Genomic DNA, 228,854 nt, shown 5'->3' on the forward strand with positions numbered 1-228,854 from the left:
TTGAGCGTGCCGTCGTCGTTGAAGAAGGCGTACGCGGCGAACGAGGCGACGATCTCCGGCAGGACCCACGCCGCGACGACGAAGGTGCCGACGATCGAGCGGACGACCTTGTTCGCGGTGCGCATGAGCAGCGCGAGGCCGAGCCCGAGCACGTTCTGCCCCACCACCGCGGAGGCGAGCAGGAACACGATCGTCAGGATGACCGACTTCGGGAAGTCCGGGTCCTGGAAGAGCTCGACGTAGTTCTTCATGCCGACGAACTGCTGGTCCGCAGCGCCGGCGCCGGTCAGGGCGGAGTTGGTGAACGACCCGTAGAACGACGAGATGACGGGGCCGAGCAGGAAGATGACGAGGAGGACGAGGGCGGGGAGGAGCGGGACCGCTCGACCCACGTTCCGCAGCGGCTTCCGCTTGCGCGGAACCGGCGGGTCGGTGCGCTTCGGCGCACCGGGCGCCGACAGCGTCGGCGCGAGGGGAGTGCTGGACAAGGTGGTTGCCTTCCGGGTGCGGAGGGGGTTCCGAAGGTGGGGGGGACCGGACTGGAGGCGCGTGGCGACGCCGCCACGTCCGGTCTCGCAGGCTCGACCGGCGCGGACCGCATACCGCTTCGCGGCATCTCTCAGCGGTCCGCGCCCGTCCGTCACTGGTTCCGTCAGTTCGCGGAGACCGTGTTCTTCTTGCCGACCGTCTGGACGACGGCGGTGTCGTAGGCCGCTGCCGCTTGCTTCGGCGTCTGCTGCCCGGTCATCACCGCCTCCATCGCGACCTGGATGGCGTTCGAGACCTGCGAGTAGTCACTCGTCGCCGGGCGGAAGTTCGTGTGCTCCACGAGCCCGGAGAAGAACTTGAACGTCGGGTTGGCGTCCGTGTAGGCGGGGTCCTCGGCGACGTCCTTCCGGACAGCGATCTGACTGTTCTCGGTGTCGTACTTCAGCGAACCGTCCTTGTCGAGGAAGTTCGTGATGAAGTCGAACGCCGCCTGCGGGTTCTTCGAGTTCTTGCCCACCGCGAGGGTCCAGCCACCGGACATCGAGTTGTAGCCCGGGTCCTGGCCGTTCTGCGTCGGCATCGGTGCCTGACCCATCACGTCGTTCCACTCCGGCCACGGAGCGGTCCCCGACTTCAGCCAGGTGCCGGACTGCCACGAGCCGTCGAGGTCGATCGCGAGCTTGCCCTGGGGCAGCCACGTCTGGGCGATGGTCGTGCCGACGTTCGTGTCGAGCGCCTGCTGCGGTGTCGGGCCGAGGCCGCCCTGGTAGACGTCCTTCACGAACTTGAGCGAGTCCTCGAACTGCTTCGAGCCGGTGACCCACTTCTTGTCCTTGTAGAGCGTGTTGCCGGAGCCGTCCGCGCCGTACAGGAGCATCTCGAAGCCCTGCATGGTCGAGGCTTCACCCTGCGCCTTGCCGGAGTAGATGTTGAACGGGATGACGTCCGGCTGCTTCTCCTTGATGGTCTTCGCCGCCGCGAGCACGTCGTCCCACGTCTTCGGCTGCCACGGGACCGGCAGGCCGGCCTTCTTGAAGATGTCCTTGTTGTACCAGAGGGCACGGGTGTCGGTGCCCATCGGGACGCCGTAGGTCTTGCCGTCGACGCCCTCGCCCGCCTGCTTGGCGTTGTCGTAGAACTGGTCCCAGTCCTTCCACTTCGCCGTGTACTTGTCGAGCGGCAGCAGGTACCCGGCCTGGGCGTCGGCCTTGACGAGGAAGGTGTCCTCGTACATGACGTCCGGCGCGGTGGCGGGCGCCTTGTTCATCAGCGCGAGCTTCGTGTAGTAGTCGTTGCCCTGCGCCTGGATCGGGACGAGCGTGACCTTCTTGCCCGGGTTGTCCTTCTCGTACTCCTTCTTGACGACCTTCATCTGGGCGTCGAGCTGCTGGAAGGCGCCGAACTTCTGGTACGCGATCTTGATGGTGTCACTCGAGGCGGACCCCGAGCTCGAGCAGCCTGCCAGACCGACCGCGGCGACGGCCACGGCTGCGAGTCCGGCGATGATGCGGGTGCGTTTCATCGGTGCTCCTTTGCACGGGTGACGACCGCGGGCTCCGTCGCCCGCGCACGCAGTTAGTCCACCGTATTGACTTAATGGTGTCAAGAGTTTTCCGTGTCGAACCGCGCGGAGGAGGACGAATCGCGCATAGGAGGGCGAATCGCGCATAGGCAGTCAGAACTTTCGACCGTCTACGCGCAGTTCGACCTCCCATCGCAGACGTGATGGGAAGGAACGTCTGTCCGTCAGCGGACCGGGGTCGCACTCCCCGTCACGGTGACGCCTCCCGACGCCGGCACGTCGACGAGCAGGATGCTCGGCCGTCCGACGTGCCGCCCCTGCCGGATCACGACCCGGTCCCCCGGCTCGACGGCCCCGACCTCGCGCAGGTACGCCCCCGTGGACGCCGCAGCCGAGCCGGTCGCCGGGTCCTCCGTGATGCGGCTGACCGGGAACAGGTTGCGCGCCTCGTACTCGAGCGCCGACGTCCGGTGCAGCACGGTGACGGTGCCGAACCAGCCGGCCTCGGCGTTGAGCGCGGCGAGCGGCGCCGGCGCGAACCGGAACTGGTGGAACAGCTCCTCGTCGTCGAGCACGATCACCGGGTGCCAGTTCCCGGCGAAGGACTCGAGGACCGGGAACCCCTCCGCGACGTCGTCGAGGGTGAGCCCGAGCAGCGCGAACAACCGGTCGCGGAGGTCCGGGTCGATCGGCCGCGTCGACGGCTCGACGCTCGTCATCGCGACCTGCACGCCGCCGTCGGGGCCGCTCGTGGCGTCGAGGGCCACGTTGCCCGCAGCGGTCGTGAACACCCGACGCCCGAGGCCCTCCCGCTCCGCCAGCACCACGGCGGTGGCGATCGTGGCGTGGCCGCAGAAGGGGACCTCGGCAGCGGGCGAGAAGTACCGGACGCGCTGGCCCGTGGGCGTCTGCCCGACCACGAACGCGGTCTCGGGGTAGGCCACCCGTCGGGCGATCTCGAGCATCTCGTCGTCGGAGAGCCCCGCGGCGTCGAGCACGATGCCGGCCGGGTTCCCTCCCCCGGGCTCGGAGGCGAACGCGGTGTACCGGAGGATCTCGATGCTCACCCGTCGACGCTACCGCCGCCGGGCGAGCCGCCGCGCGTGCCGATCCCCCGCGCGTGGCCCGCAGGCGCGCCCGGGCGCCGGGGTCGTTCCGCGCGTGGGAGGACGTACCGCGCGTGGGAGGACGTTCCGCGCGTGGGAGGACGGGAGTTCCTGCCTCCCATGCCCGATTCGGCCTTCCATCCCGCGTGCGATGGGCAGGAACGTCACGACGCGACGGGCGACGGCCTGGAGGCGCGGGGCGGGCTGGCACCGCGCCTCCAGGCCGTCAGCCGGTCACCCCCAGGGCGCCGGGCCGACGCGCGCGCACCTGGAACGACAGCGTCGTCGTCGGACGACAGCGACGGAGTCGCTCCTCACGGGGCGCGATGTCCCGCGCGCGCAACGGACGACGTCCCCGTCGTCGTGCGACGACGGGGACGTCGTTCGGAGTCGGCGCTCCGACTACGCCGCGCGCACCGTGCGCCGGCGACGCACCACGAGCACCCCGACACCGGCGGCGAGGAGCAGCAGCGCCGCCGCGATCCCGGCGGACAGGTCGGCGCCCGTGAACGCGAGCTCCCCCGTGACCGGGTCGATCGTGATCGTGGTCCAGCCCAGCACCGAGCCGTCGGCAGCCGTGACCACGATGCGGTGCAGCCCCGCGGGCGCATCCTCGGGGATGGTCACCGAGACCGTGCCGTCGGCGGCGACCGTCACCGTGCCGAGCAGCGTCGGGGTCGAGAACAGCCACACGCTGACCCGGTCACCGGCGTACTGGGTGCCGACGCCGATGGTGATCGTCGCTCCCGGGCGGGCCGAGGTCGGCGCGGAGACCGAGCCGCGGGTGCCGTCGGTGAGCGACGACTCCGAGGGGGCGACCGGCGCGGGCGGGGACGACGGCGAGCCCGACGGCACCGGCGCGGGGGTCGGCACCGGCGTCGGCCCGGGGGTCGGGCCGGTCCCGCCACCACCCGGCGTCGACCCACCGTCGCCCGGCGTCGGGTCCGTGCCCTCGTCCGTGCACGGGTAGGTCCCCGTCCGCAACGAGAAGCCGTCGGTGTCGTTGTCGTCGGCGTAGAAGGTGGCACGGGCCCCCGCGGTGCAGACCCCGGAGATCGCGAAGCCCTCGTTCGCCAGGGTGCGGTCGGCCGCGGACGGTGCCTCGTGGACGGCCGTCGCGGTGAAGGCCCCGTCGCGCACCTCGAACAGCGCCGTGCGACCGGAGCACGCCTCGTCGCAGACCACCCAGAGCGCGTCGAGCGTCGGGTCGAACTGCACGTCGGCGACCAGGGCGAACGGCGTCGCGATGGTGGCCACCCGCTGGGACGAACCGTCGTCCATCAGGGCGTAGGCGTACACGCTCGCGGTCCCCTCGACCCCGACGAAGAACAGCCCGCCACCGTGCCCGGCGTAGGTCGACGGCGTGTACGCAGCGCCGGTGTGCTCGTCCGCGAAGCCGTGCGCGGTGAGCCAGGAGTCCGGGATCCAGGTGACGCCCTCCAGGCCGGAGTTCGCGCCGAGCCCGGGGAAGTCCGCCGCGAGGTTCCACTCGTCGGTGGCGTTCAACGTCTGCTGCGAGCCGTCGGTGGTGGCGAAGCGCAGGACCGCGGGGCGGCTCGTCTTGGAGACGTCGTTGTCGCGCTCGGTGGAGACGTAGACCGCACCAGGGTCGTCGGCCGTGACGGTCACGCCCTCGGCGTCGGGCGTTCCCGATCCGTCGGCGTAGTGGAGCTCCGTGCCGGCGGCGTTCGTCGGACTCCAGCCGCCCTTCCCGTCGGAGACGATGCGGTAGAGCAGCCCGTCGCCGTTCTGCACGGCCCACAGCTGCCCGTCGGCCGAGGTCGGCGACGTCGTCCAGTCGAGGCCGCTCAGGTCGCCCGTGAAGGTGTCCTCGTCGTCGAGCACCGTCTCGTCCGGGCCGCCGGGCCAGGGCTCGGCGGTCACGACGCCGGCGAAGCGGTTCGCCGTGCCCTTGGTGGGCTCCGACGTCTCAGCGAAGGCTCCGGTGCCGTCGGGGTTCCGGCCGTACGTCGTCGCCGCGTGCGCGGTCCACGAGTACGCGTCCACGAGCTGCCCGCGCGGGTCGAACAGTCGCGCCGAGTCCGCCTTGCCGAGGCCGAAGCCGAAGTCCGCCTCGTCGAGCACGGTGAAGCCGCCGGGCGCCACGGTCGTGCCGGCCGGGATCGCGTACGCGTGGTCGGCGGTGTCCTCGCTGTCACGGAGCACGTACCCGGCGAGGGACACCGCGGTCGTGCCGGTGTTCGTCAGCTCGACCCAGTCGCCGGGGGTGCCGTCCTGCGACTCGACCTCGTTGATGCGCACCGGCGAGGAGCAGTCGTTCGCCGCACCCTTGGTGGAGGCGGTGGTGTCGACGAGCACGCCGGAGCCGTCCGGGCAGCTGCCGTACGTCACCGCGGCGTGGGCCGTCCACGAGTACCGCAGGGCCAGGTCGCCCGCACGGTCGTACAGCCGCACGGTGTCCGCGCCGCCGAGCCCGAAGTCGAACCCGGGGGCGGTGGCGGACTCCTGGTCGACGACGAAGTACCCGCCCGCGGCGATCGTCGACCCGGCAGGCAGGACGTACGCGTCGTGCGAGCTGTCGTCGTCGAGGAACGCGTACCCGGACAGGTCGATCGTGGCGGCGCTCGTGTTCCGCAGTTCGACCCAGTCGGTGTCGTCGCCGTTCGACTCGACCTCGTTGACGACGAGGCCGTCCGCGGCGGTCGTGCCGACGCTCGGGTCGTCGTCGCCGACGGCAGCGGTGGCTGGGGAGGCCGTCATGACGCCGGCGGCGACGACGAGGCCGGCCGCGACTGAGGCGACGGAGCGCAGGGCACGGGAACGCATGCAGGGTCCTTCTCGGGCAGATCGGGGGGGGGACCTGCACGACTGTTCAGCATCCGGGCGTCCGGACGGTGGCGTCCAGGTGAACGACAGGTGCTGCCCACGGCTGCCGGGAGGCGCGGCGCAGCCCCGCCCCACGGGTCCGGCCCGACGGTGGTCGGGTCCACCCCGCCGCCGGTCCGGCCCGACGGTGGCCGGGTCCACCCCGCCGCGGGTCCGGCCCGACGGTGGTCGGGTCCGCCCCGCCGCGGGCCCACCGCGGCGGCCCCCGGGATCAGCGCCGGATGAGGAGTGCGCTCGCGCGGGGGGACAGCGCGGCGTCGAGCACGAGGCACGCCGCACCCACCGCGGCGACGTCGGCGCCGCGGTCGCTCTCGTCGACCACCACCGGGTGCTTCGGGACGAGCAGCGGCGAGTCGACGATCGCCGTCCGAGCCGCCGGCAGCGCGACGCTCGACACCCGCGACCAGAACGGACCGCCGAAGACCACGCGGTCCATGTCGAGCAGGTTCACGATGAGGACGACCGCGTTGCCCATGACCACGCCGGCGTCCTGCGCGAGACCGATGGCCGTGGGGTCCCCGGCCTCGATCGCTGCCGACAGCTCGTCCCACGCCCGGTCGACCTCGGCCACCCCGTCACCGGCGGCCTCGCCGGAGAGGGCCAGACCGCGCGAGCGTGCGACCTGCACGAGCCGGTCCGGTGCGACGGCGGCCCCGACCTCGCCCCGGGTCCCGGCGCTGTCCGGGGTGCCGGCGAGGGCGCCCTGGTCGACCATGATGTGGCCGGCGTCGCCCGCGTTCGAGCCGACGCCGCGCACGGGTTCGTGGTCGACGACGAGGCCGACGCCGAACCCGGTGCCGAAGTACACGAAGGCGAAGTTCCGCGCCGAGGACTCCCCCGCCAGGAACATCTCGCCGACGACCGCGGCCGTGACGTCCTTCTCGAGCAGCACCGGGTAGCCGGTGGCCTCGGCGAGCGCGTCGCGCAGCGGGACGTCCCGCCACCGCGGCAGGAACGGCGGGTCGAGCACCACGCCGGCGTCGACGTCGATCGGGCCGGGGCTGGCGATGCCCACGCCGAGCACCGCGTCGACGTCGATCTCCGCGTCGGTGACGAGCCGGTCGACGGCGGTGGCGATGGTCCGGACCACCTCGGACGGGTCGTCCGCGGTCGGCGTGGAGGTCGTCGACGACGCGACGACGGTGCCGGCGAGGTCGAGCAGCACGTAGGTGACGACGGCCGGGTCGACGTGCACCCCGACGGCGTACCGGCTGCCGGCCTCGAGCCGGAGGATGGTGCGGGGCTTGCCGCGCCCGGACACGACCGTGCCGGACTCCGCGATCATCCCCGCCTCGATGAGGAACCGCGTGACGTTCGAGACCGTCTGCGCGCTGAGGCCGGTGCGCGACGCGAGCTCCACACGGCTGAGCCCGTCGGGCGAGCGGCGCACCGCGTCGAGCACGACGGTGCGGTTGAACCCGCCGATCGACGGGAGGTTCGCCCCACGCCGATGTTCTGCCATGCCGCGACCATACCGCGCCGTCGTCGCCGCAACGGTGCGGTATCGGTCTCCCCGTCACGCTGGCCCCCGGACGGGTCGCACCGTTAGCCTGAGCGGCATGACGGACCTCCGCCTCGAAGAACTCTCCGCCTCGACCGCTGCCGCGGCCAACTCCCTCACGCTCAAGCCCGGGCAGGAGCAGTTCGTCCAGCCGACGACCTACGGCGTCGCGGAGTCCGACGTGAAGCCGAGCTCCGCGTGGACCCGTGTTGTGCTCGACGGCGACGAGGTCGTCGGCATGATCATCGGCACCTTCGACCAGGACAACTCCGAAGAAGAGCTGCGCAGCGCCATCTGGCGCGTGAACGTGTCCGCGACGGCGCAGGGTCGTGGCGTCGGGCGCTTCGCCGTGCACGGCCTGGCGGACGAAGCACGAAGCCGTGGGCTCGAGCGCCTGACGGTCGTGTACGAGCCGGGTGGCGACGACAGCCCCGAGGCGTTCTTCCGTGCCGTCGGGTTCGAGGTCGTCCGTGAGACCCAGTACGGCGACCACTTCGCGGTCCTGACGCTCTAGCGGTGCCCGAGGACGACGCGGTCGACCAGGGCGGCGCGGTCGACCAGGGCGGTTCGGTCGACCAGGGCGACGGCGCTCCGGTCGACTTCGGCGCCGCCGTCGCCGAGGTGGTCCGGCTCATCCCGGCCGGACACGTCATGACGTACGGCGACGTCGCGGCGGCGCTCGGCTCCCGCGCCTCCCGTGCCGTCGGCAAGGTGATGGCCCACGAGGGTGCCGACCTGCCGTGGTGGCGCGTGGTCCGGTCCGGCGGCCTGCCACCGGTCCACCACGAGGCCCGGGCGCACGAGCACTACCGCGCCGAGGGCACGCCGCTCGTGCAGGGGACGACCGCCTGGAGGATCGACATGCGTCGTGCGCGCTGGTCGCCCGCCACGGATGCGGACGACCCGTTCTGACCGCTCACCGAACGAGGCGGCCCAGGTCGACGCGGCTCAGATCGACGCGGCTCAGATCGACGCGGCTCAGGCGTCGAACCGGGCGCCCTTCGGGTTCGACGGCAGCAGGAACATGACGAACAGCACGAGCGACCCGATGCCGACCAGGACGTGCAGGAACTGCCAGAAGCCGGACAGGTTCGCGTCGTGCAGGCGTCGGGCGCCGAGGGCGAGCGAGCCGATCAGCGTCGCGAGCACCCACAGCATGAACAGGTAGGACCCGACCGGGTTCTCGAGCACCGGGGTGTTCGGTGTGAACACCTGCGGCACGAGCTGCAGCACGAGCCCGATGGCGAACGACGTGATCCACCACCACCAGAACTCGGAGCGGGACGCCCGTCCGGTGAAGACCGTGTACTTCCGCCAGAACCGTCGGACGGCCTCGGCGAAGGGTGCCCCGTAGAAGGGGTCGCGCAGGGCGACGCCGCCGGGCTGCACGCTGTCGTTGCTCATGGGTCAAGCCAACCACGTGGAACCACGAATCCGACGTGGAACCAGCGCGAGTGCGTGGTTCCACGTCGGATTCGTGGTTCGTCGTCCGGGCCGCTCGACGATGGCCGCTACACGAGCGAGTCGCGCCAGGCCGCGTGCAGCTGGGCGAACCGCCCGGTGCCGGAGATCAGGTCCTCCGGCGTGCCGTCCTCGACGATCTGGCCGTACTCCATCACGAGCACCCGGTGGGCGATCGCGACGGTGGACAGGCGGTGCGCGATGATCACGGCCGTGCGGTCCGCGAGCAGGGTCTCCAGCCCTTCCTGCACGAGCCGCTCGGACGGGATGTCGAGCGACGCCGTCGCCTCGTCGAGGATGAGCACCTTCGGGTCCGCGATGAACGCCCGCGCGAACGAGAGCAGCTGCCGCTGGCCCGCCGAAACGCGCCCGCCGCGCTTGTTCACGTCGGTGTCGTACCCGTCGGGCAGCGCCATGATGAACTCGTGCGCGCCGACCGCCTTCGCCGACGCCTCGATCTCGGCGCGGGAGGCCCCCGGCTTGCCGAGCGCGATGTTGTCCGCGACGGTGCCGGAGAACAGGTACGCCTCTTGCGTGACCATGACGATCGCGCGGCGCATGTCCTTCGGGTCCATGTCGCGCAGGTCCACCCCGTCGAGCCGCACGGAGCCCTGCGAAGGGTCGTAGAAGCGCGCCATGAGCTTCGCGAGCGTCGACTTGCCGGCACCGGTGGACCCGACGAGCGCGATGGTCTGCCCCGCCGGGATGTGCAGGTCGAACTCCGGGAGCACGACCTTGCCCTTGTTGTAGGCGAACACGACGTCGTCGAAGTCCATCTTCCCGGTGGCGTCGGCGAGCTTCACCGGCTTCGCGGGGTCCGGCACGCTCGGCCGTTCCTCGAGCACGCCGGAGATCTTCTCCATCGCCGCCGAGGCGGACTGGTACCCGTTGTAGAACATCGCGAGTTCCTGCGCGGGGTCGAAGAAGCGCTTGGCGTACAGCGCGACCGCGAGCAGCGCACCGACCTCGAGCGTCCCGCCGACGATCCGGAAGCCGCCCACGATGACGACCGCCGCGAGCGTGGCGTTGCCGATGAGGACGAGCACCGGGTCGAACGTCCCGAACAGGTTGAACACCTTGGTGTTCGCGACCCGGTAGTCCTCGACGAAGCCGCCGTACTCGTCGCGGTTGCGGGACTCCTTGCGGAACGCCTGCACCGCCCGGATGCCCGTCATCGTCTCGACGAAGTGCACGATCACGCGCGCCGAGGTGACACGGGTGGCACGGAACAGCGTCTGCGAGTTCTTCTGGAACCAGCGGATCAGGAACCACAGGGGCACGAGCGACACCGCGAGCACGAGCCCGGACGTCGGGTCGAGCAGCACCAGGGCCACGGCGGTGAACACCATGTAGAGCACGCCCTGGATGAGCTGGTTCAGGCCGGAGTCGAGCAGCTCCCGGATGGAGTCGAGGTCACTCGTCTGGCGGGAGATGATCCGACCGGACGTGTAGGTCTCGTGGAACTCGAGCGACAGCCGCTGCGTGTGCAGGAACACCCGCTTGCGCAGGTCGAACAGGATCGCCTGGCTGATCCGCGCCGCGAGCACGGTGTACCAGGCGGTCAGCACCGCACCGAGGACCGCGACGACGATGTACGTGGCGACGACGGCGAACGCCGGCACCCAGTCGTTCCGGTCGAGCACCGCCGGCAGGGCGTTGTCGATGCCCCACGCGATGAGCGCCGGACCCGCGACGGTGCCCGCCGTGGAGACGACCACGACGATGCCGAGCAGCACCAGGCGCATCTTGAGCGGGGCCGCGAGCGACCCGAGCAGGGCGAGGGAGCGACGCCGCAGGCGCTTGCTCTCCGCCTTGGTGAAGTCCTCACGCTCCTCGCCGCGCACGCCCAGGGTGGTGATCGATGCGGTGACGGGCGCGGCAGACTGCGTGTCGGCGATGTCGTCGACGACGGGATCCGCGCCTCCCGGCCCGGCCGACGTGTCGACCGGCAGGTTCTTCTCCTGCTGGCTCATGCCATCGCCTCCTCTCGTGCGGTCACGTCGTCCTCGTCGAGCGACGAGATGACGTAGCGGTAGTGGTCGTTGGTGGCCATCAGCTCCGAGTGGGTGCCGACGGCGGTGACGACGCCGTTCTCCATGAGCGCGACGCGGTCCGCGAGCGTCACCGTCGACGGACGGTGCGCCACGATGAGCGACGTGGTCTCGGCGAGGACGCGGCGGAGGCCCGCCTCGACCCGCGCCTCGGTGTCGACGTCGAGCGCCGACAGCGGGTCGTCGAGGACGAGCACCGACGGCCGGGCCGCGATCGCACGGGCGAGTGCGAGCCGCTGCCGCTGCCCACCGGACAGGGACAGTCCCTCTTCACCGACGCGCGTGTCGACGCCGTCGGGCAGGTCGTCCACGAACGACGCCTGCGCGATGTCGAGCGCCTCGCGCATCAGTGCGTCCGCTTCGGCACCGGTGACGTCCGGACGGCCGAGCAGCACGTTCTCGCGCACCGTCGTCGAGAACAGGGTGGCGTCCTCGAACGCGACGCCGACGTGGCGCCGCAGTTCCTCGCGGGTGAGGTCACGGATGTCGACGCCGTCGATCGTGACCGATCCACCGGTCACGTCGTACAGCCGCGGCACCAGCGACAGCAACGTGGTCTTGCCGCAGCCGGTGAGCCCGACGAGCGCCATGGTCTCACCAGGCTCCAGCCGCAGCTCGACCCCGTTGATGAGGTCCGGGTACTGCGGCGCGGAGTCCTGGTACCGGAAGTGCACCGCGTTGAACGACAGCGCACCGTGCGGCTCGGCGATCGTCTTCGGGTGTTCCGGGTCCGTGATCGTGTTCTCGGAGTCCATGACCTCGAAGAACCGGTCGACCGCCGTACGGGTGTCGAACGTCATCGAGAGCAGGAAGCCGATCGACTCGATCGGGAACCGCAGCACCGTCGCGGTCGCGAAGAACGCGAACAGCTGCCCCACGGAGAGCTGCCCCTGCGACGCCAGGTAGATGCCGGCGAGCAGGCAGAGCGCGAACGCGACGTCCGGCACGAGCAGCAGCCACAGCCAGATGCTCGCGATGGCCTTCGCCTTCTTGATCTCGGTGCCGCGGAGCGCCTCGGCCTGCTCGCTGAACTCCTCGAGCTTGTGGCCGCCGCGACCGAACGCCTTGAGCACGCGGATGCCGTGCACCGACTGCTCGACGCTCGTCGCCAGGTCACCCACCTGGTCCTGGCTGCGGCGCGCGACGACGGAGTACCGGCGTTCGAACAGCAGCCCGTTGATCCAGAGCGGGATCGACGCGATGAGGAAGACCAGGCCGAGCAGCCACCCGAAGGTGAACAGCACGACGAAGCCGACCACGATCGTCACGATGTTGACGACGAGCAGCACGACGCCGAACGCCAGCCAGCGGCGGATGAGCGACAGGTCGGAGACCGACCGGGACAGCAGCTGCCCGGACTCCCAGCGGTCGTGGAACGCGACCGGCAGGTCCTGCAGCTTCGCGTAGAGCGCGTTCCGCATGCTCGTCTCGATGCGGGTCGACGGGCGCATCACCATGCGACGGCGCGAGGCGATGAAGAACGCCTCGAGGATGCCGAGGGCGAGCACGCCGAGGCCGGCCGGCCAGATCTGTGCGGAGTCCTTCGAGGACAGCGGGCCGTCGACGAGCCACTGCAGGACGTAGGGGATCGCGAGCGCGACGAGGGAGGCTCCCATCGCCGCGGCCATGCCGGCGATGAGGCGGCCCCGGTAGGGCTTCACGTAGGGGTAGATCCGCGCGATCGCGCGGAATGTCGATGGGCGGTCGGTGGACGGGCGCGCCTGGTCTGGCGTCTTGGACATGCGGTTGCGTCCTCGTGCGTCGTGCCGGGGCCTCCCGGCCGGGAGCCGCTGTCGCGGCAGGTCCGGTCCGGAGGCTCGGTGTCCGTTGCGTGGTGGTCGTCGGCCGAGCAGGTCGGTCGCGACTCGGGCCGTGCGCACCCTGGTCGGGTGCGCTGCGGTCTCGTCGCGGTCGCCCGCCGCCGCTGGTCGAGCGGCGTCGGTTCGGTCGGAGTGCACCGGGAGACAGTCGTCCCCCGGGTTCAGGCGTGGGCTCGCGCGGGCCCGTGGTCGGTGTCGTCGGCTGAGCCGGCGATCACCGTCCGGTGGCTGTGGGAGACAGCCCTACGCGGACAGCGGTGCCGTGACGGCGGGCGCACCCCGGTACGGGTGCGGCGCGACGGCCGGCTCGGCGGAGCGGTCTCGTGTGACGAGCGCACCCCCGAACGGTCGTGCGTCGGGAGCGGTCCCCACGAGGGACACGACATCCGCACGGGCATCCGTCGCCACGATTCCGGTCGTCGTGTTCATCGTCACTCCAGTCGTCGTCTTCGTCACCGTTGTGTCCGCGGTGCCGCCGACCCGTGGTTGTGCAGTGGTGCGGGGCCGTCGGCGTGCCTGTCGCGGAGCCTTACAGACTATTCTCAGTGACTCTCAGCGCGCAATAGGGTGCCGGACATTCCCACATGCCGGAAGGGAGGTCCGAGCCGGTCGGCCCCGCAGCAGCGTCAGTGGAAGAAGTGCCGCTCGCCCGTGAAGTACATCGTCACGCCCGCTGCGGCCGCCGCGGCGATGACCTCCTCGTCGCGGACGCTGCCGCCCGGCTGCGCCACCGCACGGACCCCGGCGTCGAGGAGCACCTGCAGCCCGTCGGCGAACGGGAAGAAGGCGTCGGACGCTGCGACGCTGCCCGCGGCTCGGTCGCCGGCACGCGTCACCGCGAGGTGGCACGAGTCGACCCGGTTGACCTGGCCCATGCCGACCCCGACGCTGGCGCCCTGGTTCGCGAGCAGGATCGCGTTCGACTTGACCGCGCGGCTCGCCTTCCACGCGAAGGCCAGGTCGGCGAGGGTCTGGTCGTCCGCGGGCTCGCCGGCGACGAGGTTCCACGTCGACTGGTCGAACCCGGTGAAGCGGTCGGCGTCCTGCACGAGGAAGCCGCCGGAGATCTGCTTGACCTCGCGCGGGGCGAGGGCGAAGTCGGCCGGCAGCGTGAGGAGGCGGATGTTCTTCTTGCGGGACAGGATCTCGACGGCCTCGGGGTCGAACGCCGGCGCGACGACGACCTCGGTGAAGATGTCCTTCACGGTCTCCGCCATGCCGACCGTGACGGGGCGGTTCGCCGCGATCACGCCGCCGAACGCGGACAGCGGGTCGCAGGCGTGGGCGGCCGCGTGCGCCGAGGCGATCGGGTCGGCGGCGTCGGCCGACGCGATCGCGATGCCGCACGGGTTGGCGTGCTTGATGATCGCGACGGCAGGCTCGTCGAAGTCGTACGCGGCACGGACGGCGGCGTCGGCGTCGACGTAGTTGTTGTACGACATCTCCTTGCCGTGCAGCTGCGTGGCCTGGGCGATCCCGGTGCCGCCCTCGCTCGTGTACAGCGCCGCGGCCTGGTGGGCGTTCTCGCCGTAGCGGAGCGTGCTGGACAGGTCGGCGGTGACGGCGAGGTGCTCGTCGAAGGACCCGGGCGTCTCGATGTCACGCACCGTCGTCGGCTCGGCGGCGGCGACCACGTCGCTGGCGAAGTACGACGCGACGGCGGTGTCGTACGCGGCGGTGTGGGCGAAGGCCTGCGCGGCGAGGCGCTTCCGGAGCTCGAGCGTGGTCCCGCCGGCACGGACGGCCTCGACGACCTCGGCGTAGGAGGCGGGCGACACGACGATCGCCACGTTGGGGTGGTTCTTCGCTGACGCGCGGACCATCGCGGGGCCGCCGATGTCGACGTTCTCGACCACGGTGGCGGTGTCGGCGCCCGAGGCCACCGTCTCGACGAACGGGTAGAGGTTGACGACCACGAGCTGGAACGGCTCGATGCCGAGCTCGCCGAGCTGCTGCTCGTGCGACTCGAGCCGGAGGTCGGCGAGGAGCCCGGCGTGCACCGACGGGTGCAGGGTCTTCACCCGGCCGTCGAGCGACTCCGGGAACCCCGTCACCGCGGCGACGTCGGTCACCGCGTAGCCGGCGTCGCGGATGGTCTGCGCCGTGGACCCGGTCGACACGATCTCGACACCGGACTCGGCGAGGGCCCCGGCGAGCTCGAGCAGCCCGGACTTGTCGCTCACCGAGATGAGCGCCCGCCGCACAGGGACGACGTCCCGGTCGCGGTACAGGCTGGGGTCGGCTGCGTGCACGCTCATGCGCTCGGGGTGCCCTTCAGGTCGGTGGTGCCGTTGGCGATGTCGAGGATGGTCTGGATGAGCAGGCGTCGCTCGACCGGCTTGATGCGGTCGTGCAGCGTCGACTCGGAGTCGCCCGGCAGCACCGGGACGCGCTCCTGCGCCAGGATCGGACCGCTGTCGACGCCGTCGTCGACCTTGATCACGCTGGCGCCGGTCTCGGTCACCCCGGCCGCGAGGGCGTCCCGCACGCCGTGCGCGCCGGGGAACTCGGGCAGGTAGGCGGGGTGGGTGTTGATGATGCCGGGTGCGAACTCGGACACCACGGTGGGCGGCAGCAGGCGCATCAGGCCGGACAGCACGAGCAGGTCGGGCGTCCACGGGCGGATCTGCGCGGCCAGCTCACGACCCCACTCCTCGCGCGAGTCGAACCGCGAGAACGGCACCGTGAACGTCGGGATCGAGTACTCCTCGCCCAGCTGGAGCCCCTCGGCGTCGCGGTCGGCACCGATGGCGACGACCCGGGCGGGGTACTCCGCGTCGAGGGTCGCCTCGAGCAGGGCCCGGAGGTTCGAGCCGGCACCGGAGATCAGGACGACCAGTTCGAGCACGGGACCAACCCTACCGGCCAGCTCGTCGTGCGACGTCGGTCGACGGGGCCTCGCGACCGGTCGCGGTCACCGGTCGCGCTCACCGGTCGCCGCACCCGGTCGTCGCTACCGATCGTCCTTCGGTCGGCGCCACCACGGGAGTTCGTCCTCGGGGATCTGGTCGGTCGCGTCCCACCTCGGTCCGGACGCAGCGGCCCGGGGGCGCGCATCCGTCTCGGGAGCGTCCTCGTCGACGTCGTCGCGGCCCGCCACGAACTCCTCGGTGCTCCACGGGAACGCGGGCTGCGCCTCGGTGCCGGGCGCGGTCGGCACCGGCTCCGCGTCGGCGGGGCGGTGGTCGTCGCGTTCGGCGTCGGCGCCGGTGACGCGGTCGCGGAGCTCGCCGGCACGCTCGCGCACGCCGTCCGCCGCGCCGCGCAGTCGGTCGCGGATCGCGCCGACCCCTCCGGAACGTGTTGGGCGCGGAGCATCGGCGACGCGGTCCGCCGCCACGACGTCGGTGCGTGCCCAGTCCGGCAGGGCGACGTCGGCATCGGGGTCCACGCCGGCATCGCGGTCCGATCCGGCACGCGCGTCAGGGTCCGTTCCGGCACGCGCATCGGCCGTCGGCCTGGAGGCGCGGCTCGGCACCTCCGGCACCTCCGGCTCCGCCACGGGGCCGGTCCCACGGCGGCCGGGTCCGGTCTCACGGTGGCCGGGTCCCGTCCCACTGCGGTCGGGTGCGGCCGGCCGGTCTCCGCCGCCCGCGAGGTCGGGATCGCCCGCGAGATCGCGATCCCCCGACGGGCCGTGCTCGTCGCCGATCGGTTCGGTCAGCTGGTCGTCGGTCGTCGACGTCGTCCGTCGCGCCGCCGGCTCGGTCGCGCCGTGGGTCTCCTCGACCACGAACCGGTGCGCGTTCGTCGTCCGACCGGCCTCGTCGAGTGCGGCGAGGAGCGACCCCTCGTGCTCGGCCACCCGGTCGACATCGGCCTCGGACCCGGACTCAGCCTCGTGCCAGCGCTCACGACCCCAGCCGCGCTCCGGCATCCGCACCAGGTCGCTCCCGGCCGCGAGCGCCACGACCGCCGGCACCCCGACCTCGAGCGCCGCGAAGGCACCGACCACGAGTGCGTGCGGGCCGACGTCGGCGAGCCGTCCGGGGCCGAACGAGCCGGAGGTCAGCCAGGCGACCAGCCCCGTGAGCACGCCGGCGACCAGGCCGGCGGCGACACCACCGAGCGCCCGGTGGAGTGCCGAGTTCGCCGTGCCGAGGGCCGCCACGAGCCGGGGCCGGAGGAGCCCGCCGGCGGCGAACCCGGCGACGACGGGCACGAGCACCCAGACCAGTCCGAACGTGTGGCCGGACGCCGGCAGCGCGCCGAACACGGGCAGGCCGGGGATCGGTCCGAGTGACGTCGCGATCGGGGACACGCTCGACCCGGTGCCGATCGCGAACCCGGGCCCGATCAACCACGAGGTCGCCCAGCCGACGAAGTCCGGCAGGAACGCGAGCTGTCCGACCGTGAGCGCGATGCCGCCGACGACGCCGGCGTGCGACCGCTCGTACAGCGAGATGACCTCGGCGAACGAGGTGAAGAGCAGGAGCGCGACGACGATCCCGGCCACGGCGACGACCGCCGCGGTGGCCGCGGTCCCCGCGCGGAGCCCGAACGCCGCCACCGCGCGCCACGACGCGGGGATCCGGTCGAGCTGGTCCAGCACCCGCTGCGTCAGGACGTCCGCGGGGAGGCCGCGACGACGACGGCACACCTCGGAGGTCACGAGCGCCGGGATCCCGAACCAGAGCGCCGGCAGGACGATCGCCTGCCAGATCGTCGGGTGCGTGGCAGCGGAGCGGGTCGACAGCGCGACCAGGAGCCCGAGGGCCGCGACGACCGCCGTGCCGACGAGCAGACCCGTCGTCCGGTGCTCGGTCTCGGCGAACCGTCGGCCGGCGCGGGCGGCGAGCCACGCGGTCACGATCGCGAAGCCCAGCGCCGCGAGGGTGACGTGGATCGGGTCGGCGGCGCCGCTCACCCCGGAGGACTTCGCCAGCGCGGCCCCGAGCAGGAACGACACGTCGACGCCGTGCCCGACGAGCCAGACGCTCCCCGTGGCCTTCCAGAAGACGTCCCAGTCGATCTGCAGGCCGTACTCGAAGCCCCAGAGCAGGGTCAGCGGGACGAGGGCGATCCCGAGGCCGACGCCGACCGTCACGACCGCCTCGATCGCGGCGAGCAGTGCGGTTCCCAGGCGGTTCATCGCAGCGAGGATACGGTGCGATCCACCGCGCGCGGCGTTGCCGCGCGGCTCCTGTGGAGAACGCGCGGACGGGCTCCCGTACCGTCCGACCAACCGAAGGCACCGCGCGCCGTGCGTTTCCACGGCGCGGGCGCACTTCGGTTGTGCGCCCCGCCCGCCGCGCCCCGCCGCGCCGCGCGCCGCGCCGCGCCCCGCCGCCGGGACCGCGCCGGGAACGACGGGAGGCACGGTGCCAGCTGGCACCGTGCCTCCAGTCCGTCCCCGGTCGGGACGTGTGCCGTTACTTCGCGGCGACCACCTCGCGCAGCAGCGCGGCCGTCTCGGACGGCGTCTTGCCGACCTTGACGCCAGCCGCCTCGAGCGCCAGCTTCTTGGCCTCGGCCGTGCCCGCAGATCCGGACACGATCGCGCCGGCGTGCCCCATCGTCTTGCCCTCGGGGGCGGTGAAGCCCGCGACGTACCCGACGACCGGCTTCGTGACGTGCGCCTTGATGTAGTCGGCCGCACGCTCCTCCGCGTCGCCACCGATCTCACCGATCATCACGATGGCCTCGGTCTCGGGGTCGGCCTCGAACGCGGCGAGCGCGTCGATGTGCGTCGTCCCGATGACGGGGTCGCCGCCGATGCCGATGGCGGTCGAGAAGCCCAGGTCACGCAGCTCGTACATCATCTGGTAGGTCAGCGTGCCCGACTTCGAGACGAGGCCGATCGGGCCCTTGCCGGTGATCGACGCCGGGGTGATGCCCACGAGGGACTCACCGGGCGTGATGATGCCGGGGCAGTTCGGGCCGATGATGCGGGTCTTGCCGCCGAGCGCCTTCGCGTGCGCCCAGAACACCGCGGCGTCCTGCACCGGGATGCCCTCGGTGATCACGACGACGAGGGGGATCTCGGCGTCGATGGCCTCCATCACGGCGTCCTTCGCGAACGCCGGCGGGACGAAGACGATCGAGACGTCGGCACCGGTGGTGTCGATGGCCTCGCGCACCGAGCCGAAGACCGGCAGGGTGACGTCGTCGTGGGTGACGGTCGTGCCGGCCTTGCGCGCGTTCACGCCGCCGACGACCTGGGTGCCGGCCTTGAGCATCAGTGCGGTGTGCTTGGTGCCCTCGCCGCCGGTGATGCCCTGGACGATGACCTTGGAGTCCTTGTTGAGGAAGATCGACATGTTGCTTCCGCTCCTTACGCCGCTGCGGCGAGCTCGGCGGCCTTCTCGGCCGCATCGTCCATGGTCGCAACGACGGTGACGAGCGGGTGTGCCGCCTCCGCCAGGATCGCGCGACCCTCTTCCACCTTGTTGCCGTCGAGGCGCACGACGAGCGGCTTGGTGGCCGCGTCGCCGAGGATCCCGAGGGCGGCGACGATGCCGTTCGCGACGGCGTCGCAGGCGGTGATGCCGCCGAAGACGTTCACGAAGACGCTCTTCACCTGCGGGTCGCCGAGGATGACGTCGAGGCCGTTGGCCATGACCTCCGCCGACGCGCCGCCGCCGATGTCGAGGAAGTTCGCGGGCTTCACGCCGCCGTGTCGCTCACCGGCGTAGGCGACGACGTCGAGCGTCGACATCACGAGACCGGCACCGTTGCCGATGACCCCGATCTCGCCGTCGAGCTTCACGTAGTTGAGGCCGTGTGCCTTCGCCTTGGCCTCGAGCGGGTCCTCGCTCGCGGTGTCTTCGAGCTGCTTGTGTCCCTCGTGGCGGAAGTCGGCGTTCTCGTCGAGCGAGACCTTGCCGTCGAGCGCGAGGATCCGTCCGTCGCCCGTGCGGACGAGCGGGTTGACCTCGACGAGGGTGGCGTCCTCGCCGGCGTAGACGTCGTAGAGCTTCACGAAGACGTCGGCGACGGCGTCCTGCAGCTCGGACGGGAAGTTCGCCTGGGCCGCGATGTCGAGCGCGGCCTCCTTGTTGATGCCGAGGAGGGGGTTCACCTCGACACGGGCGAGCGCTTCGGGCTTCTCGACCGCGAGCTGCTCGATCTCCATGCCGCCCTCGACGCTGGTGAGCGAGAGGTAGGAGCGGTTCGCCCGGTCGAGCAGCACCGAGAAGTAGAACTCCTCGGCGATGTCGGCGCCCTGGGCGACCATGACGCGCTTGACCGTGTGGCCCTTGATGTCGAGGCCGAGGATCGCCTGCGCGTGCTCGAACGCCTCGTCGGGGGTCTTCGCGACCTTGACGCCGCCGGCCTTGCCGCGACCGCCGACCTTCACCTGCGCCTTGACGACGACGACGCCACCGATCTTCTCGGCGGCGGCCCGTGCTTCTTCCGGGGTGTCGGCGATGATGCCCTGGAGGACGGGGACGCCGTAGGACTCGAAGAGGTCCCTGGCCTGGTACTCGAAAAGATCCACGCTGTTCTTCTTCCCGCACGGTTCGTGCGATCGGCATCGGTTTCCCGGTCGCGCACTCACCATCGAGGGTCGCTCGATGTCGAGACAACGGCCGGACCCGAGCCTAGCGCTGGTCGGTGGACGTCCGGTGCGCGGACGGTCGGGTCCGGTGTCGGACTGGAGGCGCGGGTCGCGTCCGGTGGGCATCAGCCGCCGCGCGCGCCGCCGGGTCCGACCCCCAGCGTCCGTTCGGCAGAGTGGATCGGTGAACGACGCACTCCGCACCCGCACCGCCGACGTGTTCGGCTGGCACCTCCGCGCCGACCAGGAGTCGGTGATCGACGCCGTGCTCGCTGGCCGTGACGCACTCGCCGTGATGCCGACCGGCTCGGGGAAGTCCGCGATCTACCAGGTCGCCGGCCTCGAGCTCGCGGGCGTCGTCGTGGTGGTCTCTCCCCTCGTGGCGCTGCAGGAGGACCAGGTCGTCGGACTCGAGCACCACGTGCACGCTCCCCGCGCCGTCGCGATGAACGCCACGAGGAAGGCGCGGGACGTCGCCGATGCCTGGGACGCGCTCGCGGCGGGCGACGTCGGCTACGTGTTCCTGGCGCCCGAGCAGCTCGTGAAGGACGACGTGCTGGAACGACTCCGCGCCGCCGGGGTCGCGCTGCTCGCCGTCGACGAGGCGCACTGCATCTCGTCGTGGGGGCACGACTTCCGCCCCGACTACCTCGCGCTCGGCGAGGTCGCGGAGCGTCTCGGTCGCCCGCCGGTGCTCGCCCTGACCGCGACGGGCTCCGCCCCGGTGCGCGACGACATCGTCGAACGGCTCGGCATGCGCGACCCGTTCGTGCTCGCCTCGGGCTTCGACCGTCCGGGTATCCGGCTCGAGGTGGTCCGGCACAGCGAGGACACCGAGAAGCGAGCCGCCGTGGTCGACCAGGTCGCCGGGCTCGAGGGGGCCACCGTCGTCTACGTCGCCACCCGCGCCGCGACGACCGAGTACGCCGATGCCCTGGTCGCCCGCGGGAGTCGGGCTCGGCCGTACCACGCCGGCATGCCGGTGGCGGAGCGCGAGCGCGTCCACACCGGCTTCCTCGACGGGGACGTCGACGTGGTGGTCGCCACGAGCGCCTTCGGCATGGGCATCGACAAGCACGACGTCCGGTACGTCGTGCACGCCGACGTCCCGGAGTCGGTCGACGCCTACTACCAGGAGATCGGCCGTGCGGGGCGTGACGCCGAGCCGGCCGGCGCGACCCTGCACTACCGCGCCGAGGACTTCGGGCTGCGCACGTTCTTCGCGTCCGGCGCACCCCGACCCGCATCGGTCCGAGCCGTGTTCGACGCGGTCCCGGCCGCCGGCGCGATCGCCCGGTCCGAGCTCGCCGAGACCTCCGGCCTGTCCGCCCGCACCGCCGGCCGCGCGCTCAACGCCCTGCTCGACGCCGGGGTCCTGCGCGACGACGTCGACGGTGTGTCCCGGGTGCCCGGCGGTCCGGACACCGCGGCGGTCGCGGCCCGTGCCGCGGCGGACCGTGCGGCAGAACGCGAACGGGTCGAGGAGTCGCGGATCGCGATGATGCGGGAGTTCGCCGAGACGACCGGGTGCCGCCGGCAGTTCCTGCTCGGGTACTTCGGGGACGAGTTGCCGGAGCCGTGCGGCAACTGCGACACCTGCTCGTCCGGGACGGCGCTCGACGGCGGCGTCCACGTGGCCGACGGCGCGAACGACGACCTCTGGCCACCGGACGCCCGCGTGGAGCACGCCGAGTGGGGCACCGGTGTGGTGATGAGCACGGAGGAGGACCGCATCACGGTCTTCTTCGAGTCGGCCGGGTACCGCACGCTCGGCCTCGCCGACGTGGTGCAGCGGAAGCTGCTCAAGCGGGTCTGACCCGGCGCGGACAGCGCCGCCGCTCCCGCGGGGGAAGGCGCGGTCGCTCGACCACCCGTCGGCGACCGCGCTCCACTCCCCCGAGCACGGCGAGTGTGCCTCGCCGGTGTGACCCGGAGGTGTCCGCCAGGTGAACGGTGTCCACCGTGCGAACCCGGCACGCACGTGGCCCGCGACCGGTCGCCCCGTGCGCCCCGCTCGCCCGGACGCGTCCGCAGCCCCGCGGGGTAGACAGGACTCCCCGAACCGAGAGGAGCGCGCAGTGAGCGACCCCGGCATCACCCCGAACGACGGAACCGACGAGTTCCGTGACGACGACGTGGACACCGAGCACACCGGCCCGTACGAGGTCGACGACCGCGAGGAGGCCCTCGAGACCGTCACCAACGACGCGGTCGCCGGCGAGACCGTCGAACCGCAGCCCGGCGACGGCACCGACGACGGCCCGACCGGCGGGGCACCCCGTGAGGGCTCCCCCGACACGTACGAGCACGACGATGACGACGACGGTCGCGACCTCGCGACGGAGGACGGCTCGGGCCCCCTCTGACCGGCCCGGGCCCGGCACGGCCTGCGCGGAGCACGGCTCGGTACCATCGGGCCGTGCTCCGCCGTGTCCGTGCCGCCGTCCGCCGCATGCCCGCGGCGGCTCGACTCATCGCGATCGCGGCGCTCCTGCTCGTCGCCGCCGCAGCGAACCTCGCCGCACGGTCCGAACCGGTCGGCCGGTGGCTGCCCCTGCTCGTGGTCGCCGTCGTGGGTGCGGTGGTCGCCGGCGCTCCCACCCGACTGTGGCCGCTCCCGGCGATCTGGCTCGTCGCGACGCTCCTCGTCACGACGACGGGCGTCCCCGTCGACGCCGCGGTCCTCACACCGTCGCTGGTGGCCGGTGGCGTCGCGCTGGTCGCGGCCGTCGCCGCGGACGTCGTCCCGGTCCTGCGGGACCGCCACCGACGGGCGCGGACGTGACCCGTCCACTGCCTGGAGGCGCGGCGCACCACCGGCACCGCGCCTCCAGTCCGGCCCCCGGTCGCGTCGCAGACCGTGACCTGCGTCGGTTCCTCGCCGACAGCACGCCCGTGGCCGCGGGCGGCCTCGCCATCCTGCTGCAGATCGCCGACCCCGTCGTCGCCGCGGGGGTCCGACGGCACTCCGACTTCGCACGGCGGCCGCAGCAGCGGCTCGCCCACACCCTGATGTTCGTCTACGCCGTCGTGGTCGGCACCGACGCGGACGCTGCCGTCGCCGCGTCGTTCGTGGACCGCGCGCACCGACCGGTCACCGGGGCCGACGACGCGGACCGGCAGCTCTGGGTGGCCGCGACCCTGTTCGACTCCGCACGGCGCGCGCACGACCTGTTCGGCGACCCCGTCGCAGCCGACCGTGCCGAAGCGGTCCTCGCCGCCTACGCACCCATCGGCACGGCCCTGCGGGTCCCCGCCGACCGGTGGCCCGCCTCGGTCGCCGCGTTCGACGCGTACTGGGCGACGACGCTCGAGACGCTCGTGGTCACCGACGACGCGCGCGGGGTCGTCCGTGACCTGCTGCACCCGCGGTTCGCGCCGCTGTGGGTGCGCGCGGCGATGCCGCTCGTCCGCATCGTGACCGTCGGCATGCTGCCGGACGCCCTGCGCACGCAGTACCGGTTCCCGTGGGGGCCGCGCGAGCAGCGGCGCTTCCGCCGGGCCGTGCACCTCGTCCGGACCGTCCGCGCCGTCGTGCCGGGCTGGGCACTCCGCCTGCCGGGGCCGCTGCTGCTCCGCGCGATGCGTCGGTACGCGCACCACCGACCCGCATCCTGAGCGTCGCAGCTCGACGCGCGGTTGGCTGGGCGCATGCCCTCCGCCCCGCTGTCCGGTGACACGTCGTTCTCGTTCCCGGAGTTCGCCGACCCGCCCGCGTCCCCGTTCACCGTCGCCCGGACCTGGATCGACGACGCGCAGGACGGCGACGTGGCCGAACCGCTGTCGATGACCCTCGCCACCGCCGGAGCCGACGGCCGGGTGCACGCCCGGACCGTCGACGTGAAGCGGCTCGACGACGCCGGCCTGGTGTTCGGGACCTCGTCGGACAGCCCCACCGGACGCCAGCTCGACGAGAACCCGCACGCGGCGCTCCAGGTCTACTGGCGGGAGACCATGCAGCAGCTCCGCTTCGAAGGCCGCGTGGTGCAGCCCTCCGACGACGAGTCCGACGCGCTGTTCGCCGACCGGTCGCCGAAGTCCCGCGCCGCCACCGCCGTCGCCGCCCAGTCCGCCGTCCTCGAGCCGCGCACCCTGCAGGACCTCATCGACGACGCGAACGCGCTGCTCGACGAGCACGGCGACGACGTCCCGCGGCCCGGCTCGTGGCGCGCGTGGCGACTCGAGCCGGACACCGTCGAGTTCTGGCACGGCAGCCGCGACCGGATGCACCGCCGTCTGCAGTACCGGCTCGGCGGCGACGGGTGGGCCGTGGAGCGCCTGCAGCCGTAGCGCCGCGCGCTCCTAGAGCTTCTCGATCGGGGCGATCTTGATGAGGAGCTTCTTGCGGCCCGCGGAGTCGAACGCGATCTCCGCGATGCGCTTGGCGCCCTGGCCGGTGACCGCCGAGACCGTGCCCTCGCCGAAGTCGACGTGCTTGATGCGGTCGCCCGGCACCAGCTCCATGTCGCCGTTGTCGCGGACCTGCCCGGACACCCGGTTCGCCCACTCGGTCTTCGGACGGGTCTTCGCCGCGGCCGTCGCCCGGTCGTACGAGCCGCCGCCCCAGCCACCACCGCCGCGGTAGCCACCGCCGCCGGAGCCGCCAGCGCCGGAGCCGGGTCCGCCGCCGGGGCCGCCCATGCCACGACGCGCGTTGATGGCCCGCGGTTCGGTCCCGCCACGGCTGTTCGCCATGCCCGGGGACTGCTTCCACTCGATGAGCCCCTCGGGGATCTCCTGCAGGAAGCGCGACGGCATCGCCACGTTGACGTCGCCGAACTGCGCGCGGGTCATCGCCAGCGACAGGAACAGCGACTTCTTGGCGCGGGTGATGCCGACGTAGAACAGCCGGCGTTCCTCGGACGGGCCACCGGGCTCGTTCGCGGACATCCGGTGCGGCAGCAGGTCCTCTTCGACGCCGGTGAGGAACACGGCGTCGTACTCCAGGCCCTTCGCCGTGTGCAGCGTCATGAGCGACACCGTGCCCGACGAGTCGTCGAGCTCGTCCGCCGCGGCGACCAGGGAGACCTCGGTCAGGAAGTCGGACAGCGTGCCCTCGGGGTTGTTCTTCTGGAACTCCCGCGTCACCGCGACGAGCTCGTCGATGTTGTCGGCGCGGGCGGCGTCCTGCGCGTCCGGCGACTTCCGCAGGTTGTCGAGCAGGCCGGAGCCGTCGAGCAGCTGCGTGAGCGTGTCGACCACGGGCTGCGTCGCCGCCTTCTCGGACACGGAGTCGAGCAGCTCGGCGAAGGCGGTGATCGCGTTCCGCACCTTCGGACCGAACCCGAGCTCACCGGCGTGCCGGAGCGCGTCTCGCATGGTCGTCTCGTGTTCGTCCGCGTAGCGCTGCAGCGTCGTCTCGGTGACCGAGCCGATGCCGCGCTTCGGCACGTTGAGGATCCGCCGGAGCGCCATCGGGTCGGCCGGGTTCGCCGCCGTGATGAGGTACGCCATGGCGTCCTTGATCTCGGCGCGCTCGTAGAACTTCGTGCCGCCGAGCACCCGGTACGGGATCGCCGCACGGATGAAGATCTCCTCCAGCGCACGGGTCTGCGAGTTCGTCCGGTAGAACACGGCCATGTCGCGGTAGGACATGCCGTCCTCGTGCAGCCGCTGGATCTCGTCCGCGACGAACTGCGCCTCGTCGTGGCCGGTGTACCCGGTGAAGCCGACGATCTTGTCGCCGGCGCCGACGTCCGTGAAGAGGTTCTTCGCCTGCCGGTCGAAGTTGTTCGCGATGACGGCGTTCGCAGCGTCGAGGATGTTCTGCGTCGACCGGTAGTTCTGCTCGAGCAGGATCACCTTCGAGTTCGGGAAGTCCCGCTCGAACTCGACGATGTTCCGGATGTCCGCACCGCGGAACGCGTAGATCGACTGGTCCGAGTCACCGACGACGGTGAGCGACGCCGGTGCGATCGAGCCGTCGGCCTCGCGCATCCGGGCGACGTGCTGGCCGGAGTCCTCGAGCTTGTCGACCTGCTCGACGGGGACCGGCCGGGTGAGCTCGCGGATGAGGGCGTACTGGGCGTGGTTGGTGTCCTGGTACTCGTCGACCAGGATGAACCGGAAGCGGCGCTGGTAGAGCGCGGCGACGTCCGGAAAGGCACGGAACAGGAAGACCGTCTGCCCGATGAGGTCGTCGAAGTCGAACGCGTTCGCCCGTCGCAGCTCGTTCGTGTACCGGCGGAAGACCTCGGTGAACATGACCTCTTGCGGGTCGTTCACGTTGATGTTGCGCGCGTACGTGTCGATGTCCTGCAGCTCGTTCTTGAGCTTCGAGATCTTCGACGCCGCGGCACCGACGGTCAGCCCGAGCGTGTCCGCCTCGAGCTCCTTGATGATCCGCTTGAGGAGTGCCCGCGAGTCGGCGGAGTCGTAGATCGTGAACGACTGCGGGAACCCGAAGCGCTCGGCCTCGCGCCGGAGGATCCGCACGCACGCCGAGTGGAACGTGGAGATCCACATGCCGTCGGACTCCTGCCCGACGAGCGCCCGGACGCGCTCGCGCATCTCGGCGGCGGCCTTGTTCGTGAACGTGATGGCGAGGATCTGCGACGGCCAGGCTTCACGGTTGGCCAGCAGCAGCGCGATCCGGCGGGTGAGCACGCTCGTCTTGCCGGAACCGGCACCGGCCACGATGAGCAGGGACTCGCCGCGGTACTCGACGGCTTCCTTCTGCTGGGGGTTCAGACCCGCGGTGAAGGGGTCTTCGTAGGCGCGAGAGCCCGCACCCTGGTCGGGCGCGGAATCGAAGGGGTCCAGCACGATCGTCATGTCCGCGACAGTCTAGGCGCGACCCCCCGACAGCCGAACGGGCCAGCACGGCCTAGGCGCGACCCCCGACGGCAGAGCGGGCCAGCACGGCCAGGTCGGTGTGGTCCGCGAACACCCCGTCGACCCCGGTCCGGATCACCGACGTGAACCAGCGCTCCCAGTCACCGAACGCCGCGACCTCGCCACCCCGGCGGAGCGGCCCGGGCAGGAACCGGTTCTCCGGCCGCAGCGTCCACGTGTACACGGCCAGCCCGGACTCGTGCGCCCGGTCGACGATCCCGCTCCGCACCGGTGCCGGGTCCTCGAGCGCGACGCTGTCCACCCCGGCCATCAGCGTCCCGAGGTCCACGCTGATCCCGTGGAACTCCGTGGCGAGGGACGCGAGCGCGTCGTCGGACCGTTCGGCGGCGTACGTGGGAGCCAGCGAGCCGTGGGACGCGACCTCGTCCGCGGCGCTGCCCCGCGCCTCCTGGAGGTACACGAGGCGGCCGCCCACGCGACGCTCGCGCAGATCGCGGAGCACGCCCTTCTCGAAGCACTCGATCGTGAGCCGCTCGTCCCCGCGCCAGCCCGCATCGCCGAGCGCCGCGTCGACGAGCTGGCCCATCGGGAACCCGGCGCGGTCGAAGAAGTCGGCGTGCTTGACCTCGGCCACCAGGCCGACCGGACGCGGTGCGGCGTCGAGGATGTCGAGCAGGTCCTCGAGGCGCAGGATCGGCTCCTCGCCGTCGTGCTCGGCCGACGACGGGCGGAGGGCCGGCAGCCGCTCCCGCGTCCGCAGGGTCTGCAGCTCGGCCCACGTGAAGTCCTCGGTGAACCAGCCCGTCAGCGTCTGCCCGTCGATGGTCTTCGTCGTCCGCAGGTGCCGGAACTCCGGGTGGTCCGCGACGTCGGTCGTGCCGGACACCTCGTTCTCGTGCCGCAGGACGAGCACGCCGTCCTTCGTCGGCACCAGGTCCGGTTCGATGGCGTCGGCACCGAGCTCGACCGCGAGCTCGTACGCGCTCCGGGAGTGCTCGGGGCGGTAGCCGGACGCGCCACGGTGGGCGATCACCAGGGTCATGGGCCGACCCTACTGTCCGCGGATGACGACCCGGAGTGGTGTGTGTCCCGAGTCACATGCGGGTGTTCGCAGGCCCCGGTTCCCAGCTGGCGCGCTGACGATCGCCCCATGACCGCGCGCTCCCGCTCCGTCCGCTCCCTCTCCACCGCCGTCGAGCACCGCATCGACCGGGCCGCGCGACGACTGCTCGACGCCGGGCACCAGCCGCACCGGCCCGTCCGGCTGTCCGTCACGGAGTTCCTGGTGTTCGGCGCGAAGCAGGCGTGGGCGTGCACGTTCGGCGCGCTCCTGCTCGCGACGATGGCGGTCGTGCACCTCACCGTGCCCGTCGCCGCCCGGAACGACGTGCTGACGATCGCGGCCGTGCTGCTGCAGGTCGGCATGCTCGTCTTCGGCCTCGAAACCGTCCGTGAACTGCGGGTCGTCCTGCTCTTCCACGTCGTCGGCACCGTCATGGAGGTCTTCAAGACCCACGTCGGCTCCTGGACCTACGAGCCGTCAGGGGTCCTCGTCGTGCTCGGCGTCCCGCTCTTCTCCGGCTTCATGTACGGCGCTGTCGGGTCGTACCTGGTGCGGGTGTACCGGTTGTTCGACCTGCGGTTCGACCGGTACCCGCGGCAGTGGGTGCTCGCCGTCGTCGCGGGTGCCGTCTACCTCAACTTCTTCGCGCACCACGTCGTGTGGGACGCCCGGTACGTACTGCTCGCCGCGGTGGTGGCGCTCTTCGCGAGGACGACCATGCACGTGCGGATCCACCGCGCGACACTCCGGACGCCCGTGCTCCTCGCGATGGGACTCGTCGCACTGTTCATCTGGTTCGCCGAGAACGTCGCCACCTGGGCGGGGGCGTGGTCCTACCCCGCGCAGGCGGCGGCCTGGCAGCCGGTCGCGCCCACGAAGATCGTGGCCTGGCTGCTGCTCATGGTCATCTCGGTCGCGCTGGTCACGTGGCTGTACCCGCCGGTCGGGCCGATCGGTCGGGCCGGGACGACCGGCCCCGTCGGTCGGGTCGGGACGACCGGGGCCGTCGGTCGGGTCGGGACGACCGGGCCCGTCGGTCGGGTCGGGACGACCGGGGCCGTCGGTCGGGTCGGGACGACCGGGCCCGTCGGTCGGGTCGGGACGACCGGGCCTGGAGGCGCGGATCGCCCCCGTCCCGCGCCTTCCGCCCCGCGGTCGGCTGGTTCTCGTCGACTTCGCGGCGCGCGCGCAGCGGATCCCCATAGGCTCGGCGAGTCGAGGTCCCCCGAGGCCCCTTCCGCTCGCCGCGAATCCTCAGCCTTCCGCGACCGAGCGCCCCTAGGCTGAGAGGACTCGAATCTCCAAGGAAGAGGACACCATGGCCTTCAAGCCCGGTTTCGACCAGTCCCCCGCCTTCAACAACCAGGGGCCCAACACCTGGGGTGGGCGCGGCGCTGGTCAGCAGCAGGCCGGCTGGGGACAGACCCCGCAGCAGGCGCAGGGCGGCATGACCCCCGACCAGCTGCAGCACATGTACGACCGTCCGGCAGCGAGCACGGTCGACACCGACCGCATGTCGTACGAGGACACCATCGTCAAGACGCTGCTCGCGTTCGGCGTGCTCGTCGTCGGTGCGGTGGCCGGCTGGAACCTGCCCCCGATCGTCTGGATCATCGGCGCGGTCGTCGGGTTCGTCCTGGCGCTCGTGAACACCTTCAAGAAGAAGCCGTCGCCGGGTCTGGTCCTGGCGTACTCCTTCGCGCAGGGGCTGTTCGTCGGTGGCATCTCCGGCGTCTACAACTCGATGTGGGGCGGGATCGTCACCCAGGCGGTGTTCGGCACCCTCGCCGTGTTCGCCATCACGCTGGCGCTCTTCAGCTCCGGCAAGGTCCGTGCGACGCCGAAGGCCACCCGGTTCTTCCTCATCGCGATGGTCGGGTACATGGCGTTCTCGCTCGTGAACCTCGTCCTCATGTGGACCGGCGTGACAGACACCGCGTTCGGTGCCCTCGGCATCGAACTCTTCGGCATCCCGCTCGGCGTGCTCATCGGCATCTTCGTCGTGATCATGGCGGCGTACTCGCTGATCCTCGACTTCGACCAGATCCAGACGGGTGTCCGCCGTGGTGCTCCCCGGATCTACGCGTGGACGGCGGCCTTCGGGCTGATCGTCACCCTCGTGTGGCTCTACCTCGAGATCCTGCGCATCCTCGCGATCATCGCGAGCAGCCAGCGCAACTAGCGGCCCAGCGCAACAACGGCTCCGACCCGAAGGGCCCCGGCGAACACGCCGGGGCCCTTCGTCGTCCCCGGCGTGAGCGGGGCGGGCATGGGGCGGGCGTGGCGCCGCGTCGGAGCACGAGTGTCGAGCTCGAGGTCGCACAACACGCCGCGTGCGGGATGCCGAGGTCGCACGAGGTGCCGCCGAACGACGCCGAGAGTGACCGATTGTGCGACCTCGGCAGGACGCCAGGCGCCGACGCGGCGACGCCAGGCGCCGACGGGCGCCGACGGGCGCCGGCGAGCAGGCCGGACGCGAAAGGGCCCGGCACGCGTGACGCGTGCCGGGCCCCTTCAGCGAGGGAGGGTCACTCCCACTCGATCGTCCCCGGCGGCTTCGACGTGACGTCGAGCACGACGCGGTTGACGTCCTTGACCTCGTTCGTGATGCGGTTCGAGATCTTCGCGAGGGTGTCGTACGGCAGACGGGTCCAGTCGGCGGTCATGGCGTCCTCGGACGAGACGGGACGCAGCACGATCGGGTGCCCGTACGTGCGGCCGTCGCCCTGGACGCCCACGGACCGGACATCGGCGAGCAGGACGACCGGGCACTGCCAGATCTCGTCGTCGAGGCCAGCCGCGGTGAGCTCTTCGCGCGCGATCTTGTCGGCCGCGCGGAGCAGCTCGAGCCGGTCCTTCGTGACCTCACCCACGATGCGGATGCCGAGCCCGGGGCCGGGGAACGGCTGGCGTCCGACGATGACCTCGGGCAGCCCGAGCTCGCGACCGACCGCACGGACCTCGTCCTTGAACAGGGTGCGCAGCGGCTCGACGAGCTCGAACGTCATGTCGTCGGGCAGTCCGCCGACGTTGTGGTGCGACTTGATGTTCGCGGTGCCCGAACCACCGCCGGACTCGACGACGTCGGGGTAGAGGGTGCCCTGCACGAGGAACTTGACCTCGCCGGCATCGGACCCCTCGGCCGATTCGGCGCGGGCCTCGAGCACGAGGGCCTCGGCTGCGCCCTCGAACGTGCGGATGAACTCGCGCCCGATGATCTTGCGCTTCTGCTCCGGGTCACTGACGCCGGCGAGGGCGTCGAGGAACTGCTGCTCGGCGTCGATCGTGATGAGCCGCACACCGGTGGAGGCGACGTAGTCCTCTTCCACCTGCTTGCGCTCGTCGGCGCGGAGGAGCCCGTGGTCGACGAAGACGCAGGTGAGCTGGTCACCGACGGCCTTGTGCACCAGGGCTGCGGCGACGGCGGAGTCGACACCACCGGAGAGCCCGGCGATGACCCGCGCGGACCCGACCTGCGAGCGGATGCGCTCGACCTGCTCCTCGATGACGTTCGCGGAGTTCCAGTCACCGGGGAGCCCGGCGGCGCGGTGCAGGAAGTTCTCGAGCACGGCTTGGCCGTACACGGAGTGCTTGACCTCGGGGTGCCACTGCACGCCGTAGAGCTTGCGCTCGTCGGACGCGAACGCGGCGACCGGCGTCGAGGGGCTCGACGCGAGGACCTCGAAGCCCTCCGGCGCTTTCGCCACGGAGTCGCCGTGCGACATCCAGGTCACCTGCGACTCCGGCTGGCCACCGAGCAGGACACTGTCGGTGCCGCTGACGTCGACCGACGTCGCGCCGTACTCGCGCAGACCGGTGTTCGCCACCTCGCCGCCGAGGGCGGTCGCCATGGCCTGGAAGCCGTAGCAGATGCCGAGCACGGGGACACCGAGCTCGAGGATGTCGCCGTCGAGCGCGGGCGCCCCGTCCTCGTACACGGACGACGGGCCACCGGACAGCACGATCGCTGCCGGGTCCTTCGCGCGGATCTCGTCCGCAGTGATCGAGTGCGGGACGATCTCGCTGTAGACGTTCGCTTCGCGGACCCGACGCGCGATGAGCTGCGCGTACTGGGCCCCGAAGTCGACGACCAGGACGGGACGCTGTTCGGTCTCGCTCACCGAGCGGCCTCCTTCTCGCGCTGCTGGGCAGCGGTCAGCTCGTGGTAGGTGTCCATGGCCTTCTGCTGCATGCGGTGCTCCACCACGAAGGACATGAACGGGATGATGCCGCCCAGGGCGATGAGCAGGAAGCGGGACGGCCTCCAGCGCATGATGCTCCAGAGGCGGAAGTCGGTGAAGAGGTACAGGACGTAGAGCCAGCCGTGCGCGATGAGGATCGCGATCGACAGGTTGAACGTGCCCGGGGCTTCACCGGCGGTGCCGTTCGGCACGAAGAACGGACCGTTGCCGAGCTGCATCTCGAGCTGGAGCGGCGTGTACTTGATGATGACCTCGATCACGAGGGCCAGCAGCAGCACACCGGTGATGTACGCGGAGACGCGGTACCACTTCACCGCGCCCGGGATCTTCGGGATGTCGCGGGTTCGGACGGTCAGAGCCATATCGGCCATCCTACCGTCGGAGCGCGGCGGCTTCGGCGGCGAGGGCGGCATCGCGTGCGTCCTCTTGTTCGCGCTCCCAGGCGTCCTTCACGAACCGGTACCAGAGGAAGACGGCGAACCCGGCGAACACGACCCACTCGATCGCGTAGAAGAGGTTGAGCCAGTCGAACTGGACCTCGCGCGTGGGGGCGCGGTCGGCGATGGTGCCGAGGTCGGCGGCCTTCGCGGTGGTGCTGTCGGCGACCACGTACCCGAGGTACATCCGGTCGTCGAAGGACTTCCACGTGTTCACGAACCGCGCCGGTGCGACGGCGGAGTACTCGCCCTTGTCGTAGGTGTCCTGGTCGGGCGACTCGGCCGGGTAGTAGCGCCCCTCGACGGTGACGCGTGCGCCGTCGGCGAGGCGGTCCCCTCCGGCGACGGCGTCGCGCCGCTGGTCGGACCAGCCGATCACGACGGGGACGCTCGCGCCGCTGCCGGCATCGACCAGGTGCCCGACGGTCTGGTAGGTCCCGCCCCCGCTGCGCCCGGTCAGGACGGTGGTGTCACCGGCGACGAAAGTACCGGTGACGGTCACCTTCTGGCCGGCGAGCGTCTCCGTCGTGGGTTGCATCGGCTTCGTCACGGTGTCGAGCGTCTTGCGGGTCTCGGTGGTCGCCGGCAGCGGTCTGCCGTTGGCGATGCTGCGCTCGAGCTGCCACTTGCCCAGCCCCGCGAACACCGCCGCGAGCACGAGCGCCAGCAACAGCAGCGCGATCCACCTCGGTCGTCGGGCTACGGCCCACATTCGTATCAGTACTCCGGATCGCGCTGTCGCACCGGGCGTTCGGGACGCTCGGCGGGGATCTCGACGGACGACGTCACGGGTTCGTCGTCCGGCTCCGGTGACCCATTGTCCCGGTCTTCCCTGCCCGCTGCCTCCACGAGGGCGAACTCCTCGGCGAACTGCCGGTCGCGCTCGGCCCGACGGGCGGCGGCTGCGGCGTCCTGATCGGCCACGCCGGCCTCGGCCGCGGCGTCGACGGCCTCGTCGAGGGACGGTCCGGCCGGCAGTCCCACGCTGGACCGGCCGAGCCGGGCACGCAGGCGCGAGCGCAGCCGCGAGACACGCGCCGGGCGCACCACGAGGCGACCGATGCGGTCCGAGTTGACCGCGAGGAGCGGCCCGAGGATGGCCATCACGAGGACGTAGAGCCCCGCGAAGGCGGTGATCCGTGCCTCGAGCCCGGCGGCGGCCGAGAGTGTCGCGAGGATCAGGGCGAACTCGCCGCGGTTCACCAGGATGACCGCGGTGTTGATGCCTTGCTGCACGTTGAAGCCGTTCATGCGCGCCACGAGCTGTCCGGCGATGGCGTTCAGCGCGACGGTCATGCCGATGGCACCGAGCACGGGCCAGAGCACCTCGCCGAACGTCGACAGGTCGAGCCCGAGGCCGAAGTTCACGAAGAAGAACGCCGCGAACACGTCGCGCATCGGGAGCGCCAGCTGTTCGATGCGGTCGCGGTAGCGCGTGGCACCGCAGAGCAGGCCGATCACGAACGCGCCGATCGCATCGGTGACGCCGAGCAGGTCGCCGATGCCACCGAACATCACCGCGAGGCCGAAGAACAGCACCGTGAAGAGCTCGTCGTCGCGGGTGGCGAAGATCTTCGACACCCACTTGCCGGCGAACCGGGCGAGGGTGAACATCACGATGAGGAACCCGAACGCCAGCCCGAGCTTGCCGACCACCGCCCAGATGTTCGTGTCGCCGGAGAGCACCACGGAGACGATCGCGAGGTAGATCGCGATGAAGACGTCCTCGATGACGGTCACGCCGAGGATCATCGGCGTCTCGTCGTTGGCGAGTCGTCGCAGCTCGATGAGGAGCTTCGTGACGATCGCGCTCGACGAGGTCGCCGTCATGCCCGCGATGATCAGGGCCTCGCGCGTCCCCCACCCGAGCGAGAACCCGAAGGCGAACCCGACGCCCATGTTGATCGCGACGTAGGTGCCGCCGGACACGAGGAGCTTGCCGGCGTTGCCGTAGAACTCCTCTTGGTCGAATTCCAACCCGAGGTTGAAGAGCAGCAGGATGAGCCCGAACGTCGCGATGAGCTCGATCGTGTGCGACTCGACGCTCAGCCCGATCCACGGGGTGTGCGGGCTCGCGATGAGCCCGACGATCATGTAGATCGGGATCGCGGGCAGGCCGATGGTCTTGCCCAGTCGTCCGAGGACGTAGGCGATGAGGAACAGGCCGCCGATGGTCAGCAGCTCACCACCCAGGTGCACCGGGGGTCAGCTCCTGGGCGGCGCCTCGGCGGCCGCGGCCGCGAGCTGTCCGCTGCGGTAGAACGAGAACGCCTTGGCGACCTTCTCCGGGGCGCCGGCGACGACGATCGTGTCACCGGGGAAGACGACGAAGTCCGAGGACGGCGCCGGGTTCGCGCTGTCGCCGCGGACCACCGCGACGACGGTCAGGCCGATGAAGCCCGAGTCGTGCAGGTCGCCGAGGGGCTTGCCCGCGATGGCGTCGTCGTAGTCGACCGAGAACCAGTCGATCGACAGACCCGGGATCTCGTCGAGCTTGTCGAGGCCCTCGGTGATCCGGGTGCCGCCGAGCAGTTCGGCGAGGGTGTGCGCTTCGTCCTCACTGAGGCGGAGCGAGACCTTCTCGGACTTGTCCGCGCCGTCGGAGACGTCGGCGAACGAGATGAGGTCGGAGTGCCCCGACCGGTGCGTGATGACACCACACTTGCCACCGTCGTCGGTGTAGAAGCTGTGCAGCACGCCGACTCCGGGGAGTTTGACGCGATGGACGTCGACCATGATGGCTCCCTTTTCGAGTACCCCGATGATAACCACCAGGACCGCCCGCGCATTCCGCTCACTAGAGTTCTGTGGATGGAGAGAACACGGATCGTCGTGGCCGTCGTCGGGGTGCTGGTCGTGACGCTCTACGCGGCCTTGCTCGCGGTGCAGCAACTCGTGCTGGATCCGCTCGCAGCGGTGCCGGGCACCTCGCTGGGTGCGATCCACGCGCACCTCGACGGGCAGGGGTTCGACGTCCGCGGTGACATCGTCGCCGTCCTCGTGACGGCGGCGATCGGTGTCGCGCTGGCGATCGTGGTCGCCGCGGTGACGCTGTGGCGGCGCGTGGAACCGCACTTCGTCGTCGCGTGGATGCTCGGGATCATCGCGGCGGGTGCGGTCCCGTTCTTCGCCGCCGGCTTCCAGCTCGGCATGGACGTCGCCGACGGCTACGGGGTCAGCGGCGGCGCCCACACCCCCTGGGCCGGTGTGCTGTACGTCACGAGCCTGGTTGCGTTGGTCGCGATCCCGGTGGTGATCGTGTTCGGCGAGCGGCGACGCGCCCTCCGGGCCACGTCGGAGACGCTGGTCGCCTGACGGACGCGGGTCGCGCCTCCAGGCCGTCGACAGCCTGGAGGCGCGACACCCGTCGTCGACGCTGGTCGCGTCCGAGCGGGGCCGGCCCTACTCCGGTTCGGTCGTCTTCTCGCCGACCACCTGGTCGTCGGATGCCTTCGCACCCTCCGCGCCGCTGGACCGTCCGCCTCCGACCACGACGTCGTCCTCGTCGAAGCCGAACGCGATGTCCGGGGCCTCGAGCCGCACCCGGTCGGCGGACTCGTCGTCGGGCTGCAGCTGCGACTCCCGCTCGGCGGCGACCCGCTTGAGGTAGTTCGACACCTCGTTCTCGGTGGTCTCCTGGTCCCAGCCGAGCACGTCGGCCATCAGCCGGGCAGCGACGGGGGCAGCGGACTCGCCGCGGTCCCACGCCTCGATCGAGATGCGGGTGCGGCGGGCGAGGACGTCCTCCAGGTGCAGGGCTCCCTCGTGCGAGGCGGCGTACACGACCTCGGCCCCGATGTAGTCGTCGGCCCCGGGCAGCGGCTCTGCGAGGGAGGGGTCCTGCTGGACGAGCTGCAGGACCTCGGTCGCGAGGGTGCCGTAGCGGTTCAGGAGGTGCTCGATCCGGACCTTGTGCACGCCGAAGCTCCGCGCGGTGCGGCCCCGTCGGTTCCACGCGGCCGGGTAGCCCTCGGCGCCGAGCAGCGGGATGTCCTCCGTGGTCGACGCGGGGATCTTGCCGTCCATCGCCGCGACGGCCTCGTCGATGGCGTCCTTGCCCATCACGCGGTAGGTCGTCCACTTGCCGCCGGCGACCACCACGAGCCCCGGCACGGTGTGCGCGACGACGTGCTCGCGGCTGAGCTTCGAGGTCTGTTCAGACTCCCCCGCCAGCAGCGGTCGGAGTCCCGCGTAGACGCCCTCGACGTCCTCGCGGGAGAGCGGGACCGCGAGCACCTTGTTGACGTGCTCGAGGATGTAGTCGATGTCCGCCGCCGTCGCCGCCGGGTGCGCCTTGTCGAGGTACCAGTCGGTGTCGGTGGTGCCGACGAGCCAGTGCCGACCCCACGGGATCACGAACAGCACGCTCTTCTCGGTGCGGAGGATCATGCCCGTGTTCGACTGGAAGCGGTCACGCGGGATGACCAGGTGCACGCCCTTCGACGACCGCACCTTGAACTGCCCGCGCGTGCCGATCATCGCTTGGGTGTCGTCGGTCCAGACGCCCGTGGCGTTCACGACCTGCTTCGCCCGGATGTCGAATTTCTCTCCGGTCTGGATGTCGTGCGCGTGCGCCCCGACCACCCGCTCGCCGACCCGGATGAAGCCCTCGATCCGGACCCGGGCGGCGGCGTGCGCGCCGTACGACGCCGCGGTGCGGACGAGCGACGCGACGTAGCGGGCGTCGTCCACCTGGGCGTCGTAGTAGGTCATGCCACCCACGAAGGCGTCCTTCTTCAGGCCCGGCATGTTCTTCAGCACCTGCGACCGGCTGAGGTGCCGGTGGTGCGGGACCCCCGGCGGACGTCCACCGCTCCAGCTGAACACGTCGTACATCGCCATGCCGATGCCGATGTAGAACCGCTCCCACACGCGGTGGTTGAGCGGGTAGAGGAACCGCACCGGCTTCACCAGGTGCGGCGCGATCCGCTGCAGGAGCAGGCCGCGTTCGATGAGGGCCTCGCGCACGAGCGCGAAGTTGAGCTGCTCGAGGTAGCGGATGCCGCCGTGCACGAGCTTCGACGACCGGCTGGACGTGCCCGAGCCCCAGTCGCGGGCCTCGACGATGCCGACGTTCAGGCCACGGGTCACGGCGTCGAGCGCACTGCCCGCACCGACGATCCCGCCGCCGATCACCAGGACGTCGAGCTCCTTGGTCTTCAGCGCCTCGATCGCGGCCTCGCGTTCGTCCGGGCCGAGCTTGGCCGACGGGTCGAACCCCACCCCCGGTGCGGCTCGTCCGGGCCGTGCGGGCCTGGTCGCGCTGGACGTACTGGTGCTGCTGGTCGTCGCCATCGTCGCCTCCGTGTCAGCGTCGGCGCCGAGGCGTCACCCGTGACGCTGCACGGGTGCCACCGTCAGTGCTGGTGGTACGGCGCCACGACCACTTCTACTCGCTGGAACTCCTTGACGTCGGAGTATCCGGTCGTCGCCATCGACCGACGCAGTGCCCCGACGATGTTCGCGCGGCCGTCCCACGTCGGGGTCGGGCCGTGCAGGACGTTCTCGAGCGGGGCGATCGTGCCCACCTCGACCCGGCGGCCACGGGGCAGCTCCGGGTGGTGCGCCTCGGCACCCCAGTGGAACCCGCCGCCCGGCGCCTCGGCCGCACGGGCCAGGGCGGTGCCGAGCATGACGGCGTCGGCGCCCATCGCGATGGCCTTCACGACGTCACCCGCGGTGTCGAGCCCGCCGTCGGCGATGACGTGCACGTACCGGCCGCCGGACTCGTCCATGTAGTCGCGGCGAGCGCCGGCGATGTCCGCGACGGCCGTGGCCATCGGGGCGTGGATGCCGAGCGCCGCACGGGTCGTCGAGGCGGCACCGCCGCCGAAGCCGACGAGGACACCGGCCGCACCGGTGCGCATGAGGTGCAGCGCCGCCGTGTAGGTCGAGGCACCGCCGACGATCACCGGGACGTCGAGCTCGTAGATGAACTTCTTGAGGTTGAGGGGCTCGGTGTTCTGCGACACGTGCTCGGCGGACACCGTGGTGCCGCGGATCACGAACAGGTCGACACCGGCGTCGACGACCGTCTGCGAGAACTCCTGCGTGCGCTGCGGGCTGAGCGAGCCGGCGACGGGGACCCCGGCGGCGCGGATCTCGGCCAGGCGCGCGGAGATCAGCTCGGCCTTGACCGGCTCGGAGTAGATCTCCTGCATGCGCTTGGTGACGTTGCCGTCGGTGAGCGCCCTGATCTCGTCGTAGTAGGGCGTTGGGTCCTCGTACCGGGTCCAGAGCCCCTCGAGATCGAGCACGCCCAGCATGCCGAGCTTGCCCATCTGGATGACCGTGGCCGGCGAGGCGACGGAGTCCATCGGGGCGGAGAGGATCGGCGACTCGAACGTGAACGCGTCGATCGACCACTGCACGCTGACGTCGCGCGGGTCACGCGTCCGTCGCGAGGGGACCACCGCGATGTCGTCGAACGCGTACGCCCGACGTCCGCGCTTGCCAGCACCGATCTCGACTTCACTCACCCGGCAAGCCTAGCGGTCGTGTCCCCCGGGTGACACGGGCGGCCGGTACAGCGCACGGGTGCGCCGACGTGCGCGAGCGACGCGCTACCGGCGAGGAGCGCGGGCGCGGCGCTTCCGCAGCGCCCGGAGCACCAGGCCGAGCAGGAGCGCCAGCACCACCAGGACCCCGAGGAGCGCCGCAGCCACCTTCACGAGCAGTGCGGCACCGACGAAGAGCACGGCGAAGACCAGCCAGACGAGGGCGTCCAGCACGAGGGGTCCGGGGGTGCGCACGTCCGGAACGATACCGACCCTGCGGGGACGAGCCGCGCCTCCAGGCCGTCGACGGGGTGGGACGGACGCACGCCGCCCTGTGGGAGGCGGGTCGCTGCGTGAGGAGGAGGGCCGTGCGGCGCTGAGCGTCAATCGCACGACCCTCCTCGGTGCGGATGTCGCCCCCACAGCGGCACCCACGGTCGACCCTGCCCGCTCAGCGGACAGGGTCGACGTCTTCGGGTCGACTCCCGCTCAGCGAGCGGAGTCGACGTCCTTGGCGAGCGTCCCCAGGTACAGCTCGATGACCTTCGGGTCGTCGGCGAGCTCCTTCCCGGTGCCCGAGTACGCGTTCCTCCCCTGGTCGAGCACGTACCCACGATCGCAGATCTGCAGACAGCGTCGCGCGTTCTGCTCCACCATGACGATCGACACACCGGCCTTGTTGATCCGGCGCGTGCGGATGAACGTCTCGTCCTGGCGCACCGGCGACAGCCCCGCGGAGGGCTCGTCGAGCAGCAGCACCTTCGGGTCCATCATCAGCGCGCGTGCCATCGCGACCGACTGCCGCTCCCCGCCGGAGAGCGACCCGGCCCGCTGGCCCTTGCGCTGCCCGAGGACGGGGAACAGGTCGTAGATGACCTCGAGCCGCTCGGCGAACTTCCGGGGCCGCAGGTACAGCCCCATCTGCAGGTTCTCCTCGATGGAGAGCGACGGGAAGACGTTGTTCGTCTGGGGGACGAAGCCGACGCCGGCCTGCACGAGCTTGTTCGCCTTGAGGTTCGTGATGTCCTCGCCCTGCAGGGTCACCGAACCCTCACGGATGGACACCAGGCCGAACAGCGCCTTGAGGAGCGTCGACTTCCCCGCGCCGTTCGGGCCGATGATGCCGATGAGCTCGCCCGGGTAGCAGTCGAGGTCGCAGCCGTTCAGGATGTTCACCCCCGGCAGGTACCCGGCGACGAGGTTCTTGGCGCTGAGCACCGGCTCGCGGTCCAGCGTGGCCGTGCCGGCTTGCGTCACGTCCGGACTGGAGGCACTGCTCGCGTTCGTGGGGTCCGTCGCGTCCGTCATCGGGTCGCCTCCTGCTCGTCTTCTTCGGCTACTTCTTCGGCGAGTTCCTCGTAGGTCTCCTCGTTCAGGAGCGAGTCGTCACCGAGGTCGGTGTCGTGGTGCGCACCGAGGTACGCGTCGATGACCGCACGGTCGTCCATCACCGTGTCGGCGGGGCCCTCGGCCACGACCTTGCCCTCGGCCATCACGACCACCCAGTCCGAGATGTGCCGGACCATGTGCATGTCGTGCTCGACGAACAGCACGGTCATGCCGTCGTCGCGGAGGGACTTGATGTGCCCGAGGAGCGACTGGGTGAGCGCCGGGTTCACGCCCGCCATCGGCTCGTCGAGCATGATCATCGTCGGGTCGGACATGAGCGCGCGGGCCATCTCGAGGAGCTTCCGCTGGCCGCCGGACAGCGAGCCGGCGTAGTCGTCGGCCTTGTCGTCGAGCTTGAAGCGGGCGAGGAGCTCCTCGGCCTTGGCGGTGATCTCCCGCTCGCGCTTCGCCCACACCGGCTTGATCAGCGCGGCGAAGAAGTTCTCCCCCGGCTGGTCGCGGGCACCGAGCAGCATGTTCTGCATCACGGTCAGGCGGCTGAGCGCCTTCGTGAGCTGGAACGTGCGGACCATGCCCTTGTTCGCGATGTGCGTCGCACTCGTCTTCTGCAGCGTCGCACCGTCGAACCGCGTCTTCGCGCCGGGGCTCGGCTTGTCGAACCCGGTCAGCAGATTGAAGAACGTCGTCTTGCCGGCACCGTTCGGGCCGATGAGGGCCGTGATCGAGCCGCGCTGGACCTCGAGGTGGTCGACGTCGACCGCGGTCATGCCGCCGAAGTGGCGGGTGACGTCGTCGACCACCAGGATCGGGTCGGCCTTGGGGTGGCTGTACTCAGACACTGAACGTCAGCTCCTTCTTGTTGCCGAGGAGTCCCTGTGGACGGAACACGATGAGGAGCATGAGCGCGACGCCGACGAGCACGTAGGAGAACTGCTCCGCCTGCTGCGCGTTCATGATCGAGTTCGGGATGAAGTCACCGGCCAGGGTGCGGATGAGGAGCCGGAGCACGAAGAACAGCACCGATCCGAGCACCGGACCGAAGACCGTCGCGGCGCCACCGAGGATGAGCGCCGTCCAGATGAAGAACGTCATCGACCGGCCCATCGCGTCCGGCTGCACCGAACTCGGCAGGACGTAGATGATCCCGGCGATCGCCCCGAGCGCACCACCGAACACGAGCGCCTGCATCTTGTACGAGTAGACGTTCTTGCCGAGGGAGCGCACGGCGTCCTCGTCCTCGCGGATGGCCTTCAGCACACGGCCCCACGGGCTGCGCATGAGCAGGAACAGCACGAGCGTGAACAGGGCGACGAGGCCCCACGCCGCGATGCGGATCCACCAGCCGTTGACCCCGTTGTTCGAGTACGTGAACCACAGGATCGTCGTGGTGCCGTCGGGCAGCGGGCTGAGGGCGTTGAACGGGTCGCGGTAGCTCGACCCGGTGATGCCGTTCGAGCCGCCGGTCGTCGAGGTGAGCAGACTCGAGCGGCCCACCATGCGGATGATCTCGGCGCCTGAGATCGTCACGATCGCCAGGTAGTCCCCGCGGAGCCTCAGGGTCGGGATGCCGAGGATGATCGCGAATACGATGGCCACCAGCAGGGCGACCAGGACCGCCATCACGAACGGCAGCCCGTTGGTGATCGAGATCGCGAAGCCGTAGGCGCCGAGCAGCAGGAACGCCGCCTGGCCCATGTTGATGAGGCCGGTGAGTCCGAAGTGGACGTTCAGGCCGATCGCGGCGAGCGCGAACGCGGCCGTCGTCGGGGCGAGTGCCTCCTGGGTGAGCGAGGACAGCAGGTTGAGGATGTAGTCCATGGCGGCGCTCCTTAGCCGATCCGCTCGGCGCGACCGAAGATGCCCTGCGGCCGGAACAGCAGGATGAGGATGAGGATCACGAGGGCGGTGGCGTACTTGAAGTCACCGGGGAGCACGAGGTTCGTGAGCTCGACGACGATGCCGATGATCATCGAGCCGACGAGCGCGCCGTACGCGGTGCCGAGGCCGCCGAGCGTGACCGAGGCGAACATGAGCAGGAGCAGCTGGAGGCCGGTCTGCCAGTTCACGCCGTTGAGCACGAGGCCGAGCATCACGCCGGAGAGCCCCGCGAGGCCGGCGGCGAGCGTCCACACGAACCGGATCACCCGGTCGACGTCGATGCCGGACGCGCTGGCCAGTGCCGGGTTGTCGGACACCGCCCGGGTCGCCCGGCCGAACCGCGTCTTCGCGAGGAACAACCCGGTGGCGACGAGCACCACGAGCGCGATCGCCATGGCCACGTAGGACTGCACCGTGAGGGTGATGCCGGCGAACGTGACCGTCTCGGGGTTGCCCTGCTGGATGCGGACCGTCGAGGCGCCGAAGAAGTACTGGAACGCGTACTGGGCGGCGATCGAGAGGCCGATCGTCACGATCATGAGCTGCGTCAGGCTGATACGCCTGCGTCGCAACGGCCGCCAGATGCCGGCGTCCTGCAGCCAGCCCGTCGCGGCGCACAGCAGCGTGACGACGATGCCGGTGAGCCAGATGTTCCAGCCGAGCTGGTTCGCGAACAGGTACGCGAGGAGCCCGCCGAGGGTCACCTGCTCACCGTGCGAGAAGCTCGACAGGCCGGTCGTGCCGTAGATGAGCGAGAGTCCCACCGACGCCAGGGCGATGAGGAGCCCGAGCCGGATCCCGGAGACGAACTGCTGCCAGACGCGGGCGGCGCTGACGCTCGAGGTGGCGTCCGACGTCGTCGCTCCCTGCTGGTCGGACAGCTGGAAGATCTGTCCCGAGTTCGCGTTGAGCGACGCGTTCACCGTGCGGTCGGCGTCCTTCGCGTCGGTCAGGTACTGGCCCTTCGGCAGGCTGTCCTGGTCGACGCGCACGGTGTAGCTGCCGGCCTGGTCGACCCGGACCGACCAGCGACCGGTGTCGGTGGTCGTCGCCGTCTGGGCGAAGCCACCGGGGCCCGTGACGTCCACGTCGACGCCCTCGGCCGGCTTCCGCTCCGAGTCGAGGATCGTGCCCTGGATGCACCCGTTGGTCGGGCTCACCGTGCACGGTTGCGACGACGCCGGGGCGCTGCTGCTGCTGGCGGACGGACTGCTCGTCGCCGCGTGCGCCGCGGGCGCCACTGCCCAGTCGATCGCGAAGGTGGCGAGGAAAGCGAGGAAGAGTACTGCGGCGAGGACCAGGCGCTTGCGACCTGGCGCTCCTCGGCGGAACCGGCGCCGCAGCGCTGACCCCGGCGGAGTGATGGAACCCACGGATGAGCCTCTCGTTCGGATAGTCGAGGACCCTATGGATTTTTTGTGTCCCCCGTGTTTCCATCACGTTCCCTGGAGAAATCGTGCCGCAACCGTGATGCTCCACAGGAAGCGCAGGCCCGGATCCCCGGGGATCGGGCCGTCCGGCCGGTACACCGCCGTCATCCGGTGAGCGCGCTCCCCGGGAGGACGGGCGCGCGGCGCAGGAGGGACGTCGCACGCCCCGCGCAGGAATGGCGCGCGACCGGTGCGCGTTAGCATGGTCTATCCGGAACCCGCCGCTGCGTCCCGGTGTTCGCGCAACCACTTCACCTCGCCCACGAAGGGGACCCATGGACCAGCCGGATCCGTTCGGATTCATCGGACTCACGTACGACGACGTCATGCTCCTCCCCGGGCACACCGACGTCATCCCGAGCGAGGCGTCGACGACGTCCCGGCTCACCAAGCGGATCTCGGTCAACGTGCCGCTGCTGTCCGCGGCCATGGACACCGTGACCGAGGCCCGGATGGCGATCGCCATGGCCCGGCAGGGCGGCATCGGCATCCTGCACCGCAACATGTCCATCGACGACCAGGCCGCGTACGTCGACAAGGTGAAGCGCTCCGAGTCGGGGATGATCACGAACCCGGTCACCACCCGTCCCGACGCCACCGTCGCCGAGGTGGACGCCCTCTGCGGTCAGTTCCGCGTCTCCGGCCTGCCGGTGGTCGAGCGCGACGGCACGCTCGTCGGCATCATCACCAACCGTGACATGCGCTTCGTCGCCCCGTTCGAGATGGCGACGACCTTCGTCCGCGACGTCATGACGAAGGCGCCGCTCATCACCGCGATGGAGGGGATCGACCCCGAGGAAGCGGTGGCGATCTTCGCGCAGCACAAGATCGAGAAGCTCCCCCTGGTCGACGCCGACGGCAAGCTCCGCGGCCTCATCACGGTGAAGGACTTCGACAAGAGCGAGAAGTACCCCGACGCCACGAAGGACGACGAGGGCCGCCTGCGCGTCGGTGCCGCCATCGGGTTCTTCGGCGACGCCTGGCAGCGTGCCGAGGCCCTGCTCGACGCCGGCGTGGACGTGCTCGTGGTCGACACGGCGAACGGCGAGAGCGAGGGCGTACTCGACATGGTCCGTCGCCTGAAGGCCGACCCGCGCTTCGACGGCGTGGACGTCATCGGCGGCAACGTCGCGACCCGTCAGGGCGCGCAGGCGCTCATCGACGCCGGCGTGGACGCCGTCAAGGTCGGCGTGGGCCCCGGTTCGATCTGCACCACCCGTGTGGTCGCCGGCGTCGGCGTCCCGCAGGTCACCGCCGTGTACGAGGCATCGCTCGCCGCGCGTGAGGCCGGCGTGCCGGTCATCGCCGACGGCGGCCTGCAGTACTCGGGCGACATCGCCAAGGCCCTGGTGGCCGGTGCCGACACCGTCATGCTCGGCTCGCTCCTCGCGGGCACCGACGAGTCCCCGGGCGACCTGGTGTTCGTCGGCGGCAAGCAGTACAAGGCGTACCGCGGGATGGGCTCCCTCGGCGCACTGCAGACCCGCGGCGAGAAGACCTCGTACTCGAAGGACCGCTACTTCCAGGCCGACGTCCCCTCGGACGAGAAGCTCATCCCCGAGGGCATCGAGGGCCAGGTGCCCTACCGCGGCTCGGTCGCGAACGCCGTGTACCAGCTCGTCGGCGGCCTGCGGCAGTCGATGTTCTACGTCGGTGGCCGCACGGTGCCGGAGCTCAAGGCGCGCGGCAAGTTCGTCCGCATCACGGCGGCCGGGCTCAAGGAGTCGCACCCGCACGACATCAAGATGGTCGTCGAGGCGCCGAACTACCGCGGCTGACCCGCTCGACACGACACGCCCCGCTCCGGACGAACCGGAGCGGGGCGTTTGTGTGTCTGCTCAGATTCATCACGGGTCTGTAACGAAACCCCCAGGGGTGGACGATCGACACACGGGCGAAACACATCCGATCTAGCTTTCTCGACATCCCACGTGGAGGACGCCGCGCTCGACCCGATGCGGCTCGGCCTCCGCGCAGAGAAAGGGCTCCACGGATGATCAGAACCACCCGTGCCACCACGGCACTGGCAGTGGCGGGAGCGGCGGCGCTCCTGCTCGCCGCGTGTTCCACCACAGGTAGTGCTTCACCGTCTTCCTCGGCGTCGAGCGGCGCGAAGAAGGACCCGGCTGCCAGTTGCAAGGCCCCCGACACCCCCGGCACCGAGGCGCTGAAGATCGGCACGATCCTGCCGCTCACCGGTTCGCTCGCGTACCTCAACCCGCCCGCCGAGTCCGGTGTCGGCCTCGCGGTGCAGGACATCAACGCGGCCGGCGGCGTGCTCGACAAGGACGTCACGATCGACCCGGCCACCGACTCGGGCGACAGCAACGACATGACCGTGTCCAGCTCGGCGGCGACGAAGCTCGTCAACGCCAAGGTGCCGGTCGCGATCGGCGCGGAGTCCTCGAGCGTCACGCTCAACGTCATCGACCAGCTGACGAGCAACTGCATCGTGGAGATCTCCCCCGCCAACACGGCGGCCGACCTCTCGGGCTACTCGTCGTACTACTACCGGACCGCTCCGCCGGACTCGGTGCAGGGCTCGGCGCTCGGCCAGCTCGTCACGGGTGACGGCAACGCCAAGGTCGCCTTCCTGGTCTTCAACGACACCTACGGCACGGGCCTCCGCAACACCGTGCAGAAGGCGGTCGAGGACTCCGGCGGCTCGGTCGTCTACGGCGGCAAGGGCAAGGGTCAGGAGTTCCCGCCCGGACAGACCACGTTCTCGTCCGAGGTGACGGCCGCGCTGGCCACGAAGCCCGACGCGATCGTCGTCCTGGCCTTCGACGAGACGAAGTCGATCATCCCCGAGCTCGTCTCGCAGGGGAACAAGGCGAAGATCTACATGTCGGACGGCAACACGGCCGACTACTCGAAGGACTTCGACAAGGGCACGCTGACCGGCGCGCAGGGCACCATCCCCGGTGCCTCGCCGAAGGACGAGTTCAAGCAGCAGCTCGCCGACTTCTACAAGAAGTCGTCCGGCAAGGACCTCGCCGACTACTCGTACGCGGCCGAGTCCTACGACGCCACCGTCCTCGCCGCGCTGGCCGCGGTGAAGGGCAAGGGCACGGACTCGGGCACCATCCAGGCCAACATGGCGAAGGTGTCCGGGGCCGACGGCGGCACCGAGTGCTCGACGTTCAAGGACTGCGTCGCCCTGCTCGACAAGGGTGAGGACATCCACTACACGGGTCCGTCGGGCATCGGTCCGTTCGACGACAACAACGACCCGTCGAGCGCCTACATCGGCATCTACAAGTTCGACGGCGACAACAAGCCCGTCTACCAGAGCGCCATCCAGGGCTCGATCAAGAAGTAGACACCGGGCACCACCTCACGAGAGCGACAGTTCTCCGCGGATCCCCCGTGGAGAACTGTCGCTTTCGCGTTGGTACGGCGCAGGGCTGCGAGGGCGGGCGGGCGCGGGCGGGCGGGCGGGCGCGGGGCGCGCGGGAGGGCGGGAGGGCGGGCGCGGGCGCGGCGGGCGGCCTGGAGGCGCGGGTCGGGCCCGTCAGACCGGCTCGGCCGCCGTGGGTGCGAGCGCCCGGCGCCGGGATGCCCGAGCCGCCGCGAAGGAGTCGACGGTCAGGATGACCAGCGCGAGCCACACGATGCCGAAGCCGAACCACCGTGCTCCCGACATCGGCTCGTGCTGCACGACCACACCGACGAGCAGCTGCATGATCGGCGCGAGGTACTGCGTCAGCCCAAGCGTGGACAGGCTCACCCGCCGCGCCGACGACGCGAACAGCAGCAGCGGCACCGCCGTCGCCGGCCCGGTCAGCAGCGTGACGAGGACGTGCACCCCGCCCTCGCTCGTGAACGTCAGCCCGCCACCGAGGCCGGTCGTGCCGAGCACGACCAGCGCCACGACGGCGATCGGCAGCAGCCACACGGTCTCGATCGTCAGGCCGCTGAGGGCGTCCACGGTGCCGCCGACCCGCTTCTTCACGAGGCCGTACAGACCGAACGAGAACGCCAGCGCGAGGGAGATCCACGGCATCCGGCCGTAGCCGACCGCGATCACGACGACCGCCACGACGCTGATGCCGACCGCCACCCACTGCGCGGGCCGCAGCCGTTCGCGCAGGACCAGCACGCCGAGCGCGATCGTGACGAGCGGGTTGATGAAGTACCCGAGCGCCGCCTCGACCGTGTGACCGGTGGTCGTCGCCGCGACGTACACGGTCCAGTTCACCAGGATGAGCACCGCGGCCAGCCCCATCACGAGCATCACCCGCCGCTGCGCCATGAGGGTGCGGGTCCGGAGCCACGAGCGGGTCACGGCGATGGCGATCGCGCAGAACACCAGCCCGAAGACGATGCGCCACGCGACGATCTCGAACGCGCCGGCGGGGGCCATCGCCGCGAAGAGCAGCGGCATGAGGCCCCAGAGCCCGTACGCGACGATGCCCTGGACGACACCGACGGATGCCTCGCTGCGGGGCGGACGCGTCGGACTCGGTTCACTCACGGAACCATCCTAGGAAGCCGGACCGACGCTGCGGGGGCGCACCGTGCCTCCCGGCCGCCGGAACGCGACCACGAGCCGGACGCGAGAACGCCCCACCGGCCAGAGCCAGCGGGGCGTTCTCGGTGAGTACGGGACTCAGTGCTCGATGACCGCGAGGACGTCGCGGGCCGAGAGGACGAGGAGGTCCTCGCCCGAGTACTTGACCTCGGTGCCGCCGTACTTCGAGTAGATGACCTTGTCACCCACGGCGACGTCCAGCGGGACGCGGTTGCCGTTGTCGTCGATACGACCCGGACCCACTGCGACGACCTCGCCCTCCTGGGGCTTCTCCTTCGCGGTGTCCGGGATGACCAGACCGGAAGCGGTGGTCTGCTCCGCCTCGACCTGGCGGATGACGATGCGATCCTCGAGCGGCTTGATGCTGACGGCCACGGTGACCTCTTCTTTCTCGGTGGAGACTCGGTACTGATGAAAACCGGGTTGGCACTACGCACAGGAGAGTGCCAACGCCAACTCTAGGAGGTCGTTGGCACTCGGTCAATCCGAGTGCCAACCCAGGTCGAGCCTCTCGGCGACCTGGGAGGATCGACGCGTGGAAGCCGCCGACCTCGCCCAGTTGCTCACCCCCGCGGGGATGGCCTTGCTCGACCGTACCCCGGCCGTCTCGGACGGCGGTGAGATCGTGCGGGTCGTCGCTCGGCTGCGGGCCGAGGGGCACGACCCCGGGCTCGTCGCGGCGGTCCTGACGCAGGCGAAGCTGCGGCAGAAGGCGCGGGGGAAGTTCGGCGAGTTCGCGGCCCGCATGCTCTTCACCGAGGCCGGCCTCGAGCAGGCGACCCGGCTGCAGGTCGCCGCGCAGCACGCCGGACGGTTCGCCGCCGCGGGACTGACCCGGGTCGCCGACCTCGGGTGCGGGATCGGCGGGGACGCGCTGGCGATGGCGGCGCTCGACCTCGACGTGACCGCCGTCGACCGCGACGAGGTGACCGCGGCCGTCGCCACGCACAACCTCTCGCCCTGGCCGAACGCCCGGGTCGAACTCGGCGACGCGGCGTCGTTCGACCTGTCCACCGTCGACGGCGTCTGGATGGACCCGGCACGACGGACCTCCGGCCACTCCGACACCCGACGGCTCGCCGACCCGGACGACTGGTCGCCCTCGCTCGACACGGTGTTCGCAGCCGCGACGACGACCCCCACCGGCGTGAAGCTCGGCCCGGGCGTCGACCGCGACCTCATCCCGGACACCGCCGAGGCGCAGTGGACGTCCGTCGACCGCGAGGTCGTCGAGCTCGCCCTCTGGTTCGGCCCCCTCGCCCGACCGGGCGTCCGCCGTGCCGCGACCGTGATCGGGTCGCACGGCATCGCCGAACTCGTCGGGGCCGCCGATGCCGAGGACGTCGAGGTCGGCCCGCTCGGCGCCTACCTCTACGAGCCGGACGGCGCCGTCATCCGGGCGCGGCTCATCGGGGACCTCGCGCGCTCCCTCGACGGCCGCATGCTCTCCGACGGCATCGCGTACGTCAGTTCCGACCGAGCCGTCGTCACCCCGTTCGCGCAGGGGTTCCGGGTGCTCGACACGATGCCGCTCGACGTGAAGAAGCTCGCGGCACGCCTGGCGTCCGACGACATCGGCACGGTGGAGATCAAGAAGCGCGGCGTCGACGTCGACCCGGCGCAGTTCCGCAAGCGGCTGCGGCTCCGCGGCAGCGGTCGCGTCACGCTCGTGCTCACCCGCCTGGAGGGACGGCACACCGCGATCCTGTGCGAGCGGCTCGCCGACGTGGCCGGGTAGGGCGCGGGGCGCCGACGTGGCCGGGTCGGGCGCGGGGCGCCGACGTGGCCGGGTCGGGCGCGGGGCGCGCCGCATCCGCACAACGCAAGTGGCCTCGAACCGCGGGATTCCGCGGTTCGAGGCCACTTCGGTTGTGCGAACGGTCCGGCCGGCCGGCCGGCGGGCCGCGTCAGAGGATGAAGGCGCCGGAGTCGTAGCCGTTGTAGTCGTAGTCCGACGAGTACGACCCGGAGATCGCCCCGAGGACCACGAAGAGCCCGACGATGAGGATGAACAGGCCCGTCAGGACCCATCCGCCGATGACACCGGCGAGCGCGAGTCCGCGGCCGCCCTCACCGGACTGCTTGATCTTGCCGAGGGCGATGTGCCCCATGATCGCGCCGGCGGGGCTCGCCAGGATCACGAGCGGCCAGATGATGATGCCGCCGAACGCGAAGACGATCGAGAGGATCGCGAGCGTGTTCGTCTTCGGGCGCTGGGCGTACGGCTGGTAGCCGGTGGCGGCGTAGGGGTTCTGCGGGCCGGCCGCGTACGGGTTCTGCTGCCCCGACGCCGCGTACGGGTTCTGCGGGGCGCCGTACCCGGGCTGGCCGTACTGGCCGCCCTGCTGCCCGTACTGCTGGCCGGGGGCCGCGTACGGGTTCTGCTGGGCGCCGGAGCCCGGCTGCCCGTTCGGCTGGCCGTACTGCCCGTTCGGCTGGCTGTACTGCCCGTTCGGCTGGCCGTACTGGCTGCCCTGGCCAGGTGCGGCGTACGGGTTCTGCGGCGCCGCGTACCCGCCTGAGACGCCCTGCGCCGCCGATCCCTGACCGGACTGCGCCCACGGGTCGTTCGGCGCCGGGGCGGGTGCGGATGCCGGGGCTTCCGGGGCGGAGGCGCCGTACTGCTGGGGCTGTCCGGACGGCTGCGCGCCCTGCTCCGGCTGGTTCGTCGACGCGCCGCCCTCCGGCGTCGTCTCGCCCGGCTTCGGCCACTGGTTCTGATCGGACACCGTCCACCCCTCTCGGCACCTCGGTCGTCGGTGCCCTGTGAATCCTCCCACAGACGACCCACCGCTGCGCCGGACGTCGGCGCGGACGCCGGGGCCCGGCCGCGGGTCAGACCTGGACGGTCGTCACCGGCAGCGTCGAGTCCGCCGCGATGCCGAGGTCGCTCGGCGCGTGTCCCTCGGCGACGAGTCGGGCGCCGACCGCAGCGATCATCGCGCCGTTGTCGGTGCACAGGTCGAGCGGCGGGATCCGGAGCTCGACCCCGGCCGCCGCACAGCGTTCCTCGGCCACCGTCCGGAGCCGCGCGTTCGCCACGACGCCGCCGCCGAGCAGGAGCCGGTTCACCCCGGTGTCCCGGCAGGCGTTGAGCGCCTTCGTGACGAGCACGTCGACCACGGCCTCGCGGAAGCTCGCGGCGACGTCCGCCACGGGGACCTCGCGCGCCTCGTCGCGGCAGCGTTCCACCCAGCGTGCAACGGAGGTCTTCAGCCCGGAGAACGAGAAGTCGTATCGGTGCGCGGCCATGTCCTTCGGCAGCGTCAGGCCGCGGGGGAACCGGATCGCCGTCGGGTCGCCGTCGGCCGCCGCCCGGTCGATCTGCGGCCCGCCGGGGTACGGCAGACCGAGCAATCGCGCGACCTTGTCGAACGCCTCGCCCGCGGCGTCGTCGATGGTCTCACCGAGGAGTTCGACGTCGCCGACCAGGTCGCGCACCAGCAGCAGCGACGTGTGCCCGCCGGACACCAGCAGCGCCACCGTCGGCAGGTCGATCTCGCTGCCGTCCACCCGCAGGACGTCCGCCCCGACGTGCCCGACGAGGTGGTTCACGCCGTACAGGGGCTTGCCCGTCGCGACGGCGAGCGCCTTCGCGGCACCCACGCCCACCATGAGCGCACCTGCCAGCCCGGGGCCCGCCGTCACCGCGACGGCGTCGAGCTCGTCGAGCGTCACGCCCGCCTGCTCGAGCGCGGCCTCGAGCGTCGGTGTCATCGCTTCGAGGTGGGCGCGCGCGGCGACCTCGGGCACGACGCCGCCGTACCGCGCGTGCTCCTCCATGCTCGACGCGATGACGTTCGCCAGCAGGGTGTTGCCCCGCACGATGCCGATGCCGGTCTCGTCGCAGCTCGTCTCGATGCCGAGCACCAGTGGTTCAGCCACCGAGGGTCTCCTGTCCGATCGGTCCCGGGCCGTCCGTGGCCCGCTGCGGCAGCTCCGCCCGCATCACCCACGCGTCGACGCCGTCCGGCTGGTAGTAGCGGGGGCGGACCGCGATCCGCTCGAAGCCGAACGCGGTGTACATCGCCTGCGCGACGGGGTTGTCGGCGCGGACCTCGAGGAAGACCTCGTGCACGCCACGGCGCCGGGCCTCGTCGAGGAGCTCGGTGAAGAGCACCCGTCCGATGCCCTTCCCGCGCTGGTCGGCCGCGACCGCGATGGTCTGCACGTCCGCCACCGGGTTGCCGGCGAGCGACGAGAGGCCGGCGTACCCGACGATGGACGGAGCCCCACCCTCGGTGGTCTCCACGACGACGTAGTACCCGTGCGGCGAGTACAGCTCGCCGGACATCTGCGACGCCGACCACGCGTCCGTCGGGAACGACGCGTGCTCGAGCCACATGACGTCGTCGAGGTCCTGCGGGTGGGCGCGCCGCAGGCGCAGCCCGTCGGGCAGGGTCACTGCTTGACCCGCTTCGGCGCGCCCGGCACGGTCACGTCGGGGTCGCGCAGGTAGAGCGGGGTGTCGTCGGCGAAGGGCGCGCCGGAGGCGAGCCGGTCCGCGGCGATCGCCCCGAGCCTCCAGGCAGGGATGGACGCGACGGTCACGCGGTCCCAGCCCACCGCTTCGGGCCTGGAGGCGCGGATCGCCTCGTCGAGGTCGGCCGGCTTCGCGAGTCCGGGACCCGCGACCCGCGTGCCGGTCGCGTCGTAGGCGGTCCAGTAGACCTCGCGCCGGCGGGCGTCCGTCAGGACGACGAACGGGCCGGCCAGGCCGGCCGCGCGCTGGTCGGCGGCGACCGCGTCGTGGCTGACGAGGGGCAGGAACGGGACGCCGCGTGCCGCGGCGAAGGTGCGGGCGGCGGCGATGCCGACGCGGAGGCCGGTGAACGGGCCGGGGCCCATGCCGGCCACGACGCCGGTGACCTCGGCGGGGGTGGTGCCGGACTCGGCGAAGACCTCGGCGAGGAACGGGCCGATCACCTCGGCGTGCCGGCGGCTGTCCTCGGTGTCGCGGGTCGCGAGCGCCTGGCCGGTCGTCGGGTCGACGACGGCGACGGAGGTCCCGGCGGAGGTGTCGATCGCGAGCAGCACCCGTCCATCGTAGGCGGCGTTCACCCGTCGGGCGGGCTCGTCACGAGAGGACAACGATCATGTGAAATGTTTTCGTCCGGAGGTGTTGTCATCGCTACGTTTCCCGGAGGTCCACGCGACGAAGGGCAACAACGTGCGGCACGAGCAGTTCACGCAGAGCAGGACGGTTCGACGGTGGGACACCGTGCTGCGAATCGCCATCTGGCCGACATGGGGGGTCGGGTGCGTCGTCGGCGTGATCTGGTGTTGGCTCCTCGCCGCGACCACCGCCATCGGCCCCGTCACGCCAGATGACACCGCGTGTGCCAGGGCTCTCGTCGACACCGCCGCGACGGTCAGTGTCGTCGGAGCCAGCACGGCCATCGCCCTCGCGACCGCGCTCCTCGTCGTCCGCCGCGGAAGACGACCGATCGGGGCCATGCTGGCGATCCTGGTGGCCGTTGCCTCTCCATGGCTTCCCCTCCAGATCGCCCTGAACACGACGATCGCAGGCGAGTAGGCGCCTCGGCGCAGACCTGCCCGCGCGGCGGATCACCGGATCCGAACCGCAGGGTCGGTGATCGTGCCGCTCGCCGGACACGGGACGGGGCCGGGCCGCAGTGCGACCCGGCCCCGTCCGACCTGCTCAGCGCGCGAGGATCGCCGGGCTGGTCCCGCTGGCGAGACCGACGCCGAACGACGTCGCAGCGTTCGTGTTCGTCACGGTCCACAGGTCACTCGAGTTCGTCTGCACCGCGATGACGTAGCCGCTGCCCACCGGCGCGATCGACGGGCTCGTGTCCGAGGCCATCCCGATCGAGAAGTGCGTCGCCGCGTTGCCGTTCGTGACGCTCCACAGGTCGCCGTTGTTCGCCTGGGCCGCGACGACGTACCCGCTCGACGTGGCGAGGATCGCCGGGCTGGTGCCGGCCTGCATCCCGATGTGGAAGGCCGTGGCCGCCTTGGTGTTCGTGATCGTCCACAGCGCGTTGGTGTTCGTCTGCACCGCGACGGTGTAGCCACCCGAGGTCGCCGCGATCGACGGGCTCGTCCCGGCGGCCATCCCCACGTCGAAGGCGGTCGCGGCCTTCGTGTTCGTGATCGTCCACAGCTTGCCGCCGTTGGTCTGGACCGCCACGGTGTAGCCACCCGAGGTCGCCACGATCGACGGGCTCGTCCCGGCGGCCATCCCGACGTCGAACGCCGTTGCGGCCTTCGTGTTCGTGATCGTCCACAGCTTGCCGCCGTTGGTCTGGGCGGCGATCACGTACCCGCCGCCGGAGGTCGGGATGACGGACGGGCTCGTCCCGGCGGCCATGCCGACCGGGAAGTGTGTCGCCGCGCCGTCCGAGGTGATGGACCAGAGGTCACCACCGGTCGCCTGGAACGCGATGACGTACGAGTTGCTCGACAGGCTCGCGATCGCCGGGCTCGTGCCCGCTGCCACACCGACGGGGAACGACGTCGCCGCCTTGCCGGCGGTGATGCTCCACAGCCCCGTCTGCTTCACGTGGGCCGCGGTGACGTACGAACCGGTCGGCGTCGGTGCGTTCGGGATGCCCGGGCCGGACGTCACCCCGGGCTGTGAGGTGTTGTGGGTCCCCGCCGGTGCGGACCCGCGCGGGGTCCACTGGCCGGGGTCGGCGATGAAGGCGGGTGCGACGGACTGCAGTGCGCTCGTGTAGGCACCGTCGTTGTACGTCGTCCACGGGGTGAAGGACTCACCGGCCGCGACGTACTTGGCGAACGCGGCCTCGGCGTTGTTCCACGGGTCCAGCATCTGGAAGTCCTGGCCGTACTGCGGGACGGAGTCGCCGCAGGTGATCTGCCAGAGTCCCCATCCGGCCCGGTCGCTCCCGCTCCCGCAGTACCCGACCCCCTGCTGGATCGCGCCCGGGTTGCCCCCGCTCTCCTCGATGGCGATGGCGGCTGCGATGCGTGCGCTGGCGGCCGTCCCGCCGGCGTCGACCCAGAACCCCTCGATGGCGGCGTACGAGAGTGCCCCGCTGCCGCCCGACGCCGCCGAAGCGGGCGTCGTGGTGGTCAGCGCAGCCCCTGCGATGACCAGTGTCCCCACGGCCAGGCCGCCGAGCAACTTGATGAACGTCGTTCCCCTGCGCCGACGAACCGGCGCTTCCCCTGTCGTCATGCGGCCAGCCTGGTCTCCGGTGGACGCCGCAGACCCGGCACGGGCTGGGAGGTCGACGCCGAAGATGAGAGTCGGGAGAGTTTCACCCCGTCGCCTTCGGCTCGCGTCCACCCGTCGTCCGGCTGCCGTCGAGGGGCTGCCTGATCGACGGCTCGGCGCCGGGCAGTTGTCAGAGGCGCGGGTCCACCGGCTCCGACTCCATCGCCAGCACGCCGAACACCGGCTGGTGCACGCGCCACAGCGGCTCACCGGCCACGAAGCGCTCGAGCGACTCCAGCCCGAGCGCGTACTCGCGCAGCGCCATCGACCGCTTGTGCCCGAGGTCGCGGTCCCGCAGTCGCGCGAGGTTGCCCGGCTCGGTGTACTCCGGCCCGTAGATGATCCGGAGGTACTCGCGCCCGCGCACCTTCACGCCCGGTTGCACGAGCCCCTTCGGCCCGCGCGTCAGGTTCTCCTCGGGCTTCACGACCGCGCCTTCACCGCCGACGCCCGTGATGTCCTGCCACCAGTCGGTCCCCGTCGCCCGGCTCGACTCGTCGTGGACGTCGACGAGCACCGACCGAGTGGCCCGGACGACGTCCGGGGCGGTCGCCGCGAGCCGGTCCGCCACCTCGAGGTGCCACCCGTGCGCCCGATCGGCGAACGTGCGGCCCTCGGCGGCGAGCACCTGGAACGGCGCGAACCGCACGTCGTCGATGCCGGGCGCAGGGGTCGCGTACCGCCGGTAGGAGGTGACGTAGGCCTCCGCATCCGCCGCCCGCTGCCGGGTGCGGTCCAGCAGCGCGGCGACGTCGACCCCGGCGTCGCGTGCCGACTCCAGCGCAGTGAGCGCGCTCGGGAACGCCCCGGCCGCGGCAGCGCCGACCTCGGCGTACCAGTCACGGATCATCCCCTCGGCCTTCACCGCCCACGGGAGCACCTCACCGTCGAGCAGGACCCAGTCGCTCTCGAGCTCGGTCCAGAGCCCGGCCCGTTCGAACGCCGCCGACAGTCGTTCGGTGAACAGGGCGGTGGTGGTCTCGTCGAAGAACGACCGTCCGGTGCGGGTGTACACGACGCCGCGCCAGTCGGCGGGGGCCTCGAAGCGGGCCGGGTCCCTCGCGAGCAGCACCGTTGCCCGGGACCCCATGTGCTTCTCCTCCATCCGGACCTGCGCCACGCCCTGTCCGCGGTAGTACGCGAACGCTTCCTCCGGGTGTTCCAGGTGGTCGGGCAGCGCCGACGTCGCCACCGGGCTCATCGTGGGTGGGAGGTACGGCAGCCAGCGCGGGTCGATGGCGAAGCGGCTCATCACCTCGAGCGCGCCGGCCGCGTTCTCGGCGCGGATCCCGACCCGGCCGTGGTGCCGGGTCTCGATGATCTGCTTGCCGGTCACGTCCTCGATGGGGAGCACCCCGGGGACGCGACGTGGTGACGGACCGGCACCGCGCCTCCCGTCCGCCTGCTGGGTGGGCCTGGAGGCGCGCCCCGCCTCCGACACGTCGCCGTCCGTCGACGGCGTGGCCGGGCCGCGCAGCGGCTCGAGCGGCTTGGCCGGCTCGTAGTGCACGCGCTCGGCGTCCACCTGCACGACCTCGCGCTCCGGGTACCGGAGCGCGGACAGCTTCCCGCCGAAGACGCATCCCGTGTCCAGGCACATCGTGCCGTTGATCCACTCGGCGTCGACGGTCGGCGTGTGCCCGTAGAGGACCGTCGCCGAACCCCGGTAGGAGTCCGCCCACGGCAAGCGGACCGGCAGGCCGTACTCGTCGCTCTCACCGGTCGTGTCGCCGTACAGCGCGAACGACCGCACCCGGCCGGATGCCCGGCCCTGGTACTGCTCCTTCATGCCGGCGTGCGCGACGACGAGGGCACCGCCGTCGAGCACCAGGTGGCCGACGAGCGAGCGGCAGAACTCCCGGACCTCGGTACGGAACTCCTCGGGCTCGGACGCCAGCTGGGCGAGGGTCTCGGCGAGCCCGTGCGAGGTCTGCACCTTCCGACCGTCCAGGGCCCGGACGAGCTTGTCCTCGTGGTTGCCGGGGACGGCGAGCGCGTGCCCGTTCCGCACCATCCCCATCACGAGCCGGAGGACGCCCGGGGTGTCCGGACCGCGGTCGACCAGGTCGCCGAGGAACAGCGCCCGACGACCGTCCGGGTGCACGGCGTCGACCGGGCGGCCGAGCTCGTCGCGGACCAGGGTCCAGCCGAGCCGGCCGAGCAGCGACTCGAGCTCCGATCGGCAGCCGTGCACGTCGCCGACGACGTCGAACGGGCCGTGCTCGTCCTTCCGGTCGTTGAGCAGTGGCTGCCGGACGATCGTCGCGGCGGCGACCTCGTCCTCGCCGTGGAGGACGTGGACGCGACGGAAACCCTCCTTGCCGAGGTGCTTCAGCCCACGCCGGAGCTGGCCCTGCTGACGGCGCACCACTGCCGGCCCGAAGTCACGGCCGGACCGGGTCGCGTTGCGGGCGACGCACACCGACTCCGGGACGTCGAGCACGATCGCGACCGGCAGGACGTCGTGGTCGCGGGCGAGCTTGACGAAGTCGCGACGTGCCTCGGGCTGGACGTTCGTCGCGTCCACCACGGTGAGGAGCCCGGCGCGCAACCGCTGCGCCGCCACGTGCTTCAGCGCGTCGAAGGCCGCCGGGGTCGCCGCCTGGTCGTTCTCGTCGTTCGAGACGAGCCCGCGGAACACGTCGCTCGACAGGGTCTCGTACGGACCGAAGTTCTGCGCGGCGAAGGTCGACTTCCCGGAGCCGCTCGTGCCGACGAGGAGCACGAGGGACATCTCCGGGATCGTCAGGGCGGTGCTGCTGGTGCGGTCGTTCATGCGGCGGCCTCCGAGCCGCGCAGGCGGCGGAACAGTGCGAGCTGGGTGGGCGGACCGACCTCGGGGTCGTCGTCGCCGATCGGACGGAACTCGGTCGTGTAGCCGTGCCGGTCGCCGACCGCGGTGGCCCACGCCCGGAACTCGTCCCGGGTCCACTCGAACCGGTGGTCCGGGTGCCGGAACCGGCCGGCCGCGAGCCGTTCGAAGCGGACGTTGTGCTCTGCGTTCGGCGTGGTCACCACGACGGCTGCGGGGCGTGCGGCGGCGAAGACCGAGGTCTCGAGGGCCGGCAGTCGCTCGGGGTCCACGTGCTCGACGACCTCCATGAGGACGATGGCGTCCAGCCCGGCGATGCGGTCGTCGGAGTACGTCACCGAGGACTGCAGCAGCCGGACCCGTGCCCGCTGGTCGTCGCTGGCCTCGTCGAGGTGCAGGCGGCGTTCGGCGCGCTCCAGCTCGCGCGGAGCGACGTCGGTGCCGATGACCGTCGTGAACGTGCGGTCCGCCATCAGGTGCCGGAGGAGCGCACCTTCGCCGCACCCGACGTCCGCGACGGTGCGGGCGCTGGTGTCCGCGAGCGCGGTGAGGACGGCTTCGGCGCGGCGGCGGTACAGCGGTGTCTCGGCAGGACCGGTCTCCGTGGGGCTCGCGTTCGTGGGGCTCGCGGTCGTGCTGTTCGCGGTCGCGCTGTTCGCGGTCGTGCTGTTCGCGGTCGCGTCGCTCGTCTCGTCGAGCCCGAGCAGACGACTCGTCGCGTCCTCCACAAGGGAGCGCTGGTGCGCCAGCGACCGCGTGGTGATGAGGTCCCGGAGCGGGTGCTCGGCCAACCATCCCTCACCCCGGCGGAGCAACTTGCCGATCTCGTCGTCACCGACCCAGTAGTGCTTCGCGTCGTCGAGCACCGGCAGCAGCACGGTGAGCTGCCGGAGCGCGTCGGACAGCCGGACGCTCCCCCGGAGCCGCAGCCCCACGGTCGTGGCGTCACCCCACTCCGGACGGGTGTCGTCGAGCGGACGCCGAGTCTCCTCGACCGCCCACCCGAGCGGCGCGAACAGCCGGGTGGCCAGACCGACCCCGTGCTCGTCCGGCTCGCTCGGCACGCTCGTCAGTGCGACGTCGAGATCGATCGGCGCCGCGGCTCGCTCCGGCCGGGACTCGCTCTTGCCGGCCATCGCGCTGCGGAACACCTGGCCGATCGCGAGCGCGAGCATCGACGTCGACACGTACGGCCGGTCGTTGACGTACCGGGACAGCGCCTGCGCGTCCGCTCCGTAGCGCTTGCTCCGGGCGAGGGCGACCGCGTCGATCTCCAGCAGGAGTGCAGCGGTGCAGACCTCGTCGGTGTCGGCGGGGTAGAAGACGTGCGCGGTCCCGACGCTGAGGTCGAACGACTGCGCGCGGCCGGGGTGCTTGTGCAGCAGGTGCGAAAGGTCGGGAGCGGCCTCGCCCCGGGTCGAGAGCGTCACGAGCACGTGGGCCTCCGTCGGTCGTCCTCCGGCGCGGTCCACCGGCCGGCGGTCGGCCGGAGGACGATCCTACTGGTCCGGTCGTCAGAGGACGGCGTCGGCCCAGCGGGGACCCGTGCCAGTGACGACCACGCGGCGGGGCTCGTCGGGGACGTCGTCCGGGTCGAGGTCGTCGTCCGAGGTCGCGTCGGCGCCGGTGGCGCGGATGATCTCGACGTCGAGGACGCTGTCGGCGATCCCGTCGACGAAGCCGCGGCCCCACTCCACGACGACGATCGAGGCGTCCCAGTCGAGGTCGAGGTCGTCGAGCTCCACCGGGTCGGACAGGCGGTAGGCGTCGACGTGCACGAGGTCCGGGCCGGCGGTCGTCGGGTGGGTGCGAGCGAGGACGAAGGTCGGGCTCGACACCTGGCCCCGCGCACCGAGCGCCGCGCCGAGCCCGCGGGTCATCGTGGTCTTGCCCGCACCGAGCGGGCCGGTGAGGACGACGAGGTCCCCCGCGCGCAGGACCGCGGCCAGCCGGGCCCCGAGCGCGCCCATCGCGTCGGTCGTCGCCACGGTGGTGTCGAGCAGGACGCGGGACTGCTCGGTCACTGCTCGCCCCGGAGGTACTCGGCGACGTGCCCTTCGACGCGGTGGCCCTCGTACACGCGGGGCACCCGGGCGCCGATCCGGCAGACGATCTCCTCGCCGATGGTGCCGAGCGCCTGCCCCCACTCGAGGACGGTCATCTCGTCGTGCTCCCCGGTGCCGAAGAGCACCACGGTGTCGCCGACCTGCACGTCGTCGTCGCCGACGTCGACCAGGAACTGGTCCATGGCGACGCGACCGGCGATCGGGTAGCGCGTGCCGCCGATGGCGACCTCGATGCGCCCCTGCGCCAGGCGCGGAACGCCGTCCGCGTAGCCGACGGGCACGAGGGCGAGCGTCGTCTCGGCGAGGGTCCGGTACGTGTAGTCGTACGAGACACCGGTGTCGACGGGGACCCGCTTCGTCTTCGCGACCGAGGCCGTCAGCGTCATCACGGGTTCGAGCCCGAGGTCCGACGCCGAGACGCCGTCCGCTCCGGGGATGCCGAACAGGTTCGCCCCCATCCGGACCATGTCCTTGCGGAACTCCTTGCGCTCGAGCCCGGCGAGCGACGCGGCGACGTGCTCCATCGGCACGTCGAGCCCGAGGTCCTCGGCCTGCTCGACCGCGGCGTCGAACAGGGCGACCGCCGAGGCGTCGTCCTCGTCGGAGGACTCGGCGAGGTGCGTGTACGCGGCGACGACCTCGATGCGCCCGGCGCGCTGCGCGTCCACCGCGAGTGAGACGAGCGCCGGCCAGGCCTCGAGCGTCGCACCGTCGCGGTGCAACCCGGAGTCGACGCCGAGGTGCACCCGCGCCGGACGCTGGTCGACGGCGTCGATGACCCGCCGCAGCTCGTCGACGTTCGAGACCCCGAGGTCGACCGCGGAGTCGATCGCGTCGCGGAAGTCGAGCGCCGGGTCGTGCTGCCACGTGAAGAGGTGCACGTCCTCGCCGACGCCGATCGACCGGAGGCGCAGGGCCGCGGGGACCGTCAGGACACCGATCCAGCGGATGCCGGCGTCGACCGCGGCGAGCGCGATCGGTTCGAGGCCGTGCCCGTAGGCGTCGGCCTTCATGATCGCCATCACCTCGACGGGGTCCATCCACTCGCGGACCAGGTCGAGGTTGGCGCGGTAGGCGTCGAGGTCGATCTCGGCCCGGCGCAGCGGCGCGTTCACGTCGTCCTCCGTTCCACGCTGCGGCCGACCCGGGCGACCACCTCGTAGTTGATCGTGCCGACGGCGGCGGCCCAGTCCTCCACCACAGGGTCGCCGTTCGCCGGGTCGCCCCAGAGCACGGCCTCGTCACCGACCTGCACGTCGGCGTCGCCGATGTCGACGTGCATCGCGTTCATCGCCACGCGTCCGACGACCGGGAAGGTGCGGTCCCCGATCCGGACGACCACGCGGTTGCCGAAGTCGCGGTCGAAGCCGTCCGCGTAGCCGAGCCCGATCACCGCGAGCCGGGTGTCCGTCTCGGCGCGCCAGGTGTAGCCGTAGCTGACGCCCTCGCCCGCGCGTACCGGCACGGTCCGGAGCACCGCGGCTGTGACGCGCATCGCGGGACGGAGCCCGAGGTCGGCCGAGGTGCGGTCCGGGAACGGGCTGAGCCCGTACAGCGCGAGCCCGACCCGGGCCAGGTCGTGGCGGGTCTCGGGGACGGCGATGCTCGCGGCGCTGGCGGCGAGGTGCACCACGTCCGGCACGATCCCGTTCGCGGCGAGGCCGTCGAGCGCCCGCTGCAGGGCGGCGTCCTGGTCGAGGTCGTCGGCGCGCGACGCGTTCGACAGGTGCGACATCAGCCCCTCGACGCGGGTGCGGGCGCCGCTCCGGGCGAGACGGCCCGCGGTGGCGAACAGCTCCGCCCACTCGGACTCGACCGCACCGTTGCGGCTGAGCCCCGTGTCGACGCAGATGTGCACGGCGGGGACCTCGGAGTCGGCGGCGGCGGCGAGTTGCGACACGCTTGACACCGCCGGGGTGACGCCGTACCGGGCCGCGCGCCGGAAGTCCTCGTCGGGAGCGTGCAGCCACGCGAGGATGCGGACCCCCTCGTCGATGCCCGCCTGCCGGAGCGCGACCGCCTCGTCGATGTCCGCGACGCCGAGCCACTCGGCGCCGGCGTCCACGAACGCCTGCGCGGCCTCGGCTGCGCCGTGGCCGTACCCGTTGGCCTTGACGACCGCGATGACGCCGGACGGGGCCACCTGTTCGGCGACCCGACCGTAGTTGGCGATCAGGGCCTCCCGGTCGACCGTGATGCCGGTGAACGCACTCATGACGCGACCCCCTCGGCGATCAGCGACAGAACCGTCGTCCGTCGGTCGACCGTGATGCCGGTGAACGCACTCAAACCGTGTCCCCTGTTCCTTCGAGCACCACGAAGGCCGTGGCGATCCCGCCGTCGTGCGAGAGCGACAGGTGCACCGACCCGACGCCCCGCGACTCGGCCACCTGCTGCGCCCCGCGCCGCAGGGTGAGCGACGGGTTCCGCTGGTCGTCGGAGACGACCTCGAGGTCCTGCCAGCTGAGCCCCGCGCTCGACCCGAACGCCTTGATGAGCGCTTCCTTCGCGGCGAACCGCGCCGCGAGCGACGCGATCGGACGGGGTTCCCCGTCGCGCATCAGCTCCGCCGGTGTGAAGAGCCGCGTACGCATCGCCGGCGTGCGGTCGAGCACCAGCTCGAACCGCTCCAGGTCGACGACGTCGACACCGATGCCGATGATCATCGCCGTCTACTCGACGGTGACCGACTTCGCGAGGTTGCGCGGCTGGTCGACGTCGAGGCCCTTGGCCGCGGCGAGCTCCATGCCGAACATGTGCAGCGGCGCCACGGCGAGCAGCGGCTCGAACAGCGGCGTCGCGAGCGGGATGCGCAGGACCTCGTCGGCGAAGGGCAGCACGGCGGCGTCGCCCTCTTCCGCGATGGCGATCACCCGGGCGCCGCGAGCGCGGATCTCCTGGATGTTCGACACCACCTTCGGGTGCAGCGACCGCGGGTCACGCGGCGACGGCACGATCACGAAGACGATCTGCCCGGGCTCGATGAGGGCGATCGGGCCGTGCTTGAGCTCACCGGCGGCGAAGCCCTCGGCGTGGATGTACGCGAGCTCCTTGAGCTTCAGTGCACCCTCGAGCGCGATCGGGTACCCGACGTGCCGACCGAGGAACAGCACGCTGCGGGTGTCCGCCATCCAGCGGGCGAGGTCCTTGATGCCGGACGCGTCGTCGATGGTCTGCTGGAGCTTCGGGGCGAGGCCCTCGAGCTCGGCGACCTGCTCCGCGATCTGCTCGGCGGTGAGCGTGCCGCGCAGGGTGGCGAGGTGGAGCCCGAGCAGGTAGAGCGCGACACCCTGGGCGATGAAGGCCTTCGTCGACGCCACGGCGACCTCGGGGCCGGCGTGCGTGTAGATGACGGCGTCGGACTCGCGCGGGATCGTCGCACCCTGGGTGTTGCAGATCGACAGCACCTGCGCGCCCTGCTCGCGGGCGTACTTGACGGCCATGAGCGTGTCCATGGTCTCGCCGGACTGGCTGATCGAGACGACGAGCGTGCGGTCGTTCAGCACCGGGTCGCGGTAGCGGAACTCGTGCGCGAGCTCGACCTCGACGGGCACGCGGGCCCACTGCTCGATGGCGTACTTGCCGAGGATGCCGGCGTACGCCGCGGTGCCGCAGGCGATGACGATGACGCGGTCGACCGAGGCCAGACGGTCGGCGATCGGGTCGAGGTCGTGCAGGGTGACGGCGCCGTCGTGCACGCGGCCGAGGATCGTCTTCGCGACGGCCTCCGGCTCCTCGCTGATCTCCTTCGCCATGAACGAGGTCCACCCGCCCTTGTCGGCGGCGGAGGCGTCCCAGTTCACCTCGAACTCGCTCGGCGTCGCGGGGGTGCCGTCGAAGTGGATGACGTCGACGCCGTCGGGGCGGATCGTGGCGATCTCGTCCTGCCCGATGGCGAGGGCGCGCTGCGTGTACGCGACGAACGCGGCCACGTCGGAGCCCATGAAGTTCTCGCCGTCGCCGAGTCCCACCACGAGCGGGGAGTTGCGACGGGCGCCGACGACGACGCCGGGCTGGTCGGCGTGCACGACGAGGAGCGTGAAGGCGCCCTCGAGCCACTGCACCGCCTGCTGCATCGCGGACGTCAGGTCACCGGTGTCGCGGAACGCGCGGGCGACGAGGTGCGCTGCGACCTCGGAGTCGGTCTCGCTGAGGAACTCGACCCCGTCCGCCTGCAGCTCGGCGCGGAGCTCGGAGAAGTTCTCGATGATGCCGTTGTGGATGAGGGCGAGCTTGCCGCCGTCGGCCAGGTGCGGGTGCGCGTTGCCGTCGGTCGGGCCGCCGTGGGTCGCCCAGCGGGTGTGGCCGATGCCGGTGCCGCCGTCGGCGATCGGGTGCGACTCGAGCTCGTCGACCAGGGCCTGCAGCTTGCCGGCCTTCTTCGCGGTGGCGAGCACCTGCGAGCCGTCGACCACGGCGATGCCCGCCGAGTCGTAGCCGCGGTACTCGAGACGACGGAGACCACCGAGGAGGACGTCCTGGCTGCTGTTGCTGCCGACGTAGCCGACGATTCCACACATGGGGACGATCCTACGGTCTGCCTGGGCACCGACCCTGCGAGGTGTCCGGATCGATACACAGCGCTCGGTCTCACCGAATCTCCCGCAGTCTGTCCTCGATCACAGACAGGGCTAGAATTCATGAGATGCACGCCGAGTTGAACCCCTACGCGCCCGGCGCAGGCCTGCGCCCGCCAGCCCTCGTCGGCCGCGGCGCGGAGGTCGACGCGTTCGATCTCCTCGTCGCGCGGTCTCGGCGCGGGATGGTCTCGCGCAGCATGGTCCTCCACGGCCTGCGCGGCGTCGGGAAGACCGTGCTCCTCAACCAGTTCCGCGCCCAGGCCGACAGCGCCGGCTGGCTCGTCGTCGACGTCGAGGGCCAGTCGTCGGACTCCGGTCAGGAGATCACTCGCAGGCGACTGTCCCGCGAACTGGCACTCGCCTCCCGCCGCCTGCAGCGTGGCGCGGCGCTGAGCAGTGCCGTCCGCGGCGCGCTCGGCACCGTGAAGTCGTTCGGCGCCCAGTTCGGCGGACTCGGGCTGAGCGTGGAGATCGAACCGTCCACCGGTCGGGCGGACTCAGGAGTCGTCGAGATCGACCTCGAAGAGCTCGTCGAAGACCTCGCGCCCGCCCTCACGGAGCAGCAGCGCACCCTCGCGCTGTTCGTCGACGAACTGCAGGACCTCGGACCGGAGATGCTCGGTGCACTGCTCTCGGTCCAGCACCGCGCGGGACAGCGCAGCTGGCCGTTCGTCATCGTCGGCGCGGGGCTGCCCAGTGTTCCCGCGACGCTGACGGCCGCGAAGTCGTACGCAGAGCGACTGTTCGAGTACCGGGAGATCGGTTCCCTCCCCTCCGGCGCCGCCGCGGAGGCACTGGTCGTGCCCGCAGAACGGGCAGGCGTGACGTTCGACCGGCCCGCCCTCGAGCTCCTCATCGACACCTCGGGTGGGTACCCGTACTTCCTGCAGACCTACGGCTCGGCCGCCTGGGACCTCGCGGAGGACCGACGGATCACCGAAGCGGACGCGATCGCCGCGATCGACCGCGGGAACGCCGAACTCGACAGCGGGTTCTTCCCCGGTCGCTGGGCGGCAGCCACGCCGACCGAGCGTCAGTACCTCGTGGCGATGGCGGAGGACCTCGACGAGGAGTCGTCGACCGGAGTGGTCGCAGGCCGACTCGGAGTCCCGGCGAAGGCGACGAGCCAGGCCCGGCACAACCTGATCAGGAAGGGGATCGTCTACGCACCACAGCGCGGTCGGATCGCCTTCACGGTCCCGCACATGCGTGAGTTCGTGCGACGTCAGGCAGATCTCGATCTCCTGGACTAACGTCCCGCCCATGGGACGGTTCGATGACATCGCGATCACGACACTGCACGGCGAGGACACCACGTTCGGCGCCTACGCGGACAAGGCGGTGCTGGTCGTGAACGTCGCGTCGCGGTGCGGCCTGGCCCCGCAGTACGAGCAGCTCGAGGCGCTGCAGAAGGAGTACGGCCCCCGCGGCTTCACGGTGCTCGGCTTCCCGAGCAACCAGTTCCTGCAGGAGCTCGGTTCGTCCGAGGCGATCGACGAGTACTGCTCCACGACGTGGGGCGTCACCTTCCCGATGTCCGAGAAGGTGAAGGTCAACGGCAAGGGCGCTCACCCGCTCTACCAGGCCCTCAAGGAGACCCCGGACGCCGACGGCAAGGCCGGTCGCGTCTCGTGGAACTTCGAGAAGTTCCTCGTCGCACCGGACGGCACCGTCACGCGCTTCCGTCCGACCACGAAGCCGGACGCCCCGCAGGTCATCGCCGCCATCGAGGCGGCCCTCCCCGCCTGACCGGCGCGCGTCGCGCGGGAGCGCGGAGCGCTGGTGCGGGCCTGGAGGCGCGACTCGCGTCGGCCGGTCTGCTCACGTGATCCGCGCCTCCAGTCCGGAGCCCGTCCGCCTCTGTACGCTCGATCCCATGCCGATCCCGGACACCGCCGTCGCGCACCCGACCCCCTTCGTGGAGATCCCGCGCGGCGAGTGGTCGCAGCTCGCACCCAAGGAGCACCTCTCCCTGACCGAGACGGAGATCGTGCAGCTGCGCGGTCTCGGTGACCGGCTGGACATGCAGGAGGTGCAGGAGGTCTACCTGCCGCTCTCCCGCCTGCTGACGCTGTACGCGGCGGGTGCGCGGAACCTGCACGCCGAGACGAGCCGGTTCCTCGGCGAACGCGCCGGACGGACGCCGTTCGTGATCGGTGTCGCCGGTTCGGTCGCGGTCGGGAAGTCGACCGTCGCCCGCCTGCTGCGTGAGCTCACGAAGCGCTGGCCGGACACCCCGCGGGTGGAACTCGTCACCACCGACGGCTTCCTGTACCCGAACGCCGAGCTCGAGCGCCGCGGGATCATGGACCGCAAGGGCTTCCCGGAGTCGTACGACCGTCGCTCCCTGCTGCGGTTCGTCAGCCAGGTGAAGAGCGGCGCGACCGAGGTGCGGGCGCCGTACTACTCGCACCTGGTCTACGACATCGTGCCCGACGCCGAGATCGTCGTGCGGCAGCCGGACGTCCTCATCGTCGAGGGGCTCAACGTCCTCGCGCCACCGGTGCACGGACGGCTGGCGCTGTCGGACCTGTTCGACTTCACGATCTACGTCGACGCGAAGACGAAGGACATCGAGGCCTGGTACGTCGACCGCTTCCTCGCACTGCAGGAAGAGGCGTTCGCGAGCCCGGACTCGTTCTTCCACCGGTTCGCCTCGCTCTCGCGTTCGGACGCGGTCGAGACGGCGACCCAGGTGTGGCGGGCGATCAACGAGCCGAACCTGCTCGAGAACGTGCTGCCGACGCGCTCCCGGGCGACCCTCGTGCTGAAGAAGGCGGCGGACCACAAGGTGTCGTCGGTGTTGCTCCGCAAGATCTAGCGCGGCGCCGCGCGCCGCGCCGCGCCGGGCGCCGCGCGCCGCGCGCCGTTCCCGGCGTCGAACCACGAAACGGACGTCGAACCGAGGTCAGGGCCTGGTTCGACGTCGGTTTCGTGGTTCGAAAGGAAGCCGCGGCGCGGGCGCGGGCCGCCGGCCGCCGGCCGCACGACGCGAGCCGGGTCGGATCGCCGCTGGCGCCGCACAACCAAAACCCGCCCGAACCACGCAATTGCACGGCTCGAGCGGGTTTTGGTTGTGCGAAGCGCAACGCGCAGCGCAGCGCGCGCCGGCGCCGCTACGCTGCGTCGAGCGCCAAGCGCTCCTGCACCACGGCGGAGAGCTCCTCGGCGATGCGCTGGGCGTCCTCCTGTGAAGCGGCCTCGACCATCACGCGGACGACGGGCTCGGTGCCCGACGGACGCAGCAGCACGCGGCCGGTGTCCCCGAGCGCGTCGGTCGCAGCGGCGATGGCGTCCTGCACACCCTGGTCGGCGAGACCGTGCCGGTCGACACCGCGCACGTTCACGAGGACCTGCGGGAACACCGTCATGCACGCGGCGAGCTCCTGCAGGGACTTGCCCGTGCGCGCCATCTCGGCGACGAGGTGCAGGCCCGTGAGGATGCCGTCACCCGTGGTCGCGAACTCGTTGAAGATGATGTGACCGGACTGCTCGCCACCGAGCGAGTAGTCACCCTCGGTCATCTTCTCGAGCACGTAGCGGTCACCGACGCCGGCCTCGAGCACCGTGATGCCCGCGTCCGTCATGGCGCGCTTCAGCCCGAGGTTCGACATCACCGTCGCGACGAGGGTGTCGTCCTTCAGCCGCCCGCGCTCCTGCAGCGACAGCGCGAGGATCGCCATGATCTGGTCGCCGTCGATCGCGTTGCCGGCGGCGTCCACCGCGAGGCAGCGGTCCGCGTCGCCGTCGTGGGCGATGCCGACGTCCGCACCGTGTTCGAGCACCGCGCGGGCGAGGTTGTCGATGTGGGTGGACCCGACGCCGTCGTTGATGTTCCAGCCGTCGGGGTCGGCGCCGATGAGCGTCACGCGAGCACCGGCGTTGACGAAGACCTCGGGCGAGACGCCGGCGGCGGCGCCGTTGGCGCAGTCGAGCACGACGTGGATGCCGTCGAGCCGGTGCGGCAGCGTGCCGAGCAGGTGCACCACGTAGCGGTCCTCGGCGTCCGCGAACCGCGAGATGCGTCCGACGTCGATGCCGGTGGGGGTGGGTGCGGAGTGGTCGTGCATGGCCGCTTCGATGCGGTCCTCGACCTCGTCCGGCAGCTTGCGGCCACCCGTGGCGAAGAACTTGATCCCGTTGTCGGGAGCGGGGTTGTGCGAGGCGGAGATCATCACGCCGAAGTCGGCGTCGATGTCGGCGACGAGGAACGCCGCTGCGGGGGTCGGGATGACCCCGGCGTCGAGGACGTCGACGCCTGCGGAGGCGAGCCCGGCCGCGACCGCGGCACCCAGGAACTCGCCGGAGACGCGCGGGTCGCGCGCGAGGACCGCGCGGGGGCGCGGCCGGCCGGACGCCCGGCGGGCGTCGGCGTGGTGTCCGTGTGTGAGGACGGCCGCGCTCGCCTGGGCAAGACCCAGTGCGAGCGCGGCCGTCAGCTCGCCGTTGGCGAGACCACGAACCCCGTCGGTACCGAACAGACGCGGCATTGCGATCTTCAGCCGGTGGCGACTAGCGCTTCGAGAACTGCGACGCCTTGCGGGCCTTCTTGAGACCGGCCTTCTTGCGCTCGATGACGCGGGCGTCACGGGTGAGGAAGCCGGCCTTCTTGAGGGTCGCGCGGTTGTTCTCGCGGTCGATCTCGTTCAGGGTGCGGGCGATGGCGAGGCGGAGCGCGCCGGCCTGACCCGAGGGGCCGCCACCGGTGATGCGGGCGACGACGTCGTACGAGCCGAGGAGCTCGAGCACCTTGAACGGGTCGTTGATGAGCTGCTGGTGCAGCTTGTTCGGGAAGTAGTCCTCGAGCGTGCGGCCGTTGACCACGAACGAGCCGGAGCCCGGGACGAGGCGGACACGCGCGATGGCCTCCTTGCGGCGCCCGACGGCACCGCCGGAGACGTTGAGGATCTGACGGGGAGCGGCCTCGGCAGCGGCGGGTGCGCTCTCCGTGGTGAAGCTCTCCGGGGTCTGGTCGAGGGAGTCAGCGATCTGAGCCATGAGTTTTCTCTAGTCCTTGGAAGTCGTCGTGGCCGCTGTTACTGCGAGACCTGGTCGAAGGTGTACGTCGTGGGCTGCTGCGCGGAGTGGGGGTGCTCGGCACCCGCGTACACCTTGAGCTTCTTGAGCTGCTCGCGGCCCAGCGTGTTCTTCGGGAGCATGCCGCGGATCGCCTTCTCGACGGCGCGGGTGGGGTGCTTCTCGAGCATCTCCGGGTAGGAGGTCGCCGTGAGGCCGCCCGGGTAGCCCGAGTGGCGGTAGTAGACCTTCTTCGCGAGCTTGGAACCGGTCAGGGCGACCTTGTCCGCGTTCACGATGATGACGTAGTCACCCATGTCCATGTGCTGGGCGAAGGTGGCCTTGTGCTTGCCGCGGAGGAGCGCCGCGGCGTGGGAGGCGAGGCGGCCGAGGACGACGTCGGTGGCGTCGATGACGATCCAGTCGTGCTGGACGTCAGCCGGCTTCGGTGAGAACGTGCGAGTCACAGGAGTGCTGCTTTCGTGTCGAGGTGAGGAGTCCGTGAATCCCGCTCCGGTCGGGGTTCCGTGCGGCAGAAGCCGGTGGAACACCCAGGTGGAGGGCTCATCTGACTGTCTTGCGCGCGGGGCACGCAGACCAAGGTGAGAGCCTACCCGACGCGCGTCACGTCGGTCAAACGCGAGCGGACGGCGGACGGGAGGCGCGGTGCCGGCTGGCACCGCGCCTCCCGTCAGTGGAGTGGTCCGGTCCGTCAGCCGAACAGGCTGCGCAACCAGGCGAGGAGCGCCGCGAGTGCGGCGAGCGCGTCGGCGAGCGAGCCGCCGCCGTGCCCCGGCTCGCCTCCGTGACCGGGCCCGCCACCGTGCCCGGGGTTCCCGCCGTCACCCGGGGTGGTGACGCCGGGCAGGTCGATGCCGACCAGGATCGGGTCGTGGTCGCTCGCGCGGTACACGTCGTCCTGGTACAGGTCCGTGACGTTGTAGTCGTAGCGGCTGTACTCCAGGCCGACGGACTCGACCGAGTTGATGTTCCAGATGTCCACGCCCGTCACGGTCTTCAGGGCCGCCGGCGAAGCGAACACGTGGTCGAGCGAGCCGCTCAGGCCACTGAACACGTAGGACCACTCGGAGGCGTCCCGCGTCGGCCCGAGGTCGGTGTAGCCGGCCTGGTCGAGGACGGCCACCGGGTCCTCCTGGCTGTAGGCGTTGAAGTCGCCGAGCATGAACACCTTGTCGGTGCCGGCCTGCCGCTGCATCGCGGTCGAGAACGCGACGAGCGCCGTCGACTGGGCGACGCGGGAGGCGTTCGACGCGCCCTGGCCGTCGCCCTGGTCGGCGTCGGCCCCCGTGCCGGACCCCTTCGACTTGAAGTGGTTCGCGATCACCAGGAAGGTGTCCTTCGCGGACGGCTTCGACGGCTTCCCGTTCCCCTTGCCGGGCTTCGTGGTGACCGGGGCGAAGGCCTGCGCGAGCGGCTGCCGCGCGTTCGCGAACGCCGTCGAGTCGGTGAGGATCGTCGAACCGCCGACCGGCTGCACGCGGTCCTTCTTGTAGATGAGCGCGAGCCGGATGACGTCCTCGCTCGCGGGGAGCTTCGACGGCGACTTCGCGTACGCCCAGGTGTCCTTGCCCGTCGCCTGGTTGAGCGCGGCGACGAGGGTGGCCACGGCGGCGTCCCGGTCCTGGCCGAAGCGGGCCGAGTTCTCGATCTCCTCGAGGGACACCACGTCCGCGCCGAGGCCGTTGATCGCCTTGACGATCTTCACCTGCTGGCGGGCGAGGTCGTCCGCGTTCGCCGCACCACGGGCGTCGCAGCCGTCCCGCACCGTGACGGGGTCGCCGTCGCGGTCGGTGTAGTACGTGCAGCCGGTGAGCTGGTCGCCGGTCGTCGGGAAGTAGTTCAGGACGTTGAACCCGGCGAGGCGGATGTCCCCGCCGACCTGCTCCGGCGCCGCGGTGCGGACGTCCGAGAACGACGCGGGCAGGTCCGCCTTCGGGGTCGCCCCGGTGATCGGCGACGTCGGCTGGAACTTCCACGAGTCGTTCCGGTAGTCGAGGACGACCGGCTTCGCGAAGGTCGCGGTGGCGCCGACCGTGACCGGGCCCTGGGTGAGCCACGAGACCGGGATCGACTGGTTCGCCGCGCTGAGGAAGTTCGTGCTCGCTCCGTCGTCGAGGACGACCTTGCGGGCCGCGTTGTCCGCCGTCACGGCCGCTGCCCCGGCGCTGCCCGGGCGGGCGACCTCGGTCGGCTGCAGGAGCCGCTTCGTGCCGGAGGCCAGGACGACCTCGCCGTACTGGTTCGTCGTGTAGTTGTCGGCGACCGTGTAGGCACCCTGGGGCGCGACGAGCATGCTCTCGAGCGACTCCCGCTGCGCGTCGGTCCGCGGGAAGGCCAGGGTGGCCGGGACGGGCTGGACCACACCGGCGGCGGGGAGCTTCGTCAGGCCGGCGGCGGTGGGCACCGTCAGCTCGGTCAGGCCGTTGAACTCGGAGACGGTGCCGGTCAGGCGGACCGCGTCGCCGATCGCCACGCTGCCGGCGGTCGCCGACGAGTAGACGAAGACCGCGTCCGACGCGGTGTGCGTGGCGAGGTCGAGCGCCCCGCCGGTGCCGGCGGTCTGGACCGTGTAGCCGGAGAACCCGCCGGTGGCGTAGACCGCCGTGACGACGCCGTCCGTGGTGACGGCCTTGCCGGCGTAGGGCGATGCCGTGCCGGTGCCCTGCAGCTGCGCGATCGTGACCTGCTCGGCCGGGGTGCCCGGGTCGGTCGGGTCCGTGGGGTCGGTCGGGTCGGTCGGCTGGCCGGTCTCGCCCGCGGCGTTCTCGGGCGTGATCGTCGACGTGACGGTGAAGTCCGCCGCGTTCGAGTCGGTGTCCGTGGTGCCCTGGCGGGTCAGGCCGTCCGGCACGGAGTTCGCCGTGCCCGCCGTGGCGACCGCGGTCTCGAACGTGTTCGACGTCCCGTAGCCGAGCAGGTCGACGACGCCCGGCGTGCCGGCGGTGACCGCGCCCGCGGGGAGCGACAGCGCCGTCGCCTGGTCCGCGAGCACGAGGGTGCCGGTGGAGCCGGAGGGGTTGAGGCCGGTGACGGCGTCCGCCTCGGGCAGGGCCTCGCCGGTGGTGCCGTTCGAGCCCATCTGCACGAGGTACGTGCCGTGCGCCGGGACGGAACCGCTGAGCTTGCCGACGGCGGGGGTGCCGGTGCCGGTCGCGGCGCGGTACTGCACCGACCAGCCGTCGACGCTGACGGCGGTGTCGGTCGGGTTCCCGAGTTCGACGAACTTGTTCGTGAAGGGCTGGTTCGCGCTGCCGCCCTTGAGGTAGGCCTCCTCGATGACGAGCCCGGTGCCAGCGGGGTTCGCAGCGGCCGTGGTGACGGAGACGAGCGGGGCCGCGAGGAGCGCTGCGGCAGCGGTGGCGCACAGCAGGGTGCGCCCGACGGATCTGTGCATGCCCGCACGCTACCGACCTGCGGCGCCGCTCAGGTTTCCGGCGGGTGAACGATCCGTTCCACCCCAGCTCGGGGGTGCGTGCGGGGCCTGGTCGTTTCGGGCGTACCTGGTCGTTTCGGGCGTACCTGGTCGTTCCGGGCGTACCTGGTCGTTCCGGGCGTACCTGGCCGTTTCGGGCGTACCTGGTCGTTCTTTCCGACCAGGTACGCCCGATTCCGCTTTCCATCGCGGGCGCGAGGGCGCGCCGCCGCCGCCGCCGCGGCGGCGCGCCGCCGTCGCGGCGGCCTCAGGCGCTGACCGGCACCCACTCCGTGCCGACCCGGTGCACGGCCGGCCCGTGCCCCGGCAGCAGGATCTCGGGGATCGGCAGCGCCCGCGCCGACTCGACCGCCCGCTCCTGGTCCGCCGTGAAGAACGACGTGATCATCCGCGGCCGCGGCGACCACGACGCCGGTTGCGTGTCGTGCCGGCTCACGACGGCGTCGCCCGTGACGATCGCGTTCGCCGCCGGCAGCAGGTACGCGGTGGACCCGTCGGTGTGCCCCTCGGCGGGCAGCGGCGTGATCGCCCGACCGTCGAAGTCCGCGCCGGTGAAGGCCCGCGCGGTGGGCACGGTGGTCGGTCGGAGCGCGTCGGACCGGATCGCCCGCGCGAGCCAGCGGAGGACCCGCGGCGACGCCAGCCGTCCGCCGATCTCCGCGGGGGTCACCTGCTGCCGGACGGGTCCGCGCACGTTGTCGAGCTCGTCGGCGTGCGCCAGGACCTGGACGTCCGGGTACCGCGCCAGGATGCCGGGGATCCCGCCGACGTGGTCGACGTGGCCGTGGGTGACGTAGACGCGGCGCAGGTCGTCGAGGTCGTGCCCGGCGTACCGGACGGTGTCGAGCACGAGGTCGGTGTCGGCGGGGTAGCCGGCGTCGATGAGCGCGACGCCGTCCTCCTCCGCCAGGACGACCCAGTTCGACACCGGCCCCTCGACGAAGACCACACCGGGGGCGACGGAGACGACGGACCGGGGTTCGCGGGAGCTCATCCCTCGACGGTAGCCGAGGGTTCGTCCGCAGCGCGGCGGGCCCGCGTCTGCGTGGCACGCGCGGCGAGCTCGTCGTCGGCCGGGTAGCCGACCTCGGTCAGGGTGAGCCCCTTCGCCGGCGCTGTCTTGAACGCGCTCGTCCGGGTCTGCGCGGTGCGCAGCTCCTCGAGGCGGTCCGGCCCGAAGCGCCCCTCGCCCACCGCGATGGTCGCCCCCACCATCGCCCGCACCATGGAGTGGCAGAAGGCATCGGCCTGGAGGCGCGCCACCAGCACGCCGTCCGGCTCACGGTCCCAGCGGAACTCCTGCAGCGTCCGGATCGTGGTCGCGCCCTCGCGCGGCTTGCAGAAGGTCGCGAAGTCGTGCAGCCCCAGCAACCGCAGCGCACCGCGCTCCATCGCCGCCGGGTCCAGCCGCGTCGGGTGCCACACCGTGTGCCCCCGCCGACGTGGATCGCGCCCGGCGTCGGCGTCCGCGATCCGGTACTCGTAGCGCCGCCAGAGCGGGGAGAACCGGGCGTCGAACCCGTCGGGCGCGACCGAGGCCCGGGTGATGACGACGTCCCCCTCTGGCGCCGCGATGCCGTTGACGCGCTTGACCAGTCCGTCGAGCGAGGTCCGCGGCGGCCCGTCCGGTGCGGAGCGGCGGGGGCGGGTGAGGGCGCCCCACTGCTCGGCGGTGAGGTCGAGGTGCGCCACCTGCCCGGTGGCGTGCACGCCGGCGTCGGTGCGCCCGGCGACGGTGAGCTGCGGGGGTTCGCCCCAGCGCGTGAAGACGGTGGCGAGTGCGCTCTCGAGCGCTCCCTGGACGGTGCGGAGTCCGGGCTGCCGCGCCCACCCGGAGAACGCCGCCCCGTCGTAGGCGACGTCCAGTCGCAGCCGGACCTGCTCGCGCTCACTCACACCCCCACGGTAGCGATGTCAGTGCCGCGTCAGTGCCACGTGAGCGGGCCGCGGCACGATCGTCCACGACATCGACGAAGCACGTCGAGTCACTCGAGAGGACCTGGGCGCATGACCACCACACCGCTCGCGGTCGAGGCCACCGGCCTCGTCAAGACCTTCGGGACGAACCGTGCAGTGGACGGTGTCGACCTCCGCGTGGAGGCCGGGACCGTCTACGGCGTGCTCGGCCCGAACGGCGCCGGCAAGACCACCACCATCTCCATGCTCGCGACCCTGCTCCGGCCGGACGGCGGCGAGGCCCGCGTCTTCGGCCACGACGTCCGCCACGAGGCGCAGGTCGTCCGCTCCCTGATCGGCGTGACCGGGCAGTACGCGAGTGTCGACGAGACGCTCAGCGCGACCGAGAACCTCGTCATCTTCGCCCGGCTGCTCGGCCTGAGCCGCGCCGAGTCGAAGCGCAAGGCGGTCGAGCTGCTCGAGCGCTTCGGCCTGACCGAGGCGGCGTCGCGCCCGTTGAAGAACTTCTCCGGCGGGATGCGCCGGCGTCTCGACCTGGCGGCGAGCCTCATCGCGCAGCCGCCGCTGATCTTCCTCGACGAGCCGACGACGGGCCTCGACCCCCGCACCCGGGCGCAGATGTGGGACACCATCCGCGAGCTCGTGGCGACCGGGTCGACCGTGCTGCTGACGACGCAGTACCTCGACGAGGCCGACCAGCTCGCCGACCGCATCGCCGTGATCGACCACGGACGGGTGGTCGCCGAGGGGACGAGCGACGAGCTGAAAGCCTCGATCGGCAGTTCGTCGCTGCAGCTCCGGCTGACCGACGCGCTCCGCCTCGACGCGGCACGAGCGCTGGTCCGGAACACCCTCGGCGTCGACGCGGTGGCCAGCCCCGAGGGCTCGCGCCTCACCGCCCCGATGTCCGACCCGGACCGCGTCACCGACCTCCTCGTGTCGTTCCGCGAAGCCGGCATCTCCCTCGCCGAGATGAGCGTGCAGAAGCCGACGCTCGACGAGGTCTTCCTCACCATCACGGGTGCGCCGGCGACCGCAGACGAGCCCGCCGACGCCGACCTCGAATCGAGCATCGCATGACCACCATCACCCCCACCACGGGCACCTCCGCCCCGCGGATCACCCCGCGCCCCGGCGTCGGCGGTTCCGGACTCGGCGCCACGGTCCGGCAGTCCTTCACGATGGCGTACCGAGGCCTGGTGAAGGTCCGGCGGACGCCCGAGCAGCTGTTCGACGTGACCCTGATGCCGATCATCTTCACCGTGATGTTCACGTACATCTTCGGTGGCGCGATCGCCGGCGACATCGCCAGCTACCTGCCGATCATCATCCCCGGCATCCTCGTGCAGACGAACATCACGTCGTCGATCGTCACCGGCGTCCAGCTCCGCGAGGACATGGACAAGGGCGTGTTCGACCGCTTCAAGTCCCTGCCGATCGCCCGCATCGCCCCGCTCGCGGGTGCGCTGCTCGCCGACACGGTCCGGTACGCCATCGCGACGACGATCACCTTCGCCACCGGCTTCGCGATGGGGCTCCGTCCCGAGGGCGGCGTCGGCGCGGTGGTCCTCGCCGGGCTGCTCGTCGTCGTGGTCGCCTGGGCGGTCAGCTGGATCTTCGCCTACTTCGGCGTGATCGCCCGGACGGCCTCGAGCGTCTCCGGCATCTCCAACATGGTGCTGTTCCCGTTGACGTTCCTGTCGAACGCGTTCGTCCCCGCGGACACCCTGCCGGACTGGCTGCGCTGGTTCTCCGAGGTGAACCCGATCTCGCACCTCATCACCGCGGTCCGCGACCTCATCAACCACGGCACGGTGACCGGCGACCTGTGGATCAGCCTGCTCGGCGCCGCCGTGATCGTCGCGGTGTTCGCCCCGCTCACGGTGCGGGCGTACATGCGGAAGGCCTGACGCGCCGCGGGCCCGTCGGTGGGCCCGTCAGTGCGCCGGTCATCGGGCCCGTCAGCCGGCCCGGAAGCGGAGCTCCTCGAGCAGGAGCCTCGCCCGTGAGACGGCCTCGGCCCGGTCCCACCCGGCCGAGGCCGTCTCGGCGTCGGCGAGCGCCGACTCCCCGACCGCGTCGGCGAGGAGGGGCCGCAGCCGGCTGTGCAGCAGGACCGCGAAGTCCTGCCGGGAGCCGAACCGGGTCGCGAACGCCCAGCAGCGGGCCGCGTGGTCGGCCTGACCGGAGCGGGCAGCGGCGACCGCGAGACCGGCCAGCGTGGTGCCGATGACGGGCAGGTCCAGCCACCACGGGTGCAGGCGCAGCATCACGAGCGCCCCGACCCGGATGCGGCGAGCGACGTCCCGTTCGGCGGCCTGGAGGCGCGGTGCAGCTCCGCCGGTCCGGCTCGCCGCCGCCTCGTCGACCGCCGCGATCCGCGCGGCTCCCGCCATCACGGTCCAGTGCGGCGTCTGCTTCCGGAACGGCACCACCCAGTCCCACGCGGCGGTGTACTCGGCGGCGGCGCGGTCGAGGTCGCCCTCGTACCGGAGGCACTCGGCCGAGATCGCGACGGCGAGCACCCCGATCTGCGAGCGGTCGCCGTCGAAGCCGCCACGCCCCTCCACCGGGCGGAGCTGCAGGTCGGCGGCGACGGAGCGGGCGCGCTGCACGTCCCCGGTCGAGGCCGAGCACAGTCCGACCGTCCAGCCGATCTCGTACAGGTCGTCGTCGGCGCCGAAGTGCTCGAGCTGGTCGCGCGCGACGCCGGCGACCACGAGGGCGCCGGCGTGGTCCCCGGTCTGCGCGAGGAGCTGGGTCATCGTGACCGCCCCGGTGCCGGTGGTCCACGCGTCCCTGGTGGTCGCGGACAGTTCCTTGGCGCGGGTGGCGTAGCGGAGGGCGGCCGCGGTCTCCCCGTCGTTCTCGGCGAGCGGGGCGCTGAGCATGTTCGCGAGGCTGGCGACGCCGGGGTCCGGGTCGGAGCGCATCCGGGCGAGGAGCGCGGTGCCGTCGGCGGGGCGACCGAGGGTGAGCAGCAGCGCGACCTGGGCGTCGAGCACCGGGAACCCGGTCGATCCGACGCGACGCCGCAGGTGCCGGAGCACGGAGACCGCACGGGCCGTGACCCGCCGGCCCTCGAACGCGGCCGAGGCGCCGGCGACGAGGAGCCCGACCTCGGTCGCCGCGAGGTCCTCGGCGGCCGGGGGTGTCCGGCGCAGGACGTCGACGACGTCGGCGGCGATGGCGACGACCTCGCCGTGGGCGCCGCGCAGCGTCCAGTACCCGCCGAGGGCCGCGAACACCTGCGCCGTCGCCGAGGCGTCCTCGGCGCGCAGGCTCCAGCGCAGCAGGGTCACCAGGTTGTCGGCTTCGCGGCGGACCTCGTGGAACCGGCGGAGCTGGTCCTCGCCGGTGATGGTGAACAGGTTCCGGTCGGCGGCGAACGTCCGGGCCCAGCCGATCATCGCCGTGCGGACGGCGTCGGTGGCCCCGCGGTCGTCGAGGCGGGCGGAGCCGAACTCGCGGACGGTCTCGAGCAGGCGGTAGCGGACCGGCTCCCCCTCGTGCTCGACGAGCTGCACGAGGGACTGCTCGACGAGCTCGGCCAGGTCGTCGAGGGCGTCGTGCCGGCGGTCGGGCGCCGCGACCGCCTCGACCGCGTCGACGGCGAGCCCGTCCGGGAAGAGCGCGAGCCGGGTGAGCAGGTCCTGCGCCCCGGCGTCGAGCAGCCGCCAGCTCCACTCGATGACGGCGAGCAGCGTGCGGTGCCGTTCGGGAGCACTCCGGTCGCCACCGCGGAGGAGTGCGAACCGGTCGTCCAGCCGGCGCTCGATGTCGTCGGTGCTCATGCCGCGGATCCGTGCCGCGGCGAGCTCGATCGCGAGCGGTGAGCCGTCGAGCCGGGTGCAGATGCGCCGCACGGCGTCGACGGGCAGGACGGCACCGGGACGTGCGGCTCGGGCGCGCTCGGTGAACAGGCGGACCGCGGCGCCGTCCGCCTCGACCGGCAGCGGTGCGAGGGGCGCCACCGCCTCGCCGGCGATCGCGAGGGGTGCCCGCGAGGTCGTGAGGATCCGCAGTTCCGGGGCCGCGGCGAGCAGGTCCGCGGCGAACCCGGCCACGGTGTCGACGAGGTGCTCGCAGTTGTCGAGCACGAGCAGTGTCGGGCCGTCGGCGAGCGCCCGGACGACGCGGCCCTGCAGGTCGGCGACGACGGCGTCCCGGAGCGACCGCGCTGAGCGGAACTCGGCGATCCCGAGCAGTGCCCCGAGTGCCGGGACGACGTCCTCGGCGGCGAGGGGTGCGAGTTCGAACACGACGACACCGCAGGCCGCCGGGACGTCGGCGGCGACGGCCTGCGCCAGACGGGTCTTCCCGAGGCCGCCCGCGCCGAGGATCGTCACGAGGCGGTTCCGCGACAGCAGGTCGGCGACCGTGTCGAGGTCGTCCTGCCGGCCGACGAGCGTGTTCGGCGCCGCGCGGAGGCCGATGCGCCGAGCACGTCCGGTGTCGGCGGCGGAACGCCGGAGCAGGTCGGCGTTCAGCCGCACGAGGTCGGCCGAGGGGTCCGCTCCGAGTTCGTCGGCCAATCGGTCCCGGTGGGTCGCGAAGGCGGCGAGCGCCTCGGCTGTCCGTCCGGCGGCGACGAGGGCGCGCATGGACCCGGCGACCGCGGCCTCGTCGAAGGGGTTCGCCCGCGCTTCCGTCGTCCAGACGTCGACGGCCTCGTCCGCCTGCCCGGCGTCGAGGAGCGCGGTGCCGAGTGAGCGCCGCAGTGCGCGCCGGGCAACGCCGGCCCGCTCGGCGAGAGCGGCGCCGAGGTCGCCGTCGACGTCGTCGCCCGGGGTGCCCCGCCAGAGGTCGAGCGCCGTGCGGACGACGTCCGGGCCGGCGTGGTCGGCCGCGGCGCGTTCGGCCCGGGTGAGGTCGACGTCGTCGGGGTCGCACCCGAGCGCGTACCCGGTGCTCGTGGACACGACGACACCGTCCGCGACGGTCCGGCGCAGCCGCGAGACGAGGGTCTGCAGTGCTGCCCGGGCACCGCGGGGCTGGTCGGTCGGCCAGAGCTCGTCGATGAGCGCCTCGGTCGTGACGGCGTGCCCGCGGGCGAGCACGAGCGCGGCGAGGAACGACCGCGCGAGGGCACCGGGGACCGGCGTCGGCGCTCCCGAGGGACCCGCGACCGTCACGGGTCCGAGGACGGCGATGCGGGGCTGCTCGGGCACGCTGCGAGTCTACGGACGGACGACGACCGATCCTGCTGCGGCGGGTGTCAGTCGCCCCGGTAGCGCGACTGCAGCTGGGCGTAGCGCGCGTCCCAGTCGAACGCCGCGATGCCGTCGAGGTCCCCGGCGAGGTCGAGCTCGAGCAGCTCGAGGTAGGTGTGCCAGCCGGCGCCGTAGTTCCGGCTCGCGACCCCGGCGTGCTCGAGCCGGAGCGCTGCGCCGTCGGGTGCGGGGTCGACCGTGACCACGACCGTCGTCTCGTCCTCGCCGCGCGCGTGCCAGGTCGTCGTGAAGGAGCGCGGCGGGTCGCACGCGGTGACGGTGCCCTCGGTGAGGGCCGTCCCGTCGTCGTACCGCGCGACCCAGTGGCCGCCGAGCCGCAGGTCTCCCTCGTGCGGTGCCATCCACCGCGAGAGGCGTTCGCGGTCGGTCACGGCGTCCCACAGGTCCTCGGGCGTGGTCGGGTAGGTCTGGGCGAAGCGGAGGAGGTACCCGCCACCGGGTGCGTCCTCGATGGTGCCGTCGGTGGTGCGCATGTCATGACTCCTCGTCGTGTCGTGGTGCGGCTGGTCGTGGTGCGGCTGGTCGTGGCGTGTCTGGTCGTGCTGTCCCGACGTCGGACCGGCCACGACGACCCCGCGCGATCTCGGTCGAGAGGGCGTCGAGCCGCTGCCGCCAGAGCGCGCGGTACCGTTCGACCTCGTGGTCGAGCTCCTCGACCGCGCGGGGTTCCAGCCGGTACACGCGCGACGTCCCCCGGGGTGCGGCGGACGCGAACCCGGCCTCGCGCAGCACCCGCAGGTGTCGGGACACGGCCGGCTGTGAGATGCCGAACTCGTCGGCGATGACGTCCGTCAGTGCGCCGGCGGTGTGGTCGTCCTCGGCGAGGAGCTCCACCAACCGCCGCCGGACGGGGTCACCGAGGACGTCGAATGCGTGCACGACCCCACTCTATAACCACAGTGTTATGAAGTCGAGGGGTCAGCCGCGCGGGCGTCCGAACGCCGACGGGCCGGTCCGGGTGTCCAGGTCGTCGGTCGCGCGCCGCTCCGACTCCACGATGCCCCGCAGCGCGACGAGCGCCGCCGAGGTCACCGCCACGTGCGAGGGGTTCTCCCGCGAGGCATCCAGCGCCCGCTCGACCTCCGCGATCGCCTCGTCGCCCTCTTCCTCGGGGCACTCGCCACGGATCACGCACGAGAGCTGTCGCATCGCCTTCGACAGCGGCGCCGCGAACGCCGGGTCCGGCCGCCCGAGCCCCTCGGACACCGGCCCGGAACGTGCGACGAGCTCGGTGAGGTCCGTCGTGTACCAGGCCACCCGCTCGAGCGCGCGGAAGCGGGCGCCGTCCTTCTGCAGCCGGGCCCGTGACCCGCGGAGTGCACCACGGGGGTTGAGCCGCCGGCTCTCGTGCGCGATCGACACCCGGGAGCGCACGTCGGCGATCGCCCGGTCGAGTCGGTCCTGCTGGTGGTCCCACGCCTTCTCGTCGCGCTTGCCCTCCTCGAGGACGTTCGCGAGCCCCTCGAGGTGGTCCGCGAGGACCCCGTTGACCGCGTCGATGCGGTGCTCGGCGTCCCAGAAGTGCAGCGGCGGGAAGACGAGGAAGTTGACGAGCAGGCCGACCGTGACCCCGACGGCCATCTGCACGAGGTACCCGAGCGAGTAGCCCTCGGCGTGCGCACCGCCGACGAGCAGCACGAACAGCGCGGCCGTCGACACCCACGAGCTGCCCTCGCCGAGCACGCGGAACCCACCCACGAGCACACCGATGCCGACCGCCAGCGCGACCGCGAGGAACCCGGGGTCCCCCACCCACATCGTGAAGCCGGCGATGACGATGCCGAGCGCGATCCCGATCAGCGTCTGCACGCCGCTCCGGATGCCGGCGAACACGGTGGTCTGCATCGCCACGACGGCACCGAGCGGGGCGTAGTACGGGTACTCGGCGGCGACGCCCGGCACGTGCCGGGCGATGAACCACGCGATCACCGCGGCAGCGGCCGCCTTGGCGGCGTGCAGCAGGCGCGGTTGCGTCCCCGAGACCCGGCTCCACCGCCAGATCCGGGTACCGACCCCCGCGATGTGCTCGAACGGCATGTGTTCCTCTCGTCCCGTCGGCCGGTCACGATACGGCCGGTGGGCTGTCAGGACGGACGGAACCGCGTTCTCCGGACTCGTCACGTCGACGGCCTGGAGGCGCGTGGCGGGCCCGCACCGCGCCTCCAGGCCGCCGTCCGGTCACCCCCGGAACGCGAGGACGCCCCCGCGACGTGCGTCGCGGGGGCGTCCTGGGGGTGGTGCTGGGTGCTACTTGTCTTCCGACTTGGTGTCGTCGGACGCAGCGTCGTCGGACGCAGCGTCGTCAGACTTCGAAGCAGCGTCGTCCTCGACCTCGGCAGCAGCCTCGGTCTCGGTCTCCGTCTCGACCGGAGCGGACTCCTCGGTGGTCTCGGTCTCTTCGACCGGGGCCTCCTCGGTGGTCTCGTCCGTGGCCGGCTCCTCGACCGGGGCAGCAGCGGCCGGAGCCGCGTTGCGGGTCACCGGGGCGGGCGTGCCCGACACCGGCTCGAGGACGAGCTCGATCGACGCGAGGGGAGCGTTGTCGCCCTTGCGGAAACCGAGCTTCGTGATGCGGGTGTAGCCACCCTGACGGTCAGCGACCTGCGGGGCGATCTCCGTGAACAGCGTGTGCACGACCGACTTGTCGCGGAGGGCCGCGATGACCCGACGACGGGCGTGCAGGTCGCCGCGCTTCGCGAACGTGATGAGACGCTCCGCGACGGGACGGAGGCGCTTGGCCTTCGTCTCGGTGGTCGTGATGCGACCGTGCGTGAAGAGGGCGTTGGCGAGGTTGCTCAGGAGCAGGCGCTCGTGGGCGGGGCCGCCACCGAGGCGGGGGCCCTTGGTGGGCTTCGGCATGTCAGTTCTCCAGTGGTGAAAGAGTGGTGCGCGCTACGTCAGCGGCACGCGTGCGCGTGAGCGCGAGGTCAGTTGTTGGACTCGTCCTCGTCGTACCCGCTGTAGAAGTGGGCGCCGTCGAATCCGGGGACGGTGTCCTTGAGGGACAGGCCGAGCTCGGTGAGCTTGTCCTTGACCTCGTCCACCGACTTCTGACCGAAGTTGCGGATGTTCATGAGCTGCGTCTCCGACAGGGCGACGAGCTCGGACACCGTGTTGATGCCCTCCCGCTTGAGGCAGTTGTAGCTGCGGACCGACAGGTCGAGGTCCTCGATCGGGGTCTGCAGCTCGTTCGAGAGCACCGCGTCGACCGGCGCGGGGCCGATCTCGATGCCCTCGGCCGCCGTGTTGAGCTCACGGGCGAGCCCGAACAGCTCGACGAGCGTCCGGCCGGCCGATGCGATGGCGTCGCGCGGCGTGATGGCCGGCTTCGACTCGACGTCGACGACCAGGCGGTCGAAGTCCGTGCGCTCACCGGCACGCGTCGCCTCGACGCGGTAGGTGACCTTGAGGACCGGGGAGTAGATCGAGTCGATCGGGATCTGACCGGCCTCGCTGAACTCCGAGCGGTTCTGGGTCGCCGAGACGTAGCCACGGCCACGCTCGATCGTCAGCTCGAGCTCGAAGCGCGCGGTGTCGTTCAGGGTCGCGATGACGAGGTCCGGGTTGTGGATCTCGACGCCGGCCGGTGCGGAGATGTCCGCAGCGGTGACCTGACCGGCACCCTGCTTGCGCAGGTACGCGGTGATCGGCTCGTCGTGCTCGCTGGAGACGACCAGGCTCTTGATGTTGAGGATGATCTCGGTGACGTCTTCCTTGACACCGGGAACGGTGCTGAACTCGTGGAGGACGCCGTCGATGCGGATGCTGGTGACAGCCGCGCCGGGGATCGAGGAGAGGAGCGTGCGGCGCAGCGAGTTGCCGAGGGTGTACCCGAAGCCCGGCTCGAGCGGCTCGATGACGAAGCGCGAGCGGAACTCGGAGATCGATTCCTCGGTCAGGGTGGGGCGCTGTGCAATGAGCACTGTGGGATTCCTTTCGGCGGAGTGTCCGCTATATGACACTCGGCGGTACGTCGGGGCCGACCGGGCTCCGACGGGTCTGTTGAGTTGTGATCACGCGCACCGGAGTGCGCGATCGAACGACCAGGAATGGCCGCGGGCCCCGCCCGCCCCCGCCGGAGGTGATCCGGTCAGGGGACGAGCAGGGCGCGGCCGGTTGCTCCTCGCGTCAGACGCGACGGCGCTTGGGCGGGCGGCACCCGTTGTGCGCCTGCGGCGTGACGTCGTTGATCGAGCCGACCTCGAGGCCAGCGGCCTGGAGGGAACGGATCGCGGTCTCGCGGCCCGAACCCGGACCCTTCACGAAGACGTCGACCTTCTTGACGCCGTGCTCCTGCGCCTGACGCGCGGCGGACTCGGCGGCGAGCTGCGCCGCGAACGGCGTCGACTTGCGCGAACCCTTGAAGCCCACGGCACCCGAGGACGCCCAGCTGAGGACGGCACCCGACGGGTCGGTGATGCTGACGATCGTGTTGTTGAACGTGCTCTTGATGTGGGCCTGGCCCACTGCGACGTTCTTCTTCTCCTTGCGGCGCGGCTTGCGCGCGGCAGTCTTGGGGGTAGCCATCGGGGTCTCCTATCGAGCCTTCTTCTTGCCTGCCACGGTGCGCTTCGGTCCCTTGCGGGTACGCGCGTTGGTCTTGGTGCGCTGACCGCGCACCGGGAGACCACGACGGTGGCGAAGACCCTCGTAGCTACCGATCTCGACCTTGCGGCGGATGTCGGCGGCGACCTCACGGCGGAGGTCACCCTCCACCTTGAAGTTGCCCTCGATGAAGTCGCGGAGGGCGACGAGCTGGTCGTCGGTCAGGTCCTTGACGCGGATGTCACCGGAGATACCGGTCTCGGCGAGTGCCTGGACCGCGCGGGTACGGCCGACGCCGTAGATGTACGTGAGTGCGATCTCCACGCGCTTCTCGCGCGGGATGTCGACGCCTGCTAGACGTGCCATGTGCTGGCTGCTCCTGTTGTCGATGGAGGTGTGGAGCAGTACCGGTGCTCGGGCCTCCGACCCGAGGTGTCCCCGCTCGCGCGGTTCTTGGTACTGCGTTCGATGTTGAGTTGTGGTTCCTGCGCAGGCCGCCCGAGGGCGATCCGCATCAGGCAGCCAGCCGGTTCCCGGTGGGGACTAGCCCTGGCGCTGCTTGTGACGCGGGTTGCTCTTGCAGATCACCATGACGCGGCCCTTGCGGCGAATGACACGGCAGTGCTCGCAGATGGGCTTGACGCTGGGGTTGACCTTCATTGTTGTTTCCTCGTGCTCGCTGGCTTCGTACCCGGCAGGATTGCCGAGCCGTTCCTTTCCAGCTCGCGGATCACTTGTAGCGGTAGACGATCCGGCCGCGGGTCAGGTCGTACGGGCTCAGCTCCACGATCACGCGGTCCTCGGGGAGGATGCGGATGTAGTGCTGGCGCATCTTCCCGGAGATGTGCGCGAGGACCTTGTGTCCGTTGGTCAGCTCAACGCGGAACATCGCGTTGGGCAGAGCTTCGAGCACCGAGCCTTCGATCTCGATGACGCCGTCTTTCTTGGCCATAGCCTCACTGTCGCTTGGTTGGATTACCGGTGTGATCCCCGAGCCGGTCTGCGGGTCGGGCGCCACGCCAAGAAGGCATGGCACACCAAAGATCGATCTTATGTGATAGACCCAGGATTGCCAAGTGGAGACGGGGAAGTCCCCACGGCAGTCCCCACGAGTGGGGCTTCCCGCGGCGCGTCGCCCCGGGCAGTCTGAGTGTTCCACAGTGCTTTGACGGCGCGTTCCGGGCCGTCGCCAGTCACCGGACCCTAGCGTGACACCGCTGCACCGTCCGGTCGCTCCCTCCCGCGCCGGACCCCTGAACGGAGACCACGTGCCCGACGCCACCCGACGACCGCTCGCCCGCCACGGACGGCTCCCCCGCCGGCGCGGGTGGACGACCGCGGCCTCGGTCGTGGCATCAGCCCTGGCCGTCGTGCTCGTCAGCGGCACGAGCGTCGCCGCCATCGCCGGCGCCCAGCTCGCCACTGCGCCGAAGACGGTCCAGCTGAGCACCGACGACCAGAGCACCGCGCAGACCGCCGACATCACGGCGATCAAGGGCGGCGCGAACATCCTGCTCATCGGCAGCGACACCCGCGTGGGGCAGTTCGACTCCGACGAGGACGTCGAGGGCGCCCGCAACGACGTCACGATGCTCATCCACATCTCGCAGGACCACCAGCAGCTCACCGCGGTCAGCTTCCCGCGTGACCTCATGGTGCCGATCCCGGCGTGCTCCAACCCCGAGACGGGCACCACGTACCCGGCGGCGACCTCCGCGCAGTTCAACACCGCCCTCGGCAACGGCGGCGTCTCGTGCGTGGTCGACACCGTCGAGAACCTGACCGGCCTGAGCATCCCGTACGCCGGCCTCATCACCTTCGACGGCGTCATCGAGATGTCGAACGCCCTCGGTGGCGTGGACGTCTGCGTGGCGGAACCGATCAACGACACGTACACCGGACTCCACCTGACGGCCGGGTCGCACAACCTCGAGGGCTCCGATGCCCTGGCCTTCCTCCGCACCCGGCACGGCGTCGGCGACGGCAGCGACCTCGCACGGATCAGCTCGCAGCAGGTGTTCCTGTCCGCGCTGCTCCGCAAGGTCACCGCGGACGGCACGCTGTCCAACCCGATCACGCTCTACAAGCTCGCCGGTGCGGCGCTGTCGAACATGACCCTCTCGGACGGCCTCGCACAGACCCGCACGCTCGTCGGGCTCGCCGGGGCGCTCCGCGGCATGAGCACGGCGAACATGCTCTTCGTGCAGTACCCCGTCGCGGACGACCCGGACGACAACGCGCGCGTGATCGTCGACCAGGACGCCGCGCACACGCTCAACGTGGCGCTGCAGAACGACCAGAAGACCTCGTTGAGCGATTCCTCCACGGGCCGCGCTTCCGAGGAGTCGCCGTCCGGTACGAGCAGCGCGACCGCGGCACCGTCCGCCGGCAGTGCCGCGGGCTCGACCGGGTCGACGGGCTCCACGGGGTCCTCGGCAGCGGGGACGCCGTCGTCGGGGTCCACCTCGGCCGGCACCGGTACCGGCACCGGCACCGGCACCGGCACGAGCACGTCGGCCGCGACGCCCACGTCGACGCCGCTCCCCTCCTCGATCACCGGGCAGAGTGCCTCGGAACAGACCTGCTCCGTCGGCAACAACTGATCTCGGGCCCCGAGTCTCGCGCCGCGTGAGCTGAGACTCGGGCGCAGCGACAGTCCTCGGGTTCACAGGCACGAGAGCCGTCGCCCGCCCCGAGACTCGGGTGCGGCCGTGGACGCGACCACCCAGCCGGCGCGGCCGGCGGGGCGGACGCACGCCGCGCCTCCAGGCAGGTGACGGCCGACGCCGTCGGCAGGCGACCTACGGGATCGGGACCGGCGTCACACCCAGCGGAGCCAGGCCGGCCGCACCGCCGTCAGCGGCGGTCAGGACCCAGATGCCGCCGGCGTGGACCGCGATGCTGTGCTCCCAGTGTGCCGCGTCCGAACCGTCCAGCGTCCGGACCGTCCAGTCGTCGTCATCGGTCGAGCTGTCGATCGTGCCGGCGGTGACCATCGGCTCGATAGCGACCACCAGGCCCGGCTTCACCGCGGGCCCGGCACCGCGGACGCGGTAGTTGAACACCGGCGGGTCCTCGTGCATGGACCGGCCGATGCCGTGTCCGGTGAAGTCCTCGACGATGCCCCAGACGCCCGTCTCGTCGATGGCGTCCTCGATCACGGCGCCGACCTCGTGCAGGTTCTTCACGTGCGCCAGCGCGGCGATGCCGTGCCAGAGCGCACGCTCGGTCGTGTCGCAGAGCGTCTGCCGCGCCGCGGTCAGCGGGGCGTCGCCACCCGGGACGACCGTCGTGAACGCGCTGTCGCCGTTCCAGCCGTCGACCTCGGCGCCGGCGTCCACCGACACGATGTCACCAGGCTGCAGCACGCGGTCACCCGGGATCCCGTGGACGATCTCGTCGTTCACCGACACGCAGAGCGTGTGGTGGTAGCCCGGGACGAGCTGGAAGTTCGGGATGCCGCCGCCGTCACGGATGACGGACTCGGCGATCGCGTCGAGTTCGCCCGTCGTGATGCCGGGACGGACCGCGTCGCGGACCGCGAGCAGGGCCTGCTCAGTCAGCTGGCCGGGGCGCACCATGGCGCGGAGCTCGTCCGGGGTCTTGTAGATCGAGGGCTTGCGGAGACGGACCACGTGGCGTCAGACGCCCGCGGTCATCCCGCGCGAGGACAGGGCCGTCTGGATGCGGTCGCCTACCTCGTCGATGCCGCCGAGGCCGTCGACGTCGACCACGAGGCCACGCTCGCCGTAGGCGTTCACGATCGGGGCGGTCTGCTCCGTGTAGACCTGCTGACGACGACGGATGGTCTCCTCGTTGTCGTCGCTGCGGCCCTGCTCCTCGGCGCGCTTCAGGAGCCGGCCCACGAGCTCGTCCTGGTCGGCGACGAGCTGGATGACGGCGTCGATCCCGGTGCCCTGCTCGGCGAGCAGTGCGTCGAGGTACTCGACCTGCCCTACCGTGCGGGGGTACCCGTCGAGCAGGAACCCGCCCTGTGCGTCGGCCTCGTTCAGGCGCGACTTGACGAGCTCGTTCGTGAGGGAGTCGGGGACGTAGTCGCCCGCGTCCATGATCGCCTTCGCCTGGACGCCGAGCGGAGTGCCCTCTGCGACGTTCTTGCGGAAGATGTCGCCCGTGGAGACGGCGGGGATCCCGAAGGACTCGGCGATGCGGCCGGCCTGGGTGCCCTTCCCTGCCCCGGGGGGTCCGACGATGATGAGACGTGCGCTCAACGGAGAAGCCCTTCGTAGTGACGTTGCTGCAGCTGCGAGTCGATCTGCTTCACGGTCTCGAGACCGACACCCACGATGATGAGGATGCTCGCGCCACCGAACGGGAAGTTCTGGTTCGCGCCGAACAGCGCCAGTGCTGCCAGCGGGATGAGCGCGATGAGACCGAGGTAGAGCGAGCCGGGCAGCGTCACCCGGGTCAGGACGTAGTCGAGGTACTCGGCGGTGGGACGACCGGCACGGATGCCGGGGATGAACCCGCCGTACTTCTTCATGTTGTCCGCGACCTCTTCGGGGTTGAAGGTGATCGCGACGTAGAAGTACGTGAAGCCGACGATGAGCAGGAAGTACAGGACCATGTAGAACCAGTTGTCGCCAGAGGTCAGGTTCGACTGGATCCAGGTCACCCATGCGGCCGGCTCGGTGCCGTCGGAGGGCTGGTTGAACTGCGCGACCAGGGCCGGCAGGTACAGCAGCGACGAGGCGAAGATGACGGGCACGACGCCGGCCATGTTCACCTTGATCGGGATGTACGTGTTGTTGCCGCCGTAGGTGCGTCGACCGACCATGCGCTTGGCGTACTGGACGGGGATGCGCCGCTGCGACTGCTCGACGAACACGACGGCCATCATGATCACCAGGCCGACGAGGATGACGAAGAGGAAGAGCTCGAAGGACTGCGACTGCTCGATGGCCCAGAGCGCCGACGGGAACTGCGCCGCGATCGACGTGAAGATGAGGAGCGACATGCCGTTGCCGATGCCGCGCTCGGTGACGAGCTCGCCCATCCACATGATGAGGCCGGTGCCGGCGGTCAGCGTGACGACCATGAGCATGATCGCGTACCAGCTGTCGTTCGAGATGATCGACGAGCAGGACGACGAGGCGTTCGTGCCGAAGAGGGCACCGGAGCGGGCGACCGTGATCAGGGTCGTGGACTGCAGCACGCCGAGCGCGATGGTGAGGTAGCGCGTGTACTGCGTCAGCTTGGCCTGACCGGACTGCCCCTCCTTGTAGAGGGCGTCGAAGTGCGGGATGACCACGCGCAGCAGCTGCACGATGATCGACGACGTGATGTACGGCATGATCCCGAGCGCGAAGACCGAGAGCTTCAGCAGTGCGCCACCGGAGAACAGGTTGATCAGGTCGTACAGACCGCCGGACGACGACGCGCTGGCGAGACAGGTCTGCACGGCGGAGTAGTCGACGAACGGTGCGGGGATGTACGACCCCAGGCGGAACAGCGCGATGATCGCGAGGGTGAAGCCGATCTTCTTGCGAAGATCTGGGGTGCGCATGATGCGCGCGACCGCTCTGAACACGAGGACTCCGAACTTCTGGGACCGGCGACCCGGACGAGGGCCGTCACCGGTGTGGTCGGCAGGACCGACCTGGCCGGCGGACGCCGACCACTGTCAAGGAAACCGTAACGGCGGCCCGTGCGCAAACGCACGGGCCGCCGACGGGGTTACTGGGAGACGGTGCCGCCAGCAGCCGCGATCTTCTCGGCGGCGGACGCCGAGACCTTGTCGACCGAGACCGTGAGCTTCACGCTGATGTCACCCTGACCGAGAACCTTGACCTTCTCGTTCTTGCGGACGGCGCCCTTGGCGACCAGGTCCGCGACGGTGACGTCGCCACCGTTGGGGTAGAGCTCCGCGATCTTGTCCAGGTTCACGACCTGGTACTCGACACGGAACGGGTTCTTGAACCCGCGGAGCTTCGGGGTGCGCATGTGCAGCGGCATCTGCCCACCCTCGAAGCCGACCTTGACCTGGTAACGAGCCTTCTGGCCCTTGGTACCACGGCCGGCGGTCTTGCCCTTCGAGCCCTCACCACGACCGACGCGGGTGCGTGCCTTCTTGGCACCCTCGGCGGGGCGGAGGTGGTGCAGCTTCAGCACCTGGACGCGCTCGTTCTTCTCGTCGCTCATGCGTCGACCTCCTCGACCTTCACGAGGTGCGCCACCGTTGCGACGTACCCGCGGTTCTGGGCGTTGTCCTCACGCAGGACCGTACGGCCGATGCGCTTGAGACCCAGGCTGCGGAGCGTGTCGCGCTGGTACTGCTTCTCGCTGATAACGGACTTCGTCTGCGTGATCTTCAGCATCGCCATCACGCACCTGCCTTCTCGGACGCGGCACGCAGAGCAGCGGCCTCGGCCTGGAGCAGACGGTCCGGGACGACCCGGTCCACCGGGAGACCGCGGCGGCTCGCGACCGCGCGGGGCTCCTCGAGCTGCTTCAGCGCCGTGACGGTCGCGTGCACGATGTTGATCGTGTTCGACGAACCGAGCGACTTGCTCAGGACGTCGTGGATGCCGGCGCACTCGAGGACGGCGCGGACCGGACCACCGGCGATGACACCGGTACCGGCAGCGGCCGGACGGAGGAGCACGACACCGGCAGCGGCCTCGCCCTGCACCGGGTGCGGGATCGTGTTGCCGACGCGGGGGACGCGGAAGAAGTTCTTCTTCGCTTCCTCGACACCCTTCGAGATGGCGGTCGGGACCTCGCGGGCCTTGCCGTAGCCGACGCCCACGAGACCGTTGCCGTCACCGACGACGACGAGCGCGGTGAAGCTGAAGCGACGACCACCCTTGACGACCTTGGAGACGCGGTTGATGGTCACGACGCGCTCGAGGAACTGGCTGTCGCCACCCCGCCCGTTGCGGTCGTTGCCACGGCCGCCACCCTGCTGACGGTCGCGTCCGCCACCACGGCGGCCACGGTTGTCAGCGGAGTCGCGGTTGTTCGATGCCGAACCCGCAGCGGTCTCGACGGGACGCTCGACGACGGGGACCTCGGGCTCCTTGGCCGCGGGGGCCTCGGTGCTCGTGGCCTCGGCGTCGGTCGCCTCAGCAGCCTCGGTCGACTCGGTGGTCGCCGTGGCCTCGGTGGGCTCGACGGCCTCGGTCGCTTCGACGTTGGCGTCTTCGTTCGTGTTCGCGATGTCGCTCACAGGTTCAGCCCTCCTTCACGGGCACCATCGGCGATCGCGGCGACGCGACCGGCGTACTTGCTACCACCGCGGTCGAAGACCACGGCCTCGACGCCGGCTGCCTTCGCGCGCTCGGCGAGGAGCTCGCCGACGCGACGGGCCTTGGCCGTCTTGTCGCCGTCGAACGAACGGAGGTCGGCCTCCATCGTCGACGCGCTGGCCAGCGTGTGGCCCTTGGCGTCGTCGATGACCTGGACGAACACGTGACGCGACGAACGGGTGACGGCGAGACGCGGACGCACCTCGGTGCCGGTGATCTTCTTGCGGAGACGGTTGTGACGGCGCGCCTTGGCGGCCGACTTGCTCTTGCCTCGGATTCCGATGGCCATGATCACTTACCTGACTTTCCGGCCTTGCGGCGCACGATCTCGCCCGCGTAGCGGACACCCTTGCCCTTGTAGGGCTCGGGCTTGCGCAGCTTGCGGATGTTTGCAGCGACCTCGCCGACGGACTGCTTGTCGATGCCGACGACGGTGAGCTTGTTGTTGCCCTCGACGGTGAAGCTGATGCCAGCCGGCGGCTCGACCGTGATCGGGTGGGAGTACCCGAGCGCGAACTCGACGTTGTTGCCCTTCGCCTGCACGCGGTAACCGGTGCCGACGACCTCGAGGCCCTTGGTGTAGCCCTGGGTCACGCCGACGATGTTGTTCGCGATGAGGGTGCGGGTCAGGCCGTGCAGCGCACGCGAGCTGCGCTCGTCGTCCGGACGGGTGACGAGGACCTGGTTCTCCTCGACCTTGGCCTGGATGGGCTCTGCGACGACGAGCGCGAGCTCGCCCTTCGGGCCCTTGACCGCGACGTTCTGGCCGTCGATGGAGACGGTCACGCCAGCGGGGATGTCAATGGGAAGACGTCCGATTCGAGACATGTTCGATCACCACACGTAGGCGAGGACTTCCCCACCCACGCCCTTCTGCTCGGCTTCGCGGTCGGTGAGCAGTCCCGACGACGTCGAGAGGATCGCCACGCCGAGGCCACCGAGGACCTGGGGGATCTCCGTCGACTTCGCGTAGACCCGGAGACCGGGCTTCGAGACGCGCTTGATGCCGGCGATCGAACGCTCGCGCTCGGGGCCGTACTTCAGGTCGATCGTGAGGGTCTGCCCGACGCGGGCGTCCTCGACCTTCCACTCGCTGATGTAACCCTCGCGCTTGAGGATCTCAGCGATGTTCTTCTTCAACTTGGAGCTGGGAAGCGAGACGTCGTCGTGGTGCGCCGAGTTCGCGTTCCGCAATCTGGTCAGCATGTCTGCGACCGGATCGGTCATCGTCATGATGGTCGTCCATTCTTCGCCTGGTTTCGACACCCGTTCCACGAATGCCGACCTGAGCGATCGGGTGATCCGGGGGCGGTTCCCCTGGATCGGTGTGTTCGTGCGTGCGGGCCGGAGGACGTGAATCCTCCGGCCCGCACCGCCCGAAGTAGCTTAGACCGTCTGCTCGGCCGAACGGAACGGGAACCCGAGCTGGCGAAGCAGCGCGCGGCCCTCGTCGTCCGTCTTCGCGGTGGTCACGACGGTGATGTCGAAGCCACGCACGCGGTCGATGCGGTCCTGGTCGATCTCGTGGAACACGGACTGCTCCGTGAGACCGAACGTGTAGTTGCCGTTGCCGTCGAACTGCTTGTCGCTGAGCCCGCGGAAGTCGCGGATGCGGGGCAGTGCGAGCGTCACCAGGCGGTCGATGAACTCCCACGCGCGGTCACCACGGAGGGTGACGTGCGCGCCGATGGCCTGGCCCTCACGCAGCTTGAACTGCGCGATGGACTTGCGGGCCTTCGTGACCTGGGGCTTCTGACCCGTGATCGCCGTGAGGTCCTTGATGGCCCCCTCGATGATCTTCGAGTCACGAGCCGCCTCGCCGACGCCGGTGTTCACGACGACCTTGACCAGGCCGGGGACCTGGTTGACGTTCGCGTACCCGAACTGCTCGGTGAGGGCAGCCTTGATCTCGTTCTTGTACTTCTGCTTGAGGCGCGGGTCGACCTTGGTCGCCGGCGCGGCAGTCGTGTCGGTCATCAGAGCTTCTCACCCGACTTCTTGGCGTAGCGGACGCGGACGGTCTTCTTGACGCCGTCCTTCTCCACCTCTTCGGTGCGGAAACCGACGCGGGTCGGCTTCTTGGTCTTCGGGTCGACGATGGCGACGTTCGAGACGTGGATCGGGGCCTCGTGCTGCTCGATGCCACCGGTCTTCGAACCGCGCTGGGTCTGGCCGACGCGGACGTGCTTCGTGACGAAGTTCACGCCCTCGACGACGACGCGCTCCTTGTCGCGGAGCACCTCGATGACCTTGCCCTGCTTGCCGCGGTCGCCGCCACGCTCCTGCGTGGCGCCCGCGATGACCTCGACGAGGTCACCCTTCTTGATGTTCGCCATGGCTTACAGCACCTCCGGCGCGAGCGAGATGATCTTCATGAACTTCTTGTCACGGAGCTCGCGACCGACCGGACCGAAGATGCGCGTACCGCGCGGGTCGCCGTCGGCCTTGAGGATCACTGCCGCGTTCTCGTCGAACTTGATGTAGGAGCCGTCCTGACGACGGACTTCCTTCTTGGTGCGAACGATGACCGCCTTGACGACGTCACCCTTCTTCACGTTGCCGCCGGGGATGGCGTCCTTCACCGTGGCGACGATGACGTCACCGAGACCGGCGTAGCGACGACCCGAGCCACCGAGCACGCGGATGGTCAAGATCTCCTTGGCACCCGTGTTGTCGGCGACCTTGAGGCGGGATTCCTGCTGAATCACTGCTGTCTCCTATTCCGAAGCAGGCCGAGGCCTACTTGGCCTTCTCGAGGATCTCGACCAGGCGCCAGCGCTTGGAAGCGCTGAGGGGACGGGTCTCGCTGATCACGACGAGGTCGCCGACACCAGCGGTGCCGAGCTCGTCGTGGGCCTTCACCTTGGACGTGCGACGGATGATCTTGCCGTAGAGCGCGTGCTTCACGCGGTCCTCGACCTCGACCACGATGGTCTTGTCCATCTTGTCGCTCGTGACGTAGCCACGACGCGTCTTGCGGTAGCCGCGAGCGGAGGCGGCGGAGGTCTTCTCTTCGTTCGCCATTACTTCTCCTCGGCGGTCTCGGCCTCGGTCGACTCAGCCGGCTTCTCAGCCTTCTTGGTCGTCTTCTTGGCCTTGGTGGCGGTCTCGACGGGCGCGGGAGTGGCACGGATGCCGAGCTCGCGCTCGCGGAGGACGGTGTAGATACGGGCGATGTCGCGCTTGACGGCACGGAGACGACCGTGGCTCTCCAGCTGGCCGGTGGCCGACTGGAAGCGGAGGTTGAAGAGTTCCTCCTTGGCCTTCTTCAGCTCGTCAGCAAGACGCTCGTTCTCGAACGTGTCGAGCTCCGTCGGACGGAGCTCCTTGGAACCGATCGCCATTATGCGTCGCCCTCCTCGCGCTTGATGATGCGTGCCTTGAGGGGCAGCTTGTGGATTGCACGAGTCAGCGCCTCACGGGCGATGTCCTCGCTGACGCCGGAGAGCTCGAAGAGCACGCGACCCGGCTTGACGTTGGCGACCCACCACTCGGGCGAGCCCTTACCGGAACCCATGCGGGTCTCAGCCGGCTTCTTGGTGAGCGGACGGTCCGGGTAGATGTTGATCCACACCTTGCCGCCACGCTTGATGTGACGCGTCATGGCGATACGAGCGGACTCGATCTGACGGTTGGTCACGTAAGCGGGGGTCAGCGCCTGGATGCCGTAGTCACCGAACGACACCTTGGTGCCACCGGTGGCCTGGCCCGAACGCTTCGGGTGGTGCTGCTTACGGTGCTTGACTCGACGGGGAATAAGCATTGTTACGCCTCAACTCCTGCGCCGGCCGGCGCGTCCTGCGGGGCCTGCTGCTGGCGTCCACCGCGGTCGCCGCCACGGCGGTCGCCGCGCTCGCCGCCACGGGGGCCGCCACGACGCTCGGGGCGCGACGAACGCTGGTTCGCCTGCTCGCGAGCGAGCTCCTTGTTCGTGATGTCGCCCTTGTAGATCCAGACCTTCACGCCGATGCGGCCGAACGTGGTCCGGGCCTCGTAGAAGCCGTAGTCGATGTTCGCGCGGAGCGTGTGCAGGGGCACGCGGCCCTCGCGGTAGAACTCCGAACGCGACATCTCGGCGCCGCCGAGACGACCCGACACCTGGATGCGGACACCCTTGGCGCCGGCGCGCTGTGCACCCTGCAGGCCCTTGCGCATGGCGCGACGGAACGCGACACGAGCGGAGAGCTGCTCGGCGATGCCCTGCGCGACGAGCTGGGCCTCGGTCTCGGGGTTCTTGACCTCGAGGATGTTGAGCTGGATCTGCTTCTTGGTGAGCTTCTCCAGCTCGCCACGGACGCGCTCCGCCTCGGCGCCGCGGCGACCGATGACGATGCCCGGACGGGCGGTGTGGATGTCCACGCGGACCCGGTCACGGGTGCGCTCGAGCTCGATGCGGGCGACGCCGGCACGGTCGAGGGTCTTCTTCAGGTACTCGCGCACCTTGATGTCCTCGGCCACGTAGTCGGCGTAACGCTGACCCGGCTTCGTGCTGTCGGTGAACCAGTGCGAGACGTGGTCCGTCGTGATCCCGAGACGGAAGCCGTACGGGTTGACCTTCTGGCCCATTACTTGCTCGCCTTCTTGCTCGTCGCCGCAGCCTCGACCTCATCCGGCGTCGCGAGGACGACCGTGATGTGCGAGGTGCGCTTGTTGATGCGGAAGGCGCGGCCCTGGGCACGCGGCTGGAACCGCTTCAGGGTCGTGCCCTCGTCGACGAAGACGCGGCTCACGTAGAGGTCGCGCTCGTCGAGGAAGCTGTTCGTCGAGTCCGCCTTCACCCGGGCGTTCGCGATCGCCGAGGCGACCAGCTTGTACACGGGCTCCGAAGCACCCTGGGGGGCGAACTTCAGGATGGCGAGCGCCTCGTGGGCCTGCTTGCCGCGGATCAGCTCGATGACGCGACGGGCCTTCTGAGGCGTGACGCGGATGTGTCGCACGCGTGCGATCGACTCCACCATTTCGTTCCTCCTCTGCGTCGCCGCCTTAGCGGCGACGGCCCTTCTTGTCGTCCTTCACGTGACCACGGAAGGTGCGGGTCGGCGCGAACTCGCCGAGCTTGTGACCGACCATCGACTCGGTGACGAACACCGGGATGTGCTTGCGGCCGTCGTGCACGGCGATCGTGTGCCCGAGCATGTTCGGGATGATCATCGAGCGACGCGACCAGGTACGGATCACGTTCTTGGTGTTGGCCTCGTTCTGCGTGACGACCTTGCGGAGCAGGTGCTCGTCGACGAAGGGGCCCTTCTTCAGACTGCGTGGCATCTTCTGAACTCCTACTTGCGCTTCTTGCCGGCGTTACGGCGACGGACGATGAGCTTGTCGCTCGGCTTGTTCGGCTTGCGCGTGCGACCCTCGGCCTGACCCCAGGGGCTGACCGGGTGACGACCACCGGAGGTCTTGCCCTCACCACCACCGTGCGGGTGGTCGACCGGGTTCATCGCGACACCACGGACGGTCGGGCGGACGCCCTTCCAGCGCATGCGGCCGGCCTTGCCCCAGTTGATGTTCGACTGCTCGGCGTTGCCGACCTCGCCGATCGTGGCGCGGCAGCGGGCGTCGACGTTGCGGACCTCGCCCGACGGCAGACGGAGCTGCGCGTAGGGGCCGTCCTTGGCGACGAGACGCACCGAGGCGCCGGCGGAGCGGGCCATCTTGGCGCCGCCACCGGGGCGGAGCTCGATGGCGTGGATGACCGTACCGACCGGGATGTTGCGCAGCGGCAGGTTGTTGCCGGGCTTGATGTCGGCGCCGGCGCCCTGCTCGATGACGTCGCCCTGCTTGAGCTTGTTCGGCGCGATGATGTAGCGCTTCGTGCCGTCCACGTAGTGCAGGAGCGCGATGCGCGCGGTGCGGTTCGGGTCGTACTCGATGTGAGCGACCTTGGCGTCCACGCCGTCCTTGTCGTGACGACGGAAGTCGATCACGCGGTACTGGCGCTTGTGGCCACCACCGATGTGACGGGTGGTGATGCGGCCGGAGCTGTTGCGTCCACCGGTCTTCGGCAGCGGACGAAGCAGCGACTTCTCCGGCGTCGAACGGGTGATCTCAGCGAAGTCGGCGACCGACGAGCCGCGACGACCGGGGGTCGTCGGCTTGTAGTTACGAATAGCCATGATTTATCCCTCTGGTCCTCAGCCGACAGCCGTGAAGATGTCGATCGAACCGGACTTGAGCGTCACGATGGCACGCTTGGTGTCCTTGCGCTTGCCCATGCCGAAACGCGTGCGACGGGTCTTGCCCGGACGGTTCAGCGTGTTGATGCTCGCGACCTTGACGTCGAAGATCTTCTCGATGGCGAGCTTGATCTCGGTCTTGTTCGAACGGGGGTCCACGATGAACGTGTACTTGCCCTGGTCGATCAGGCCGTAGCTCTTCTCCGAGACGACCGGCGAGATGATGATGTCGCGCGGGTCCTTGTTGAAGCCGCTCATGCGGAGATCTCCTTCGCGGTCTTCGACGCGATGAAGGCGTCGAGTGCGCTCTTGCTGAAGACGAGCGCGTCGGCCTTGAGCACGTCGTAGGCGTTGAGCTGGCCGTACGAGAGCGCGTGGACGTTCGGCAGGTTGCGGATCGACTTGAGCGTCAGCTCGTCGTCCGACTCGAGCACGACGAGCACGTGCTTGACGGGCGCGACCTTCTCGAGGAGCGTGCGAGCGGTCTTGGTCGACGGCACCTCGGCTGCGACGAAGCCGTCGACGGCGGAGATGCGGCCACCGCGGGCGCGGTCCGAGAGCGAGCCGAGCAGAGCCGCGGCGATCATCTTCTTCGGGGTGCGCTGCGAGTAGTCGCGCGGGGTCGGTCCGTGGACGACGCCACCGCCGGTGTGCTCCGGAGCACGGACCGAACCCTGACGGGCGCGGCCGGTGCCCTTCTGCTTGAACGGCTTGCGACCGGCACCGCGGACTTCGCCGCGGTTCTTGGTCTTGTGGGTGCCCTGACGCGCTGCTGCGAGCTGCGCGGTGACGACCTGGTGGATCAGCGGGACGTTGGTCTCGACGTCGAAGAGCTCGGCGGGGAGCTCGACGGTGCCGGACTTGGCGCCCGATGCGTCGAGGACGTCGATCGTGGTTGCGGTCGTGGTGGCCATGATCACTTACCCTTCACGGCGGTGCGGACGAAGACGGAGCGACCGCGGGCACCGGGGATCGCGCCCTTGACGAGCAGCAGACCCTTCTCGGCGTCGACGGCGTGCACCGTGAGGTTGAGGACGGTGACGCGCTCGCCACCCATGCGACCGGCCATGCGCATGCCCTTGAAGACACGCGACGGGGTCGACGAAGCACCGATGGAACCGGGCTTGCGGTGGTTGCGGTGCGCACCGTGCGAAGCGGAGACGCCGGCGAAGCCGTGGCGCTTCATGACACCCGCGAAGCCCTTGCCCTTGGACGTGCCGACGACGTCGACCTTCTGGCCCGCCTCGAACGTGTCGACGGTGAGCTCCTGGCCGAGCGAGTACTCAGCGGTGTCGTTGGTGCGGATCTCCGTGAGGGTGCGGCGCGGGGTGACCCCGGCGGCCTCGAAGTGACCAGCGGCAGGCTTGTTGACCTTGCGCGGGTCGATGGCGCCGGCGGCGATCTGGATCGCCTCGTAGCCGTCGCGCTCGACGTTGCGGATCTGGGTGACCACGTTCGGGCCGACCTCGATCACGGTGACGGGGATGAACTTGTTGTTCTCGTCCCACACCTGGGTCATCCCGAGCTTCTTGCCGAGGAGGCCCTTGACGGACTTGGTTGAATTCGCCATCAGTCCAGCCCCCTTACAGCTTGATCTCGATGTTGACGTCGGCCGGGAGGTCGAGTCGCATGAGCGAGTCGACGGCCTTCGGCGTCGGGTCGACGATGTCGATGACCCGCTTGTGCGTGCGCTTCTCGAAGTGCTCGCGCGAGTCCTTGTACTTGTGAGGAGAACGGATCACGGTGACCACGTTCTTCTCGGTGGGGAGCGGCACCGGGCCGACCACGGTCGCACCGGCACGGGTCACCGTGTCGACGATCTTCCGGGCCGACGTGTCGATGACCTCGTGGTCGTACGACTTGAGCCGGATGCGGATCTTCTGTCCCGCCATGTGTCTCTTTGTCCTCTCTGCGCCGCGCACCCTCGGGCCGCCTGACGCCGCCTGCGCCGTGCATTCCTGCACGACTTGGCTGTTTTCCTGAACCAACCGGCCGCATCCGCTGGGGATGACCGCTGTTCTCCTGTCAACCGCGCGGGGCGGCGTGGGCCGTCCAGCGTGGGCATGTCGCTTCCCCCACGTCCGGACACAGCTGTGGCCGGGCGCTCACGAGGGATTCGATCGTGTTCTGCTGCCTGCGGCCCAACCCAGCCCTGCTGAACAGAGGGGTTGTGCACTGCCAGAGCAGTGATCCTGCGCACGCGAAGCGCGCGGAATTCGGAACCGGACAAGTCTCGCATAGGCACCGCCATCCGTGCAACCCGGGCGTGTCGCGATTTCATGGCGTGTCGCGACCGGCGCACTCCCCCGGATCCGCGGGGGTCACGGGCCTGGAGGCGCGGCTCGGCCCCGACACGCGACATGCCCTCCGGAGATGGTCCGGAGGGCATGTCGTGGTGCGGTCGTCCGTGCTACTCGGCGACGACCGGGGGGACGAACCACGGGGGGAAGACCGCAACCCGGGGAGCGTGTCCACCGTGGTCCTGCAGCACCGCCTTGACGGTCTGCCGGACGCGGTCGTTCGGCACGCCGATCACCGCGACGGCGGAGAACGGCACGCTCGGCCCGGCGAGCAGCTCGAGGCCGAGCATCTCCGGGTCGGTGAAGTCCGTGCGGCGGATGAGGTTCGTCGCGGCCTCGGGACCGACGGCGAACCGGACGTCGTCGGCGTCGGCGTCCTGGTCGGCGACGATCACGGACGCGCCGAAGGCCGAGACGGGCACGACGAGCATGATGTACTCGATCGCCTTCGTCCGGCGTGCCGCGTCGGACCAACGCTCGCCCTCGGCACCGCTGCGGAGCTCGTCCCAGCGGGTGGCGTCGGGCGAGAGAGTGAAGGGCACGTGCCCGGCGACGGACGAGCCATCCGGCGCGGTGGCCTCGGCACGCGCCGCACGGGCGGCGGCGGACGCGACGTCGACGACCGGGGTGACGGCGTCGGACGCGAGGATCGCGCCGGACCCGACGATGTCGTCGAGGTTGTCCACGTGGGTCACGTGGTGGGCCCGGAGCGACGCGAAGTCACGCGCCTCGGGGAGGTCGGGGACCGGGGACCGCAGCGAGGACGCGGGGGTGGCGGCCTGGCCGGGGACGGTCCGGAGCGAGGTGGTGATCCGGGTACGCCGGGGGGTCGGGGCGGTGGGGATCTCCGACGCCGCTCGCTGGCGCGGGGCGCAGATGTCGCAGAGCTCGGTCTCGAATCCGTGGATGCACTCGTCTGTCACGACTGGTGGGGGTCCTTCCGTGCCCGTGTGGGGGTGGTCGGGCACGAGGTCCAACGGTACGTCATCGCGGCGTGTTCCGCGTCACTGCCGGTAGAGGAGTGCCCGGACCTCGGACTCGGCGGCGTGCAGCCGGGCCGGGTCGATGGTCTCGCCGTGGTCGTACGCGTCGAGCAACCGCGGGTCGATGTAGCTCTGCCGGCACACCGTCGGGGTGTTCCCGAGCTCGTCGCTCGCGACCTTCACGGCGTGCGAGACCGCCTTCCGCCGCTTCGCCTGGGACGGCTGTGGCCCGGTCTCCGCCAGGTCCACGGCCGCGGCGACCGTGCCGTGCAGGGTCCGGAAGTCCTTCGCGGTGAACTCCTCGCCCGCGCGCTCCTTGACGTAGGCGTTGATGTCCTCGGCGGAGAGGGGCTCCCACTCGGCGCCGCGGCGTTCGCGGAACGAGAGCAGCCGGGCGTTCGGCCCGCGCCGCTTCATCCCCACGATCACGGTCGCGAGGTCGGGGTCGTGGATGGACGAGGACCACTCCTGGCCGCTCTTGCCGGGGAAGTCGAGCTCGATGTCGTCCCCGGAGACGTGGGCGTGCGCGCAGAGGAGCGTGGAGAGCCCACGGCTGCCGTGCTCGGTCGCGTAGCGCTCCGACCCGACCCGGAGGGACCCCTGGTCGAGCATCCGGAACGCCGCGGCGAGCGCGCGCTGCCGGTCCGGCTCCGGTCGGCGGAGGTCCTGCGTGACCATGCGGCGCGCGGACGGCAGGGACTCGGCGAGCGCGAGGGCACGGTCGTACTTGATGCGGTCCATCCGCTGCCGCCACGAGGGGTGGTACATGTACTGCCGCCGGCCGGCCCCGTCGATCCCGGTGGCGAGGATGTGGCCGTTCTCGTAGGGCGAGATCCAGACGTCGTCCCACGCGGGCGGGATGACGAAGTCCTCGAGCCGCTGCCGGACCTCCGGGTCGGTGACGGTGGTGCCGTCCGGGTCACGGTACGAGAACCCGCGTCCGCTGCGGATGCGGTGGTAGCCGCGACCGTTGGTCGCGGAGCGGCGGAGACGTGTCACGTCGTCGATGCAACACGCGTGTGCCTGTGACCGGACCGGGTCAGGGCCTGGAGGCGCGGTGCGGGCCCGCACCGCGCCTCCAGTCCGTCAACCGGTCACGCTCGACGGCGACGGCGCGTGAGCAGCAGGACCCCACCGGCCGCCATCGCGAGGAGCGCGAGGAGCGCGCCGATCCCGAGTCCGGCGGCTCCCGTGAAGGCGAGCTCGGCTGCCTTCGGTGCGCTGCGCACCGGTGCGGGGTCGGCCGCACGCTGCGGGTCGGTCGGGCTGGCCGAACTGGACACCGGCGTCACCTGCGTCGTCGGGGACGCGACCGTCGCGACGTTCGTGATGCGGTCCGGGGCGTCGGAGGCGACCCGTGCCGTGACCTGGAACGCCACCGACCCGCCCACCGCGAGCGGACCCGTCAGGGTGCACGTGACGGTCTGCCCGGACGTGCAGGTCGCGGCGCGACCGTCGTTGACGCTCACCAGGGCGAGCCCCTCCGGCAGCCGGTCCGTGACGACGACGGGCCCCGGGTCCTCGGTGGGACCGCCGTTCCGCACCGTGATGGTGTACCCGACGGTCTTCCCGCGCACCAGCTGACCCGTGTGCGTCTTCGTGATCGACAGGCTCGAGGCCGGGTCGACCGCCAGCTCGTCGGCGGCGTCGTTGTCGGCGAGCGTCGTCTCGGTCGTGCTGGTGGCGACCGTCGCGCTGGGCTGCACGCCCGGGTAGGCGGCGGCCGTCGGCGTCTGGTGGACCGTGATCGCCGGGGCGAGCGACCCGGCCGTCAGGGTGCCGGCCAGGGCGAACGACACGGTCGTCGAGCCGTCCGCGTTCCGGACCACGCCGGTGACCGTCCAGGCCGGGTCGGCCTCGGTCGACACGTAGGTCAGGCCCTTCGGCAGCGTGTACGTCGCCGTGACGCCCGCGGCGTCGGACAGGCCGGCGTTCCGGACCTGGACCGTCTCCGGCAGGTCCTTGCCGATGACGGCCGACCCCTCGTGCCCGAGGGTGATCGCGACGTTCGCGACCTCGTCGACGTCGAGCGGGCTCGTCGTCGGGCGGTCGTTCGTGCCCGGCAGCGGGTCCGTCCCCTGGCTCGTGACGACCGCGCGGTTCTCGATGCGGTCGGCCGTGTAGCCGGACGCGACCTTCGTCGTGATCCAGAGTCCCGGGGCGTCCTTCCCGGCGACGATCGTCGTCGGGAGCGAGCAGGTCACGACCTTCGGGTCGGTGGTGCCGTCGCACGTCCAGACCGAACCGTCGCTCGACGCGCTGACGAAGGTCAGCCCCTCGGGCAGCTGGTCGGTGACGACCGTGGTGGGCTGCTCGTCGGACGGTCCCGCGTTGCTGACCTGGACGAGCCAGACCTGCTCCGCCCCCGCCGTGACGCGGCCGGACGCCGTCGTCGAGCCGACCTTCGTGACCGGGGTCTTCGACAGCCCGAGCGCCGCGTGGGTCGTGACGGCGACGTCCGCGTCGGCTGTGTCGTTCGACGGGTCGGTGTCCGGTGTCGCGGAGGACACCGTCGCGGTGTTCGTCAGCGTGCCGGCCGGGGTGCCGGACGCGACGGACGCGGTGACGTGGAACACCGTGCTCGCGCCCGAGGCGAGCGTGGCGGTCGACCAGGTCGCCGGGCTGCTGCCCTGCTCCCAGGCGTCGTCGTCGGTGGTGACGGCCGTCACGGTCATCCCGGTGGGCGGGGTGTCCGTCCAGGTGACGTCCCGCGCGTCCGAGGGTCCGGCGTTCGCCACGGTGACGTCGTAGGTGACGTCCGTGCCGGCGTCGGCGCTCGGGGCGCTCGTGCGCTCCTTCGTGACTGACAGGTCGGCGTGCGTGGTGACGTCGACGGTCGCGGCGTCGTGCGCCGTCGGGCCGGCCGCGGTGACCGGCGACGCGGTGACCGTGTTCACGATCGCCGAGCCTCGGAACGACGCCGGGACGTGCACGGTCACGACGATCGTGTTCGGGTCCGTCGCCCCGACGGCGATGCCGTCGTTGCCGGCGAGCGTCAGGACGCCGTCGTCGTTCGACACGAGCGTCCAGTGCTGCGCCGTCTCGGCCGACAGCCCGCGGAACTCGACACCGGCGGGCAGCGTGTCCTGCACCAGCACGCTCGGCGACACGTCGTCGCCAGCGGGCAGGTCGGACGGCCCGTCGGGGTTCGCCACCGTGATCGTGTACGTGACGTCCTGACCGGCGTCGATCGACTCGACGTCGGCCCGCTTCGTCACCGACAGGCCCGCGGTCTGCGTGGCGTCGCTGCGTGCCTGGCCCTGCTGCGAGGCGGCGTTGTCAGCCGTCACGACCGCCGTGTTCGTCAGCGCGCCGCGCATCGACGACGGGGTGGTCACGGTGATCGTGAACGTCGTCGCCTTCCCGGCGGCGAGGGTGCCGTCGAGGACGCACGTGACCTCGCTGCCGTCCGCCGCGGGGGCCGTGCAGGTCCAGGCGCCGTCGGTCTGCGTGATCGTGTCGGCGCCCTGCTCGAGCGGCGCGTCCGGCTGCAGACGCGTGCCGTCCAGCAGGGTGTCCGTCACCGTGACGTTCCGGGCGTCGGCCGTGCCGGTGTTCTGGACGCGGATGGTCCAGTCGGCGGCGTTCCCGGCGACGAGGGTCGGCTGGTCGGCCGTCGGCTCGGCCGTCGGCTGGTCGGCGGTCGGCTGGTCGGCCGTCGGCTGGTCGCCGTTGGCTTCCGGGCCGAACCGCTTCGCGATCGTCAGCGACGTGCCGTCGTCGACGCGCGTGGTCGCCGTCGACGAGTCGTTCGACGACGTCGGGTCGGTGGTCGTGGTCGTGTCGACCGCGACCGCGGCGGTGTTCGTGATCGTCTCGGTCGCCGTGACGTCGGCGTGGACCGTCGCGGTGATCGTGATCGCCCCGGCCGCCTGGCCGTTCACGAGCCCGTCACGCGTGCAGGTCACGGTGTTGTCGTCCGTGTCGCACGTCCAGCCGGAGTCGGTCGACGTCGCGCTCACCAGGGTCACCGTGTCGGGCAGCGTGTCCGTCACCGTCACGGTGCCGCGGGCGTCCGAGACGCTCTTCGAGGCCGCGTCCTGCACGTTCCGCACCGACAGGTTCCAGGCGATCGTCCCGCCGGCCGGGGCCTTCGCGGACGGTCCCGTCTTCGTGATCGTCAGGTCGGCGATCGCGACCGGGGTGACGCTCGCGGTGTCGCGGTCGTTCGCGGTGTTCGGGTCGAACGTCTGCCCGGTGCCCTGCTCGATCGTCGCGGTGTTGCGGATCGCGGTGAGCGGGGCGTCGGACGGCAGGGTCAGGGCGACGTCGAGCTCGGGGAACGACGCGCCCTTCGCCACCGTGGCGCCGTTGACGCAGGTCCAGGTGCCGTCGGCCGGGGTGCAGCTCCAGCCGGTGCCGGTGAACGCCAGCGAGGCGCCGGCGGGCAGGCCGGTCGGGGCGTCGACCACGGTCGTGCCGTGCGCCGCGTCGCCGCCGGTGTTGGTCACCGTGATCGTCCACGCCTTCGCGGTGGTGGCACCGGCGACGACCTGCGCGGTCGTGGCGGTCTTCGTGAGGGCGAGGTCGGCTGCGGCGATCCGCGCGGCGGCGACGGCGTCGTCACCGCCGTTCGGGTAGGTCACGAACGAGCCCGTGCCGCCGTCGTACGAGGTCCCACCGGACGCGTCCGTGACCGTCGCCGTGACGTGGTTCGTGTGGGCGACCGTGCTGCCCGCACCGGGCGTCGTGGCGGCGTCCGAGGTCGGGGTCGCGCGGTAGTGCAGGGTCATGGTGGCGTTCGCGGCGAGCGGGCCGAGGTCCGACCACGAGAGCGTGCGGCCGCTCGTCGCGGGGTCGCTCACCGCGGTGGCGGCTCCCCCGTCACGGACGATCGTGGCGCTGCCGGCGACGTACTGCCAGTTCGCGGGGAGGACGTCCGTCGCGGAGACCTTCGTCGCGGCGCTGCCCTGGTTCGTGAACGTCACCGAGAAGTCCGAGGCGACGCCGATGTAGGACAGACCACCGACGGTGTCGTTCGCCTTCGCGACGGCGACGTCCGGGAACGCCGGGGTGACGGTCGCGGTGGCCTCGACGGCGGGGTAGCTCGCGCCACCGGTCGCCAGGCTGCGGTACGCACCGGTCGAGACGGTGTTCGTGAGCGGAGCACCGCTCAGCGAGACGTCGTCCGCGAGCTTCGCGGAGTACGTGTGCTGCACCGATGCGCCCGCACCACCGACGGTGGTCGTCGGCCAGGTGACCACACCGCCGCCGCAGTCCGCGGTCGCGGCCCCGAGGGTCCCGCCGTCCGAGATCGAGGCGCCGTCGACGACGATGCCCGCGGGCACGCAGTCGGTGACCGTGGTGCCGTACGCCGGGGACGCCCCCTTCGCGTTGGTCACGGTGACCGTGTACCCGACGGTCTGTCCGGGCTCCACGGCCAGCGCGTCGCTGGTCGTCCCGAGGACCGTCGCCGTCTTGTCGATCGACAGCGAGGGCGCCACCACCGTGGCGTTCGCCGGGTTCGAGGTGGCGGTGCCGTCGGTCGGCGCCGTCCCCTTCGCGGACTTGTCCCAGGCGAGGTTCGCGGTGTTCGACAGGGCGGTGCCGGCCGTCGCGCTCGTCGTGAGGCGGACCGGGATCGACACGGTGACGGTGACGGCGTCGGGCCGTCCGGTCGCGATGTCGCTGACGTCGACGCGGATGCTCCGGGTGGCGGCGTCGACCGTGCCGGTCGCCGTGACGGTGGCGTCGGACGTCGTCGCCGTGAGCGCGCCGTCCACCGACAGCCCCGCGGGGAGCACGTCGGTCAGACGGGTGTCGAAGACGGACACGTTCGCGGGGATCGTCGCCGTCACCCGGTAGGTGGCCGCGTCACCCGGACGGAGCGGGAGTGCGGTCGTGTTCCTCGGGTCCGTCGTCGCGGCGGCACCGGGGGTGCCGTCGGTGTCCGACCACGTCGGCGCGGTGAGCTGCTTCGACACGGACGGCGACGCCACCGTGATGGTGTCGTCCGCGCTCGCGGTCTGGACGTAGGTCGCACCGGCGGTCGTGTAGTCGGTGTCGAGGCTGGAGCCGACGACCTTCGCGGTGTTCGCGTAGCTCGTGCCGGCAGGGGCCTTGTCGGCGAGGGTGCCGGTCACCGTGATGGTGGTCGACGCGCCGGGCGCGAGGGTGCCGACGTCCCACGCGTGCAGGGTGCGGTCGGTCCCGCAGGCACCGATCGCGTCGCGCTGCGCCTGGGTCAGCGATCCGGTCGCCTCGGTGCGCGAGGAGCCGGTGAACTGCAGGGACGACGGGAAGCAGTCGGCGACGAACACGCTGCGGGCGTCGGTCGTGCTCGACTTGTTCGTCGCGGTGAGCGTCCACGTGACGACGTCCTGGCCGGACACCACGGCACCGTTCCGGTCGTCGGTCTTCGTGATCGCCAGGTTCGGAGCCGTCACCCCGACCGCGACCTGCTTCGTCGGGGCGACGGACGCGCCCGTGACCGGGTCGGTGCTGCGGAACGTCGCGGTGTTCGTGATCGTCGACGGCGCGAACGCCGTGCCGTCCGACTTCGGGTACGCGCCCGTGCCGGCGGAGACCGCGAGCCCGGTGACCGTCACCGTGAACGTGACGTCGCTGCCCGTGGTGTTGTCGAACACCGCAGGGAAGACGAGCGCGCCGCCGCCGTTGGTGTTCGTCGTCGCACCGCCGGTGAAGGTGTAGTCCTGTCCCCCGTAGGTGACCGTCGTGTCACCGTCGGTCATGCCACGCGTCGCGGCTCCGGGGGCGCCGGGCATGCCCAGCGTCCAGGTCGTCGCGCTCGTCGTCTTCAACCTCGTGACGGCGGCCAGCGGGTCGATCAGCGACGCGGATCCGACGCTCGTGCCGGCCTTCACGGTGACGGAGTAGGTGTACGCCAGCGGCTGCCCCGGCACGGCGTTGAGGCCGGACCGGTTCGTGGCGCCGCCGTCGGTGCCGCCGGTCTTGGCGACGACGACGGGTGTGATCGTCACCGTGCGCTGGTCGTTCGCGGCCACCGCGGCGAGCTGCGATCCGGTCGCTCCGGACGCGTGCGTGCTCGTGCCGGCGACGGGTGCGGGTACCCAGGTCTGCGCGACGCCGGTGTCGGCGGTCGTGTCGAAGCGCACGACCGAGGCGGAGTTCTTGTAGGCGGTGCCGGCGAACGACTGCGCCGGGACCTGCATCGTGTAGAGCAGGTCCGCGGTCGCGCCGGACGCGATCGGACCGACGCCCGACCAGACGACGAAGGACCGCTTCGAGAAGGTCGAGGAGGCTCCGGCGGGCGGGGTGTTCGTGCAGGTGCCACCGCTGCCGGAGGCGTCCACCGCCGTGCAGTCGATGCCGACGGGCAACGCGTCCCACACCGACACGTTGCTGATCGGGTACGACCCCCCGGTCCCGACCGGGTTCGTGACCCGCAGCCGGTACTGCAGGACCTGCCCCTCGGTGGTGTTCGCCGGGTTCACGTTCGCGCTGAGGCTGGCGGCGTCCTTGCCGGTCTGCACGATGCTCTTCGCGAGGGTGGCGGACGCGGGCCCGGCGACCTTGTAGTTCGCCGCGGACCGCAGGCTCGTCACGGAGCCCGCCGTGTTCTGCTGGGCGAACTTCATGAGGTTCGCGGTGATGTCCGGCACGGTGGTGCTGGAACCGGCCTTGGTGATCCGGGCAGCGACGTACAGGACGACGGTCGCGCCCGTGGTGTCACCGTCGACGTACGTGCCGCCGGTCGCCGAGGACCCGATCGAGAACGACGCCATCGACGCGCTCGAGCCGGTGAGCTGCACCTGGGCGGACGGGACGGTGCTCTCCGAGCCGTACGCCCAGTCGGTGCCCTGCACCCACTGCGCTGCGGACGCCGAGGTCCCCACGGGCAGCATGTCCGTGACGGTCGCGTTGCGGCTCTGCACGCCCGCGGGGAACGTGACCTGCAGGCGGAAGCAGACCACGTCGTTGAGCGTGAACGGGTCGGTCGGCGTCGTCGACGAGTACGGACCGGTCGCCGCAGCGCAGTCGGCGGCACCGGTCACCGGCGACGTCGTGCTGCGCGGGAGGACCGACTTCTGGATCTGCGGGCTGTTCGACGTGATCGTCGCGCGCGAGTCGTCGACCACCTTCTGGGTACCGGTGTCGCCGTGGACCCCGGTGGAGGTGCCGGCGATCGCGACCTTGTTCGTGAAGTCGTCACCGGCGGCCGTCGGGCCGGCGCTGCCGGTCACGGAGTAGCTCTGGCGCATGAGCGCCTTGTACGTCACCGTCGGCGCCGCGTTCGTCGCCTGGTCCGCGATGTGGAACCGCACCGTGAAGGTGCCGTCCGCGGCGGAGTAGGCGACCGAGTCGATCGTGGCGCCCGTCATCTGCTGGTCGAGGGAGGCGTTCTTCGACGGGTCGCAGTCGGCGGGCAGGGTGCCGGTCGTCGGGGTCCCCGCGGGGAACGCCGGGCACAGGCCGTCCGGGAGCGTGTCGGTGAGGGCGATGCCGGCGGACGACTCGTACTCGCTGGTGCGGACGAGGAGCGAGTAGGTCGCGAGCTTGCCGGCTGCGAACGAGGTCGGGGAGACGCTCTTCGCGACGGCGAGGTCCATCGCCTCGACCGTCAGCGACGCGTTCGCCTTCTGCGCGGAGGTGGCACCGCCGCCGACCGAACCCGTGTAGGTGCCCTGCGCGTCCACCAGGTTGGTCTGGCCGTGGCCGTTCGAGGTGGTGTCGGCGGTGTCCTGCCTCGTCGACGCACCGTTGTTGTTGTCGAGGTCGGCGGCCTGCTGCAGCGAGGTGGCTGCCGGAGCGGTGGAGCTCGTGGACGGCTGGCCCGGCTGGCCCGCGAACGACATCGTGTTCGCGCGCAGTGGCACCGCGGCAAGGTACTTGACGGTGACGGTCGCACCCTTGGCGAGGTCGCCGAGGTTCCAGACGACCTTCGTGAACACGGACGAGCCCTGGTTCGCGACGGTGTTGACGGTCTCGACGCTCTGCGGCGTGCGGCAGGCCGTCGCGTCCCACGTGCCGGTGGCCTTCGACGCGGTGGTCGCGGTGAGGGACGCTGCGCCCGGGTACTCCGCGCCGGAGGTGGTGTTGTCGATCGCGCCGCACTGCAGGAACTCGAGGCCGGCCGGCAGGTAGTCCGTGACGACGACCCCGTTGGTCGGTGCCTGCGCCGTGTTCTTGATCGTCAGCGTGTAGACCGTCGGGTGGTCGTGCACACCGCGGACGAGTTCGTTCTCGGGGCTCTGCTCGCCCTTCGTGATGCTCAGCGCGGAGACCGTCGTGGCGTTCGACTGCCCGGCTGCGGCGTTGATCCCGGCCGCTGCCATCGGCGTCCCCGTGGCGCCGTAGGTCGGGAGGGTCCGAGCGTCCGTGCTCGCGGCGACCTGCGCGGTCCCGGTGAAGTTCGTCCCCACCGGCCAGGAGGCGTCGACGGACTGCACCGTGAACGCGATCGACTTCTGGTCACCGGCCACCAGGTCGGAGACGTTCGACCAGACCAGGAGCGTCCCACCGCCCTGCGCGGCGGACAGCGTCGTGATGGTGGGTTCCCCGGCCTGGGGGCCGGCGGAGCCCGCGGTGTACGCGACGCCGACGGGGAGCCGGTAGGTGTACCCGAGGTTGTAGAGCGGTGTCCCGCTGCCGGCGGAGGTGGTGTTCTTCGCCGTGATCGTCACGCCCGCCGGTGCCCCGTTGAGCACCGACCCGTCCGCCTTCACCGAGACCGAGACGAGCGAGTCCGCGGCCTGCGTCGGAGTCGCGACGGCGAACACGGACAGCAGCGCGGCGAGCAGACTCACCACGACGGTCATCGCCAGGGCGCGCGGGCGTGCAGGGAACAGGGCAGGACGCATCGGGTGTGCTCTCGGGTCGTCGTCGGGTGACGCCGAGCGCAACGCAGGGGGAGTCGCACCGTGCGGGCAGGGATCCCTCGGTACGGACTGCGGCGGTGTTCGGGTCACCACGGGAGGCCGGTTCGGCCTCGCAACTCCACGGTATCGAGCAGCGGAATTCCACCGCTGGACCCAGTGTGGGGTACACGGTTGCCCCCCATTGCGTGGACGACCCCCGAGTGGGCGACAGATCGTCCGCGAACGACGACGCCCGCTCGGCGAGCAGCCGAGCGGGCGTCGTGGGTGGTGCCGGGATCGTCAGGCCGTGCCCGCTCCGTCGTTCCCGACCTTGTCGTCGAGGTCCTTCGCGGTCTTGTCGATCTGCTCGTCGAACTTGCCGCCGGTGACCTTCTTGATGCCGTCGGCCAGGCCGTGGATGATCTTGTCGGAGACCTCCTCGGCCTTGTCGCTCTTGACGGCCTCCTCGATCTTGTCCCGGTTCTCGTCGACGAAGGCCTTCGCCTTGTCGGTGACCTCTTGCGCCTTCTCGGAGACGTTCTTCTGGATGTCGTCGAAGCCGGCCATGGTGCCTCCCTGTCCGACCGGATGAACCGGCCGCTCGATGGCCGGACCTCCCGACCGCTTGGAGCACATCGTGCCCGGCTCGCGGCGTCTTGTCCGCCGAACGCGGGCGAACTCCAGGGAAACGGAAAGCGGGGCCGGACCCGAAGGCCCGACCCCGCTGTCGCAGGTAACCGGAGTTACTTGGTGATCTCTTCGACCGTACCGGCGCCGACCGTACGACCACCCTCACGGATGGCGAAGCGGAGGCCCGGCTCCATGGCGATCGGCTGGATGAGCTCGACGGTCATGGAGACGGTGTCGCCGGGCATGACCATCTCGGTGCCCTCGGGCAGCGTGATGACGCCGGTGACGTCCGTGGTGCGGAAGTAGAACTGCGGGCGGTAGTTCGCGTAGAACGGGTTGTGACGCCCACCCTCGTCCTTGGTCAGGATGTACGCGTTCGCCTTGAAGTCCGTGTGCGGCGTGACCGAACCGGGCTTGACGACGACCTGGCCGCGCTCCACGTCCTCGCGCTTGAGGCCACGGATGAGCAGACCGGTGTTGTCACCAGCCTCGGCCTTGTCGAGCAGCTTGCGGAACATCTCGATGCCCGTGACCGTGGTCTTCTGCGTCGGGCGGATGCCGACGATCTCGACCTCGGAGTTCAGGTCGAGCGTGCCACGCTCGACACGACCGGTGACGACCGTGCCACGACCGGTGATCGTGAAGACGTCCTCGATCGGCATCAGGAAGGGCTGGTCGGTGGCGCGCACCGGGTCCGGAACGGACTCGTCGACGGCGGCCATCAGGTCCTGGACGGACTTGACCCACTTCTCGTCGCCCTCGAGCGCCTTGAGCGCCGAGACCTGCACGACGGGAGCGTCCTCGTCGAACTCCTGCGAGCCGAGCAGCTCGCGGACCTCGAGCTCGACGAGCTCCAGGATCTCCTCGTCGTCCACCATGTCGGACTTGTTCAGCGCGACGACGATGTACGGAACGCCGACCTGACGGGCGAGCAGCACGTGCTCACGCGTCTGGGGCATCGGGCCGTCGGTGGCGGCGACCACGAGGATCGCGCCGTCCATCTGCGCCGCACCCGTGATCATGTTCTTCACGTAGTCGGCGTGACCCGGAGCGTCGACGTGCGCGTAGTGACGCTTCTCGGTCTGGTACTCGACGTGCGAGATGTTGATCGTGATACCGCGGTCGCGCTCCTCGGGAGCGCTGTCGATCTGCGCGAAGTCACGGGCCTCGTTGAGGTCCGGGTACTGGTCGTGCAGAACCTTGGTGATCGCCGCCGTGAGCGTCGTCTTGCCGTGGTCGACGTGACCGATGGTTCCGATGTTGACGTGCGGCTTGGTGCGCTCGAACTTGGCCTTGGCCACTGGGGTCCTCCTCAGGACTCGGAAGCGACACCCCCGGCCGGCCCGTGATGGGCTCGGGATCGTTGGTGCGCGGTGTGTGTCTTTACTTTACTTGGTGGCGAGGGGCCCGTCGCCGGGCGCCCCCGCCTGTGGAGAAACGCTGGAGCGTTACTCCCCCGCGTTCTTCGCGATGATCTCCTCGGCGACCTTGGCCGGGACCTGGCTGTAGGTCTCGAAGGTCATCGAGTAGACGGCACGACCAGAGGTCTTCGACCGGAGGTCGCCGACGTAGCCGAACATCTCGGACAGCGGCACGCTCGCGCGGACCACCTTGACGCCGGAAGCGTCCTCCATCGAGGCGATCTGGCCACGACGGGAGTTCAGGTCACCGATGACGTCGCCCATGTACTCCTCGGGCGTACGGACCTCGACGGCCATGATCGGCTCGAGGATCGCCGGACCGGCCTTGCGGGCCGCTTCCTTGTAGGCGATCGAACCGGCGATCTTGAACGCCATCTCGGACGAGTCGACGTCGTGCGCCGCGCCGTCCTTGAGGGTGGCCTTCACACCGACCGTCGGGTACCCGGCGAGGATGCCGACCTGCATGGCGTCCTGGATACCGGCGTCGACCGACGGGATGTACTCGCGCGGGACACGGCCACCGGAGGTCGCGTTGACGAACTCGTAGACCTTCTCGCTCGTGACCTCCATCGGCTCGAGCGCGATCTGCACCTTCGCGAACTGACCGGAGCCACCGGTCTGCTTCTTGTGGGTGTAGTCGTAGCGCTCGACGACCTTGGTCAGCGTCTCGCGGTAGGCCACCTGCGGCTTGCCGACGCTCGCCTCGACGTGGAACTCACGCTTCATGCGGTCGACGAGGATGTCGAGGTGGAGCTCGCCCATGCCCTTGATCGTCGTCTGACCGGTCTCGGCGTTGAGCTCGACGCGGAACGTCGGGTCCTCTTCGGCGAGCTTCTGGATGGCCGTGGAGAGCTTCTCCTGGTCGGCCTTCGTGTTCGGCTCGATGGCGACCTCGATGACCGGCTCCGGGAACGTCATCGACTCGAGGACGACCGGGTTCGCCGGGTCGCACAGGGTGTCACCGGTGGTGGTGTCCTTGAGGCCGATGACCGCGTAGATGTGGCCAGCGGTCACGTTGGCGACCGGGTTCTCCTTGTTGGAGTGCATCTGGAAGATCTTGCCGATGCGCTCCTTCTTGCCCTTGGTCGAGTTGATGACCTGGGCACCGGACTCGATCGAGCCGGAGTACACGCGGACGTACGTCAGACGACCGAAGAAGGGGTGCACCGCGACCTTGAACGCGAGGGCCGAGAACGGCTCCGTGGCGTCGGGCTTGCGGATGATCTCCTTCTCCTCGTCCTTGACGTCGTGGCCGATCATCGGCGGCACGTCGAGCGGGGACGGGAGGTAGTCGATGACGGCGTCGAGCATCGGCTGGACACCGCGGTTCTTGAACGCGGAACCGCACAGCACCGGGTAGAGCTCGCTGCTGACGGTGAGCTTGCGGATCGCAGCCTTGATCTCGGCCACCGAGAAGTCGGTGTCGCCCTCGAGGTAGCGGTTCAGCAGCTCGTCGTCGGCCTCGGCCACGCGCTCGATGAGCTTCTCGCGGTACTCGGCAGCGCGGTCGGCGAGGTCGGCCGGGATCTCTTCGATCTCGTACTTCGCACCCATCGCGACGTCACCCTTGGCGTCGCCGCGCCAGGTGAGTGCACGCATCTGGACGAGGTCGACGACGCCTTCGAACGAGCTCTCGGAGCCGATCGGCAGCTGGAGCACGAGGGGCTCCGCGCCGAGGCGGTTCACGATCGTGTCGACGGTGTAGTAGAAGTCGGCGCCGAGCTTGTCCATCTTGTTGACGAAGCAGATGCGCGGGACGTCGTACTTGTCGGCCTGACGCCAGACGGTCTCGGACTGGGGCTCGACGCCCTCTTTCCCGTCGAACACGGCGACCGCACCGTCGAGGACGCGGAGCGAACGCTCCACCTCGACCGTGAAGTCCACGTGACCGGGGGTGTCGATGATGTTGATCTGGTTGTTGTCCCAGAAGCAGGTCGTCGCGGCCGACGTGATCGTGATGCCGCGCTCCTGCTCCTGCGCCATCCAGTCCATCGTCGCGGCGCCGTCGTGCACCTCACCGATCTTGTGCGTGATGCCCGTGTAGAACAGGATGCGCTCGGTCGTCGTGGTCTTGCCGGCATCGATGTGCGCCATGATGCCGATGTTGCGGACCTTGTTCAGGTCGGTGAGCACGTCCTGTGCCACAGGGTTCCTCCGGAAGAGTTGTAGGAGAGGTTGGCGGCCGTCCGGGCGCCGGGGTTCTTGACCGCCGGTGCCCGGACGGTGCCGGGACTACCAGCCGGACTTACCAGCGGTAGTGGGCGAAGGCCTTGTTCGACTCGGCCATCTTGTGCGTGTCCTCACGGCGCTTGACCGCGGCACCGAGACCGTTCGACGCGTCGAGGATCTCGTTCATGAGACGCTCGGTCATCGTCTTCTCGCGACGGGCCTTGGCGTACGAGGTGAGCCAGCGCAGCGCGAGGGTGTTCGCGCGGTGCGGCTTGACCTCGACCGGCACCTGGTAGGTCGAGCCACCGACGCGGCGGCTGCGGACCTCGAGGGTCGGACGGACGTTGTCGAGCGCCTTCTTGAGCGTCACGACGGCGTCCTGCTGGTTCTTGGCGGAAACGCCTTCGAGTGCGTCGTAGACGATGCGCTCGGCGAGGCCCTTCTTGCCGTCCAGCAGGATCTTGTTCACGAGCTGGGAGACGATCGGTGCGCCGTAGACGGGGTCTGCGACGACGGGACGCTTGGGGGCGGGACCCTTACGAGGCATTGGCTCAACCCTTCTTCGCGCCGTAGCGGCTACGTGCCTGCTTACGGTTCTTCACGGCCTGCGTGTCGAGCGCGCCGCGGATGATCTTGTAGCGGACACCGGGGAGGTCCTTCACACGACCGCCACGGACGAGCACCATCGAGTGCTCCTGGAGGTTGTGGCCCTCACCGGGGATGTAGGCCGTCACCTCGGTGCCGTTCGAGAGCTTCACACGAGCGACCTTGCGCAGTGCCGAGTTCGGCTTCTTGGGGGTGGTGGTGTAGACGCGGGTGCACACACCACGCTGCTGGGGGTTCGCCTTCAGTGCCGGCGCCTTGGTCTTGGTGACCTTCGGCGAACGACCCTTGCGAACGAGCTGCTGAATAGTAGGCAACTGTTCTCCTGGTCCTGCTCGTGTTCTCTGGTCGGCGCGGACCGCCGACTTCCTCGTCCCACGCTGATCACCGCCTGACGGCGGACGACGAGTGGGGGACGGATTCCGGCCGACCGAGGGTCGAACCGGTTTTTCCGGGCGCGCCGTAGGGCGCACACCCAGAAGAGACTACCTGCGTCACACAGCGAAATCAATCCGGGCGCGTCGCCCTGGAGGCCCGTGGGGACCGCCCTGGGCGAACACCCGTCATCCGCGTGCGCGCCCTGCGCGCGGGGCGCCACGCCTGGTCGGTTCCCGCCCGTCGGCGCGGCCCGGCCACCCACCCCACCGAGCCGCGACCACGCGCTCGGGCGAGGTGCGTGGCGGGGGTGCGCCGCGCCTCCAGGCCGGTGGTCGGGGTGGTGCCGGTCGCGCGCCGGATCAGGAACCCGTGTCGGTCGAACCGTTGCCGATCGCCGACCGGAACGTCGCACCCCGGTCGGTGAAGCCGGTGATGTAGCCGCTCGCGTTGACGTTCATCGGGCCGGCCGAAGCCGTGCCCACGCCGCCCGGGCCGGAGATGTCCGCGGTGAAGGTGGCGCGGCCGAACGTCGTGGTCGTGACGATCCAGCCGGACGAGACCCACCCGCCGAGGGAGACGGACGGACGGGTCGCGAGGGTCCACTTCTGGTTCGTGTAGGTGTAGGCCGGGTCCTCGCCATAGGCGTAGAAGCTGCACCCCTTCGGCGACGCATCGGTCGAGGCGATGCAGCCGTCCACCCAGGCGTCCACCGCGGCCTTGGCCGACGCCACGCCCGCCGCCGTGAGCCTCGTCGTCATCGACACCGGCGTCGAGATCTCGCCGTCGAGCCCGGTGACCGTCGCCTTCGCCGCGTCCGCCTCGACCCACTTGCCGCCGTCGAGTGCGACGTCGTACGTGCCGGGCAGTGCCGACAGCTCCGCCGTGCCGTCCTTCGCGGTCGTGACCGACTGGCCGCCGACGGTCAGCTTCGCGCCCGACGGCCCGCGGACGGCGACGTCCACCGAGCCGAGCTTCGGCGCCTGGAGCTCCCACACCGGGAAGACGCCCCAGTCGGTGCCGGTCTTGTCGAGCGTGAACGTCGACGAGACGTCGCGACCGTCCTGCTTGAGGTACGCGGTGACCGTCGCGGTGTCGCCGTCGTCGCGGGTGGCCGCGATCCGGTACCCCGTGACGCGCCCCGTCGCCTTCGCGTACGCCGCGTCGGTGAGCAGGACGTCGCCCTTGTCGTGCTTGATGCCGGCCGTCTGCAGGGCGTCGTCGACCCTGCCGGCCGTGAGGTCGTCGAGGAACGCCCGCACCGGACGGTCCGCGGAGTGCGAAGCCGTGCCGACCGAGTACCCGACGATCCCCGCGACGGCGAGCAGCACGATCGCCGTGCCGCCGGCGATGATGCCGACGAGCTGGCCGCGGCGGAGCCTGCGGCGCGGCCGGGGTGCCGGTGCGGTGGCGGACGCCGGTGCCGACCCCGGAACCGGCGAGGGCGCGCCGACGGGTGCACCCGGCGTGCCGCTGATCGTGTCGACGGTCGGGACGGATCCCCAACCGTCGGGCTCGTGCTGGTCGGTCATCGGTCCCCCGTCGTGGTGCTGGTCGCGCTGCCGGAAGCCTACCGCCGGGCTCCGTCATCGCTCGTGGTCGTCGTGGTCGTCGTCGTGGGCCCCGACGTCTTCGCCTGGTGCCGCGCCGTCGCGATGCCGCCCACGACGCAGAGGAGTGCCACCACCACGGAGCCGACGACGAACGGGCCGAGGGCGTAGCCCGCCGGGAAGACGAGGAGTTCGGTGAGGTCCGACCGGACCAGGGCGTACCCGACCGCCCCGACGCCGAGCATCACGAGGTACGCGGTGGCCGCCGCGACGAGGCCGGTGACGCCGGGGTTGCCCTCACGAGCGCCGACGGCCGTCGCGAGGAAGACCACGGTCGCGCCGGCGAGGACCATCGCCGGCCCGAGGTACGGGGTGGCGTCGGGCTGCGAGATGACCTCGACGTCGGCGAGCAGGGCTTCGAAGCCCGTCACCGCGATGACGAGCGCGATGAACAGCACCGACGTCATCGTCGCGAGCAACCACCGGGACATGCGGTGATCGTATCGCTGGGAGGGTCAGGTCGCTGGGAGGGTCAGGCGTGGGTGGCGTCCGCGCGCTGTGGCTCGTCGGCGGGGGTGTGGGCGGCGTCCTGGTCGGCGCGTGCCGCCTGGTCCTGGCGCTCGGCGTGGTCCTGGGCTGCGGCCACGAGGGCGAGTGCGATGGTCGCGGTGATGACCGGGATGGACTCCGTCATCGGGGCGGCGACGGTCGTCGCCTCCGTCGTCGCTTCGGTCGTCGCCTCCGTCGTCGCTTCGGTCGTCGCCTCCGTCGTCGCTTCGGTCGTCGCCGTGGTCGCTTCGGTCGTCGCCGTGGTCGGCTGGGCCTGGAGGCCCGGGGTCGCGTCCGCCGGGTCCGATGCTTCCGGCTCGTGGTCGCGCAGCGCCGGCCCGACGATCGGCAGGACCGCCGTGGTCGCCGGCGGCTCGGTCAGCAGGGCCGGCTGCTCGGAGTCCATCGGGACGCCCCGCTTGGCGTCTCGGCGCGCCTTCGCCATCTTCGCCAGGACGACCACCGCGACGATCGCCCAGATGCCGTTCACGATGGTCGACGGGATCGCGTGGTGCGCTGCGACGTTGACCGCGACCGCGAGCCCTCCGACGAGGTTGAACAGCTGGTACACGGGGCCGTTCGGCAGCTTGCCCGTCGAGAAGAGAATGTAACCAGCAAGGACGGTTACGGCTCCGAACCAGCCGAGGAACTCAACGATTCCGTACAACACGCGCGACTCCGGGCACGACGAGAACGACGGATCCGAGCCGGCCGTTCGAGAGGGGTGTGAGCAGCCGCGAGCGCGGCGTCGAGAGCATCGTAAGCACAGCGACAGGCGTCGGGGAAGAGGGCGCGGCGTGGCGTGGCCCACCCCATTCGGAGGGGTGTGCCGCGGGGGTCTTGTCAGCCGTTCGCGACGCCGCTCGCGGTGGTGCTCGACGACTCGGCGGCAGTCCCTCCGGAAGCCCCTTCGGAGGCCTGCGAGTCCTGCGCAGACGCTGCATCCGAGAGCACGTAGATGAAGCCGGACAGCGTCCAGCCGGTCGTCCCTCCGTCCCCGGAAGTCGCCGTCGGATCGTCCGTCGTCTCCTGGCGGTCCGACTTGATGTCGTTCACCAGGAACAACCGCTCGCCGTTCTGGACTCCGGAGGTGAACGCGAGGGCCTGTTCGAACGACCCCGTCACCTGGATGCTCATGGCGATGGTCGAGAAGTTGGACGCCGTGATCTGCGGGTCGGTCACCGGTGCCGCGATCGACGGGGTCGGAGCCGAGGCCGACGGCGATGGTGACGGCGACGGCGTGCTCGGCGCCGCGGAGGTCGACGTTCCGGTCGGAGCTGCTGCCGCTGCGTCGGCGGCAGGCGGGGTGTACGCCGCTGCCCACGACGTGGTGATCCCGCTCACCGTCACACCGGTGGACGCTGCGACGGCGTTGACCTCCTTGTAGAAGGCCGAGGTGTTCGCCGACGCCGGGATCGAACGGTCGAGTGCCGCGGCCTCCCGCCGCATGGCGGGGAGCTTCGCAGACTGAGCCGCCAACCTCGCGAGCTCGGTCCGGTACGTGTCGTTCGTCGCGTCGATGGAGTGCTGCTGCGCGCGGTTCGCGGCAGCCGCAGTGAGCTGCGGCTGCACGCCGAGGAAGAAGCCGCCGACGAGCACGACGGCACCGATCGCGAGCGCGATCACCAGTTGCAGCCGGTTCTTGGTCATTTCGTCTTCTCCACGTACTTCCCGTCGAACGCTTGCTCGTTGATGTGCAGCGTCATGTCCACCGTGTAGTGCCCCGTGTTCGAGTCGAGGGTCACGGCGTTGGCGTTGGCGTCCACGAATCCCGGCAGACTGCGGAGACGATCCAGCCAGTCCGGGATCGACGGCAGCGTGGGGCTGTCGGCCTCGAAGGTGAGTGTCGCCACGCGGGCCCCCTGCAGCGGCGTCGTCGGCTGGTCGTAGCTCTCGAGCGGCGATGCGGAGTCGACGGTCACGCCCACGATGCCCACACCGACCGGTAGCGACCCCTGCGCCTTCTGCAGGTACGTACTCCAGTCGATCTCCGGAGCGCCACCCACGGTCTGCGCCGCCTCGGCGAGAGATGTCCGCGACTCGACCTTGCGGACCTCCGAGTACTGCCCCTGCTGCTGGAGCAGCGCGGTGCCCTCGTCCTGAGCACTCCGGAGCTGATTCGCCGACGAGACACTGTCCATCGTCGAGACGGCCACGCCGAGTGCGACCACGGCTGCCACGACGACGACGCCGAACCAGGCCCGACGGACAGTGGCGCGCTGGCGGCGGTCGACGAGGACCTCGGCGGGGAGCAGGTCGGCGCGAGGAACACCGCCGACGACGAGGGCAGCCTTGCCCGGCGCCTTCGGCCTTCCGCCCGGGCTCTCGGAGGCCTTGCGCAGACGCTTGGGCTTGTCGGCGCTCGGAACGACAGCGGGTTGGATCAGGGTCTCGGTCATGCTGCACGTCCTCCTGCTGCGAGCCCCCAGGCCACCGCGAGGGACATCCCCCGCTGTTCGAACACGGACGGCTCCACGCCGCGCGCTCGCCGGACCCCGGCGAACGCGTCACCGATCGCGACCGGGATGTCCGTCGACTCGGCAAGCGCCTCCCGGAACCCGATGAGCTCCCCTCCGGCACCTGCGAGGACGATCCGTGCCACCGGTCGCCCGTCGTCCTTGGTGTTCGCGAAGTAGTTCAAGGTGTTCCGGACGCTGGCGATGAGCTCGTGCGCGGCTTCTCGGATGACGGCGGCCGCGCGCTGGTCGTCGGGCGTCTGGGCCCGCGCACCCATGCCGATGTACCGCTTCACGGCCTCGGCCTGTTCGACGGGGATCTCGAGCCGGAGCGCGATCTGCTTCGTCATCTCGTCCCCACCCGTCGGGATGATGCGGACGAACTGCGGGACGCCGTCGACACTGATCACGACCGTGCTGGTGTTGCCGCCGACCTCGACGAGTGCGACGGTACCCACCGATTGCCCGATGGGGGTGAGCACGCGGCTCAGGGCGAACGGGATCAGGTCGACGCCGACCGGGTTGAGGCCCGCGAGCTGCGCCGCGCGCACGTTCGCGAGGACCGCGTCCTTCACGGCTGCGACGAGCAGACCGTGCACCACCGGGCCGGACTCTCCGGTCCCCTCACCGGTCGGGTAGAAGTCGAGGATCGCGTCACCGACCGGCACCGGCAGGAGATCCTGCACCTGGAACGGCAGCGACTCACGGATCTGAGCGAGTGGGGCCTTCGGAACGGTGAGGTCACGCGACAGGACTCGCTGGTTCCCCATGCCGAGGGCGACGTCCTTCGTCTTGAACTTCCCGATGGACCACAGCTGGCGGAGGACGCCCGCGATCGTGTTCGTCTCGAGGACCTCGCCCCGCTGGGTCGATCCGTCAGGGAGCGGCACTTCCGCGATCCGCTCGATGGAGGCGACGCCCTTGCTGGTGCGTGCGACCTCGACGGCGCGGATGGACACACTGCCGATGTCGATGCCGACGACGTTGCTCGTCATGGTGATCGCTTTCTCCGTCGGGTCAGGTGAGGCCGATGAGGCCGAGGTAGGCGTCCCACACCGGGCCGCCGCAGAGGATGCCGAGCCAGGCGCCGGCGAGCATCCACGGTCCGAACGGGATTCCGCTCCCGCGCTTCGCGCGTCGGGCGGCGAGGAGACCGATGGCGAAGATAGCCCCGAGCGCGAACCCGCCGAAAGCTCCCACTGCGAGGGGTCCCCATCCGAGGTACGCGAGGACGAACCCGAGCACGCCAGCGAGCTTCACGTCGCCCATCCCCATCCCGCCCGGGACCGCGACGGCCAGGCCGAAGTAGACCGTGACGAGCACGGCCATGCCGATCGCCGCACGACCCAGTGCCCACCAGTCGCCCGATGCGGCGGAGGTCGCCGTGAGCAGCACGCCGAGGACCACGTACGCGGGCAGGACGATCTTGTCCGGCAGGCGGTGTGTGTCCAGGTCGATCAGTGCGAGCGCGACGGTGATCCCCATCAGGTACAGGAGCACCACGAGCATGCCGATGGTCGGGACGAGCGCGGTGCCGGCCCCTGCGGCGCGGCTGAGGACCACGCCGGCGACGACCGCGAACAGACCCGCCGTCGCCGCCTCCACCAACGGGTACCGAGCAGAGATGCGCGCGCCGCAGTCGCGGCACGCACCGCGGAGGACGAGCCATGACAGTACCGGCACGTTGTCGAACCCGCGGATCTCGTGGCCGCACTTCGGGCAGGCGCTCGGCGGGTTCACCACCGACAACCCCGCCGGGACGCGGTACACGACGACGTTGAGGAACGACCCGATCAGGAGGCCGAACACACCGGCGAGACCGGCCACTCCGATTGCGATCTGCTGCAACGCGCTCATACGCAGACGCCCGCCTTCTTCGCACAGTCGCCCGAGGTCACGTACGCAGGCGAGACCTCCGCCATCGTCGTCACGCCGTAGGTCGTCGTCACGGGGTTGAGGAAGCTCGGCGGCGCGGAGTGCTTCAGCCGGGCGTCGTACTGGTACGCCTTCACGTACCCGTTCGACCCCTGCCGCACCACGCCTCGGAACTTCTGTGCGATCGCGCCGTAGACCGTGAGGGTTCCACGGTCACCCCCGTAGGCGTAGTTCTGCACCTGGAAGGTGTGTGCCGCCGAGATGATGGCCGCGTCGATCTCACGGTCCGAGTCGCCGAGGATCGACGAGTAACACGTGCTGGAGCCGCAGGACACCGCCTTCACGGGGTTCCAGACCATCACGGCGTTCGTCGCGGTGAGGCCCAGCATGTCCGCGCCTCGGTCCTCGTAGGTCATGTCTCCGGTCACGTAGAGGTAGTTCTCCGCAGCGACGGTCACCTGGCCGTCAAGCACGCCGTGCACGAACGCGTCACCGGATCGTGTGCCGTAACTGCACGGCGTCGTGCTCAGCTGCGCCTCCCCGGCGCGTGGGTACCCGACGCCGTTGCCGGAGGTCGGGTTGCACGCATCCGGGAGCTTCGCGGTCGTCGTTGCGTTCGCGTCGCCTGCCTGCGGCACGTTCTGCACGTAGACGAGGTTGTTCTCCGGAACCGGTACGGTCGCCCCCGAGGCGGACCCGAGCTGCCCGGCTCCGGTACCCGGGATCCCGCACGCTGCCGGGGTCCGACCGCTGGTGGGGTCTGTCGCGTCGGTCTGGGTCTTGATGGACCGCGGCGACTTCACCGTCATCGTGCCGTCAGCGTTGAAGGTGATGTCCGTCGGGCCCGTGTAGAGGCAGCCCGGGCTCCGCGTCGACGTCGCGGTCGTGTTGTACTGCGTCGCAGCCTTCTGCTGGGCGTTGGTCGACGGCATGCCGATCGTCGATGTGAACGCCGGCTGTGTGACACCCGCGGGGAACCGTTGGCCAGTGCAGCTCGAACCGTTCGAGTCGACCCGGCTGTACCGGAGGCCGGAGGTCGGGTTCGAGGTCGTGATCTGACTCGTGAAGGTCGCCTGGCAGATGCGCATCGTGTCGTTCGAATGGGCAGGCCCGTCGATGGTGTCGCCACCGCTGAACGCGATCTCGCCGCAGACGTTGCGCGAGCTCGACGTCGGACGTCCCTCCCAGGCGTGCTTCACGCAGGTCGCGGGATCGACGTTCGTCATGACCGGATCCTGGATCTCGTAGTCCGTGAAGTAGAGGAAGTCGATGAACCCCTGCTGCCGGATGCTCGCGACGACGGACCGCACGGACGTGCCGACCTTGCCGGTCGAGCGAACCCGGATCACTCCGGTGTCGTAGTACTTGGACGAGTCGACCTCGTACCGGTAGAGCGACTTCCCGTCGCCGCCGGGCACTGCCGCCCAGGTGCCCGCAGTGCCCGTTCCGAACGCCGGGTTGGTGGCGCCGCCGGTGGGCAACGTGAGTCCGGTGCTCGTCGAGGAGAACGGGGCCGACGAGTTGCCGTACTGGGTGTAGCCGGTGTCGTTGGACAGCCGCGCCTCGTAGTCCTGCACACCGGCGTACGCGGCACTCAGGGCGGCGTTCCAGTCAGCATCCGTCGAGGACTTCTTGATGCCTGCGACGGCGACCGAGGTCGCGGTCGCGATCATGAACACCACGACGGTTCCGAAGATCACCGCGATGGCCAGGGCCATACCGCGGTCATCGCGGAGTGCGTCGAGGTGGAACCACTTGCGGAGTCGGATCACGTGGAGTCTCCCGTCGGCTCGAGGAGGTTCGGCAGCCCGATCGTGTTCTGCAGCGTGATGCCGTTCTTCAGGGTGCTCGCCGTCGACGACAAGCGGAGGGTGACCTGCACGAAGGCGATCTGACCGATCTGGTCGGCCGGGATCGCGCCGGCTGCATTCGGTGGCAACACGTTGCTCGAGACGTCGAGGTACTGGAAGACCGGCGTCCCCGAGGCGTCAGGCACCTCGATCGACGACGCGATCGTGGAGGTCGAACCAGCGCCGCTGAACGTGTAGTACGCGTTGTCGGTCGTGGTCCCGGCGACGACCTTCTCCGTGAGGACGCCGTCGGCGCTCACCGAGAAGGTGACCTGCTGCGGCACGGCATCACGGCCGGTCGCGACGAGCGTCGTGAACTGGACCGACGAGCGACCTGCGGAGATGAAAGCCGGGGAATCGCTCGCGCCGGCGCGGGGGTTGTCAGCTGCAGCGCGGACCTTGCGCACGATCTCGTTCATCGCGTTCGACGTGTTCCGGCTGTTCTGGTCGCGAGCGGCCGCGAAGGTCGTCGCTCGCGTGATCGAGTAGAACGTGCCTCCGACGATGGCGAGGAGGACCGCGAACAACCCCATCGCGACGAGGAGCTCGATCAGGGTGAGTCCGTCTTCCCTGCGCTCGCCACGGACGGCGGAGCGGATGCGCTGGATCACGGTGCGACCCGCGGGTCCAGGGTCACCGAGCCGGCGTTCAGCAGGACGCCGAGCAGGCCCTTGGCCGTGACGTTCACCGCCGCCGAGGAGGAGGACTTCTGGCTCGTGACCGACCACGTGCCGTACGGCAGGGCGAGCGTGACGTCGACGGTGCCCGAGCTTCCCGTGGACGTCCGTGCGAACGAGTACGACTGGGTCACCTTGCAACCCGGGTCGCCGTTCGCCGCGGTGGCCGTCTTCGCCGTCAGGATGGTGTCGGACTTGTTGATGGTCACCGTGACGAGTCCCATCGGCACGTTCGCGGTGAGCTGGTCCTTCGACACCGACGGGGTCGGGGTCTTCCCGATGCGACCGTCACTCGCGCGCGGCCACATCGTGGGGTCCGTCGACAAGCAGCTGTTCGGGTTCGTCGTGGTGTCGGCGTTGGTGGCGTTCGAGTCGTAGACGCCGGGGTAGACGACGTAGCCGGAGCCGATCGGGCTGAGGTACTGCGTCGCGGCGGTACCGGTCGCCTTGTACGTTCCGTACGTGCTGACGAACGACGTGGTGAGGTTCGTGGGCAGGAGCGCGCCAGCAGCGTTGCTGGCGTAGTTCATCGAGACAGCGATCGCGGGATCGTAGTTGAACGAGGCCCCACTCGACTGCCCTTCCTTGACCACGACGGTCTTCGACGGTGCTGCGGACTGTTCCTGGTCGCGGTACTGACCGGACGGCGGGCCGAGCGTGACCGTGTAGGTACCGGGCGTCACCTTGACGGCGACCGTGCAACCGTCTTGGTTCGTGGCGTCGGGCTGGGTCGCGAGCGCTCTGGCCGTGTTGGGCGAGACGGACGTGGACGGGGCGATCGTCGCGTTCACGCCACCCACGCCACCGCTTCCGGTGATCGACTGCACCTGGACGAGGATCGTGCCGAGGGACGGGTCGTTGATCTTGGTGGACGGCGAGAACACGGTCTCCTGCGTGACCGGAGCCGCGGAGCCCATACCCGGCCAGGTGACCTTGATGTGCACGTTGAGGAAGAGGAGCTGTGCGGCGGTCCCGGTCGCTGCGGCCGAACACCGGTTCGTCGTGCCGTTGGTGTACTGCCAATCGAGCGTGCGCTTGACCGTGTACTGCCGACCGTCGACCTTCGGCTGCGTGGTCGCGCCGGCCATGCCCGTGATGTTGTTCGCGGCCTCGATGCGAGCAGTGTCGATGGCACCGGCGGCGAGGTTCACCGCCTGGGATCGAGCGGAGTTGTCCGAGGTGACCCGCATGACCGAGACCACACCGACCAACGCCCCAGCGATGATGATCCCGAAGACGGTGATCGCGACGATGACCTCGACGAGGGTGAAGCCGTCGTCGTCGCTTCGCTTGATCTGTCGGAACAGCTTGACCACGGTGTCTCCCTCCGTCCTTGATCTCCGACGCGCAGAGGGGGTCAGGCAACCTGACCCCCTCTGCAACGCTCTGAACCTGCTACTTGGCTGCGACGAACGCGCCCGCGTCCGAGCAGGTGCCTGCCTTGGTCCCGGCCGTCTCCGTCGACGCGAAGGTCTTGCCGGTGGAGCTCGTTCCCTGCACGCAGAAGGTGTTGGACGCGGTCCCCTTGATGTACTTCAGCTCCTTCTCGGAGTCCGACCAGGTGACTCCGGCGTCTGACCAGGTCTGGCCACCCGTGACAGCTGCGTTGGAGATCTTCGTGGCGGTGTCGAGCGTGGCAGACGCGGGAAGGTTGTTGCTGTTCTGCGTCGACGTGCTGACCACGGCGGTCTTGAAGTTCGAGACGTCGTTCTGGACGCCCGAGTCCTTCGCGTTGTTCTGCACACCCAGGTACACCGGGATGGCGATCGCGGCGAGGATGCCGATGATGATCACGACGACGAGGAGCTCGATGAGGGTGAAGCCCTTCTCGGAGTCCTTGACGAGTTCGTTGCGGCGAGCGTTCAGCTTGCCCATGAGCGCGAAGTACATGACTTCATCCATTCTTTCGGGAATGTGATTGGAAACGGTTTGGGGCTGTGCTCTGCCGCCGACGACAAGCGTATTGAGGGCACTTTCGGGGCATAATCCCGAGAACGGGGGGCACCGGGCAAGAAAATGCCCCCAGAAACGGGGGCATTCTCGGACAAAACACCCCCGAGCGCGGGGCCCCTTTTGAGGGGTCAGTGGATCAACGACGTGATCTTGAAGATCGGCAGGTACAGCGCGACGATCATGCCGCCGACGACCACGCCGAGGAAGGCGATGAGGAGCGGCTCGATCAGGGATGTGAGCGCCTCGGTGGTCGTCTCGACCTCGTTGTCGTAGAACTCGGCGATCTTCTCGAGCATCACCTCGAGCGACCCGGCGTCCTCTCCGACGGCCACCATTTGCGAGACCATTTCCGGGAATACCTTCTCGGCCGCCAATGGCACCGCGATCGATTCACCTTTTCGCACCGACTCGGCGACGCGTTCGAGCGCGCGTTGCACCACGAAGTTGTTCGACACTTCGCCGACGATCTGCAATGCCTGCAGAATGGGGACGCCGGCGCCGATCATGTTCGAGAAGTTCCGGGCGAACCGCGCGATGACGATCTTCCGGCTGAGCTCCCCGAACACCGGGAGACGCAATCTGATCGGATCGACGAATCCGCGAACCCTGTCGGTGTTCTTGTTCCCACGCCACCAGAGCCACCCGAGCACGATCGCGACGAGCAGGATCGGTCCGACCCACACCATCGCATGCGATGCGTACACGAGCAGCATCGTCGGCAGCGGCAGCTGACCACCGAGCGACGAGAACATCTTCTGGAAGATCGGCACGATGAAGACGAGCATCACGACGACCGCGACCAGCGACATGACGAGCACCACGACGGGGTAGGTCATCGCCGACTTGATCGTCGACCGGAGCTTGTGCTCCTTCTCGAAGTTCGTCGCGATGGAGTCCATCGCCTGATCGAGGAAGCCGCCGGTCTCGCCGGCGCGGATCATGTTGATCATGATCGGCGGGAAGTCGACCGGGTACTTCGCCACGGCGTCCGAGAACGAGACACCGCGCTCGACGTCGTCCCGGACCTTGCCCAGGATGTCCTTGAGCTTCTTGTTGTCCGTCTGGTCGGCCAGGATCGACAGCGCCCGGAGCAACGAGAGCCCGGACGACAGCATCGTGGAGGCCTGCCGCGACATGATCGCCAGGTCCTTGAGCCCCACGCCCTTCTCGAACCCCGGGATCTTGATCTCGGTCTGCAGCCCCGTGCCGGCCTTCGCCTCGGTGATGGCGATCGGCGAGACGCCCATCCCCCGCAGCCGCTGGACGACGGCCCCTTCGGAGGACGCGTCGAGCCGCCCCTTCACGAGCTTGCCGGCGCCGTCGCGCCCCCGGTAGTCGTAGGCGAGCGACATCAGTGGCCTCCTGAGTACTTGTCGCCGAAGTCGATCTCGGACGCGGCGATGGCCGCTGCGGAGGAGTCGGACGGCGACTCGACGCGCTGCACGAGCCGGTCGAAGCCCTCGAGGTCGTGCACCTTCTCGAGCGCGGCCTTCCGCGTGATGGTGCCCACGTTGACGAGCTCCGCGAGGTCCTGGTCCATCGTGTGCATGCCCATGTCGCGCCCGGCCTGCATGGCCGAGGTGATCTGGTAGGTCTTGCCCTCGCGCACGAGGTTCCCGATGGCCGGGGTGGTCTTCATGATCTCGGTGGCGACGACGCGGCCGGCGCCGTTCGCCTTCGGCACGAGCGTCTGGCAGACGACCCCCTCGAGGGTCGAGGCGAGCTGCGTGCGGATCTGTCCCTGCTGGTGCGGCGGGAAGACGTCGATGACGCGGTCGATCGTGCCGGGTGCGCTCTGCGTGTGCAGGGTCGCGAACACGAGGTGGCCGGTCTCGGCGGCGGTGAGGGCGACGGAGATGGTCTCGAGGTCGCGGAGCTCACCGATGAGGATGACGTCGGGGTCCTGGCGCAGCACGTGCTTGAGGGCGGCGGCGAAGGAGTGCGTGTCCGCACCGACCTCGCGCTGGTTGATGATCGCCTTCTTGTGGTCGTGCATGAACTCGATCGGGTCCTCGACCGTGACGATGTGGTCGGCACGGGTCTCGTTGACGAGGTCGATGAGCGCGGCGAGGGTGGTCGACTTGCCGGAACCGGTCGGCCCGGTCACCAGCACGAGGCCACGCGGCAGCTTGGCGAACTCCCCCACGTACTCGGGGATGCCGAGCTGCTTCAGGGTCTTGATCTTGGTGGGGATGATGCGGAACGCCGCGCCCCAGTTGCCGCGCTGCTGGTAGTAGTTCACGCGGAACCGGTACTCGGGCGACAGCGAGTACGCGAAGTCGAGTTCCTGCTCGTGGTCGAACTGGCCGGCCTGCTCGACCGACAGCAGGGTCTTGAGTGCGGCGATCACCTTGTTGCGGGCCCACGGGCCGCCGGGGACCGCGGGCCGGAGCGACCCGTCGACGCGGACGGTGGGGGCGGCGTCCGCGGTGAGGTGCAGGTCGGACGCACCCTGGTAGACCACCTGCGCGAGCGCGGTGATGAGGTCGGGGTCGGCCACCTCACGCGCGTGGCGCGTGAAGTTGATCTCGGTCTGACCGTCGGGTGCGGGCGCGTGGGTGGGGGCGTGGACGGCCTGGAGGACCGTGGTCGGTTCCGCGGGCACGACCGGCAGGTGCTGGGTCACGGCGTCGGCGTACCCGTAGGACGCCGTCGACGGCGGGACGGCTGCGGACGGCGTCGCGGGCGCAGCCTGCGGCTGCGCGACCGGCACGGCGACCGGGGCGCCGGACGGGGCCGGCCACCCGGCCGTGTCGTCGGACGGAGCCGGCCACGCGGTCGTGTCACTCGACAGGTCGTGGACCGGACCGGCCGGGGCGGGGGTGATCCGCGCCTCCAGGCCGGGGGAGGTCGGCTGCTGTGCCGCGGCCGCCGCGAGTCGGGCGGCACGACGGCCACCGACCTCGGTGCCGGGCCGTCCCGGGTGCCAGCCCGCGACGGGCTCGTCCCCGGGCACGGAGATGTCGTAGACGGAGTCAGTCATCGTTCCACTCCCACGCCTACGCGACCACGCGCAGGATCTCGTCGATGCTCGTCATGCCGAGCTTGACCTTCTCCCACCCGTCCTGGCGGAGGGTGAGCATGCCCTGCTGCTGGGCCACACGGCTGATCTCGGCGCTCGAGGCCCGCGAGACGGCGAGCCGTTCGATCTCCTCGGACACGGTCATCACCTCGTGCAGGGCGATGCGGCCGCGGTACCCGGTGTTCGAGCAGACGGCGCAACCGACGGGGCCGAAGAACTCCGGCACGGCGGCGTCTTCCGAGGGCACGAAGCCGAGCGCCACGAGCTGCGCCGGCGTGTACTGCGCGGGCGCCTTGCAGCGGTCGCAGAGCCGGCGGGCCAGACGCTGGGCGACGACCGAGTCGAGGGCGGACCCGACGAGGAACGGCTCGATGTCCATCTCGGTGAGCCGGGTGATCGCCGAGGGGGCGTCGTTCGTGTGCAGGGTCGAGAGCACGAGGTGGCCGGTGAGCGACGCCTCGATCGCGATCTGCGCGGTCTCGTGGTCGCGGATCTCGCCGAGGAGCACGACGTCGGGGTCGGAGCGCAGGATCGAGCGGAGCGCCGACGCGAACGTCAGACCGGCCTTCGGGTTGACCTGCACCTGGTTGATGCCGGCCATCCGGTACTCGACCGGGTCCTCGACCGTGATGACGTTGATCTCCGGCTTCGCGACGGCGTTGAGCGTCGTGTACAGCGTGGTCGACTTGCCCGAACCGGTCGGCCCCGTGACGAGGATCATGCCGTAGGGCTTCGAGTAGGACCGCTGGTAGGCCTGGAAGTTCTGCTCGAGCAGGTTCAGGTCCTTGAGGGACATCGACGTGTTCGTGTTGTCGAGGATCCGCATGACGACCTTCTCGCCCCACACGGTGGGCAGGGTCGCGACGCGGAGGTCGATCTGCCGGCCGCCGTGGCGCACCGACATGCGGCCGTCCTGCGGCTTCCGACGCTCGGCGATGTCGATGTCGCTCATGATCTTGAGGCGACTGATGACACCGTTCTGGATGTTCTTCGGCGCCGGGGCCATCTCGTGCAGCACGCCGTCGATGCGGTAGCGGACCCGGACCTCGTGCTCGCCCGGTTCGATGTGGATGTCGGACGCGTGGTCCTGGATGGCCTGCGAGACGAGCAGGTTCACGAAGCGGACGATCGGGACGTCGTCGAGGGCGCCGTCGGTCAGGTCGACCTGCTGCTTCGCCTGCGAGGACGCCTCTTCCTCGAGCGAGGAGGTCAGGTCGTTCAGCTCGTCGTCGGCGCGCAGGTAGCGGTCGAGCGCGGACGCGAGGTCGCGCTCCTCGACCTGCAGCGGCTTCACCGGGCGGCCGGACGCGGTGCGGGCGTCGTCGATCGCCAGGACGTTCGTGGGGTTCACCATGGCGAGCACGAGGACGTCGCCCTCGAACCCGACGCCGAGCACGCCGTGCCGGCGGCAGAGTGCGGCGGGCAGCATCGACACCGCGGTGCCGTCGACCGGGTAGTCGGTCAGCGGCACGGTCTTCGAGTTGTGCGACGCGGCGCGGGCGGTGATGTACTGCGCCTCGCTGACGAGCCCCTGGTCGACGAGCGATCGGATCGAACGGTCGTCGATCTCCTCGTCGCCGGTCATCGAGTCGAGGTGCTCGATCGGCAGGGCTCCGTTGAGGATGAGGATCTCGGACAGCGTGGCCATGTGCCCCGGAGCCTCCTTCGGGTCGAGCGCGGGTCGTCGTGACGAGCACCGCAGGGAATCGGCGCCCGACCACGCTACGTCCGCGCCGAAGGCCCTCCGCAGTCCCACAACGAGGGGGCGAGGGGGTGTCCGGTGTCCCCAGTGCAGGGGTACCGGCGGGTGTCCGCGCTCGGCCGGTCCCTCGTCAGAGGGGCGTCGACGCCGTGACGTGCACCTCGCCCGCGACGAAGCCGAGGCGCTCGTAGATGCGCCCCGCTCCGCTCGGGTTCTCGGCGTCGACGTGGAGCACCGCGGCGGACAGCCCGTCGGCCCGGAGCGCCTGCAGGACGGCGTCGGTGACGATCGGCGCGAGCCCCAGGCCACGGGCGCCACGCACCACGCCGACCCAGTGCACGTACCCGAACGAGCGACCGCGGGCAGCGAAGCCGTCCGGGTCCACCTCGACGATCGCGAACGCCGCGATCGCGCCGTCGGCGTCGAGCACCACGCGGGACAGGTCGAGTCGGCTCTTGGCCGCGGTGAGGAACCCGTGCCAGTCCGACCGCACCATCGGCTGCGACCCCCAGTGGTCGCGGAAGGCGTCGTTCTTCGCGATGCGCAGCGGCTCGATGTCGTCCGCGGTGGCCGCCCGCACGACGAAGCCCTCGGGCAGCGGCGGCACGGCGTCCGTGGTCCCCGCGGCGGAGTCGTCGAGCACCGCCTGCATGTCGATCCAGTTGCGGGTCGGCTCGAAGCCGAAGCGCGCGCCGAGCCGCAGCGCCGGGGCGCCCTCGGGAGCACCGATCTCGATGGTCGCCGGCACGTCGATCTCGAGCGCCGCGAGCCGCTGCCGGGCACGCCCCACCTGCCACGCGAACACCCGTCGACCGATGCCGCGACCGCGCAGCGCGGGGTGCACCGCGCCGTCGAGGACCACGCGGGCAGCGGTGACCCGAGAAGGGACGTCGATGACGATGCCGTAGGCCTGCACATGCCCCTCATCGTCGACGCCGACGAGGGTGTCCCGCTCGACGTCCATCCCCTCGGTGGACAGCGTCCGCTCGAAGTCCGCTGTGGAGGGATGCGCGCTCGGGTCGTCCACGGCGGCTGCAGCGACCGCCACGGCGTGCACCGCCCCGAGGTCCTGGCGCGAGCCGGCGCGGAACGTCAGTCCGCCGATCGCCATCGGTGACTCGAGGTGGGCCGGGGCCGTGATCCGTTCGCGCAGCGTCGCCATCCCTCCACCCTGCCAGACCGGATGCACGCACCAGACCGGGTGCACATGACGCGGCCGCCGCGGAAACCACTCGACGAGCAGGCACCACCGGGGACATGATGAGTCATGGACATCACGAGTGTGACCGTGGGGCTGCCCGTCACCGACATCGAGGCGTCCTGCCTCTGGTACGGCGCCGTGTTCGAACGCGCCGAGCCGGACCTCGAACCGGACGAGGGCATCGCCGAGTACGAGGTCGGCGGCATCTGGATCCAGCTCTACGAGGACGAGCACGCCGAGGAGAACCCGGTCAGCGTCCGCTTCGGCGTCGACGACGTCGCCGCGCAGCACGCCCGCATCGGCTCCCTCGGCATCGACATCGGCCCGGTCGAGTGCGTCGACGGTGCGGTCGACTGGTTCGACGTCCGCGACCCCGACGGCAACGTCCTCAGCCTGTTCTCCCTGGTCGACGAGACCGGTCGTGGGTCCGGCCGCGACAGCGGCGCCGACCGCGCGGTCTAGACGTGACCGGCTGACGGCCTGGAGGCGCGTGGCGGCCCCGCCCCGCGCCTCCAGGCCGTCACGTGGTGACGACACGACGAAGGCCCCGCCTCCTTGCGGAGACGGGGCCTTCGTGGGATCACATCAGACTCAGTTGTAGGTGCCCGGCGTGAAGTCGTCCGACGAGAAGCTGTCGAAGTCGACGAAGCTCAGGTCAGCGTCCGAGAACGACGAGTCGTCCGCGAAGATGCGGTTGGGGTACCGCTCCGCCTTCGCCTCTTCCGTCGCGTTCACGTCCACGTCACGGTACCGGCTGAGGCCCGTCCCGGCGGGGATGAGCTTACCGATGATGACGTTCTCCTTGAGGCCGACGAGGTGGTCCTGCTTGCCCTCCATGGCCGCCTGCGTGAGCACGCGGGTGGTCTCCTGGAAGGACGCGGCGGACAGCCACGACTCGGTCGCGAGGGACGCCTTCGTGATGCCCATGACCTCCTGGCGAGCGGAAGCGGTCTTGCGACCCTCCTGCAGCGCCGCACGGTTGAGCGCGTTGTACCGCGAACGGTCCACGAGCTCGCCCGGGAGCAGGTCGGTGTCGCCGTGGTCGACGACGGTGACCTTGCGGAGCATCTGGCGCACGATGACCTCGATGTGCTTGTCGTGGATCGGCACGCCCTGCGAGCCGTACACGTCCTGCACACCGTTGACGAGGTGCTTCTGGACCTCGCGCACACCCTTGACCCGGAGGACTTCCTTCGGGTCCACGGTGCCGGCGATGAACTGCTCGCCGAGCTCCACGTGCTGGCCGTCCTCGATGAGGAGGGTCGCACGCTTGAGCACCGGGTAGATGAACGGCTCGTCGCCGTTGTCCGGCGTCAGGATGATGCGACGACCCTTGTCGGTGTCCTCGATCGTGGCGCGGCCGGGGGCCTCGGCGATCGGGGACGCACCCTTCGGGGTCCGCGCCTCGAACAGCTCGGTGACACGCGGCAGACCCTGGGTGATGTCGTCGGCCGAGGCCGAACCACCCGTGTGGAAGGTACGCATCGTCAGCTGGGTACCGGGCTCACCGATGGACTGGGCGGCGATGATGCCGACCGCCTCGCCGATGTCGACGAGGTTGCCCGTGGCGAGCGAACGGCCGTAGCACTTCGCGCAGACACCGATGGCCGACTCGCAGGTCAGGACCGAGCGCACCTTGATGCTCTCGACACCGGCAGCGAGCAGCTTCTCGAGGAGCACGTCGCCGACGTCCTCACGAGCCTCGGCGACGACCGTGCCCTTCGCGTCCACGGCCTCGGTGGCCAGGGTGCGGGAGTACACGGTGTTCTCGACGCGCGGGTCGCGGACCAGCTTGCCGTCGGCGCCCACGGTCGCGATCGGGAGCTCGAGGCCCCGGCTCGTGCCGCAGTCGTCCTCGCGGATGATGACGTCCTGCGAGACGTCCACGAGACGACGGGTGAGGTACCCGGAGTCCGCGGTACGGAGCGCGGTGTCGGCAAGACCCTTGCGAGCACCGTGCGTGGCGATGAAGTACTCCGCCACGGTCAGGCCCTCGCGGTACGAGTTGATGATCGGGCGGGCGATGATCTCGCCCTTCGGGTTGTTCACCAGACCACGCATACCGGCGATGTTGCGGACCTGCAGCCAGTTACCACGAGCACCGGACGACACCATGCGGTTGATGGTGTTGTCGACCGGGAAGTTGTCACGCATCTCCTGCGCGATCTCGTTCGTGGCCTCGGTCCAGATCTTGATCAGGTCGGCGCGACGTTCCGCGTCGGTGATCAGACCCTTGTCGAACTCGCCCTGCACCTTGGCGGCCTGCACCTCGTAGCCCGCGATGATCTCCTTCTTGCGAGGAGGCGTCACGACGTCCGAGAGCGCGACGGTCACACCGGAGCGCGTGCCCCAGTAGAAGCCGGCGTCCTTGATCCGGTCCAGCGCGGCGGCCGTCTCGGTCTTGGAGTAGCGCTCCGCGAGGTCGTTGACGATCGCGGAGAGCACGCCCTTGTCGGTGACCTTCTGGACGAACGGGTAGTTCGCCGGGAGGGTCTCGTTGAAGAGCGCACGGCCGAGGGTCGTCTCGAGCAGGACCGGCTCGCCCTGCACGTAGCCCTCGGGGGCCTCGCCCTCGGCGAACCACACGTCGGACATGCGGATCTTGACCAGCGCGTTGAGGTGCAGCGTGTTCTGGTCCTTCGCGAGGATGGCCTCGGCGACGGAGGAGAACGCACGACCCTCACCCACGGCGCCCTCGCGGACGGTCGTGAGGTGGTGCAGACCGATGATCATGTCCTGTGCGGGCAGGGTCACCGGGCGGCCGTCGGACGGCTTGAGGATGTTGTTCGAGGCGAGCATCAGGATGCGGGCCTCGGCCTGGGCCTCGACCGACAGCGGCAGGTGCACGGCCATCTGGTCACCGTCGAAGTCCGCGTTGAACGCAGCACACACGAGCGGGTGGAGCTGGATGGCCTTGCCCTCGACGAGCTGCGGCTCGAACGCCTGGATGCCCAGACGGTGCAGCGTCGGCGCACGGTTCAGCAGCACGGGGCGCTCGCGGATGATCTCCTCGAGCACGTCCCACACCTGCGGACGCGAACGCTCGACCATGCGCTTCGCCGACTTGATGTTCTGCGCGTGCGACAGGTCGATGAGGCGCTTGATGACGAACGGCTTGAAGAGCTCCAGCGCCATCTGCTTGGGCAGACCACACTGGTGCAGCTTCAGCTGCGGGCCGACGATGATGACCGAACGGCCCGAGTAGTCGACGCGCTTGCCGAGCAGGTTCTGGCGGAAACGACCCTGCTTGCCCTTGAGCATGTCGCTCAGGGACTTCAGGGCGCGGTTGCCGGTACCCGTGACGGGACGACCACGACGACCGTTGTCGAACAGCGCGTCGACCGCTTCCTGCAGCATGCGCTTCTCGTTGTTCACGATGATCTCGGGAGCACCGAGGTCGAGCAGGCGGCGGAGACGGTTGTTGCGGTTGATCACACGACGGTAGAGGTCGTTGAGGTCGGACGTGGCGAAGCGGCCACCGTCGAGCTGCACCATCGGGCGGAGCTCCGGCGGGATGACCGGCACGACGCCGAGCACCATCGCGGCCGGCGAGTTGCCGGTGGCGAGGAAGGAGCTGACGACGCGCAGGCGCTTGATCGCGCGGATCTTCTTCTGGCCCTTGCCCTCGGCGATCTGCAGACGCAGTGCCTCGGCCTCGGCGGCCAGGTCGAACGCCTCGAGCCGCAGCTTGATCGCCTCGGCGCCCATGTAGGCGTCGAAGTAGATCCCGAAGCGGTCCTGGAGCTCGTGGAAGACGGCGTCCTCGGGCTTGAGGTCGCCCACCTTGAGGTTGCGGAAGTCCTCCCACACGCGCTCGAGGCGGGTGATGTCCTCGTCGAACGACTTGCGGACCTGGGACATCTCCTTCTCGGCGGTGTCCTTGGTGCGGCGCTTGACGTCGGCCTTGGCGCCCTCTTCCTCGAGCGCTGCGAGGTCGTCCTCGAGCTTCTTGAGGCGGTCGGCGATGATCGAGTCGCGCTGACCCTCGAGGTTCTTGATCTCGAGGCGCATCTCGTTCTCGAGACCGGGCATGTCCGCGTGACGGCCCTCTTCATCGATGTCGATGATCATGTACGCCGCGAAGTAGATGACCTTCTCGAGGTCCTTCGGCGCCATGTCGAGGAGGTACCCGAGGCGCGACGGGACGCCCTTGAAGTACCAGATGTGCGTGACGGGCGCGGCGAGCTCGATGTGGCCCATGCGCTCACGGCGGACCGAGGACTTGGTGACCTCGACGCCGCAGCGCTCGCAGACGATGCCCTTGAACCGGACACGCTTGTACTTGCCGCAGGCACACTCCCAGTCGCGGGACGGACCGAAGATCTGCTCGCCGAACAGACCGTCCTTCTCCGGCTTGAGGGTGCGGTAGTTGATGGTCTCCGGCTTCTTGACCTCGCCGTACGACCACTGGCGGATGTCCTCGGCCGTGGCGAGGCCGATCCGCAGTGCGTCAAATGAAGTTGCTTCGAGCAATGTTCTTCTCTCTAGCTGGATTCGTTACGAGTACGGGCGGGATCAGATGTCGTCGACGGACGACGACTCGAACCGCGAGGAGATGTTGATGCCGAGCTCTTCAGCGGCACGGAAGACCTCGTCGTCCGTGTCGCGGAGGCTGACCGCCTGGCCGTCGGCCGAGAGGACCTCGACGTTCAGGCAGAGCGACTGCATCTCCTTCATGAGGACCTTGAACGACTCCGGGATACCGGGCTCCTGGATGTTCTCGCCCTTGACGATCGCCTCGTAGACCTTCACGCGGCCGAGGATGTCGTCGGACTTGATCGTCAGGAGCTCCTGGAGGGCGTAGGCGGCGCCGTACGCCTCGAGCGCCCAGACCTCCATCTCACCGAAGCGCTGGCCACCGAACTGCGCCTTACCACCCAGCGGCTGCTGCGTGATCATCGAGTACGGACCGGTCGAACGGGCGTGGATCTTGTCGTCGACCAGGTGGTGCAGCTTGAGGATGTACATGTAGCCGACCGACACGGGCTCCGGGAACGGCTCGCCGGAGCGGCCGTCGAAGAGCTGCGCCTTGCCGGACGAACCGATCAGACGCTCGCCGTCGCGGTTCGGGAGGGTGGAGTCGAGGAGGCCCTCGATCTCACGCTCGTACGCACCGTCGAACACCGGGGTCGCGACCTTCGTGCCGGGCGCCGCGCTGTGCGCTGCCTCCGGCAGAGCCGAAGCCCACTCCTGGATGCCCTCGACGTTCCAGCCCTGCTTCGCGAGCCACCCGAGGTGGATCTCGAGCACCTGGCCGAAGTTCATGCGGCCGGGGACGCCGAGCGGGTTGAGCACGATGTCGACCGGGGTGCCGTCCGCCAGGAACGGCATGTCCTCGACCGGCAGGATCGTCGAGATGACGCCCTTGTTGCCGTGACGACCGGCGAGCTTGTCACCCGCGGTGATCTTGCGCTTCTGGGCGATGTAGACGACCACGCGCTGGTTGACGCCCGAGCCGAGCTCGTCGTCGCCGTCCTGCGAGTCGAACACCTTGACGCCGATGATCGTGCCCTCTTCACCGTGGGGCACCTTCAGCGAGGTGTCGCGCACCTCGCGCGACTTCTCGTTGAAGATCGCACGGAGCAGGCGCTCCTCGGCGGAGAGCTCGGTCTCGCCCTTCGGCGTGACCTTGCCGACCAGGATGTCGCCGGGGCGGACCTCGGCACCGATGCGGATGATGCCGCGCTCGTCGAGGTCGGCCAGGAGGTCCGGGCTGACGTTCGGCAGGTCGCGGGTGATCTCTTCCTTGCCGAGCTTGGTATCGCGGGCGTCGACCTCGTACTCCTCGATGTGGATCGAGGAGAGCGTGTCGTCCTTCACGAGGTTCTGCGACAGGATCATCGCGTCCTCGTAGTTGTAGCCCTCCCACGGCATGAACGCGACGAGGAGGTTCTTGCCGAGCGCGAGCTCGCCGTTCTCCGTCGCGGGGCCGTCGGCGATGACCTCGCCCTGCTCCACACGCTCGCCGGCCGAGACGACCACGCGGTGGTTGTAGCTCGTGCCCTGGTTGGAGCGGTCGAACTTGCGCAGGTAGAAGGTCTGCGTGCCACCCTCGTCGAGCTGCAGGGTCACGGCGTCGGCCGAGACCTCGGAGACGACACCGGCCTTGTCGGCGGTGACGACGTCACCGGCGTCGATGGCGGTGTAGCCCTCCATGCCGGTGCCGACGAGCGGCGACTCGGAACGGAGCAGCGGGACTGCCTGACGCTGCATGTTCGCACCCATGAGGGCGCGGTTCGCGTCGTCGTGCTCGAGGAACGGGATGAGCGAGGTCGCGACCGACACCATCTGGCGCGGCGAGACGTCCATGTAGTCGACCTCGTCCTTGCCGACGAGCTCGACCTCGCCGCCCTTCTTCCGCACGAGGACCTTGTCGTCCTGGAAGTGGAAGGAGTCGGTGAGGGGGGCGTTCGCCTGCGCGACGACGAAGTCGTCCTCTTCCGAGGCCGTGAGGTAGTCGATGGTCGTGGTGACCTGACCGTTCACGACGCGGCGGTACGGCGTCTCGATGAAGCCGAAGGAGTTGATCCGACCGAACGACGCGAGCGAGCCGATCAGGCCGATGTTCGGGCCTTCCGGGGTCTCGATCGGGCACATGCGGCCGTAGTGCGACGGGTGGACGTCGCGGACCTCGACGCCGGCACGCTCACGGGACAGACCACCCGGGCCGAGGGCCGAGAGACGACGCTTGTGCGTCAGGCCCGCGAGCGGGTTGTTCTGGTCCATGAACTGCGACAGCTGGGAGGTCCCGAAGAACTCCTTGATCGCGGCGACGACCGGACGCACGTTGATGAGCGTCTGCGGGGTGATCGCCTCGATGTCCTGCGTGGTCATGCGCTCGCGGACGACGCGCTCCATGCGGGACAGACCCGTGCGGACCTGGTTCTGGATGAGCTCACCGACGGCGCGGATGCGACGGTTGCCGAAGTGGTCGATGTCGTCCACGTCGAGGCGCAGCTGCACCGGCTCACCGTCACGGACACCGTCGAGCGTCGTCTTCTCGGCGTGCAGCGAGACGAGGTACTTGATCGTGCGGACGATGTCCTGCACGGTCAGGACCGAGTCGCTGAGCGGCGCGTCGATGCCGAGCTTGCGGTTGACCTTGTAGCGGCCGACCTTCGCGAGGTCGTAGCGCTTCGAGTTGAAGTAGAAGTTGTCGAGCAGCGCACGCGCGGCCTCGGCGGCGACCTGCTCGCCCGGACGCAGCTTGCGGTAGATGTCCTTGAGCGCCTCTTCCTTGGTGAGGATGGCGTCCTTCTCGAGGGTCGACTCGATCGAGGCGAAGCCCTTGAACTCGTCGAGGATCTCCTCGCTCGTCATGCCGAGCGCCTTGAGGAAGACCGTGACCGACTGCTTGCGCTTGCGGTCGATGCGCACGCCCACCTGGTCGCGCTTGTCGATCTCGAACTCGAGCCACGCACCGCGCGACGGGATCACGCGAGCGGAGTAGATGTCCTTGTCGGACGTCTTCTCCTGCTGGCGCTCGAAGTACACGCCCGGGGAACGGACGAGCTGCGAGACGACGACACGCTCGGTGCCGTTGATGATGAACGTGCCGCGCTCGGTCATGAGCGGGAAGTCGCCCATGAACACGGTCTGCGTCTTGATCTCACCGGTCATGTGGTTCATGAACTCGGCGTTGACGTAGAGCGGGGCAGCGTAGGTCTTGCCACGCTCCTTGCACTCGTCGATCGAGTACTTCGGGTCCTCGAGCTCGGGCGACGTGAAGCCGAGCTGCATGGTCTCGCCGAGGTCCTCGATCGGGGAGATCTCCTCGAAGATCTCCTCGAGCCCGGAGTGCAGTGCGAGGTCGGTGCGACCCTGCTCCTGGCCTTCGGCGAGGCGGGCCTTCCAGACGTCGTTGCCGACGAGCCAGTCGAAGCTCTCCGTCTGGAGTGCGAGCAGATCAGGAACCGTGAGGGTGTCCGTGATCTTGGCGAACGAGAGTCGCGAGTGGTTGCGACCGTTCTTGGGGTTGGTGGATGCGTTGGGCGCAGCAGCCAAGGGTTTGACCTCCGGTAGGCCCCGTCGGGCCGGTACTGACGAGCAGCACGTAGGTGAGTGGATTGAACGCTCGGCGCACCCCTCGAAGACACGCGATCACGCGACGGCCGGTGAGCTGTGCACGTGTGCGATGATCTGGGTGAGCGGGACCCGCCGACATATACGGGTCCGGCACCACCACGGCACGATCTCAGGTCACGTTCAGATGAACGCGTTGGAGAGAGCGCTGCGTCGACCGCAATATGACGACACTGATGCCAGGGAGCGCGAACTGCCATCATAGGTCGCGCTGGACGGCGGTGTCCAGTCCTGGCTTGACCGAATTCGGCAGTGACGTGTATAAGCCGGTGGACCGACCCGGTATTCCCGTCGTGGACCGGCCGCTCAGCGCACCGGACGGAGCGCCCGGACGGCTGCTTCCGGGCGACGCGTCCGCACGAACGTCCGCTTCCCGCGGTCGTCGGTGAACTCGATCCCGAGCCCCGGCGACAGGATGAGTGCCCGCACGCCACGACGGCGGCGCAGCCCGATCCCGCCGTAGGTCGACGCGTCTGCCTCGACCACTCGCACGTCGACGATCCGCCGCCGGGCGATCCGCCGCGGGGGCAGGGGCCGGAAGTGCAGGACGACGTCGTGGTCCGTCACGGTGAAGCCGGACCGGGCGACGACGAGCAGGAACCCGACGGCGACGGCGACGAGGGCCGGCACGATGAGGGCGGTCTCCGGAGCATCGCCGGGCCATCCGAGCACCGCGGCGGTGAGGCCGAGCCCGCCGACCAGCAGCACGCCGCCGACGGCGCGCATCCAGGTCGGCGCCTGCTCGTGGTCGGCCAGCGACACCGGCCCGGTCGGCCGGGGGGTCGTGGCGCGGGCGGTGGCCAGGGACCGGGTCGTGGGGGCGAGGCGGTACGTGGGCACACTCATGGTGTCGGTCATGTGTTCGGGCTCCTGCGGATTCGTGGTCCGACGCTGCACTCGTATTTTACATGAAGAATGCAGGATTCACAGTGGCGGAGCGCAGGGCTCCGCCACGGGCGACGCGGAGGCGAGCGGGAGGCCCGGACACACGCCGACGACGCGCACTCGGACTCGGCAGTGGGGGCGCCGAGCGGTCACGCCGCGGTCACGGCGGTGCGGAAGCGCGAGGTGTGGGGCACTGCGCGGATCGACGCACCAGGGTGACGACCGGTCGACGATAGCCGCCGACCCTTGGCGTCCGCTGGCCGTCCATGTGTACGCATTCATCCCGTGACCGGGCACGCAGGGGTGCTCGGACGCGGCGGTCAGCGCAGGACGCGGGCCACGGCCTCCGCACGGGTCCGGACACCGAGCTTCGTGAAGACCTGGTTCACGTACGACTTCACGGTCGGCACGGTCAGGAACAGCTCGGCGGCGATCTCCGGGTTGGACCGGCCCTCGGCGATGCGCTCGAGGACGTCCGCCTCGCGCGGGGTGAGTTCCGGGAACCGCGTGCGCACGCCCGCGGGCGGCTCGGCAGCGGAAGGAGCAGCGGCGGGGGCAGCGGCACCGCCGGCCAGCTGCGCGACGAGACGCGCCCCCACGGTGGCGTCGAAGGTCGACTGTCCGGAGGCCACCGCCCGGATCGCGGTCGCGATCTCGGCTCGACCGGCGTCCTTCGTGAGGTAGCCGCGGGCACCGGCCCGGAGTGCGGTGACGATCGACTGGTCGTCGGCGAAGGTGGTCAGCACGAGGACGGCGACGTGCGGGTGGGACGCCGCGATGGACGCGGTCGCGGTCGGTCCGTCGACGCCCGGCATCCGCAGGTCCATCAGGACGACGTCCGGTTCCTCCCGCGCGACGGCGGCGATCGCCTCGGCTCCGTCGGACGCCTCACCGACGACCAGCAGGTCCGGCACGAGCGACAGGACGGTCACCAGACCGTCGCGCACGATGGCCTGGTCGTCGACGACGAGCACCCGGATGGTCACGAGCGGCGCCCCTCCGTGTCAGCCTGGACGGCCGAGTCGGCCGAGTCGGCCGCGTCCGCACCGGCCGCCGGCAGGTGCATCGCCACCACGAACTCGTCGTCCGACCGCTCCGCCTCGACCGTCGCGCCGCTCCCGAGCTCGTCGAACCGCTCGCGCATCCCGAGCAACCCGTGGCCGCCGCCGGCGAGCGGGTTGGCCACGACGACGTCCACGGCGTCGCCGTCCCGGATGACGGACAGGGACACGGGGCGGCCGGGGGCGTGCCTGCGGGCGTTGCTCAGTGCCTCCCGGACGACCTGCACCACGGCGGCGCGGTGGGCCGCGTCGAGGACGGACAGCGTCGTGTCGCCGTGCGTCACCACCGTGCCGCCGAACGAACGGTGCGCGTCGAGCAGACCGGTCAGGCCGGTCCCGGGGTCGGTGGCGGGCCGGGAGGAACGGATCGCCGCACCGGGATGGCTCGCGTCCGCCGACGTGGTCGGTTCGGCGGCCGGGGCCGCGTCGTCGGTGCCGGCCCCGTCGTCGGCCCCGTCGCCGGCAGCGTCGCCGGCAGCGTCGCCGTCGGCTGTGTCGTCGCGCAGGGCGTGCACCGCTCGGTGGGCCTCGGCGAGCCCGTCGGCGGCGAGGGCGCGGGCCTCACCGGCGCGTTGCGTGGCGTCCGCGACCCGGCCTGCCTCGAGGAGCGCCTCGACCGCGTCCAGCTGGAGCACCAGACCACCGAGCGAGTGCGCGAGCACGTCGTGGATGTCCCGCGCGGCACGGGATCGATCCGCCAGGAGTGCTGCGCGCTGCTGCTCGCGCTCGGCCTCGCGGGCGCGCTCGGCGGCCACCCGGAACTGGCGCCGACTGAAGCCGATGAGGACGCCGAGGAGCATCCCGCCGCTCGTCCCGAGGACGAACTGGACGGACGCGTGCTCGATCGTGGCGGACACCGCGATCACCACGATCGCCGCGAGGGCGGCCACGGCAGCGACCCAGATCGGTACCCGCAGGTTCGCGCCGAGGAGCACGACGCCGACGATCACCGGCACGATCATGAGCGAGTCGGTCGGCACTACGGTCACGGCGCCGGCGGCGATCATCACGACCCCGGCGACGACGAGGACCCGCGACGTCCGGCCGAACTCGCGGAGCGCCCACGCGGCGAGCGCCACCGCACCGACGACCCAGACCCAGGCCGGGTGCTCGAGCTGCAGGCCGTTCCGCACGAACCAGAACGCGACGATCACGATGCCGAGGGCGTTGAGGCCCCACGCGGCACCGGAGCGCGACCGGCCCCCGGGGAGGTCGGTCGGGTCCTGGCCGGTCAGCAGGGTCACCGGACCATCATGCCGCGCGTCTGGTGGTCGCCGCGGGGGATCCGCTGGTCGAGGACGACGGCGCGGGCCGCACGGTTCAGCGCGAGGACGAGCAGGATCGTGCCGGTCGAGGTGAGGAGGTGGGCGCCGAGGTGGCCGCCGACGACGTCGAGACCGATGCGCACGACGATGAGGACGATCCACAGTCCGGCGCCGAGCCAGCCGGTGCGCGACTGGATCGTGCGGCCCTTGTCGTCCGGGGCGCCGACCGTGCGGAAGCGGGTGATGCGCCCCATGGTCAGGCCGACGCCGATGGTGATGAGCGCCTCGATGCCGAGGAACACGACGTCCATGCTGGTGATCGTCGCCTTCGTCTGCGCGAGGACGACCACGCCGATGACCGCCATGATCAGCGGTCCGCGCCAGATCCGTGCCGGGTCGAGGTACTGCCAGGTCGCCTGGCGGTACGCGAGGAACGCGACGAGGGCGATCCCGATGAGGATGTTCGCGGCGAGCTGGACCGACATGGTGTGTGCCTTTCGACGGGGCCCGGCGGGGCGTTCCCGACCGGTGACACCAGCCTCGTTCGCGGGCGTCGGCGGGCACACCAACCAGGGGTGGGGACGCGGGTGGTGAACGACCCGGCCGTCGGGGTGGTGTTCCATTGGGGGCATGGCTGATGCGTTCGACGGGTTCCGGATCGGTGCGGGGTACGCGGTCGTCGAGCCGGACCGGCACCGTCCCGGGTCGTTCACGCTCGTGGTGGACGGGACGCCGCAGTCGCACGTCGACCTCGAGGACCCCACGCACCTGGCGTTCGAGTACATCCGGCGGATCGGGCACGCCATCGACCTGCTGCCGCCCGGACCGATCACGGCGCTGCACCTCGGCGGCGGCGCCCTCACGCTCCCCCGGTACGTCGCCGTGACGCGGCCGGGGTCCCGACAGCAGGTGATCGAGCTCGAGCGCGACCTCGTCGACCACGTGCGGGACGCGTTGCCGTTCCCCCGCGGGGCCTCGATCCGGGTGCGGTACGGCGACGCGCGCGAGGTCCTCGGGAAGCTCCCCGCGGGCCTGCACGGCTCCGTCGACCTGGCCGTCGTTGACGTCTTCGGCGGGTCGCAGATCCCGGCGCACGTGACGAGCGTCGAGTTCTACCGGTCGGTGGCGTCGTTCCTGTCGCCGACGGGGATCGTCGCGGTGAACGTGGCGGACGGCGCGGGGCTGGCGTTCGCCCGTGGGCAGGCGTCGACCCTGCAGTCGGTGCTGCCCTCGGTGGCGGCGGTCGCGGACACCGGGATGCTGAAGGGTCGGCGGTTCGGGAACATCGTGCTGCTCGGCTCCCCCACGGACCTGCCCGTGGCGGAGATGCCGCGGCGGTACTCCTCCGACCCGATGCCGGCGAAGGTCGTGCACGGGGCGGAGCTCAAGGCCTTCATCGCGGGGGCGCCGATCGTCACCGACCAGACGGCCGTGGCGTCGCCGGAGCCGAACCGGAGCGTGTTCGGCGGCTGAGCCGTCGGCGCGATGTCGGGCGCTGCCCGGGCGCGACTGCCAGGATGGACGCAACGACCGTGCACGCGCGCGACCGAGCGATGGGAACCCCCGATGACGAACGACGACCGGAGCAACGAGGACCGGACCGGCGACGGCCAGGTGCCGAACTGGGGCGAGCCGCAGCAGCCGTCCTCCGCCGCCGCCGACGAGCCGCGGTACGGCGAGCGTGCCCCGCAGGCCGAGCCGCCCCGCTACGGCGAGCGCACCCCCGAGGGTGAGACGCAGTACGGGGCACCGCAGTACGGATCGCAGCAGGACGGGTCCGCTCAGAACGGGTCTCCGCAGTACGGGTCCGCTCAGAACGGGTCTCCGCAGTACGGGTCCGCTCAGAACGGGTCTCCGCAGTACGGGTCGCCGCAGTACGGGTCGCAGCAGTACGGCGAGCAGCAGGGACAGTACGGGCAGCCGCAGTACGGGCAGCCCGAGCAGGGCCAGCACCAGTACGGCCAGCAGCCGTACGCCGCGGCCTCGGCTCCGGCGAGTGCCGGCGCTCCGTCGTGGCAGGGCTACGAGGAACCGAAGGCGAAGAAGAAGACCCTCGGCGTCGTGGCGTTCATCGTCGCGGTGCTCGCGCTGGTCGTCGCGGTCATCGGCGGGTACCTGTTCGGCGCTGCGTTCGGCGGCTCCGACGCCTTCCGCCAGTCGATCGAGAACGGCGGGGCGACCCCGAGCGACGCGGACATCATGGCGCTCACGACCTCGTCCAGCGCGGTCATCGGCTCCGTGCTCTTCTACCTCGGCACGGCGCTCGGGCTCTGGGCGATCGTGCAGGGCATCGTCGCGGCGATCACCAAGCGTGGCCGCGGATGGGGTGTCTTCGCGATCATCCTCGCGGTCGTCGCGGCGATCGCGTTCGTGGTCACGATCCTCATCGCGGCGGTCGCGGCCAGCGGCATGTCCTGATCCCCGGTCCCCGAGGGCGGCCCGTCGTGCAGCAGCACGGCGGGCCGTCCGCGTTCTCGGCATGCGGCGTGACCCCCGTGCGCGTGGCACCGCTCGCTCTCGGGGCGGCGCGGCTACCCTCGAACCGATGTCCCTCCCGCCCGACGACCGCCAGCAGCCCGACCGCATCGACAGCGCTCGGGAACCCCGTCATGCCGCGCCCGTGACGGCCGGAGTCAGCCCGGGGAGCACCTTCGCCCCGATCAGCCTGCGCCCCGCCGTCGACGCCGACGCGATCCAGCAGCGCCTGCGCGACCTCGGGCAGAGCCGCAGCACCGAAGCGCTCGCCGAACGCGCCGAGCTCCTCCGACTGCTCGGGCGGCTCGACGAGGCCCTGGTCATCGCCGAAGAGGTCTTCCGCCTGACGATGTTCACGGGTGAACGCGCGGACAAGGTCGCCGCCCGCATCCGCCGCGCGCACGTGCTGCACGACCTCGGGCGCTACGAGCGTGCGGCGACGGAGTCGGGTCTCGCGCGGGACACCGCCCGGACCGAGGAGTGGCCGGAGCTCGAGGGCGCAGCCGCCGAGCTCGAGGGCTGGTCGTTGTTCGAGCTCTCGCGGTTCGACGAGGCCCGGTCCGCGCTGTCCCGGTCGTACCAAGCCTTCCGCAAGGCCGGCGCCCCGTCCGAACGCACCGAGGCGCTCCGGACGGCGGTCGAAGCCGCGCTGCGGGCCTCCGTCGCGCAGCCGAAGCCCGCCGAGGACCGCCCCCGCACCGCCCGGGACATCGCCGCGCGCCGTGCCGACGAGGACGAGCCGGTCACGCGGGTCGCCGAGCCGGTGAAGCAGGTCCCGCCGATCCGTCGCCGGGTGCTCGGTGCACCCGACGCCGCACGCACCGAGGCGGACGACCTCTGGGGTCGCATCGCCGCCCGCGCAGCGCAGAAGGGCCAGGCCGGCCGGGACGAACCGGACGACGACGGCCGGTGACCACCGAAGCGACCCCCGCGACGGAGACCGCCCGGGCACGACGGGAGCGCCAGGCGACGCTCGAGTCCGTCCGCGCCCGCGCCGAGCAGCTCATGACGGCGCACCTCGGTGCCGGTACCTGGTCGTTCGACTTCGACCACGCGAAGACCCGCGCCGGGCAGTGCGACTTCGCCCGCAGACGCATCACGGTGAGCCGGCACCTGGCCGTCCGGTTCTCCGAGGACGACGTCGACCAGGTCCTGCTGCACGAGATCGCCCACGCGCTGGCCGGTGTGCGAGCCGCCCACGGCCCCACCTGGCGCCGGACGGCCCGGGCGCTCGGCTACACGGGTTCGCGCCTGCACGACGGACCGGTGGCGAGCGAACTCGCACCGTGGATCGGCACGTGCCCGGCGGGCCACGACCACTTCCGGTACCGCACCCCCACCCGGCCCCTGGCGTGCGCACGCTGTGCACGGCGGTTCGACGCTCGGAACGTCATCACGTGGACCCGACGAGCGGACCAGGAGCGCTCGGCTACCGCATGATCGGCCCTCCGCGAGGAGGCGCGCCGGTAACCCGTTAGCCTGGGCGGATGCACACGGGGCAGCACATCCGCACGGACGCCGGTTCCACCTGGTTCTTCGACGCCGGACGGATCGCCCTCGACTTCGCGCACACCGGAGGGTTCGCCGACGATCCCGACGGACGACGCCCGCGGGCGCAGCTCGGCGAGCTCCTGATGACCCCGGCCGACCTCGACGAGTGGCTGACCGACCACACCGAGCCGATCGACGTCGGCGCGACGGCGCGCGAACTGCAGGACGCCCGAGCGCTCCGCGCCGCCATCGCCCGCCTGGCGGTCGCGGCGGCACCCGCACCGGCCTCGACGGCGGCGGAGCGCACCGCGGTGGCCGCCGGCCTGCGTGCCGGGACCGGCCGCACGCGCCCCGCGCCCGACGACATCGACACCGTCAACCTGTTCGCCGCCCTGCCGGACGTGCCCCCGAGCCTCCCGGGTGGCCGCCGTCGAGCCGGAGCGAACCGGGTGCGGCTCGCACAGGCGCTCTCGAGCGTCGCCCGCGACGCGGTCTCGCTGTTCACCGAGGTGGGCTTCGACGACGTCGCGGCGGACGGCCAGCCGACCAGGCTGAGCCGGTGCTCGGCCGAGGACTGCGGGCTGGTGTTCTACGACTCCTCGCGGGGTGGGACCCGGCGGTGGTGCTCGATGCAGCGGTGCGGGAACCGGGCGAAGGTGCGGGCGCACCGCGCTCGACGCGCGTCCGCCTGAGCACACGATCGCGTAGCCTCCGAAACCAAGGATTCGGTGCGCCGAATTCTCTGGCATGCTGGGCTGCATGACCGAGACCGCCGCACCGCCGCGCGCGCCCGAACGCACTCCGCGCCGACGCGGAGTCGGCCTCACCCTGCTCGGCCCGGCGTTCGTCGCCGCCATCGCCTACGTCGACCCCGGCAACGTCGCCGCGAACCTGACGGCGGGAGCGAAGTACGGCTACCTGCTGCTGTGGGTCCTCGTCGCCGCGAACGCCAGCGCGGTCGTCGTGCAGTACCTCTCGGCGAAGCTCGGTGTGGTCACCGGGAAGTCCCTGCCGGAGCACCTCGGGCTACGGATGAAGCGGACGCCCCGGCTGCTGTTCTGGGCACAGGCCGAGATCGTGGCCGCCGCGACCGACATTGCCGAGGTGATCGGCGGCGCACTCGCCCTGCACCTGCTCTTCGGGCTGCCCCTGGTGGCCGGCGGGCTCATCACCGGCGTGGTGTCGATGGCGATCCTCACACTCCAGAGCCACCGCGGCACCCGGACCTTCGAGACGGTGGTCACGGCCATGCTCGCGATCCTGACCGTCGGCTTCTGCGCCGGCCTGCTCTTCGCCCAGGTGTCACCGGGTGACCTCGTCGCGGGGCTCGTCCCGCGCTTCGAGGGGTCCGAGTCCGTGATGCTCGCCGCGTCGATGCTCGGTGCGACCGTGATGCCGCACGCGGTCTACCTGCACTCGGCGCTCGCGCGTGACCGCCACGGGGACGTCCCCGCCGGGCCGGAGCGTCGACGGGTGCTCGTCGCGACGCGGTGGGACGTCGGCCTGGCGCTCGTCGTCGCCGGTGGCGTGAACATCTGCATGCTCGTCCTCGCCGCGGCGACGCTGCCGGGGGTCGCCGGGACGGACTCGATCCCGGGGGCGCAGCGTGCGATCGCGGAGCACGTCGGGCCGGTCGTCGGGGTGCTCTTCGCGGTGGGGCTGCTGGCGTCCGGGCTCGCATCCACCTCGGTGGGCTGCATGGCCGGCGCGGAGATCATGCGGGGCCTGCTGCACGTGCGGATCCCGCTCGTCGCCCGACGCGTGGTCACCCTGGTGCCGGCACTCGTCCTGCTCGCGGTGAACGCCGACGCGACGATGCTGCTCGTCGTGAGCCAGGTGGTGCTGAGCTTCGGGATCGCCTTCGCGATCGTGCCGCTCGTCGTCTACACCTCGCGACGGAGCGTGATGGGCGACGACGTCAACGCGATGACCACCCGCGTCGTGGCGGGGGTCATCGCGTTGGTGATCGTCGCGCTCAACGTCGCGCTGATCGTGCTGACGGTGGCCGGCTGACGCGGGCCGGCTGGGGCCGTTGCCGCCCCCCGGGCCGCCGTGGCGCCGTGGCGCCGTGGCGCCGTGGCGCCGTGGCGCCGTGCCGCGGTGCCGCCGTGCCGCCGTGCCGTCAGTCGACGACGCGGACGCGCTTCCAGAACGCCACGTAGCCGCTGTAGTCCTTGCCGACGCGGTCGAACGACGAGGGGATCGGCGTCGGGTACGACCACGCGTTGTCCTGCAGCGCCTGCCCGTCGACGTTCACGGTGAAGTACTGCGTGTCGCCCTTCCACGGGCAGTGGTACTGGGTGGGGCTCTCGGTGAACAGCTCGGACTTCACGCTCGACGGCGGGAAGTACCAGTTGCCCTCGATCTGGATGAGGTCCTCCTACGGGGCCTCGGCGATCACGGTTTCTCCGACGACTGCCTTCATGGCGTGCTCCTTCGCTTGCTCTTCGGGTGTCGTCCGGAACGCTACGCGCGCGAGGTCGATTCCCGCAGGGTGACGAGGCCGTCCTGCGCGGCGAGCGCTGTGTGCACGTCGGAGGGCTCGAGGGCGGTCGCCGACTCCGAGGCGCTGACGAGGCGCTTCACCGCACGACGGAGTCCCGTGTACGCCGCGCAGGCCGCCGCCGCTTCGGGCGAGGTGTGGTCGATGCCGACGTCGGTGAGCGCGTCGACCACGGATCCGGCGGCCAGCAGGTCCTCGACGGCGAAGTCCGGTGCGTCCGGCACGTCGGCGGCTTCGCCCGCCGCCTCGGCCGCGTCGTCGCCGGGTGCGTGGTGGCGTCCGGCAGCCACGATCGCGACGACGCACCGGTCACCGCGTTCGGCCTGGAGGCGCGTCACCCGCCCGGCGATCGCGGTCGCGTTGCCGAGGTGGCCGAGCACCACCTCCGGACCCTCCGGCAGCTGCGTGGCGAGCGAGCGCAGTGCTCGCTGACGCTCGCGGCCGTCCGCCGTCGCGGAGGCCGGCAGGACGTCCACCCAGACGAGCAGGTGGGCGTCCGGCGCGATGCGGGCGGCGCCGCCGGGACCCCATGCGAAGCGGACCTGGTACTTCTGCTGCGTGCGTGCTGCCACCCGATCCACGATAGCCGCCGGGAGGACCCTGACCTTTTCCACAGGTGGCACCCGCCCGGGGTTCGCGGCAGGGTCGCGACCGTAGGATCGGGTGCCATGGAGATCGCCCCCGCACCCACCCTGACCGGCGACCGTGTGACACTCGAGCCCCTCGGGGCGGAGCACGCGGACGACCTGCGGGCGGCGGTCGCGGACGGCGATCTGTGGCGCACCTGGTACACCTCGATCCCCGCTCCGGCGCAGGTCGACGACGAGATCGAGCGCCGCCTGGCAGAGCACGCCGCCGGCCGGATGGTGCCGTTCGCGGTGCGTGACCGCCCGACCGGCCGCGTGGTCGGTGCGACGACGTTCATGAACGTCGACACCGGCAACCGCCGCGTCGAGATCGGCAGCACGTTCCTCGCCCGGTCGGCGCAGCGCTCGGGCATCAACACCGAGTCGAAGCTGCTCATGCTGTCGCACGCGTTCGACGTCTGGCAGTGCATCGCGGTCGAGTTCCGGACGCACTGGCACAACCTGCAGTCCCGGACGGCGATCGCCGCGCTCGGCGCCAAGCAGGACGGCGTCCTCCGGAACCACGCCGTCGGCCGCGACGGCACCCTGCGCGACACCGTCGTCTTCTCGGTGATCGCGTCGGAGTGGCCAGCGGTCCGGCTGTCGCTGACCGAACGGCTCCGTCGGCACGACCGGGCAGAGGGCGCACGACGCCGCTCCGCCCGGCACGCCTGATCCGAGTCCGAGCCGTTCCGGTTCAGGCGCCGCCGCTGCGGACGGTGCGGCCATTCAGTGGCTGCGTCGGCCGGTCGTTGCCCTCGTGCGCCTCGGTGAGGGCGTCGACCTGGTCGGGTCCGAGTTCGACGGGGGTGGCGAGGACGACCCACCGCACACCCTCGGTGCACGGCGGCGTGGTGAGCGAGCCCTCGTAGCTCCAGCACGAGCGCTCGGCCGGGAGCATCTTGCGGAGGTCGACCGTCGCCGGCCGTGCCGCGTCCCCGTGCGCTCCGCGGACGTACTCGTCGAAGGCCGGGTTGTCCGCGCCGATCGTGGCGAACACCCCGACGACGAGCAGGTTGCCGTCGCCGTCGGCGTGGACGAAGTGCAGCTCGATCGGCGAGCGCTTCCCCTCGACCGTGTGCTCGGAGCCCGCGTGGAAGTGCATCTGCTGCAGGTGGTAGTCGACGCCGTCGACGACCGTCGTCTCGCCGTCACCGACGGTCAGCTGCACGGTGTGGCCGTTGTCGGCCGTCGTGCCCTCGACCACGGCGTCGGGGACGCTGAGGTCGATCGGCGCACCGGATCCGAGCCGTGGCAGGTCGATCGGGGACTGGCGCTGCCCGGCCCCGCACACGGCGTTCTCGTCCGAGAGCCCCGCCCAGTGCGAGGGCCCGTCGCCGCCCTCGTACCCCCAGTGGGCCGCGGTCGGGGTCGGGGTCGGGGCGGCGGTCGTCGCGGTCTGCGTGGCACAGCCGGCGAGCGCGAGGGTCGAGAGGGTGAGGACGGGGAGGACGCGAGAGGAGCGGTGCATTCTGCACATATTACATTTCAGAGAGCGATGGAAGGTCGTCAGCCCGCTGGAGTAGCGTCCACGCCATGCACGTCGGCCTCCGGATCGTCCTCGACGCGCCGGTCGACGCCGTGCGCGATGCCCTGCTGTCCCCGGCCGTGATGGTCGCCGTGACGAAACCGTTCCTCGTGTACCGGTCTCGCGACCCCCAGGGCTTCCCCCCTCGGTGGGTCCCCGGCGAGCCGCACCCCATCACGGCGAGCGCCTTCGGGGTCGTCCCGAGCGGCGACACCCACGTGGACCTCGACCTCTACGAGGTGCAGGGCGTCCCCGTGCAGCGGGACAACGGTGGCGGGGTCTCCGGCCTCTTCGGACGCATGACCATGCAGCACCGGATGGCCGTCCGGCCCACCGCGGACGGACGGACCCTGCTCGTCGACCGACTGAGCTACCGGATGCGCCCGGCCGTGCTCGGTGCCCTGCTGTGGCCCGGGATGTGGGTGATCTGGCAGTGGCGAGCACTGCGGATGCGGTCGATGGCACCCCAGTGGCGGCGACACCGCCGGGCCGCCGCCTGACCCCACCGGCGTCTCCCTAGGATGTCGGGATGCACACCGCCGCGTCCCACCGGCCCGCCGCCGAGGTCGAACAGGCACTGTTCGCGTTGAACGACGGCACCCACCCGTTCGAGGTGGTCCGGAACGGCCAGCGGATCGAAGCCGTCTGGCGACACGGCGCCCGAGGCCCCGGGGTCGTGTTCGGCTCCGTCGAGTGGCGGTACCGCGTGACCCTGCTGGGCGAGTCCGGCCAGTACAAGGACAGCGTCTTCGCGAAGAACTTCGACGACGACAACACCTACTTCGACTTCCGGTCGACGGACGTCAGCCATCCGGTCAAGGCCGTCCTCGCCGAGCACGGGTGGACCCACCGGCCGAACGCCTTCAGCCGGTTCTTCCGGGGCCTGCTCGGCCGCTGATCGGTCGCCGGCTGCCCGTCGCGCGTCCCGAGCCTCCCTCAGGTACACTCGTCGGCGTCGGTCCACGCCCGCACTGTCGGCCGACATCGTCACGGAGGGGGACATCCGATGAGCAGGTACGCGATCGATCCAGGTGGCGTCTCGAGCGTCCTGACCGGGGTGGACGGCGACCTCGAGAAGCTCACGACCGCCGACGCCGCGGTGCTGGCAGCAGCCGAGGCGGCGTTGTCCGCGGTCGGCAGCTCGCGCGCGCGGCCCGGGCTCGAGCGACTGCTGGACGACTTCCGCAACGTCGTGCCGAACCTGCACGAGCGGATCACGGCCGCGCACGTCGCCGCGACGTCGGCCACGCAGGCCTACGTCGACGCGGACGAGGAGATGGCCGCGAAGACCCCCTCCGCGGACGACGCGGGCTCCGGACGGTGAGCGCCGCCCTCGTCGACGCCGGGGCCTTCCCGACGATCGACGCCGACACCGAGGGGCTGCGCGCCGCCGCGAAGGACATGCGGTCGAGCGCGAAGACCGTCCACACCGTCACCGACGCCATCGACCGCACCTGGAACGGCCTCGGGCTGTACTACCTCGCGCAGGAGACGGAGCAGCTCCTCGGCGCGACCCTGGCCCCGAAGTGGCAGGCCGCTGCGCTCGCCGAGGCGTTCGACCGGGCCGCGACCGCTCTCGAGACGTTCGCCGACGCCGTCGAGACGGCGAAGAAGGCGCTCGCGGGCGCCGAGACCGCAGCCGCGGCGCTCCGCTCGGACGTCCGCACGTCGGCGTCCTCGGACGCTGCATACGACTGGCACGACGACCCCGCCGTGTCGGTAAAGAACGCGATGATCGAGACCTCCGTGCTGCTCGCGGCGATGCAGTACGACACCGCCGCGAAGGCGTGTTCGACGACCCTCGACGGCATCGCGCGGGACACCGCCCCGGACCACGCGACCGGTTCGTCCTCCGCGCACGGGTGGCAGACGGACACCGGCGCCTCCGCGTCGGCCGACGGGCACGACGCCGAGGCAGAGGCGCACGCTCGGGCAGGTGTCGGCGCCGAGGCCGAGGGGTCGGCCTCGAAGGACGGCGTCGGATCGGCGAGCGGGAAGTCGTCCGCCTGGGCCGGCGTCGGTGCCGACAGCAGCGCCGGAGCGCACCAGGACGGCGACGGCGTCTCCGCCGACGCGAAGGCTGAGGCCAAGGCCGGGGCCGAGGCCCACGCGGAAGGCCACGCCGAGGGGAACGGCATCAGTCTGGACGGGATCGCCGACGCGTTCGCGGGCATCATGCTCTCCGGAACGGCCGCGCTGAGCGCCAACAAGTACACCGGCGTGCACGGCAAGGTCGGTGTCGAGGGGTTCGCCGGGGCGAAGGCGGACGGCAGCGTCTCGCAGGAGAACGGCTTCAACGGCACGGCGATCGACGGCAACGCCCGCGCCGGAGCGGGCGTCGGCGCGGACGCCCAGTTCGACGCGGGACCGCAGGGCGTCGGCGCGAAGGCCGGCGTCGAGGGGTTCGCCGGGGCCGATGCCGGCGCCACGCTGCACCGCTCCTTCATGGGCATCGACGTCGGCATCGGCGCCAAGGCCAAGGTCGGCGCCGGCGGTGACGCGAACGTCGGACTCGTCGTCACGCCGGAGGACATCGCGTTCGACGGCAAGCTCGGCGCCGCCCTCGGTCTCGGCGCAGGGGCCAACGTCAGCATCGACATCGACCCGGAGGAGTTCGTGAAGGACCTCCAGTCCGTCCTCCCCTTCTGACCGTGCAGGAGCACCTCGTGACCACAGTCCGATCCGACACCCCGCCCTTCGTCCCGACCCCCGTCGTGCGTCTCGACGTCCCCCCGGGGTGGGAGCCGCTCGTGCTCCCCGACGCGCTCGTCGCCGTGGCCGAGACCGAGCAGCAGGGCCCGTTCCGCGCCAACGTCGTCGTCACCGTCCGTCGGGTCGCGACGACCGCGGACGGCGGTGCGGCACTGTCGCGCGCCGTCGAGCAGAACACCGCCGCGCTCGAGGCAGCAGAGCGCTGGGCCGAGCTGGGATCGGAGTACCGCACGGTGCTCGGTCTCGACGGCTACCGGGTCGAGGGCGCGTTCGTGATGCCCGGCGTGGGCACGGTCTTCCAGGCCCTGCAGCTCGCCACGATCGACCATGGGGCCGTGGCCGACGTCATCGCCCTCACGGCGACGTGCGGCGCGGACGAGGGCGAGCGACTCGTGCCGGTCCTGCGGTCGGTGCTGGAGTCAGCCCGACTGCACTGACCGGAGCGCTCAGTTCTTCGGCTCGTCGGCGACCTCGACGTGCACGGAGTACTTCGAGCCGGAGACGTCGCGCACCTCGACGGCCGCGTCGTACTTCGTGGCGTCCCCCGCTGCACCGATGTCGCAGTGCACGGTGTTGCCGTCCTCGAGGTCGATCGCGTCGTCGCCGCAGTCCACCTGTGGTCGCTGCCCCACGCTCTTCTCGAGCGCGTCGGCGACGACGGTCTCGAACTTCGAGGGCGAGACCGTGCTGTGCACCGACGCCGAGAACGAGCACCCGCTGGCCGCCAGGGCCACGGCCGCTCCGATCATCCCCGTCGCGAGCATCCGCCGGGAGCTCCGAGTCATGGCCATCGTCCCCTCGTTCGTGGTCATCGCGCCAGTCTGCCATGCCCAGGACGCCCCGCGGGCGTAGCCTCGTCGTGTGAGCCAGACGCAGGAGCCGGGAACCGACGACCGCGTGCACAGCACGCTCGCCACCGTGGACTGGCGGCGGATGACGTTCGACCTGTACCGCCGCGTGCGGGCGACCGGGGACCCGGAGACCGCCCACGCGATGTGGCGCGAGACGCGTGACGCGATGTTCGGGGAGCACCCGGCCAGTCCGCTCCTCGACGAGGACGCGCGCGACTTCGAGTCCCTGCCCGTGCCGGACTACGACCCCTCCTGGCGCTTCCGGGCGCGCATCGAACCGGCCGAGTCGGTCGCGATGGACGTCGAGACCGGCACCGACGGCATCGTGCACTTCGACCGGCTCGGGGTGGTCACGCTCCCCGGCGTCGGATCGCTCGACGTGTGGGCGCACGGCGGCTACGCCGGCGGGGTGTTCATCCCGGTGAAGGACGCGAGCGCCGGCAAGGCCCGCGGCACCTACGGCGGGGGCCGCTACCTGGTCGACACGATCAAGGGCGCAGACCTCGGCGGCGACGACGGGGAGATCGTCCTCGACTTCAACTTCGCGTACAACCCCTCGTGCGCGTACGACCCGGCGTGGGCCTGCCCGCTCGCGCCGCCCGGCAACACCGTCGCCGTGCCGATCCCGGTCGGCGAGCAGTACGACTTCTGACGAGCAGTCCGAGCACCACGACATCCAGGGTGGAACGCATGTCATCGACGAGTCTCGTGGCGCTGGACGCCGGCGGACGCATCCCGCCGTTCGAGCAGGTGCGGTCGCAGATCGCGGCACAGATCACGGCCGGGTACCTGGTCGACGGGGAGCGGCTCCCGAGCGTCCGGACGCTCGCGGACGAGCTCGGGCTCGCAGCCGGCACGGTCGCGAAGGCCTACCAGCTGCTGGAGGAGTCCGGCTTGGTGCACACGGCACGCGGGGCCGGCACCCGGGTGATCCGCCCCGCCGAGGTCCCCGAGCCGGTGGCCGATGCGGCACGTGCACTCGCTGCGGCGGCACGGGCGGCCGGGTTGTCCGCCGACCAGGCCGCAGCAGCGCTCCGGGACGCCTGGCCCGCCTGACCCCGGCGCACCGCGCTCAGCAGTGCTCGAACACGTAGTCGTCGTCCGACGGCGTGACCAGGTCGCGGTCGCGCAGGATCGTCATCGCGGGCCGGTCGTCGTCCGCGCAGACCGAGGCCCACGAGCGGTCGGTCTCGTCCGAGTACTCGACGTCGATGACGTGCTTCCCGTAGGCATTCGTGTACGCCGAGCACTCCTGGTAGTGCACGCACTCCTCGGCGACGACGAAGTCGAACCCCGTGGTCTTCCGGCCGGAGGCCCCGAGCTGCGGGGTGTTCTTCTGCCCGACCGCGAGCCCGTGCTCGTGCCCGACCCGGACGAGCGCCGCGGCGAGCGCGAGGTTCCCGGACCGCGTCAGCACGCCGTCCGAACGGGTCCACGAGTCGAGGTTGTCGAACTCCACCGCGTCGAAGCCCCGGTCGGCGCACCGGGCGATCGACGTCGTCAGCACCTTGACGATCTCCGCGCGCTTCGCCGGGGTGCGGGTGTCGAGGAGCATCTCGTCGGGCCACCCCGGGTCGGACACGGGATCGCCGTCGTCGTCGCGGAGCACCGCGGACGAGTGGTCGTCGAGCCAGGCGTCGGCGTCCTCGGGCTGCGTCTGGAAGCCGTTGACGTAGCAGATGCCGTACTTGCCCGGGGCCGGACGGTCGGTGCTGTCCCGCTCGACGATCGTGACGCCGCCCGGCGGGGTGTAGCCACCGCCGAGTTGGTAGTCGGGGATCCCCGACGTCGGCAGGTTCGCGTACGCGGCGTCCGACGTCGAGGACGACGAAGCAGGAGAGGACGACGACGGGGCCGCGGCGGCACAGCCGCTCAGTCCGATCACCGCCACGGCGACGGTCGCGACGGTGAGCAGCAGGGTCCGGTCTCGCACTTCGGAATCCTCGCACGCTATGATGGACGTACTCGAGGCGCCGATCGCCTCGTGCGTCGTACGGACGCCCCGAACTCCCGACCACGTCAGCTTGCCTGCACGGTCGATGATCGAGCACCTCCCGAAGGTGCCCAGGCTTCTCTGCTGCGGCGACTGCGCCAGCCACATCCGTTGGCGCGCATCCCGCCCGCGCGCTGCCTCAGAGCGCGCCCACAGCCGGACCACTCCGGCTCGAAAGGTCACCATGACCAACGAAGACATCCGTTTCTCCGACCTCGGCGTCCCCACGCCGATGGTCGACGTCCTCCTCGCCCAGGGCAAGGAGAACGCCTTCCCGATCCAGGCCGACACGCTCCCCGACTCCCTCCAGGGCAAGGACGTGCTCGGTCGCGGCCGCACCGGCTCCGGCAAGACGATCGCCTTCGCGATCCCGCTCGCCGCTCGCCTGGCCGCCAACCCCCGTCAGCGTCGCGCCGGCCGCCCCCGTGCGCTGGTGCTCGCCCCGACCCGTGAGCTCGCGACGCAGATCGACGCGACGCTCGCACCCCTCGCCAAGGCGATGGGCCTCACCACGACGACGATCTTCGGCGGTGTCTCGCAGGGCCGCCAGGTCGACGCGCTCCGCGGTGGCGTCGACGTGGTCGTCGCGTGCCCGGGCCGCCTCGCCGACCTCATGCAGCAGGGCCACGTCCGGCTCGACGCCATCGAGGTCACCGTCCTCGACGAGGCCGACCACATGGCCGACATGGGCTTCCTGCCCGGCGTGACGAAGATCATGCAGGCGACGCCCGAGCAGGGGCAGCGCATGCTGTTCTCCGCCACGCTCGACAACGGCGTGGACAAGCTCGTCAAGAAGTTCCTGCACAACCCGGTGATGCACTCGGTCGACGACGAGCACAGCCCCGTCGAGGCCATGACCCACCACCTGTTCGAGGTCGCCGACGCCGACGCGAAGAAGGACCTCGTCCGGACGCTCGCCTCGGGCACCGGTCGTCGCATCCTCTTCATGCGCACCAAGCACCACGCCAAGCGCCTCGCGAAGCAGCTGTCGAGCCAGGGCATCCCGGCCGTCGACCTGCAGGGCAACCTGTCGCAGGGTGCGCGAGAGCGCAACCTCGCGAAGTTCTCCTCCGGCGAGGCCCTCGTGCTCGTCGCCACCGACGTCGCCGCCCGTGGCGTGCACGTCGACCACGTCGAGCTCGTCGTGCACGTCGACCCGCCCACCGAGCACAAGGCGTACCTGCACCGCTCGGGTCGCACCGCGCGTGCGGGTTCGTCCGGCGACGTCGTCACCGTGACGACGCCGGCCGAGCGTCGCGACGTCGCGCAGATGATGCGTGCCGCAGCGATCAAGGTCACCCCGCAGCAGGTCACCGCGTCGTCGCCCGCCGTCACCTCGCTCGTCGGCGAGGTCGCCCCGGTCCGTCACGTCGCGGTCGAGCAGCCGGCACAGCAGCAGCGACAGCCCAAGCAGCGCACGGGCGAGTCCGACGCGGCCGGTGGCGGTCGTCGTCGTGGTCGCGGCGGTCGGACAGGAGGCGCGGCGCAGCCCGCGCGCACCGGTGCGGCCACCGGGTCCTCCGGTGCAGGGCGTCGCGGCGGCCGTGCCGCCGAGGCCGGCGTCGGCGCATCGGCCGGCTCCGCCGGTGGGCAGCGTCGTGGGGGCGGCAGCCGTCGCGCCTCGAGCGACACCGTACGCGGTGGTTCCGCTCCGGTCTGGTCCTCGGAGGGCGGCTACGCCGCCGGCCGTGGTGCCGGCTCCGAGTCGGGCGGTGCCCGTCGTGGTGGCTCGCGCCGCGCCTCCCGTCCGGCCGGTTCCGCCCGCTGATCCGTCGGTCTCGGCCACAACCTTGACGCTGCCTGCGAAGGCGACGACCGCGAAGCGTACGGTCTGTGACACCGGAGGCCGCGCAAGCGGCCGATGGGGAATCGTCCGTCGTTGAGAGGAGTGCCTATGGCTGGGATCGAAGACGTCAAGAACGCCGCTGCCAAGGCAGCAGGCAAGGCCAAGGAAGCCGTCGGCAACGTGACCGACAACGACCGTCTCAAGGCCGAGGGCAAGACCGATCAGGTCAAGGCCGACACCAAGCAGGCGGGCACGGATGCGAAGGACGCCGTCCACGGCGTCGCCGACAGCCTCAAGAACAACGACAAGTAAGCCGGTCTCGTACCGAGCTGCGAAGGCCCCGGATCCACTCGGATCCGGGGCCTTCGTCGTGTTCGGGGTGTGGCCGGGCGGCTACATCAGGGCGCCGACCGACGCGAGTCCGGCGCGCAGGAGTGCTCCACGGCCGCCCTCCATCTCGTCGGCGACGGCGTCGGACGCGGCTTCGGCGGGGCTCATCCAGGTGAGCTCGAGGGCGTCCTGCCGGGGCTCGCAGGTGCCGGTGACGGGGACGACGTACGCCAGGGAGATCGCGTGCTGCCGCTCGTCGGTGTACACCGAGGCACCGGGCAGCGGGAAGTACTCGGCCACGGTGAACGGCGTCGAGCTCGAGGGCAGCTGCGGGAACGCCATCGGACCGAGGTCCTTCTCGAGGTGCCGGAACAGCGCGGTGCGGATCGACTCGCCGAACATCACCCGGCCGGAGACGAGCGTCCGGGCGATCGAGCCGCTCGGGGAGACACGCAGCAGCACGCCCACCTCGGTCACGACGCCGAGGCCGTCGGTGCGGACGGGGACCGCCTCGACGTAGCAGATCGGCAGGCGACGGCGGACGTTGGCGAGCTCCTCGTCGGACAGCCAGCCGGAGTCGGGGTCGGGGGTGCGCAGCGAGGACATGCACCGTGTCTACCAGGGAGTCCGGCGAGTTCGGCGCACGGCGCGGGTGTCGAGGACGGTTAGCGTGGTCCACGTGATCGATGCGGAGCTCGTGCAGTGGACCCGACCGTCCTCGGAGCGTGCGGGTTCCCCGCTGCTCGTGGCCATGCACGGGGTGGGGTCGAACGAGCGCGACCTGCTCGGTCTCGCCCCCGCGTTGCCCGCGGCGTGGACGATGGCGTCGCTCCGGGCACCGCTGCCGTGGGGGCAGGGCCACAGCTGGTACCCGCTCGGCACGCCGGGCTCCCCCGCGCTCGAACCGGTCGACGCTGCGGTCGCGGACGTGCTCGCCTGGATCGACTCCGTCGCCGCCGACCACCCGCGGATCGGCCTGCTCGGGTTCTCGCAGGGCGGCTCGATGGCACTGCAGCTGCTCCGTGCTCGCCCGGCGGGGTTCGCGTTCGCGGTGTCGCTCTCCGGCTTCGTGGTGCCCGGGGTGACCGACGCCCGTGACGAGGCCGTCGCCGCGGTCCGGCCGCGGGTCTTCCTCGGGCACGGCGACCTCGACCCGGTGATCCCCGCCGAGGCCACGGCCCGGACGCAGGTCTGGGCAGCTGCGCACACGGACGTGACCGACCGCGAGTACGCGGGGCTGCCGCACGCGGTGTCGGCAGCGGAGCTGGCGGACGTGGCCGCCTTCATCGGCGACTGACGGCCCTGGGGCCCACCAGACGACGGAACGGGAGGCACGGTGCCAGCTGGCACCGTGCCTCCCGTCCGTCGTGTGGTCGCGTCTAGTCGGCGAGGATCTGCAGCAGGTCCTTGCGGAGCTGGTCGACCTTGGCCGTGGCGGCCTTGGTCTGCTCCTCCGTCGCGCTCGTCCGGTACATGTGCAGGACGCCCATGGTCTTCCGGAGTGCCTCGAAGAACTCGCGCTGCGAGTCCGGGAGGCCCGGCGTGGAGTCCCACGCCGCGGCGATCTCGTCGGCCTTCGCCTCGGCCTCTGTCCTGCCGGCGTCGGTGAGCTCGAAGAGCGTCTTCCGGCCGTCGCCCGTGGAGACGACGAGGTCTTCGTCCACGAGCTGCTGGAGCGTCGGGTAGACCGAGCCGGGGCTCGGCTTCCAGGCGCCGCCGGTGCGTTCGGCGATCGTCTTGATGATCGCATAGCCGTTCTGCGGGCCCTCGGCCAGCAGGCCGAGGATCGCGAGGCGGACGTCGCCACGGCGGCGGCGTTCGCGGCCGAAGCCGGGGCCGCCGAACCCGGGGCCGAAGCCCGCGCCGGGGCCGAAGCCCCGACCGAAGCCCGGGCCGCCGAAGCCGCGTCCGTGGTCGTGGTCGCCACGGTCGCGACCGGGGAAGCCGGCGCCGTGGTGCTGCCGCGCGCCGCCGAAGCGGGGCCCGCGGGGTCCGAAGCCGCGCTGGTCGCGTCGGCCGTGGTCGTGGTGGGTGTGGTCGTGGTCATCGATGGGGCGCATGATGACTCCTTTCAGCTGGCTGTTCGAAGTTGGCTCGCGATGTGTTCCGGACTGTTCCGGCACTGTCGCGATGGGTTAACGATAGATCGGTAACTATCGCTCTGTCAAGGGGCGATCCTGGTTCGGCTCGCTGTCGGTGGTGACGGGCAGGATGGGACGGACCATGACGGACGTGTTCGAGCGCTTCTCCCCCGCGACCGCGGAGTGGTTCCGCGGTGCCTTCGACGCACCGACGGCGGCGCAGGCCGGGGCGTGGGACGCGATCTCGACCGGGCAGCACGCGCTCGTCATCGCCCCGACGGGGTCGGGCAAGACGCTGGCCTCGTTCCTGTGGTCCATCGACCGGCTCATCAGCGCGTCCGACCGGCCGCCCGCCAAGCAGCGGACCCGGGTGCTCTACGTCTCGCCGTTGAAGGCCCTCGGCGTCGACGTCGAGCGGAACCTCCGCAGTCCGCTCGTCGGCATCACGCAGACTGCCCGGCGGCTCGGGCTCGAACCCCCGGACGTCACGGTCGGGGTCCGGAGCGGTGACACCCCGTCGTCCGACCGGCAGCGGCTGCTCCGTCAGCCGCCGGACATCCTCATCACGACGCCCGAGTCGCTGTACCTCATGCTCACGTCGCAGGCACGCGAGACCCTCGTCAACGTCGACACCGTCATCGTCGACGAGGTCCACGCGGTCGCGTCGACGAAGCGCGGTGCGCACCTCGCGGTGTCGCTCGAACGCCTCGACGACCTGCTCGACAAGCCGGTCCAGCGCATCGGTCTGTCCGCCACCGTGCGACCACCGGAAGAGGTCGCACGGTTCCTCGGCGGCCGGGCACCCGTCACGATCATCGCGCCGCCCGCGCAGAAGACCTTCGACCTCCGCGTCGTCGTGCCGGTCGACGACATGGCCGAGCTCGGTGCGCCCCCGGTCGGCGCCGATGCCTCCGACGCGCCGTCGAACGGGTCGATCTGGCCGCACGTCGAAGAACGCGTCGTTGACCTCATCGAAGAGCACCGGTCGACGATCGTGTTCGCGAACTCACGGCGGCTGGCCGAACGGCTCACTGCACGACTCAACGAGATCCACGAGGAACGCGTGCTCGCCGCCGCCGGCGACGGGGCGCTCGTCCCGGCCGGGGCGTCCCCGGCAGACGACGGGCTCCCGGCCGCCGGTCCCCGTGCCCAGTCCCCGGCCAGGCTCGCTGCACACGCACGGCCGCCGGCGCAGGTGATCGGTGCGTCCGGACAGACCGGTGGCGGCGGATCCGACGCCTCGGTACCGGTGCTCGCCCGCGCGCACCACGGCTCCGTGTCGAAGGACCAGCGCGCCATCATCGAGGACGACCTGAAGTCCGGCCGCCTCCGCTGCGTCGTCGCCACGAGTTCGCTCGAGCTCGGCATCGACATGGGCGAGGTCGACCTCGTCGTGCAGGTCGAAGCGCCGCCGTCGGTCGCGAGCGGCCTGCAGCGCGTCGGTCGCGCCGGGCACCAGGTGGGTGAGATCTCACGCGGCGTCCTGTTCCCGAAGCACCGCGCCGACCTGGTGAACAGCGCCGTCACCGTCGAACGGATGGTCTCCGGCCAGATCGAGGCGATCTCGGTGCCCTCGAACCCGCTCGACGTGCTGGCGCAGCACACCGTCGCCGCCGGCGCGATCGACACCGTCGACGTCGAGCACTGGTTCGAGCTCGTGCGGCGGAGCGCCCCGTTCAGCAGCCTGCCGCGCTCCGCGTTCGAGGCGACCCTCGACCTGGTCACCGGGCGCTACCCGAGCGACGAGTTCGCCGAGCTGCGGCCGCGCCTGGTCTGGGACCGCGTGCACGGCACCCTGACCGGCCGTCCGGGGGCGCAACGCCTCGCCGTGACCAGCGGCGGGACCATCCCGGACCGCGGCATGTTCGGCGTCTTCATGGTCGGCGAGAAGGCCAGCCGCGTCGGCGAGCTCGACGAGGAGATGGTCTACGAGTCCCGCGTCGGGGACGTCTTCGCCCTCGGTGCCACGAGCTGGCGGATCGAGGAGATCACGCACGACCGGGTCATCGTCAGCCCGGCCTTCGGCCAACCGGGGCGGGTGCCGTTCTGGAAGGGCGACGGCATCGGCCGGCCCGCCGAGCTCGGCCGGGCCACCGGGGCCTTCGTGCGCGAGGTCGAGGGCGCCTCCGACGAGGACGCCCGCGCCCGGGTCTCGGCCGGCGGCCTCGACGAGCGCGCCGTCACGAACCTGCTCACGTTCCTGCGCGACCAGCGTGCTGCGACCGGGCACGTGCCGAACGACACCACGCTCGTCATCGAGCGCTTCCGCGACGAGCTCGGCGACTGGCGGCTCATCCTGCACTCCCCGTACGGCATGCAGGTGCACGCGCCGTGGGCCCTCGCCGTGGCCGCGCGACTGCGGGAACGCCACGGCATCGACGGCGGCGCGATGGCGGCGGACGACGGCATCGTCGTGCGGATCCCGGAGACCGACGCCGAACCGCCCGGCGCCGACCTGTTCGTCTTCGAGCGCGACGACCTCGAAGCGCTCGTCACGGACGAGGTCGGCGCCTCCGCCCTGTTCGCGGCCCGGTTCCGCGAGTGCGCGGCGCGGGCGCTCCTGCTGCCGCGCCGGAACCCCGGGCAGCGTTCCCCGCTCTGGCAGCAGCGCCAGCGGGCCTCGCAGCTGCTCGAGGTCGCACAGAAGTACCCGTCGTTCCCGATCGTGCTCGAGACCGTGCGCGAGGTCCTGCAGGACGTGTACGACGTCCCGTCGCTGCTCGGGATCGCGGACGACATCGCCGGTCGCCGCATCCGGCTCGTCGAGACCGAGACCGAGCAGCCGTCGCCGTTCGCCCGGTCGCTGCTGTTCGGGTACGTCGCGGCGTTCATGTACGAGGGCGACACCCCGCTCGCCGAACGACGAGCGGCGGCGCTCTCCCTCGACTCGACGCTGCTCGGCGAGCTGCTCGGCCGTGCCGAACTCCGCGAACTGCTCGACCCGGCCGTCATCGCCGGGGTCGAACGCGACCTGCAGCGGCTGTCGCCGGACCGTCGCGCGCGGGACGCCGAGGGCATCGTCGACGTGCTGCGGCTCGTCGGCGCACTCGACCTCGACGAGGTCGTCGACCGGAGCTGGCTCGCCGATTCCACCGACCGCGCCGAGGCCCTCGGGACGGTCCAGAGCCTCCTCACCGCGCTCGAACGGGATCGCCGCGTGCTCTCGTTCTCGCACGCCGGCGCCACCCGGTGGGCCGTCATCGAGGACGCCGCGCGCCTGCGCGACGCGCTCGGGGTGCCGCTGCCGATCGGTGTGCCGACCGCGTTCATCGAGCCGGTCGCCGATCCGCTCGGCGACCTCATCGGCCGGTACGCCCGGTCGCACGGGCCGTTCTCCGCGCAGGACGCCGCCGTGCGACTGGGGCTCGGCATCGCCGTCGTGCAGGACACCCTGCGCCGGCTGGTGGCCGACCGGCGCGTGGTCGAGGGCGAGTTCCGCCCCGATCGCCAGGGTGCCGAGTGGTGCGACGCCGAGGTCCTCCGCCGGATCCGGACGAAGTCGCTCGCGGCGCTCCGGCACGAGGTCGAGCCGGTCTCGCCGGACACCCTCGCCCGCTTCCTGCCCGCGTGGCAGCACGTGCAGACCCCGGGCACGCGCGGCGGACTCCGCGGCGTCGACGGCGTGCTGCAGGTGATCGACCAGCTCGCCGGCGTCGCCCTGCCCGCCAGCGCGTGGGAGACCCTCGTGCTGCCCGCACGGGTGACCGACTACGCCCCGAGCATGCTCGACGAGCTGACCGCGACGGGCGAGGTCCTCTGGTCCGGGGGCGGCACGCTGCCCGGCAGCGACGGCTGGGTCCGCCTGCACCTCGCCGACACCGCCGCGACCACGCTGGCCGAACCCGCGGGCGACGACACCACCGAACTCCAGCGCGACGTGCTCACCGCCCTGGCCGGCGGCGGCGCGTACTTCTTCCGGCAGCTCGGACAGGCCGTGGGCAGCACCGACGACCAGGCGCTGACCACCGCGCTCTGGGACCTCGTCTGGGCCGGACAGATCACGAACGACACGTTCGCGCCGCTGCGGGCGATGCTCGGTGGCAAGGCGAAGAGCACCAGCGCACCACGGGCCCGGGCCTACCGCGGGCGTCGGCGCCCGACGATGCCGGCGCAGGCCGGTCCGCCGTCCGTCGGCGGCCGCTGGTCCCTGCTGCCCCTGGCCGAGTCCGACTCCACCGTCCGGGCCGCCGCCACCGCGGAACAGCTCCTCGAGCGGTACGGCGTGGTCACCCGCGGCGCCGTGCAGGTCGAAGGCGTCCGCGGCGGGTTCGCCGGGGTGTACCGGGTGCTCTCGCGGTTCGAGGAGTCCGGTCGGGCACGCCGCGGGTACTTCATCGAGGGGCTCGGCGCGGCGCAGTTCGCGACCGGGCCGACCATCGACCGGCTGCGGACGTACGCGCGGGACCTCGACGACGACGAACGGGCCGACCCCGACCGGAAGCGCGAGGCACTGACCCTCGCCGCCACCGACCCCGCGAACCCCTACGGGGCGTCGCTGCCGTGGCCGACCGGGGACGTCGTCGAGGACGACACCGACGCGTCGGAGGGCACGGCGAAGACCACCGGCCGCGGCCACCGTCCCGGGCGGAAGGCCGGCGCGCTCGTGACCACGGTCGACGGGAAGCTCGCCGTCTACGTCGAGCGCGGTGGCAAGTCGGTGCTCACCTTCACCGACGACCCGGCCGACCTGTCGGCAGCGGCGGCCTCGATCGCCGGGATCGTGCGGACCGGGCTGCGCAAGCTCGCGGTCGAGCGGGTGGACGGGGCGTTCGTGCTCGAGTCGCTGCTCGGCGGGGCGCTGCGCGAGGCGGGGTTCACCGCCACTCCGCAAGGACTGCGGCTGCGTGTGTGAGGCGAACCGCGCGAGGCAGGACTCTGCCCATGGACTCCGCAAGGACTGCGGCTGCGTGTGTGAGGCGAACCGCGCGAGGCAGGACTCTGCCCATGGACTCCGCAAGGACTGCGGCTGCGTGTGTGAGGTGAACAGTGCGAGGCAGGACTCTGCCCATGGACCCCGCAGGGACGGCGGCTGCGTGTGTGAGGCGAACCGCGCCTCCAGGCCCGATCGTGACCACGCGCGGGAGGTGACCCGTGCCTGAGGGCGACACCGTCTACCGGGCCTCCCGTCGGCTGCACACCGCGCTGGCGGGGAAGGTGCTCACAAGGAGCGACTTCCGGGTGCCGGCGTTCGCGACCCTCGACCTCGTCGGGCGGACCGTCGACGAGGTCGTCCCGCGAGGCAAGCACCTGCTGCACCACATCGGCGACCTCACCGTGCACTCCCACCTCAAGATGGAGGGCCGGTGGGACGTCTACCGCCCCGGAGAGCGGTGGCGGCGTCCGGCGCACCAGGCGCGGGTGGTCCTCGACGCCGACGACGTGTCGACGGTGGGGTTCGCGCTCGGGGTCCTCGAGGTCGTCCCGCGCGACCACGAGGACGACGTCGTCGGGTACCTCGGTCCGGACCTGCTCGGCCCCGACTGGGACGCCGACGTCGCGCTCGACAACCTCACCCGCGACCCGACCCGGCCGATCGGACTGGCCCTGCTCGACCAGCGGGTGCTCGCCGGCCTCGGCAACGTGTACCGCAACGAACTGTGCTTCCTGCGGGGTGTGCTGCCGACCCGTCCGGTGAGCGAGGTCCGCGACCCCGCACGCACCATCGCCCTGGCGAGCAAGCTCATCCTGGCCAACCGGGACCGCAGCGCCCGCGTGACGACCGGTGTCGACCGGCCGGGGCGACGGTTCTGGGTCTACGGCCGAGCGGGCAAGCCGTGCCTGCGGTGCGGCACGCCGATCCGGTACGGCGAACTCGGCGAGTCGGAGCTCACGCTGCGGGACACGTACTGGTGCCCGCGCTGCCAGACGTGATCCGGTCGGCCGTCGGTGTCAGGCGGCCGCGCGCATGGCTTCCGGGCGGCGCCGGAGGGTGGCGTCGAGGACGGCCGGCGGGTTGTACTGCTGGTCGAGCCGACCCACGTCGGAGCCCGGCGGCACGATCTGGTCGATCCGGTCGAGGACCTCGTCGGTCAGGGCGACGTCGACGCCCTCGAGCAGGTCGTCGAGCTGCTCGATCGACCGCGGGCCGATGAGGGCGCTCGTGACCCCGGGGTGGGCGATCGCGAACGCCATGGCGAGGTGGGTCATCCGGATGCCGGTCTCCTCCGACAGGGCGACGACCTGCTCCACCGCGTCGATCCGGCGCTCGTCCTGGTTGTGCCGGAACATGCCGACGCGGGCGAGGTCGCTGTCCTGCCCCTTCCGGAAGCGGCCGGTGAGCAGGCCGCCGGCGAGGGGACTCCAGACCAGGGCGCCCATGCCGTACCGCTCGACGACCGGGAGGACCTCGCGCTCGATGCCCCGGTTGAGGATCGAGTACGTGGGCTGCTCCGTCCGGAAGCGTTCGAGGCCCCGGCGCTCGGAGGTCCACTGCGCCTCGACCTGCATCGACGCGGGGAAGTCCGAGCTGCCGATCGCCCGCACCTTGCCGCTGCGGACCAGGTCGGTGAGGGCCGACAGGGTCTCCTCGAGGTCGACGGTGTCGTCCGGGCGGTGCGCCTGGTACAGGTCGATGTGGTCGGTCTGCAGCCGGCGGAGGGAGTCCTCGACGGCGGTCGTGATCCAGCGGCGGGAGTTGCCGCGGCGGTTCGGGTCGTCGCCCATCGGGCCGTTGAACTTGGTAGCGAGGACGACGTCGTCCCGGCGACCCTTGAGCGCCTTGCCGAGCAGGGTCTCGGAGCCGCCCTGCGAGTAGCGGTCGGCGGTGTCGATGAGGTTGATGCCGGCGTCGAGAGCGCGGTGGACGATCCGGATCGAGTCCTGCTCGTCGCCGTTGCCGATGCTGCCGTCGGTGCCGAGCATCATGGTGCCGAGCGCGAACGGGCTGACCTGGATGCCGGTCCGGCCGAGGGTGCGGTAGTGCATGGGAGTGCCTCCTGTCGATGGCGTCCTGGCCCGCGGTGTCGTATCGTGGTCCGAAGTGGAACGCTCTTCCGGAACTATACGGAACGACTTTCCGTTTCCGCAACCCCGGATGTGCACTCCCGCCGTCCCGACCCTGGAGGCCCCGTGCGCGCCGACGCCCGCCGCAACCTCGACGCCCTGACCGACGCCGCGAAGGCCGTCTTCGCCACCGACGGCGTCGACGCCCCCGCGAAGGTCATCGCCGACCGCGCCGGGGTCGGCGTCGGCACGCTCTACCGGCACTTCCCGCAGCGGTCCGACCTGATCGTCGCGGTGTTCCGGAACGCGGTCGAGGCCTGCGCCGACGCCGCCGACGACCTCGCGGCCGCCCACGCCCCCGACGAGGCACTCGCGCGATGGCTGCAGCGGTTCACCGAGTTCGTCGCGACCAAGCGCGGACTGGCCGCCGCGCTGCACTCCGGGGATCCGGCGTTCGAAGCGCTGCCGGACTACTTCATCGGCCGGCTCGGCGACGCGCTCGGAGGGCTGCTCGCCGCCGCTGCGGCAGCCGGGACGATCCGGCCCGACGTCGACGCCCCGCAGCTCCTGCGCGCCGTCGCCGACCTGTGCCACGGGGCGCCGTCGGCCGAGCAGAGCCAGCTCATGGTCGGGCTGCTCGTCGACGGGTTGCGGTACCGGGCAACGGCCTGACGCCGGGCGCGCGCGCGGCGCGTCGGGGCTGGTGTTCAGCGCGCCGGGTGGAGCCGTTCCGCCGCGACGGACCGCACGGCGTCGGTGACCCGCTCGAGCAGCGGCGACGCCAGGTTCCACCGTTGCCACCACAGCGCGACGTCCGCCCGCCGGCCCGGCGTGAGCTCGACGAGGGCGCCCTGGTCGAGCGCCTCGAGGCACTGCGCCTCCGGCAGCATCCCCCACCCGAAGCCGAGCGAGACCGCACGGGCGAAGTCGGCCGAGGTCGGGACGAAGTGCCTCGGGCCGGACGGCGCATGCCCGAGCACCCGGCGGAGGTAGCCCTGCTGCAGGTCGTCGGCGCGGTCGTAGTCCACCAGCGGCACCCGGTCGAGCCGTCCGAGCATGCGCCGCTCCGTGTCGACGCCGGACAAGTAGCGGTCGACGAACGCCGGTGACGCCACCGCCCGGTACCGGTCGATGCCGAGCGGCACCGACGAACACCCCTGCACCGGGTCGGCCTCGGCGGTGACCGCGGCCATCACCGTGCCGGCGCGCAGGAGTTCGGCGGTGCGGTCCTGGTCCTCACGGTGCAGGTCGAACACCACCTCGGTGTCCGCACGGACCAGCGCGAGCGCGTCGAGGAACCACGTGCCGAGCGAGTCGGCGTTCACCGCGAGCGGGATCGACGGCACGACCGAGTCCCCGCCCCCGAGCGCCCGTGACGTCTCCTCGTCGAGCAGCTGCGCCTGCCGTGCGTGCCGCAGCACGACCTCGCCGTCCGCCGTCGGACGCACCGGCGTCGTGCGCTGCAGCAGGACGCGGCCGAGCTGCTGTTCCATCGACTTGATCCGCTGCGACACGGCGGACGGGGTGATCGCCAGTGCTCTGGCGGCCGCGTCGAGTGTGCCGTGGTCGACCGCGGCCAGGAGGGTCTCGAGGTGTTCGCGCTGCAGCCGTGCCATGCAGCGCAGCTTACGCAGCATCAGGAACGTGAGCTGTACTGCACCCGCTGCGCGGCCGTACCGTCGGACCGTGACCGCGCTCCTCCCCCTGCTCTCCGGCCTCGGCACCGGACTCGCCCTGATCGTCGCCATCGGCGTGCAGAACACGTACCTGCTCCGGCTCGCGGTGAGCGCTCGACTCCGGGTCGTCGCCGCGGCCGTCGTGGTGTGCGCGGTGTCGGACGCCGTGCTCATCGTGGCCGGGGTGCTCGGGGTCGGTGCCGTGGTCGAGCGGTTCCCGGTGGCGCTCGTCGTGGTCCGGTTCGTGGGAGCGGCGTTCCTCGTGACCTACGGCGTGCTGGCTGCGCGTCGGGCGCTCCGGCCGTCGGGTGACGCGATCCGGGTGGAGGAGGAAGCGGCGGACGACGGGGTCGCCGTGGTCGCACCCGCTGGTGGGCATCGCGCCCCCGCACCCGCGGGCGCGATGTCCGTGGCGGGGCGCGACGGCGACGTGGTGCCGACCGCGGGCGTGACCTCCGGGGCGGGGCGGGACGGCGCCGTGGTGCCGACCACGGTCTCGGCGGGGGCGGCGGGGCGGGCGCGAACCGTGCCTCCAGGCCGGCGGGGCGACGTGACGATGCGCGCGGCGGTGGCCACCATGCTCGTCTTCACCTGGGCGAACCCGCACGTCTACCTGGACACCCTGGTGTTCCTGGGGTCGGTCGCGAACCAGCAGGGCGTCGACGACCGCTGGCTCTGGACGATCGGCGCGACGGCCGCGAGCTGCCTGTGGTTCGCGGGCCTCGGGTTCGGCGGGCGGCTGCTCCGGCCGCTGTTCGCGAAGCCGCTGACGTGGCGGGTGTTCGACGGGCTCGTCGCGCTCGTGATGCTCGGCTTCGGCGCCGCGCTCGTGCTGGGCGCATAGGCGCGGGGTCGCGGGCCGGCGGCCGTAGCGCGCGGCCCGCGGCAGTGGCCCACGGCCCACGGCCCACGGCCCGCACAAGCAAAGTCGGCTCGAACCGCGCAATCACGTGGTTCGAGCCGACTTTCGTTGTGCGACGCGGCGCACCGCACCCCGCGCGGCGGACGGGACAGCGCACCGCACCCGCCCTGCCCCGCCCCGCCCTACTGCATGCCCTTGCCCACCCGGCTGTTCCGGCGGCTGTACCCGAAGTAGATCGCGAAGCCGATGACGAGCCAGACGACGAACCGGAGCCAGGTCTCGACCTCGAGGTTCAGCATCAGCCAGAAGCACAGCACGGCCGACACGATCGGCAGCACCGGGGACCACGGCACCCGGAAGGCGCGCGGGGCGTCGGGCCGCGAGCGACGCAGCACGACGATGCCGATCGACACCAGGACGAACGCCGACAGCGTCCCGATGTTGATCATGCCCTCGAGCTTGTCGACCGCGGTGAAGCCGGCGAGCAGCGCGACGACGACACCGGCGACGACCTGCACGCGCACGGGCGTCTGGGTCTTCGGGTTCGTCTGCGAGAACCAGCGCGGCAGCAGCCCGTCGCGGCTCATCGAGAAGACGATGCGGGACAGGCCGAGCAGGAGCACCATGACGACCGTGGTCAGACCGATGAGGGAGCCGATCGCGATGATGCCGGCGGCCCACGGCAGGCCGACGATGTCGAAGGCGGACGCCAGGGACGGCGCCTTCTCCTCCGCCAGGCGCTGGTACGAGACCATGCCGGTGATGACGATGCTGACGCCGACGTAGAGCAGGGTCACGATGCCGAGGCCGATGAAGATGCCGCGCGGCAGGGTCTTCTGCGGGTTCTCGGTCTCCTCCGCGCTCGTGGCGACGACGTCGAAGCCGATGAACGCGAAGAACACCAGCGACGCGGCGGCGAGCAGGCCGAAGACGCCGTACTGGGCGGGCTCGGCACCGGTGAACCAGGAGACGAGCGACTGGGTCCAGACGCTGCCCTCGGCGCCCTTCGTGGGCTCGGCCGGCGGGATGAACGGGGTGAAGTTCGCGGCCTTGACGAAGAACGCACCGGCGACGATCACGAAGACGACGATCGCGACCTTGATGATCGTGATGACCGCCGAGACGCGGCTTGACAGACGGGTGCCGAAGGCGAGCAGCACCGTGAAGATCCCCACGATCAGGACCGGGCCCCAGGTGAAGGGGATCGGGCCGAGCTGGATCGTGCTCGGGAGGGTGACGCCGAAGACGTCGAACGCGGTGCTGAGGTAGATGCCCCAGTACTTCGCGATCACCGCGCTGGCGGTGAGGGTCTCGAGGATGAGGTCCCAGCCCACGATCCAGGCGAGCAGCTCACCCATCGTCGCGTAGGTGAAGGTGTACGCGGAACCCGCGACCGGGATCGTCGAGGCGAACTCGGCGTAGCACATGATCGCCAGGCCACAGGTGACGGCGGCGAGCAGGAACGAGATGATGACGCCCGGCCCGGCGAAGTTCGCGGCGGCGTTCGCGCCGACCGAGAAGATGCCGGCACCGACCGCGACGGCGATGCCCATCGCGGCGATGTCGAAGGTGCGGAGCGACCGCTTGAGCGAGCGCCCCTTCTCCTCGGAGTCGGCCAGTGAGGCCTCGATGGACTTGATGCGGAGCTTCGGTGCCATGGGGTGGTTCCCGTCATCGGCTGGCGGCGGACCACGCGAGGTTACTGGTGTACCAGCCCGGCACGCAAACACCCGGCATGCACGGACCGGGTGCGCCCGGACCGGGTGGGCCTGGAGGCGCGGGTCGCCTCAGGCGGACCGGCGCCAGTCCGCCAGGAAGCGGGCTCCGGCATCGTCGTGGATCACGCCGTCGGGTGCGGTGAGCACCGGGTACGGCGTCGCCGGCACCCCGTCGGCGGGACGGACGTCGACGTGCGCCACGTCGTGCCCGTGGGCGTGCAACCAGTCGGCCATCGCGTAGTCGCTCCGGGAGTCGCCCATCGTCCGCCACGCGAGCGGGAGCTCGCCGTCCTGCGCGAGGAGCTCGAGGGAGCGCTCGGCCCCGAGGTCCTTGCCGCTCCGGTCCGACTCGACGTCGGTGGAGATGATCGTCGGGTCGATGCGCCACTGCACGACGCCGTCGGCATCCGGTCGGACGTCGTCGAGGCGGCGCACACCGAGGCCGCGGCGCTCGAGGGCGGCCATCGCCTTCGCGTCGAACTCCGGCTGCCGTGCGAGGTACGTGGCGTTCGGCACCTCGACGCGCTGCTCGATCGACACCATCGCGCGCTTCGTCTCGTCGAAGAACACCAGGTCCGCGTACTCGTCGCGCACCAGCTCGCGCATCTCGTCCGCGTAGTCACGGGGCAGCGCGAGGTCCTCGGCGACGGTGAGCTCACCCATCCCGCCCTCGTACTGCGGGCCGATCGAGCACCAGACAGCACCCTTCTCGCAGACAGCGTGCACGCGGCCCCCGGCGGCGAGGCCCCCGGCGAGGAGCGGCCCCACGACCTCGCTCCGGATGAAGGCGTCGCTGCGCCCGGTGTTGAACACGACGGGGATCCCCTCGGCGGCGAGCGCGACGAGGTCCGCGATGATGCTCGGGATCGCGATGGTGCGCGAGACGGGGCTGGCGATGGGTCCGTCGACGTCGAGCAGGAGGCCGAGGCGAGGTGCGTTCACCGCACCATCCTCGCAGGCCCGGCCGCTCAGCCCCGCGCGGCGGCCCGTGCGGTGAAGCGGTCGAGCACGATGCCGATCGCCTCGGGCTCGGCGACGTGCCCCTGGCCCGGCAGTTCGGCGTACTCCGAGCCCGGCACGGCCTCGACCACGGCGCGGGCGGCCTGACGCATCCACTCCAGGCCCTCGGTGCCCGCGGTGACGAGCACCGGGACCCCGACGGACGCAGCCACCCGGTCGGGCACCGCCAGCAGGTTGAGCGCCCGGACGTCGCGGCTGAGCACGTGTGCGTCGGTGACCAGGGATCGCCACAGCGCCCCCCTGAGCCGGAGCGCGGTGATCTGGCCCATCGGGACGCCGAGCACCTGCGCGAGGAAGGCCCGGACGGCCTGGGCCCGACGGCCGGCGGCGACGTGCTCGTCGAGGACGTCGGCGAACACCACGTCGTCGGCGTGCGGATCGACCGTCGCACGGTAGGGCGGTTCGTGGAGGACCGCGGCGTCGATCGGCACGCCGCCCGCGAGGCCGTGCAGCACGACCCCCGCGCCGACGCACATGCCGAGCGCGGTCACCGGTCCGTCCACGCCGGCCACGACCGCGGCGAGGTCCTCGACCTCACGCTCGATCGCCCACGGCCCGGCGTCGCCGCTCGCACCCCGGCCGCGGCGGTCGTAGGTGATGACGCGGTACCGGTCGCGGAGTTCGGCGGTCAGCCGTTCGACGGCCGGGGTGCCCCGGTGGTCGAAGGCGCCGCCGACGACGACGAGCGCAGGACCGGTCCCGTCGTCCGAGACGGCGAGCACCGTCCCGTCCGCGGAGACGACCGTGCGGTCGACGTGCTGATCCATGGGTTCCTCGAAGGTGGTTCGACCGCGTTGCATCGCAGGCGTCTGGTCCTTCGGGTCTGGTCCTGGCGGGTCGGTTGTGTCGAGCATGACAGCCCGGAGCGTGCCCGTCGACACCCGCAACCAGGGGGAGAACACGGGGTCGGCGGCCACGATTCACACAATCGTGAATCAGGTGTATCGTGCCCGTCATGGACGATGTGGTCATGGCCTCCGGGCTCGTGAAGACCTTCGGACGCACACGCGCCCTCGACGGACTCGACCTCCGGGTCACGGCGGGGTCGGTGCACGGGTTCCTCGGGCCGAACGGCGCCGGCAAGTCGACGACGATCCGGGTGCTGCTCGGGCTGCTCCGAGCGAGCGGGGGCACGGTGCAGGTGTTCGGCCGCGACCCCTGGCGGGACGCCGTGGCCGTGCACGCCGACCTCGCGTCCGTGCCGGGCGACGTCGCACTCTGGCCGAACCTGACCGGCGGCGAGACGATCGACCTGCTCACGGGGCTTCGTGGTGGTGCAGTGTCCGAGCTCCGTGCGCGGCTGGTCCGCGACTTCGACCTCGACACCCGCAAGCACGCGCGCTCGTACTCGAAGGGCAACCGGCAGAAGGTCGCGCTCATCGGCGCGTTCGCCCGGCCGGCCCGCCTGTACCTGCTCGACGAGCCCACGAGCGGCCTCGACCCCGTCATGGAGGAGGTGTTCCGCGCCGAGGTCCGCCGCGTCCGGTCCGAGGGAGCCACCGTGCTGCTGTCCAGCCACGTCCTGAGCGAGGTCGAGGCGCTCTGCGACCGGGTGACGATCGTCCGCGCCGGACGGGTCGTCGAGGAGGGCACCCTGGCGGGCATGCGACACCTCACCCGGAGTGCCGTGACGGTCACCACCGATGCGTCTCCCGACCGGATCCGGGTCCTGCCGGGCGTCCACGACCTGGTCGCCGAGGACGGCACGCTCCGCTTCGGCGCCGAGGCCTCGGCGGTCGCCGGGGTGATCGCAGCACTGGACGGACACCGCGTCGAGGCGCTCACGGTGGAGCCGCCGTCGCTCGAGGAGCTCTTCCTCCGCCACTACGGCCCGGAGGAGCGGTGAACGTCGTCGGGACCGCGTTCCGTCGTGAACGGGTCCGGGTCCCCGTCTGGGCGATCGTCGCGGGGCTGCTCGCCGCCGCGACCGCCGCGGCCGTCCCGCAGGCGTTCGGCGACGCCGCCGAACGTCGGACACTCGTCGAGCTGATCACCGCGACCCCGAGCCTCCTGGCCATCCGTGGTGTCCCGGACGGCACCGACGAGGGCGCGTACGCGTTCTTCGAGATCTTCACGTACCTCGGACTGGTCGCCGGCCTGATGTCCGTCTTCCTGGTGAGTCGGCAGACCCGACAGGACGAGGAGAGCGGGCGTGCCGAGCTCCTGCTCGCGGGCCCTGTACACCGCCGCAGCCCACTCGTCGCCGCGGTCTGGGTCTCCGCAGCGGCGAACGTCCTGCTCGGCCTGCTCGTCACGGTCGGCTTCGCCGCCGGTGGGCTGCCGGTGTCGGGCTCCGTCCTCGCCGGGCTCGCGGCGACGTGCGTCGGGCTCGCCTACACCGGGGTCGCCGTCGTCGTGGCGCAGATCGCGCCGACCTCCCGGGCGACGAACGCGATCGGCGTCGGGGTCGTCGCCGCGACCTCCCTGCTCCGCGCAGCCGGGGACGCCGTCGGTACCCGGAGCGCCGACGGACTCACGGTGACGAGTGCCTGGCCGAGCTGGCTGAGCCCGATCGGGTGGGGGCAGCACGTCTTCCCCTTCACCCGACAGGACTGGGGTCCGCTCGTGCCGTGCCTGGTCGTGGCGATCGCCGGCGTCACGACGGCGCTCGTGGTGCGCGGCCGACGGGACCTCGGCGCGAGTCTCCTCCGGGAGCGACCGGGGCCGGCGGACGGTCGACTCCGGACGTCGCTCGGCCTCGCCTGGCGCCTGCACCGGACGACCGTGGTCGCCTGGGCAGTCGGTGGGGCGGTCCTCGGGGCGTTCGCCGGCGGCCTCGGCACCACCGCGATCGACGCGATCGGCGCCGACTCGTCGGTGACGGGGCTGCTCGAGACCCTGGTGCCCGGTGGCCGAGGGGCCCTGCTCGACGAGTTCGTCGCCGCGGTGGTCGGGATCACCTCGATCCTCGCTGCCGCCGCCGGGATCGGAGCACTGAGCCGGGCAGCCGAGGACGACCGGGACGGCCGCTCCGAGCTCCTCCTCGCCACCCCGGTCGGACGGGTCCGGCGCCTCGCGGAGTGGCTCGGCATCGGGGTCGGCGCTGCGGTCGCTGTGGCGCTCGCGGCCGGTGTCGTCGGCGGGCTGACATTCGTCGCGACCGGGGTGGACCGGTTCTGGTCGACCGTCGCGGCCGGCCTCGCACAGCTCCCCGCCGCGCTCGTGCTCATCGGTTTCGCAGCCGTCGTCGGGGTCGTGCTCCCGAGGATCGCCGGGTGGCTCGTCTGGGTCGCACTCGGTGTCGCGCTCCTGCTCGGCCAGTTCGGCGGCCTGCTCCGGGTGCCGGACTGGGCGCGGCAGGTCAGCCCGTTCACCCACACGCCGGGTGTCCCAGCCGCGCACGTCGACTGGGCCGGGGCATGGTGGTTGCTCGGCATCGCAGCGTTCCTCGGTATCGTCGCCCTCGTGCTCGCTCGTCGCCAGGAGACCCGCCCGTGACGCCGGAGGCGAACCGTCTCGTCGAGGCCTTCGCGGACGCCGGCTTCCCCCGGATGCCCGCCGCCGCCCTCGTCGCGGTGCTCACCAGCGAGTCGTCAGCGCTCACCGCCGCCGAACTCGCGACGGCGCTCGACGTCAGTCCCGCCGCCGTGTCCGGTGCGGTCCGCTACCTGCAGACGGTCGGGATGATGACCCGGCAGCGCGTCGCCGGAGACCGTCGGTACGTGTACGAGCTGCCCGAGCACGCCTGGTACGCCGCGTCGGTCAACAACCAGGCGCTGTACGAACGGCTCGCCTCGGTCGCGGAGACCACGGCGGCGTCGCTCGACGTGCCGGCCGCCCGGGAGCGCGTGCTCGACATGGCCGGGTTCTTCCGGTTCGTCCAGCGCCGCATCCCGGACCTGCTCGACGAGTGGAACGCACAGCGTCGCTGAGGACGCACTGCTCCTGGACGCTCAGCGCTCCTGCATGCGCAGCGCCCACGATCCGTCAGCGGTCGCGGTAGATCTCCCGCCGGTGACCAGCGCGGACGACGACCACCACGAGCCGTCCGTCGTCGATGAGGTAGATCACCCGGTAGTCGCCGACGCGCACGCGCCACTCCGGACTGTTGACGAGCCGACGCGCCGCGGGCGGCCGCGGCTCTTCGGCGAGGATCGCCAGGACGCCCTCGACCAGGCGTCTGGCGTTCGGCGGCAGCTTCCGGATCGCCCGGCCAGCGCTGGGCTCGAACTCGATCGCGTAGGTCATCCCATGCCGAGTTCGCGCTTGAGGTCCTCCCACTTGACGTTCTCGCCGCCGATGCGCTCGCTCTCGATGCGTGCTTCCTCGACGGCCCTGAGGTCGTCCAGGTCCTCCGCCGCTTCGAGCAACCGATCGAGGACGTCCGCGTCCACCACCGCCGCGACCCGCTTGTTGCGCCGCGTGAGGTAGACCGGTTCGTGACGGGCGTCGTCGATGATCGACGCCAGCCGGCTTCGTGCTTCCGAGATCGACACTTCGCTCACCTGTACATTCTAGAGCGTTTTGTACAACTCAGACGAGCGCCGTGGTCCCGACCGACTCCCGCTCCAGCAGTGATCGCTTGACGTCGAGCCCCCAGGCGAAGCCCCCGAGTGTGCCGTCGGTCCGGAGCACGCGGTGGCACGGCACGAACAGGGCCGGCGCGTTCCGGGCACACACGCTCGCGGCGGCACGGACAGCGTCCGGTCGGCCCATCGCGGACGCGAACTCGGTGTACGTGAGCACCCCGCCCGCCGGGATCAGCCGGAGCTGCCGCCACCCCTCGGCGAAGAGCTCGGTGCCGAACTGCCGCACGGGCACCTGCATGGCGTGCTCGACCTCTCCGGCGTAGAAGGCGTCCACGGCGTCGGCCGAGGCGACCCGTCCGTCCGTGACGCGTTCGGGTCGGTGCTTGTCGGCGAGGCGCCCGAGGATGCGCTCGACGTCGTCCGTCCACCCGGAGGCGAGGACACGACCCTCGGCGTCCTCGAGCACGGTGAAGGGTCCGTCTGGGGTGTCCAGGGTCTGGATGGTCGCGTCGGTCATCGTTCTTCCTTCCGGAGGGCAGTCAGGGCACTGGCGGCGTGTGCGGTGGCACCCGCCGCGACGGCGCGATCGATGATCGGCCGCCAGCAGTGCATCGTCAGGTAGCTCCGCCACGGCGCCACCTGCTCAGACCATAGGGAGAGCTCGCGCGCCGTTCCGGGCAGTCCGAGTTCCTGTGCACCGTTGCGGACGGCGAGGTCGCTGTGGAGGAACACGTCCGGGTGGTGCCGCACCCGGAGTGCCACGTAGTCGGCGGTCCAGGGGCCGATGCCCTTCACCGCGAGGAGCCCCGCACGGAGGTCGTCGAGCGACTGCCCACCGTCGACCACGAGCGACCCGTCGGCGAGCGCCGTGGCGACGCGGACGATCGTGTCGACCCGGGCCGCGGGGCCACGCAGGACGTCGCGCCCACGCTCCGCGATCGTCGCTGCGTCCGGGAACAGCAGGCCACCGTCGACGAGCGCCGCCGACACCGGTGTCCCGAGTGCGGCGACGAGCCGGGTCTGCGCGGTGCGGGCTGCCGCGACCGAGACCTGCTGGCCGATCAGCGTCCGGAAGACGACCTCGTGCGGGTCCACCGCGCCGGGGAGTCGGATGCCGGGCACCCGCGCGACGACGTCCGAGAGTGCCGGGACCGCGCCGAGCACCGCGTCGACGGCGACCGGGTCGGCGTCGAGGTCGAAGAAGGAGCGCATCCGCGCGACGAGCGTCGGCAGGTCAGAGAGGTCGGAGACCCGCACCCGCAGGTCGATCCCGGTCCCCCTCGGCGCCGTGCCCCGGCCGGCCGCGTCGGGGACGGCGGCCGACGCGGTGACGTGTGCCGCGCCTCCAGGCAGGTCGAGCAACCGCCCGTAGGACGTGACCCGCCCCGCGGTGTCGAGACCCACCTGCTCCAGCCCGGGCAGCGCGTGCAGCGCGTGCCAGTCGAGCAGGCCCTGCACGTCGAACGGCGCGCGCGCCGGCAGGTGCACGTGCAGGGCGCCGTCGGTGACGGGCTGCAGCGTCCGTCGTGCGCGCAGCTCGGAGGGGGTGACGGCGAAGACCTCGCGCACGGTCTCGTTGAACTGGCGCACGCTCGCGAACCCGGCGGCGAACGCGACGTCCGCGATGGGCAGGTCCGACGAGGTCAGCAGGGTCCGCGCGGTCTGCGCGCGGTGCGCCCGGCTGAGCGCCTTGGGTCCGGCGCCGAGCTCCGCGGTGAGGATGCGGTTCAGCTGCCGCTCCGAGTACCCGACGCGTGCGGCGAGTCCGGGGACGCCGTCGCGCTCGACGACGCCGTCGAGGACCAGGCGCATGGCGCGGCCGGCGACGTCCTCGCGCAGGTCCCACTCCGGGCTGCCGGGGGTCGCCTCGGGCAGGCACCGCTTGCAGGCGCGGAAGCCGGCGAGGTGCGCCGCGGCGCTCGTCCGGTAGAAGGTGACGCCCGTGACCTTCGGCGTGCGCGCCGGGCAGCTGGGCCGGCAGTAGATGCCGGTGGAGTGCACGGCGGTGACGAACTGGCCGTCGAACCGGGCGTCGCGGGAGGCGACGGCGCGGTGCCGCTCGGCGTGCAGTGCGTCGTGCCCCGCGTCGGTGTCCAGGGTGGTCATGGGCACAGCCTGACACGTCCCACCGACGCGTCACTGGCGGAAATCGGACAGGGCAGTGCGGGGTGCGGCCGCCGTCGGTGCGGCGTGCGTCCGCCGTCGGTGCGGCACGGGCGACGGCCGGGAGGCACGGCTAGCGTGGCCTGCGTGACCTCCGTGGACGACGTGGCCGGGCCCGGCGACCTGCCCTTCCGGACCGACGTCGAGATCGCGATGCTCCTGGTGTCCCGGCGGCACCGCTACGAGGGCCGACCGGCGGACGGTGCGCTGCCCGTGCTGCCGTCGGACCCGGACGAACGACGGGACCACGTCGACCTGCGCACGGGCCTCGGGATCGTCGGCGACCGGTACTTCGGCTCGCGGGCGCACGTGCACGCCTCGGTCACGGTGATCGCGCTCGAGTCGCTCGAGGCCGTGGGCGAGGACCTCGGCGTGACGGTGGATCCGGCGGCGACCCGGCGGAACGTGTTCCTGCGCGGGGCCGACGTCGAGGCGCTGCGCGGCGAGCCGTTCTCGCTGGAGAGCCCCGGTGCGGGCGGTCCCGTCCGGTTCCGCGGGTACCGGCCGGCGAACCCGTGCGCGTGGATGGACCACGAGGTGGCGCCCGGCGCGTTCCGGGCGATGCGCGGACGGGGCGGCGTGCGGTGCGACCCGGAGTCCGACGGCGTGCTCGCCCTCGGCCCGGCGGTGCTCCGCACGGCCCGCCCCGTCGCGCTCGGCTGACCGACCGACCGGCCACGCCCGGGTCGCGGCGGCGCGCTCCGCCGCGCCCGGTCCAGCCCGGTCAGCCGCATCGCGCCCGGCTGACGGACCGGCCGCGCCCGGTCAGCCGCGGATGCGGAACGCCGAGCCCTCGGGCTCGACCGTGATGCCGTCGTACGAGGTGACTCGGTACAGGCCCGCGGTGACCTCGGCCTCGAGCGGCCCGACCACGACCGTGGTGGCCCCGGAGGCGATGGCAGCCTCGAGCCCGGCGGGGGCGTCCTCGAACGCCACGCAGTCGGTGGCGTCGACCCCGAGTAGCGCCGCCCCGCGCAGGTACCCGTCCGGGTGCGGCTTGCCGTGCTCGACGTCCTCGGAGGGCACGAACGCCGCGGGCATCGAGAGCCCTGCGGCGGCCATCCGGCCCACGGCGAGGTCGCGCGGCGCACTCGTAACGAGCGCCACCGGGACGCCGGCGGCGAGGAGCCGCTCGACGAAGGCCGTGGCACCGGGGATCTCGAAGATGCCCTCGGTGCTCGCGCTCTCCTCGTCGACCAGGGACTGGGCGACGCGCAGCTGTTCGTCGAGGTCGAGGTCGGGCAGGAACCGCTGCACGGTGCTGATCGCCTGGCGTCCGTGCGAGAACGCGAGGATCTCGTCGGGGTCGATCCCGTGCCGCTGCCCGAAGCGGGTCCAGGTGGCCTCGACCACCGCGGTCGAGTCGACGAGCGTCCCGTCCATGTCGAAGAGGACCCCGGACGCCACGATGTCGATCACGCAGGCGACCCTAGCGTGCGCGGACGTACCGGGTGAGGAGGACGTCGCCCCGGCCGCGCAGCACGTGCGCCGGCCGCATCCGTCGCAGCTCCGGCGAGGAACCGCGCGTGATCCGCGGTCCGGCGCCGCCCTCGAGCGTCGGGTCGATCGTCAGGGTGAGATCGTCGACGAGGTCCGCCGCCACCAGGGCGCCGAAGAACGACGGGCCGCCCTCGCAGTGGATCGCCGCGAGTCCCCGGGACACCAGCGCGTCCCGGAGGAGCACCGGGTCGACCGTGTCGTCGCCGCACGGCACGACGTCCGCGACGGCGGCCAGCGCCTCGCCCCGCGCGGAGGCTGCTGCGGACGCCGAGGTCAGCACGATCGGTCGCACGGGTGCCTCGGTGAACACCCGGGACGCCGGGTCGAGGGACAGCGATCCGGATACGAGCGCGAACACCGGGTGGTCGGGCTTCCCGTGGGCGCGGCGCCAGGCCACGTCGGCGTCGTGCAGCACCATCGGCCCGTAGCCCTCGTCGCGCACGGTGCCGGCGGCGACGAGCACCACGTCGGCCACCCGGCGCAGCAGGTCGAACACGCGCAGGTCGTCGGGGCCGCCGAGCGAGCCCGTCGTACCGGCGGCCGAGGCGGAGCCGTCGAGCGTCGTGACGAAGTTGACCCGGAGCCAGGCGCCCGTCGGGACGTCGGCCGTGTACAGCGCGAGCAGGTCGTCGTCGGAGAGCTCCGCGACTGCAGGGGGCAGGACGTTCACGTGTTGTGCCTCGCTTCCACCGGGGCGCGCCACCCGAGCGTCGCCTCCACCATCCGCATCGCGTCGACGCTCTCGGCGACGTCGTGCATCCGCACGATCCGGGCGCCGAGCATCGCGCTCACGGTGGCGACCGCGAGCGACCCCGCCAGGCGCTCGCCCCGGGGCCGGCCGAGCGACTCGCCGACGAAGTCCTTGTTCGAGACCGCCGCGAGCACCGGGTACCCGAGCGCCACGACCTCGGGCAGGCGGCGCGTCAGCTCGAGCGTGTGCACGGTGTTCTTGTTGAGGTCGTGGCCCGGGTCGACGATCACCCGCGACTCCGGGATCCCCGCGGCGAGCGCCCGGTCGACGCGGTCCCGCAGGAACCCGACGACGGACGCCGTGACGTCGTCGTACTGCGGCGGTGCCGCGAGGGGCCGCCGGGGTTCGGCGAGCGAGTGCGTGATGACGATGGTCGCGTCCGAGTCCGCGACGACCGCCGCCATCCGCGGGTCGGACAGGCCTGTGGTGTCGTTCACGACGCTCGCCCCCGCCGCGATGGCGGCGGCGGCGACCTCGGGGCGGAAGGTGTCGACGCTGATCGTGACATCGGACTCTTGCGCGAGCTGCCGGACCACCGGGACGACACGGTCGATCTCCTCGGCGGCGGGCAGCTCCGGGCCGGGTGCGAACTTCACGCCGCCGATGTCGACCCAGTCGGCGCCCTGGTCGGCTGCGCGGACGGCGGCCTCGACCGCGCGGTCCAGCGCGAAGGTGGCCCCGCGGTCGTGGAACGAGTCCGGCGTGCGGTTCACGATGGCCATCACCGCGATGCGGTGGTCGAAGTCGAAGGTCCGCCGGCCGATGGTGCGGACGGGTTCGCGCAGGTCCGGCACCACCCAGCCGGGTGCGGTGGACACGGCCGGGAGGCGCGGCTCGGCCCGCTCCGTCGTCATGCGCCCGCCTCGTGGTCGGCCCCACTGCGGACGCCGGCCCCGATCAGCGCGATCGCCTCGGCACGACCGGCCGCGTCGGACAAGGTGCCCGTCGCCGCGACGGTCACGGTCGTCGACGCCGACTGCCGCTCACCCCGTGTCGTGACGCACTGGTGCTGCGCGTCGAGCACCACGAGGACCCCGACGGCACCGAGCCCCTCGGCGATCGTCGCGGCGACCTGCTCCCCGAGGCGCTCCTGCAGCTGCGGACGGGAGGCCACCGCGTCGAGCACCCGTGAGAGCGTGCCGAGCCCGATGAGGCGGTCACCCGGCGCGTACGCCATGTGCGCGACCCCGGTGAAGGGCAGCAGGTGGTGCTCGCAGACCGAGCGGAAGCGCACGTCGCGGACGATGACGAGCTGTCCGCGGTCGCCGTCCTCGGCGTGCACCGTGCCGTTCCGGGCGATCGCGACGGCGTCCGTGCCGATCCCGGCGAAGAACTCCGCGTACGCGTCGGCGACCCGGGAGGGGGTGCGCACCAGCTCGGGTCGGTCCGGGTCCTCGCCGATGCCCAGGAGGAGTTCGCGCACGGCGGCCTCGACGCGGGCACGGTCCATGCGTGACGTCACCTGTTCATCCAACACCAGCCGCGGCCCGAGAACGCGAGCGCCTGCCCAGCGGGACGTCCCCCGAGGAGGCGAGGCGCGCCTCCCGGCCGACGACCTTCGGGGGCGACCCGTGCCGTCAACCTGTGGACATGCTGTGACGCGCCCGGATCCCAGCGTCCTCTAAACTTCCTCGGTGAGCGCCCCGCAGACCGACACCACGCCCCGGAACCGCTTCGCGACCGGCCTCGACCGCTACTTCTCCATCACGCACCGCGGCTCGACGATCCCCCGCGAGATCCGCGGCGGTCTCGTGTCCTTCGTGACCATGGCGTACATCGTCATCCTCAACCCGCTCATCCTCGGCGGGTTCAGCCAGGACCAGGCGCCGCAGGACGTCCTCGGGGGCTGGCTGCAGAACGCGCAGGTCGCCGCCGCGACCGGTCTCGTCGCCGGGCTCATGACGATCGCGATGGGCCTCATCGCGAACCTGCCGTTCGGCATCGCCGCGGGGCTCGGGATCAACTCGTTCCTCGCCGTGAGCGTCGTCCACCAGGTCACCTGGGCCGAGGCGATGGGCCTCGTCGTCATCAACGGTGTGGTCATCGTGATCCTCGCGCTCACGGGCATCCGGACGATGATCTTCACCGCGGTGCCGCCGCAGCTCAAGGCCGCGATCACGGTCGGCATCGGCCTGTTCATCGCCTTCATCGGGCTCGTGGACTCCGGCTTCGTGCGCACCACGAAGAACGCGTCGCCGCCGCTGCAGCTCGGTGAGGACGGCTCCGTGGCCGCGCTGCCGACCATCGTGTTCCTGATCGGGCTCGTCATCATCGGCACGCTCATGGCCCGCAAGGTCAAGGGCGCGCTGCTCATCGGCATCGTCGCCACCACGATCATCGCGATCATCCTGCAGGCGATCTTCAAGGTCCCCACCTCGGTCGACTCCCCCACCGGCTGGAACCTCAACGCTCCGGGGCTGCCGAGCGCGCTGTTCGCCGTCCCCGACCTGTCGCTCGTCGGGCACGCCGACGTCTTCGGGGCGTTCACCCGCATCGGCCCGATCGCGGCGTCGATGCTCGTCTTCACGCTCGTCTTCACGAACTTCTTCGACGCCATGGGCACGATGACCGGGCTCGCGAAGGCCGCCGGGGTCGCGAAGCCCGACGGCACGTTCCCGCGGCTGAAGTCGGCGCTCGTCGTCGAGGGTGCCGGCGCGATCGCCGGTGGTGGCGCCTCGGTGTCGTCGAACACGGTGTTCATCGACTCCGCCGCCGGCATCGGCGAGGGGGCCCGGACCGGCATGGCCTCGGTCGTCACCGGCCTGCTGTTCCTGGCGTCGATGTTCCTCACGCCGCTGACCCAGGTCGTCCCGCTCGAGGTCGCCGCCGCCGGACTCGTCGTCGTCGGTGCGCTCATGGTGGCGCAGGTGAAGGACATCGACTGGACCGACTTCGGTGCCGCACTGCCGGCGTTCCTGACGATCGTGATCATGCCGCTCACCTACTCGATCGCGAACGGCATCGGCGCGGGCTTCATCAGCTGGGTCCTCATCAAGCTGCTGTCCGGCCGTGGGCGCGAGGTGTCGTGGCTGCTCTACGTCGTCGCCGCGGGCTTCCTGCTGTACTTCGCCCGCGGGCCGCTGGAGGCCGTGCTCGGCGTCGGCTGAGGCATCAGCCCGGCAGGTCGGCCGGCTGGGCCTCGTGGTGGCGGTGCCCCTGCGTGCGCCGGTCCTCCTTCATGCCCGCCTCGAAGAGGTGCCGGCGGCCCTGCACGAGTTCGTCGCGCGCGGTCCGTTCGAGCTCCTTGGCCAGGGCGTAGTAGCCGTCGTCGTAGTCCTCGACGACCTGGAACGTCCACCGCCCGGCGATGACGTTCCGGCCGATGAGCTCCGTCTCGATCCGGTCCGCGAGCTCGGTGTGGCCCGCCTTCCGCAGCTGCTCGACGGCTTCGCCGAGGTTGAGGTCGGCCGTGCCGGTGAGTCGTTGGAACCCGTAGAGCAGGCCGCGGGCGTGCTCGATGACCTCGACGGCTGCCGACAGCGTGCCGAGCGCCTCGACGGTGGCCTCGGACACCCCCTCGGGCACCTGGTGCTGCTCGTCCGGTCCCTGCTCGTCGTTGCCCTGGGCGTCGTCGTTCGTCATGGGTCCCGTCTACCGGACCCGGGCTGCAGCTGCTCCGAAGTGCGGGTCACAGCCGGGGCGCACGGCGCACAGCCCAGAACGCACAACGCACAACGCACAACGCACAACCAAAGTGCATCGGAACCGCGCGATTCGACGGCGCGCGGTGCTTTCCGTTGTGCGACGGACGCCCGAGCCGCGCCGCTCCGCGAGGACGGGAGGCGCGCCCCGCGACGGGCGCGCGGTACGGTTCCGGCATGGCCAGGTGGGTCGCGCTGCTGCGCGGGGTGAACGTCAACGGGATCACGATCCGGAGCGCGGACCTCGCGGCGCTCTTCCGCGAACTCGGGTACGCCGACGTCAGGACGGTGCTCGCGTCGGGCAACGTGGTGTTCACGGCGGACGGCGCGCTGCCGGAGCTCACGGCGACGATCGAGTCGGCACTCCGCGACCGGTTCGGGTACGACGCGTGGATCGTGCTCGTACCGCACGATGCCCTGGCCGCGATCCTCGACGGGTTCCCGTTCGGGTCCGCCGAGGACCGCCACGACTACGTGCTCTTCGGCTCCGACGACGCCGTGCTCGACGACCTCCTCGACGACCTGCGGCTCGACGACTCGGTCGAGCGGGTCGCCCGCGGCGCCGGAGTCGTCTACTGGTCGTGCCCGAAGGGCGCCAGCACGGACACGGTGTTCGCGAAGCGTGCTGGCGCCGCTCGCTTCAAGCGGACGACGACGACCCGCAACGCGAACACCCTCCGGAAACTGCTGTGACGCGCGGCGCCCTCCACCACGTCGAGCTCCGGACGGCCGACCTCGACGCGGCCGGACCCGCCTGGGGATGGCTCCTCGGGGAGCTCGGGTACGTGCCCTTCCAGCGGTGGGAGGACGGCCGGAGCTGGCGAGCCGGTGACACCTACGTCGTCCTCGAGGCCGCGCCGATGGACGGCACGAACGACCGTCGCCGACCGGGGCTCAGCCACCTCGCGTTCCACGCCGGCGACCGGGCCGAGGTCGCACGTCTGTGGGCCGCCGCACCCGAGCACGGCTGGCGTCGCCTGTACGAGGACCGTCACCCGAACGCCGGCGGACCGGACCACCACGCAGCCTTCCTCGAGGACGCGGAGCGGTTCAAGGTCGAGCTCGTCGCCGGCTGACCGGCGCCCGCTCCCCCACGGTGCTGGGCACCAGGAAGCGGCCGGCCGGACGGCCCGGGTCAGGCGGTGGCCTCGTCGGGCTCCAGGTCGCGGTCGAGGGAGATCGTCGGGATCGACGCGGTGACGACCGACCCGTCGGCGCGGAGCGTGCCTTGGATGTCGCTCGTCGTCGGGGCGCGACCGGTCATCCGGGGGCCGTGGTGGGGCAGCGGAACGATCGTCGGCTCACCGGCGGTGATGTCCCACTGCTGGTTGTGCACCCACGCCGTGAAGCCGGAGCCGGTCTCGACCGTGAAGGTCATCCGCTCTTCCTCGAGGTCGACACGGATCCGCGACCCCCGCACCGTCAAGCGGTAGGTCAGGCGGTCCCAGTCCTTCGGCAGGCGCGGGTTGAAGGTCATCCGCCCGCCGTGGTCCCGCATGCCGCCGAACCCGTTGACGAGCCCGCCCCAGATGCCACCCGTCGACGCGATGTGCACGCCGTCGGTGGTGTTGCCGTGCAGGTCGGCGAGGTCGACGTAGAGCGCCGTCTGGAAGTACTGCAGGGCGAGGTCGTGGTAGCCGACCTCGGCCGCCATGATCGACTGCACGACCGCCGACAGCGTGGAGTCACCCGTCGTCAGGGCGTCGTAGTAGTCGAAGTCGCGGCGCTTCTCGGCGGCGGTGAACTCGTGCCCCTGCAGGAACAGTGCGAGCACGACGTCGGCCTGCTTGAGCACCTGGAACCGGTAGATCACCAGCGGGTGGTAGTGCAGCAGCAGCGGCCGCTTGCTCTCCGGGGTGTTCTCGAGGTCCCAGAGTTCCTTGTCGAGGAACTGGGCGTCCTGCGGGTGGATGCCACGGTGCGGATCGAAGGGGATCTCCATCGACTCGGCGGCGTGCTCCCAGTCGCGGATCTCCTGCGCCTGCAGCCCGGTCCGCCGCACCATGCGGTCGTACTCCTCCGGGTCGTCGGCCGCGAGCTCACGGCAGGCGTTCACCGCGAACCAGAGGTTCGCCCGCGCCATCACGTTCGTGTAGAGGTTGTCGTCGACGACGGTCGTGTACTCGTCCGGACCGGTGACGCCGTCGATGTGGAACTTCTTGTCGCCGTTGGAGCGCCAGAACCCGAGGTCCTCCCACAGGCGGGCGGTCTCGACGAGGATGTCGATCGCACCGCGCTTCAGGAACTCGCGGTCGTCCGAGGCGCGGACGTACTGCATCAGCGCATGGGCGATGTCGGCGTCGATGTGGTACTGCGCGGTGCCGGCGGCGTAGTACGCGCTGGACTCCTCGCCGTTGATCGTCCGCCACGGGAACAGGGCGCCGTGCTGGTTGAGCTCACGAGCCCGGGCGCGGGCGGCGTCGAGCATGTTGTAGCGGAACCGCAGCGCGTTCCGGGCGACGATCGGCGCCGTGTAGGACAGGAACGGCAGGACGTAGATCTCCATGTCCCAGAAGTAGTGTCCGCCGTACCCGGAGCCGGTCACGCCCTTCGCCGCGATGCCGTGCCCGTCGGTGCGGGCGGTGGCCTGCGCGAGCATGAACAGGTTCCAGCGGACGGCCTGCTGGATCTCCGGCTGCCCGGCGATCTCGACGTCGGACCGGGCCCAGTAGTCGTCCATCCACAGGCGCTGCTTCGCGAAGGTCTCGTCGACCGTCTCGGCGTGGGCGCGGTCGAGCGTGCGGTCGCAGCGGTCGGCGAGTTCGCGCGCCGGCACGCCGCGGGAGGTGTGGTACACCACGTGCTTGACCAGCCGGATGGGCTGACCAGCGCGCGCCTGCACCCGGTACACCTGCTTCGCGAGGTCGTCCTCGATCGACGAGGACTCGTCCCAGCTGTTCTCGGTCTCGAGGTGGTGCTCGACACCGACGCAGATCGTCATGCCGGAGCTCGCCGCCTGGTAGCCGAGCAGGGAACGCCCGCCCGTGCTGCGCTTCAGCTTCGGCTCGAGCACACGCTCCGTGAAGGCCTCGGCCTTGCGCGGGTCGAAGGCGTTCGCCGCCGCCCGCATGCCGGCGTGGTACTCGTCCTGCACGTCCTGCCGGTTGAGGATCTGGCTGGACAGCAGGATCGAGGCGTCCGCGTCGAGCACGGTCACCTCGTAGTCGATGACAGCCAGGTGCCGGTCCGTGAACGAGACCAGACGGCGGGACCGGATGAGCACGCGCTTGCCGGACGGCGTGGACCACTCGGTCTCGCGGAACAGGTAGCCACCGCGGAAGTCGAGCCGCCGGGTGTGCCGGAGGATGTCCGCCTCGGCGAGCACGAGCGGTTCATCGTCGACGTAGAGCCGGATCACCTTCGCGTCGGGTGCGTTGATGATCGTCTGCCCCGTCTTCGCGAAGCCGAAGGCGTCCTCGGCGTGACGGATCGGCCAGGTCTCGTGGAAGCCGTTGACGTACGTGCCGTACTGCACGCCGCCGCGGCCCTCGTCGAGGTTGCCGCGGAGGCCCAGGTACCCGTTGCCGACCGCGAAGTTCGTCTCCGCGACGCCCTGTTCGTCGGGCGAGTACTCGGTCTCGACGAGCGCCCACTCGTCGATCGGGTACCGGACGCGGTCGAGGGGGTCCGAGGTGATGGGGTTCATGCTGCTCCGTGGGGAAGGAGGGAGAGTGGGGTGCGGGACTGCCAGGAGGCGCGGATCGCCCTGGCCGTTCGGCCTACGTCGTGCTCGTGGTCGGCGCTGCGACCGTCGACGGGGGCAGCTGGTCGACCAGTTCGTCGAGGTCGCGCACGACGACGTCGGCACCGTGCTCGCGGAGCGCGTCCGCGCCGGCGCCGCGGTCGACGCCGATGACGAGCCCGAACGCGCCGTTCCGGCCGGCTTCGACACCGCTCGTGGCGTCCTCGACCACGACGCACTGGGCCGCGGTGAGCCCGAAGCGGCTGGCGGCGTCGAGGTAGGTGTCCGGCGCGGGCTTGCCGGCGAGCCCGTCCTCGCGCGCGACGAGGCCGTCGACGACCACCGGGAAGCGCTCGAGGATGCCGGCCGTGCGGAGCACCTGGGTGGCGTTGGCGGAGCTGGAGACCACCGCGACGGACAACCCGGCGTCGATGGCGGCGACGAGGAACCGGAGCGACCCGGGGTAGGGCTCGACGCCGTGCTCGGTCAGCTCGGCGGTGAACTCGGCGTTCTTCCGGTTGCCGAGCCCGCAGACGGTGTCCGCGTCGGGGTCGTCGTCGGGGGTGCCCTGCGGCAGGTCGATGCCGCGGGACTCCAGCAGGGAGCGGACCCCGTCGTAGCGGGGCTTGCCGTCGATGTACGCGAAGTAGTCCTGCTCCGTGTACGGCGCGACGCCGTGCGCGGCCAGGTACGGCGTGAAGAGTCGGCTCCACGCCCGCATGTGCACGTCGGCGGTGGGCGTGAGCACCCCGTCGAGGTCGAACAGCAGCGCGCGCTGGTCTGCCAGTCGTGCGGGGGTGCGCCGGTCCGGCGTCGTCATGTGCAGCCCTTCTGGCATGGGTTCGTCGTTCCTTCCGGACGAGTCTAGGACCGCTCCAGGACCAGTGTTCAGGCGCGCCGTCCCGGGTGTGGAAAGAGTTCACCGAGCAGTTCCCCGTGGAGGTGGGAGCGTCCGAGCCGCTGCTGAGAGGGCTCCGAGGAACGCACGGACACCCTTGCCGGGACGGAAGGCACCACCATGACCAGCGACACCGCAGCCGCCGAGGGCCAGCGCACCGAGGGCTCGAAGCTCAAGCAGGCGATCACCGGCCCGCTCCTCTACCTGTTCATCCTCGGCGACGTCCTCGGCGCCGGCATCTACGCCCTGATGGGAACGCTGTCGCAGGACGTCGGCGGCGCGCTCTGGGCACCGCTCGTGCTCGCGCTGCTGCTGGCGTTGCTCACCGCCGGGTCGTACGCCGAGCTCGTCACGAAGTACCCGAAGGCCGGCGGCGCCGCGGTGTTCGCCGAGCGCGCGTACCGGTCGCCGATCGTCTCGTTCCTCGTCGGCTTCAGCATGCTGGCCGCCGGCGTCACCAGCGCCGCGGGCCTGTCGCTCGCCTTCGCCGGCGACTACCTCGGCACGTTCGTCGACCTGCCGCCCGTGCCCACGGCGATCGTCTTCCTCGCACTCATCGCGTGCCTGAACGCCCGCGGCATCTCCGACTCGCTCAGGAGCAACGTCGTGATGACGATCATCGAGGTCTCCGGCCTGGTGATCGTGATCGTCGTCGTCGCCGTGATGCTCGGTGGCGGTGGCGGTGACGTCTCCCGCATCGGGGCGTTCCCGGCGGAGGCGAACCCGGCACTCGCGACGCTCAGCGCGGCGATCGTCGCGTACTACTCGTTCGTCGGGTTCGAGACCTCGGCGAACATCGCCGAGGAGGTCCGCGAACCCCGTCGCGTCTACCCGAAGGCCCTCTTCGGCGCCCTCGCCACCGCCGGCGTCGTGTACGTGCTCGTCGCCCTCGCGAGCGCGATCGCCCTCCCCGCGTCGGAGCTCTCCGACTCGACGGGGCCGCTGCTCGCGGTCGTCTCGGCCACCGGGGTGCCGATCCCGGACTGGGTGTTCAGCCTGATCGCGCTCGTCGCCGTCGCGAACGGCGCGCTCCTGACGATGATCATGGCGAGCCGCGTCACGTACGGCATGGCCGAGCAGCGGCTCCTGCCCGCCGTGCTCGCGAAGGTCCTGCCGAACCGGAAGACGCCGTGGACGGCGATCGTCGCGACCACCGTCGTCGCGATGCTGCTGACGCTCGTCGGGGACGTCGGGGTCCTCGCCGAGACCGTCGTGCTCCTGCTGCTCTTCGTGTTCATCAGCACGAACGTCGCCGTCCTCGTGCTGCGGCGGGACCGGGTCGAGCACGACCACTTCCGCGTCTGGACCTTCGTGCCGGTCCTCGGCGTCGCGTCCTGCGTGCTGCTGCTCACGCAGCAGAGTGGGCGGGTCTGGCTCTACGCCGCGGTCCTCCTGGCCGTCGGCGTGGTCCTGTACTTCGTCGCCCGGTTCACGGGGCGTCGGTCGGGACGCGACCACGAGGCAGGCGTCATCCACTGACCGGACGCGAGCAGCGCCTCCAGGCAGGCAGGCGCACGGGACGCGAGCAGCGCCGCCGGGCCGGCGGGCGCACCGGACGCGAGCAGCGCCTCCAGGCAGGCCAGCCGACTGGAGGCGCGACCCGCCCCCGCCACCCGGCCGTCCGTCGGACTCAGCGCAGGCCCCGCACCCACTCCTCGACGGCGTCGCCGATCTGCGCACGGGCCTCGGCCCGGCTGATGGTCGCCGTCCGGTCCCCCGGCTGGTCGCCGTAGGCACCGAAGTCGGCGTGGTTCGCCCCCGTGACCTCGGTCATCGTCGCAGTCGACGGCAGCAGGTGCCGTGCCGCGTCCACCTTCGCCGGGGTCGACAGCCCGTCGCGCGACCCGGACACGCTCAGCACGTCGATGTACGAGCGGCTGATGTCGTTCGCGCAGTAGCTGCCGAGCAGCAGGAGCCCGTCGGCGTCCGGCGCGAGCTGGCACGCGCGCACCCCGCCGAGGGAGTGCCCGCCGACCGCCCAGGTCGCGACCGACGGGGCGTGTGCCTCGAACGTCGAGAGCCCACGCGTGTCGAAGAACGCGAGGTGCAGCGTCGGCTTCGTGATCACGACCGTCGTGCCGGACGCGACGACCTGCCGGAACGTCGCCATGTACGCGTACGGGTCCACCTTCGCGCCGGGGATGAACACGATGCCCACGCCGTTCGCGTCGCCGGTCGGGGCCATCACCACGGAGTCACCGGCGTCGCGCACGGACACCCGGTCGTCACGCCAGACCTGCAGCGCCGCACTCCGCGTGCCCTGCATGACGATGTTCGCCCAGACGAGGAACACCACCGCGAGCAGCACGATCACGGCGACGACCCAGGCGGTCCAGCGGAGAGCTCGGTTCATGTGCCCACCGTACGGCGCATGACGACCTCGGCCCGACCGTCCGGCAGCGGATCGCCGGGTTCGTCGAGGGCGGCGAAGCCGTTCCGCTCGTAGGCACGACGGGCGACGGCGTTGTCGGGCATCGCGGAGAGCTCGAGGGTCGTCGCTCCCGTCGCCGTGACCCAGTGTGCGATCGCGTCGATCAGCATCCGGGCGACGCCCTGCCCGCGCACCACGGGGTCGACCCACATCGAGATGAGTTCGGCGCGCGCGGGGTCGTCGGGGTCGGGGACGCCACTGGCGAGGGCCACCCACCGGTCCCCCAGGCGGACGACGAGGTCGAGCGCTCCGGGCAGCGACAGCCGTGTCCGCCAGCGGTGCTCGGGCGCCTCGGCCCCGTCCGCCAGGGTCGAGCCGAAGGCCTCGGGGGCGTCGGCGAGCGCCCGGAGCCGGACGGCACGCCAGGCCTCCCAGTCGTCCGCGGTCACCCGGAGCAGCTCGATCGTCACGCCCCGACGCTACCGGGGTGCGACGCGCCTGCGGGCTCGCGGGCTGCGGGGCTGCGGGGTCGAGGCCGGGGCCGGGGTCGGGGCCGGGGCCGGCCGCGGCCGGCCCCGACCGGACGCGTCAGACCGCGGCGGACTCGCTGATCGCGGCGCGCAGCTCGGCAGCGGCGGCGCCGACGTCCGACGCGCTGTAGATGGCGCTGCCGGCGACGGCGATGCGCGCACCGGACTCCTGCACCGAGGCGATCGACGAGGCGTTCACGCCGCCCGCGATCGAGAAGGGCACACCAGACTCCTTGCCGGCGTCGAGCAGCGTCGAGAACGTGAAGCCCTCCTCCGCCTGCTCGTCGAGTCCGGCGTGCACCTCGACGAACTCGGCGCCGAGCGCGACGACCTCGCGGGCGCGGGCGGCCTTGTCGGCGACGCCGATCAGGTCGACCACGATGCCCTTGCCGTGCTTCTCGGCAGCCTTCACGGCGCCGACGATCGTCGAGTCGCCGGCGACCCCGAGGACGGTGACGAGGTCGGCACCCGCGGAGAACGCGATGTCCGCCTCGAGCTCACCGGCGTCCATCGTCTTGAGGTCGGCGAACACGATCTTGTCGGGGTGCGCCTGCTTGATCGCGGTGACGGCGGACAGGCCGGCGCTCTTGATCAGGGGCGTGCCGAGCTCGAGGACGTCGACGTGCGGCGCGGCCGCGGCGGCGAGCTCGAGGGCGGCTTCGGTGGTCAGGGTGTCCATGGCGAACTGGAGCTGCATGGGTGTGCCTTTCATTCGAGGTTGGCGTGGCTGGGCCACAGGTCGTCCGCGGAGCGTCCGCTCCGCGTCCACAGGGCGTGGAAGAGTGCGTCGCCGAGCAGGACGAGTGCCTGCTCGAACCGGCTGCCGGCGTACTGGCCGGAGGCGGATCCGGAGCGGTCGGTCTTCGTCGCCGCGGGGATCACGAGGACCACCGTGGCGAGGTCGGCCAGGGGCGACTCGTCGGTCGTGGAGACCGCCAGGACGGCCGCGCCCACGTCGGTCGCGGTCTGCGCCGCCTGCACGATGCCGCCCGTCGTCCCGGAGCCGCTCGCGACGAGCAGGACGTCGCCCTGGCGGATGGCCGGCGTGGTCACCTCGCCCACGACGTGCACCGCGAGTCCGAGGTGCATGAGCCGCATCGCCGTCATCCTGAGTGCGAGTCCGGAGCGGCCGGCGCCGTGCACGAACACGCGCTCGGACCGTTCGAGCAGGTCGAGTGCGGCGTCCGTGTCGCCGCGGACGCGGTCGTCGAGCCCCTCGGCCTCGTGGACGATCAGGGCGAGGGCATCGGTGACGGTGGCTTCGCGCATGCCGTCGAGCCTGGTCGGCCCGCTCGGTCCGCGCCGCTACCCGACACGGCAGGGTCCCCGTCCGTTCGGGTGGCCCCACCCGGTCGGGTGGGAGCCGTACGGTGGGTCGCGTGACCGAGGCAGCGAGCGACCCGCAGGACGTCGACGACCTGGAGGCGCGGCTCGACCCAGCAGGTCGGCTCGCGCTGGCGGAGACCACCCGGACCGTCGCCGAGCAGGCGGACCGGCACGCCCTCACCCTGGAGTCCGTGCTCGCCGTCCTCCGGTCGCCCCGGGTGGGCGACGCCGCGGCGCGTGCCGAGGCCGTCGAGATCGCCTCGGCCGCACTCGTCGACCTGCGGACGGTGACGGACCGGCAGCGCGGGGCGCTCCTCGAACCGGTCACGGGTGCGTTCTCGCGGCTGCGCGCCGACCTGCGCCCCCTGGTCCGCTTCGGGGACCTCGACGTGCAGTTCGTCGAGCCGCCGGCGACCGGGCGGGCGCTCCCGGGGGACGTCGCGCACAGTGCCCGCGCCATCGTCCGGACGGCGGTGCTCGCCCTCGTCGACGAGGGTGCCGCGCGACGCGTGCGCATCCAGTGGGACTGCGACGGACGCAACCTGCTCATGCAGCTGCGCGACGACGGTGCCGGCACGCTCGACGCCCACGACGACGCCATGCGACCGATCGCCGAACGGGTCGTCGCGCTCGACGGGGCACTGCGGGTCGACTCGACGGCCGGGTGGGGGTCGGTGCTCGACATCACGATCCCGCTCGACCCGCCGGCCGGGCAGCTCGCGGCGCCGGACGCGTCCGGGCTGACCCCGCGCGAGCAGGACGTGCTCCGGCTCGTCGCCACCGGGGTGGGCAACCGCGAGATCGCCGACGGGCTCGGCATCAGCCTCAACACGGTGAAGTACCACGTGGCGAACCTGCTCCGGAAGCACGGCGCCCGGACCCGGGCCGAGCTCGCCGCCGTCAGCTCTCGAGGCTGATCGAGGGTCAGCCGGCGGGCGTGAAGCGGTACCCCATGCCCGACTCGGTGACGAGGTAGCGCGGGTGCGACGGGTCCGGCTCGAGCTTCCGTCGCAGCTGCGCCATGTAGAGCCGGAGGTACCCCGAGTCGCTGCCGTGGGTCGGGCCCCAGACCTCAGTGAGGAGCATCTCGCGGGTCATCAGCCGGTCGGGGTTCGTGACGAGCACCTCGAGCAGCCGCCACTCCGTCGGGGTGAGGCGGATCGCAGGACCGTCCTCGGGGGTGACCTGCTTCGCGACGAGGTCGACGACGAGCGAGCCGATCGTGATCGTCGGGGTCTCCTCGGACGCCACGACCCGGCGTCGCCCGAGCGCCCGGAGCCGGGCGAGCAGCTCGTCCATCTGGAACGGCTTCGTCACGTAGTCGTCCGCGCCGGCGTCGAGCGCGTCGACCTTGTCCGACGAGTCCGTCCGGCCGGAGAGCACGAGCACCGGCACCTGCGACCATGCCCGGACCCCCTCGAGCACCTCGATGCCGTCGAGCCGGGGCATCCCGAGGTCGAGGAGCACCAGGTCGGGCCGCTCGGTGATGACCGAGTCGATGGCGGCCCGGCCGTCCCGCGCGGTGACCACGTCGTAGCCCCGGGCGGCGAGCGTCACGGCGAGCGCCCGGACCAGCTGGGCGTCGTCGTCGGCGATCAGGACCTTCATGCGCTCCGCGCCTCCACTCCCACGTGCCCGGCGATCGGCAGGCGCACCACCACGGTGAGTCCGCCGCCCGGGGTGTCGTCGACCTCGATCGTGCCGCCCATGCCCTCGGTGAAACCGCGGGCGAGCGCCAGCCCCAGCCCGAGGCCGGTGTCGTTGTCCGTGTCCCCGAGGCGCTGGAACGGCTGGAACACCTCGCCACGGCGGTCCTCGGGGATGCCGGGGCCGTGGTCGGTGACGCGCAGTTCGACACCGCCGCCGAACGCGCTCGCGGCGATGCGGACCCGGGTGCCCTCGGGGGCGTACCGGGCGGCGTTGGCGAGCAGGTTCACGACGACCCGCTGCAGCAGCACGGCGTCTGCGAGGACCGGCGGTAGCTCCGCGGGCAGGTCGAGGTCGACGTCGTCGGGGCCGAGCTCGAGTTCGTCGAGGGCGGGTGCGACCACCGTCTCGAGCGCGAGCGGGACCGGGGTCACGGCGAGCACCCCGGCCTGCACGCGGCTGACGTCCAGCAGGTCGGCCAACAGCACCGCCAGCTGACGCAGGCTCTCGTCGGCGGTCGCGAGCAGCGCCTCCCGGTCGGCCTGCGACAGTTCGATGTCGGACGCACGGAGGGTCTGCACGGCCGCGGAAGCGGCCGCGATCGGTCGTCGCACGTCGTGGCCGACGGCCGCGAGGATGGCGCTGCGGACGCGGTCCGCCGCCGCGATCCGTTCCGCGTCGACCGCGGTGCGGGTCAGCTCGCGGTGCTCGACGGCTGCGTCGAGCTGCTGCTCGACGACGCGCAGCAACCGTCGCTGGGTCGGGTCGTCGGGGGCGCCTGCGAACTCGAGGACGGCACCGGACGGGAGGCGCGTGGACGCGTCCGGCGTCTCGCCGAACGTCCCCGACGCGGCCGGGACCTCGTCGCCCTGGCGGATCCGGACGCCCGCGAAGCCGAAGGCCTCACGGGTCCGGTCGAGGAGTGCCTGCAGGGCGTCGTCGCCGCGGAGGACGCTGCCGGCGATCCCGACGAGGAGTCCGGACTCCGCTGCGGCCCGTCGTGCCGCGCGGGACCGGCGGGCGGACCGGTCGACCACGAAGCTGACGAGCACCGCGCTGATGACGTACATGACGAGGGCGACCAGGTGCCAGGGCTGCTGCACCGTCACCCGGTGCAGGGGTTGCACGAAGAAGAAGTCGAGGCTCAGCCCGGACAGCACGGCCGTGAACACCGCCGGCCACATCCCGCCGACGAGCGCCACGACGAGCACGAGGAGCTGGTACGCGAGCACGTCGACGGTGATGGAGTCCTCGTCGGTGCTGAACGACAGCAGCCAGGTGAGCAGCGGACCGGCCACCAGGGACAGCACGAACGCGGCGACGACCCGGCTGCGGGACAGGCTGCCGCCGAGCTTCGGCAGGGCGAAGCCGCCGCCGGCGCGCTCGTGCGTGACGACGTGCACGTCGATGTCGCCGGACTCCCGGATGACCGTGTTGCCGATGCCCGGGCCGGTCAGCGCTGCGGCGACACGGGTGCGGCGGCTCACCCCGATGACGATCTGCGTCGCGTCGATCGACTTCGCGAACCGCACGAGGGTCGTCGGCACGTCGTCGCCGACCACCTGGTGGTAGGTCCCGCCGAGCTGTTCGAGCAGGGCCCGCTGCGTGCCGAGGGCACCGGGGTGCCGTTCGCGGAGCCCGTCGTTCGTGGTGACGTGCACCGCGGCGAGTTCCCCACCGGCGCTCCGGGCGGCGATGCGTGCACCGCGCCGGAGGAGCGTCTCGCCCTCCGGACCGCCGGTCAGGGCGACGAGCACCCGTTCGCGGGTCTCCCAGCGGTGGTCGATGCCGTGCTCGGCGCGGTAGGCCTTCAGGGCGTCGTCGACCTCGTCGGCGAGCCAGAGCAGGGCGATCTCGCGCAGAGCGGTGAGGTTGCCGAGCCGGAAGTAGTTCGACAGGGCCGCGTCGATGCGGGCGGCCGGGTACACGAGCCCGTCCGACAGCCGCTCGCGCAGTGCGGCCGGGGCGAGGTCCACGACCTCGATCTGGTCGGCCGCACGCACCACCGCGTCGGGCACGGTCTCGCGCTGCACGGTCCCCGTGATCTCGCGGACGACGTCGCCGAGGGACTGCATGTGCTGCACGTTGACCGTCGAGATGACGTCGATGCCGGCGGCGAGCAGTGCCTCGACGTCCTGCCAGCGCTTCTCGTGCGGGCCGTCGGGGGCGTTCGTGTGGGCGAGCTCGTCGACCAGTGCGACGTCCGGGTCCCGCGCCACCACGGCCGCGAGGTCCATGTCGTCGAGCGTCACGCCGCGGTGTTCGACGACGCGGCGGGGAACCACCTCGAGCCCGTCGACCAGCGCGGCGGTGGCGGCGCGGCCGTGGGTCTCGACGACGGCGACGACCACGTCGCGACCCTCGTCGAGCAGGCGACGCCCCTCTTCGAGCATCGTGAACGTCTTGCCGACACCGGGCGCCGCACCGAGCAGGACCCGCAGCTTCCCGCGCTTCACGCGCTCATCCTCTCGCGTTCCGGGTGGCGGCGGGGTGTGGCGCCGGTGGTGGCGGGCGCTCCGCAGGTGGCGGCGGGCGCTCCGCCGGCGGCGGCGGGCGCTTCGCACAACCGAAGTGCCGCCGAACCGCGCGATTCCACGGCTCCGCGTGACTTCGGTTGTGCGCCGCGCGCCCGCGCGCCCACGCCCGCGCCGCGGGCCCGCGCGCCCGCGCCCGCACGCGCGCCCGCGCCGCGCGCCACCCGCCCGGTCACGACGACAGCTTCGCCAGCGCCAGGTTGAGCTCGAGCACGTTCACCACGGGCTCCCCGAGGAACCCGAGCTGCCGCGACTCGGTGTGCTGCTCGACGAGCGTGCGCACGGCCGACTCGGACAGCCCCCGCGCCGACGCCACCCGGGCGACCTGCTGCCGCGCGTACTCCGGGCTGATGTCCGGGTCGAGACCGGAGCCCGAGGCCGTGACCGCGTCCGCCGGCACGTCCGAGGGAGCGACGCCGTCGGCCTTCGCCACGGCCGCGCGACGCTCCTGGACGGCCTGCAGCAGGTCGGGGTTCGACGGGCCGAGGTTCGAGCCGGACGACGCGCCGGCGTCGTAGCCCTTCTCGCCCGCGGCGCTCGGCCGCGACTGGAACCAGCGGTCGGCGTCACGGCCGGCGAAGGACTGCCCGATGAGCGACGACCCGACCTCGGTGCCGTCCGACGACCGGACGACGGAGCCGTTCGCCTGCGCGGGGAACGCGGCCTGGCCGACTCCCCACACGGCGAGCGGGTAGGCGATGCCGAGCACCACCGTGGACAGCAGGGTGAGGCGGACGGCCACACCGAGCGAACGGAACGAACTGCGTGCAGATGCCATGATCAGAATCCCGGGATGAGACCGACGACGAGGTCGATGAGCTTGATGCCGATGAAGGGGACGATCACGCCGCCCAGCCCGTAGACGAGCAGGTTGCGGCCGAGGATCGACGACGCCGAGGCAGCGCGGTACGTGACGCCACGCAGCGACAGCGGGATGAGCGCCACGATGACGAGCGCGTTGAAGACGACCGCCGACAGGATCGCGGACGACGGACTGTGCAGGCCCATGACGTTGAGCGCAGCGAGGCCGGGGAACGCCACCTGGAACATGGCGGGGATGATCGCGAAGTACTTCGCGATGTCGTTCGCGATCGAGAAGGTGGTGAGCGCCCCGCGGGTGATGAGCAGCTGCTTGCCGATCCGGACGACGTCGATGAGCTTCGTCGGGTCGGAGTCGAGGTCGACCATGTTGCCGGCCTCCTTCGCGGCGGTCGTCCCCGTGTTCATCGCGACGCCGACGTCCGCCTGTGCCAGGGCCGGGGCGTCGTTCGTGCCGTCGCCGGTCATCGCGACGAGGTTCCCGCCCTCCTGCTCCCGCTTGATGTACGCGAGCTTGTCCTCCGGCGTGGCCTCGGCGAGGAAGTCGTCGACGCCGGCTTCCGCGGCGATGGCGGCCGCGGTCCTGGGGTTGTCGCCGGTGATCATCACCGTGCGGATGCCCATCGACCGGAGTTCGGCGAACCGAGCCGCCATCCCGTCCTTGACGACGTCCTTGAGGTGCACGACGCCGAGCAGGGTCACGACACCGGACGTCGATCGTCGCGCGACCACGAGCGGGGTCCCGCCCTGGTCAGACACCTCGACGACCGTGGCCTCGATGGCGTCCCGGACCGATGCGTCGACACCAGCTGAACCGGTTGCAGCCCAGTTGAGCACTGCGGCCGCGGCCCCCTTGCGGATCTCGGAGCCGTCCGGCAGGTCGAGCCCGGACATCCGCGTCTGCGCTGTGAAGGGCACCTCGACGGCGCCGACGGGCATGGACGGATCGACGTCGGACGCCGCCGCCAGGTCGACGATGGACCGTCCCTCGGGTGTGCTGTCCGCCGCCGACGACAGCGCCGACGCCTCGAGCAGTTCGGCGACCGAGACCCCCGGCACCGGCACCACGCGGGACGCCCGGCGGTTGCCGTAGGTGATCGTCCCGGTCTTGTCGAGCAGCAGGGTCGTGATGTCGCCGGCCGCCTCGACCGCACGGCCGGACATCGCCAGGACGTTGTGCTGCACGAGCCGGTCCATGCCGGCGATGCCGATCGCGGACAGGAGCGCCCCGATGGTGGTCGGGATGAGGCAGACGAGCAGGGCGATGAGGACGGGCACGCTCACGGTCGCCCCGACGAGCCCGGCGATCGGCTGCATCGTGAGGCAGACGATGACGAAGACGATCGACAGCGACGCGAGCAGGATGTTCAGCGCGATCTCGTTCGGCGTCTTCTGGCGTGCGGCACCTTCGACGAGCCGGATCATCCGGTCGATGAAGGTCTCGCCGGGGGTCGAGGTGATCCGGACGACGATCCGGTCCGACAGGACCCGGGTGCCGCCGGTGACGGCGCTCCGGTCGCCGCCGGACTCGCGGATCACGGGGGCGGACTCGCCGGTCACCGCGGACTCGTCGACGGACGCGATGCCGTCGATCACGTCGCCGTCGCCCGGGACGACCTCGCCGGCCACCACCACGACGACGTCGCCCTTGGCCAGGTCGACGGACGCGATGTCCTCGGTCGCCGCCGACAGTGCAGCCGCGTCCGTGGCGTCGTACCCGACGACCCGGCGTGCGCTGGTCGTCGAGCGGGTCTTCCGCAGGGTCTCGGCCTGCGCCTTGCCGCGGCCTTCGGCCACCGCTTCGGCCAGGTTCGCGAAGACGACGGTGAGCCACAGCCAGACGGCGATCGCGGTCGTGAAGACGGACGGCTCGACGAACGCGGTCGCGGTCGTGAGCGCGGCACCGATCTCCACGATGAACATCACCGGGTTCCGCCACATGAGTCGCGGATCGAGTTTGCGGAAGGCACCCGGGAGGCCCGCCACCAGTTGACGGGGTCCGAACGCGGACGAGCGGGTGGCCGGCCTGGAGGCGGTGGTCGCCTCGTGCGCGGAGGTCGCGGTGGTCATGGTGTCGGCTTTCATCGGGCGAGGGCTTCTGCGAGCGGACCCAGTGCGAGCACCGGGAAGTAGGTCAGTGCGGTGACCACGATCGCGACGCCGCCGAGCAGCACCACGAAGAGCGGTCGGTGGGTGGGCAGCGTGCCGACGGTCTCCGGCACGCGGTCCTGTGCGGCGAGCGACCCGGCGAGCGCCAGGACGAGCACCATCGGCACGAAGCGACCGAGGAGCATCACGACGCCGAGCGAGGAGTTCATCCACGTCGTGTTCGCGGTCAGGCCGCCGAACGCCGAGCCGTTGTTGTTCGCACCGGAGGTGAAGGCGTACAGCAGCTCGGACAGCCCGTGGTTGCCGGGGTTGAAGATCGACGTGCCGAGCACCTGTTCGCGGACCCCGGGGATGAGGAGCGACATGCCGGTGCCGAGCAGCGCGAGCGTCGGGGTGACGAGGACGTACAGCGAGGCGAAGGTCATCTCGCGGGCCCGGATCTTCTTGCCGAGGTACTCGGGCGTGCGGCCGACGAGGAGCCCGCCGATGAAGACGGTGATCACGGCGAGCACGAGCATCCCGTAGAGGCCGGAGCCGACACCGCCGGGCGAGATCTCGCCGAGCATCATGTTGACGAGCGCCATCATGCCGCCGATCGGGGTGAAGCTGTCGAACATCCCGTTGACGGCGCCGGTCGAGGTCGCGGTCGAGGTCGTGCCGAAGAGCGTCGTGCCGAGGATCCCGAAGCGGACCTCCTTGCCCTCCATCGCGGCCCCGGCGACCTGGGTCGCGGTGCCGCCCGCGCCGAGCTCGGCGATGGACATCACCGAGAGCGACACGAGGAAGATCGCGCCCATCACGGCGAGGATCGCGTAGCCCTGGCGGTCGTCGTCCACGAGCCGGCCGAAGGTGCGCGGCAGCGAGAACGGGATGACGAGCATGAGGAAGACCTCGACGAGGTTCGTCCACGCCTGCGGGTTCTCGAACGGGTGCGCCGAGTTGGCGTTGAAGTACCCGCCGCCGTTCGTGCCGAGTTCCTTGATCGCCTCCTGCGAGGCGACGAACCCGTCCGGGATGTGCTGCGCCCCGCCGGCGAGCGTGGCGACGTCGGTGCCGGCGCCCCACGACTGGATGACACCGCCGGCGACGAGGACGATCGCGAAGAGGAACGCCCCGGGCAGCAGGAGTCGACCGGTGACGCGCACGACGTCCACCCAGACGTTGCCGAGCGTGCCGGTGCGTCGACGGGCGAACCCGCGGACGAGTGCCACGGCGACGGCGAGCCCGACGGCGGCGGACAGGAAGTTCTGCACCGCGAGGCCGGCCATCTGCACCGTGTACCCGACGGTGACCTCCGGCGAATAGGACTGCCAGTTCGTGTTGGCGACGAACGACGCCGCGGTGTTGAACGCCAGCGACGGACCGACCGCGGGGAGCCCGAGGTCACCCGGAAGCACGACCTGGATGCGCTGCAGCAGGTAGACGAGCAGGAGCCCGACGACGCTGAACAGCAGGACCCCGCGGAGGTACGCGGGCCACGACTGCTCGGCGTCCGGGTCGACCCCGATGATCCGGTACACACCGCGCTCGATCCGGGAGTGCCGGACCGGGGTGAAGATGCGGGCCATCCAGTCGCCGAGCGGCCGGTACGCCACGACCAGCAGCAGGACGACGGTGGCGACCTGGACGATGCCCGCCCAGACGTCTGCGGCGCCCATCAGAACCGCTCCGGGCGCACGAGCGCCCAGACGAGGTAGACGACTGCGGCGATGCCGAGGACGGCGGCCGCGATGGTGATGCCGATCACAGCCGTTCCACCCCCTTGGCGATCAGTGCCACCACACCGAACACGGCGAGGACACCGGCGACGACGAACACGTCGAACACGAGGGACTCCAGAAGGATCTGCGGTGTCCGCGCCGGGTGACGCGGACCGGCACCACGTGTGGTGCCGACACCGATGCTGCGTCCTGCGCCGCGCCTCCAGTCCGGTCCTGACGGTTCCCTAACGCGCTCCTGACGGACGCATGCGTCTCACTAACGCCCGCTCGCCCCGCGATCGCGGTGGCCCACCTGACGCCGTGTGATATGTTGGCTCCATCACGATCGGCCCGCTCGCCTCACGGCTCGGGCCGATTTTCTCGTCCGGGGGAAGGCGGCGATGGAGTACTCGAAGCCATGGCTGTCCATCGCGGACCAGATCGCGCAGCTGCGATCTCGTGGGCTGGCAGTGCCCGACCAGGACCGGGCGACCGGTCTGCTCCAGGAGGTCGGCTACTACCGCTTGACCGGGTACCTCCACCCGTTCCGGAGCACGATCGCTGACCGGCGAGCCGATCCGGAGGGACGGCGGCTCCTGAGCGACGACTACCGACAGGGGACCACGCTCGACCACGCGGACGCGCTCCTGTCCTTCGACCGGGAACTCCGGTTGCTCGTGATCGAGGGTGTCGAACGGATCGAAGTCGCGGTGCGGACCCGACTCGCCCACACCCTCGGTCGCAGCTCGGCCTTCGCCCACGAAGAGGCCACCACGTTCACCGCCGCGTTCACGGAACCCCGAGAGGATCGTGACGGGGCCGTCTCGAGCGCACATGCCGAGTGGCTCGAGCGCGTGCAGGAGCGCCAGGCGAAGTCCGACGAGGCGTTCGTCGCACACTTCCGAGCGCGGTACGACGGGCGGATGCCGATCTGGGCGCTGACGGAGATCCTCGAGTTGGGGCATGTCTCGCGCCTCTACGCAGGCCTGCGGAACGACATCGCGACCGAGATCGCGGCCGAGTTCGGCGTCCCGACGAAGCGGCTCATGCAGAGCTGGCTTGCGTCCGTGAACTACGTCCGCAACGTGGCGGCGCACCACGCTCGCCTCTTCAACCGGAAGCTCGTCGTCGCACCGAAGCGTCCCAAGCGCTCCGAACTCGCGCTGCTCGACCACCTCGCCGGTCCGGAGACGCCGAAACAGTTCGGCGTCTACAACGCGTTGGCCGTCATGGCCTTCTTCCTGCGGGCAGTGCCGTCGGACCGCGACTGGGCTGTCCGGATGGCGGCGCTCATGCGGGCCTTCCCGGACGCCCCGTCGATCGACGTCCGGTCGATGGGCGTCGCGCCGCGATGGTTGGACGAGCCCCTGTGGCGACCGGAGCGATCCCCGGAGACGCTGGCGGGTACGAGTACGGAAACGTCCTAGTCGCCGATGGCCCCGCGCAGTCGATCGGCCAGTGCGGCGGCGGCCGCGCGGAGCTCGTCCGGTCCCTCGACCGTGAAGTCGACCGCGGCAGCAGCGAAGGCCGCGGCGAGCGCCTCCCACGACCACGAGCCCCGCGTGAGACGGCACCGGTCGGGGCCGAGGGCCTCGAGCTCGGCGTCGTCGGGCAGGTAGGGCGCGACGGTCCGCGCCGACGTCTCGAGCACCGCTGTCCCGACGCAGGGCCAGACGTCGTGGAGGTCGGACCCCTTGAAGCGTGCGGACACGAACGCCGACGGATCGCCGCCGGGGACCGGGCGCGGCACGAAGGGGACGCGTGTGCGGAGCCGCGGCACGATCCGGTCGATCCGGTGCGTGCGCCAGTCCTGCCGGTCGAGGTCCCAGTCGAGCAGGTACCAGCGGCCGTTCCGGGCGACCACCGCGTGCGGTTCCACGTGCCGGGGCGTCTCGTCGTCGCCGTAGCCGAAGCGCATGACCTCGCGGAGGTGCACGGCCTCGGTGACCGCGACGAGGACCTCCGGGTCGGTGCGGGTGCGCCCGGTCGTCGTGACGGCCCGCACGGCGTCCATCCGGGTCCGGAGCCGCGCGGGCATGACCTGCCGGACCGTCGCGAGCGCCCGCGCGGCAGACTCGGCGATGTCCGCACCGGAAGCGGGTGCGACGGCGAGTGCCAGCGCGATGGCGACCGCCTGGTCGTCGTCGAACAGCAGCGGCGGCAGGTCCGATCCCGCTCCGAGCCGGTACCCGCCGGCGGGGCCGCGCAGGGACTCCACCCGGTACCCGAGCTCGCGGAGCCGCTCCACGTCGCGGCGGACCGTTCGCGGACTGACGTCGAGCCGTCCGGCGAGCTCGTCGCCCGGCCAGTCGCGGTGCACCTGCAGCAGCGAGAGCAGGGCGAGCATGCGCGACGAGGGTCCGGCCATGTCGATCAGTATCGTCCGAGAAGCAGACACGATCTGACCGCATCGCTCGACACACTCGTCCCATGAGCATCGAGACCACGACCCACCTCAACTTCGACGGCGACGCCCGCGCGGCGCTCGACTTCTACGCATCGGTCTTCGGCGGCGAGGTCGCCGCGATGACGTACGGCGCGATGGGCGCCTCCGACGACCCGGACTGGGCGGAGCGGATCGTCTGGGGCCAGGTCGCCACCGACGCCGGCCTGCGGGTGATGGCGTTCGACGTCTGGCCCGGACAGCCGTACGACCAGGGCACGAACGCCTTCTACGTGTACGTCCACGGGGACGACGCCGCCGAGGTGGAACGGTTCTGGGCCGCACTGGCCGAGGGCGCCGAGGTCCGGCAGCCGCTCGGGCCGTCGGCGTGGGCACCGCTCGCCGGCCAGCTGCGCGACCGCTTCGGCGTCGTGTGGCAGCTCGACGTCGCAGCGCCGCAGGAGTAGGTCAGCGCGGGCGGGGATCGGTGTCGAGCATCGCCATGCACACGGCATCGGTCCACGCGCCGTCCCAGCGCAGGGCGTCGCGCGCCCGGCCCTCGACGACGAAGCCGATCTTCTCGTACGAGCGCTGCGCCGCCGGGTTGAACGCGTAGACCTCGAGCGAGACCCGGTGGAGCCCCACCACGTCGAACGCCCAGTCGACCACCGCACGACCGGCCTCCGTGCCGAACCCCCGCCCGCGCAGCGCCGGCCGGGCCAGGGCGATCCGGTAGTTCACCGCGAGGTCGTCCTCCTCGAGCTCGTTGAGGACGACCTCGCCGAGGTACGAGCCCTGGGCGTCGGTGATCGCGAAGTCCGCCCGGTCGTCCGCACCGGGCAGCCGTTCGAGGTGCGCGCGGACCCGGTCACGGGTGAACGTTCCACGGGTGCCGGTCAGTCGCATCGCGTCCTGGTCCTCGAGTGCCGCGAGCGATGCGTCGAGGTGCTCCGGCCCGAGCTGCACGAGGGTGAGGCGTTCGGTGGTCAGGGTCGGCTGCGCGGCGAGCCGGTCGGTGATCACGCTCATGGGCACCAGAGCCTAGGGCGTCACCGTCGGCGCAGGTCGGCGCACGGGGGTCCACGTGCTGATCGTCACGGCGGCGGTGACCGTCGCGGGCGCGAACACCGTGCCGGGCGCGACGTGGTGGTGGCTCGGCCCCATGTGCACGACGTCGTGGACGTCCTCGGCGGTGAGGTCCATCGTCCAGGTCAGGTCCTCGGTGGACCGCAGCACGAACGCCGGCGTCAGGGAGTCGTGCAGGCGCCGTTCCTTCTCGGGGTCCACCGTGATCGTCGCCTCCGCCAGCTCCGCCAGGTGCCCGGTCCGCGGCGTCACCACGACGAGCACACCGTCGGGGTGCAGTACGCGGGCGTACTCGGTCTGGTTGCGCGGCGCGAAGACGTCGAGCACGACTGCGGCCGCACCGTCGACGACCGGGAGGCGCTCCGTCACGTCCCCGACGACGGCCCCCGCTCGCTCGTGGGCCCGAGCCGCCCGCCGGATCGCGACGGCCGACAGGTCCAACGCGACCCCGAGTCGTGGACCCGGCTGACGGCCGACAGGTACAGGCACATCCTGCGCCACCCCGCGCCTCCCGTCCGCCGCGCGCAGCGCATGCGCGAGGTAGGTCCCCGGACCGGAACCGACGTCGAGGACGATCCCCGGGGCGGTCGCGTCGGCGACCTCCGCGGCGAGCGCCCGCTCGACCCGTGCGTAGTGACCGCGACCGAGGAAGCGGAGGCGGGCGTCGACCATCTCGGGAGTGTCCGCCGTCAGCGCTCGCCGCTTCGCCGGGAGGAGCGTCAGGTGCCCCTGCTTCGCCTCGTCGAACCGGTGCCCGTTCGCGCAGCCGACCTGCCCGGAGTCGACGCGGGCGAGGGGCTCGGCGCAGACGGGGCAGGCGAGCATCGGCAGCAGGTCGTCTCGCACCAGGCAAGCGTACGGGCGTCGGTAGCCTGACCGGATGTCGCTGCAGCAGCTCTTCGGACTCGACGGACGCACCGCCCTCGTCACGGGCGGCAGCTCGGGGATCGGACGGGCCATCGCCGGCGCGCTCGCCGACGCCGGGGCCCACGTCCTCGTCGCCGCGAGGACCCGGGCGACCATCGACGAGACGGTGCTCGCGATCCGGCGGTCCGGCGGATCCGCCGACGGCATCGTCGCCGACCTGTCCTCACGAGCGGGTGCGCACGGCCTCGCCGACGCGGCGGGCGAGGTCGACGTGCTCGTCAACTCGGCAGGGATCAACCTGCGGCCACCGATGCCGGAACTCGACGAGGCCACGTGGGACGCCACCATGGCGGTGAACCTCGACGCCCCGTTCGTGCTCGGGCAGCGGCTCGCGCCCGGCATGGCGGCGCGCGGCCACGGCCGCATCGTCTCGATCAGCTCCCAGCAGGCCCACCGTCCCTTCGCCGCCAGCGGCGCGTACGGGGTCTCCAAAGCCGGCCTGGAGGCGCTGGCCCGGTCCCAGGCGGAGGCCTGGTCCGGGCAGGGGGTCACCTCCAACGTCCTCGTCCCCGGCTTCGTGCAGACGCCGCTGAACCAGCGGCTCAGCGCCGACCCCGCGACGGTGTCGGCGCTCGCCGCGCGGACCCTCGTGGGACGGAACGGCCTGGCGTCGGACTTCGCGGCGGCGGCCGTGTTCCTCGCCGGGGACGGCTCCGCCTACGTCACCGGCCAGTCCATCGCCGTCGACGGCGGGTTCTCCGTCCACTGAACGACGCCGTCCGCCAGGCAGGTGCCTGGGGTACTGCCAGGGCCTGCCTGTCGGGGGTCGCCGGTGGCAGGATCGTGGGCGTGAAGACACTGGAGTTGCCACAGACGGACCTCACCGCCTCCGACGTCATCGTCGGCCTGATGCGGATCAACGACATGAGCGACGAGGACATCCGCTCGCTGTACAGCGCCTCGCGTGATGCGGGCGTGACGATGTTCGACCACGCCGCGGTGTACGGCGAATGGCACGGCTGCGAGGAGCGGTTCGGCGCTGCCCTCGCCCTGTCACCCGCCGAGCGCGCCGAGATCGTGCTGCAGACGAAGGTCGGGATCCGACCGACGCCGCACGGTGCCTACTTCGACTTCTCGTACGAGCACATCCTCGAGTCGGTCGAGGAGTCGCTGACCGCGCTGCGCACCGACTACATCGACGTCCTGCTCCTCCACCGCCCCGACGCACTCGTCGAGCCGGAAGAGGTCGCCAAGGCGTTCGACGAACTGCACGCCGCCGGCAAGGTGCACCACTTCGGCGTCTCGAACCACACCCCGGGCCAGGTCGAGCTGCTCAAGAAGCACGTGCAGCAGCCGCTCGCGTTCAACCAGGTGCAGCTGAGCATCACGCACGCGAACGTCATCGCGCAGGGGGTGTCCGCGAACATGGGCGGCCTCGACCAGTCGATCGACCGCGACAACGACATCCTCAACTACTCGCGGCGCACCGACGTCACGCTGCAGGCCTGGTCGCCGTTCCAGAAGGGCTTCTTCGACGGCGTCTTCCTGGGCGACCGCGAGCAGTACGCCGAACTCAACGACCTGCTCGACGAGGTCGCGGCGGCGCACGGCGTCACCCCGACCGGGATCGCGGTCGCGTGGATCACCCGGCACCCCGCGCACTTCCAGGTCGTCCTCGGCACGACGAACCCGCAGCGAGTCCGCGACTCGGCCGCTGGCTCGGACGTCGAGCTCTCCCGCGAGGAGTGGTACCGCATCTTCACCGCCGCGGGACACGTCGTTCCCTGACCAGGAGCGGCGCCCGGCACCACTCGCACAACCAAAGGCACCCCGAACCGCGCACGAGCGTGGCGCGGGGTGCCTTTGGTTGTGCGAACGACCAGTAGCGCGCGGGCGGCGGCGCGCGGCGGCGGGCGCGGGCGGCGGGCGGCCGGCGGCGGGCGCGGACGGCGTCAGTCGGAGGAGTCCGCGGACGTCGGCGCGCTCGGCACCGCGATGTCCACGGGCGACACCGCCGCGGGGTCGGCGGACGCGCCGCCCACCACGTCGAACGAGATCCCGAGCATCGCCGGGTCCTCGTCGAGCTCGAGCCCGCTCTCGGTCAGCTGGTCCTCGGGGATCGCGCGGCCCTGGGAGGGATCGAACGAGTTCGCAATCGACATGCGGACGAGCATGCCGGGCGCGCTTGGCAATCCGCCAAGAACGGGCTCGGCGTGGGCGATGGGGTCAGAGGTCGTCCGGGTGCAGGCGGTCGCCGACGTGCGGGCGTCGGAAGACCGGTCCGCCGCCGGCCTCGTCCTCGTCGTGGTGGCTGACGGGCGAGACGCTCGGGTCACCGGAGTCGTCGCCGACGTCGGCGCCGCGGCTTTCCTCCACCTCGAGTTCGTCCTCGTCGGAGCCGTCCACGGGGACCGACCGGCCGGGCTGTTCGGGATCGAAGGGTGCGCTCATCGACATGCGCCGAGCATGCTCCGGCCGGGTGAACGGCGGGTCAACGCCGTCCGTCGGCCGCGATCAGTTCGAGCTGGGTGAGCTCCAGGTCGGACACCGCGGTGAACGTGAACGTCGAGCCGCTGCCCTGCAGCCGGAACACCCGGGTCTGGCCGGCCCAGTCGAAGACGGCGTCCTGCACGGTGACGCGGACGTCGCCGAGGGACGCCTCCCACGAGTACGTGCCGGGGGCCGCCACGGTCACCGTGTAGAGCGAGCTGTCGACGGGTGCGACGGCGAAGTCGATCGTGGCCCCGGCGGCGAGCGGCGTGACCGTCCGCCCGACGTCGTCCGACAGGGCAGCCGTGCACGGCAGCACGTCGACCGGGGTGTCCCGGTAGCCGTGCACCTCGGACGCCGAGACGGGGCGCGTGTCCGACGCCCACCCCTGCGGCGTCTCCGACAGGGTGAACTCGATGCACGAAGCCGACACGACGACCGCGTGCGGGATGCTGACCGACGTCCAGGGTGAGCCGTCGACCGTCACCGACGCCACGTACGCGCCTGCGGAACCGGCGGCGACCTCGATGACGGTCTCCGCGCCTCCCGGCTGTCGCAGCACCGTCCGGCGGACCGACGGCGGCACGAGGACGTAGGAACCGGTCGACGGCGCCAGCGGGTAGAGGCCGATCGTGGCGAAGACGTACCAGGCGCTCATCTCGCCGTTGTCCTCGTCGCCCGGGTAGCCCTGTCCGAGGTCGGAGCCGACGAACAGGCGCTCGAGGCACTCCCGGACGATCCGGTGCGCGTCGTCGTGCCGGCCCGTGAACATCGGGAAGAACGGGATGTGGTGCGCGGGCTGGTTCGACAGGCCGAGCATGCCCATCCGCACGTCGCGGGCCTCGGTCATCTCGTGGATCGGGAACACGTACGAGCCGGCGTGCTCGGTGGCCCCGGTCTCCGGCGTCGCGAAGAACGCGTCGAGTGCGGCGTCGAACCGCTCCGGTCCGCCGTGCAGGTCGACGACCCCGGCTCCGTCGTGCGGTGCGGTGAAGGCGGTCCCCCACGCGTTCGTCTCGGTGTAGTCGTCGCCCCAGTCGCGCGGGTCGAACTCGGTGCCGATCCGCCACGAACCGTCCGGGTCCCGCCCGACGAAGAAGCCGCGCTCGGAGTCGAAGACGTTCCGGTACTGCAGCGAGCGCCGTGAGAACCACTCCGCCTCGGCCTCGTAGCGGGCGAGGTCGGCTGGTGTCCGGGCGCCCGCCGCGAGACGGCTCGCCATCACCGCGAGACCCCAGTCGTTGATGGCCGCGTCCAGGGTCCAGGACATCCCCTCGCTGGTCCCGGTGTCGACGTGGCCGCAGAAGGCGCCCGGGAGGCTCCCCTTCCGTCCCACACGCTCGTCCCGCGGCGGGACGGTCGCGTTCCGCAGTGCGCTCCGGTACGCCTCCGCCAGGTCGAAGCCGGTGACGCCCTTCGCCGCGAGGTCCGCGAAGACGGTGTCACTCGTGGTGCCGGTCATGCAGTCCTCGGCACCGGGGGCGCTCCACCGCGGGGTCCAGCCGCCGTCGTGGTGGTGCTCGACGAAGCCCTGCGCGAGTTCGCCCGCCGTGTCCGGGGTGAGGAGCGCGAGCAGCGGCCACGCGGTCCGGTAGGTGTCCCAGAAGCCGTTCGTCGTGGTGAACGGCCCCGCGACGATCTCGGGGCCGGGCTCGTCGCGGATCGGCTCCGCCTGCACGGAGCCGTACGGGGAGCGGTGCCGGGGCGTCCCCGTCAGCGCTGTCTCGCCGGCACGGTTCGGGTAGAGGAAGAGCCGGTACAGCCCCGAGTACAGGCTCGTGCGCTGGTCGGCGGTCGCGCCATCGAACGAGAGCGTCGCGAGCTCGGCGGTCCAGGTCTCCTCGGCGCGGGCGCGCATGGTGTCGAACGACCCGGCGGCGTCGAGGTTCGCGCGGGCGTCCTCGACGGAGACCGTGGAGATGCCGAGCAGCACGTCGGTGCTCGATCCCCCGACGCGCAGCCACCCGCGCAGCTCGTGCTCGCCGACGGCCGTGTGGTCCGCGGTCACGCCCGGGATCCGGACGTGCACGTGGTGGGGCGGGGTGCCCGGACGGTCGTCGAGCATGGCCTCGACCACGGCGGTGCCGTCGGTGACCGTCACCGAGACGTCGGACACCCGGCCGTGGTGGTCGAGCACGATGCTGTGCGCACCGGTGAAGCGGAAGCCGAGCGCGAACTCCCCCGCGGTCATCTCCGCGGTGACGCCGTGCTCGAGGTCGACGCGGTAGCGGTGCGGCCCGTCGATTTCGTGGTCGTGGTCGAACCCGAGCGCGCGCGCCGTCCGGTCGACGTCGGGGGTGTCGAGCGGGGACGGCATCACCTGGAAGACCCCGCGGTCCCCCATCCACGGCGACGGGATGTGGCTCGTGGCGAACGCCTGGATCGCCGGCCGCAGTCGTCCCTCGGCGTCGACCCGGTCGTGCTCCTGGTAGGCGTACGGCCAGCGGTTGCTCGACGCGTCGGTCATCGGCAGTCCGAAGACCCCGCCGTGCGGGAGGCCGACCAGGGGTGCGTTGTTCCCCCGTGAGAACCGGGAGGACGCCTGGGTGCCGCGGGTCGTGCGGACGTGGTCGAGCGGCGTGACCGGGGTCGGGCGTGCGGCCGCGATCCGGACGTCGTCGAGCCAGCCGCGGAGTGCCGGGCGTCCGCCGTCGTCGGAGGCGGGCTGCGTGGCGGAGCCGAGCCGCGCCTCCAGGCGGTCGACGACCCGACCCGCGCACGACGTGAGGTCCACCGCACGACGGTTCCACTGGTCGACCCACTGCTTGCGGGCGGTGTCCTGTGCCTGGGGCGTCAGCGCGTCGCCGTACTGGTCGCGGACGCCCGAGGTCTCGCTGAGCCGCGTGCCGTCGGTGCAGACGACGTCGAGGGCGAAGGCCGTGGCGTCCCAGAAGTGCGGCAGGTCCGTCTCGGACGGTTCGGTCGCCCCGTCCGGCAGGGTGCGCTCCGGGAACCACACCCAGGAGAGCTCGTCACCGGGCTGGATCGTCCGCCCGGCGAAGCCGGGGACGACGGCGACCTCGGTCCCCGCCCCCGCGGGTCGTTCGACGAGGAACCCCTCCGCCGACCCGAACCCGACACCGTTCCGCGCGGCGACGGCCGTCGTCGGGCCACCGCTCCGTTGCAGTTCTCGCACGCTGTCACCCTATTTGGTCCAGCGTCTGGATGAAAACCCGTGGCGTGTCCGTCAGGGCTTGTTCTGCCCCGGCGCGTTCGCGGAGTTGCCCGGTCCGCTCTTCCCCGCGCCGCTGTCCGCCGCGGAGCCCGTGCCGGACTGCGGGTTCTCGACCGGGTTCGTGACCGGTGTGCTCGGCTCCGGCCCGACCGACGGTTCGCTCGGCTGCTGCTCGGGTTCGCTGGGCTGCTGCTCCGGCTCACTCGGCTGCTGCTCCGGCTCGCTGGGCTGCTGCTCCGGTTCGCTCGGCTGCTGCTCGGGCTCGCTCGGTTGCTGCTCGTCGCTCGGGCTGGACTGGGTGTCGGACGGCGAGCTGGAGTCCGTCGGCGCAGGCGTGGGGTCGTCGCCGCCCAGTGCGAAGACGGCGACACCGATGCCGATGAGAACGAGAACGACGACGATCACGGCGGCGATGACGGGTCCGCGCTTCCGTCGCTTCGGGTCGTCGGCGGGTGCAGGTGCCGCGGCGACCGGGCCGCGCGGTCCGCCCGGCTGGCTCGGCCCGCTCGGCCCGCTCGGGCCGCGCTGCGCCCCGAGGACGGTGGTCGCGACGTCGTCGGAGGCGTTCGGCGCCGGGACGCCCAGCACGCGGGTCGCGTCGTCCGCGCCGTCGGGCCTGGAGGCGCTGCTCACGGGCATCGCGCGCGTCGCCTCGTCCGCGTGGGCGGCTCCCGCAGCGCCGGCTGCGGCTGCGGCACCGGCCACACCCGCCGCACCCGCCCGCTTCACCGTGCCGGGTCCGCCGGGCAGGAGCTGCGTCGCCGTCGAGACCTCGTCGTGCCCGAGGGCTCGGAGGCGCTGGGCAGCCTCCGCAGCGGTCGGACGCTCCGCCGGGTCCTGCGCCGTCATCACGTGCAGCAGCGTGCGCCAGGCCGTCGGCAGGTGCTGGTCGATCTCCGGGCCCCGGGTGAGCCGTGCGGTCGCCGACTCCACCGCGTTGCCCGGGAACGGGCGCCGCCCGGTCAGGCACTCGAGGAGCACCAGGCCGAGCGAGTAGACATCGGCCTTGCCGCTGATGTCCTGCGCCGTCACCTGTTCGGGTGCGAGGTACGCGGCCGTCCCCATCACCGTGCCGGTCCCGGTGACGCGGGCGGCGTCGCGGAGCAGCGCGATGCCGAAGTCCGCGAGCTTCACGTGGGTGCCGTCGCTCTCCAGGAGCACGTTCGCCGGCTTCACGTCGCGGTGGACGATGCCCTGCGCGTGCACCGCGGCGAGGCCGTCGGCCACCTGCGCTCCGACGCGCGCCGTGGTCGACGGGTCGAGCGGGCCCTCGCGCAGCCGCGTCGCCAGGTCGCTGCCGGGGACGAGTTCCATGACCAGGTACGAGTCACCGTCGGCGTCGTCGAGTGCGGCGTCGTAGAGGGTGACGAGCGCCGGGCTCCGCAGGCCGGCGAGGGTCTGGATCTCCGCCTCGGCCCGTGCCCGTTCGCCGTGGTCGACCGGTCCGATGCGGAACACCTTGACGGCGACCTCTCGTCCGAGCTGCTCGTCGACCGCGCGGTACACGGAGGCCATGCCGCCGTGTCCGAGCGTGCCCGTGACGCGGTACCGACCGCCGAAGACCCGTTCTTCCATGCCGGGAAACCTACCGGGAGGACCTGACGGGGCGCGCACCCCGGCGGAGCGCGGTCAGGTACAGCCGGTGCGCCGTGATCACGAGGGCCAGCCACGCCAGCCCGAGCGCCCACGCCGCCAGGACGTCCGTCAGCCAGTGGTGACCGAGGAACACCCGCGAGATCCCGACCGACACGACGAACGCGGTGCCCGCGACGACCGTCCACACCCGGGTGACCGTGCGGGACTGCCGGAGGATCAGCAGGTACACGATCGTCCCGACGATCACCGTCGCGTTGAGGGTGTGCCCCGACGGGAACGACGGCGAGTGCTCGTACGGCGGCACAGCGTCCGACAGCGGCGGCCGGGCGCGTCCGATGAGGTCCTTGCCGGCGACGGTCATGAGCAGCGACCCGCCGCTCGCCGCGACCAGGAGCACGAGCGGCGTCCACGCGCGCCGTTGGATCGTGAAGCCGACGAGGAAGCCGAGCGCGACGATGGGCATCCCGATCGTGCCGGCGATGTCCGTCCACCACGTCACGAGCGTGTCGGCGGTGGGCGACCGGAGCGTCAGCATCCAGTCGAGGACGGGGCGGTCGAGCACGGCGACGTCGTCACCCTCACGGACGGCGTCGTACACCTCGGACGCGGCCCAGGTCCCGACGACGGCGACCCCCATGCCGATCACGAGCGTCACGACGAGGAGCGGCAGCGCACCCCAGCGGTGCCCGAGCGCGGTCCACCGGTCCGCACCGGCACGCCCGGCCTTCGTCCGCCAGGTCGTGAGGTCGACGGCGCCGAGGCGCTGGTCGGGTGCCTCGCGCTGGTCGGGGCGGTCGGCGTGCTCGGTGTCCATCGCCCCACCCTGCCCGAACACCCCGGGGAACCGCCCCGGCAGCCGGTGCCGCAGGAGCGCGTCGGTCAGTCCTTCGCGGCGCCGTAGTCGTCGACGACCGCCACGGACAGCGGGAACACCACGGGGAAGTCCCGGAACAGCAGCCGCCCGGCGTCGGCGGCCGCGGCTCGGACCTGCTCGGCGACCCACTCGGCGTGCTCCGCCGGGCTGTGCACCACGATCTCGTCGTGCACGAAGAACACCAGGTGCGGGCCGTCGGTCACCCGTCCGGGGAAGCGTTCGGCGAGCCGGGACCGCAACGACCCCATCCAGGCCAGCGCCCACTCGGCCGCCGTGCCCTGCACGACGAAGTTCCGGGTGAACCGCCCCCAGCTCCGGGCGCGGGACTCGACCGCGCGCTGCATCGCCGGGGTCCCGTCGACCGTGTACGCCTGGTTGCGGGACTCGAACCACGACGCATCGGGGACCGGCGACGTCCGTCCGAGCAGCGTCGTCACGGGCTCGCCGCGCTCCCCCGCACGAGCGGCCCGTTCGACGAGCCGGATCGCGTCCGGGAACGCCCGGGCGAGCCGGGGCACGAGTCGGCCGCCCTCGCCCTGGGTCGCGCCGTACATCGCCCCGAGCATCGCGACCTTCGCCTGTTGCCGCGACTCGACCGCACCGGAGGCCACGACGCCGTCGTACAGGTCCCGCCCGTCGCCGGCGGAGGCCATCGCGCGGTCGCCTGCCATCGCCGCGAGCACACGCGGTTCCAGCTGTGCGGCGTCCGCCACGACGAGCTTCCAGCCCGGGTCGGCGACGACGGCGCCGCGGATGCCCTTCGGCAGCTGCATCGCTCCCCCGCCGTCGGCCGCCCAGCGCCCGGTGACGACCCCGCCGACGACGTACTTCGGGTGGAACCGCCCGTCGTGCACCCACTCGTCGAGCCAGGTCCAGCCGTTCGCGGTCAGCAGGCGGGCGAGTCGCTTGTACTCCAGCAGCGGTTCGATGACCGGGTGCTCGATCTCCTGCAGCTCCCACTTCCGCGTGCTGGTGACCATCAGCCCGGCACGCCGCAACGACTTCAGGACGTCCGCCGGTGAGTCCGGGTTGAGCGACGGGTCCCCCAGCCGCTCGCGGACCACGGCGGCGATCTCCTCGAGCCGCCGAGGCCGCACCCCGTAGGGCACCCGCGGGCCGAGGGCGTCCTCGAGGAGCCGCTCGTGGACGTCGGACCGCCACGGCAGGCCCGCGTGCAGCATCTCCGCGGCGACGAGCGCCCCGGCCGACTCGGCCGTGGTCAGCAGGCGCAGCGCGCCCGGCGTGCTCGATCCGGCGATCGCGTCGAGTTGGGAGCGGAGTTCCGCGACCGGGTCCAGCGCGTCGTCCGGTGGGGCGACCTGGAACAGGGCGTCGTCGAAGAGCTGGGCCTGCGTCGGGCGGGTGATCCGTGCCTCCTGGGCGGCGACGTCCCACCCGTCGAGGGGAGCCGCAGCGAGTGCCGAGCCACGCGCGGACAGGGCGGACCGCAGGATCCGGCGGCACAGTCGCAGGTCGGTGCAGCGACCGACCCGCCCACCGGCTGCGAGCACGGCCGGGTACCAGCGTGCGGTGTCGTCCCACACCCAGCGCACGTCGGGTGCGTCACGAGACGCGACGAAGGCCGGGAGGCGCGGCTCGTCCACCCGGATCGGCTCGCCGTCGGCGGTCCCCGCGTCCGTCAGGGGCGTCGCGAGGACGCCGCCGTCGACGCGGCGGAGGACGAGGTGCACGGAACGATCATGCCGTGCTCCACCGTCACCGGCGGACGCCGGCGTTCAGGAGTCGAGTTCGACGATCTCGGCTGTCGGCGCGTTGGCCTGCACCGAGGCGATGCCGCTCTTCGCGCTCGCCTTCGTCGTGTACCCCTCGGACGTGGCGATGACCTCGCCGTTCCCCGCCTTCAGGTGGAAGCGGTACTCGCCCTGGGCGTCGGTCCAGATCTCGAACTTGCCGGCCATGTCGACTCCTCGCGTCGATGCGATGGTGCTCGATGTCCGCGGAACGCGGATCACTCGCACGCTACCGGTCGCCGATCCCGAGCGGAAGAGCCGATCCGGGCCGTGTGCAGCCGCGTTCAGTCGCGCTTCGGGCCGCCGGGTCGGACGGCAGCGGTGTCGGCGACGTCGATGCGGACGTCGCCGTCCTCGGCGCGGGAGACCTCGACACGGGGGTCGGCGTCGTGTGCGTCGGACCCGGACATCCGCCGGAAGGTGTCCTGGCGGCGTTCCTCGAACGTCATGTCCACGCCGTCGTCGAGGTGGTCGTGGTCGGGCTTCGTCATGCGCTGCACGGTACGCCGCGGCGGCTGCACGCGATCGGCGACGGGCACGGTGCCGGTCCGTTCGGTCCAGTGGCCGCCGGTGGCCCACCGGTCGAGCACGGCCCGGGGCAGCCGACCGGTCGCCGCCGAGGCACGCGCCGTGGCGAGTGGGACCCCGAAGACGAACTTCGCCACGCTCTCGTCACCCTCGGCTGCGTCGTGCGGACCGAGCGGCGTGAGCCGGAACCGTCGGGCGAACCGCACCAGGTTCGCGTCCGGACCGAGCACCGCGGCCAGTCCGGGGTCGAGGATCCACGAGCGGCACTGCCAGTGGTCCGCGGCGAGCGCCGGGGCGAGGGCGCGCAGGACCTCGGGTGCGCGGGCGAAGGCCCGGTCGCAGGCGTCCGGGTCGAGCGGCCCGGTCTCCGGCACGTGCACACCCCAGGCCGGCGATCCGTCCGGCAGGTGGTCGCCGAGTTCGAACTGGAGGCGCCCGACGGCCACCACACGTCCGGTCGCCACCGCGACGAGCCACTCCACCCCCGTGCCCCGCAGGCCGTACCGGTCCAGTTTGCGGTCGACGTCCGCCACGGATGCCTCGGCCAGGGTGCGCGGGAGCCCCCGCGCCTGCAGCGCGGCGGCGTTGCCGGGCACGGCCGCGCGGAGCGCGGCGACCAGCAGGGCGTCCCGCTGGGCGGGTTCGGCGTCGGCGACGGTGGCGGCCAGTGCGGCCGCCACCGTGGCGGAGTCGTCCGGCGACCCCACGGCGGCGGCGAGGACCGCGACGGACGTGGGACGGGCCTCCAGGCCGGGGGTGTCATCGCCCGGGGTGTCGTGGCCGGGGGTGTCGCTGGTCACTTCAGTCCGGAGGAGGCCAGCCCGTCGATCACACGCCGCTGCAGCACGACGAACATGATCAGGACGGGAGCCATCGCCATCAGGCTCGCCGCCATCAGCACGGGGTAGTCGATCGTCCGGTCGCTCGAGAGCGTCGCGAGGCCGGCCGCGAGCGGCATGTCCTCTGCGCGGGTCGAGACGACGAGCGGCCAGAGCAGCTCGTTCCACGACCAGAGCACCGTCGTGATCGCGAGCACGCTGATCGACGGCCGAGCGAGCGGCAGCATGATCCGCCAGAACGTCTGGAACGGGTTCGCACCGTCCATTCGCGCAGCCTCTTCGAGTTCCGGCGGCAGGTTGAGGAACGCGGTCCGCATGAGGAAGGTCCCGAAGGCACTGAATAGGCCGGGCGCGACGATGCCCATGAGGGTGTCGAGCCACCCGAGCCCCTGCACGATCTGGTACTGCGAGATGAGGTACACCTGCGACGGCACGAGCAGGATCGAGAGCACGAGCGCCAGCAGGATCGCTCGACCACGGAAGCGCATCCGGGCGAAGGCGTACCCGGCGAGCGTGCAGAGGACGATCTGCGCGAGCGTCCGGATGATCGTGACCATCACGGAGGTGCCGAGCTGGCTGAGGAACGGCAGGCGCTCGAACACCTGCACGTAGTTCTGCCACTGCAGCTCCCCCGGCCAGAACGTCGGGGTGACGGACTGGACCTGCGCGTTGGTGGACAGCGACATGATGATCTGCCACAGGAACGGGAACGCCATCACGAACCCGCCCACGCCCAGCACGACGTGGATCCACCAGTGGCTGCCGCCGCGTCGTCCGGACCGGCGCCGGGCCCTGCTCGGGGTGATCGTCGCGGTCATGCCTGCACCCACTTCTTCTGGACCCGGAACTGCACGAGGGTGACGATGCCGATGAGGAGGAAGATCACCATCGCGATCGCCGCTGCGAAGCCCTTGTCGTTGTCGATGAACCCGGCGCTGTAGAAGTAGAAGACGAGGGACATCGTCTTCGGGATCACCGGGTTGGTGCTGCCGAGGATCGCGTACAGCAGGTCGAACAGCTGAAAGCTCGAGATGGTCGTGACGATCACCACGAAGAAGATGCTCGGGCTGAGGAGCGGCACCGTCACCGAGCGGAACTGCCGCCACCGGGAGGCCCCGTCGAGCTCGGCCGCCTCGTACAGCTCCGGCGGGATGTCCTTGAGCCCGGCGCCGAGGATGATCATGGAGAAGCCGAGCGACGACCACAGTCCGACGAGCGACACCGCCACCAGGGCGAAGCCGGGCGTCGAGATCCAGTACGGGCCGTCGATGCCGAACCGGCCGAGGAACCAGTTGACGATGCCGTAGTCGCCGTTGAACATGATCCGCCAGACCAGCGCGATCGCGGCCGGCATGGCGACGTACGGCAGGAAGAACAGCACGCGGTAGAACTGCGCGAACCGCAGGCCCGGCGTGTTGAGCAGGCTGGCGAGCCACACCGCGATCGGGATGCCCGCGAGCACGATCACCGTGTAGATCACGGTGTTGAGCAGGGATTGGTAGAGCTGCGGGTCGGAGATGAGCCGGACGTAGTTGGCCACGCCGCTGAACGTCGCTCCGCCGAAGACGCCCCAGCTCGTGAACGAGTACCAGAACGTCTGGATGATCGGCCAGATGTAGAACGTGCCGACGCCGACGAGCAGCGGGAGGACGAACAGCCACGGCCAGAAGCCGTCGGTCCGTCGCAGCCGGCCGGCGGTCCGGCGGTCGGGGCGCTCGGCCCCCGGGTCCCCCGACCCGGGCGCGCGCGGCGCCCGGGTCGGGGTGTTCGCGGTGGGGTGCCGCTCGGTGTGGATGGTCACGGGTTCCGGCTCACTGTTCCTTGGCGAGGGCGGCGTCCATCTTCTGGGCGAGCTGCTTCGCGACGTCGTCGACCGGGGTCGATCCGTCGAAGGCGCTCGGCAGGAGGTTCGTCTCGAGCGTGTTCCACGCGGCCGTGTTCTTCGAGACGGGCAGCGGCTTCGCGTAGTCGACGGCGTCGAGGAAGACCTGCAGGTCCGCGTTCGGCATCGTCTTCGTGAAGGCGGCCTGCGTGCCCTCGTACGCCGGGATGACCGCACCCATGTCGCCCTGCTGCTGCTGGGCCTGCTTGCTCGCGAGGTAGACCTGGAGCGCCTGCGCCGCGGCCTTGTGGTCGCTCTTCGCCGACACCACGTTCGAGACGCCGTGGATGACGGTCGCCTGCTCCTTGCCCTTCGGCAGCGGGTAGACCACGACGTCCTTCTCGAGGTCGGTGCCGGTCAGTGCCGAGCGGAACCAGCTGCCGCCCTGGTACATGGCGACCTTGCCCGAGGTGAACCACTGGTCGGCCGTGGTGTCGGTGAGCTGCTGGATGGACGGCGACGCTCCCGACTTGATGAGGTCGGTCCAGAACTGGATGCCCTGCTCGGCTGCCTTCGAGGCGTACTCGGACTTCGTGCCGTCGGCGTTGATCACGTTGCCGCCGGCCTGCATGATCGTGTCGTAGTAGGTGGTCTGTCCGTCCATGCCACCGGCGGCGCCGTACGCGCCGTCTGCCTTGAGCTTCTCGGACAGCTCCGCGCCGGTCTTCTGGAAGTCGTCCCAGGTCCAGTCCTTCGACGGCATCGCGACGCCGGCCTTCGCGAACAGCGCCTTGTTCATCCAGACGCCGATGGTGTCGAAGTCCTTCGGGACGCCGTACTGGGTCCCGTCGTAGGTGTAGAGGTCGTTGAGCGCGGACGAGTACTTCGCGGGGTCGATCGCGCCGGCCTTGACCTCGCCGGTGATCGGCGCGAGCTTGCCGTTGGCCGCGTAGAGCTGGAAGTTCGGCCCGTTCATCCAGAACAGGTCGGGCAGCGTGTCGCTCGACCCCTGCGTCTGGAGCTTAGTCCAGTAGCTGGCGAACGGCGTCACGTCGACGTTCACCTTGATGTCGGGGTACTCCTCGTTGAACCCGGCGAGGTTCGCCTTGATCGCCTTGACCTGGTTCTCGTCCCAGACGGCGTACGTCAGGGTCGCCTTGGTGTCCTTGGCGGCCTTCTCGTAGTCACCACCGGAGCCGGTGGCCCCGGAGGACGTGCTGCAGCCGGCGAGGAGCGCGGCGGCCCCGATCGCGGCGACGACGCCGAGGAGTGCGCGGCGTCGGCCACGACCCTTCGCGGAGGTGAGTGCGGGCATCAGGTGTCCTTTCGCGAGTCCGTCAGCGGGTGACGGCCGGGGTGGGGGTGGTGAAGTGGGCGATCGTCGACGCCGGGAGCGGCGGGACGTCGAACGGCACGGAACCGTTGCGGAGGGAGCGCGTGGCGAGGGCCCCGGCGGCGACGGCAGCGCGGGCGGCGATCGGCGAGAGGGTCGTCGGCTCCCCCAGTGCGACGTGGCGGAGGAACTCCGTCATGGTCACCAGGTCGGCGTCGGCGTGGCCGGACTCGACACCGTCGATCGGGTACTCGCGGTCGCCGGCGACGTCCCAGCCGCGTCGGTGCGACCAGACCTTCACGACCCCGCCCCCGGTGTCGCCGATGTTCTCGAGCCGTCCCTCGGTGCCGATGACCGTGTAGTTCCGCCAGTAGTCCGGGGTGAAGTGGCACTGCTCGTAGCTGGCCTGGACCCCGTTGTCGAGCGTCATCATCACCATCGACACGTCTTCGACGTCGACGACGGGGTGGAGTCCGGTCTGGGCGAGCGGCGGCCAGTTGTCGAGGGAGAACCAGTCCCCCATGAGCTCGCCGCTGCGGTCACGGCGGTCCGTGACGTCGCCGTACACCGACAGCGATCCCATCCCGACGACCCGCGCCGTGTCCCCGCCACCGAGGGCGTGGATGACGTCGAGGTCGTGGCTCGCCTTCTGCAGCAGCAGGGAGTTCACCTTGGTGCGGTCGGCGTGCCAGTCCTTGAAGTAGTAGTCGCCGCCGTTGCCGACGAAGTGCCGGCACCAGACCGCCTTCACCTGGCCGATCTCGCCGCGCTCCACGATCTCGCGCATGAGCCGGACGACGGCCGCGTGGCGGAAGTTGTGCCCGACGTACAGGGGCGTGCCCGTCTCGGCGGCGGTGTTGAGCACGGCGTCGGCGTCCTCGACCGTGATGGCGAGGGGCTTCTCGAGGTAGACCGCGATGCCAGCGCGGAGCAGGTCGATCGCGATCTCGGCGTGGGTCCAGTCCGGGGTGGTGACGATCGCGGCGTCGACCGCCCCGACGAGTTCACGGTGCGACTCGACGACGATCGCGTCCGGGTACTCGGCGTGCCCGCGTGCCCGTCCGTCGGCGGTGACGTCCGCGACGGCGATGACCCGTGCCTCCAGGTCGGGGCTGGTGGCGACCGCCTCGGCGACGTGCCGGGCGATGGCGGACCGCTGGCCCATCCCGACCACCGCGACGCGGAGGGGGTTGTTCGTGTCGAGGCTCATCTCGCTCCCTTGCGTGATTGTGACGCCCATGATGCCGAATCGATCATGAATGCACAATAGGCGCTCACAGATCGCTCACGGAAGCGAGATGCAAGGGTTTTACACGCCGGTAACGTCCGGCGGGACGGGTGGAGCCGGGCTGCTCAGTCGGCGACGACGAGCTGGACGCCCGCGCTGGCGAGCTCGGCGCTGAACGCCGGCGGGACCGGTTGGTCGGTCACGAGGGCGTCGATCCGGTCGAGGGGGCAGATCCGCGCGAAGGTCGCGCGTTCGATCTTGGTCGAGTCGGCCACCACGATGACGCGACGACCGACGGACGCGAAGTGCCGGCTGACCTCGGCTTCTCCCTCGTGCACCGTCGTCGCGCCGTACTGCCCGCTCAGTCCGTCGACGCCGAGGACCACGACGTCCAGGGCGAACTCGTCGAGGGTGTCGCGGACCAGCGGCCCGACGAGCTCGTACGACTGTCGGCGCGCGACCCCGCCGGTCACGACGATCTTGACGTTCGAGCGGACGGAGAGCTCGTACCCGATGTTGAGGGCGTTCGTGACGATGGTGACCCCGTACTCGCCGTCGGCCCGGGTGAAGCGCTCGCTCTTGCCGAGCTCCCGCGCGACCTCGGTGGTGGTCGTCCCGCCGTTGAGGCCCACCGTGTCGCCCGGGTGCACGAGCCGGGCGGCGGCACGGGCGATCGCCGTCTTCGCCTCGGCCTGCCGCGCGATCTTGTACTGCAGCGGGAGCTCGTACCCGGCGCCGAGCGCGGCGGCTCCCCCGTGCGTGCGCGTCACGAGCCGCTGCTCGGCGAGCGTCGCGAGGTCGCGCCGAGCGGTCGCCGGCGAGATCCCGAGCATCTCCCCGATCTCGGCGATGGACACGTTGCCGCGTTCGCTCACGAGTTCGAGCAGGGCGTTGAGCCGCTGTTGCGGAGTCATGACGGCCATCCTATGGCGTCGCTGTGCGCGGCTGGTGATCGGAAATGACGTTTTGCCCTTCCGTTGCGCACGATCGCTCGCTACGCTTCCTGATCATCGATCACCGAGATCGACCCGGACGGAAGGCACCCATGACCGACACCTTCGTGAGCGCCGAACTGGCCTCGCAACCCGAGACCTGGCGTGCGGCAGCGGCGCTCCTGCCGGACTTCGCGGCCGCACTCCCCCAGCCCGGTGAGCGCGTGGCGGTCGTCGGCTGCGGCACGAGCTGGTTCATCGCGATGAGCTACGCGGTCGCCCGCGAGCAGGCCGGACTCGGCGTGACCGACGCCTTCGCCGGCTCGGAGTACCCGATCGGCCGCGAGTACGACCGCGTGGTCACCATCAGCCGCTCGGGCACCACCACCGAGATCGTCGACCTGCTGCAGGCCCTGCCCGGGCAGCGGACGGTGCTCGTCACCGCCGTCGCCGACAGCCCGGCCGCGGCGGTCGCCGACGACGTCGTCGCGCTGCCCTTCGCCGACGAGCGCTCCGTCGTGCAGACGCGGTTCGCCACCACGACGCTCGCACTGCTGCGGGCGTCGATCGGCGACGACGTCGACGCACTCGCCACGCAGGCCGAGGTGGCCCTCGCGCTGCCGATCGACGACCTGCTCGACGCCGAACAGGTGAGCTTCGTCGGACGGGGTCCGGCCGTGGGCCTGACCTTCGAGGCGGCGCTCAAGACCCGCGAGGCAGCACAGTTCTGGGCCGAGTCGTACCCGGCGATGGACTACCGGCACGGTCCGATCGCGATCGCCCAGCCCGGTCGACTCGTCTGGTCGCTCGGTGCCGCACCGGAGGGGCTCGCCGACGAGGTCGCCGCGACGGGGGCCCGGTTCGTCCAGCACGACCTCGACCCGATCGCCGGGCTCGTCGTCGTGCACCGGTTCGCCGTCGCCCTGGCCGAGGGGCGCGGGCTCGACCCCGACAACCCCCGCTCGCTGACGCGTTCGGTGATCCTCACCTGATGTCCGCCGCAGGCGCGGCGCCCGTGCGTGCCGCGGGCCCGGCCCCGGTGTCGGCCACCGGCGCGGCGCCGCTGCGTGCCGCCGGCGCGGTGCTCGGCGTCGACGTCGGCGGCACGGGCATCAAGGCCCGACGGACCGACGCCGACGGCACCGTCCTCGGCGAGACCCGGGTCCCGACGCCGCGCGACGACCACGACGCGGTGCGCCTCGCCGGCGTCGTGGCGGACCTCGTCGAGACGGCACTCGCGCACGGCCCGCTCGACGCCGTCGGCCTGGTGACACCGGGCGTCGTCGACGAGTCGACCGGACGGGTGGTGCTGGCCGTCAACCTCGGGTGGCGCGACGTGCCGGTCCGCGACGCCGTCCGCGACGAGCTCGCCCGGCGCGGGGTGGACCTGCCCGTCGCGTTCGGACACGACGTCCGGGCAGGCGCCCTGGCCGAGACCGGCGTCGGTGCTGGTTCCGCCCTGCGCCGGGGATCCGTCGCGTTCGTCCCGGTGGGGACCGGGCTCGCCAGTGCACTCGTCGTCGACGGTGCCGTCGTGCCCGGTGACGGCTGGGCGGGGGAGATCGGCCAGGTCCGGATCACGTCCGGTCCGCACGCCGGACTCCGGGTCGAGGAGATCGCGTCGGCCGGGGGAGTCGCACGCCGCTCCGGGTCCCCGACCGCCCACGACGCGATGCTCCGGGTGCAGTCCGGCGACCCGCTCGCGACGCGCGTCTGGGACGAGTGCGTCAGCGTGCTCGCCGACGCACTCGTGTGGACCACGGCGGTCGCCGGCTGCCACACCGTCATCGTCGGCGGCGGACTGGCGGAGTCCGGGGCGCTCCTGTTCGACCCGCTCACGTCCGCCGTCGCCGACCGCACGGCCGGCCTCCGGACGCCGGCGGTCATCCCGGCCCGCCACGGCGACGCGGCGGGTGCGATCGGCGCCGCCCTGCTCGCACGACGGGCCCAACTCGGGCCGGACGCCTCGCAACACCAGGTGATCGTGTGACCGCCCTCGTCCGCGCGCAGCGCATCGTCACCGCCGACGACGACCTGCACGACGGCTGGCTGGTCGTCGACGACGACGGCCT

The 228,854-nt window shown here is 71.2% G+C and carries 218 protein-coding genes (2 of these 218 cut by a window edge); 59 read left to right on the top strand and 159 right to left on the bottom strand.

Going from position 1 to position 228,854, the window contains the following annotated elements:
• The 5 genes from EDF64_RS05395 to EDF64_RS05415 form a co-directional block, all read right to left on the bottom strand.
• A protein-coding gene (locus EDF64_RS05395) for a carbohydrate ABC transporter permease (RefSeq protein WP_133519043.1) crosses the window boundary here: on the bottom strand, positions 1-488 show its 5' portion. It extends 463 nt beyond the left edge of the window; 488 of the gene's 951 nt are visible here — the first part of the coding sequence; it begins with the start codon at positions 486-488; its stop codon lies beyond the left edge, outside the window.
• 164 nt (positions 489-652) lie between these two features.
• Positions 653-2,011 (bottom strand): extracellular solute-binding protein, encoded by a 1,359-nt coding sequence (locus EDF64_RS05400; RefSeq protein ID WP_133519044.1) that lies wholly within the window; start codon positions 2,009-2,011, stop codon positions 653-655.
• Between the two features lie 224 nt (positions 2,012-2,235).
• Positions 2,236-3,078 carry a PhzF family phenazine biosynthesis protein gene (locus tag EDF64_RS05405; protein WP_133519045.1) on the bottom strand — a complete coding sequence of 281 codons (843 nt, stop codon included), beginning with the start codon at positions 3,076-3,078 and terminating at the stop codon, positions 2,236-2,238.
• Positions 3,079-3,519: 441 nt separating this feature from the next.
• Positions 3,520-5,904, bottom strand: coding sequence for a lamin tail domain-containing protein (locus tag EDF64_RS05410; protein WP_133519046.1), 2,385 nt, complete (start codon positions 5,902-5,904; stop codon positions 3,520-3,522).
• Positions 5,905-6,175: 271 nt separating this feature from the next.
• Positions 6,176-7,426 (bottom strand): ROK family transcriptional regulator, encoded by a 1,251-nt coding sequence (locus tag EDF64_RS05415; RefSeq protein ID WP_133519047.1) that lies wholly within the window; start codon positions 7,424-7,426, stop codon positions 6,176-6,178.
• A gap of 97 nt (positions 7,427-7,523) precedes the next feature.
• Here EDF64_RS05415 and EDF64_RS05420 point away from each other — a divergent pair, with 97 nt between their 5' ends.
• Together EDF64_RS05420 and EDF64_RS05425 are read left to right on the top strand one after the other, a co-directional pair.
• On the top strand, positions 7,524-7,979 hold the full coding sequence (locus EDF64_RS05420) for a GNAT family N-acetyltransferase (RefSeq protein WP_133519048.1): 456 nt from the start codon (positions 7,524-7,526) through the stop codon (positions 7,977-7,979).
• Positions 7,980-7,981: 2 nt separating this feature from the next.
• Positions 7,982-8,377: an MGMT family protein gene (locus EDF64_RS05425; RefSeq protein WP_279512724.1), complete on the top strand. Its 396-nt coding sequence runs from the start codon at positions 7,982-7,984 to the stop codon at positions 8,375-8,377.
• A 66-nt stretch (positions 8,378-8,443) separates the two neighbouring features.
• On the opposite strand, the gene EDF64_RS05430 is transcribed toward EDF64_RS05425, so the two are convergent.
• From EDF64_RS05430 to sucC, 9 genes are all read right to left on the bottom strand, one after another.
• Positions 8,444-8,869, bottom strand: a complete 426-nt coding sequence (locus EDF64_RS05430; RefSeq protein ID WP_133519049.1) for a DUF805 domain-containing protein — start codon at positions 8,867-8,869, stop codon at positions 8,444-8,446.
• Positions 8,870-8,976: 107 nt separating this feature from the next.
• Positions 8,977-10,785 (bottom strand): ABC transporter ATP-binding protein, encoded by a 1,809-nt coding sequence (locus tag EDF64_RS05435; RefSeq protein WP_133519292.1) that lies wholly within the window; start codon positions 10,783-10,785, stop codon positions 8,977-8,979.
• Positions 10,786-10,895: 110 nt separating this feature from the next.
• Entirely contained in the window at positions 10,896-12,719 is a 1,824-nt protein-coding gene (locus tag EDF64_RS05440) for an ABC transporter ATP-binding protein (RefSeq protein ID WP_133519050.1), read from the bottom strand.
• Positions 12,720-13,040: 321 nt separating this feature from the next.
• Positions 13,041-13,226, bottom strand: a complete 186-nt coding sequence (locus tag EDF64_RS05445; protein WP_133519051.1) for a hypothetical protein — start codon at positions 13,224-13,226, stop codon at positions 13,041-13,043.
• 197 nt (positions 13,227-13,423) lie between these two features.
• Positions 13,424-15,055: a bifunctional phosphoribosylaminoimidazolecarboxamide formyltransferase/IMP cyclohydrolase gene (gene purH / locus EDF64_RS05450; protein ID WP_133519052.1), complete on the bottom strand. Its 1,632-nt coding sequence runs from the start codon at positions 15,053-15,055 to the stop codon at positions 13,424-13,426.
• On the bottom strand, positions 15,052-15,645 hold the full coding sequence (purN, locus tag EDF64_RS05455) for a phosphoribosylglycinamide formyltransferase (RefSeq protein WP_133519053.1): 594 nt from the start codon (positions 15,643-15,645) through the stop codon (positions 15,052-15,054). The genes purH and purN overlap by 4 nt, the downstream gene beginning before the upstream one ends.
• Before the next feature lie 105 nt (positions 15,646-15,750).
• Positions 15,751-17,889 (bottom strand): cell division protein PerM, encoded by a 2,139-nt coding sequence (locus tag EDF64_RS05460; protein WP_133519054.1) that lies wholly within the window; start codon positions 17,887-17,889, stop codon positions 15,751-15,753.
• A gap of 280 nt (positions 17,890-18,169) precedes the next feature.
• Positions 18,170-19,057, bottom strand: a complete 888-nt coding sequence (sucD, locus tag EDF64_RS05465) for a succinate--CoA ligase subunit alpha (protein ID WP_133519055.1) — start codon at positions 19,055-19,057, stop codon at positions 18,170-18,172.
• Between the two features lie 14 nt (positions 19,058-19,071).
• Positions 19,072-20,238 carry an ADP-forming succinate--CoA ligase subunit beta gene (gene sucC / locus EDF64_RS05470; protein WP_133519056.1) on the bottom strand — a complete coding sequence of 389 codons (1,167 nt, stop codon included), beginning with the start codon at positions 20,236-20,238 and terminating at the stop codon, positions 19,072-19,074.
• A 244-nt stretch (positions 20,239-20,482) separates the two neighbouring features.
• Between sucC and EDF64_RS05475 the strand changes: the two genes are divergently transcribed.
• The 5 genes from EDF64_RS05475 to EDF64_RS05490 all read left to right on the top strand — a co-directional run bounded on the left by EDF64_RS05475 (position 20,483) and on the right by EDF64_RS05490 (position 24,588).
• The gene (locus EDF64_RS05475) at positions 20,483-22,114 is read left to right on the top strand and encodes a RecQ family ATP-dependent DNA helicase (RefSeq protein WP_133519057.1); all 1,632 of its coding nucleotides are present in this window, start codon (positions 20,483-20,485) and stop codon (positions 22,112-22,114) included.
• A 262-nt stretch (positions 22,115-22,376) separates the two neighbouring features.
• Positions 22,377-22,664, top strand: a complete 288-nt coding sequence (locus EDF64_RS05480) for a hypothetical protein (RefSeq protein WP_133519058.1) — start codon at positions 22,377-22,379, stop codon at positions 22,662-22,664.
• Between the two features lie 53 nt (positions 22,665-22,717).
• Positions 22,718-23,083, top strand: a complete 366-nt coding sequence (locus EDF64_RS18110; RefSeq protein ID WP_166645614.1) for a hypothetical protein — start codon at positions 22,718-22,720, stop codon at positions 23,081-23,083.
• Positions 23,080-23,916: an oxygenase MpaB family protein gene (locus tag EDF64_RS18115; RefSeq protein ID WP_166645615.1), complete on the top strand. Its 837-nt coding sequence runs from the start codon at positions 23,080-23,082 to the stop codon at positions 23,914-23,916. The genes EDF64_RS18110 and EDF64_RS18115 overlap by 4 nt, the downstream gene beginning before the upstream one ends.
• A gap of 33 nt (positions 23,917-23,949) precedes the next feature.
• The gene (locus EDF64_RS05490; RefSeq protein ID WP_133519060.1) at positions 23,950-24,588 is read left to right on the top strand and encodes a pyridoxine/pyridoxamine 5'-phosphate oxidase; all 639 of its coding nucleotides are present in this window, start codon (positions 23,950-23,952) and stop codon (positions 24,586-24,588) included.
• Positions 24,589-24,600: 12 nt separating this feature from the next.
• Here EDF64_RS05490 and EDF64_RS05495 read toward each other — a convergent pair whose 3' ends face one another.
• Both EDF64_RS05495 and EDF64_RS05500 read right to left on the bottom strand, forming a co-directional pair.
• A complete protein-coding gene (locus EDF64_RS05495; RefSeq protein ID WP_133519061.1) occupies positions 24,601-27,072 on the bottom strand; it encodes an ATP-dependent helicase in 2,472 nt (823 codons plus the stop codon).
• Positions 27,073-27,124: 52 nt separating this feature from the next.
• Complete coding sequence (locus EDF64_RS05500; protein ID WP_133519062.1) at positions 27,125-28,135, bottom strand: glycerophosphodiester phosphodiesterase family protein; 1,011 nt, start codon at positions 28,133-28,135, stop codon at positions 27,125-27,127.
• Positions 28,136-28,243: 108 nt separating this feature from the next.
• Between EDF64_RS05500 and EDF64_RS05505 the strand changes: the two genes are divergently transcribed.
• Both EDF64_RS05505 and EDF64_RS05510 read left to right on the top strand, forming a co-directional pair.
• Positions 28,244-29,443: a DUF817 domain-containing protein gene (locus tag EDF64_RS05505; protein WP_347813177.1), complete on the top strand. Its 1,200-nt coding sequence runs from the start codon at positions 28,244-28,246 to the stop codon at positions 29,441-29,443.
• Positions 29,444-29,474: 31 nt separating this feature from the next.
• The gene (locus EDF64_RS05510; RefSeq protein WP_133519063.1) at positions 29,475-30,338 is read left to right on the top strand and encodes a Bax inhibitor-1/YccA family protein; all 864 of its coding nucleotides are present in this window, start codon (positions 29,475-29,477) and stop codon (positions 30,336-30,338) included.
• Positions 30,339-30,684: 346 nt separating this feature from the next.
• On the opposite strand, the gene guaA is transcribed toward EDF64_RS05510, so the two are convergent.
• Genes guaA through EDF64_RS05535 form a run of 5 tightly spaced genes read right to left on the bottom strand, consistent with a single transcriptional unit; the run spans position 30,685 to position 35,531 of the window.
• Positions 30,685-32,277, bottom strand: coding sequence for a glutamine-hydrolyzing GMP synthase (guaA, locus tag EDF64_RS05515; RefSeq protein WP_133519064.1), 1,593 nt, complete (start codon positions 32,275-32,277; stop codon positions 30,685-30,687).
• Positions 32,274-32,720, bottom strand: coding sequence for a DUF3817 domain-containing protein (locus EDF64_RS05520; RefSeq protein WP_071292490.1), 447 nt, complete (start codon positions 32,718-32,720; stop codon positions 32,274-32,276). The genes guaA and EDF64_RS05520 overlap by 4 nt, the downstream gene beginning before the upstream one ends.
• A gap of 10 nt (positions 32,721-32,730) precedes the next feature.
• Positions 32,731-33,465: an SURF1 family cytochrome oxidase biogenesis protein gene (locus tag EDF64_RS05525; protein WP_166645616.1), complete on the bottom strand. Its 735-nt coding sequence runs from the start codon at positions 33,463-33,465 to the stop codon at positions 32,731-32,733.
• Positions 33,466-33,512: 47 nt separating this feature from the next.
• A complete protein-coding gene (locus EDF64_RS05530; RefSeq protein WP_133519066.1) occupies positions 33,513-34,994 on the bottom strand; it encodes a cation:proton antiporter in 1,482 nt (493 codons plus the stop codon).
• A gap of 6 nt (positions 34,995-35,000) precedes the next feature.
• A complete protein-coding gene (locus tag EDF64_RS05535) occupies positions 35,001-35,531 on the bottom strand; it encodes a cation:proton antiporter regulatory subunit (protein WP_071292493.1) in 531 nt (176 codons plus the stop codon).
• Between the two features lie 75 nt (positions 35,532-35,606).
• Between EDF64_RS05535 and EDF64_RS05540 the strand changes: the two genes are divergently transcribed.
• The gene (locus tag EDF64_RS05540) at positions 35,607-36,110 is read left to right on the top strand and encodes a hypothetical protein (protein ID WP_133519067.1); all 504 of its coding nucleotides are present in this window, start codon (positions 35,607-35,609) and stop codon (positions 36,108-36,110) included.
• A gap of 87 nt (positions 36,111-36,197) precedes the next feature.
• Here the strand turns inward: EDF64_RS05540 and EDF64_RS05545 are convergent, their stop codons facing one another.
• The 7 genes from EDF64_RS05545 to EDF64_RS05575 form a co-directional block, all read right to left on the bottom strand.
• Positions 36,198-38,090 carry a glycerol-3-phosphate dehydrogenase/oxidase gene (locus tag EDF64_RS05545; RefSeq protein ID WP_133519068.1) on the bottom strand — a complete coding sequence of 631 codons (1,893 nt, stop codon included), beginning with the start codon at positions 38,088-38,090 and terminating at the stop codon, positions 36,198-36,200.
• Between the two features lie 62 nt (positions 38,091-38,152).
• On the bottom strand, positions 38,153-39,274 hold the full coding sequence (locus tag EDF64_RS05550; protein WP_133519069.1) for a GuaB3 family IMP dehydrogenase-related protein: 1,122 nt from the start codon (positions 39,272-39,274) through the stop codon (positions 38,153-38,155).
• Between the two features lie 84 nt (positions 39,275-39,358).
• Positions 39,359-39,547 (bottom strand): hypothetical protein, encoded by a 189-nt coding sequence (locus EDF64_RS05555; protein WP_133519070.1) that lies wholly within the window; start codon positions 39,545-39,547, stop codon positions 39,359-39,361.
• A gap of 234 nt (positions 39,548-39,781) precedes the next feature.
• Positions 39,782-40,600: an ABC transporter ATP-binding protein gene (locus tag EDF64_RS05560; protein WP_133519071.1), complete on the bottom strand. Its 819-nt coding sequence runs from the start codon at positions 40,598-40,600 to the stop codon at positions 39,782-39,784.
• Positions 40,597-41,481 carry an ABC transporter ATP-binding protein gene (locus tag EDF64_RS05565; protein ID WP_071292499.1) on the bottom strand — a complete coding sequence of 295 codons (885 nt, stop codon included), beginning with the start codon at positions 41,479-41,481 and terminating at the stop codon, positions 40,597-40,599. Before EDF64_RS05565 ends, EDF64_RS05560 begins: the two co-directional genes overlap by 4 nt.
• Positions 41,474-42,460: a branched-chain amino acid ABC transporter permease gene (locus EDF64_RS05570; protein WP_071292500.1), complete on the bottom strand. Its 987-nt coding sequence runs from the start codon at positions 42,458-42,460 to the stop codon at positions 41,474-41,476. Before EDF64_RS05570 ends, EDF64_RS05565 begins: the two co-directional genes overlap by 8 nt.
• 11 nt (positions 42,461-42,471) lie before the next feature.
• Entirely contained in the window at positions 42,472-43,680 is a 1,209-nt protein-coding gene (locus EDF64_RS05575; RefSeq protein ID WP_243736263.1) for a branched-chain amino acid ABC transporter permease, read from the bottom strand.
• A gap of 545 nt (positions 43,681-44,225) precedes the next feature.
• Here EDF64_RS05575 and guaB point away from each other — a divergent pair.
• Both guaB and EDF64_RS05585 read left to right on the top strand, forming a co-directional pair.
• Positions 44,226-45,728 (top strand): IMP dehydrogenase, encoded by a 1,503-nt coding sequence (gene guaB, locus EDF64_RS05580; RefSeq protein ID WP_133519072.1) that lies wholly within the window; start codon positions 44,226-44,228, stop codon positions 45,726-45,728.
• Between the two features lie 215 nt (positions 45,729-45,943).
• Positions 45,944-47,272 carry an ABC transporter substrate-binding protein gene (locus EDF64_RS05585; RefSeq protein WP_133519073.1) on the top strand — a complete coding sequence of 443 codons (1,329 nt, stop codon included), beginning with the start codon at positions 45,944-45,946 and terminating at the stop codon, positions 47,270-47,272.
• Between the two features lie 192 nt (positions 47,273-47,464).
• Here EDF64_RS05585 and rarD read toward each other — a convergent pair whose 3' ends face one another.
• Entirely contained in the window at positions 47,465-48,427 is a 963-nt protein-coding gene (rarD, locus tag EDF64_RS05590) for an EamA family transporter RarD (protein ID WP_133519074.1), read from the bottom strand.
• 135 nt (positions 48,428-48,562) lie between these two features.
• Entirely contained in the window at positions 48,563-48,859 is a 297-nt protein-coding gene (gene groES, locus EDF64_RS05595) for a co-chaperone GroES (RefSeq protein ID WP_071292506.1), read from the bottom strand.
• Positions 48,860-49,019: 160 nt separating this feature from the next.
• Here groES and EDF64_RS05600 point away from each other — a divergent pair, with 160 nt between their 5' ends.
• Positions 49,020-50,222 carry a class I SAM-dependent methyltransferase gene (locus EDF64_RS05600; protein WP_133519075.1) on the top strand — a complete coding sequence of 401 codons (1,203 nt, stop codon included), beginning with the start codon at positions 49,020-49,022 and terminating at the stop codon, positions 50,220-50,222.
• Between the two features lie 169 nt (positions 50,223-50,391).
• On the opposite strand, the gene EDF64_RS05605 is transcribed toward EDF64_RS05600, so the two are convergent.
• The 4 genes from EDF64_RS05605 to tsaB form a co-directional block, all read right to left on the bottom strand.
• Complete coding sequence (locus EDF64_RS05605; RefSeq protein ID WP_133519076.1) at positions 50,392-51,213, bottom strand: DUF4190 domain-containing protein; 822 nt, start codon at positions 51,211-51,213, stop codon at positions 50,392-50,394.
• Between the two features lie 106 nt (positions 51,214-51,319).
• Positions 51,320-52,369, bottom strand: coding sequence for a tRNA (adenosine(37)-N6)-threonylcarbamoyltransferase complex transferase subunit TsaD (tsaD, locus tag EDF64_RS05610; protein WP_133519077.1), 1,050 nt, complete (start codon positions 52,367-52,369; stop codon positions 51,320-51,322).
• Positions 52,362-52,889 carry a ribosomal protein S18-alanine N-acetyltransferase gene (gene rimI, locus EDF64_RS05615; protein WP_133519078.1) on the bottom strand — a complete coding sequence of 176 codons (528 nt, stop codon included), beginning with the start codon at positions 52,887-52,889 and terminating at the stop codon, positions 52,362-52,364. The genes tsaD and rimI overlap by 8 nt, the downstream gene beginning before the upstream one ends.
• Positions 52,886-53,521: a tRNA (adenosine(37)-N6)-threonylcarbamoyltransferase complex dimerization subunit type 1 TsaB gene (gene tsaB, locus EDF64_RS05620; protein WP_133519079.1), complete on the bottom strand. Its 636-nt coding sequence runs from the start codon at positions 53,519-53,521 to the stop codon at positions 52,886-52,888. The genes rimI and tsaB overlap by 4 nt, the downstream gene beginning before the upstream one ends.
• Positions 53,522-53,756: 235 nt before the next feature.
• On the opposite strand from tsaB, the gene EDF64_RS05625 reads away from it, so the two are divergent.
• Entirely contained in the window at positions 53,757-54,020 is a 264-nt protein-coding gene (locus tag EDF64_RS05625) for a hypothetical protein (RefSeq protein WP_133519080.1), read from the top strand.
• 126 nt (positions 54,021-54,146) lie between these two features.
• Here the strand turns inward: EDF64_RS05625 and EDF64_RS05630 are convergent, their stop codons facing one another.
• The 8 genes from EDF64_RS05630 to glmS form a co-directional block, all read right to left on the bottom strand.
• Positions 54,147-55,649 (bottom strand): hypothetical protein, encoded by a 1,503-nt coding sequence (locus EDF64_RS05630; RefSeq protein ID WP_133519081.1) that lies wholly within the window; start codon positions 55,647-55,649, stop codon positions 54,147-54,149.
• 169 nt (positions 55,650-55,818) lie between these two features.
• Positions 55,819-58,464, bottom strand: a complete 2,646-nt coding sequence (locus EDF64_RS05635; protein WP_133519082.1) for a polynucleotide kinase-phosphatase — start codon at positions 58,462-58,464, stop codon at positions 55,819-55,821.
• Positions 58,461-59,936, bottom strand: a complete 1,476-nt coding sequence (locus EDF64_RS05640; RefSeq protein ID WP_133519083.1) for a 3' terminal RNA ribose 2'-O-methyltransferase Hen1 — start codon at positions 59,934-59,936, stop codon at positions 58,461-58,463. Before EDF64_RS05640 ends, EDF64_RS05635 begins: the two co-directional genes overlap by 4 nt.
• Before the next feature lie 78 nt (positions 59,937-60,014).
• Positions 60,015-60,524, bottom strand: a complete 510-nt coding sequence (gene tsaE, locus EDF64_RS05645) for a tRNA (adenosine(37)-N6)-threonylcarbamoyltransferase complex ATPase subunit type 1 TsaE (RefSeq protein WP_243736264.1) — start codon at positions 60,522-60,524, stop codon at positions 60,015-60,017.
• Complete coding sequence (gene alr / locus EDF64_RS05650; RefSeq protein WP_166645617.1) at positions 60,521-61,681, bottom strand: alanine racemase; 1,161 nt, start codon at positions 61,679-61,681, stop codon at positions 60,521-60,523. The genes tsaE and alr (EDF64_RS05650) overlap by 4 nt, the downstream gene beginning before the upstream one ends.
• Positions 61,678-62,781 (bottom strand): alanine racemase, encoded by a 1,104-nt coding sequence (alr, locus tag EDF64_RS05655; RefSeq protein ID WP_133519085.1) that lies wholly within the window; start codon positions 62,779-62,781, stop codon positions 61,678-61,680. Before alr (EDF64_RS05655) ends, alr (EDF64_RS05650) begins: the two co-directional genes overlap by 4 nt.
• A 70-nt stretch (positions 62,782-62,851) precedes the next feature.
• A complete protein-coding gene (locus EDF64_RS05660; protein WP_133519086.1) occupies positions 62,852-63,232 on the bottom strand; it encodes a holo-ACP synthase in 381 nt (126 codons plus the stop codon).
• Positions 63,233-63,238: 6 nt separating this feature from the next.
• Positions 63,239-65,086 carry a glutamine--fructose-6-phosphate transaminase (isomerizing) gene (gene glmS, locus EDF64_RS05665; RefSeq protein WP_133519087.1) on the bottom strand — a complete coding sequence of 616 codons (1,848 nt, stop codon included), beginning with the start codon at positions 65,084-65,086 and terminating at the stop codon, positions 63,239-63,241.
• A 125-nt stretch (positions 65,087-65,211) separates the two neighbouring features.
• Between glmS and EDF64_RS05670 the strand changes: the two genes are divergently transcribed.
• The 3 genes from EDF64_RS05670 to coaA all read left to right on the top strand — a co-directional run bounded on the left by EDF64_RS05670 (position 65,212) and on the right by coaA (position 67,967).
• Positions 65,212-66,399 carry an ATP-binding protein gene (locus EDF64_RS05670; protein ID WP_133519088.1) on the top strand — a complete coding sequence of 396 codons (1,188 nt, stop codon included), beginning with the start codon at positions 65,212-65,214 and terminating at the stop codon, positions 66,397-66,399.
• Positions 66,400-66,409: 10 nt separating this feature from the next.
• A complete protein-coding gene (locus tag EDF64_RS05675; RefSeq protein ID WP_133519089.1) occupies positions 66,410-66,895 on the top strand; it encodes a glutathione peroxidase in 486 nt (161 codons plus the stop codon).
• A 127-nt stretch (positions 66,896-67,022) separates the two neighbouring features.
• Positions 67,023-67,967 (top strand): type I pantothenate kinase, encoded by a 945-nt coding sequence (gene coaA / locus EDF64_RS05680; RefSeq protein ID WP_133519090.1) that lies wholly within the window; start codon positions 67,023-67,025, stop codon positions 67,965-67,967.
• A gap of 295 nt (positions 67,968-68,262) precedes the next feature.
• Here the strand turns inward: coaA and glmM are convergent, their stop codons facing one another.
• The 6 genes from glmM to truA all read right to left on the bottom strand — a co-directional run bounded on the left by glmM (position 68,263) and on the right by truA (position 75,512).
• The gene (gene glmM / locus EDF64_RS05685) at positions 68,263-69,636 is read right to left on the bottom strand and encodes a phosphoglucosamine mutase (protein WP_133519091.1); all 1,374 of its coding nucleotides are present in this window, start codon (positions 69,634-69,636) and stop codon (positions 68,263-68,265) included.
• A 22-nt stretch (positions 69,637-69,658) separates the two neighbouring features.
• The gene (gene rpsI / locus EDF64_RS05690; RefSeq protein WP_133519092.1) at positions 69,659-70,144 is read right to left on the bottom strand and encodes a 30S ribosomal protein S9; all 486 of its coding nucleotides are present in this window, start codon (positions 70,142-70,144) and stop codon (positions 69,659-69,661) included.
• A 38-nt stretch (positions 70,145-70,182) separates the two neighbouring features.
• Positions 70,183-70,629, bottom strand: a complete 447-nt coding sequence (gene rplM / locus EDF64_RS05695; RefSeq protein ID WP_133519093.1) for a 50S ribosomal protein L13 — start codon at positions 70,627-70,629, stop codon at positions 70,183-70,185.
• 245 nt (positions 70,630-70,874) lie between these two features.
• Positions 70,875-73,577, bottom strand: a complete 2,703-nt coding sequence (locus tag EDF64_RS05700) for an ExeM/NucH family extracellular endonuclease (RefSeq protein ID WP_133519094.1) — start codon at positions 73,575-73,577, stop codon at positions 70,875-70,877.
• A gap of 286 nt (positions 73,578-73,863) precedes the next feature.
• Positions 73,864-74,610: an MBL fold metallo-hydrolase gene (locus tag EDF64_RS05705; protein WP_133519095.1), complete on the bottom strand. Its 747-nt coding sequence runs from the start codon at positions 74,608-74,610 to the stop codon at positions 73,864-73,866.
• On the bottom strand, positions 74,607-75,512 hold the full coding sequence (gene truA, locus EDF64_RS05710) for a tRNA pseudouridine(38-40) synthase TruA (RefSeq protein WP_133519096.1): 906 nt from the start codon (positions 75,510-75,512) through the stop codon (positions 74,607-74,609). The genes EDF64_RS05705 and truA overlap by 4 nt, the downstream gene beginning before the upstream one ends.
• A 111-nt stretch (positions 75,513-75,623) precedes the next feature.
• Here truA and EDF64_RS05715 point away from each other — a divergent pair, with 111 nt between their 5' ends.
• Together EDF64_RS05715 and EDF64_RS05720 are read left to right on the top strand one after the other, a co-directional pair.
• Positions 75,624-76,613 (top strand): ATP-binding cassette domain-containing protein, encoded by a 990-nt coding sequence (locus tag EDF64_RS05715; protein WP_133519097.1) that lies wholly within the window; start codon positions 75,624-75,626, stop codon positions 76,611-76,613.
• On the top strand, positions 76,610-77,443 hold the full coding sequence (locus tag EDF64_RS05720; protein ID WP_133519098.1) for an ABC transporter permease: 834 nt from the start codon (positions 76,610-76,612) through the stop codon (positions 77,441-77,443). The genes EDF64_RS05715 and EDF64_RS05720 overlap by 4 nt, the downstream gene beginning before the upstream one ends.
• A gap of 51 nt (positions 77,444-77,494) precedes the next feature.
• Here EDF64_RS05720 and EDF64_RS05725 read toward each other — a convergent pair whose 3' ends face one another.
• The 10 genes from EDF64_RS05725 to infA all read right to left on the bottom strand — a co-directional run bounded on the left by EDF64_RS05725 (position 77,495) and on the right by infA (position 86,264).
• On the bottom strand, positions 77,495-80,704 hold the full coding sequence (locus EDF64_RS05725; protein WP_133519099.1) for a BTAD domain-containing putative transcriptional regulator: 3,210 nt from the start codon (positions 80,702-80,704) through the stop codon (positions 77,495-77,497).
• Positions 80,705-80,751: 47 nt separating this feature from the next.
• Positions 80,752-81,240 (bottom strand): SRPBCC family protein, encoded by a 489-nt coding sequence (locus EDF64_RS05730; RefSeq protein WP_133519100.1) that lies wholly within the window; start codon positions 81,238-81,240, stop codon positions 80,752-80,754.
• A gap of 1 nt (position 81,241) precedes the next feature.
• Positions 81,242-81,646 carry an ArsR/SmtB family transcription factor gene (locus tag EDF64_RS05735; RefSeq protein WP_133519101.1) on the bottom strand — a complete coding sequence of 135 codons (405 nt, stop codon included), beginning with the start codon at positions 81,644-81,646 and terminating at the stop codon, positions 81,242-81,244.
• A 39-nt stretch (positions 81,647-81,685) separates the two neighbouring features.
• Positions 81,686-82,804, bottom strand: coding sequence for an FUSC family protein (locus EDF64_RS05740; RefSeq protein WP_133519102.1), 1,119 nt, complete (start codon positions 82,802-82,804; stop codon positions 81,686-81,688).
• 210 nt (positions 82,805-83,014) lie between these two features.
• Positions 83,015-83,626 (bottom strand): 50S ribosomal protein L17, encoded by a 612-nt coding sequence (gene rplQ, locus EDF64_RS05745; RefSeq protein ID WP_133519103.1) that lies wholly within the window; start codon positions 83,624-83,626, stop codon positions 83,015-83,017.
• A 68-nt stretch (positions 83,627-83,694) separates the two neighbouring features.
• Positions 83,695-84,690: a DNA-directed RNA polymerase subunit alpha gene (locus EDF64_RS05750; protein ID WP_079237370.1), complete on the bottom strand. Its 996-nt coding sequence runs from the start codon at positions 84,688-84,690 to the stop codon at positions 83,695-83,697.
• Between the two features lie 205 nt (positions 84,691-84,895).
• Positions 84,896-85,294 carry a 30S ribosomal protein S11 gene (gene rpsK, locus EDF64_RS05755; RefSeq protein WP_017885507.1) on the bottom strand — a complete coding sequence of 133 codons (399 nt, stop codon included), beginning with the start codon at positions 85,292-85,294 and terminating at the stop codon, positions 84,896-84,898.
• A gap of 9 nt (positions 85,295-85,303) precedes the next feature.
• The gene (rpsM, locus tag EDF64_RS05760; RefSeq protein ID WP_058728274.1) at positions 85,304-85,678 is read right to left on the bottom strand and encodes a 30S ribosomal protein S13; all 375 of its coding nucleotides are present in this window, start codon (positions 85,676-85,678) and stop codon (positions 85,304-85,306) included.
• Positions 85,679-85,855: 177 nt separating this feature from the next.
• Positions 85,856-85,972, bottom strand: a complete 117-nt coding sequence (rpmJ, locus tag EDF64_RS05765; protein WP_022903266.1) for a 50S ribosomal protein L36 — start codon at positions 85,970-85,972, stop codon at positions 85,856-85,858.
• 70 nt (positions 85,973-86,042) lie between these two features.
• On the bottom strand, positions 86,043-86,264 hold the full coding sequence (gene infA, locus EDF64_RS05770; protein WP_017885509.1) for a translation initiation factor IF-1: 222 nt from the start codon (positions 86,262-86,264) through the stop codon (positions 86,043-86,045).
• A gap of 316 nt (positions 86,265-86,580) precedes the next feature.
• Here infA and EDF64_RS05775 point away from each other — a divergent pair, with 316 nt between their 5' ends.
• Positions 86,581-87,915, top strand: coding sequence for an LCP family protein (locus EDF64_RS05775; protein WP_243736265.1), 1,335 nt, complete (start codon positions 86,581-86,583; stop codon positions 87,913-87,915).
• Between the two features lie 198 nt (positions 87,916-88,113).
• On the opposite strand, the gene map is transcribed toward EDF64_RS05775, so the two are convergent.
• From map to rpsH, 9 genes are all read right to left on the bottom strand, one after another.
• On the bottom strand, positions 88,114-88,893 hold the full coding sequence (map, locus tag EDF64_RS05780) for a type I methionyl aminopeptidase (RefSeq protein WP_432207016.1): 780 nt from the start codon (positions 88,891-88,893) through the stop codon (positions 88,114-88,116).
• A gap of 60 nt (positions 88,894-88,953) precedes the next feature.
• The gene (locus EDF64_RS05785) at positions 88,954-89,544 is read right to left on the bottom strand and encodes an adenylate kinase (RefSeq protein ID WP_133519105.1); all 591 of its coding nucleotides are present in this window, start codon (positions 89,542-89,544) and stop codon (positions 88,954-88,956) included.
• The gene (secY, locus tag EDF64_RS05790) at positions 89,541-90,863 is read right to left on the bottom strand and encodes a preprotein translocase subunit SecY (RefSeq protein WP_071292533.1); all 1,323 of its coding nucleotides are present in this window, start codon (positions 90,861-90,863) and stop codon (positions 89,541-89,543) included. The genes EDF64_RS05785 and secY overlap by 4 nt, the downstream gene beginning before the upstream one ends.
• A gap of 146 nt (positions 90,864-91,009) precedes the next feature.
• The gene (gene rplO, locus EDF64_RS05795) at positions 91,010-91,474 is read right to left on the bottom strand and encodes a 50S ribosomal protein L15 (protein WP_022906356.1); all 465 of its coding nucleotides are present in this window, start codon (positions 91,472-91,474) and stop codon (positions 91,010-91,012) included.
• Entirely contained in the window at positions 91,471-91,656 is a 186-nt protein-coding gene (gene rpmD, locus EDF64_RS05800; RefSeq protein ID WP_022906355.1) for a 50S ribosomal protein L30, read from the bottom strand. The genes rplO and rpmD overlap by 4 nt, the downstream gene beginning before the upstream one ends.
• Positions 91,656-92,501, bottom strand: coding sequence for a 30S ribosomal protein S5 (gene rpsE, locus EDF64_RS05805; RefSeq protein WP_071292535.1), 846 nt, complete (start codon positions 92,499-92,501; stop codon positions 91,656-91,658). The genes rpmD and rpsE overlap by 1 nt, the downstream gene beginning before the upstream one ends.
• Positions 92,498-92,869: a 50S ribosomal protein L18 gene (gene rplR / locus EDF64_RS05810; RefSeq protein ID WP_071292536.1), complete on the bottom strand. Its 372-nt coding sequence runs from the start codon at positions 92,867-92,869 to the stop codon at positions 92,498-92,500. The genes rpsE and rplR overlap by 4 nt, the downstream gene beginning before the upstream one ends.
• Positions 92,870-92,871: 2 nt before the next feature.
• The gene (gene rplF / locus EDF64_RS05815) at positions 92,872-93,408 is read right to left on the bottom strand and encodes a 50S ribosomal protein L6 (RefSeq protein ID WP_133519106.1); all 537 of its coding nucleotides are present in this window, start codon (positions 93,406-93,408) and stop codon (positions 92,872-92,874) included.
• A gap of 6 nt (positions 93,409-93,414) precedes the next feature.
• Positions 93,415-93,813 (bottom strand): 30S ribosomal protein S8, encoded by a 399-nt coding sequence (gene rpsH, locus EDF64_RS05820; protein ID WP_071292538.1) that lies wholly within the window; start codon positions 93,811-93,813, stop codon positions 93,415-93,417.
• Between rpsH and EDF64_RS18120 the strand changes: the two genes are divergently transcribed.
• On the top strand, positions 93,707-93,937 hold the full coding sequence (locus tag EDF64_RS18120) for a hypothetical protein (protein WP_166645607.1): 231 nt from the start codon (positions 93,707-93,709) through the stop codon (positions 93,935-93,937). The genes rpsH and EDF64_RS18120 overlap by 107 nt on opposite strands.
• Positions 93,938-93,966: 29 nt before the next feature.
• Here the strand turns inward: EDF64_RS18120 and rplE are convergent, their stop codons facing one another.
• From rplE to EDF64_RS06005, 37 genes are all read right to left on the bottom strand, one after another.
• The gene (gene rplE, locus EDF64_RS05825) at positions 93,967-94,557 is read right to left on the bottom strand and encodes a 50S ribosomal protein L5 (RefSeq protein WP_071292539.1); all 591 of its coding nucleotides are present in this window, start codon (positions 94,555-94,557) and stop codon (positions 93,967-93,969) included.
• Positions 94,557-94,916, bottom strand: a complete 360-nt coding sequence (gene rplX, locus EDF64_RS05830; protein ID WP_071292540.1) for a 50S ribosomal protein L24 — start codon at positions 94,914-94,916, stop codon at positions 94,557-94,559. The genes rplE and rplX overlap by 1 nt, the downstream gene beginning before the upstream one ends.
• Before the next feature lie 3 nt (positions 94,917-94,919).
• Positions 94,920-95,288: a 50S ribosomal protein L14 gene (rplN, locus tag EDF64_RS05835; protein WP_071292541.1), complete on the bottom strand. Its 369-nt coding sequence runs from the start codon at positions 95,286-95,288 to the stop codon at positions 94,920-94,922.
• 31 nt (positions 95,289-95,319) lie between these two features.
• Positions 95,320-95,604, bottom strand: a complete 285-nt coding sequence (rpsQ, locus tag EDF64_RS05840; RefSeq protein ID WP_022906348.1) for a 30S ribosomal protein S17 — start codon at positions 95,602-95,604, stop codon at positions 95,320-95,322.
• The gene (rpmC, locus tag EDF64_RS18590) at positions 95,604-95,924 is read right to left on the bottom strand and encodes a 50S ribosomal protein L29 (RefSeq protein ID WP_071292542.1); all 321 of its coding nucleotides are present in this window, start codon (positions 95,922-95,924) and stop codon (positions 95,604-95,606) included. Before rpmC ends, rpsQ begins: the two co-directional genes overlap by 1 nt.
• Positions 95,924-96,343 (bottom strand): 50S ribosomal protein L16, encoded by a 420-nt coding sequence (gene rplP, locus EDF64_RS05850; protein WP_065960031.1) that lies wholly within the window; start codon positions 96,341-96,343, stop codon positions 95,924-95,926. The genes rpmC and rplP overlap by 1 nt, the downstream gene beginning before the upstream one ends.
• 2 nt (positions 96,344-96,345) lie before the next feature.
• A complete protein-coding gene (gene rpsC / locus EDF64_RS05855) occupies positions 96,346-97,146 on the bottom strand; it encodes a 30S ribosomal protein S3 (RefSeq protein WP_071292543.1) in 801 nt (266 codons plus the stop codon).
• Positions 97,146-97,538 carry a 50S ribosomal protein L22 gene (rplV, locus tag EDF64_RS05860; protein ID WP_022906344.1) on the bottom strand — a complete coding sequence of 131 codons (393 nt, stop codon included), beginning with the start codon at positions 97,536-97,538 and terminating at the stop codon, positions 97,146-97,148. The genes rpsC and rplV overlap by 1 nt, the downstream gene beginning before the upstream one ends.
• A 25-nt stretch (positions 97,539-97,563) precedes the next feature.
• Positions 97,564-97,845 (bottom strand): 30S ribosomal protein S19, encoded by a 282-nt coding sequence (gene rpsS / locus EDF64_RS05865; RefSeq protein WP_022906343.1) that lies wholly within the window; start codon positions 97,843-97,845, stop codon positions 97,564-97,566.
• Between the two features lie 11 nt (positions 97,846-97,856).
• The gene (gene rplB / locus EDF64_RS05870) at positions 97,857-98,696 is read right to left on the bottom strand and encodes a 50S ribosomal protein L2 (protein WP_133519107.1); all 840 of its coding nucleotides are present in this window, start codon (positions 98,694-98,696) and stop codon (positions 97,857-97,859) included.
• Between the two features lie 18 nt (positions 98,697-98,714).
• Positions 98,715-99,014 (bottom strand): 50S ribosomal protein L23, encoded by a 300-nt coding sequence (rplW, locus tag EDF64_RS05875; RefSeq protein WP_022903283.1) that lies wholly within the window; start codon positions 99,012-99,014, stop codon positions 98,715-98,717.
• Positions 99,011-99,670 (bottom strand): 50S ribosomal protein L4, encoded by a 660-nt coding sequence (gene rplD / locus EDF64_RS05880; protein WP_071292545.1) that lies wholly within the window; start codon positions 99,668-99,670, stop codon positions 99,011-99,013. The genes rplW and rplD overlap by 4 nt, the downstream gene beginning before the upstream one ends.
• A 2-nt stretch (positions 99,671-99,672) precedes the next feature.
• A complete protein-coding gene (rplC, locus tag EDF64_RS05885; RefSeq protein WP_133519108.1) occupies positions 99,673-100,326 on the bottom strand; it encodes a 50S ribosomal protein L3 in 654 nt (217 codons plus the stop codon).
• A 13-nt stretch (positions 100,327-100,339) separates the two neighbouring features.
• Positions 100,340-100,648 (bottom strand): 30S ribosomal protein S10, encoded by a 309-nt coding sequence (gene rpsJ, locus EDF64_RS05890; RefSeq protein ID WP_022903286.1) that lies wholly within the window; start codon positions 100,646-100,648, stop codon positions 100,340-100,342.
• A gap of 518 nt (positions 100,649-101,166) precedes the next feature.
• Positions 101,167-101,979 carry a DarT ssDNA thymidine ADP-ribosyltransferase family protein gene (locus EDF64_RS05895; protein WP_166645618.1) on the bottom strand — a complete coding sequence of 271 codons (813 nt, stop codon included), beginning with the start codon at positions 101,977-101,979 and terminating at the stop codon, positions 101,167-101,169.
• A gap of 81 nt (positions 101,980-102,060) precedes the next feature.
• Positions 102,061-103,038: a DNA topoisomerase IB gene (locus EDF64_RS05900; RefSeq protein ID WP_133519110.1), complete on the bottom strand. Its 978-nt coding sequence runs from the start codon at positions 103,036-103,038 to the stop codon at positions 102,061-102,063.
• A gap of 95 nt (positions 103,039-103,133) precedes the next feature.
• Entirely contained in the window at positions 103,134-111,821 is an 8,688-nt protein-coding gene (locus tag EDF64_RS05905; protein WP_133519111.1) for an isopeptide-forming domain-containing fimbrial protein, read from the bottom strand.
• Between the two features lie 297 nt (positions 111,822-112,118).
• Positions 112,119-112,385 (bottom strand): Rv0909 family putative TA system antitoxin, encoded by a 267-nt coding sequence (locus EDF64_RS05910; protein WP_133519112.1) that lies wholly within the window; start codon positions 112,383-112,385, stop codon positions 112,119-112,121.
• A gap of 176 nt (positions 112,386-112,561) precedes the next feature.
• Positions 112,562-113,749 carry an elongation factor Tu gene (tuf, locus tag EDF64_RS05915; protein WP_071292550.1) on the bottom strand — a complete coding sequence of 396 codons (1,188 nt, stop codon included), beginning with the start codon at positions 113,747-113,749 and terminating at the stop codon, positions 112,562-112,564.
• Between the two features lie 147 nt (positions 113,750-113,896).
• Positions 113,897-116,014, bottom strand: coding sequence for an elongation factor G (gene fusA / locus EDF64_RS05920; RefSeq protein ID WP_133519113.1), 2,118 nt, complete (start codon positions 116,012-116,014; stop codon positions 113,897-113,899).
• A 100-nt stretch (positions 116,015-116,114) separates the two neighbouring features.
• Positions 116,115-116,585, bottom strand: coding sequence for a 30S ribosomal protein S7 (gene rpsG, locus EDF64_RS05925; RefSeq protein ID WP_071299505.1), 471 nt, complete (start codon positions 116,583-116,585; stop codon positions 116,115-116,117).
• Positions 116,586-116,589: 4 nt separating this feature from the next.
• Positions 116,590-116,958, bottom strand: coding sequence for a 30S ribosomal protein S12 (rpsL, locus tag EDF64_RS05930; protein ID WP_071292552.1), 369 nt, complete (start codon positions 116,956-116,958; stop codon positions 116,590-116,592).
• Between the two features lie 420 nt (positions 116,959-117,378).
• Positions 117,379-118,548 (bottom strand): hypothetical protein, encoded by a 1,170-nt coding sequence (locus EDF64_RS05935; RefSeq protein WP_133519114.1) that lies wholly within the window; start codon positions 118,546-118,548, stop codon positions 117,379-117,381.
• 38 nt (positions 118,549-118,586) lie between these two features.
• A complete protein-coding gene (locus tag EDF64_RS05940) occupies positions 118,587-119,057 on the bottom strand; it encodes a DUF6121 family protein (protein WP_133519115.1) in 471 nt (156 codons plus the stop codon).
• A 41-nt stretch (positions 119,058-119,098) separates the two neighbouring features.
• Positions 119,099-119,785 (bottom strand): CBU_0592 family membrane protein, encoded by a 687-nt coding sequence (locus EDF64_RS18410; protein ID WP_208108843.1) that lies wholly within the window; start codon positions 119,783-119,785, stop codon positions 119,099-119,101.
• A 173-nt stretch (positions 119,786-119,958) separates the two neighbouring features.
• Complete coding sequence (locus tag EDF64_RS05950) at positions 119,959-120,765, bottom strand: hypothetical protein (RefSeq protein ID WP_133519116.1); 807 nt, start codon at positions 120,763-120,765, stop codon at positions 119,959-119,961.
• Complete coding sequence (locus tag EDF64_RS05955; RefSeq protein ID WP_133519117.1) at positions 120,762-121,514, bottom strand: hypothetical protein; 753 nt, start codon at positions 121,512-121,514, stop codon at positions 120,762-120,764. Before EDF64_RS05955 ends, EDF64_RS05950 begins: the two co-directional genes overlap by 4 nt.
• On the bottom strand, positions 121,511-122,566 hold the full coding sequence (gene pilM / locus EDF64_RS05960; protein ID WP_133519118.1) for a type IV pilus assembly protein PilM: 1,056 nt from the start codon (positions 122,564-122,566) through the stop codon (positions 121,511-121,513). Before pilM ends, EDF64_RS05955 begins: the two co-directional genes overlap by 4 nt.
• Positions 122,567-122,588: 22 nt before the next feature.
• Positions 122,589-123,428 (bottom strand): prepilin peptidase, encoded by an 840-nt coding sequence (locus tag EDF64_RS05965; protein ID WP_133519119.1) that lies wholly within the window; start codon positions 123,426-123,428, stop codon positions 122,589-122,591.
• Positions 123,425-125,218, bottom strand: coding sequence for a hypothetical protein (locus EDF64_RS05970; protein WP_243736266.1), 1,794 nt, complete (start codon positions 125,216-125,218; stop codon positions 123,425-123,427). The genes EDF64_RS05965 and EDF64_RS05970 overlap by 4 nt, the downstream gene beginning before the upstream one ends.
• On the bottom strand, positions 125,215-125,907 hold the full coding sequence (locus EDF64_RS05975; RefSeq protein ID WP_166645619.1) for a PulJ/GspJ family protein: 693 nt from the start codon (positions 125,905-125,907) through the stop codon (positions 125,215-125,217). The genes EDF64_RS05970 and EDF64_RS05975 overlap by 4 nt, the downstream gene beginning before the upstream one ends.
• The gene (locus EDF64_RS05980) at positions 125,904-127,289 is read right to left on the bottom strand and encodes a type IV pilus modification PilV family protein (RefSeq protein WP_166645620.1); all 1,386 of its coding nucleotides are present in this window, start codon (positions 127,287-127,289) and stop codon (positions 125,904-125,906) included. The genes EDF64_RS05975 and EDF64_RS05980 overlap by 4 nt, the downstream gene beginning before the upstream one ends.
• Before the next feature lie 79 nt (positions 127,290-127,368).
• Positions 127,369-127,875: a type II secretion system protein gene (locus EDF64_RS18630; protein WP_347813178.1), complete on the bottom strand. Its 507-nt coding sequence runs from the start codon at positions 127,873-127,875 to the stop codon at positions 127,369-127,371.
• Between the two features lie 179 nt (positions 127,876-128,054).
• A complete protein-coding gene (locus tag EDF64_RS05990; protein WP_133519122.1) occupies positions 128,055-129,278 on the bottom strand; it encodes a type II secretion system F family protein in 1,224 nt (407 codons plus the stop codon).
• On the bottom strand, positions 129,278-130,909 hold the full coding sequence (locus EDF64_RS05995; RefSeq protein ID WP_133519123.1) for a PilT/PilU family type 4a pilus ATPase: 1,632 nt from the start codon (positions 130,907-130,909) through the stop codon (positions 129,278-129,280). The genes EDF64_RS05990 and EDF64_RS05995 overlap by 1 nt, the downstream gene beginning before the upstream one ends.
• A 16-nt stretch (positions 130,910-130,925) precedes the next feature.
• Positions 130,926-132,596: a GspE/PulE family protein gene (locus tag EDF64_RS06000; protein ID WP_133519124.1), complete on the bottom strand. Its 1,671-nt coding sequence runs from the start codon at positions 132,594-132,596 to the stop codon at positions 130,926-130,928.
• A 184-nt stretch (positions 132,597-132,780) separates the two neighbouring features.
• Entirely contained in the window at positions 132,781-133,812 is a 1,032-nt protein-coding gene (locus tag EDF64_RS06005; RefSeq protein WP_133519125.1) for a GNAT family N-acetyltransferase, read from the bottom strand.
• Between the two features lie 105 nt (positions 133,813-133,917).
• On the opposite strand from EDF64_RS06005, the gene EDF64_RS06010 reads away from it, so the two are divergent.
• Positions 133,918-134,313 carry a VOC family protein gene (locus EDF64_RS06010; protein ID WP_133519126.1) on the top strand — a complete coding sequence of 132 codons (396 nt, stop codon included), beginning with the start codon at positions 133,918-133,920 and terminating at the stop codon, positions 134,311-134,313.
• A gap of 129 nt (positions 134,314-134,442) precedes the next feature.
• On the opposite strand, the gene rpoC is transcribed toward EDF64_RS06010, so the two are convergent.
• From rpoC to EDF64_RS06040, 6 genes are all read right to left on the bottom strand, one after another.
• On the bottom strand, positions 134,443-138,324 hold the full coding sequence (gene rpoC / locus EDF64_RS06015; protein ID WP_133519127.1) for a DNA-directed RNA polymerase subunit beta': 3,882 nt from the start codon (positions 138,322-138,324) through the stop codon (positions 134,443-134,445).
• Positions 138,325-138,366: 42 nt separating this feature from the next.
• On the bottom strand, positions 138,367-141,855 hold the full coding sequence (gene rpoB / locus EDF64_RS06020) for a DNA-directed RNA polymerase subunit beta (protein WP_133519128.1): 3,489 nt from the start codon (positions 141,853-141,855) through the stop codon (positions 138,367-138,369).
• 384 nt (positions 141,856-142,239) lie between these two features.
• Positions 142,240-142,791 (bottom strand): hypothetical protein, encoded by a 552-nt coding sequence (locus EDF64_RS06025; protein ID WP_133519129.1) that lies wholly within the window; start codon positions 142,789-142,791, stop codon positions 142,240-142,242.
• A 347-nt stretch (positions 142,792-143,138) separates the two neighbouring features.
• A complete protein-coding gene (locus EDF64_RS06030; protein WP_133519130.1) occupies positions 143,139-143,804 on the bottom strand; it encodes a response regulator transcription factor in 666 nt (221 codons plus the stop codon).
• The gene (locus tag EDF64_RS06035; protein WP_133519131.1) at positions 143,801-145,123 is read right to left on the bottom strand and encodes a sensor histidine kinase; all 1,323 of its coding nucleotides are present in this window, start codon (positions 145,121-145,123) and stop codon (positions 143,801-143,803) included. The genes EDF64_RS06030 and EDF64_RS06035 overlap by 4 nt, the downstream gene beginning before the upstream one ends.
• Positions 145,120-145,629 carry a hypothetical protein gene (locus EDF64_RS06040; RefSeq protein ID WP_133519132.1) on the bottom strand — a complete coding sequence of 170 codons (510 nt, stop codon included), beginning with the start codon at positions 145,627-145,629 and terminating at the stop codon, positions 145,120-145,122. Before EDF64_RS06040 ends, EDF64_RS06035 begins: the two co-directional genes overlap by 4 nt.
• A gap of 145 nt (positions 145,630-145,774) precedes the next feature.
• Between EDF64_RS06040 and EDF64_RS06045 the strand changes: the two genes are divergently transcribed.
• The 6 genes from EDF64_RS06045 (at position 145,775) to EDF64_RS06070 (ending at position 151,123) form a co-directional block, all read left to right on the top strand.
• The gene (locus tag EDF64_RS06045; protein ID WP_133519133.1) at positions 145,775-146,617 is read left to right on the top strand and encodes a spermidine synthase; all 843 of its coding nucleotides are present in this window, start codon (positions 145,775-145,777) and stop codon (positions 146,615-146,617) included.
• 93 nt (positions 146,618-146,710) lie between these two features.
• The gene (locus EDF64_RS06050; protein ID WP_133519134.1) at positions 146,711-147,562 is read left to right on the top strand and encodes a DUF4064 domain-containing protein; all 852 of its coding nucleotides are present in this window, start codon (positions 146,711-146,713) and stop codon (positions 147,560-147,562) included.
• Positions 147,563-147,689: 127 nt separating this feature from the next.
• Complete coding sequence (locus EDF64_RS06055) at positions 147,690-148,532, top strand: hypothetical protein (protein ID WP_133519135.1); 843 nt, start codon at positions 147,690-147,692, stop codon at positions 148,530-148,532.
• On the top strand, positions 148,529-149,059 hold the full coding sequence (locus EDF64_RS06060) for a SprT-like domain-containing protein (RefSeq protein WP_279512725.1): 531 nt from the start codon (positions 148,529-148,531) through the stop codon (positions 149,057-149,059). Before EDF64_RS06055 ends, EDF64_RS06060 begins: the two co-directional genes overlap by 4 nt.
• 47 nt (positions 149,060-149,106) lie before the next feature.
• Positions 149,107-149,802 carry a CGNR zinc finger domain-containing protein gene (locus EDF64_RS06065; protein WP_133519136.1) on the top strand — a complete coding sequence of 232 codons (696 nt, stop codon included), beginning with the start codon at positions 149,107-149,109 and terminating at the stop codon, positions 149,800-149,802.
• Between the two features lie 67 nt (positions 149,803-149,869).
• Positions 149,870-151,123, top strand: coding sequence for an Nramp family divalent metal transporter (locus EDF64_RS06070; protein WP_133519137.1), 1,254 nt, complete (start codon positions 149,870-149,872; stop codon positions 151,121-151,123).
• A gap of 109 nt (positions 151,124-151,232) precedes the next feature.
• Here EDF64_RS06070 and EDF64_RS06075 read toward each other — a convergent pair whose 3' ends face one another.
• Both EDF64_RS06075 and EDF64_RS06080 read right to left on the bottom strand, forming a co-directional pair.
• On the bottom strand, positions 151,233-151,481 hold the full coding sequence (locus tag EDF64_RS06075; protein ID WP_243736282.1) for a DUF427 domain-containing protein: 249 nt from the start codon (positions 151,479-151,481) through the stop codon (positions 151,233-151,235).
• Positions 151,482-151,576: 95 nt separating this feature from the next.
• Entirely contained in the window at positions 151,577-152,185 is a 609-nt protein-coding gene (locus EDF64_RS06080; RefSeq protein WP_133519138.1) for a 2-phosphosulfolactate phosphatase, read from the bottom strand.
• A gap of 96 nt (positions 152,186-152,281) precedes the next feature.
• Between EDF64_RS06080 and EDF64_RS06085 the strand changes: the two genes are divergently transcribed.
• Positions 152,282-152,914, top strand: a complete 633-nt coding sequence (locus EDF64_RS06085) for a GNAT family N-acetyltransferase (RefSeq protein WP_133519139.1) — start codon at positions 152,282-152,284, stop codon at positions 152,912-152,914.
• A 22-nt stretch (positions 152,915-152,936) separates the two neighbouring features.
• Here EDF64_RS06085 and EDF64_RS06090 read toward each other — a convergent pair whose 3' ends face one another.
• Positions 152,937-153,710: a carbonic anhydrase gene (locus EDF64_RS06090; protein WP_133519140.1), complete on the bottom strand. Its 774-nt coding sequence runs from the start codon at positions 153,708-153,710 to the stop codon at positions 152,937-152,939.
• 65 nt (positions 153,711-153,775) lie between these two features.
• Here EDF64_RS06090 and EDF64_RS06095 point away from each other — a divergent pair, with 65 nt between their 5' ends.
• The 5 genes from EDF64_RS06095 to EDF64_RS06115 all read left to right on the top strand — a co-directional run bounded on the left by EDF64_RS06095 (position 153,776) and on the right by EDF64_RS06115 (position 156,916).
• A complete protein-coding gene (locus EDF64_RS06095; RefSeq protein ID WP_133519141.1) occupies positions 153,776-154,267 on the top strand; it encodes a hypothetical protein in 492 nt (163 codons plus the stop codon).
• Between the two features lie 29 nt (positions 154,268-154,296).
• Complete coding sequence (locus EDF64_RS06100) at positions 154,297-154,665, top strand: hypothetical protein (RefSeq protein WP_133519142.1); 369 nt, start codon at positions 154,297-154,299, stop codon at positions 154,663-154,665.
• A 108-nt stretch (positions 154,666-154,773) separates the two neighbouring features.
• Positions 154,774-155,091: a DUF6507 family protein gene (locus tag EDF64_RS06105; protein WP_071290931.1), complete on the top strand. Its 318-nt coding sequence runs from the start codon at positions 154,774-154,776 to the stop codon at positions 155,089-155,091.
• Positions 155,088-156,416, top strand: coding sequence for a hypothetical protein (locus tag EDF64_RS06110; RefSeq protein WP_133519143.1), 1,329 nt, complete (start codon positions 155,088-155,090; stop codon positions 156,414-156,416). Before EDF64_RS06105 ends, EDF64_RS06110 begins: the two co-directional genes overlap by 4 nt.
• A 17-nt stretch (positions 156,417-156,433) precedes the next feature.
• Entirely contained in the window at positions 156,434-156,916 is a 483-nt protein-coding gene (locus EDF64_RS06115) for an LpqN/LpqT family lipoprotein (RefSeq protein ID WP_166645621.1), read from the top strand.
• A gap of 9 nt (positions 156,917-156,925) precedes the next feature.
• On the opposite strand, the gene EDF64_RS06120 is transcribed toward EDF64_RS06115, so the two are convergent.
• On the bottom strand, positions 156,926-157,291 hold the full coding sequence (locus tag EDF64_RS06120) for a DUF4333 domain-containing protein (protein WP_133519145.1): 366 nt from the start codon (positions 157,289-157,291) through the stop codon (positions 156,926-156,928).
• Between the two features lie 121 nt (positions 157,292-157,412).
• Between EDF64_RS06120 and EDF64_RS06125 the strand changes: the two genes are divergently transcribed.
• Complete coding sequence (locus EDF64_RS06125) at positions 157,413-157,982, top strand: DUF1684 domain-containing protein (RefSeq protein WP_071291069.1); 570 nt, start codon at positions 157,413-157,415, stop codon at positions 157,980-157,982.
• A gap of 38 nt (positions 157,983-158,020) precedes the next feature.
• Positions 158,021-158,386: a GntR family transcriptional regulator gene (locus EDF64_RS06130; protein WP_071290934.1), complete on the top strand. Its 366-nt coding sequence runs from the start codon at positions 158,021-158,023 to the stop codon at positions 158,384-158,386.
• Between the two features lie 16 nt (positions 158,387-158,402).
• On the opposite strand, the gene EDF64_RS06135 is transcribed toward EDF64_RS06130, so the two are convergent.
• On the bottom strand, positions 158,403-159,263 hold the full coding sequence (locus EDF64_RS06135) for an endo alpha-1,4 polygalactosaminidase (protein ID WP_133519146.1): 861 nt from the start codon (positions 159,261-159,263) through the stop codon (positions 158,403-158,405).
• Between the two features lie 244 nt (positions 159,264-159,507).
• Between EDF64_RS06135 and EDF64_RS06140 the strand changes: the two genes are divergently transcribed.
• Both EDF64_RS06140 and EDF64_RS06145 read left to right on the top strand, forming a co-directional pair.
• Positions 159,508-161,091 (top strand): DEAD/DEAH box helicase, encoded by a 1,584-nt coding sequence (locus EDF64_RS06140; RefSeq protein WP_133519147.1) that lies wholly within the window; start codon positions 159,508-159,510, stop codon positions 161,089-161,091.
• A gap of 126 nt (positions 161,092-161,217) precedes the next feature.
• Positions 161,218-161,421, top strand: a complete 204-nt coding sequence (locus tag EDF64_RS06145) for a CsbD family protein (RefSeq protein WP_133519148.1) — start codon at positions 161,218-161,220, stop codon at positions 161,419-161,421.
• Positions 161,422-161,502: 81 nt separating this feature from the next.
• Here EDF64_RS06145 and EDF64_RS06150 read toward each other — a convergent pair whose 3' ends face one another.
• On the bottom strand, positions 161,503-162,045 hold the full coding sequence (locus tag EDF64_RS06150) for an NUDIX hydrolase family protein (RefSeq protein ID WP_133519149.1): 543 nt from the start codon (positions 162,043-162,045) through the stop codon (positions 161,503-161,505).
• 73 nt (positions 162,046-162,118) lie between these two features.
• Between EDF64_RS06150 and EDF64_RS06155 the strand changes: the two genes are divergently transcribed.
• On the top strand, positions 162,119-162,736 hold the full coding sequence (locus tag EDF64_RS06155; protein ID WP_166645622.1) for an alpha/beta hydrolase: 618 nt from the start codon (positions 162,119-162,121) through the stop codon (positions 162,734-162,736).
• Positions 162,737-162,818: 82 nt separating this feature from the next.
• Here the strand turns inward: EDF64_RS06155 and EDF64_RS06160 are convergent, their stop codons facing one another.
• A complete protein-coding gene (locus EDF64_RS06160; protein ID WP_133519151.1) occupies positions 162,819-163,499 on the bottom strand; it encodes a PadR family transcriptional regulator in 681 nt (226 codons plus the stop codon).
• Positions 163,500-163,662: 163 nt separating this feature from the next.
• Between EDF64_RS06160 and EDF64_RS06165 the strand changes: the two genes are divergently transcribed.
• A complete protein-coding gene (locus EDF64_RS06165) occupies positions 163,663-168,372 on the top strand; it encodes an ATP-dependent helicase (RefSeq protein ID WP_133519152.1) in 4,710 nt (1,569 codons plus the stop codon).
• A gap of 239 nt (positions 168,373-168,611) precedes the next feature.
• Positions 168,612-169,391 (top strand): Fpg/Nei family DNA glycosylase, encoded by a 780-nt coding sequence (locus EDF64_RS06170; RefSeq protein ID WP_133519153.1) that lies wholly within the window; start codon positions 168,612-168,614, stop codon positions 169,389-169,391.
• A gap of 18 nt (positions 169,392-169,409) precedes the next feature.
• Here the strand turns inward: EDF64_RS06170 and EDF64_RS06175 are convergent, their stop codons facing one another.
• Positions 169,410-170,444, bottom strand: coding sequence for an aldo/keto reductase (locus EDF64_RS06175; protein WP_133519154.1), 1,035 nt, complete (start codon positions 170,442-170,444; stop codon positions 169,410-169,412).
• A gap of 144 nt (positions 170,445-170,588) precedes the next feature.
• On the opposite strand from EDF64_RS06175, the gene EDF64_RS06180 reads away from it, so the two are divergent.
• Positions 170,589-171,134: a TetR/AcrR family transcriptional regulator gene (locus tag EDF64_RS06180; protein ID WP_133519155.1), complete on the top strand. Its 546-nt coding sequence runs from the start codon at positions 170,589-170,591 to the stop codon at positions 171,132-171,134.
• A 35-nt stretch (positions 171,135-171,169) separates the two neighbouring features.
• Here EDF64_RS06180 and EDF64_RS06185 read toward each other — a convergent pair whose 3' ends face one another.
• Positions 171,170-172,078: a LysR family transcriptional regulator ArgP gene (locus EDF64_RS06185; RefSeq protein WP_133519156.1), complete on the bottom strand. Its 909-nt coding sequence runs from the start codon at positions 172,076-172,078 to the stop codon at positions 171,170-171,172.
• 70 nt (positions 172,079-172,148) lie between these two features.
• On the opposite strand from EDF64_RS06185, the gene EDF64_RS06190 reads away from it, so the two are divergent.
• The gene (locus EDF64_RS06190; protein ID WP_208108845.1) at positions 172,149-172,982 is read left to right on the top strand and encodes a LysE/ArgO family amino acid transporter; all 834 of its coding nucleotides are present in this window, start codon (positions 172,149-172,151) and stop codon (positions 172,980-172,982) included.
• A gap of 200 nt (positions 172,983-173,182) precedes the next feature.
• Here EDF64_RS06190 and EDF64_RS06195 read toward each other — a convergent pair whose 3' ends face one another.
• The 3 genes from EDF64_RS06195 to EDF64_RS06205 form a co-directional block, all read right to left on the bottom strand.
• Positions 173,183-174,658, bottom strand: coding sequence for an APC family permease (locus tag EDF64_RS06195; RefSeq protein ID WP_133519158.1), 1,476 nt, complete (start codon positions 174,656-174,658; stop codon positions 173,183-173,185).
• Between the two features lie 129 nt (positions 174,659-174,787).
• Complete coding sequence (locus EDF64_RS06200) at positions 174,788-175,660, bottom strand: hypothetical protein (RefSeq protein ID WP_133519159.1); 873 nt, start codon at positions 175,658-175,660, stop codon at positions 174,788-174,790.
• A 26-nt stretch (positions 175,661-175,686) separates the two neighbouring features.
• Entirely contained in the window at positions 175,687-176,505 is an 819-nt protein-coding gene (locus EDF64_RS06205; RefSeq protein ID WP_166645623.1) for an alpha/beta fold hydrolase, read from the bottom strand.
• 188 nt (positions 176,506-176,693) lie between these two features.
• Between EDF64_RS06205 and EDF64_RS06210 the strand changes: the two genes are divergently transcribed.
• The 3 genes from EDF64_RS06210 to EDF64_RS06220 are packed head-to-tail and all read left to right on the top strand — an operon-like array spanning position 176,694 to position 179,610.
• Positions 176,694-177,584, top strand: a complete 891-nt coding sequence (locus EDF64_RS06210; protein WP_208108846.1) for an ABC transporter ATP-binding protein — start codon at positions 176,694-176,696, stop codon at positions 177,582-177,584.
• A complete protein-coding gene (locus tag EDF64_RS06215; protein WP_133519161.1) occupies positions 177,581-179,176 on the top strand; it encodes an ABC transporter permease in 1,596 nt (531 codons plus the stop codon). Before EDF64_RS06210 ends, EDF64_RS06215 begins: the two co-directional genes overlap by 4 nt.
• Positions 179,173-179,610 carry a GbsR/MarR family transcriptional regulator gene (locus tag EDF64_RS06220; RefSeq protein WP_166645624.1) on the top strand — a complete coding sequence of 146 codons (438 nt, stop codon included), beginning with the start codon at positions 179,173-179,175 and terminating at the stop codon, positions 179,608-179,610. Before EDF64_RS06215 ends, EDF64_RS06220 begins: the two co-directional genes overlap by 4 nt.
• Before the next feature lie 55 nt (positions 179,611-179,665).
• Here the strand turns inward: EDF64_RS06220 and EDF64_RS06225 are convergent, their stop codons facing one another.
• From EDF64_RS06225 to EDF64_RS06240, 4 genes are read right to left on the bottom strand one after another with little or no spacing between them, the layout of a single operon-like run.
• Positions 179,666-179,926 carry a type II toxin-antitoxin system RelE family toxin gene (locus EDF64_RS06225; protein WP_133519163.1) on the bottom strand — a complete coding sequence of 87 codons (261 nt, stop codon included), beginning with the start codon at positions 179,924-179,926 and terminating at the stop codon, positions 179,666-179,668.
• Positions 179,923-180,183 carry a type II toxin-antitoxin system Phd/YefM family antitoxin gene (locus EDF64_RS06230; RefSeq protein WP_133519164.1) on the bottom strand — a complete coding sequence of 87 codons (261 nt, stop codon included), beginning with the start codon at positions 180,181-180,183 and terminating at the stop codon, positions 179,923-179,925. Before EDF64_RS06230 ends, EDF64_RS06225 begins: the two co-directional genes overlap by 4 nt.
• Positions 180,184-180,211: 28 nt before the next feature.
• Positions 180,212-180,724 carry a methylated-DNA--[protein]-cysteine S-methyltransferase gene (locus EDF64_RS06235; RefSeq protein WP_133519165.1) on the bottom strand — a complete coding sequence of 171 codons (513 nt, stop codon included), beginning with the start codon at positions 180,722-180,724 and terminating at the stop codon, positions 180,212-180,214.
• The gene (locus EDF64_RS06240; RefSeq protein WP_133519166.1) at positions 180,721-182,313 is read right to left on the bottom strand and encodes a DNA-3-methyladenine glycosylase 2 family protein; all 1,593 of its coding nucleotides are present in this window, start codon (positions 182,311-182,313) and stop codon (positions 180,721-180,723) included. The genes EDF64_RS06235 and EDF64_RS06240 overlap by 4 nt, the downstream gene beginning before the upstream one ends.
• Before the next feature lie 210 nt (positions 182,314-182,523).
• Between EDF64_RS06240 and EDF64_RS06245 the strand changes: the two genes are divergently transcribed.
• Positions 182,524-183,033, top strand: a complete 510-nt coding sequence (locus EDF64_RS06245) for an MOSC domain-containing protein (RefSeq protein WP_133519300.1) — start codon at positions 182,524-182,526, stop codon at positions 183,031-183,033.
• Positions 183,034-183,135: 102 nt separating this feature from the next.
• On the opposite strand, the gene EDF64_RS06250 is transcribed toward EDF64_RS06245, so the two are convergent.
• From EDF64_RS06250 to folE, 4 genes are read right to left on the bottom strand one after another with little or no spacing between them, the layout of a single operon-like run.
• On the bottom strand, positions 183,136-183,789 hold the full coding sequence (locus EDF64_RS06250; protein WP_133519167.1) for an HAD-IA family hydrolase: 654 nt from the start codon (positions 183,787-183,789) through the stop codon (positions 183,136-183,138).
• Between the two features lie 10 nt (positions 183,790-183,799).
• Positions 183,800-184,540 (bottom strand): pyrimidine reductase family protein, encoded by a 741-nt coding sequence (locus EDF64_RS06255; RefSeq protein ID WP_133519168.1) that lies wholly within the window; start codon positions 184,538-184,540, stop codon positions 183,800-183,802.
• Positions 184,537-185,475 carry a dihydropteroate synthase gene (folP, locus tag EDF64_RS06260; protein ID WP_208108847.1) on the bottom strand — a complete coding sequence of 313 codons (939 nt, stop codon included), beginning with the start codon at positions 185,473-185,475 and terminating at the stop codon, positions 184,537-184,539. The genes EDF64_RS06255 and folP overlap by 4 nt, the downstream gene beginning before the upstream one ends.
• Entirely contained in the window at positions 185,472-186,071 is a 600-nt protein-coding gene (folE, locus tag EDF64_RS06265; RefSeq protein ID WP_133519302.1) for a GTP cyclohydrolase I, read from the bottom strand. The genes folP and folE overlap by 4 nt, the downstream gene beginning before the upstream one ends.
• A gap of 184 nt (positions 186,072-186,255) precedes the next feature.
• Here folE and EDF64_RS06270 point away from each other — a divergent pair, with 184 nt between their 5' ends.
• The gene (locus EDF64_RS06270; protein WP_133519169.1) at positions 186,256-187,728 is read left to right on the top strand and encodes an NCS2 family permease; all 1,473 of its coding nucleotides are present in this window, start codon (positions 186,256-186,258) and stop codon (positions 187,726-187,728) included.
• A gap of 4 nt (positions 187,729-187,732) precedes the next feature.
• Here the strand turns inward: EDF64_RS06270 and EDF64_RS06275 are convergent, their stop codons facing one another.
• Positions 187,733-188,203, bottom strand: coding sequence for a hypothetical protein (locus tag EDF64_RS06275; protein WP_133519170.1), 471 nt, complete (start codon positions 188,201-188,203; stop codon positions 187,733-187,735).
• A gap of 236 nt (positions 188,204-188,439) precedes the next feature.
• Between EDF64_RS06275 and EDF64_RS18415 the strand changes: the two genes are divergently transcribed.
• Positions 188,440-188,955 carry a DUF1697 domain-containing protein gene (locus EDF64_RS18415; RefSeq protein WP_208108848.1) on the top strand — a complete coding sequence of 172 codons (516 nt, stop codon included), beginning with the start codon at positions 188,440-188,442 and terminating at the stop codon, positions 188,953-188,955.
• The gene (locus EDF64_RS18420; protein WP_208108849.1) at positions 188,952-189,338 is read left to right on the top strand and encodes a VOC family protein; all 387 of its coding nucleotides are present in this window, start codon (positions 188,952-188,954) and stop codon (positions 189,336-189,338) included. Before EDF64_RS18415 ends, EDF64_RS18420 begins: the two co-directional genes overlap by 4 nt.
• Positions 189,339-189,397: 59 nt before the next feature.
• Here the strand turns inward: EDF64_RS18420 and EDF64_RS06285 are convergent, their stop codons facing one another.
• Both EDF64_RS06285 and EDF64_RS06290 read right to left on the bottom strand, forming a co-directional pair.
• On the bottom strand, positions 189,398-191,908 hold the full coding sequence (locus EDF64_RS06285; RefSeq protein ID WP_133519171.1) for a glycoside hydrolase family 65 protein: 2,511 nt from the start codon (positions 191,906-191,908) through the stop codon (positions 189,398-189,400).
• Positions 191,909-191,981: 73 nt separating this feature from the next.
• Complete coding sequence (locus EDF64_RS06290; protein WP_133519304.1) at positions 191,982-192,764, bottom strand: HAD family hydrolase; 783 nt, start codon at positions 192,762-192,764, stop codon at positions 191,982-191,984.
• 198 nt (positions 192,765-192,962) lie between these two features.
• On the opposite strand from EDF64_RS06290, the gene EDF64_RS06295 reads away from it, so the two are divergent.
• Positions 192,963-194,321: an APC family permease gene (locus tag EDF64_RS06295; protein ID WP_133519172.1), complete on the top strand. Its 1,359-nt coding sequence runs from the start codon at positions 192,963-192,965 to the stop codon at positions 194,319-194,321.
• 151 nt (positions 194,322-194,472) lie between these two features.
• Here the strand turns inward: EDF64_RS06295 and EDF64_RS06300 are convergent, their stop codons facing one another.
• The 4 genes from EDF64_RS06300 to hxlB form a co-directional block, all read right to left on the bottom strand.
• On the bottom strand, positions 194,473-195,195 hold the full coding sequence (locus EDF64_RS06300) for an alpha/beta hydrolase (protein ID WP_133519173.1): 723 nt from the start codon (positions 195,193-195,195) through the stop codon (positions 194,473-194,475).
• Positions 195,192-195,683, bottom strand: a complete 492-nt coding sequence (locus tag EDF64_RS06305; protein WP_133519174.1) for a GNAT family N-acetyltransferase — start codon at positions 195,681-195,683, stop codon at positions 195,192-195,194. Before EDF64_RS06305 ends, EDF64_RS06300 begins: the two co-directional genes overlap by 4 nt.
• A 118-nt stretch (positions 195,684-195,801) precedes the next feature.
• A complete protein-coding gene (gene hxlA, locus EDF64_RS06310; RefSeq protein ID WP_133519175.1) occupies positions 195,802-196,440 on the bottom strand; it encodes a 3-hexulose-6-phosphate synthase in 639 nt (212 codons plus the stop codon).
• A gap of 11 nt (positions 196,441-196,451) precedes the next feature.
• Positions 196,452-197,012, bottom strand: coding sequence for a 6-phospho-3-hexuloisomerase (gene hxlB / locus EDF64_RS06315; RefSeq protein ID WP_133519176.1), 561 nt, complete (start codon positions 197,010-197,012; stop codon positions 196,452-196,454).
• A 110-nt stretch (positions 197,013-197,122) separates the two neighbouring features.
• Here hxlB and EDF64_RS06320 point away from each other — a divergent pair, with 110 nt between their 5' ends.
• Complete coding sequence (locus EDF64_RS06320) at positions 197,123-197,986, top strand: helix-turn-helix transcriptional regulator (protein ID WP_133519177.1); 864 nt, start codon at positions 197,123-197,125, stop codon at positions 197,984-197,986.
• Between the two features lie 7 nt (positions 197,987-197,993).
• On the opposite strand, the gene EDF64_RS06325 is transcribed toward EDF64_RS06320, so the two are convergent.
• From EDF64_RS06325 to EDF64_RS06355, 6 genes are all read right to left on the bottom strand, one after another.
• A complete protein-coding gene (locus EDF64_RS06325; RefSeq protein WP_133519178.1) occupies positions 197,994-198,677 on the bottom strand; it encodes a response regulator in 684 nt (227 codons plus the stop codon).
• Positions 198,674-201,172 (bottom strand): ATP-binding protein, encoded by a 2,499-nt coding sequence (locus tag EDF64_RS06330; RefSeq protein ID WP_133519305.1) that lies wholly within the window; start codon positions 201,170-201,172, stop codon positions 198,674-198,676. Before EDF64_RS06330 ends, EDF64_RS06325 begins: the two co-directional genes overlap by 4 nt.
• Positions 201,173-201,422: 250 nt before the next feature.
• A complete protein-coding gene (gene kdpC / locus EDF64_RS06340) occupies positions 201,423-202,028 on the bottom strand; it encodes a potassium-transporting ATPase subunit KdpC (protein WP_133519179.1) in 606 nt (201 codons plus the stop codon).
• Between the two features lie 2 nt (positions 202,029-202,030).
• On the bottom strand, positions 202,031-204,139 hold the full coding sequence (kdpB, locus tag EDF64_RS06345; RefSeq protein ID WP_133519180.1) for a potassium-transporting ATPase subunit KdpB: 2,109 nt from the start codon (positions 204,137-204,139) through the stop codon (positions 202,031-202,033).
• A gap of 11 nt (positions 204,140-204,150) precedes the next feature.
• Entirely contained in the window at positions 204,151-205,836 is a 1,686-nt protein-coding gene (gene kdpA, locus EDF64_RS06350) for a potassium-transporting ATPase subunit KdpA (protein ID WP_133519181.1), read from the bottom strand.
• Positions 205,836-205,925: a potassium-transporting ATPase subunit F gene (locus EDF64_RS06355; RefSeq protein ID WP_017887940.1), complete on the bottom strand. Its 90-nt coding sequence runs from the start codon at positions 205,923-205,925 to the stop codon at positions 205,836-205,838. The genes kdpA and EDF64_RS06355 overlap by 1 nt, the downstream gene beginning before the upstream one ends.
• Positions 205,926-206,279: 354 nt before the next feature.
• Here EDF64_RS06355 and EDF64_RS06360 point away from each other — a divergent pair, with 354 nt between their 5' ends.
• Complete coding sequence (locus EDF64_RS06360; RefSeq protein WP_133519182.1) at positions 206,280-207,305, top strand: Abi family protein; 1,026 nt, start codon at positions 206,280-206,282, stop codon at positions 207,303-207,305.
• Here the strand turns inward: EDF64_RS06360 and EDF64_RS06365 are convergent.
• The gene (locus tag EDF64_RS06365; protein WP_133519183.1) at positions 207,302-208,246 is read right to left on the bottom strand and encodes a helix-turn-helix transcriptional regulator; all 945 of its coding nucleotides are present in this window, start codon (positions 208,244-208,246) and stop codon (positions 207,302-207,304) included. The genes EDF64_RS06360 and EDF64_RS06365 overlap by 4 nt on opposite strands.
• Positions 208,247-208,308: 62 nt before the next feature.
• Here EDF64_RS06365 and EDF64_RS06370 point away from each other — a divergent pair, with 62 nt between their 5' ends.
• Positions 208,309-208,728, top strand: a complete 420-nt coding sequence (locus EDF64_RS06370) for a VOC family protein (RefSeq protein ID WP_133519184.1) — start codon at positions 208,309-208,311, stop codon at positions 208,726-208,728.
• Position 208,729: 1 nt separating this feature from the next.
• On the opposite strand, the gene EDF64_RS06375 is transcribed toward EDF64_RS06370, so the two are convergent.
• Both EDF64_RS06375 and EDF64_RS06380 read right to left on the bottom strand, forming a co-directional pair.
• Positions 208,730-209,290 carry a GNAT family N-acetyltransferase gene (locus tag EDF64_RS06375; RefSeq protein WP_133519185.1) on the bottom strand — a complete coding sequence of 187 codons (561 nt, stop codon included), beginning with the start codon at positions 209,288-209,290 and terminating at the stop codon, positions 208,730-208,732.
• 12 nt (positions 209,291-209,302) lie between these two features.
• Positions 209,303-210,193, bottom strand: a complete 891-nt coding sequence (locus tag EDF64_RS06380; RefSeq protein WP_133519186.1) for a putative RNA methyltransferase — start codon at positions 210,191-210,193, stop codon at positions 209,303-209,305.
• 34 nt (positions 210,194-210,227) lie between these two features.
• Between EDF64_RS06380 and EDF64_RS06385 the strand changes: the two genes are divergently transcribed.
• Together EDF64_RS06385 and EDF64_RS06390 are read left to right on the top strand one after the other, a co-directional pair.
• A complete protein-coding gene (locus tag EDF64_RS06385) occupies positions 210,228-210,983 on the top strand; it encodes an SDR family NAD(P)-dependent oxidoreductase (protein ID WP_133519187.1) in 756 nt (251 codons plus the stop codon).
• Between the two features lie 80 nt (positions 210,984-211,063).
• Entirely contained in the window at positions 211,064-212,002 is a 939-nt protein-coding gene (locus tag EDF64_RS06390) for an aldo/keto reductase (protein ID WP_133519188.1), read from the top strand.
• Positions 212,003-212,166: 164 nt separating this feature from the next.
• On the opposite strand, the gene EDF64_RS06395 is transcribed toward EDF64_RS06390, so the two are convergent.
• From EDF64_RS06395 to EDF64_RS06455, 13 genes are all read right to left on the bottom strand, one after another.
• Positions 212,167-212,376, bottom strand: a complete 210-nt coding sequence (locus EDF64_RS06395) for a hypothetical protein (RefSeq protein ID WP_133519189.1) — start codon at positions 212,374-212,376, stop codon at positions 212,167-212,169.
• A gap of 64 nt (positions 212,377-212,440) precedes the next feature.
• Positions 212,441-212,671, bottom strand: a complete 231-nt coding sequence (locus EDF64_RS06400; protein WP_133519190.1) for a hypothetical protein — start codon at positions 212,669-212,671, stop codon at positions 212,441-212,443.
• A gap of 34 nt (positions 212,672-212,705) precedes the next feature.
• Positions 212,706-215,840 (bottom strand): GH92 family glycosyl hydrolase, encoded by a 3,135-nt coding sequence (locus EDF64_RS06405; protein WP_243736268.1) that lies wholly within the window; start codon positions 215,838-215,840, stop codon positions 212,706-212,708.
• Between the two features lie 51 nt (positions 215,841-215,891).
• The gene (locus tag EDF64_RS06410; RefSeq protein ID WP_133519191.1) at positions 215,892-217,454 is read right to left on the bottom strand and encodes a serine/threonine-protein kinase; all 1,563 of its coding nucleotides are present in this window, start codon (positions 217,452-217,454) and stop codon (positions 215,892-215,894) included.
• Between the two features lie 10 nt (positions 217,455-217,464).
• On the bottom strand, positions 217,465-218,289 hold the full coding sequence (locus EDF64_RS06415) for a phosphatase PAP2 family protein (protein ID WP_133519192.1): 825 nt from the start codon (positions 218,287-218,289) through the stop codon (positions 217,465-217,467).
• Between the two features lie 65 nt (positions 218,290-218,354).
• Positions 218,355-220,040, bottom strand: a complete 1,686-nt coding sequence (locus EDF64_RS06420) for a bifunctional 3'-5' exonuclease/DNA polymerase (protein WP_133519193.1) — start codon at positions 220,038-220,040, stop codon at positions 218,355-218,357.
• Positions 220,041-220,085: 45 nt separating this feature from the next.
• Complete coding sequence (locus EDF64_RS06425) at positions 220,086-220,268, bottom strand: YegP family protein (RefSeq protein ID WP_133519194.1); 183 nt, start codon at positions 220,266-220,268, stop codon at positions 220,086-220,088.
• 116 nt (positions 220,269-220,384) lie between these two features.
• Positions 220,385-221,428 (bottom strand): hypothetical protein, encoded by a 1,044-nt coding sequence (locus EDF64_RS06430; protein ID WP_133519195.1) that lies wholly within the window; start codon positions 221,426-221,428, stop codon positions 220,385-220,387.
• Positions 221,425-222,285, bottom strand: coding sequence for a carbohydrate ABC transporter permease (locus tag EDF64_RS06435; protein ID WP_243736269.1), 861 nt, complete (start codon positions 222,283-222,285; stop codon positions 221,425-221,427). Before EDF64_RS06435 ends, EDF64_RS06430 begins: the two co-directional genes overlap by 4 nt.
• A complete protein-coding gene (locus tag EDF64_RS06440; RefSeq protein ID WP_243736270.1) occupies positions 222,282-223,268 on the bottom strand; it encodes a carbohydrate ABC transporter permease in 987 nt (328 codons plus the stop codon). The genes EDF64_RS06435 and EDF64_RS06440 overlap by 4 nt, the downstream gene beginning before the upstream one ends.
• A gap of 10 nt (positions 223,269-223,278) precedes the next feature.
• Entirely contained in the window at positions 223,279-224,604 is a 1,326-nt protein-coding gene (locus EDF64_RS06445; RefSeq protein WP_133519196.1) for an ABC transporter substrate-binding protein, read from the bottom strand.
• Between the two features lie 22 nt (positions 224,605-224,626).
• A complete protein-coding gene (locus tag EDF64_RS06450) occupies positions 224,627-225,832 on the bottom strand; it encodes a Gfo/Idh/MocA family protein (protein WP_133519197.1) in 1,206 nt (401 codons plus the stop codon).
• Between the two features lie 143 nt (positions 225,833-225,975).
• A complete protein-coding gene (locus EDF64_RS06455) occupies positions 225,976-226,764 on the bottom strand; it encodes a DeoR/GlpR family DNA-binding transcription regulator (protein WP_166645625.1) in 789 nt (262 codons plus the stop codon).
• Positions 226,765-226,895: 131 nt separating this feature from the next.
• On the opposite strand from EDF64_RS06455, the gene EDF64_RS06460 reads away from it, so the two are divergent.
• The 3 genes in view from EDF64_RS06460 to nagA are tightly spaced (each overlapping or abutting the next) and all read left to right on the top strand, a layout consistent with a single transcriptional unit that may run on beyond the window.
• Complete coding sequence (locus EDF64_RS06460; RefSeq protein ID WP_133519199.1) at positions 226,896-227,774, top strand: SIS domain-containing protein; 879 nt, start codon at positions 226,896-226,898, stop codon at positions 227,772-227,774.
• Complete coding sequence (locus EDF64_RS06465; RefSeq protein WP_133519200.1) at positions 227,774-228,772, top strand: ROK family protein; 999 nt, start codon at positions 227,774-227,776, stop codon at positions 228,770-228,772. The genes EDF64_RS06460 and EDF64_RS06465 overlap by 1 nt, the downstream gene beginning before the upstream one ends.
• A protein-coding gene (nagA, locus tag EDF64_RS06470) for an N-acetylglucosamine-6-phosphate deacetylase (protein WP_133519201.1) crosses the window boundary here: on the top strand, positions 228,769-228,854 show its beginning. 1,075 nt of this gene lie beyond the right edge of the window; only the first 86 of its 1,161 coding nucleotides appear in the window; it begins with the start codon at positions 228,769-228,771; its stop codon lies off the right edge, out of view. Before EDF64_RS06465 ends, nagA begins: the two co-directional genes overlap by 4 nt.

Source organism: Curtobacterium flaccumfaciens, assembly GCF_004361695.1.
Taxonomy (GTDB): Bacteria; Actinomycetota; Actinomycetes; order Actinomycetales; family Microbacteriaceae; genus Curtobacterium; species Curtobacterium flaccumfaciens_B.

Coding starts and splice junctions, on each gene's coding strand:
- glmM (WP_133519091.1), bottom strand. CDS start 69,636: ATGCCGCGTCTGTTCGGTACCGACGGGGTTCGTGGTCTCGCCAACGGC.
- EDF64_RS05505 (WP_347813177.1), top strand. CDS start 28,244: ATGACCGCGCGCTCCCGCTCCGTCCGCTCCCTCTCCACCGCCGTCGAG.
- hxlA (WP_133519175.1), bottom strand. CDS start 196,440: ATGCAGCTCCAGTTCGCCATGGACACCCTGACCACCGAAGCCGCCCTC.
- pilM (WP_133519118.1), bottom strand. CDS start 122,566: ATGACGAGCAACGTCGTCGGCATCGACATCGGCAGTGTGTCCATCCGC.
- EDF64_RS05990 (WP_133519122.1), bottom strand. CDS start 129,278: ATGTCGCTCGCCTACGACTACCGGGGGCGCGACGGCGCCGGCAAGCTC.
- EDF64_RS06240 (WP_133519166.1), bottom strand. CDS start 182,313: ATGACCACCCTGGACACCGACGCGGGGCACGACGCACTGCACGCCGAG.
- EDF64_RS05715 (WP_133519097.1), top strand. CDS start 75,624: ATGACCACCACACCGCTCGCGGTCGAGGCCACCGGCCTCGTCAAGACC.
- EDF64_RS05585 (WP_133519073.1), top strand. CDS start 45,944: ATGATCAGAACCACCCGTGCCACCACGGCACTGGCAGTGGCGGGAGCG.
- EDF64_RS06295 (WP_133519172.1), top strand. CDS start 192,963: ATGACCAGCGACACCGCAGCCGCCGAGGGCCAGCGCACCGAGGGCTCG.
- hxlB (WP_133519176.1), bottom strand. CDS start 197,012: ATGCGCGAAGCCACCGTCACCGATGCCCTCGCCCTGATCGTCCACGAG.
- coaA (WP_133519090.1), top strand. CDS start 67,023: ATGCCGATCCCGGACACCGCCGTCGCGCACCCGACCCCCTTCGTGGAG.
- EDF64_RS06285 (WP_133519171.1), bottom strand. CDS start 191,908: ATGAACCCCATCACCTCGGACCCCCTCGACCGCGTCCGGTACCCGATC.
- rplD (WP_071292545.1), bottom strand. CDS start 99,670: ATGGCCACCACGACCGCAACCACGATCGACGTCCTCGACGCATCGGGC.
- EDF64_RS05700 (WP_133519094.1), bottom strand. CDS start 73,577: ATGCACAGATCCGTCGGGCGCACCCTGCTGTGCGCCACCGCTGCCGCA.
- folE (WP_133519302.1), bottom strand. CDS start 186,071: ATGGACCGTGCCCGCGTCGAGGCCGCCGTGCGCGAACTCCTCCTGGGC.
- EDF64_RS05940 (WP_133519115.1), bottom strand. CDS start 119,057: ATGTCCCGGTGGTTGCTCGCGACGATGACGTCGGTGCTGTTCATCGCG.
- EDF64_RS05445 (WP_133519051.1), bottom strand. CDS start 13,226: ATGAACACGACGACCGGAATCGTGGCGACGGATGCCCGTGCGGATGTC.
- EDF64_RS05740 (WP_133519102.1), bottom strand. CDS start 82,804: ATGCCGTTCGAGCACATCGCGGGGGTCGGTACCCGGATCTGGCGGTGG.
- EDF64_RS05670 (WP_133519088.1), top strand. CDS start 65,212: ATGCACGCCGAGTTGAACCCCTACGCGCCCGGCGCAGGCCTGCGCCCG.
- kdpC (WP_133519179.1), bottom strand. CDS start 202,028: ATGGCATCTGCACGCAGTTCGTTCCGTTCGCTCGGTGTGGCCGTCCGC.
- EDF64_RS06125 (WP_071291069.1), top strand. CDS start 157,413: ATGACGTTCGACCTGTACCGCCGCGTGCGGGCGACCGGGGACCCGGAG.
- rplF (WP_133519106.1), bottom strand. CDS start 93,408: ATGTCTCGAATCGGACGTCTTCCCATTGACATCCCCGCTGGCGTGACC.
- EDF64_RS05955 (WP_133519117.1), bottom strand. CDS start 121,514: ATGACCGAGACCCTGATCCAACCCGCTGTCGTTCCGAGCGCCGACAAG.
- rpmC (WP_071292542.1), bottom strand. CDS start 95,924: ATGGCGATCGGTTCCAAGGAGCTCCGTCCGACGGAGCTCGACACGTTC.
- EDF64_RS05720 (WP_133519098.1), top strand. CDS start 76,610: ATGACCACCATCACCCCCACCACGGGCACCTCCGCCCCGCGGATCACC.
- EDF64_RS06235 (WP_133519165.1), bottom strand. CDS start 180,724: ATGACCGACGCGACCATCCAGACCCTGGACACCCCAGACGGACCCTTC.
- EDF64_RS05495 (WP_133519061.1), bottom strand. CDS start 27,072: ATGACGATCGTGCTGGACCCCTTCGATTCCGCGCCCGACCAGGGTGCG.
- rplC (WP_133519108.1), bottom strand. CDS start 100,326: ATGGCGAATTCAACCAAGTCCGTCAAGGGCCTCCTCGGCAAGAAGCTC.
- alr (WP_133519085.1), bottom strand. CDS start 62,781: ATGAGTGCGTTCACCGGCATCACGGTCGACCGGGAGGCCCTGATCGCC.
- EDF64_RS05400 (WP_133519044.1), bottom strand. CDS start 2,011: ATGAAACGCACCCGCATCATCGCCGGACTCGCAGCCGTGGCCGTCGCC.
- EDF64_RS06165 (WP_133519152.1), top strand. CDS start 163,663: ATGACGGACGTGTTCGAGCGCTTCTCCCCCGCGACCGCGGAGTGGTTC.
- EDF64_RS05950 (WP_133519116.1), bottom strand. CDS start 120,765: ATGACCAAGAACCGGCTGCAACTGGTGATCGCGCTCGCGATCGGTGCC.
- EDF64_RS06070 (WP_133519137.1), top strand. CDS start 149,870: ATGACCGAGACCGCCGCACCGCCGCGCGCGCCCGAACGCACTCCGCGC.
- rpsS (WP_022906343.1), bottom strand. CDS start 97,845: ATGCCACGCAGTCTGAAGAAGGGCCCCTTCGTCGACGAGCACCTGCTC.
- rpsC (WP_071292543.1), bottom strand. CDS start 97,146: ATGGGCCAGAAGGTCAACCCGTACGGCTTCCGTCTCGGGATCACGACG.
- EDF64_RS06385 (WP_133519187.1), top strand. CDS start 210,228: ATGTCGCTGCAGCAGCTCTTCGGACTCGACGGACGCACCGCCCTCGTC.
- EDF64_RS05415 (WP_133519047.1), bottom strand. CDS start 7,426: ATGGCAGAACATCGGCGTGGGGCGAACCTCCCGTCGATCGGCGGGTTC.
- purH (WP_133519052.1), bottom strand. CDS start 15,055: ATGAGCGTGCACGCAGCCGACCCCAGCCTGTACCGCGACCGGGACGTC.
- EDF64_RS06025 (WP_133519129.1), bottom strand. CDS start 142,791: ATGACCGACACCATGAGTGTGCCCACGTACCGCCTCGCCCCCACGACC.
- rplP (WP_065960031.1), bottom strand. CDS start 96,343: ATGCTTATTCCCCGTCGAGTCAAGCACCGTAAGCAGCACCACCCGAAG.
- EDF64_RS06150 (WP_133519149.1), bottom strand. CDS start 162,045: ATGTCCTCGCTGCGCACCCCCGACCCCGACTCCGGCTGGCTGTCCGAC.
- EDF64_RS05570 (WP_071292500.1), bottom strand. CDS start 42,460: ATGGACTACATCCTCAACCTGCTGTCCTCGCTCACCCAGGAGGCACTC.
- rplW (WP_022903283.1), bottom strand. CDS start 99,014: ATGAGCGGCTTCAACAAGGACCCGCGCGACATCATCATCTCGCCGGTC.
- EDF64_RS06195 (WP_133519158.1), bottom strand. CDS start 174,658: ATGGCACCGAAGCTCCGCATCAAGTCCATCGAGGCCTCACTGGCCGAC.
- EDF64_RS06370 (WP_133519184.1), top strand. CDS start 208,309: ATGAGCATCGAGACCACGACCCACCTCAACTTCGACGGCGACGCCCGC.
- rpsK (WP_017885507.1), bottom strand. CDS start 85,294: ATGGCTACCCCCAAGACTGCCGCGCGCAAGCCGCGCCGCAAGGAGAAG.
- EDF64_RS06275 (WP_133519170.1), bottom strand. CDS start 188,203: ATGACGAACGACGACGCCCAGGGCAACGACGAGCAGGGACCGGACGAG.
- guaB (WP_133519072.1), top strand. CDS start 44,226: ATGGACCAGCCGGATCCGTTCGGATTCATCGGACTCACGTACGACGAC.
- EDF64_RS05935 (WP_133519114.1), bottom strand. CDS start 118,548: ATGACCGACCAGCACGAGCCCGACGGTTGGGGATCCGTCCCGACCGTC.
- EDF64_RS06105 (WP_071290931.1), top strand. CDS start 154,774: ATGAGCAGGTACGCGATCGATCCAGGTGGCGTCTCGAGCGTCCTGACC.
- rplB (WP_133519107.1), bottom strand. CDS start 98,696: ATGGCTATTCGTAACTACAAGCCGACGACCCCCGGTCGTCGCGGCTCG.
- rpmJ (WP_022903266.1), bottom strand. CDS start 85,972: ATGAAGGTCAACCCCAGCGTCAAGCCCATCTGCGAGCACTGCCGTGTC.
- EDF64_RS06210 (WP_208108846.1), top strand. CDS start 176,694: ATGGACGATGTGGTCATGGCCTCCGGGCTCGTGAAGACCTTCGGACGC.
- EDF64_RS06040 (WP_133519132.1), bottom strand. CDS start 145,629: ATGTCGGTCCAGCTCGCCGCGAACATCCTCATCGGGATCGCCCTCGTC.
- EDF64_RS06120 (WP_133519145.1), bottom strand. CDS start 157,291: ATGACCACGAACGAGGGGACGATGGCCATGACTCGGAGCTCCCGGCGG.
- rpsQ (WP_022906348.1), bottom strand. CDS start 95,604: ATGGCGAACGAAGAGAAGACCTCCGCCGCCTCCGCTCGCGGCTACCGC.
- EDF64_RS05410 (WP_133519046.1), bottom strand. CDS start 5,904: ATGCGTTCCCGTGCCCTGCGCTCCGTCGCCTCAGTCGCGGCCGGCCTC.
- glmS (WP_133519087.1), bottom strand. CDS start 65,086: ATGTGTGGAATCGTCGGCTACGTCGGCAGCAACAGCAGCCAGGACGTC.
- EDF64_RS06045 (WP_133519133.1), top strand. CDS start 145,775: ATGGCTGATGCGTTCGACGGGTTCCGGATCGGTGCGGGGTACGCGGTC.
- EDF64_RS06365 (WP_133519183.1), bottom strand. CDS start 208,246: ATGGCCGGACCCTCGTCGCGCATGCTCGCCCTGCTCTCGCTGCTGCAG.
- EDF64_RS06245 (WP_133519300.1), top strand. CDS start 182,524: ATGCTCCTGGTGTCCCGGCGGCACCGCTACGAGGGCCGACCGGCGGAC.
- EDF64_RS05995 (WP_133519123.1), bottom strand. CDS start 130,909: ATGACTGACTCCGTCTACGACATCTCCGTGCCCGGGGACGAGCCCGTC.
- EDF64_RS05500 (WP_133519062.1), bottom strand. CDS start 28,135: ATGACCCTGGTGATCGCCCACCGTGGCGCGTCCGGCTACCGCCCCGAG.
- EDF64_RS06435 (WP_243736269.1), bottom strand. CDS start 222,285: ATGACCGCGACGATCACCCCGAGCAGGGCCCGGCGCCGGTCCGGACGA.
- EDF64_RS06375 (WP_133519185.1), bottom strand. CDS start 209,290: ATGAGCGTGATCACCGACCGGCTCGCCGCGCAGCCGACCCTGACCACC.
- EDF64_RS06225 (WP_133519163.1), bottom strand. CDS start 179,926: ATGACCTACGCGATCGAGTTCGAGCCCAGCGCTGGCCGGGCGATCCGG.
- EDF64_RS05460 (WP_133519054.1), bottom strand. CDS start 17,889: ATGAACCGCCTGGGAACCGCACTGCTCGCCGCGATCGAGGCGGTCGTG.
- EDF64_RS05545 (WP_133519068.1), bottom strand. CDS start 38,090: ATGGCGACGACCAGCAGCACCAGTACGTCCAGCGCGACCAGGCCCGCA.
- EDF64_RS06140 (WP_133519147.1), top strand. CDS start 159,508: ATGACCAACGAAGACATCCGTTTCTCCGACCTCGGCGTCCCCACGCCG.
- EDF64_RS06460 (WP_133519199.1), top strand. CDS start 226,896: ATGACCGACACCTTCGTGAGCGCCGAACTGGCCTCGCAACCCGAGACC.
- EDF64_RS06160 (WP_133519151.1), bottom strand. CDS start 163,499: ATGCGCCCCATCGATGACCACGACCACACCCACCACGACCACGGCCGA.
- EDF64_RS05540 (WP_133519067.1), top strand. CDS start 35,607: ATGGAGAGAACACGGATCGTCGTGGCCGTCGTCGGGGTGCTGGTCGTG.
- EDF64_RS05430 (WP_133519049.1), bottom strand. CDS start 8,869: ATGAGCAACGACAGCGTGCAGCCCGGCGGCGTCGCCCTGCGCGACCCC.
- EDF64_RS05630 (WP_133519081.1), bottom strand. CDS start 55,649: ATGACGACAGGGGAAGCGCCGGTTCGTCGGCGCAGGGGAACGACGTTC.
- rpmD (WP_022906355.1), bottom strand. CDS start 91,656: ATGGCGATGCTGAAGATCACGCAGACGAAGTCCGTTATCAGCGAGAAG.
- rplO (WP_022906356.1), bottom strand. CDS start 91,474: ATGAGCGACGAGAAGAACGAGCGCGTCCAGGTGCTGAAGCTGCACCAC.
- EDF64_RS06300 (WP_133519173.1), bottom strand. CDS start 195,195: ATGAACCGAGCTCTCCGCTGGACCGCCTGGGTCGTCGCCGTGATCGTG.
- EDF64_RS06065 (WP_133519136.1), top strand. CDS start 149,107: ATGCACACGGGGCAGCACATCCGCACGGACGCCGGTTCCACCTGGTTC.
- EDF64_RS06415 (WP_133519192.1), bottom strand. CDS start 218,289: ATGGACACCGAGCACGCCGACCGCCCCGACCAGCGCGAGGCACCCGAC.
- rplX (WP_071292540.1), bottom strand. CDS start 94,916: ATGGCGAACATCAAGAAGGGTGACCTCGTCGAGGTCATCGCGGGCGCC.
- EDF64_RS06000 (WP_133519124.1), bottom strand. CDS start 132,596: ATGGCCACGCTGTCCGAGATCCTCATCCTCAACGGAGCCCTGCCGATC.
- rplQ (WP_133519103.1), bottom strand. CDS start 83,626: ATGCCGAAGCCCACCAAGGGCCCCCGCCTCGGTGGCGGCCCCGCCCAC.
- EDF64_RS05905 (WP_133519111.1), bottom strand. CDS start 111,821: ATGCGTCCTGCCCTGTTCCCTGCACGCCCGCGCGCCCTGGCGATGACC.
- EDF64_RS05490 (WP_133519060.1), top strand. CDS start 23,950: ATGCCCTCCGCCCCGCTGTCCGGTGACACGTCGTTCTCGTTCCCGGAG.
- EDF64_RS06445 (WP_133519196.1), bottom strand. CDS start 224,604: ATGCCCGCACTCACCTCCGCGAAGGGTCGTGGCCGACGCCGCGCACTC.
- EDF64_RS05420 (WP_133519048.1), top strand. CDS start 7,524: ATGACGGACCTCCGCCTCGAAGAACTCTCCGCCTCGACCGCTGCCGCG.
- rpsH (WP_071292538.1), bottom strand. CDS start 93,813: ATGACGATGACCGATCCGGTCGCAGACATGCTGACCAGATTGCGGAAC.
- EDF64_RS06395 (WP_133519189.1), bottom strand. CDS start 212,376: ATGTCGATTGCGAACTCGTTCGATCCCTCCCAGGGCCGCGCGATCCCC.
- rpsJ (WP_022903286.1), bottom strand. CDS start 100,648: ATGGCGGGACAGAAGATCCGCATCCGGCTCAAGTCGTACGACCACGAG.
- EDF64_RS06175 (WP_133519154.1), bottom strand. CDS start 170,444: ATGCACTACCGCACCCTCGGCCGGACCGGCATCCAGGTCAGCCCGTTC.
- kdpB (WP_133519180.1), bottom strand. CDS start 204,139: ATGACCACCGCGACCTCCGCGCACGAGGCGACCACCGCCTCCAGGCCG.
- EDF64_RS05535 (WP_071292493.1), bottom strand. CDS start 35,531: ATGGTCGACGTCCATCGCGTCAAACTCCCCGGAGTCGGCGTGCTGCAC.
- rplV (WP_022906344.1), bottom strand. CDS start 97,538: ATGGTGGAGTCGATCGCACGCGTGCGACACATCCGCGTCACGCCTCAG.
- EDF64_RS06095 (WP_133519141.1), top strand. CDS start 153,776: ATGCACGTCGGCCTCCGGATCGTCCTCGACGCGCCGGTCGACGCCGTG.
- map (WP_432207016.1), bottom strand. CDS start 88,893: ATGGTGCGCCCCGGCCAGCTGACTGAGCAGGCCCTGCTCGCGGTCCGC.
- EDF64_RS05440 (WP_133519050.1), bottom strand. CDS start 12,719: ATGTCCAAGACGCCAGACCAGGCGCGCCCGTCCACCGACCGCCCATCG.
- EDF64_RS05675 (WP_133519089.1), top strand. CDS start 66,410: ATGGGACGGTTCGATGACATCGCGATCACGACACTGCACGGCGAGGAC.
- EDF64_RS06425 (WP_133519194.1), bottom strand. CDS start 220,268: ATGGCCGGCAAGTTCGAGATCTGGACCGACGCCCAGGGCGAGTACCGC.
- sucD (WP_133519055.1), bottom strand. CDS start 19,057: ATGTCGATCTTCCTCAACAAGGACTCCAAGGTCATCGTCCAGGGCATC.
- EDF64_RS18415 (WP_208108848.1), top strand. CDS start 188,440: ATGGCCAGGTGGGTCGCGCTGCTGCGCGGGGTGAACGTCAACGGGATC.
- EDF64_RS05910 (WP_133519112.1), bottom strand. CDS start 112,385: ATGGCCGGCTTCGACGACATCCAGAAGAACGTCTCCGAGAAGGCGCAA.
- rplR (WP_071292536.1), bottom strand. CDS start 92,869: ATGGCCATCGGAATCCGAGGCAAGAGCAAGTCGGCCGCCAAGGCGCGC.
- EDF64_RS06410 (WP_133519191.1), bottom strand. CDS start 217,454: ATGGAAGAACGGGTCTTCGGCGGTCGGTACCGCGTCACGGGCACGCTC.
- EDF64_RS05705 (WP_133519095.1), bottom strand. CDS start 74,610: ATGAGCTCCCGCGAACCCCGGTCCGTCGTCTCCGTCGCCCCCGGTGTG.
- infA (WP_017885509.1), bottom strand. CDS start 86,264: ATGGCCAAGAAAGACGGCGTCATCGAGATCGAAGGCTCGGTGCTCGAA.
- EDF64_RS18630 (WP_347813178.1), bottom strand. CDS start 127,875: ATGGATGAAGTCATGTACTTCGCGCTCATGGGCAAGCTGAACGCTCGC.
- EDF64_RS06010 (WP_133519126.1), top strand. CDS start 133,918: ATGGACATCACGAGTGTGACCGTGGGGCTGCCCGTCACCGACATCGAG.
- EDF64_RS06290 (WP_133519304.1), bottom strand. CDS start 192,764: ATGACGACGCCGGACCGGCGCACCCCCGCACGACTGGCAGACCAGCGC.
- EDF64_RS06085 (WP_133519139.1), top strand. CDS start 152,282: ATGGAGATCGCCCCCGCACCCACCCTGACCGGCGACCGTGTGACACTC.
- EDF64_RS05730 (WP_133519100.1), bottom strand. CDS start 81,240: ATGCGCACCACCGACGGCACCATCGAGGACGCACCCGGTGGCGGGTAC.
- EDF64_RS06455 (WP_166645625.1), bottom strand. CDS start 226,764: ATGACTCCGCAACAGCGGCTCAACGCCCTGCTCGAACTCGTGAGCGAA.
- EDF64_RS05660 (WP_133519086.1), bottom strand. CDS start 63,232: ATGATCATCGGCATCGGTGTCGACGTCGTCGACCTGGAGCGGTTCGAG.
- EDF64_RS06130 (WP_071290934.1), top strand. CDS start 158,021: ATGTCATCGACGAGTCTCGTGGCGCTGGACGCCGGCGGACGCATCCCG.
- rplE (WP_071292539.1), bottom strand. CDS start 94,557: ATGACCGACACGACTGCCGCGCCGGCGACCAAGGTCGACCCGCGCCTC.
- EDF64_RS06100 (WP_133519142.1), top strand. CDS start 154,297: ATGCACACCGCCGCGTCCCACCGGCCCGCCGCCGAGGTCGAACAGGCA.
- EDF64_RS06055 (WP_133519135.1), top strand. CDS start 147,690: ATGTCCCTCCCGCCCGACGACCGCCAGCAGCCCGACCGCATCGACAGC.
- EDF64_RS05510 (WP_133519063.1), top strand. CDS start 29,475: ATGGCCTTCAAGCCCGGTTTCGACCAGTCCCCCGCCTTCAACAACCAG.
- EDF64_RS06205 (WP_166645623.1), bottom strand. CDS start 176,505: ATGGATCAGCACGTCGACCGCACGGTCGTCTCCGCGGACGGGACGGTG.
- kdpA (WP_133519181.1), bottom strand. CDS start 205,836: ATGGGCGCCGCAGACGTCTGGGCGGGCATCGTCCAGGTCGCCACCGTC.
- EDF64_RS05635 (WP_133519082.1), bottom strand. CDS start 58,464: ATGAACGACCGCACCAGCAGCACCGCCCTGACGATCCCGGAGATGTCC.
- folP (WP_208108847.1), bottom strand. CDS start 185,475: ATGACGACGGAGCGGGCCGAGCCGCGCCTCCCGGCCGTGTCCACCGCA.
- EDF64_RS06360 (WP_133519182.1), top strand. CDS start 206,280: ATGGAGTACTCGAAGCCATGGCTGTCCATCGCGGACCAGATCGCGCAG.
- EDF64_RS06050 (WP_133519134.1), top strand. CDS start 146,711: ATGACGAACGACGACCGGAGCAACGAGGACCGGACCGGCGACGGCCAG.
- EDF64_RS06465 (WP_133519200.1), top strand. CDS start 227,774: ATGTCCGCCGCAGGCGCGGCGCCCGTGCGTGCCGCGGGCCCGGCCCCG.
- rpsI (WP_133519092.1), bottom strand. CDS start 70,144: ATGGCTCAGATCGCTGACTCCCTCGACCAGACCCCGGAGAGCTTCACC.
- EDF64_RS06325 (WP_133519178.1), bottom strand. CDS start 198,677: ATGAAGGTCCTGATCGCCGACGACGACGCCCAGCTGGTCCGGGCGCTC.
- EDF64_RS05520 (WP_071292490.1), bottom strand. CDS start 32,720: ATGGCTCTGACCGTCCGAACCCGCGACATCCCGAAGATCCCGGGCGCG.
- rpsM (WP_058728274.1), bottom strand. CDS start 85,678: ATGGCACGTCTAGCAGGCGTCGACATCCCGCGCGAGAAGCGCGTGGAG.
- EDF64_RS06450 (WP_133519197.1), bottom strand. CDS start 225,832: ATGAGCCTCGACACGAACAACCCCCTCCGCGTCGCGGTGGTCGGGATG.
- EDF64_RS06090 (WP_133519140.1), bottom strand. CDS start 153,710: ATGCACCGCTCCTCTCGCGTCCTCCCCGTCCTCACCCTCTCGACCCTC.
- EDF64_RS06145 (WP_133519148.1), top strand. CDS start 161,218: ATGGCTGGGATCGAAGACGTCAAGAACGCCGCTGCCAAGGCAGCAGGC.
- rpsG (WP_071299505.1), bottom strand. CDS start 116,585: ATGCCTCGTAAGGGTCCCGCCCCCAAGCGTCCCGTCGTCGCAGACCCC.
- EDF64_RS05965 (WP_133519119.1), bottom strand. CDS start 123,428: ATGAGCGCGTTGCAGCAGATCGCAATCGGAGTGGCCGGTCTCGCCGGT.
- EDF64_RS06005 (WP_133519125.1), bottom strand. CDS start 133,812: ATGGCGACGCTGCGCGAACGGATCACGGCCCCGGCCCACCTCGAGTCA.
- EDF64_RS06400 (WP_133519190.1), bottom strand. CDS start 212,671: ATGTCGATGAGCGCACCCTTCGATCCCGAACAGCCCGGCCGGTCGGTC.
- EDF64_RS06185 (WP_133519156.1), bottom strand. CDS start 172,078: ATGGCACGGCTGCAGCGCGAACACCTCGAGACCCTCCTGGCCGCGGTC.
- EDF64_RS18120 (WP_166645607.1), top strand. CDS start 93,707: ATGTTCTTCTTCAACTTGGAGCTGGGAAGCGAGACGTCGTCGTGGTGC.
- EDF64_RS05560 (WP_133519071.1), bottom strand. CDS start 40,600: ATGACGGACGCGACGGACCCCACGAACGCGAGCAGTGCCTCCAGTCCG.